Source organism: Azospirillum sp. UENF 312511 (genome assembly GCF_058780635.1).
On record NZ_JBSNCG010000001.1, the window covers coordinates 845,522 to 1,069,106 of the forward strand.

207 protein-coding genes and 5 pseudogenes (2 of these 212 cut by a window edge) are annotated in these 223,585 nt (G+C 67.9%); 143 read left to right on the forward strand and 69 right to left on the reverse strand.

Annotated elements, in window-relative coordinates; translation table 11 throughout:
- The 3 genes in view from ACWPN7_RS03840 to ACWPN7_RS03850 are tightly spaced (at most 44 nt apart) and all read right to left on the reverse strand, a layout consistent with a single transcriptional unit that may run on beyond the window.
- Positions 1–690, reverse strand: partial view of a glycosyltransferase family 4 protein gene (locus ACWPN7_RS03840; RefSeq protein ID WP_247881751.1) — the 5' portion only. It extends 405 nt beyond the left edge of the window; 690 of the gene's 1,095 nt are visible here — the first part of the coding sequence; it begins with the start codon at positions 688–690; its stop codon lies off the left edge, out of view.
- Between the two features lie 44 nt (positions 691–734).
- Positions 735–2,042, reverse strand: coding sequence for a TIGR04295 family B12-binding domain-containing radical SAM protein (locus ACWPN7_RS03845; RefSeq protein WP_149650749.1), 1,308 nt, complete (start codon positions 2,040–2,042; stop codon positions 735–737).
- Positions 2,043–2,079: 37 nt separating this feature from the next.
- Complete coding sequence (locus tag ACWPN7_RS03850) at positions 2,080–3,192, reverse strand: NAD-dependent epimerase/dehydratase family protein (protein ID WP_459196706.1); 1,113 nt, start codon at positions 3,190–3,192, stop codon at positions 2,080–2,082.
- A gap of 472 nt (positions 3,193–3,664) precedes the next feature.
- On the opposite strand from ACWPN7_RS03850, the gene ACWPN7_RS03855 reads away from it, so the two are divergent.
- Genes ACWPN7_RS03855 through ACWPN7_RS03875 form a run of 5 tightly spaced genes read left to right on the forward strand, consistent with a single transcriptional unit; the run spans position 3,665 to position 8,748 of the window.
- The gene (locus tag ACWPN7_RS03855) at positions 3,665–4,609 is read left to right on the forward strand and encodes an inositol-3-phosphate synthase (protein ID WP_492273118.1); all 945 of its coding nucleotides are present in this window, start codon (positions 3,665–3,667) and stop codon (positions 4,607–4,609) included.
- Between the two features lie 8 nt (positions 4,610–4,617).
- Positions 4,618–5,214, forward strand: a complete 597-nt coding sequence (locus ACWPN7_RS03860; RefSeq protein ID WP_307832570.1) for a histidine phosphatase family protein — start codon at positions 4,618–4,620, stop codon at positions 5,212–5,214.
- Entirely contained in the window at positions 5,211–6,026 is an 816-nt protein-coding gene (locus ACWPN7_RS03865; RefSeq protein ID WP_103041746.1) for a TIGR04290 family methyltransferase, read from the forward strand. The genes ACWPN7_RS03860 and ACWPN7_RS03865 overlap by 4 nt, the downstream gene beginning before the upstream one ends.
- Positions 6,023–6,949: a glycoside hydrolase 5 family protein gene (locus ACWPN7_RS03870; protein WP_103041745.1), complete on the forward strand. Its 927-nt coding sequence runs from the start codon at positions 6,023–6,025 to the stop codon at positions 6,947–6,949. Before ACWPN7_RS03865 ends, ACWPN7_RS03870 begins: the two co-directional genes overlap by 4 nt.
- A gap of 44 nt (positions 6,950–6,993) precedes the next feature.
- Positions 6,994–8,748, forward strand: coding sequence for a hypothetical protein (locus tag ACWPN7_RS03875; protein ID WP_349621815.1), 1,755 nt, complete (start codon positions 6,994–6,996; stop codon positions 8,746–8,748).
- 99 nt (positions 8,749–8,847) lie between these two features.
- Here ACWPN7_RS03875 and ACWPN7_RS03880 read toward each other — a convergent pair whose 3' ends face one another.
- A complete protein-coding gene (locus tag ACWPN7_RS03880; RefSeq protein ID WP_459196708.1) occupies positions 8,848–9,117 on the reverse strand; it encodes a hypothetical protein in 270 nt (89 codons plus the stop codon).
- A gap of 326 nt (positions 9,118–9,443) precedes the next feature.
- Between ACWPN7_RS03880 and ACWPN7_RS03885 the strand changes: the two are divergent.
- Positions 9,444–10,433 (forward strand): annotated as a pseudogene (locus tag ACWPN7_RS03885) (IS481 family transposase); the annotation flags it as partial.
- Between the two features lie 58 nt (positions 10,434–10,491).
- On the opposite strand, the gene ACWPN7_RS03890 reads toward ACWPN7_RS03885, so the two are convergent.
- Both ACWPN7_RS03890 and ACWPN7_RS03895 read right to left on the reverse strand, forming a co-directional pair.
- The gene (locus ACWPN7_RS03890; protein ID WP_459196709.1) at positions 10,492–11,403 is read right to left on the reverse strand and encodes a hypothetical protein; all 912 of its coding nucleotides are present in this window, start codon (positions 11,401–11,403) and stop codon (positions 10,492–10,494) included.
- Positions 11,404–11,563: 160 nt separating this feature from the next.
- Positions 11,564–11,986: a hypothetical protein gene (locus ACWPN7_RS03895; protein ID WP_137105327.1), complete on the reverse strand. Its 423-nt coding sequence runs from the start codon at positions 11,984–11,986 to the stop codon at positions 11,564–11,566.
- Positions 11,987–12,400: 414 nt separating this feature from the next.
- Here ACWPN7_RS03895 and ACWPN7_RS03900 point away from each other — a divergent pair, with 414 nt between their 5' ends.
- A complete protein-coding gene (locus tag ACWPN7_RS03900) occupies positions 12,401–13,093 on the forward strand; it encodes an ABC transporter ATP-binding protein (protein WP_200476210.1) in 693 nt (230 codons plus the stop codon).
- Complete coding sequence (locus ACWPN7_RS03905) at positions 13,087–14,316, forward strand: ABC transporter permease (RefSeq protein WP_175428723.1); 1,230 nt, start codon at positions 13,087–13,089, stop codon at positions 14,314–14,316. The genes ACWPN7_RS03900 and ACWPN7_RS03905 overlap by 7 nt, the downstream gene beginning before the upstream one ends.
- On the opposite strand, the gene ACWPN7_RS03910 is transcribed toward ACWPN7_RS03905, so the two are convergent.
- The gene (locus ACWPN7_RS03910) at positions 14,317–14,724 is read right to left on the reverse strand and encodes a hypothetical protein (protein ID WP_492273119.1); all 408 of its coding nucleotides are present in this window, start codon (positions 14,722–14,724) and stop codon (positions 14,317–14,319) included. It lies immediately after the preceding gene.
- 216 nt (positions 14,725–14,940) lie between these two features.
- Here ACWPN7_RS03910 and ACWPN7_RS03915 point away from each other — a divergent pair, with 216 nt between their 5' ends.
- From ACWPN7_RS03915 to ACWPN7_RS03960, 10 genes are all read left to right on the forward strand, one after another.
- Positions 14,941–16,446, forward strand: a complete 1,506-nt coding sequence (locus ACWPN7_RS03915) for a TolC family protein (protein ID WP_247881715.1) — start codon at positions 14,941–14,943, stop codon at positions 16,444–16,446.
- A 28-nt stretch (positions 16,447–16,474) separates the two neighbouring features.
- Entirely contained in the window at positions 16,475–17,731 is a 1,257-nt protein-coding gene (locus ACWPN7_RS03920; protein WP_492273120.1) for an efflux RND transporter periplasmic adaptor subunit, read from the forward strand.
- Between the two features lie 320 nt (positions 17,732–18,051).
- Entirely contained in the window at positions 18,052–19,035 is a 984-nt protein-coding gene (locus tag ACWPN7_RS03925) for an ABC transporter substrate-binding protein (protein WP_456526660.1), read from the forward strand.
- Between the two features lie 3 nt (positions 19,036–19,038).
- A complete protein-coding gene (locus ACWPN7_RS03930) occupies positions 19,039–19,236 on the forward strand; it encodes a hypothetical protein (protein ID WP_451994009.1) in 198 nt (65 codons plus the stop codon).
- Positions 19,237–19,300: 64 nt separating this feature from the next.
- Positions 19,301–20,203: a TauD/TfdA dioxygenase family protein gene (locus ACWPN7_RS03935; protein WP_451994007.1), complete on the forward strand. Its 903-nt coding sequence runs from the start codon at positions 19,301–19,303 to the stop codon at positions 20,201–20,203.
- Between the two features lie 211 nt (positions 20,204–20,414).
- Positions 20,415–21,437, forward strand: a complete 1,023-nt coding sequence (locus tag ACWPN7_RS03940) for an ABC transporter substrate-binding protein (protein ID WP_040134249.1) — start codon at positions 20,415–20,417, stop codon at positions 21,435–21,437.
- Positions 21,438–21,441: 4 nt separating this feature from the next.
- Entirely contained in the window at positions 21,442–22,290 is an 849-nt protein-coding gene (locus ACWPN7_RS03945) for an ABC transporter ATP-binding protein (protein WP_051658229.1), read from the forward strand.
- Entirely contained in the window at positions 22,287–23,183 is an 897-nt protein-coding gene (locus ACWPN7_RS03950; protein WP_459196711.1) for an ABC transporter permease, read from the forward strand. The genes ACWPN7_RS03945 and ACWPN7_RS03950 overlap by 4 nt, the downstream gene beginning before the upstream one ends.
- A gap of 153 nt (positions 23,184–23,336) precedes the next feature.
- Complete coding sequence (locus ACWPN7_RS03955; RefSeq protein WP_459196712.1) at positions 23,337–24,578, forward strand: threonine synthase; 1,242 nt, start codon at positions 23,337–23,339, stop codon at positions 24,576–24,578.
- A 2-nt stretch (positions 24,579–24,580) separates the two neighbouring features.
- A complete protein-coding gene (locus tag ACWPN7_RS03960; RefSeq protein WP_459196713.1) occupies positions 24,581–25,651 on the forward strand; it encodes a malate/lactate/ureidoglycolate dehydrogenase in 1,071 nt (356 codons plus the stop codon).
- Positions 25,652–25,661: 10 nt separating this feature from the next.
- Here the strand turns inward: ACWPN7_RS03960 and ACWPN7_RS03965 are convergent, their stop codons facing one another.
- Positions 25,662–26,672, reverse strand: coding sequence for a C-terminal binding protein (locus ACWPN7_RS03965; protein WP_459196714.1), 1,011 nt, complete (start codon positions 26,670–26,672; stop codon positions 25,662–25,664).
- A gap of 188 nt (positions 26,673–26,860) precedes the next feature.
- Here ACWPN7_RS03965 and ACWPN7_RS03970 point away from each other — a divergent pair, with 188 nt between their 5' ends.
- From ACWPN7_RS03970 to pyk, 3 genes are all read left to right on the forward strand, one after another.
- A complete protein-coding gene (locus ACWPN7_RS03970) occupies positions 26,861–28,285 on the forward strand; it encodes an FAD/NAD(P)-binding protein (RefSeq protein ID WP_459196715.1) in 1,425 nt (474 codons plus the stop codon).
- 646 nt (positions 28,286–28,931) lie between these two features.
- Positions 28,932–31,886: an FG-GAP-like repeat-containing protein gene (locus ACWPN7_RS03975; protein WP_459196716.1), complete on the forward strand. Its 2,955-nt coding sequence runs from the start codon at positions 28,932–28,934 to the stop codon at positions 31,884–31,886.
- 299 nt (positions 31,887–32,185) lie between these two features.
- A complete protein-coding gene (pyk, locus tag ACWPN7_RS03980; protein ID WP_456529050.1) occupies positions 32,186–33,604 on the forward strand; it encodes a pyruvate kinase in 1,419 nt (472 codons plus the stop codon).
- Positions 33,605–33,711: 107 nt separating this feature from the next.
- Here pyk and ACWPN7_RS03985 read toward each other — a convergent pair whose 3' ends face one another.
- Entirely contained in the window at positions 33,712–34,713 is a 1,002-nt protein-coding gene (locus tag ACWPN7_RS03985; RefSeq protein ID WP_459196717.1) for an aldo/keto reductase, read from the reverse strand.
- A gap of 150 nt (positions 34,714–34,863) precedes the next feature.
- Between ACWPN7_RS03985 and ACWPN7_RS03990 the strand changes: the two genes are divergently transcribed.
- Positions 34,864–35,769 carry a LysR family transcriptional regulator gene (locus tag ACWPN7_RS03990; protein WP_103041812.1) on the forward strand — a complete coding sequence of 302 codons (906 nt, stop codon included), beginning with the start codon at positions 34,864–34,866 and terminating at the stop codon, positions 35,767–35,769.
- 4 nt (positions 35,770–35,773) lie between these two features.
- Here the strand turns inward: ACWPN7_RS03990 and ACWPN7_RS03995 are convergent, their stop codons facing one another.
- Positions 35,774–36,538 (reverse strand): metallophosphoesterase family protein, encoded by a 765-nt coding sequence (locus ACWPN7_RS03995; RefSeq protein ID WP_103041810.1) that lies wholly within the window; start codon positions 36,536–36,538, stop codon positions 35,774–35,776.
- Positions 36,539–36,737: 199 nt separating this feature from the next.
- The gene (locus tag ACWPN7_RS04000; RefSeq protein WP_459196718.1) at positions 36,738–37,427 is read right to left on the reverse strand and encodes a hypothetical protein; all 690 of its coding nucleotides are present in this window, start codon (positions 37,425–37,427) and stop codon (positions 36,738–36,740) included.
- 189 nt (positions 37,428–37,616) lie between these two features.
- On the opposite strand from ACWPN7_RS04000, the gene ACWPN7_RS04005 reads away from it, so the two are divergent.
- The gene (locus ACWPN7_RS04005; RefSeq protein WP_456529049.1) at positions 37,617–39,278 is read left to right on the forward strand and encodes a CorA family divalent cation transporter; all 1,662 of its coding nucleotides are present in this window, start codon (positions 37,617–37,619) and stop codon (positions 39,276–39,278) included.
- A gap of 164 nt (positions 39,279–39,442) precedes the next feature.
- Positions 39,443–39,601, forward strand: a complete 159-nt coding sequence (locus tag ACWPN7_RS04010) for a DUF3309 family protein (protein ID WP_014198602.1) — start codon at positions 39,443–39,445, stop codon at positions 39,599–39,601.
- A 66-nt stretch (positions 39,602–39,667) separates the two neighbouring features.
- Here the strand turns inward: ACWPN7_RS04010 and ACWPN7_RS04015 are convergent, their stop codons facing one another.
- Positions 39,668–39,904, reverse strand: coding sequence for a hypothetical protein (locus ACWPN7_RS04015; protein WP_014198603.1), 237 nt, complete (start codon positions 39,902–39,904; stop codon positions 39,668–39,670).
- 199 nt (positions 39,905–40,103) lie between these two features.
- Between ACWPN7_RS04015 and ACWPN7_RS04020 the strand changes: the two genes are divergently transcribed.
- Positions 40,104–40,580 carry a CYTH domain-containing protein gene (locus ACWPN7_RS04020; RefSeq protein ID WP_040134242.1) on the forward strand — a complete coding sequence of 159 codons (477 nt, stop codon included), beginning with the start codon at positions 40,104–40,106 and terminating at the stop codon, positions 40,578–40,580.
- A gap of 209 nt (positions 40,581–40,789) precedes the next feature.
- On the forward strand, positions 40,790–41,449 hold the full coding sequence (locus tag ACWPN7_RS04025; RefSeq protein WP_459196719.1) for a BON domain-containing protein: 660 nt from the start codon (positions 40,790–40,792) through the stop codon (positions 41,447–41,449).
- Between the two features lie 100 nt (positions 41,450–41,549).
- Here the strand turns inward: ACWPN7_RS04025 and ACWPN7_RS04030 are convergent, their stop codons facing one another.
- Positions 41,550–41,984 (reverse strand): bacteriohemerythrin, encoded by a 435-nt coding sequence (locus ACWPN7_RS04030; protein ID WP_040134241.1) that lies wholly within the window; start codon positions 41,982–41,984, stop codon positions 41,550–41,552.
- 221 nt (positions 41,985–42,205) lie between these two features.
- Between ACWPN7_RS04030 and ACWPN7_RS04035 the strand changes: the two genes are divergently transcribed.
- Entirely contained in the window at positions 42,206–43,012 is an 807-nt protein-coding gene (locus ACWPN7_RS04035; RefSeq protein ID WP_014198607.1) for a Fic family protein, read from the forward strand.
- Positions 43,013–43,025: 13 nt separating this feature from the next.
- Here ACWPN7_RS04035 and ACWPN7_RS04040 read toward each other — a convergent pair whose 3' ends face one another.
- Both ACWPN7_RS04040 and ACWPN7_RS04045 read right to left on the reverse strand, forming a co-directional pair.
- On the reverse strand, positions 43,026–44,627 hold the full coding sequence (locus ACWPN7_RS04040; protein WP_459196720.1) for a CocE/NonD family hydrolase: 1,602 nt from the start codon (positions 44,625–44,627) through the stop codon (positions 43,026–43,028).
- Between the two features lie 329 nt (positions 44,628–44,956).
- Complete coding sequence (locus ACWPN7_RS04045; RefSeq protein ID WP_035678983.1) at positions 44,957–45,472, reverse strand: adenine phosphoribosyltransferase; 516 nt, start codon at positions 45,470–45,472, stop codon at positions 44,957–44,959.
- Between the two features lie 199 nt (positions 45,473–45,671).
- On the opposite strand from ACWPN7_RS04045, the gene ACWPN7_RS04050 reads away from it, so the two are divergent.
- The 5 genes from ACWPN7_RS04050 (at position 45,672) to ACWPN7_RS04070 (ending at position 50,101) form a co-directional block, all read left to right on the forward strand.
- The gene (locus tag ACWPN7_RS04050; RefSeq protein WP_040134239.1) at positions 45,672–46,808 is read left to right on the forward strand and encodes an ABC transporter permease; all 1,137 of its coding nucleotides are present in this window, start codon (positions 45,672–45,674) and stop codon (positions 46,806–46,808) included.
- Positions 46,809–46,814: 6 nt separating this feature from the next.
- On the forward strand, positions 46,815–47,612 hold the full coding sequence (locus ACWPN7_RS04055) for an ABC transporter ATP-binding protein (RefSeq protein WP_451993982.1): 798 nt from the start codon (positions 46,815–46,817) through the stop codon (positions 47,610–47,612).
- 9 nt (positions 47,613–47,621) lie between these two features.
- The gene (locus ACWPN7_RS04060; RefSeq protein ID WP_014198614.1) at positions 47,622–48,581 is read left to right on the forward strand and encodes an MlaD family protein; all 960 of its coding nucleotides are present in this window, start codon (positions 47,622–47,624) and stop codon (positions 48,579–48,581) included.
- Entirely contained in the window at positions 48,578–49,258 is a 681-nt protein-coding gene (locus tag ACWPN7_RS04065) for an ABC-type transport auxiliary lipoprotein family protein (RefSeq protein ID WP_247887773.1), read from the forward strand. The genes ACWPN7_RS04060 and ACWPN7_RS04065 overlap by 4 nt, the downstream gene beginning before the upstream one ends.
- Positions 49,259–49,339: 81 nt before the next feature.
- Positions 49,340–50,101 carry a DUF6969 family protein gene (locus ACWPN7_RS04070; protein ID WP_040134237.1) on the forward strand — a complete coding sequence of 254 codons (762 nt, stop codon included), beginning with the start codon at positions 49,340–49,342 and terminating at the stop codon, positions 50,099–50,101.
- A gap of 25 nt (positions 50,102–50,126) precedes the next feature.
- On the opposite strand, the gene rpoH (ACWPN7_RS04075) is transcribed toward ACWPN7_RS04070, so the two are convergent.
- Positions 50,127–51,026, reverse strand: a complete 900-nt coding sequence (rpoH, locus tag ACWPN7_RS04075) for an RNA polymerase sigma factor RpoH (RefSeq protein WP_040134236.1) — start codon at positions 51,024–51,026, stop codon at positions 50,127–50,129.
- A gap of 300 nt (positions 51,027–51,326) precedes the next feature.
- Between rpoH (ACWPN7_RS04075) and ACWPN7_RS04080 the strand changes: the two genes are divergently transcribed.
- The 4 genes from ACWPN7_RS04080 to pseG all read left to right on the forward strand — a co-directional run bounded on the left by ACWPN7_RS04080 (position 51,327) and on the right by pseG (position 55,573).
- Positions 51,327–52,736 (forward strand): cytochrome ubiquinol oxidase subunit I, encoded by a 1,410-nt coding sequence (locus ACWPN7_RS04080; RefSeq protein WP_149650404.1) that lies wholly within the window; start codon positions 51,327–51,329, stop codon positions 52,734–52,736.
- 5 nt (positions 52,737–52,741) lie between these two features.
- Positions 52,742–53,749 (forward strand): cytochrome d ubiquinol oxidase subunit II, encoded by a 1,008-nt coding sequence (cydB, locus tag ACWPN7_RS04085; RefSeq protein WP_040134234.1) that lies wholly within the window; start codon positions 52,742–52,744, stop codon positions 53,747–53,749.
- Between the two features lie 88 nt (positions 53,750–53,837).
- Positions 53,838–54,512 (forward strand): hypothetical protein, encoded by a 675-nt coding sequence (locus ACWPN7_RS04090; protein WP_247874700.1) that lies wholly within the window; start codon positions 53,838–53,840, stop codon positions 54,510–54,512.
- A gap of 17 nt (positions 54,513–54,529) precedes the next feature.
- On the forward strand, positions 54,530–55,573 hold the full coding sequence (gene pseG / locus ACWPN7_RS04095) for a UDP-2,4-diacetamido-2,4,6-trideoxy-beta-L-altropyranose hydrolase (RefSeq protein ID WP_459196721.1): 1,044 nt from the start codon (positions 54,530–54,532) through the stop codon (positions 55,571–55,573).
- On the opposite strand, the gene ACWPN7_RS04100 is transcribed toward pseG, so the two are convergent.
- Together ACWPN7_RS04100 and ACWPN7_RS04105 are read right to left on the reverse strand one after the other, a co-directional pair.
- The gene (locus tag ACWPN7_RS04100; protein WP_459196722.1) at positions 55,560–56,330 is read right to left on the reverse strand and encodes an SDR family NAD(P)-dependent oxidoreductase; all 771 of its coding nucleotides are present in this window, start codon (positions 56,328–56,330) and stop codon (positions 55,560–55,562) included. The two genes, pseG and ACWPN7_RS04100, sit on opposite strands and share 14 nt — an antisense overlap.
- A gap of 11 nt (positions 56,331–56,341) precedes the next feature.
- The gene (locus tag ACWPN7_RS04105) at positions 56,342–57,424 is read right to left on the reverse strand and encodes a 3-oxoacyl-ACP synthase III family protein (RefSeq protein ID WP_103041520.1); all 1,083 of its coding nucleotides are present in this window, start codon (positions 57,422–57,424) and stop codon (positions 56,342–56,344) included.
- Positions 57,425–57,542: 118 nt separating this feature from the next.
- Here ACWPN7_RS04105 and ACWPN7_RS04110 point away from each other — a divergent pair, with 118 nt between their 5' ends.
- The 17 genes from ACWPN7_RS04110 to ACWPN7_RS04190 all read left to right on the forward strand — a co-directional run bounded on the left by ACWPN7_RS04110 (position 57,543) and on the right by ACWPN7_RS04190 (position 79,344).
- The gene (locus ACWPN7_RS04110) at positions 57,543–58,670 is read left to right on the forward strand and encodes an aromatic ring-hydroxylating oxygenase subunit alpha (protein WP_459196723.1); all 1,128 of its coding nucleotides are present in this window, start codon (positions 57,543–57,545) and stop codon (positions 58,668–58,670) included.
- A gap of 8 nt (positions 58,671–58,678) precedes the next feature.
- Complete coding sequence (locus ACWPN7_RS04115) at positions 58,679–59,437, forward strand: SDR family NAD(P)-dependent oxidoreductase (protein WP_247887772.1); 759 nt, start codon at positions 58,679–58,681, stop codon at positions 59,435–59,437.
- Between the two features lie 29 nt (positions 59,438–59,466).
- Entirely contained in the window at positions 59,467–60,018 is a 552-nt protein-coding gene (locus ACWPN7_RS04120; protein ID WP_459196724.1) for a GNAT family N-acetyltransferase, read from the forward strand.
- A 164-nt stretch (positions 60,019–60,182) separates the two neighbouring features.
- A complete protein-coding gene (locus ACWPN7_RS04125; RefSeq protein ID WP_247874697.1) occupies positions 60,183–60,890 on the forward strand; it encodes a sugar phosphate nucleotidyltransferase in 708 nt (235 codons plus the stop codon).
- 14 nt (positions 60,891–60,904) lie between these two features.
- The gene (locus ACWPN7_RS04130; RefSeq protein WP_459196725.1) at positions 60,905–62,851 is read left to right on the forward strand and encodes a tetratricopeptide repeat protein; all 1,947 of its coding nucleotides are present in this window, start codon (positions 60,905–60,907) and stop codon (positions 62,849–62,851) included.
- 65 nt (positions 62,852–62,916) lie between these two features.
- Positions 62,917–64,536 carry a glycosyltransferase gene (locus ACWPN7_RS04135; RefSeq protein WP_492273121.1) on the forward strand — a complete coding sequence of 540 codons (1,620 nt, stop codon included), beginning with the start codon at positions 62,917–62,919 and terminating at the stop codon, positions 64,534–64,536.
- A 30-nt stretch (positions 64,537–64,566) separates the two neighbouring features.
- On the forward strand, positions 64,567–65,619 hold the full coding sequence (gene pseI, locus ACWPN7_RS04140) for a pseudaminic acid synthase (protein WP_451993965.1): 1,053 nt from the start codon (positions 64,567–64,569) through the stop codon (positions 65,617–65,619).
- The gene (locus ACWPN7_RS04145) at positions 65,616–66,374 is read left to right on the forward strand and encodes a cytidylyltransferase domain-containing protein (protein WP_459196727.1); all 759 of its coding nucleotides are present in this window, start codon (positions 65,616–65,618) and stop codon (positions 66,372–66,374) included. The genes pseI and ACWPN7_RS04145 overlap by 4 nt, the downstream gene beginning before the upstream one ends.
- A gap of 15 nt (positions 66,375–66,389) precedes the next feature.
- Positions 66,390–66,623 (forward strand): acyl carrier protein, encoded by a 234-nt coding sequence (locus tag ACWPN7_RS04150; RefSeq protein ID WP_349620223.1) that lies wholly within the window; start codon positions 66,390–66,392, stop codon positions 66,621–66,623.
- A 7-nt stretch (positions 66,624–66,630) separates the two neighbouring features.
- A complete protein-coding gene (locus ACWPN7_RS04155) occupies positions 66,631–67,449 on the forward strand; it encodes an alpha/beta fold hydrolase (RefSeq protein WP_459196728.1) in 819 nt (272 codons plus the stop codon).
- Positions 67,450–67,457: 8 nt separating this feature from the next.
- Entirely contained in the window at positions 67,458–67,724 is a 267-nt protein-coding gene (locus tag ACWPN7_RS04160; RefSeq protein WP_459196729.1) for an acyl carrier protein, read from the forward strand.
- 130 nt (positions 67,725–67,854) lie between these two features.
- Positions 67,855–68,916, forward strand: a complete 1,062-nt coding sequence (locus ACWPN7_RS04165) for an ANL family adenylate-forming protein (RefSeq protein ID WP_492273122.1) — start codon at positions 67,855–67,857, stop codon at positions 68,914–68,916.
- On the forward strand, positions 68,913–69,644 hold the full coding sequence (locus ACWPN7_RS04170) for an SDR family NAD(P)-dependent oxidoreductase (protein WP_014198636.1): 732 nt from the start codon (positions 68,913–68,915) through the stop codon (positions 69,642–69,644). Before ACWPN7_RS04165 ends, ACWPN7_RS04170 begins: the two co-directional genes overlap by 4 nt.
- 16 nt (positions 69,645–69,660) lie before the next feature.
- The gene (locus tag ACWPN7_RS04175) at positions 69,661–70,773 is read left to right on the forward strand and encodes a 3-oxoacyl-ACP synthase III family protein (protein ID WP_349620226.1); all 1,113 of its coding nucleotides are present in this window, start codon (positions 69,661–69,663) and stop codon (positions 70,771–70,773) included.
- A 142-nt stretch (positions 70,774–70,915) separates the two neighbouring features.
- Positions 70,916–72,781 (forward strand): flagellin N-terminal helical domain-containing protein, encoded by a 1,866-nt coding sequence (locus ACWPN7_RS04180; RefSeq protein WP_451993957.1) that lies wholly within the window; start codon positions 70,916–70,918, stop codon positions 72,779–72,781.
- A gap of 132 nt (positions 72,782–72,913) precedes the next feature.
- Positions 72,914–73,342, forward strand: a complete 429-nt coding sequence (locus tag ACWPN7_RS04185; RefSeq protein ID WP_200776535.1) for a flagellar biosynthesis repressor FlbT — start codon at positions 72,914–72,916, stop codon at positions 73,340–73,342.
- Positions 73,339–79,344: a tetratricopeptide repeat protein gene (locus ACWPN7_RS04190; protein ID WP_492273123.1), complete on the forward strand. Its 6,006-nt coding sequence runs from the start codon at positions 73,339–73,341 to the stop codon at positions 79,342–79,344. The genes ACWPN7_RS04185 and ACWPN7_RS04190 overlap by 4 nt, the downstream gene beginning before the upstream one ends.
- A 64-nt stretch (positions 79,345–79,408) precedes the next feature.
- Here ACWPN7_RS04190 and ACWPN7_RS04195 read toward each other — a convergent pair whose 3' ends face one another.
- Entirely contained in the window at positions 79,409–79,591 is a 183-nt protein-coding gene (locus tag ACWPN7_RS04195) for a YdcH family protein (RefSeq protein ID WP_040134215.1), read from the reverse strand.
- Positions 79,592–79,816: 225 nt separating this feature from the next.
- Complete coding sequence (locus tag ACWPN7_RS04200) at positions 79,817–83,395, reverse strand: tetratricopeptide repeat protein (RefSeq protein ID WP_459196732.1); 3,579 nt, start codon at positions 83,393–83,395, stop codon at positions 79,817–79,819.
- A 166-nt stretch (positions 83,396–83,561) separates the two neighbouring features.
- Between ACWPN7_RS04200 and ACWPN7_RS04205 the strand changes: the two genes are divergently transcribed.
- A complete protein-coding gene (locus ACWPN7_RS04205) occupies positions 83,562–84,851 on the forward strand; it encodes a class I SAM-dependent DNA methyltransferase (RefSeq protein ID WP_459196733.1) in 1,290 nt (429 codons plus the stop codon).
- 18 nt (positions 84,852–84,869) lie between these two features.
- Here ACWPN7_RS04205 and ACWPN7_RS04210 read toward each other — a convergent pair whose 3' ends face one another.
- The 3 genes from ACWPN7_RS04210 to ACWPN7_RS04220 form a co-directional block, all read right to left on the reverse strand.
- Entirely contained in the window at positions 84,870–86,252 is a 1,383-nt protein-coding gene (locus ACWPN7_RS04210; protein ID WP_040134212.1) for a hypothetical protein, read from the reverse strand.
- A gap of 23 nt (positions 86,253–86,275) precedes the next feature.
- Entirely contained in the window at positions 86,276–86,824 is a 549-nt protein-coding gene (locus ACWPN7_RS04215; protein WP_244621374.1) for a BON domain-containing protein, read from the reverse strand.
- Between the two features lie 201 nt (positions 86,825–87,025).
- Positions 87,026–87,823, reverse strand: coding sequence for an N-acetylmuramoyl-L-alanine amidase family protein (locus ACWPN7_RS04220; RefSeq protein WP_040134211.1), 798 nt, complete (start codon positions 87,821–87,823; stop codon positions 87,026–87,028).
- Positions 87,824–88,130: 307 nt separating this feature from the next.
- Here ACWPN7_RS04220 and ACWPN7_RS04225 point away from each other — a divergent pair, with 307 nt between their 5' ends.
- The 4 genes from ACWPN7_RS04225 to ACWPN7_RS04240 all read left to right on the forward strand — a co-directional run bounded on the left by ACWPN7_RS04225 (position 88,131) and on the right by ACWPN7_RS04240 (position 90,573).
- Positions 88,131–88,283, forward strand: a complete 153-nt coding sequence (locus tag ACWPN7_RS04225) for a hypothetical protein (protein ID WP_162473411.1) — start codon at positions 88,131–88,133, stop codon at positions 88,281–88,283.
- A 430-nt stretch (positions 88,284–88,713) separates the two neighbouring features.
- Positions 88,714–89,457: a MotA/TolQ/ExbB proton channel family protein gene (locus ACWPN7_RS04230; protein WP_051658222.1), complete on the forward strand. Its 744-nt coding sequence runs from the start codon at positions 88,714–88,716 to the stop codon at positions 89,455–89,457.
- On the forward strand, positions 89,444–90,055 hold the full coding sequence (locus tag ACWPN7_RS04235) for a DUF2135 domain-containing protein (protein ID WP_040134210.1): 612 nt from the start codon (positions 89,444–89,446) through the stop codon (positions 90,053–90,055). Before ACWPN7_RS04230 ends, ACWPN7_RS04235 begins: the two co-directional genes overlap by 14 nt.
- Positions 90,052–90,573 (forward strand): hypothetical protein, encoded by a 522-nt coding sequence (locus ACWPN7_RS04240; protein ID WP_040134209.1) that lies wholly within the window; start codon positions 90,052–90,054, stop codon positions 90,571–90,573. Before ACWPN7_RS04235 ends, ACWPN7_RS04240 begins: the two co-directional genes overlap by 4 nt.
- Before the next feature lie 43 nt (positions 90,574–90,616).
- Here the strand turns inward: ACWPN7_RS04240 and ACWPN7_RS04245 are convergent, their stop codons facing one another.
- Positions 90,617–91,003: a hypothetical protein gene (locus ACWPN7_RS04245; RefSeq protein WP_051658221.1), complete on the reverse strand. Its 387-nt coding sequence runs from the start codon at positions 91,001–91,003 to the stop codon at positions 90,617–90,619.
- A 183-nt stretch (positions 91,004–91,186) separates the two neighbouring features.
- On the opposite strand from ACWPN7_RS04245, the gene purU reads away from it, so the two are divergent.
- A complete protein-coding gene (gene purU, locus ACWPN7_RS04250; RefSeq protein WP_040134208.1) occupies positions 91,187–92,053 on the forward strand; it encodes a formyltetrahydrofolate deformylase in 867 nt (288 codons plus the stop codon).
- A gap of 50 nt (positions 92,054–92,103) precedes the next feature.
- On the opposite strand, the gene ACWPN7_RS04255 is transcribed toward purU, so the two are convergent.
- The 3 genes from ACWPN7_RS04255 to ACWPN7_RS04265 form a co-directional block, all read right to left on the reverse strand.
- Positions 92,104–92,901, reverse strand: coding sequence for a response regulator (locus ACWPN7_RS04255; RefSeq protein ID WP_040134207.1), 798 nt, complete (start codon positions 92,899–92,901; stop codon positions 92,104–92,106).
- Between the two features lie 865 nt (positions 92,902–93,766).
- Positions 93,767–93,913, reverse strand: a complete 147-nt coding sequence (locus ACWPN7_RS04260; RefSeq protein ID WP_492273124.1) for a hypothetical protein — start codon at positions 93,911–93,913, stop codon at positions 93,767–93,769.
- Positions 93,914–93,942: 29 nt separating this feature from the next.
- Complete coding sequence (locus tag ACWPN7_RS04265; RefSeq protein WP_492273125.1) at positions 93,943–94,146, reverse strand: hypothetical protein; 204 nt, start codon at positions 94,144–94,146, stop codon at positions 93,943–93,945.
- 700 nt (positions 94,147–94,846) lie between these two features.
- Here ACWPN7_RS04265 and ACWPN7_RS04270 point away from each other — a divergent pair.
- Positions 94,847–95,200 carry a hypothetical protein gene (locus tag ACWPN7_RS04270; protein WP_492273126.1) on the forward strand — a complete coding sequence of 118 codons (354 nt, stop codon included), beginning with the start codon at positions 94,847–94,849 and terminating at the stop codon, positions 95,198–95,200.
- A gap of 146 nt (positions 95,201–95,346) precedes the next feature.
- On the opposite strand, the gene ACWPN7_RS04275 is transcribed toward ACWPN7_RS04270, so the two are convergent.
- Entirely contained in the window at positions 95,347–95,511 is a 165-nt protein-coding gene (locus ACWPN7_RS04275; RefSeq protein WP_492273127.1) for a hypothetical protein, read from the reverse strand.
- Between the two features lie 58 nt (positions 95,512–95,569).
- Positions 95,570–95,674, reverse strand: a pseudogene (locus ACWPN7_RS04280) (HNH endonuclease); the annotation flags it as partial.
- 379 nt (positions 95,675–96,053) lie between these two features.
- Here ACWPN7_RS04280 and ACWPN7_RS04285 point away from each other — a divergent pair.
- Positions 96,054–96,587: a hypothetical protein gene (locus tag ACWPN7_RS04285; protein ID WP_492273128.1), complete on the forward strand. Its 534-nt coding sequence runs from the start codon at positions 96,054–96,056 to the stop codon at positions 96,585–96,587.
- A gap of 1,448 nt (positions 96,588–98,035) precedes the next feature.
- A complete protein-coding gene (locus tag ACWPN7_RS04290; RefSeq protein WP_492273129.1) occupies positions 98,036–98,596 on the forward strand; it encodes a recombinase family protein in 561 nt (186 codons plus the stop codon).
- Between the two features lie 176 nt (positions 98,597–98,772).
- Here ACWPN7_RS04290 and ACWPN7_RS04295 read toward each other — a convergent pair whose 3' ends face one another.
- On the reverse strand, positions 98,773–99,297 hold the full coding sequence (locus ACWPN7_RS04295) for a hypothetical protein (protein ID WP_492273130.1): 525 nt from the start codon (positions 99,295–99,297) through the stop codon (positions 98,773–98,775).
- A gap of 211 nt (positions 99,298–99,508) precedes the next feature.
- Here ACWPN7_RS04295 and ACWPN7_RS04300 point away from each other — a divergent pair, with 211 nt between their 5' ends.
- The 11 genes and pseudogenes from ACWPN7_RS04300 to ACWPN7_RS04350 all read left to right on the forward strand — a co-directional run bounded on the left by ACWPN7_RS04300 (position 99,509) and on the right by ACWPN7_RS04350 (position 106,569).
- Positions 99,509–99,898, forward strand: coding sequence for a hypothetical protein (locus ACWPN7_RS04300; RefSeq protein WP_492273131.1), 390 nt, complete (start codon positions 99,509–99,511; stop codon positions 99,896–99,898).
- 99 nt (positions 99,899–99,997) lie between these two features.
- A complete protein-coding gene (locus ACWPN7_RS04305) occupies positions 99,998–100,993 on the forward strand; it encodes a DUF4062 domain-containing protein (protein ID WP_492273132.1) in 996 nt (331 codons plus the stop codon).
- Positions 100,994–101,199: 206 nt separating this feature from the next.
- Positions 101,200–101,391 (forward strand): annotated as a pseudogene (locus ACWPN7_RS04310) (hypothetical protein); the annotation flags it as partial.
- A gap of 263 nt (positions 101,392–101,654) precedes the next feature.
- The gene (locus tag ACWPN7_RS04315) at positions 101,655–101,786 is read left to right on the forward strand and encodes a hypothetical protein (protein WP_492273133.1); all 132 of its coding nucleotides are present in this window, start codon (positions 101,655–101,657) and stop codon (positions 101,784–101,786) included.
- A 270-nt stretch (positions 101,787–102,056) separates the two neighbouring features.
- Positions 102,057–102,605, forward strand: a pseudogene (locus ACWPN7_RS04320) (tape measure protein).
- Between the two features lie 189 nt (positions 102,606–102,794).
- Positions 102,795–103,934, forward strand: coding sequence for a hypothetical protein (locus ACWPN7_RS04325; protein WP_492273134.1), 1,140 nt, complete (start codon positions 102,795–102,797; stop codon positions 103,932–103,934).
- Positions 103,931–104,116, forward strand: a complete 186-nt coding sequence (locus tag ACWPN7_RS04330; protein ID WP_492273135.1) for a hypothetical protein — start codon at positions 103,931–103,933, stop codon at positions 104,114–104,116. The genes ACWPN7_RS04325 and ACWPN7_RS04330 overlap by 4 nt, the downstream gene beginning before the upstream one ends.
- Positions 104,117–104,167: 51 nt before the next feature.
- On the forward strand, positions 104,168–104,605 hold the full coding sequence (locus tag ACWPN7_RS04335; RefSeq protein WP_492273136.1) for a hypothetical protein: 438 nt from the start codon (positions 104,168–104,170) through the stop codon (positions 104,603–104,605).
- 185 nt (positions 104,606–104,790) lie between these two features.
- Positions 104,791–105,144, forward strand: a complete 354-nt coding sequence (locus ACWPN7_RS04340) for a hypothetical protein (RefSeq protein ID WP_492273137.1) — start codon at positions 104,791–104,793, stop codon at positions 105,142–105,144.
- Positions 105,145–105,617: 473 nt separating this feature from the next.
- Positions 105,618–105,788: a hypothetical protein gene (locus ACWPN7_RS04345; protein ID WP_492273138.1), complete on the forward strand. Its 171-nt coding sequence runs from the start codon at positions 105,618–105,620 to the stop codon at positions 105,786–105,788.
- A gap of 97 nt (positions 105,789–105,885) precedes the next feature.
- On the forward strand, positions 105,886–106,569 hold the full coding sequence (locus tag ACWPN7_RS04350) for a hypothetical protein (RefSeq protein WP_492273139.1): 684 nt from the start codon (positions 105,886–105,888) through the stop codon (positions 106,567–106,569).
- Between the two features lie 610 nt (positions 106,570–107,179).
- Here ACWPN7_RS04350 and ACWPN7_RS04355 read toward each other — a convergent pair.
- Entirely contained in the window at positions 107,180–108,682 is a 1,503-nt protein-coding gene (locus ACWPN7_RS04355; protein WP_492273140.1) for a tyrosine-type recombinase/integrase, read from the reverse strand.
- A 410-nt stretch (positions 108,683–109,092) separates the two neighbouring features.
- Between ACWPN7_RS04355 and ACWPN7_RS04360 the strand changes: the two genes are divergently transcribed.
- The 4 genes from ACWPN7_RS04360 to ACWPN7_RS04375 all read left to right on the forward strand — a co-directional run bounded on the left by ACWPN7_RS04360 (position 109,093) and on the right by ACWPN7_RS04375 (position 112,425).
- Entirely contained in the window at positions 109,093–109,656 is a 564-nt protein-coding gene (locus ACWPN7_RS04360; protein WP_456529022.1) for a hypothetical protein, read from the forward strand.
- 176 nt (positions 109,657–109,832) lie between these two features.
- Entirely contained in the window at positions 109,833–110,366 is a 534-nt protein-coding gene (locus tag ACWPN7_RS04365) for a MarR family winged helix-turn-helix transcriptional regulator (RefSeq protein ID WP_103039175.1), read from the forward strand.
- A complete protein-coding gene (locus ACWPN7_RS04370; RefSeq protein WP_459196734.1) occupies positions 110,363–112,000 on the forward strand; it encodes an AMP-binding protein in 1,638 nt (545 codons plus the stop codon). The genes ACWPN7_RS04365 and ACWPN7_RS04370 overlap by 4 nt, the downstream gene beginning before the upstream one ends.
- A complete protein-coding gene (locus tag ACWPN7_RS04375) occupies positions 111,997–112,425 on the forward strand; it encodes a GtrA family protein (protein ID WP_492273141.1) in 429 nt (142 codons plus the stop codon). The genes ACWPN7_RS04370 and ACWPN7_RS04375 overlap by 4 nt, the downstream gene beginning before the upstream one ends.
- Here the strand turns inward: ACWPN7_RS04375 and ACWPN7_RS04380 are convergent.
- Together ACWPN7_RS04380 and ACWPN7_RS04385 are read right to left on the reverse strand one after the other, a co-directional pair.
- Entirely contained in the window at positions 112,389–113,156 is a 768-nt protein-coding gene (locus tag ACWPN7_RS04380; protein WP_149650388.1) for a class I SAM-dependent methyltransferase, read from the reverse strand. The genes ACWPN7_RS04375 and ACWPN7_RS04380 overlap by 37 nt on opposite strands.
- A 181-nt stretch (positions 113,157–113,337) precedes the next feature.
- Complete coding sequence (locus ACWPN7_RS04385; protein WP_149650387.1) at positions 113,338–114,213, reverse strand: ChbG/HpnK family deacetylase; 876 nt, start codon at positions 114,211–114,213, stop codon at positions 113,338–113,340.
- Between the two features lie 48 nt (positions 114,214–114,261).
- Here ACWPN7_RS04385 and hutI point away from each other — a divergent pair, with 48 nt between their 5' ends.
- On the forward strand, positions 114,262–115,476 hold the full coding sequence (gene hutI, locus ACWPN7_RS04390; RefSeq protein ID WP_459196735.1) for an imidazolonepropionase: 1,215 nt from the start codon (positions 114,262–114,264) through the stop codon (positions 115,474–115,476).
- A 236-nt stretch (positions 115,477–115,712) separates the two neighbouring features.
- Positions 115,713–117,401, forward strand: a complete 1,689-nt coding sequence (gene hutU / locus ACWPN7_RS04395) for a urocanate hydratase (protein WP_040134201.1) — start codon at positions 115,713–115,715, stop codon at positions 117,399–117,401.
- On the opposite strand, the gene ACWPN7_RS04400 is transcribed toward hutU, so the two are convergent.
- Both ACWPN7_RS04400 and ACWPN7_RS04405 read right to left on the reverse strand, forming a co-directional pair.
- Complete coding sequence (locus ACWPN7_RS04400) at positions 117,379–118,335, reverse strand: DMT family transporter (protein WP_349620239.1); 957 nt, start codon at positions 118,333–118,335, stop codon at positions 117,379–117,381. The genes hutU and ACWPN7_RS04400 overlap by 23 nt on opposite strands.
- Before the next feature lie 29 nt (positions 118,336–118,364).
- On the reverse strand, positions 118,365–119,162 hold the full coding sequence (locus ACWPN7_RS04405; RefSeq protein ID WP_459196736.1) for a helix-turn-helix transcriptional regulator: 798 nt from the start codon (positions 119,160–119,162) through the stop codon (positions 118,365–118,367).
- 112 nt (positions 119,163–119,274) lie between these two features.
- On the opposite strand from ACWPN7_RS04405, the gene ACWPN7_RS04410 reads away from it, so the two are divergent.
- The 7 genes from ACWPN7_RS04410 (at position 119,275) to ACWPN7_RS04440 (ending at position 126,386) form a co-directional block, all read left to right on the forward strand.
- A complete protein-coding gene (locus tag ACWPN7_RS04410; RefSeq protein ID WP_459196737.1) occupies positions 119,275–120,039 on the forward strand; it encodes a class I SAM-dependent methyltransferase in 765 nt (254 codons plus the stop codon).
- Between the two features lie 29 nt (positions 120,040–120,068).
- Positions 120,069–120,539: a GNAT family N-acetyltransferase gene (locus tag ACWPN7_RS04415; protein ID WP_149650380.1), complete on the forward strand. Its 471-nt coding sequence runs from the start codon at positions 120,069–120,071 to the stop codon at positions 120,537–120,539.
- A gap of 136 nt (positions 120,540–120,675) precedes the next feature.
- Positions 120,676–122,277 (forward strand): ABC transporter substrate-binding protein, encoded by a 1,602-nt coding sequence (locus tag ACWPN7_RS04420; protein WP_040134197.1) that lies wholly within the window; start codon positions 120,676–120,678, stop codon positions 122,275–122,277.
- 132 nt (positions 122,278–122,409) lie between these two features.
- Entirely contained in the window at positions 122,410–123,420 is a 1,011-nt protein-coding gene (locus ACWPN7_RS04425) for an ABC transporter permease subunit (RefSeq protein WP_035679052.1), read from the forward strand.
- An 8-nt stretch (positions 123,421–123,428) separates the two neighbouring features.
- A complete protein-coding gene (locus ACWPN7_RS04430) occupies positions 123,429–124,355 on the forward strand; it encodes an ABC transporter permease subunit (RefSeq protein ID WP_137116251.1) in 927 nt (308 codons plus the stop codon).
- Between the two features lie 22 nt (positions 124,356–124,377).
- A complete protein-coding gene (locus tag ACWPN7_RS04435; protein WP_451993924.1) occupies positions 124,378–125,382 on the forward strand; it encodes an ABC transporter ATP-binding protein in 1,005 nt (334 codons plus the stop codon).
- Positions 125,382–126,386: a peptide ABC transporter ATP-binding protein gene (locus ACWPN7_RS04440; RefSeq protein WP_051658215.1), complete on the forward strand. Its 1,005-nt coding sequence runs from the start codon at positions 125,382–125,384 to the stop codon at positions 126,384–126,386. Before ACWPN7_RS04435 ends, ACWPN7_RS04440 begins: the two co-directional genes overlap by 1 nt.
- A gap of 61 nt (positions 126,387–126,447) precedes the next feature.
- Here ACWPN7_RS04440 and ACWPN7_RS04445 read toward each other — a convergent pair whose 3' ends face one another.
- Together ACWPN7_RS04445 and ACWPN7_RS04450 are read right to left on the reverse strand one after the other, a co-directional pair.
- Positions 126,448–126,999, reverse strand: a complete 552-nt coding sequence (locus ACWPN7_RS04445; protein WP_451993922.1) for a hypothetical protein — start codon at positions 126,997–126,999, stop codon at positions 126,448–126,450.
- 44 nt (positions 127,000–127,043) lie between these two features.
- Entirely contained in the window at positions 127,044–128,177 is a 1,134-nt protein-coding gene (locus ACWPN7_RS04450) for a hypothetical protein (protein WP_459196738.1), read from the reverse strand.
- A gap of 114 nt (positions 128,178–128,291) precedes the next feature.
- Here ACWPN7_RS04450 and ACWPN7_RS04455 point away from each other — a divergent pair, with 114 nt between their 5' ends.
- The 6 genes from ACWPN7_RS04455 to ACWPN7_RS04480 all read left to right on the forward strand — a co-directional run bounded on the left by ACWPN7_RS04455 (position 128,292) and on the right by ACWPN7_RS04480 (position 132,309).
- Complete coding sequence (locus ACWPN7_RS04455; RefSeq protein ID WP_103039172.1) at positions 128,292–128,702, forward strand: bacteriohemerythrin; 411 nt, start codon at positions 128,292–128,294, stop codon at positions 128,700–128,702.
- 502 nt (positions 128,703–129,204) lie between these two features.
- Positions 129,205–129,858, forward strand: a complete 654-nt coding sequence (locus ACWPN7_RS04460; RefSeq protein ID WP_040134191.1) for a MotA/TolQ/ExbB proton channel family protein — start codon at positions 129,205–129,207, stop codon at positions 129,856–129,858.
- Complete coding sequence (locus tag ACWPN7_RS04465; RefSeq protein WP_040134190.1) at positions 129,855–130,490, forward strand: DUF2135 domain-containing protein; 636 nt, start codon at positions 129,855–129,857, stop codon at positions 130,488–130,490. The genes ACWPN7_RS04460 and ACWPN7_RS04465 overlap by 4 nt, the downstream gene beginning before the upstream one ends.
- Positions 130,491–130,512: 22 nt before the next feature.
- Positions 130,513–131,049, forward strand: a complete 537-nt coding sequence (locus ACWPN7_RS04470; RefSeq protein ID WP_149650378.1) for a hypothetical protein — start codon at positions 130,513–130,515, stop codon at positions 131,047–131,049.
- Positions 131,050–131,173: 124 nt separating this feature from the next.
- Positions 131,174–131,662 (forward strand): YajQ family cyclic di-GMP-binding protein, encoded by a 489-nt coding sequence (locus ACWPN7_RS04475; protein ID WP_035679074.1) that lies wholly within the window; start codon positions 131,174–131,176, stop codon positions 131,660–131,662.
- Between the two features lie 191 nt (positions 131,663–131,853).
- The gene (locus tag ACWPN7_RS04480; protein WP_051658214.1) at positions 131,854–132,309 is read left to right on the forward strand and encodes a hypothetical protein; all 456 of its coding nucleotides are present in this window, start codon (positions 131,854–131,856) and stop codon (positions 132,307–132,309) included.
- A gap of 47 nt (positions 132,310–132,356) precedes the next feature.
- On the opposite strand, the gene ACWPN7_RS04485 is transcribed toward ACWPN7_RS04480, so the two are convergent.
- Both ACWPN7_RS04485 and ACWPN7_RS04490 read right to left on the reverse strand, forming a co-directional pair.
- Positions 132,357–133,367: a M23 family metallopeptidase gene (locus tag ACWPN7_RS04485; RefSeq protein ID WP_103039170.1), complete on the reverse strand. Its 1,011-nt coding sequence runs from the start codon at positions 133,365–133,367 to the stop codon at positions 132,357–132,359.
- A gap of 103 nt (positions 133,368–133,470) precedes the next feature.
- Positions 133,471–133,845 (reverse strand): response regulator, encoded by a 375-nt coding sequence (locus ACWPN7_RS04490; protein ID WP_040134186.1) that lies wholly within the window; start codon positions 133,843–133,845, stop codon positions 133,471–133,473.
- A 250-nt stretch (positions 133,846–134,095) separates the two neighbouring features.
- Between ACWPN7_RS04490 and rpoH (ACWPN7_RS04495) the strand changes: the two genes are divergently transcribed.
- Positions 134,096–134,971 carry an RNA polymerase sigma factor RpoH gene (gene rpoH, locus ACWPN7_RS04495; protein ID WP_103039169.1) on the forward strand — a complete coding sequence of 292 codons (876 nt, stop codon included), beginning with the start codon at positions 134,096–134,098 and terminating at the stop codon, positions 134,969–134,971.
- Positions 134,972–135,372: 401 nt separating this feature from the next.
- On the forward strand, positions 135,373–137,406 hold the full coding sequence (locus tag ACWPN7_RS04500; RefSeq protein WP_459196739.1) for a putative bifunctional diguanylate cyclase/phosphodiesterase: 2,034 nt from the start codon (positions 135,373–135,375) through the stop codon (positions 137,404–137,406).
- A gap of 28 nt (positions 137,407–137,434) precedes the next feature.
- Here the strand turns inward: ACWPN7_RS04500 and ACWPN7_RS04505 are convergent, their stop codons facing one another.
- Complete coding sequence (locus ACWPN7_RS04505) at positions 137,435–139,324, reverse strand: potassium/proton antiporter (protein WP_149650373.1); 1,890 nt, start codon at positions 139,322–139,324, stop codon at positions 137,435–137,437.
- Positions 139,325–139,514: 190 nt separating this feature from the next.
- Here ACWPN7_RS04505 and ACWPN7_RS04510 point away from each other — a divergent pair, with 190 nt between their 5' ends.
- Both ACWPN7_RS04510 and ACWPN7_RS04515 read left to right on the forward strand, forming a co-directional pair.
- The gene (locus tag ACWPN7_RS04510; protein WP_137105258.1) at positions 139,515–140,351 is read left to right on the forward strand and encodes a porin; all 837 of its coding nucleotides are present in this window, start codon (positions 139,515–139,517) and stop codon (positions 140,349–140,351) included.
- Between the two features lie 139 nt (positions 140,352–140,490).
- Positions 140,491–140,670 (forward strand): hypothetical protein, encoded by a 180-nt coding sequence (locus ACWPN7_RS04515; RefSeq protein ID WP_014198692.1) that lies wholly within the window; start codon positions 140,491–140,493, stop codon positions 140,668–140,670.
- A 77-nt stretch (positions 140,671–140,747) separates the two neighbouring features.
- Here the strand turns inward: ACWPN7_RS04515 and ACWPN7_RS04520 are convergent, their stop codons facing one another.
- Positions 140,748–141,278 carry a GNAT family N-acetyltransferase gene (locus ACWPN7_RS04520; protein ID WP_040134181.1) on the reverse strand — a complete coding sequence of 177 codons (531 nt, stop codon included), beginning with the start codon at positions 141,276–141,278 and terminating at the stop codon, positions 140,748–140,750.
- Positions 141,279–141,457: 179 nt separating this feature from the next.
- On the opposite strand from ACWPN7_RS04520, the gene ACWPN7_RS04525 reads away from it, so the two are divergent.
- Positions 141,458–141,772: a hypothetical protein gene (locus tag ACWPN7_RS04525; protein WP_051658213.1), complete on the forward strand. Its 315-nt coding sequence runs from the start codon at positions 141,458–141,460 to the stop codon at positions 141,770–141,772.
- A gap of 6 nt (positions 141,773–141,778) precedes the next feature.
- Here ACWPN7_RS04525 and ACWPN7_RS04530 read toward each other — a convergent pair whose 3' ends face one another.
- Positions 141,779–142,795, reverse strand: a complete 1,017-nt coding sequence (locus ACWPN7_RS04530; protein ID WP_200474544.1) for a patatin-like phospholipase family protein — start codon at positions 142,793–142,795, stop codon at positions 141,779–141,781.
- A gap of 265 nt (positions 142,796–143,060) precedes the next feature.
- Here ACWPN7_RS04530 and ACWPN7_RS04535 point away from each other — a divergent pair, with 265 nt between their 5' ends.
- Positions 143,061–144,854, forward strand: coding sequence for an ABC transporter ATP-binding protein (locus tag ACWPN7_RS04535; protein WP_040134179.1), 1,794 nt, complete (start codon positions 143,061–143,063; stop codon positions 144,852–144,854).
- Positions 144,855–144,875: 21 nt separating this feature from the next.
- Here ACWPN7_RS04535 and ACWPN7_RS04540 read toward each other — a convergent pair whose 3' ends face one another.
- Complete coding sequence (locus ACWPN7_RS04540) at positions 144,876–147,488, reverse strand: hybrid sensor histidine kinase/response regulator (RefSeq protein WP_456525682.1); 2,613 nt, start codon at positions 147,486–147,488, stop codon at positions 144,876–144,878.
- A 304-nt stretch (positions 147,489–147,792) separates the two neighbouring features.
- Here ACWPN7_RS04540 and ACWPN7_RS04545 point away from each other — a divergent pair, with 304 nt between their 5' ends.
- Positions 147,793–149,580: a tetratricopeptide repeat protein gene (locus ACWPN7_RS04545; RefSeq protein ID WP_459196740.1), complete on the forward strand. Its 1,788-nt coding sequence runs from the start codon at positions 147,793–147,795 to the stop codon at positions 149,578–149,580.
- A 13-nt stretch (positions 149,581–149,593) separates the two neighbouring features.
- Here the strand turns inward: ACWPN7_RS04545 and ACWPN7_RS04550 are convergent, their stop codons facing one another.
- The 5 genes from ACWPN7_RS04550 to ACWPN7_RS04570 all read right to left on the reverse strand — a co-directional run bounded on the left by ACWPN7_RS04550 (position 149,594) and on the right by ACWPN7_RS04570 (position 154,123).
- Entirely contained in the window at positions 149,594–150,319 is a 726-nt protein-coding gene (locus tag ACWPN7_RS04550; RefSeq protein ID WP_247894625.1) for a protein tyrosine phosphatase family protein, read from the reverse strand.
- Positions 150,320–150,411: 92 nt separating this feature from the next.
- Positions 150,412–151,413 carry a hypothetical protein gene (locus tag ACWPN7_RS04555; protein ID WP_459196741.1) on the reverse strand — a complete coding sequence of 334 codons (1,002 nt, stop codon included), beginning with the start codon at positions 151,411–151,413 and terminating at the stop codon, positions 150,412–150,414.
- Between the two features lie 31 nt (positions 151,414–151,444).
- Positions 151,445–152,440, reverse strand: a complete 996-nt coding sequence (locus ACWPN7_RS04560) for a hypothetical protein (RefSeq protein ID WP_137105252.1) — start codon at positions 152,438–152,440, stop codon at positions 151,445–151,447.
- 110 nt (positions 152,441–152,550) lie between these two features.
- Positions 152,551–153,390, reverse strand: coding sequence for a 23S rRNA (adenine(2030)-N(6))-methyltransferase RlmJ (locus tag ACWPN7_RS04565; protein WP_200474539.1), 840 nt, complete (start codon positions 153,388–153,390; stop codon positions 152,551–152,553).
- Positions 153,391–153,478: 88 nt separating this feature from the next.
- A complete protein-coding gene (locus tag ACWPN7_RS04570) occupies positions 153,479–154,123 on the reverse strand; it encodes a transglycosylase SLT domain-containing protein (RefSeq protein ID WP_247881711.1) in 645 nt (214 codons plus the stop codon).
- A gap of 522 nt (positions 154,124–154,645) precedes the next feature.
- Here ACWPN7_RS04570 and ACWPN7_RS04575 point away from each other — a divergent pair.
- On the forward strand, positions 154,646–156,025 hold the full coding sequence (locus tag ACWPN7_RS04575) for a tetratricopeptide repeat protein (RefSeq protein ID WP_459196742.1): 1,380 nt from the start codon (positions 154,646–154,648) through the stop codon (positions 156,023–156,025).
- A 31-nt stretch (positions 156,026–156,056) separates the two neighbouring features.
- Here ACWPN7_RS04575 and ACWPN7_RS04580 read toward each other — a convergent pair whose 3' ends face one another.
- Complete coding sequence (locus ACWPN7_RS04580; protein WP_014198706.1) at positions 156,057–156,995, reverse strand: LysR family transcriptional regulator; 939 nt, start codon at positions 156,993–156,995, stop codon at positions 156,057–156,059.
- 127 nt (positions 156,996–157,122) lie between these two features.
- On the opposite strand from ACWPN7_RS04580, the gene wrbA reads away from it, so the two are divergent.
- Both wrbA and ACWPN7_RS04590 read left to right on the forward strand, forming a co-directional pair.
- Positions 157,123–157,725 carry an NAD(P)H:quinone oxidoreductase gene (wrbA, locus tag ACWPN7_RS04585; RefSeq protein WP_040134172.1) on the forward strand — a complete coding sequence of 201 codons (603 nt, stop codon included), beginning with the start codon at positions 157,123–157,125 and terminating at the stop codon, positions 157,723–157,725.
- A 67-nt stretch (positions 157,726–157,792) separates the two neighbouring features.
- The gene (locus ACWPN7_RS04590; RefSeq protein ID WP_459196743.1) at positions 157,793–158,740 is read left to right on the forward strand and encodes a glutathione S-transferase family protein; all 948 of its coding nucleotides are present in this window, start codon (positions 157,793–157,795) and stop codon (positions 158,738–158,740) included.
- 20 nt (positions 158,741–158,760) lie between these two features.
- On the opposite strand, the gene ACWPN7_RS04595 is transcribed toward ACWPN7_RS04590, so the two are convergent.
- The 3 genes from ACWPN7_RS04595 to ACWPN7_RS04605 all read right to left on the reverse strand — a co-directional run bounded on the left by ACWPN7_RS04595 (position 158,761) and on the right by ACWPN7_RS04605 (position 160,074).
- Entirely contained in the window at positions 158,761–159,141 is a 381-nt protein-coding gene (locus ACWPN7_RS04595; RefSeq protein ID WP_456522430.1) for a hypothetical protein, read from the reverse strand.
- Positions 159,142–159,239: 98 nt separating this feature from the next.
- Positions 159,240–159,611, reverse strand: coding sequence for a response regulator (locus ACWPN7_RS04600; RefSeq protein ID WP_459196744.1), 372 nt, complete (start codon positions 159,609–159,611; stop codon positions 159,240–159,242).
- Between the two features lie 73 nt (positions 159,612–159,684).
- Positions 159,685–160,074 carry an Hpt domain-containing protein gene (locus ACWPN7_RS04605; RefSeq protein WP_349620251.1) on the reverse strand — a complete coding sequence of 130 codons (390 nt, stop codon included), beginning with the start codon at positions 160,072–160,074 and terminating at the stop codon, positions 159,685–159,687.
- 177 nt (positions 160,075–160,251) lie between these two features.
- Between ACWPN7_RS04605 and ACWPN7_RS04610 the strand changes: the two genes are divergently transcribed.
- Entirely contained in the window at positions 160,252–161,181 is a 930-nt protein-coding gene (locus tag ACWPN7_RS04610) for an NAD(P)/FAD-dependent oxidoreductase (RefSeq protein ID WP_200474534.1), read from the forward strand.
- Between the two features lie 336 nt (positions 161,182–161,517).
- Positions 161,518–161,709, forward strand: a complete 192-nt coding sequence (locus ACWPN7_RS04615; protein ID WP_014198714.1) for a hypothetical protein — start codon at positions 161,518–161,520, stop codon at positions 161,707–161,709.
- Position 161,710: 1 nt separating this feature from the next.
- Here ACWPN7_RS04615 and ACWPN7_RS04620 read toward each other — a convergent pair whose 3' ends face one another.
- Both ACWPN7_RS04620 and ACWPN7_RS04625 read right to left on the reverse strand, forming a co-directional pair.
- Positions 161,711–162,079, reverse strand: a complete 369-nt coding sequence (locus ACWPN7_RS04620; RefSeq protein WP_014198715.1) for a chaperone modulator CbpM — start codon at positions 162,077–162,079, stop codon at positions 161,711–161,713.
- Position 162,080: 1 nt separating this feature from the next.
- On the reverse strand, positions 162,081–162,989 hold the full coding sequence (locus ACWPN7_RS04625; RefSeq protein WP_040134167.1) for a DnaJ C-terminal domain-containing protein: 909 nt from the start codon (positions 162,987–162,989) through the stop codon (positions 162,081–162,083).
- A 263-nt stretch (positions 162,990–163,252) separates the two neighbouring features.
- On the opposite strand from ACWPN7_RS04625, the gene ACWPN7_RS04630 reads away from it, so the two are divergent.
- The 12 genes from ACWPN7_RS04630 (at position 163,253) to ACWPN7_RS04685 (ending at position 175,949) form a co-directional block, all read left to right on the forward strand.
- Positions 163,253–164,257 (forward strand): zinc metalloprotease HtpX, encoded by a 1,005-nt coding sequence (locus tag ACWPN7_RS04630; RefSeq protein WP_459196746.1) that lies wholly within the window; start codon positions 163,253–163,255, stop codon positions 164,255–164,257.
- Between the two features lie 159 nt (positions 164,258–164,416).
- Complete coding sequence (locus ACWPN7_RS04635) at positions 164,417–166,405, forward strand: PP2C family protein-serine/threonine phosphatase (protein WP_103039160.1); 1,989 nt, start codon at positions 164,417–164,419, stop codon at positions 166,403–166,405.
- Between the two features lie 203 nt (positions 166,406–166,608).
- Positions 166,609–167,244: a cytochrome b gene (locus tag ACWPN7_RS04640; RefSeq protein WP_492273142.1), complete on the forward strand. Its 636-nt coding sequence runs from the start codon at positions 166,609–166,611 to the stop codon at positions 167,242–167,244.
- 258 nt (positions 167,245–167,502) lie between these two features.
- Positions 167,503–169,293 carry an autotransporter domain-containing protein gene (locus ACWPN7_RS04645; RefSeq protein ID WP_459196748.1) on the forward strand — a complete coding sequence of 597 codons (1,791 nt, stop codon included), beginning with the start codon at positions 167,503–167,505 and terminating at the stop codon, positions 169,291–169,293.
- Between the two features lie 147 nt (positions 169,294–169,440).
- A complete protein-coding gene (locus ACWPN7_RS04650) occupies positions 169,441–170,268 on the forward strand; it encodes a universal stress protein (protein ID WP_459196749.1) in 828 nt (275 codons plus the stop codon).
- Between the two features lie 92 nt (positions 170,269–170,360).
- Positions 170,361–170,612 (forward strand): hypothetical protein, encoded by a 252-nt coding sequence (locus ACWPN7_RS04655; RefSeq protein WP_014198724.1) that lies wholly within the window; start codon positions 170,361–170,363, stop codon positions 170,610–170,612.
- A gap of 167 nt (positions 170,613–170,779) precedes the next feature.
- Positions 170,780–170,971 (forward strand): DUF2934 domain-containing protein, encoded by a 192-nt coding sequence (locus ACWPN7_RS04660; protein WP_040134163.1) that lies wholly within the window; start codon positions 170,780–170,782, stop codon positions 170,969–170,971.
- Positions 170,972–171,004: 33 nt separating this feature from the next.
- The gene (locus ACWPN7_RS04665; RefSeq protein ID WP_014198726.1) at positions 171,005–171,412 is read left to right on the forward strand and encodes an Hsp20/alpha crystallin family protein; all 408 of its coding nucleotides are present in this window, start codon (positions 171,005–171,007) and stop codon (positions 171,410–171,412) included.
- A gap of 11 nt (positions 171,413–171,423) precedes the next feature.
- On the forward strand, positions 171,424–173,841 hold the full coding sequence (gene lon, locus ACWPN7_RS04670) for an endopeptidase La (RefSeq protein WP_247874636.1): 2,418 nt from the start codon (positions 171,424–171,426) through the stop codon (positions 173,839–173,841).
- 92 nt (positions 173,842–173,933) lie between these two features.
- A complete protein-coding gene (locus ACWPN7_RS04675) occupies positions 173,934–174,773 on the forward strand; it encodes a DUF2076 domain-containing protein (protein ID WP_459196750.1) in 840 nt (279 codons plus the stop codon).
- 159 nt (positions 174,774–174,932) lie between these two features.
- Positions 174,933–175,466 carry a MarR family transcriptional regulator gene (locus tag ACWPN7_RS04680; RefSeq protein WP_040134160.1) on the forward strand — a complete coding sequence of 178 codons (534 nt, stop codon included), beginning with the start codon at positions 174,933–174,935 and terminating at the stop codon, positions 175,464–175,466.
- A gap of 78 nt (positions 175,467–175,544) precedes the next feature.
- Positions 175,545–175,949 (forward strand): NifB/NifX family molybdenum-iron cluster-binding protein, encoded by a 405-nt coding sequence (locus ACWPN7_RS04685; RefSeq protein WP_149650351.1) that lies wholly within the window; start codon positions 175,545–175,547, stop codon positions 175,947–175,949.
- A gap of 4 nt (positions 175,950–175,953) precedes the next feature.
- On the opposite strand, the gene ACWPN7_RS04690 is transcribed toward ACWPN7_RS04685, so the two are convergent.
- Positions 175,954–176,646: a sensor histidine kinase gene (locus ACWPN7_RS04690; RefSeq protein WP_103039154.1), complete on the reverse strand. Its 693-nt coding sequence runs from the start codon at positions 176,644–176,646 to the stop codon at positions 175,954–175,956.
- A 244-nt stretch (positions 176,647–176,890) separates the two neighbouring features.
- On the opposite strand from ACWPN7_RS04690, the gene ACWPN7_RS04695 reads away from it, so the two are divergent.
- Positions 176,891–177,913 carry an esterase-like activity of phytase family protein gene (locus ACWPN7_RS04695; RefSeq protein WP_040135438.1) on the forward strand — a complete coding sequence of 341 codons (1,023 nt, stop codon included), beginning with the start codon at positions 176,891–176,893 and terminating at the stop codon, positions 177,911–177,913.
- Positions 177,914–177,946: 33 nt separating this feature from the next.
- On the opposite strand, the gene ACWPN7_RS04700 is transcribed toward ACWPN7_RS04695, so the two are convergent.
- The gene (locus ACWPN7_RS04700) at positions 177,947–178,528 is read right to left on the reverse strand and encodes a LabA-like NYN domain-containing protein (protein ID WP_040134157.1); all 582 of its coding nucleotides are present in this window, start codon (positions 178,526–178,528) and stop codon (positions 177,947–177,949) included.
- A 297-nt stretch (positions 178,529–178,825) separates the two neighbouring features.
- On the opposite strand from ACWPN7_RS04700, the gene rpoZ reads away from it, so the two are divergent.
- The 10 genes from rpoZ (at position 178,826) to ACWPN7_RS04750 (ending at position 188,464) form a co-directional block, all read left to right on the forward strand.
- Positions 178,826–179,272 (forward strand): DNA-directed RNA polymerase subunit omega, encoded by a 447-nt coding sequence (gene rpoZ, locus ACWPN7_RS04705; RefSeq protein ID WP_035679203.1) that lies wholly within the window; start codon positions 178,826–178,828, stop codon positions 179,270–179,272.
- 106 nt (positions 179,273–179,378) lie between these two features.
- Positions 179,379–181,550 (forward strand): RelA/SpoT family protein, encoded by a 2,172-nt coding sequence (locus ACWPN7_RS04710; RefSeq protein WP_492273143.1) that lies wholly within the window; start codon positions 179,379–179,381, stop codon positions 181,548–181,550.
- Positions 181,551–181,590: 40 nt separating this feature from the next.
- Positions 181,591–182,013 carry an HIT family protein gene (locus tag ACWPN7_RS04715; protein ID WP_459196751.1) on the forward strand — a complete coding sequence of 141 codons (423 nt, stop codon included), beginning with the start codon at positions 181,591–181,593 and terminating at the stop codon, positions 182,011–182,013.
- Between the two features lie 99 nt (positions 182,014–182,112).
- A complete protein-coding gene (locus ACWPN7_RS04720; protein WP_459196752.1) occupies positions 182,113–182,865 on the forward strand; it encodes a pyridoxine 5'-phosphate synthase in 753 nt (250 codons plus the stop codon).
- On the forward strand, positions 182,862–183,329 hold the full coding sequence (gene acpS / locus ACWPN7_RS04725; RefSeq protein WP_014198739.1) for a holo-ACP synthase: 468 nt from the start codon (positions 182,862–182,864) through the stop codon (positions 183,327–183,329). The genes ACWPN7_RS04720 and acpS overlap by 4 nt, the downstream gene beginning before the upstream one ends.
- Positions 183,326–184,096 (forward strand): signal peptidase I, encoded by a 771-nt coding sequence (gene lepB / locus ACWPN7_RS04730; protein WP_014198741.1) that lies wholly within the window; start codon positions 183,326–183,328, stop codon positions 184,094–184,096. Before acpS ends, lepB begins: the two co-directional genes overlap by 4 nt.
- Positions 184,097–184,159: 63 nt before the next feature.
- Entirely contained in the window at positions 184,160–184,909 is a 750-nt protein-coding gene (gene rnc, locus ACWPN7_RS04735) for a ribonuclease III (RefSeq protein WP_014198742.1), read from the forward strand.
- Positions 184,902–185,930, forward strand: coding sequence for a GTPase Era (gene era / locus ACWPN7_RS04740; RefSeq protein ID WP_459196753.1), 1,029 nt, complete (start codon positions 184,902–184,904; stop codon positions 185,928–185,930). Before rnc ends, era begins: the two co-directional genes overlap by 8 nt.
- A gap of 81 nt (positions 185,931–186,011) precedes the next feature.
- Positions 186,012–187,427: a YcjX family GTP-binding protein gene (locus ACWPN7_RS04745; protein WP_103039151.1), complete on the forward strand. Its 1,416-nt coding sequence runs from the start codon at positions 186,012–186,014 to the stop codon at positions 187,425–187,427.
- Positions 187,424–188,464, forward strand: coding sequence for a YcjF family protein (locus tag ACWPN7_RS04750; RefSeq protein ID WP_040134151.1), 1,041 nt, complete (start codon positions 187,424–187,426; stop codon positions 188,462–188,464). The genes ACWPN7_RS04745 and ACWPN7_RS04750 overlap by 4 nt, the downstream gene beginning before the upstream one ends.
- A gap of 4 nt (positions 188,465–188,468) precedes the next feature.
- On the opposite strand, the gene ACWPN7_RS04755 is transcribed toward ACWPN7_RS04750, so the two are convergent.
- Positions 188,469–189,953 carry a tetratricopeptide repeat protein gene (locus ACWPN7_RS04755; protein ID WP_459196754.1) on the reverse strand — a complete coding sequence of 495 codons (1,485 nt, stop codon included), beginning with the start codon at positions 189,951–189,953 and terminating at the stop codon, positions 188,469–188,471.
- A 271-nt stretch (positions 189,954–190,224) separates the two neighbouring features.
- On the opposite strand from ACWPN7_RS04755, the gene ACWPN7_RS04760 reads away from it, so the two are divergent.
- Both ACWPN7_RS04760 and ACWPN7_RS04765 read left to right on the forward strand, forming a co-directional pair.
- Positions 190,225–190,734: a hypothetical protein gene (locus ACWPN7_RS04760; RefSeq protein ID WP_459196755.1), complete on the forward strand. Its 510-nt coding sequence runs from the start codon at positions 190,225–190,227 to the stop codon at positions 190,732–190,734.
- A 58-nt stretch (positions 190,735–190,792) separates the two neighbouring features.
- Entirely contained in the window at positions 190,793–191,005 is a 213-nt protein-coding gene (locus tag ACWPN7_RS04765) for a hypothetical protein (protein WP_040134149.1), read from the forward strand.
- Between the two features lie 97 nt (positions 191,006–191,102).
- On the opposite strand, the gene ACWPN7_RS04770 is transcribed toward ACWPN7_RS04765, so the two are convergent.
- Positions 191,103–191,729, reverse strand: coding sequence for an ATP-dependent Clp protease proteolytic subunit (locus ACWPN7_RS04770; RefSeq protein ID WP_014198751.1), 627 nt, complete (start codon positions 191,727–191,729; stop codon positions 191,103–191,105).
- A gap of 261 nt (positions 191,730–191,990) precedes the next feature.
- Here ACWPN7_RS04770 and ACWPN7_RS04775 point away from each other — a divergent pair, with 261 nt between their 5' ends.
- Positions 191,991–192,851, forward strand: coding sequence for a glycosyltransferase family 2 protein (locus ACWPN7_RS04775; protein WP_040134148.1), 861 nt, complete (start codon positions 191,991–191,993; stop codon positions 192,849–192,851).
- Here ACWPN7_RS04775 and ACWPN7_RS04780 read toward each other — a convergent pair.
- A complete protein-coding gene (locus ACWPN7_RS04780) occupies positions 192,809–193,624 on the reverse strand; it encodes a phosphodiesterase (protein WP_456510951.1) in 816 nt (271 codons plus the stop codon). The two genes, ACWPN7_RS04775 and ACWPN7_RS04780, sit on opposite strands and share 43 nt — an antisense overlap.
- A gap of 166 nt (positions 193,625–193,790) precedes the next feature.
- On the opposite strand from ACWPN7_RS04780, the gene ACWPN7_RS04785 reads away from it, so the two are divergent.
- From ACWPN7_RS04785 to ACWPN7_RS04795, 3 genes are all read left to right on the forward strand, one after another.
- Complete coding sequence (locus ACWPN7_RS04785) at positions 193,791–194,159, forward strand: hypothetical protein (protein WP_459196756.1); 369 nt, start codon at positions 193,791–193,793, stop codon at positions 194,157–194,159.
- A 142-nt stretch (positions 194,160–194,301) separates the two neighbouring features.
- Positions 194,302–195,435 carry an efflux RND transporter periplasmic adaptor subunit gene (locus ACWPN7_RS04790; protein ID WP_459196757.1) on the forward strand — a complete coding sequence of 378 codons (1,134 nt, stop codon included), beginning with the start codon at positions 194,302–194,304 and terminating at the stop codon, positions 195,433–195,435.
- A gap of 4 nt (positions 195,436–195,439) precedes the next feature.
- Positions 195,440–198,562 carry an efflux RND transporter permease subunit gene (locus ACWPN7_RS04795; protein WP_459196758.1) on the forward strand — a complete coding sequence of 1,041 codons (3,123 nt, stop codon included), beginning with the start codon at positions 195,440–195,442 and terminating at the stop codon, positions 198,560–198,562.
- 156 nt (positions 198,563–198,718) lie between these two features.
- Here ACWPN7_RS04795 and ACWPN7_RS04800 read toward each other — a convergent pair whose 3' ends face one another.
- The 3 genes from ACWPN7_RS04800 to ACWPN7_RS04810 all read right to left on the reverse strand — a co-directional run bounded on the left by ACWPN7_RS04800 (position 198,719) and on the right by ACWPN7_RS04810 (position 205,744).
- Positions 198,719–199,699 carry a transglutaminase family protein gene (locus ACWPN7_RS04800; RefSeq protein ID WP_459196759.1) on the reverse strand — a complete coding sequence of 327 codons (981 nt, stop codon included), beginning with the start codon at positions 199,697–199,699 and terminating at the stop codon, positions 198,719–198,721.
- Positions 199,677–202,271 (reverse strand): circularly permuted type 2 ATP-grasp protein, encoded by a 2,595-nt coding sequence (locus ACWPN7_RS04805; RefSeq protein ID WP_459196760.1) that lies wholly within the window; start codon positions 202,269–202,271, stop codon positions 199,677–199,679. The genes ACWPN7_RS04800 and ACWPN7_RS04805 overlap by 23 nt, the downstream gene beginning before the upstream one ends.
- A gap of 128 nt (positions 202,272–202,399) precedes the next feature.
- Positions 202,400–205,744 carry a transglutaminase family protein gene (locus ACWPN7_RS04810; protein ID WP_349620271.1) on the reverse strand — a complete coding sequence of 1,115 codons (3,345 nt, stop codon included), beginning with the start codon at positions 205,742–205,744 and terminating at the stop codon, positions 202,400–202,402.
- Between the two features lie 260 nt (positions 205,745–206,004).
- On the opposite strand from ACWPN7_RS04810, the gene ACWPN7_RS04815 reads away from it, so the two are divergent.
- The gene (locus tag ACWPN7_RS04815; RefSeq protein WP_451993857.1) at positions 206,005–206,931 is read left to right on the forward strand and encodes a hypothetical protein; all 927 of its coding nucleotides are present in this window, start codon (positions 206,005–206,007) and stop codon (positions 206,929–206,931) included.
- A gap of 12 nt (positions 206,932–206,943) precedes the next feature.
- The gene (locus ACWPN7_RS04820; protein ID WP_149650341.1) at positions 206,944–207,753 is read left to right on the forward strand and encodes a lysozyme inhibitor LprI family protein; all 810 of its coding nucleotides are present in this window, start codon (positions 206,944–206,946) and stop codon (positions 207,751–207,753) included.
- 16 nt (positions 207,754–207,769) lie between these two features.
- Here ACWPN7_RS04820 and ACWPN7_RS04825 read toward each other — a convergent pair whose 3' ends face one another.
- On the reverse strand, positions 207,770–208,660 hold the full coding sequence (locus tag ACWPN7_RS04825) for an aldose 1-epimerase (RefSeq protein ID WP_459196761.1): 891 nt from the start codon (positions 208,658–208,660) through the stop codon (positions 207,770–207,772).
- 341 nt (positions 208,661–209,001) lie between these two features.
- On the opposite strand from ACWPN7_RS04825, the gene ACWPN7_RS04830 reads away from it, so the two are divergent.
- On the forward strand, positions 209,002–211,650 hold the full coding sequence (locus ACWPN7_RS04830; protein WP_459196762.1) for a serine/threonine-protein kinase: 2,649 nt from the start codon (positions 209,002–209,004) through the stop codon (positions 211,648–211,650).
- A 130-nt stretch (positions 211,651–211,780) separates the two neighbouring features.
- On the opposite strand, the gene ACWPN7_RS04835 is transcribed toward ACWPN7_RS04830, so the two are convergent.
- Positions 211,781–212,332 (reverse strand): peptidylprolyl isomerase, encoded by a 552-nt coding sequence (locus ACWPN7_RS04835; RefSeq protein ID WP_103039137.1) that lies wholly within the window; start codon positions 212,330–212,332, stop codon positions 211,781–211,783.
- Positions 212,333–212,568: 236 nt separating this feature from the next.
- Here ACWPN7_RS04835 and ACWPN7_RS04840 point away from each other — a divergent pair, with 236 nt between their 5' ends.
- Genes ACWPN7_RS04840 through ACWPN7_RS04855 form a run of 4 tightly spaced genes read left to right on the forward strand, consistent with a single transcriptional unit; the run spans position 212,569 to position 216,632 of the window.
- Positions 212,569–214,011, forward strand: a complete 1,443-nt coding sequence (locus ACWPN7_RS04840) for an intermembrane phospholipid transport YdbH family protein (protein ID WP_459196763.1) — start codon at positions 212,569–212,571, stop codon at positions 214,009–214,011.
- The gene (locus tag ACWPN7_RS04845) at positions 214,008–214,274 is read left to right on the forward strand and encodes a YnbE family lipoprotein (RefSeq protein ID WP_149650338.1); all 267 of its coding nucleotides are present in this window, start codon (positions 214,008–214,010) and stop codon (positions 214,272–214,274) included. Before ACWPN7_RS04840 ends, ACWPN7_RS04845 begins: the two co-directional genes overlap by 4 nt.
- Positions 214,271–214,606, forward strand: coding sequence for a YdbL family probable chaperone protein (locus ACWPN7_RS04850; RefSeq protein ID WP_040134137.1), 336 nt, complete (start codon positions 214,271–214,273; stop codon positions 214,604–214,606). Before ACWPN7_RS04845 ends, ACWPN7_RS04850 begins: the two co-directional genes overlap by 4 nt.
- A 13-nt stretch (positions 214,607–214,619) precedes the next feature.
- Positions 214,620–216,632: an O-linked N-acetylglucosamine transferase, SPINDLY family protein gene (locus ACWPN7_RS04855; RefSeq protein WP_459196764.1), complete on the forward strand. Its 2,013-nt coding sequence runs from the start codon at positions 214,620–214,622 to the stop codon at positions 216,630–216,632.
- Here ACWPN7_RS04855 and ACWPN7_RS04860 read toward each other — a convergent pair.
- The 4 genes from ACWPN7_RS04860 to ACWPN7_RS04875 all read right to left on the reverse strand — a co-directional run bounded on the left by ACWPN7_RS04860 (position 216,629) and on the right by ACWPN7_RS04875 (position 221,890).
- The gene (locus ACWPN7_RS04860; RefSeq protein ID WP_040134135.1) at positions 216,629–217,354 is read right to left on the reverse strand and encodes a hypothetical protein; all 726 of its coding nucleotides are present in this window, start codon (positions 217,352–217,354) and stop codon (positions 216,629–216,631) included. The genes ACWPN7_RS04855 and ACWPN7_RS04860 overlap by 4 nt on opposite strands.
- 96 nt (positions 217,355–217,450) lie before the next feature.
- The gene (locus ACWPN7_RS04865; protein WP_492273144.1) at positions 217,451–219,877 is read right to left on the reverse strand and encodes an LPS-assembly protein LptD; all 2,427 of its coding nucleotides are present in this window, start codon (positions 219,875–219,877) and stop codon (positions 217,451–217,453) included.
- A 184-nt stretch (positions 219,878–220,061) separates the two neighbouring features.
- On the reverse strand, positions 220,062–220,304 hold the full coding sequence (locus ACWPN7_RS04870; RefSeq protein ID WP_014198771.1) for an Lrp/AsnC ligand binding domain-containing protein: 243 nt from the start codon (positions 220,302–220,304) through the stop codon (positions 220,062–220,064).
- A 5-nt stretch (positions 220,305–220,309) separates the two neighbouring features.
- Positions 220,310–221,890, reverse strand: coding sequence for a DEAD/DEAH box helicase (locus ACWPN7_RS04875; protein WP_492273145.1), 1,581 nt, complete (start codon positions 221,888–221,890; stop codon positions 220,310–220,312).
- Between the two features lie 277 nt (positions 221,891–222,167).
- On the opposite strand from ACWPN7_RS04875, the gene ACWPN7_RS04880 reads away from it, so the two are divergent.
- From ACWPN7_RS04880 to ACWPN7_RS04890, 3 genes and pseudogenes are all read left to right on the forward strand, one after another.
- Positions 222,168–222,710 carry a hydrolase gene (locus ACWPN7_RS04880; RefSeq protein WP_040134132.1) on the forward strand — a complete coding sequence of 181 codons (543 nt, stop codon included), beginning with the start codon at positions 222,168–222,170 and terminating at the stop codon, positions 222,708–222,710.
- Positions 222,711–222,875: 165 nt separating this feature from the next.
- A pseudogene (locus ACWPN7_RS04885) lies at positions 222,876–223,004 on the forward strand (alpha/beta fold hydrolase); the annotation flags it as partial.
- A gap of 163 nt (positions 223,005–223,167) precedes the next feature.
- Positions 223,168–223,452 (forward strand): alpha/beta fold hydrolase, encoded by a 285-nt coding sequence (locus ACWPN7_RS04890; RefSeq protein ID WP_492273146.1) that lies wholly within the window; start codon positions 223,168–223,170, stop codon positions 223,450–223,452.
- 18 nt (positions 223,453–223,470) lie between these two features.
- Here the strand turns inward: ACWPN7_RS04890 and ACWPN7_RS04895 are convergent, their stop codons facing one another.
- Positions 223,471–223,585, reverse strand: partial view of a hypothetical protein gene (locus ACWPN7_RS04895; RefSeq protein WP_040134130.1) — the final stretch only. It continues 443 nt past the right edge of the window; 115 of the gene's 558 nt are visible here — the last part of the coding sequence; its start codon lies off the right edge, out of view; it ends in the stop codon at positions 223,471–223,473.

Genomic DNA, 223,585 nt, shown 5'->3' on the forward strand with positions numbered 1-223,585 from the left:
GGTCCGGCGATTCCCGCCCGGACCTTCCAGAGAGCCGGCGGCGACCACCGGCACTTTCAGCAGCGCTGCTGCCGCGTCCAGCGTTGCGATGTTCTTTCCATCGTCCCACAAGCGTCCGGCGGTGAAGACGAAACGCTCCCGTCCGCCCGGCCCACCGCCTGGAGGAGGACGGCGTCCGTTGCGCACCACGACCGGTGGCGGCAAACCGTAGGCGGCGGCAGTGGCTTGTGCGAAGGCGGCGCTCGGCGCCGCCAGCGCATCGCAGGCCCGGTAGCCCCGCGCCAGAACCTCGATCCGCCAGAGAAAGTCGCTCGGCAGGGCGCCGCCGCGCAGGGTGGCCCACCACGTCGCCAGACAAGAATGGCAGACCCCCACGACCGGAACCGTGAATCCGGCGTCCGCCGCCAGGGCCGGACTGTTGAGGTGGACGAGATCCACCTCCAACCGCCGAGCGAGCGTTCCCAGCGCTTCGGCGCCGTGCCGGATCGCGGCCGGGTCCTCCGCCATCCAGTCCAGCGGGAGGCCGGTGTCGATCAGTTCCAGGCCGGGGATGGCGCGCGCCGCCGCGGTCTGGTCATCCTGCGGTGACGGCCCAAGCACCGCCAGCGTAACGCGCAGGCCGTCTGCCGCCAGTTCCTGCGCGAGGTCGAGCGCATAGGTCCACACGCCACCCACGCTGTCCGCCGTCATCAACAGATGCGCGGGGACTGGATGCGCGGGGGCTGCCGGGGGCATCACCGGCAACCGCATGCGGCCTCCAACTCATGCAAGGGCAGGGGCTCATCCTCCTGAATGTCGCTCAGTCGCGCGAACTGGCGCAGATAGTGCTCGTGCGCCCTTTCCCATGCCCGGTCGTCCGGTTCGCCCCACAGGCGGCGGTAATCGGGCGAGGCGGGGTAGGGGTAGAGCGGCACCGGATCGTTGGCCCAGACGCCGGCACCCTGCAGCCTCTCCCGCCATCGCGCGACGAGCCCGGCGTCGTCGCCGGCCATGGCGATCAGGTTGGCCTGGACGAAGGGCACGCTGCGCCGGGCGTGGATCAGGCGGTCGGCCAATGCGTCGGTGCTCATGCGGCAGTTCTTGTCGAGCGCCGCGCGGCCCTCCTCGGTCAGGCTTTCCACCCCGGCCTCGATCGACACGCAGCCGGCGGCCCCCAGGAGATCCAGCAGATCGGGCTTCCACAAGTCGATGCGGGTCTGGATGCCGAACTCGACCGGACGCTCCACCAGCGCTTCCAACAGATCACGGCGGGGCAGGAAGATCTCGTCGATGAAATAGACGTAACGCACGCCGGCGGCGGTCAGCCGGTCGATCTCCTCCAGCACGACGGCGGTGTCGCGGCGGCGGTACTGGTCGCGGAAGTCGATCTTGGCGCAGAAGGAACAGGTGTAGGGGCAACCGCGCGACGCCTCGACCTCGGCCCCCGCACCGAGCGGTTCGGTGCCGTAGCGGTGGTGATGGTGGGGGTGGCGGTTCAGCCATTCGGCGGGCCAGGACAGCGCCGGCAGATCGACGAAGCGGCCGGTGTGCGGGCCGCCGGTGAGGACGGTTCCGCCGCCGCTGCGGAAGGCCAGCGCCGGAACGCCGTCCAACCCCGGCAGACCGGAGTCCAGCCGGTCGGCAAGCCGTTTCACGATCTCCTCGCATTCGCCCCGCACGACGACGTCCACGCCCAGCTTCTCCAGGGCTGCACCGGGGGTGGTCGATCCATGCGGACCCACCGCGACGGTCCGGCCGCCGCGTCCGTCCAGCGCCAGCAGGAAATCACGCGGGATTCGCAGCTCCGGCGGGGCGCAACGCCAGAACAGGTAGGTCGGCGCGGTCGTCACCACGGTCATGCCGGGCGCGAAGCCGGCCACCCGATCCGCCAGTTCGCTGTTCGACAATCCCGTCAACAGCCCATCGAGCAGCAGGACCTCATGTCCGGCCTGCTCCAGCAGCGCCTTGCCGTAGCCCAGTTCGAGGGGAAGATGCGGCTCGCGGCAGCCGAAATAGATGCTGTGCGCGAAGCTCCAGGCCGGATTGACCAACGCCACACGCATCACGTCGCCTCCACCGAGGCCGGTCCGGGCCGGCGGTTCATACCACCAGCCCCCGCGCTTCGAGTTCGCCCCGGGCCTCGGCGACGCGGTCCTGCGCCTCCTGCCGGGCAACCCATTCGGCGAGTTCGGCCAGCCCTCCAGTGAAATCCTGCCGCGGTTCGTAGTTCAGGACCGTCCGAGCCTTGCTCAGGTCAGGGATATTGTGGCGGATGTCGCCGGCGCGCGCTTGGCCGGTGATTTCCGGCGTCAGGTCGGGCCGGCCCATCGAGGCGGCCTGGAGGCGCGCCACCTCCTCCACGGTGTGGTCCTCGCCGGACCCGATGTTGAAGACCTCGCCGTTGGCGGCCGGTTGGTCGAGCGCCAGCAGGAACGCGCGTGCCACGTCGCCGACATGCACGAAGTCGCGCCGCTGACGGCCATCCTCGAAAATCATCGGCCGCTGACCGTTGGCGATGCGCGAGGCGAAGATCGCCAGCACCCCGGTGTAGGGATTCGACAGCGCCTGCCCAGGGCCGTAGACGTTCCAAAGCCGCAACGCCGCCCCTTCCATCCCGTACTGGGCGGTGAGCGTCAGGGTCAGCCGCTCCTGCACGTATTTGCCGATGGCGTAGACGGACCTCAGGGCCGGGCGCTTGCTCTCCGGCGTGGGGACGGGGATCAGCGGCCGTCCGTCGGAATCCAGCGGGTCCCAGGAACCGTCCGGGTTGCGCGCGCCGCGCACCACGTCCTCCATCGGCGTGCCATCGGCGGTCCGGTACAGCCCCTCACCGTAGATGCTCATCGAGGAGGCGACCACCGCCCGGCGGACCGGTCGGTCGATCAGCCGCTGGAAGAGCACGGCTGTCCCATGGTCGTTCACCGAGGTGTAGCGGTCCACCGCGTACATGCTCTGGCCGACACCGACCTCGGCGGCGAGGTGGATCACCGAATCCACTCCCTCCAGCGCCCGGCCGACCATGGCCTCGTCGCGTATGTCCCCAATCAGCAATTCGACGTCCGGGTCCAATTCGTCGGGCCGCGTCCGAGTGGGATGGACTTGCGCGATCAGATTGTCGAGAACCCGAACCCGGTCGCCGCGGGCGAGGAGTGCCCCGGCGACGTGGCGGCCGATGAAACCGGCGCCACCAGTGACAAGAACGGATTCTCCCACGAGCCCCTCCACGGATGGACGGTGATGTTTGCGACTGCTATTTCTGATTGCGTCGTTTGTGTATAAAATTGATAGGAATACCCATGATTCTTATTTTTAAAGGAACGCAAATTTTCACTTACATACGTGGGAAATCGTCATGTTCGCTTCGTGAAAAGAAGCGTGGTTGCGTCAATGTTAACACCGCCGTTTGATTTTCGACACCTTACCCAAAAGGCGTGGTCAGATTGGACGATCTTCCAGCAATTATTTTTCCAAGATACAAATATCATTCTGGCCCATTAAGGAAATTTTCAGGATGAGGAGAATCCCGTGACTGGGAAAAAGCTGCGGGTGGCGATTGCCGGTGTCGGAAATTGCGCTTCATCCTTCGTGCAAGGTGTAAGCTATTATGCCGATGCTCAAGTTAATGAGCCGCCGCCCGGGCTGATGACTTCTCGATCTCGGTGGCTATCGGGTCGGCGACATCGAAATGTCCGCCGCCTTCGACGTAAGCGCCGCCAAGGTCGGGCGGGATTTGTCCGATGCCATCTTTGCCCCCCCCAACAACACCTGCCGCTTCGCAACCCCGCGTGCTTCGGGGGTACGGGTGGAGCGCGGTCCGACACTGGACGGCATCGGTCGCTATCTGGCCGGTGACATCGAGGAGTCGGGGGAGGCGCCGATTGCCATCGCCGGGGCGCTGCGCCGGTCAGGCACCGATATTCTAGTGTCTTATCTGCCGGTCGGTTCGCAGAGGGCCACGGAGTTCTATGCCGAGCAGGCGCTGGAGGCCGGCTGCGCCTTCGTCAACTGCATCCCGGTTTTCATAGCTTCCGACCCAGGGTGGGCGAAGCGGTTCGAGCAGCACGGCCTGCCGGTCATCGGCGACGACATCAAGAGCCAGATGGGCGCCACGATCATCCACCGCACGCTGGCGAACCTGTTCCGCGAGCGCGGCGTCCGGCTCGACCACACCTATCAGCTGAACTTCGGCGGCAACACCGACTTCAAGAACATGCTGGAACGCGAACGCCTGGAATCGAAGAAGATCTCGAAGACCCGCGCCGTCACCAGCCAGTTGGACGTGCCGCTCGACGCGGACGACGTCCATATCGGTCCCAGCGATCATGTGCCCTGGCTGGCCGACCGGAAATGGGCGCACATCCGGCTGGAGGGCACCGCCTTCGGGGGGGTGCCCCTCAGCGTGGAACTGAAGCTGGAGGTCTGGGACAGCCCGAACTCCGCCGGTATCGTGATCGATGCGGTGCGCTGCGCCAAGCTGGCGCTCGACCGGAAGATGGCCGGGCCGCTGGTCGGACCGTCGAGCTACTTCATGAAATCGCCCCCCGAGCAGTTCACCGACCATGAAGCGCGCGAGCGCACGCTGCGCTTCATCGCCGGCGAGGTGGCAGACGGACGGCGCTTCCGGGCGTGAGCGGCGGCGTGGAAACAGTCCTGGTCCTGCTGCGTCACGCGTCGCACGACCGGCTGGGCTCCGTGTTGTGCGGACGCATGCCCGGCGTGACGCTCAGCGAGGCCGGCCGGCGCGAGGCCGACGCGCTGGCCGTCACATTGGCGCGTCATCGGTTCGCCGCCGTGCTGTCCAGCCCGTTGGAGCGCGCCGTGGAAACGGCGGCCGCCATCGCCGCGTCACAGGCCTTGGCCGTGGAGGTGGAGGAGGATCTCAACGAACTCGATCTTGGCGCCTGGGCCGGCATGCGCTTCGAGGACCTGCGCGGCGACCCGGCTTGGAATGTGTGGAACAGCGCGCGGTCGCACGCCCGCCCGCCCGGGGGCGAAACGATGACGGAGGTTCAGGCCCGGACGGTGCGCTGCATCGAGCGGCTGCGCCGCCGGTACGCCGGCCGGACCGTCGCGCTGATCAGCCACGCCGACGTCATCAAGGCGGCGCTGTGCCACGCCTTGGGGCTTTCCGTGGACTTCCACGCCCGGTTCGAAATCGCTCCGGCGTCCCGCAGCGTGCTGATCGCCGGGGAATGGGGCCTGAAGGTCCACAGCATCAACGAGGCGGCGGAATGACGAATCTGACGACCGACCAGATCCGCGCCCGGGTCGCCGCGCTGGGGGACTGGTTCCACAACATCGATCTCAACGGCGTCAGCACCGCCCCCGACCATTTCCTGCACGACTACCCGAACGTGAAGTGGCGGCGGTTCGCCCATGCGGTCCCGCAGGATCTGAGCGGCCTGACGGTGCTCGACATCGGCTGCAACGGCGGCTTCTACTCCATCGAGATGAAGCGGCGCGGCGCCGAGCGGGTGGTGGGAATCGACTTCGACGACCGTTATCTCGCACAGGCGCGCTTCGCCGCCGAAGTGACCCGCCAGGACATCGAGTTCCGCAAGCTGTCGGTTTACGACCTGGCGTTGCTGGGGGAGCGGTTCGACGTCGTCTTGTTCATGGGGGTGCTTTACCATCTGCGCCACCCGTTGCTGGCTCTCGACCTGATCCACGAGCATGCCGCCCGTGACCTGATGATCTTCCAATCCATGCAGCGCGGCTCCGAGACGGTCGAACCGGTGGGCATCGATTACGACTTCCGCCAGCAGGACCATTTCAACGCGCCGGGCTATCCGAAGCTGCATTTCATCGAACACCAGTATTCCGGCGATTGGACGAACTGGTGGGTCCCGAACGCGGCCTGCGCCGAGGCCATGCTGCGCAGCGCCGGCTTTCGGATCGTCGAGCATCCGGAGCAGGAGGTCTATGTCTGCCGCCGCGCTGCACGGCCGACGGAGGCGGGTGCCGTCTATCCCGCCCGGCCATCCACCGCCGCACCATCCACCGGACAGGCACTGGAAAACCACGTCAGGACGGGAAGCCAGGGATGATCGAAGCCGCCAAGATCTGGAACGAGCCCAACAACAAGTCCCACTGGAATCCCAATCTCGATCCGGAATGGGATCTGTTCGCTCGCATGACGATCCTGGCCGGACAGGCGATTCGGGCGGAGAACAGTGCGCTCACGCGCGTGTTGGGCGGCATCTCGCCCATCGATCCCTCCTTCATCTGCCGCCTGGACGAGCGCGGCGCGCTGGACCATGTGGACGTGGTTGCGGTGCATGGCTTTCCGCTCGACTGGAATCTCTGGCAGATCCGGGAATGGCCGGAGAAGATCGAGGAAATCCGCGCCGTCACCGGCAAGCCCATCTGGGTGACGGAGGTCGGCGTCTCGTCCTTCGGCGCGGAGGAAGTGCAGGCCTGGGGCGTCACCCGCACCGCGGAACTGCTGATCGGCCGGGTTCCGCGCATCCACTGGTACAGCCTCTACGACCTGCCCAGCGCCTGGGAGGCGACGACGCGTCACAAGGAGGCGGAAGGTTCCTCCTATTACCGTCATTTCCATATGGGGCTGCTGCGGGCGGACGGCACGCCCAAGCCGGCGCTCGACGCCTATGCGCCCTATGCGGCTGAGATGGGGATTTGCCAATGGTTTCACTTCGAGGATCACCGGCTGGACGATGCGGTGTCCTGGATGAAGCGGTTGGGCGTCCGGCACCTGCGCACCGGCCTGTCCTGGGCCGACAGCTTCCGGCCGAACGCGCTCGCTTGGTTCGACCGTCAGATGGAAGCGTTGGACGATTTCGATGTCACCATAACTTTCTGCTTCACGCCCGAGCATCGTGGAATCGAACCACACCACACCAGCCCGCCCCAGGTGGCCGAGGAGTTCGCGGAGTTCTGCGCTGCCATGGTCCGTCGCTACGCCAGCACCGCTCCGGCAGCGCCGTCCCCCCTGCTGGCGATGGAATAGGAGACGGTAGACCAAGACATCTCGCCACGCGGAGCGGCTGAACCATGCTGGTTTACGGCAATCGCGACCGTCTCGAAAACCCACGCGTCGTCGTGGCGCGGATCGCCGCCGCCCATCGTGCGGCCGCCGCCAAGCCTGACGGGCTTATCCGTCATGGCCTGCTGGTGTCCCTGTTCATCGAGGCGGCGGAGCTTGCGCAGGGCCTCGCAGACGCGGAATTCGCCGCGCTGGAGGAGGACGATTGCACCCCATGCCGCGACGCGGCGATGGCGGTCGTGATGGAGTTGGCCCGCGCCGTCGCCCGGTCCTGGCGCGGCGAGCCGCAGCCGAACGCTTGCACGCTGACGGCTGGGCTGGAGACATTGTCGGTGCAACCCCTGCCCGAAACCGTGCGGATACGCCGGTCCGAGGGCTATGCCTTCTATGGCCTCTATCCGGAAGCCCATCTGGAGGCTGCGGCCCGGCTTCCGCCGGATCTGCCCGCTCCGGTCGTCGTGATTGGCCTGCGCAGCATCGGAACCGGGCTGGCGGCGATGGCGGCGGTCGCGCTGGACGCGGCGCCTCCGGTCACTCTGCGTCCGATCGGTCATCCGTTCCATCGCGCCGTCCGCGTGTCGGCTCGCCTGCGGACCGCCCTGCTGGCCGATGCGGGCGCGTCCTATGTGATCGTCGATGAAGGGCCGGGTCTGTCCGGCAGTTCGTTCGGCGCCGTCGCCGATTGGCTGGAGGAGGCGGGCGTGCCGCCCCGGCGGATTGTGTTCCTTCCAAGCCATGGCGGCGCTCCGGGTCCGCACTCATCCGACCGGCATCGCCGCCGTTGGGCCGAGGCGGTGCGTCCGGTGATCGGCTTCGATGAACTGGCGCACGCTGCGCATGGCCCGGTGCCGCCCTTGGAGCGCTGGTTCGAGGACACGCTCGGCCCTGCGGTCGCACCGTTGCGCGATCTGTCGGGCGGTGCATGGCGGACGGTATCGGCGGATTTGGCGGCGGATGTTGCGGCAGACTGGCCGCCGGTCCATGCGCAGCAGGAACGCCGCAAGTTCCTGTTGCGCACCGCCTCCGGCCCCTGGCTTTTGAAGTTCGCCGGCCTCGGACGCCTGAGCGATGCCAAGCTGGACCGGGCCCGCGTGTTGCATCAGGCGGGTTTCACGACGGAACCCATCGCACTCCGTCATGGCTTCCTGGCGGAGCGTTGGTTGGACGGCGCTCAACCGCCCTCCACCATGCCTTTAAAGCGCTTGGCCGATTATCTCCTGTTCCGCGCCCAACGCTTTCCGGCGGAGCGTGACACGGGCGCCAGCCTTCCGGACCTGCTGGCGATGGCGCGTGTGAACATCGGCGAGGCGCTTGGCGCCGCCGCGACCGTCTCCTTGGATCGCTGGACACCGGACATCCTGAGGGAGCTGAGCGCCGGGGGCCGGCGCGTCATCACCGACAACCGCCTTCACATCTGGGAGTGGCTGCGCACCACCGACGGCCGGTTGCTGAAGACCGACTCGCTCGATCATGCCGACGCGCATGACCTGATCGGTTGTCAGGACATCGCCTGGGACGTTGCGGGGGCCATCGTCGAATTCAGCCTTGCGACGGCGGAAGCCGACCGGCTGTGCGACGCAGTGGGCGCTTCAAAGCGGCTGGTGGCCTTCCATCTTCCCTGCTATCTCGCCTTCCAGATCGGCTACTGGTCATTTGCCTCCTCCGATGCGGGAGCGGGGTCGATGCGCCGCCTCTACGAGAAGGCTTGGAAACGGCAAGCGGGCCGTGGGGCGCGTTCCTCACTTCCCGTCGGCACATCATAACCGCCGCTTTGAGCAATGCTTTCGTGCTTGGCGCGTTCCTGGCAACCGCGGCGTCCGTGCGCAGCCGATCTGGGCAGCGTCATCGAAAACGAAGTGCGGTCATTGGCCTTCTGCCTTCTCGTCACCGTGCGCCGAACTGATGACAAGCAGCAGGTCTCCGTGCTGGATGATGTGGCGGTGACGCTCCGTGAAGGGAATGGCGCGGCCATTGCTGTGGATCTGCACAACCACGCCGGCGGTCGCCATTGCCATGGTCTTGCCGATTTCGTCCTGGGCCGCCGGGCGCTCCGTCAGCACCATTTGGCCACCCACCGACATGAGGTCGCACAGGAATGGCGTGGCATGGCTGGTTTCCACAGCATCGGCCATGAGATAGCCACCGATCCTGGGCGGTGACACCACCAAGTTGTGTGATGGCGGAACGTTGTTGGGATCCGGTATGTTGGGGCATTCAAGAATATGGCTGGATGTTCGCGGGGCTTGCCCAGGCGCGCCATGTCAAACGGAGCAAGGGCGTACAGCGGTCCGTCGCCGCCATGACGAGCCCCAAACCCCCGGCCCCGCTGATCCCGGTCAACCCCACCGCCGCCCTTTGGGCGGTGGCCCGCCAGGGCCAGGGTTGACGGGGAGCACTGGCCGGGGGTCATGACCAAGGCGGCGATCGCAGGCTCCGTGGCTTCCATGGAGGGGCCGCCATGTACCAGATCCATCCCAACGCCCGAACCACGCCGGCCGTGCGTGCCGCCATCGCGGCGTCCACCGAGTCCTCCGGCGTGCTGGCCAAGCGCTATGGGGTCAGCACCGAGACCATTCGCAAATGGCGCACGCGCGGTGCTGCCGACGTTCAGGACCATTCCTCGCGGCCGCAGCGCCTGCGCTGGCGGGCGACCGAGGAAGAGCGTGCCATCGTCTGCGAGCTGCGCCGGAGCACCGGCTTCCCGCTCGACGACCTCACCTTCACGGTGCGCCACTTCCTGCCCCACCTGAACCGGGATTCGATCTACCGCATCCTCAAGGCGGAAGGGCTGAACCGTTTGCCACCGCGGCCGTCCACCATGCCGGCCAAGCCGACCAAAAAGTTCAAGACCTACGACCTTGGCTTCCTCCACGTCGACATCAAGCACCTGCCCAAGCTGCAAACCGCCGATGGCGAGCGGCGCAAACGTTACCTCTACGTCGCCATCGATCGCGCCTCCCGCATGGTCCACCTGGCCGTCAAAGACGAAGAGAACGAAGCCTGCGCGAGCGCGTTTCTGAAGGAGGCCGTAGCCGCTTTTCCCTTCACGATCACTCACGTGCTCACTGATAACGGCAGCTGCTTCACCGCCGACGCCTTCGAGAAGACCTGTCGCGACCTCGGCATCGCACACCGCCGCACCAAGCCCTACACGCCCAAGACGAATGGCATGGTGGAGCGCTTCAACGGCCGCATCGGCCGCGATGTGCTCGTCATCACCGTCGGCACCCACCGCTCGCTGGAGCGCCTGCTGCAGGGCTACAACGTCGCTTACAACGCCCGCCGGCAGCGCGTGCTCGAGGGCAAAGCGCCCAACGACATCGTCAAGGCGCGCCTGCGCCGCAAGCCCGAACTGGCCAATCCTCATTACCGACCGCCTGACGATCCCTGTCGCCTCCCCAAAGCGATGGTAGTGGTCGAACGCGCCAAGGAGGTGTCGCATCCGGACACCGCTTTCTTCTCTACAGGTTCTTGCTCACCAATGCCCATCCGATCGGCCCGCGAGTTTACCAGGTAATCACGTAGTCGCCGGTGTAGGGGCTGGACCCGACCTGCATGTTTTTGGTGCCGAAGGCTTCCTGCAAGGCGGAGGCGTTGCCGTTGACCGTCATACCACGGGCGCTCCAACCATTGGCGTCGTGGGCAACCGTGAATTCGCCTTTCGACTGAATGAGGTTCGAGTCATTCACCGCGTGGATCTTCATCGTTCCCTGCCGTGCGGCGGTAAGTTCAGCTTCGCGGCTGGCGATGATGTCTTCCCACCCGTCCTCCTTTTTCAAAGTGCCGGAGGCAAGGCCGCTTCTCATGCGGTTGATTTCGTCTGGATACGCTTCGAGAACCACTTGCTTCCGGTCAGCCAAGGCCTGATCCATCGTCTTCGGCATGCTGCCATAGAGTCCTTGGAGAGACTTTACCGTGCCATAAATGTTCCTCTCCGCTTCGCTCAACTGGCTCAGCTGATCGTCATCGAGCGCAGGCAACTCGGAAAGCTTGCCGTCGCGAACCAGAGCCCGGACCTGATCGTCGGCAACGGCGTTGGCGGCATTCCGGAAAACATCCGACTTGGCCCATTCCTTGACGGCGGCGATGCCGTCCGAGGCCTTTCCATACGCGGACGGCTTCATCGGCACGCCGCCGTTTTCAGCCGCTTGCGTCATGGGCAGAGGGTTCACGATCGCGGAATTGCGACCTCTTCCCGCCAGATGCGCCGCAAGTTGGCTCGCAACGGCATGCTCCTGCTCTGCCTTCGCCATCAGCGCCTTGGCGCGATCCGACAATTCGACCTTGGAAGACGGGCTGAAACCGCTCGCGGTGGTGGTGTCGGCCTTTTTCACAAAGACATCCGTCGCCGTGCTCGGGGTCGAACGAGCAGGCAAGAGGTTGCTCATTTGCGAACCTGCAGCGCTGATGGCACTCATGATTCCTAACCCCTTCCGTTGGGTCACAGATTACTTAACAGAATTGAGAGGTAAAATCAAATAACAATCCTTTGGCGCATTATTTTATAAATAATCATTCGCAATCGAATGGTCTTGATTAAAACGATGGGGCTCGTGAGCCCCATCGCTGCGGTTGCTTTTACTGCATGCGGAACTGGCCCGCATAGGAGCCGGTACCCAGGCTTCCTTCCGCCAGCTTGACGCAAGACGGCTTCCCACCCGATCCCTTGTAGGCATTGGTCGAGGCGAAGCCGCCAACGCTGCTCACCTGGACTTGGAACTGGCAGCCATAGATCCCCTGCTGGTAGCGAACGGTGCACAGCGTGCTCGCACCGGACGTCGATCCGGTGAAGGTGGCGGTCGCTCCATTGGAAATCGAGAATGGCGCCGAGATGCTGCCGCTGGTGCAGCTCGCCGAATCGAGGGTGATGCTGGAGCCGAAGCTGTTGACGATCTGGAACTGCACGCTCGCCGCCTGAGCGGCACCCGCGGTCCCAACGATCAGGGCGCCGGCAAGAAAAACGCCGTTACGGATTCGAGAAAGAGAGTCAAAGGCACGCATTCCGGGCACTCCATATTTTTTATTGTAAGAGTACGTTTAGTGATCGCCTCGGCCTGTCTGGTCATTCGATGCCGCCATGCACCTTGGTGAGTGTGCATTCAAGGGTGCACAAAATGATCATGATGCAGCTGAAGGATGCTGAATTTATGCCTCATGATTGAGGAGAGTCAACAACAAAGCGCTCATAGGTAGATAGATGTCTTTTAATTACCCCTGTATGTCTGCCCAACGGCAAGGGAGTTGTGGATGGAGCGGAGAAAGGACAGGCTTCGCCTTGTCTGTCCAAAAAATACTTAGATACCGATGCATTGGGCTTTTCATTGAGTTTTCTCTTGCTGGATGGCTCCTTGTGCGACAGGGTTGCCTTCGGCTGAAGGGCGTCGGGACCTGGACTAAGGAGCCACGGAGACGGGCATGGACCAGCTGATCGCGCTCGAAGGCGTTTCAAAGACATTCCTGAGCGGCAAGAGGCCGGTGCCCGTCCTGCAATCCGTCAGCCTTTCGGTCAGTGCCGGAGAGCTTTGCGCCATCATGGGGGTCTCAGGTTCAGGAAAAAGCACGCTGATGACCCTCATGGGGCTTCTGGACCGGCCAAGCGCCGGGCGGCTGCTGTTCCGTGGGCGCGACCTTGGACCGGCTTCCGGCGATGACCTCGCCGACATCCGCAACCGGGAAATCGGCTTCATCTTCCAAGCGTTTCACCTGCTTCCCCGCCTGTCTGCGCTCGACAACGTCGCCATGCCGCTGCTGTATCGGGGAACTCCCCGGCGGGAGGCGTTGGCGCGTGCCGAGGCCCGATTGGAACAGGTCGGTCTGGCCCACCGCCTTCACCATCTTCCGGACGAGATGTCCGGCGGCCAGCGCCAGCGTGTGGCGGTCGCCCGGGCGCTGATCGGTCAACCCTCCATTCTGCTGGCGGATGAGCCGACCGGCAATCTCGACAGCCAATCGGCCCAGGACATCATGGCCACGCTGGTCGCCCTCAATCGGGACATCGGCGCCACGGTCATCATCGTCACCCATGACCCATCGATCGCCGCCCGATGCCATCGCCGCATCCTCATCCGCGACGGGCGGCTGGCGGAGGATGTGAGTGGCCCGTGCTGAGTCGCCCACGCGTGCATTCCAGCCGGAACGCGGCGGTTCTGCGGCTGATCGCCCGCGAGGCGTTCGGGAATCTTCGGGCCACGCGCACGCGGTCGATGCTGGCCTTGCTGGGAATCGTGATCGGCACGGCGTCGGTGGTCGCCCTGATCAACGTCGGGGGCAACGCCGGCAAGGAAGCCGTCAACCAGTTCAAGGCCATGGGCGTCGATCTGGTGATGGCGCAACAGCCGGTGGGCAGCGGGGCAGGGGGGCGCACCCCCGCCTATTACGACGCGGCGGACATCGAGCGCCTGCCCGACGCACTGCCGGATGTCCGTGCCGCCGCACCGCTCATCCTGTCCAGCGCCCAGTTGTCGGCCAACGGGCGCTCCGCCCTCGGCAACGTCATCGGGTCCACCGCTTCGCTGAACCAGGTGATGCCTCTGCCAATGCGGGCTGGCCGCTTCCTCTCCAGCTATGATGGCGCCGAGCCCTTCGCCGTGGTCGGTTCGAGGCTGTCCCGCGCTCTCGGGGCGCCGGGAGTTCCGCTGATGCCCGGCGACCGACTGCGCGTCGAGGGCGCGATCCTCACTGTGATCGGCGTGTTGTCCGATGTGACCCTGAACCCTCTGTTTCCCGTCGATGTCGACGACACCATCCTCGTTCCGCAGGGCGCCGCCCGACGGGTCATGCCGTCGCCCGCCATAACCTCCGTGGCGATCCGCGTGGCTCCGGACGCCGATCCGGGCACGGCCGCCGACGCCATAGCGCGTTATTTCGGGGACAGGATGCGGAGCGTGACCATCGACGTGCGCAGCGCGCGCCAGTTGATCGAGGGAATGGAGCGGCAGGCCGATCTGTTCACCTGGCTGTTCGCGGCGATTGGCGGCATCTCGCTGCTGGTCGGCGGGATCGGTGTCATGAACGTCATGCTGATGGGGGTCATGGAACGCCGGCGGGAGATCGGCCTGCGCATGGCGGTGGGCGCGCGGGCCGGAGACGTCCGCGTCATGTTCCTGGTCGAGGCCGCTGCCCTGTCGGTGACCGGTGGACTGGCCGGCGCCGCGCTGGGCATGGCATTGGCGTGGGGATTCGCCATTCTGTCCGGCTGGGCCTTCGTGTTCTCGCCGCTGGCGATCCCCCTGGGAACGGGCGTCGCCACCGTGGTCGGCGTGCTGTCCGGTTATCATCCGGCTGCGATGGCCGCCCGGCTCGACCCCATAGACGCCCTGCGCGCCGAATGATCATGGACACAGCATCATCGCTGTCCGGATGGTGCAGACGCGCCCGTCGGAGGTCGTGACGGTGTCGCCGACGCGGCGGCTCCACCGCCCGTCCGAATGGACATAGGTATCGCCGCGCCGGATGGTCGTGCCGCCGTCGGAATGCTCGAAGCGGTCTCCGCTCCGACGTGTCCACCCGCCATTGGAGCGGACATACAGATCGCCGCGTCGGACCGACGTACCCCCGGCGAAGACGGTCGTGTCCACCTCCCGGCGCGCCCAGGCGGGAAGGGCGGCGGGGGAGGCGAGCAGGTCGTCCCACTCGGCGGCTTCGGGTGGGCCGGAGGGAGCGTCCTGGGCCGGCGCAAGGCCGGGGCCTGGCACGGTTTCCAGATACACGGCGACGGGCGGCCGGGCGTGGAATGGCATCGACGGCGCAGACGGGGGAGACGCAGCGCGTCCGGTTCCGCGCACGCGGACGCCAGCAGGCCCGCCAAGGCCGGGATCAGGCGATGGGCGCGTCGAAGCATCGTCATGGTTTCCCTTTTCCACGCCTTTGGGTCACGGTTATAGACTGGAGAATCCACCGGAGGATCGTATAATTGGGATGTTTATCTCTCCTGGGTTGAAGGTCGGCTTCCTTTCATGATGCAGAGCGCCTGCCGCCGGCTTGCCCGGAAGATCGCCGTCATGCTCATGGCGAGCGGCGTCTGGCTTCTCTCCGGTCCGTCGGCCGAGGCTCAGTCTCCGGTTCGGACTCGAGCCCAGGAGCCGCATGGCGGAGTGACCCTGGCGCCGCCGGCAACTCCCGACGGTCCCACCATCGCGCTGACGCTTCCCGACGCGGTGGCTCTTGCCCTGCGGGACAACCGGACGATCAAGAGCGCCTATTTGCAGCGGATATCACAGAAGTTCGATCTGAGGGTGGCGGAGGACAAGTTCTCGCCGCGTTTAACGGTGTCGGGCACGGCCATCGCCCGCCGGGCGAACGGCCTCGGTTCCCGCAGCGCCGACATCACCCCCATCATCGACATGACGACGCCGTTGGGGACGCAGATCGTTCTTGCCGCCCCCACCAGCCATGTCCGGGACGGCGGGGCGTCCACCTTTTCATCGGCCCTCAACCTGGCGGTGATCCAGCCGCTCCTGCGGGATGGCGGCATCGAGGTGAACACCGCGTCGGTGCGCATCGCCCGCATCGACGAGCAGATCAACCGCCTTCAGCTCAAACTCACCGTGTCGCGCACCGTGAGCGAGGTCATCCTCACCTACCGGGAGTTTCTGAGGGCGCGGGAACAGCTGCGGATCGCGCGGGAGTCATTCAAACGCTCGCGCGACCTGCTGGATGTCAGCCGCTCCCTGATCCGGGCCGGGCGCATGGCCGAGGTCGAGCTGGTGCAGAACGAGGCGGACGTGGCGGCCCAGGAATACGCGGTCGAGGAAGCCGCCAACCAGCTGGACGGCGCCCGGCTGGCGCTTCTGGGCGTATTGGCGGTCAGCGCCAGCACGGACATCAGCGCAATGGACACGCTGGAGTCCCGCGCGATGCGGATCGACGTGGAAAAGGCCCTGGTCATCGCCTTCGACAACCAGCCGGAGCATCTGGCCCAACTTCTCGCCATCGAACGGAGCAAAATCACCCTGGCGGTTGCGCGCAACCAGCGCCAATGGGATCTCGCGGCCATCGGGGGGGCCAATCTGGGACGGACGCGCGCTCCGCTGGGCCGGGCGCGGGACAGCGGTGTCTATGGCGGGCTGCAACTCGTCGTGCCGCTGGGCGACCTGTCGCTGGAGCAGGCGGAGGTGGGGGCCAACGTGGCATGGCGCGAGGCCGAACTGCGGTTGGAGGCGCTTCGCCAGCGGATCGAGAAGGAGGTCCGGGACGCCGTCCGCAACGCGCAGACCCGCTGGCGGCAGCTCGAACTGGCGCGCCGGTCCCGTGATCTGGCGCGCCGGAAGATCGACGTGGAGAATCAGAAGCTGAAGGTGGGCCGATCCTCGAACTTTCAGGTGCTGAGCTTCGAAGCGGACCTCAGAAATGCCGAGAACGCCCTGCTGTCCGCGGTGATCGCCTACCTGAACGCGCTGACCATTCTGGACCAGCAATTGGGGACGACGCTTGATACCTGGCAAATCTCCATCAATGACTAGCGGCCCGAGTGATGTCCCGGACCGCCGGATGCGTCTTTCCTGGCGCCGCGCCGCCTTTTTGGCCGCATCGGCTGGCGTTGCCGCGGTGGCTGTGGTCGGTTCGGGCGTCTGGTCAACGGTGGCCGGTCCCGCCGACTCCGGCCAACCCCGCATCGTCGTGGTGACCGCCAAGCCCTTGGTCTCGCGAATCAGCGTGGTCGGCGTCGTGGAGCCGGGGACGACCGTCAACGTCGTGGTGCCCTTCGATGGTTCGATCAAGGAAAAGCGCTTTGAATACGGTGGCCATGTCGGTCATGGGGCGGTGCTGCTGGTCATGGACACGGCGGAACTGGATGTGAGGCTGCGAGAGGCTCAGGTTGGGCTCCTGCGGGCCAGCCGGGCGGTGGACGAGTTGAAGGGTTGGGCCGCCGGTGCAGAGGTCTCCCGCGCGCGGCGCGGCGTGGCCGCGGCGAAGCTGGCGCTCGACGACAGCCGCCGCAAAGCGGCCGAAACGCGGCTTCTGCTCGATCAGGGGATCGTGCCGCGGATGGAATGGGAAACCCAGGTGCAACAGACGGCAACCCTGAAGATCCAGCTTGAGGCGGCGGAACAGGAGCTGAAGACCGTTCTGGACAGGGGTGGCCAGTCCCATCGGGAGATCGCCGAACTGGAGCTGAAGAACGCGCAGGCCCGGGTGGCGGAGTATCAGGAGCAGCGTGACCGCACGGCGATCGAAGCCCCTGTGTCCGGCATCATCCTGCGCCCGATCCAGACTCCATCCAGTCAAGCCCTCCAGCCGCCCCTGGACATTGGCGCGCGGCTGTCCCGGGGCCAGTCGCTGTTCACCGTTGCCGATGTGGAGCGGCTGGTGGTGACGGCCAAAGTGGACGAGGCGGACATCAACCGTCTGCGTGTCGGTCAGGCGGTGGAGGTCACCGGCGAGAGTTTCGGCAACGCCGCCATCAACGGCCGGATCGCCCATGTCTCGGCCCAGGCGTTGCCGCCCACGTCGGGGCAGGGGGCGCTCTTCGAGATCAAAGTCGACATCACCCCGACCGACGAGCAGGCGCAGCGCATGCGCGTCGGCATGTCGTCCGTCGTCACGATCATGGTGTACGAGAAGCCGAACGCGCTCGTGGTTTCCCCGGAGGCTCTGTCGAAGGATGGCCAGGGACCGTTCGTGATGGTTCTCGATCCACGGACGGAGCAGCCGCGCAAGACGCGGGTCATACTGGGACGGCCCACGGAGGATGGTGTCGAGGTGCTGGATGGACTGCAGGAAAAGGACAGGCTGCTCGTGCGCTGACCGATGGCCGATTGGGCAAATCGCCAAGGCTGCGTCAGGTCTCACGGCGCGGCGTGCATGAGGACATGACGCCACGCTGAGGCGGCTCGAGCGCCCTCATAAGAGCGATGCCGTTCCAAACCCCCATGGCATTATTAACATAAAAATTCAGTATTTTTAGATTTTCAAAATCTACTAGTTAAGTAGATTTTGTTTGACAGGCTGCTCTCGGATTGGTGTGATCGAGGTGAAAATCAACCTTGGCGATGCTATTTCGGGAGGCTTCGATGGCAGCGGGTGTGAAACGGGTTGGGTCCACCGCAAGACGGGCTTTCCTCGGCATGACCCTGGCGGCGGGTGTGGCCCTCCTCTCGTCCGGTGGCGCGCGGGCCGAGGCGACGGACCTGACCATCGCCATCCAGTACGGGCTGAGCTACCTGCCGCTGATGGTCGCCAAGAACCACGGGCTGATCGAAAAATACGCTGCGGCGGAGGGAATCGGGCCGGTCAAGATCAACTGGCTCGTTCTGAACGGCGGCGTGGCCGCCAACGACGCTCTGCTGAGCGGCAACGCCCAGATCGTCTCGGCCGGCATCTCGCCGCTTCTGGCGGCCTGGGACCGGACGCGGGGCGGCATCGGCGTGAAGGCCATTTCGGGCCTGGACTCCTCCGCCTTCTGGATCAACAGCAACAACCCCAACGTCCGCAGCATCCGCGACCTGACCGACAAGGACCGCATCGCCGTGCCGGCGGTGAAGGTCTCGATCAACTCGGTCGTTCTTCAGATCGCCGCGGAGAAGGAGTTCGGGCCGGGGCACCATTACGATTTCGAAGCGCTGACCACGCCGCTCAGCCCGCCGGACGCCACCGCGGCCCTGGTGTCCGGCAAGACGGAAATCACCGGCCACGTCACCACGCCGACCTACGGCACCCTCCAACTCGCCCACCCGAACGTCCACCGCATCTTCAATTCGCGCGACGTCATCGGCGAGGCGACGCTGGTGCTGAGCTACACCACGCAGAGATTCTACGACGAGAACCCGAAGCTCACCGCCGCCGTGGTGAAGGCGATGGGTGACGGCTTCGCGCTCATCAAGCGCGACAAGACCGAGGCCGCCCGCATCTATCTGGCGGAAGAGCGCAGCAAACTGACCCAGGACGAAGTCGTGGCGCTGCTCAACAACCCGGACATCAGCTACTCCCAGATCCCCCACAACACCGGTGTGATCGCCGACTACATGCACCGCATCGGCTCGATCAAGACCAAGCCGGCCTCATGGAAGGACTACACCCTTCCGATCCTGCACAGCGAAACGGGGAGCTGATCCATGAGCAGCGACCGTGAACCGCCGGAGGAGTTGGTCTGCCTGCCGTTTCCCGAGGCCATGGCGCTGTGGCTGCTGATGTCCGATCCCGGCGAGACCGATCCGTCGCTCGACCTCCGGCTTTTGCACACCCTTTCGGTGGCCTTCGTGCTGCTGGCCTTCGGCGCCGTCGCGCTGCTCGCCTGGTTCCACGCCGCATGACGCCGGCCGCTCTCCGCCCTCCTGCCCGCCTCTCCATCCCTTCCTTCCCACAGGAGTCTGTCCGATGAGCCTTCCCAGCGGTTTCGACATCAAGCCCATCAACGGCAACATCGGCGCCGAACTGCGCGGCGTCACCCTGTCCGGCGATCTGCACCCGGCGGTGCTGAAGGCGATCCAGGACGCCGTCTATGAGTACAAGGTGATCTTCGTCCGCGATCAGCACCACATCGACGACGTCCGGCAGGAAGCCTTCGGACGGCTGTGGGGCAAGCTGGTCGGCCATCCGACCGTGCCGTCGCTCGGCGGGACCGAAGGCATCCTGGATGTGGACGGCTCCCGCGGGGAACGCGCCAGTTCCTGGCACGCCGACATCACCTTCCTCGGCGATTACCCCAGCATCACCATCCTGCGCCCGCATGAACTGCCGGACCGCGGCGGCGACACGCTGTGGGGCAACACGGCGGCGGCCTACGCCGAACTGCCGGAGCCGTTGCGCGAGTTGGCCGACAAGCTGCGGGCGATCCACACCAACCAGTACGATTACGTGGGCGACCGCGGGAACGTCCGTGAGGACGGGCTGAAGCGCTTCAACGAGGTCTTCACCTCCACCGTTTACGAGACGGAGCATCCGCTGGTCTCCGTGCACTCGGTCACCGGCGAGCGCACCCTGCTGGTCGGGCATTTCCTGCAACGGCTGGTCGGCTTTGGCACCTCCGATTCCAACCGGCTGATCGGCATCTTCACCGACCACGCCACCCGTCCGGAAAACACGGTGCGCTGGCACTGGTCGCCGGGCGACGTGGCGATCTGGGACAACCGCGCCACCATCCACCGCGCCGTCGACGACTACGGCGACCGTCCCCGCGTCGTCCGCCGCACGACGGTGGCCGGCGATGTGGTGGTCGGCGTCGATGGCCGTCCCAGCGTGACCCGCGTGCTTGGCCGCAAGCCGAGCCTCGCCGCCTGACATCCTGCCGGGTCCGGCATGGGGGTTCACGCCCTCCGTGCCGGACCGGAGGATCGCGGAACCGGCGGGCTGGCGCGGGTTTCGCGATTCTCTTTCGTGCATAAATAACATGATATATATGTATATATTGTCTATTTTCGCTGTTGAATCATTCGTGGAATCATGATGTCATTTTCCTACTAGAGATTAGGTAAAATTTTCGGAGGTTCGTATGTTCCACCCTGGACGTGTCATCCGTCACGCGCTCTGCGCCTTGGCCGGGCTGGGGCTTGCCGCCGCAGCGCTGGCCGGTCCGGCGGCGGCGGAAGGCCGGATACGGATCGCCGAACAATACGGGCTGGGCTATCTGCCGCTGCATGTGCTGCGCCACCAGAAGCTGATCGAGAAGCACGGCAAAGAGCTGGGTCTCGACGTCACCGTGGAGTGGGTGCAGCTCTCCGGCGGCGCCGCGATGAACGACGCGCTGCTGTCGGACAGCATCGATCTGGGGTCGGCGGGCGTCGGTCCGCTGCTGACCATCTGGGACCGCACCAAGGGCAACGCCAACGTCAAGGCCATCGCCGCCCTGAACAGCATGCCGCTGTTCCTGACCACCACCAACCCGACCGTCAAGACGCTCAAGGACTTCACCGACAAGGACAAGATTGCCCTGCCGGCGGTGAAGGTCGGCGTCCAGGCCCGCGTCCTCCAGATGGCCGTGGAGAAGGAGTTCGGGGAGGGCAAGTTCGACGCGCTCGACAAGCTGACCGTCTCGCTGCCGCATCCCGACGCCACCGCCGCCCTGCTGTCCGGCTCGTCGGAGATCACCGGCCACATCTCCGGTCCGCCGTTCCAGTACCAGCAGCTGCGCGATCCGAAGATCCACAAGGTCTTCAGCTCCTACGACGTGCTGGGCGGGCCGCACACCTTCAACCTAATCTGGGCAAAGGAAGCCTTCCGGACCAAGAATCCCAAGACCTATCAGGCCTTCCTCGGCGCGCTGAAGGAGGCGATGGACGTCATCAACGCCGACCATTCCGCGGCGGCGGACATCTATCTGGCGCAGAACCGGGGCGACCTCGACAAGGCCTTCGTCGTCAGCATCCTCGACGACCCGGACAACCAGTTCACCGTCGCCCCCGCCCGCGTCGGGGCTTTCGCCGACTTCATGCACAAGGTCGGCGCCATGAAGAACAAGCCTGCCTCCTGGAAGGACCTGTTCTTCGAAGACCTGCACGGCGAAACCGGGAGCTGATCCGATGAACGCCTTCACCTATCCCGCCAGCGTGGACACCGAGAGCGTGGGCACCGCCAGCGTGTCCGAACGCCCGCTGCTGGACGTGTCCGGCGTGACGCTCCAGTACAAGACGCGCCGCCATCTGGTGACTGCGACCTACCGGGTCGATTTCCAGGTGTTCCAGGCGGAACGCTACGTCCTGCTGGGGCCGTCCGGCTGCGGCAAGTCTTCGCTGCTGAAGGCGGTGGGCGGCTTCCTCCAGCCGGTGGAGGGCGCCATCCGCCTGAACGGCCGCACAGTGACCGGGCCGGGGCCGGACCGCATGATGGTGTTCCAGGAGTTCGACCAGCTGCCCCCCTGGAAGACGGTGAAGCAGAACGTCATGTTTCCGCTGCTCGCCAGCGGCAAGGCGTCGCGCCGGGAGGCCGAGGAGAAGGCGCTGGACTGCATCGCGCGGGTGAACCTGTCCAAGTTTGCCGACGTGCACCCGCACATGCTGTCGGGCGGGATGAAGCAGCGCGTCGCCATCGCCCGCGCCATGGCGATGGAGCCGGACATCCTGCTGATGGACGAACCCTTCGCGGCGCTGGACGCGCTGACCCGCCGCAAGATGCAGGAGGAGCTGCTCCAGCTCTGGGACGATCTGCGCTTCACCGTCCTGTTCGTCACCCACTCCATCGAGGAGGCGCTGGTCGTCGGTTCGCGCATCCTGGTGCTGTCGCCGCATCCCGGTCAGGTGAAGGCGGAGCTGAACTGCGACGGCTACGACCATTTCGCGGTGGGCAGCCCGGCGTTCCAGGACACCGCCCAGCGCATCCACACCATGCTGTTCGCCGACGAGGTGGAAACGGTGAAGGGGCTGCCGTCATGACCGGCCTGTCCCTGGCCCCACAGGGCCGCCGCGTGCCGCCCGTCCGCCCGGAGTATGAACGGACGGTCGCCACCACCGGGCCGATCGGCGACGTGGCCCGCCCGCTGTCCCTGTGGGAGCGGATCGGCAACATCACCGCGCTCCGCCGCTTCGCCGTTCTGGCCACGGTGGCGCTGCTCTGGCAGGTCGCCGCGACGTGGCAGAACAACCCGCTGATGTTCCCCACCTTCACCGCCACCGTCGCGGCCCTGTGGGAGGCGATCTGGCGGGAGAACCTGCTGTCGATGGCCTGGGTGTCGCTCTCGGTTCTGCTGAAGGGCTACGTCATCGCCGTGGTGCTGGCCGTGCTGCTGACCAGCTTCGCGGTGTCCACGCGCATCGGCAATGACGTGCTGTCCACCCTGACCTCGATGTTCAACCCGCTGCCGGCCATCGCACTGCTGCCCATCGCCATGCTGTGGTTCGGGCTGGGCGCGGTCAGCCTGACCTTCGTTCTGGTCCACGCCGTGCTGTGGCCGCTGGCGCTGAACACCCACGCCGGCTTCACCTCGGTGTCGGAAACGCTGCGCATGGCCGGGCGTAATTACGGGCTGAGCGGCATCCGCTACGTCGTCACCATGCTGATCCCGGCGGCCTTTCCGGCCATCCTGACCGGGCTGAAGGTCGGCTGGGCCTTCGCTTGGCGCACGCTGATCGCGGCGGAACTGGTGTTCGGCGTCTCGTCGGGCAAGGGCGGGCTGGGCTGGTTCATCTTCCAGAACCGCAACGAGCTGTACATCGACAAGGTGTTCGCCGGCCTCGTCACCGTCATCCTGATCGGCCTCGTCGTCGAGAACGTCGTCTTCCGCTGGATCGAGACCCACACCGTCCGCAAGTGGGGCATGGTCCGATAAGCCCTCTCCCCTCTGGGGAGAGGGTGGCCCGAAGGGCCGGGTGAGGGGGTTGCGCTTTTGCCGAACGCACCAAACCGCGCATCCCCCTCACCCTAACCCTCTCCCCGGAGGGGAGAGGGAATTGACGTGAGCCTTCAGCAAGGAAATCCATCCGTGCCTTTCGACAGCAACCTGACCACCGAGCGCCCGACCTTCGTCACGCATCTGGAATGCGCCTACACCGGCGAGCGGTACGAGGCCGACACCGTCCACAACCTGTCCAAGGCCGGCAAGCCGCTGCTGGTCCGCTACGACCTTGAGGGGGTGCGCGGCGCGCTGACCAAGGACGCACTGGCCGAACGCCCGCAGGATTTGTGGCGCTACCGCGAGCTGCTGCCGGTGCGCCGGGTGCAGGACATCGTCAGCCTGGGCGAGGCGGTGACCCCGCTGGTCGCGCTGCCCAAGCTCGCCGCCAAGCTGGGGGCGGCGGAACTGCTGTTGAAGGACGAGGGGCGTCTGCCCACCGGCTCCTTCAAGGCGCGCGGGTTGGTCATGGCGGTGTCCATGGCGAAGGCCTTCGGAATCAAGCACATGGCCATGCCGACCAACGGCAACGCCGGCGCAGCGCTGGCCGCCTACGCGACGCGGGCCGGCATCAAGACGACGATCTTCTGTCCGGAGGACACGCCGGAGGTCAACGTCTCCGAGATCGAACTCCAGGGCGCCACGGTCTACCGCGTCAACGGGCTGATCGACGACTGCGGCAAAATCGTGGGGGAGGGCAAGGCCAAGGCCGGCTGGTTCGATGTCTCCACCCTGAAGGAGCCCTACCGCATCGAGGGCAAGAAGACCATGGGTCTGGAACTGGCCGAGCAGCTCGGCTGGGAGGTGCCGGACGTCATCTTCTACCCGACCGGTGGCGGCACCGGCCTGATCGGCATGTGGAAGGCCTTCGCCGAACTGGAGGCCATCGGCTTCATCGGCTCCAAGCGCCCGCGCATGGTTGCCGTGCAGGCCGCCGGCTGCGCCCCGATGGTCCGCGCCTACGAGGCCGGGGAAGAGCACGCGCCGCGCTGGCAGGACGCCCACACCATCGCGTCCGGCATCCGGGTGCCGCAAGCGGTCGGCGACTTCCTGATCCTGCGCGCCGTGCGGGAGAGCGGCGGCTTCGCCGTCGCCGTGCCCGACGAGGCCATCCAGGCGGCCCTGGACGAGGCGGCGCGGGCGGAGGGCTTCCTGCTCTGCCCGGAGGGCGCCGCCACCTATGCCGCCTACAAGCAGGCGCTGGCCGACGGGCGGGTGGGCCGCGACGAGCGCGCCGTGCTGTTCAACTGCGCGACCGGGCTGAAGTACCCGCTGCCGCCCGTCCACCGGACGCTCGACCGTCACCAGCCCATCGACTATTCGGTGTTCTGAGGATGAATGGTCCTTACGCGGCGGACCGTCTGGTGGCCCTTGTGGACGCCATTCTGCAACGGTCCGGCAGCAGCCCGGAGGAGGCGGCCAACGTCGCCGCCAACCTCGTGGACTCCGACGCGACCGGCCACGCCAGCCACGGCGTGTGCCAGATCGCCGTCTACGCGAAGAGCCTGGAACTGGGCCACCTGCAACCCAACCGGCACGCCCGCGTCGTCCGCGACGAGGCGCCGTTCCTGGTGGTGGAGGGGGATGTCGGCTATGGGCAGGTGATCGCGCGGGAGGCGACGGACCTCGCCATCGCGCGGGCCAAGGCCGGCGGGGCCTGTGTGCTCGCCCTGCGCAACGCCCACCACATCGGGCGGGTCGGCTCCTACGGCGAGCAGTGCATCGCGGCCGGCTTGATCGGGGTCTTCTTCGTCAACGTGGTCAGCCGTCCGCTGGCCGCACCCCATGGTGGCGGGCGGCCGCGGCTGGGCACCAACCCCATCTGCATCGCCGTTCCCGCCACGCCGGGCCATCCGCCCTTCCTGCTGGATTTCGCGACCAGCGCGGTGGCGGCCAACAAGTGCCGTGTCGCCGCGGCTTCCGGGAAGGAGGTCGCCGACGGCCTGCTGATCGATGAGCGGGGCGCGCCGACGCGCGACCCCGGCGTGATGTTCCGCGACCCGACCGGCGCCATCCTGCCCTTTGGCGGGCATAAGGGCTACGGGCTGGCGCTCGCCTGCGAGATTCTCGCCGGGGCCTTGGCCGGCGGGCTGCCGGCCCTGCCGGAGAACCTGCGTCCGGGGCGGGTGGTGAACAACGCGCTGGCGTTCCTGATCGACCCGGCGCGGGTGTCCGGAGCGGAGAACAGCGGCTGGCAGGCGTTGACCGATGCGGTGCTGGACCACATCCAGGACACCCCGCCGGTGCCGGGCGGTGACGGCGTGCTGGTGCCCGGCGGGCCGGAGCGGCGGAGCCGGGTGTTGGCCGCTGAGCACGGCATCACGCTCGACCCCGACACCGTGCGCGCCCTGCACGGGATCGGGGGCGCGCTCGGTCTCGACGTTCCGGCCTTCCTGGGGGCCTGACCGGGTGGGGTCAGGGCAGGATGCGGTTGCGCAGAACCCCGTCCTCCAGGAACAGGCGGGCGGTCTCGGCGGCGTTGCGGCGCATCTCGACCGCGGCCTCTTCGGAATGGAAGGCGTTGTGCGGCGTGACCACGAGACGGCCTTCCAGCCAGGGTTCCCGCCGGCGCCAAGCGTCCAGCAGCGGGTGAGGGGCGGGCGGTTCGGTCGGCAGCACGTCCGTCCCCACCGCGGCGATTTGGCCGCTGCGCAGCGCCGCCTCCAGCGGGTCCAGCCCGGCGAACATCTCGCCGCGCGCCGTGTTGACCAGCAGGGCGCCGGGCTTCAGCTTCGCCAGGAAGTCCGCGTCGATCAGGCCGCGGGTCTCCGGCGTCAGCGGGCAATGGAAGGTCACGATGTCGGATTCGGCCAGCAACTCGTCCAGCCGGCGGACGCGGCGATAGCCGACCGCCTTCTCGTGCCCGGCGGGCTGCTGCGGATCGTAGCCGAGGATGCGGTGGCCGAAGGGCTTCAGCCGGTTCACCACCGCCGTGCCGATCCGCCCCACGCCGACGACGCCGACCGTCGCCGCACTCGACCGCCGCAGCGGGGTCAGTGTGTTGGCCTGCCACGTCGTGCTGTAGCCGCGGGCGCGGGCGTCATGCTCCCACAGGCGGCGCTGCAGGGAGAGCAGCAGGGAGACGGCGTGGTCGGCCACCTCCTCCGTCCCGTAGTCCGGGTTGTTGCAGAAGGGAATGCCCGCGGCCTCCAGCGCCGCCACGTCGACCTTGTCGTAGCCGACCCCGAACCGCACGACGATGCGGCAGCGCGGCAGCTTGGCCACCGTCGCCGGGCCGATGCGGGTGCTCCACACCAGCAGCGCGTCCAGCCGGGCCAGACGCTCCGGGTCCAGATCCTCCTCGCGGCGGGTGTCGAGGAAATCCACCTCGGCACAGCCGTCCAGAACCGCCGCCTCCAGGTCCGGCGGAGGGATCATGTGGTCGGTGATTCCGACGACGAAGGGTGCACGCTTGCCCATGGTCATTCTGCGGTCCGGGTCCTGATGGTCGAGGGGAATCAACAAATTTTACAAGTTGTTTCCGATGCGCAGCATATGAAAGCACATGCGATACGGCAAAAGCCAACTTGTTAAATAGGGATTCATGGTGCTCTAATGATGTCAATTCGGGGGCGCCCCGCGGGGTGCTGGACACAGGGAGAGGAACGACGAGCATGCCGTCCCACGACACCGCGCACAGCATCGCCATCGTCGGCGCCGGCTTCACCGGCAGTATCCTGGCGGCCCACCTTCTGCGCAAGGCGGAGGAGCCGACGCGCATCCATCTGATCGAGCGCGCCGGGACCCTGGGCACCGGGCTGGCCTATTCCACCGACAGCGCGGCGCATCTGCTGAACGTGCGCGCCTACAACATGAGCGCCCATCCCGACGACCCGCGCCACTTCCTGCGCTGGCTGTGGGCGAAGGATCTCGGCGGCGACGTGCCGCCCAGCGGCCACGCCTTCGTGTCGCGCCGGCTCTACGGCGCGTACATCCAGGACGTGCTGCGCGAGGCGCAGGCGGAGGCTCCCGCCCATGTGACGCTCGACACGGTGCGGGCGGAGGTGGTCGATGCGGCGGTGGACGGCTCGGCCGACGGCGGCGTTCGTCTTCGGCTCACCAGCGGGGAAAGCCTCGCGGTGGACCGGGCGGTGCTCTGCGTCGGGCATTTTCCGCCGTCGCCGCCGCGCATCGCGGCGCCGGAGGTCTTTGCGTCGGAGCGCTTCATCGGCGATCCCTGGAACCGCGAGGCCGTCGCCGCCATCGATCCGGACGCGCCGGTGCTGATCCTAGGCACCGGGCTGACGATGGTCGACGTGGTGCTGTCCCTGGAGAACCAGGGCCACCGCGGCCCGATTCTGGCGCTGTCGCGCCGCGGGCTGCTGCCCACCACCCATCTGGAGACGCGGCCCTTCAAGAGCTTCGTCCATCCCCAGACGATGCCCGGCACGGTGCTGGACGTGCTGATCGCCCTGAAGGCCGACGTCCGCCGCGCGCGGGAGGAGGGGTTGGACTGGCGGGCCGCCTTCGATTCCCTGCGGCCCTTCCACCCGCTGATCTGGAAGCATCTGCCGTTGGAGGAGCGGCAGCGCTTCCTGCGCCACGCCCGGCCCTATTGGGAGGTGCACCGCCACCGCATGGCGCCGGAGGTGGCCGCGCGCATCGAGGCCCTGCGCGAGAGCGGACAGCTGACCGTCCGTGCCGGCCGCCTCCAGTCGCTGGCCCCGACCCCCGAGGGGGTGGAAGCGACGGTCCGCGCGCGGGGCGCCGAGGACGCGTTCTGGACGCGGACGGTTGGCGCCATCGTCAACGCGACGGGCACCGAATGCGACTTCGGGCGCATCCGCCATCCGCTGATGCGCGCCTTGCTCCAGCAGGGTCTGGCCCGTCCCGATCCCTTGCGCCTCGGCCTCGACGTGACGGAGGAGGGGGCGTTGATCGGGGAGGACGGGGCGGTGTCCGACCGCCTCTTCGCGCTCGGCCCGGTCAGCCGCGCGCCGTTCTGGGAAATGACCGCGGTTCCCGAATTGCGCAGCCAGTGCGCGGACGCCGCGCTCACGCTCGCCCGCCGAGGCGTCAGGAGAAGTCTCCCCGCATAAGCGCACTGGTGACGTGCTTGTTTCGAACCATGAAGCCGGCTTCGTGGATGAAATTCCTGCGCCTGTTGTGATCCGGGCGTTGAGGAACGTTTTTGGTTTGCCGCAGCGGGCGTAATCCCCGGAAACCGCCTCGTCGGCGCGGCCATCGTGGGGCGCGCTTGAACGCCGCGGTGGCGATTCCGGAAGGGCCTGACGCCCCCCGGTCGGATTAGACAAAGCCCGAACGAGGCCTGTGGCGCCGCGGACTCCTGGGGAAAACCCCCCAATTGTTTGAGCGCTGCACGTTTGCCAACATGGCCGCCAGGCGATCAAGCGCCCGTTGCTCCACATGGGAGATTTCTATGCACGGCTGGTGATCGACATGGCACCCGGCGAAACCATCCGCGCCGGTTTGGCAATGCTCCACTCGCTGCACCTCGAAGACGGATCGCCGTGGCCGCTGACCGCCGAAACCGGTGGTCCGGCCACGGTCGACCCTGCCGTGATCGGCTCGGGCCGGCCCGTTCCGCCCCTGGCCAAGGCTTCGCCGCGGTGGACATCGTCACAGGGCCACCGGCCCACCCCCTCACATCCTCCATGATTTGAAGAACCACCGCGGGGTCGGGGGGCGTCGCCCTGCCGTCCGGTCGCGAAGGAGAGTAAGGACATGAGCGACCCGACCTTCGCCCTGGAGGCGATCAATCCTTTCGGGATCAGCGGCTTCGGCATCCGTGTCTCTCCAGACTTCGCGGATCTCGACGGCGACGGCGACCTCGACGTTCTGATCGGCAACGACCGAGGCGACACGGTGGTCTACCGGAACGTCGGGACGGCGACGGCTCCGAGCTTCACCCTGGTCGGCACCAACCCCTTTGGTCTCGGCAATGTTGGCAGCCTTGATGTGCAGGGCTTCGCCAATTTTGCTGCGCCGGACCTCGCCGACATCGATGGTGACGGCGACCTCGACGTTCTGATCGGCAACCACCGAGGCGACACCGTAGTCTATCGGAACGTCGGGACGACAACGGCGCCGAGCTTTACCCTGATCGGCACCAATCCTTTCGGTCTTGGCGACGTCGGCAGCTGCGCCGCACCGGACCTCGCCGACCTCGACGGTGATGGCGACCTCGACGTTCTGATCGGCAACAGCAGCGGCAACACGGTCGTCTTCCGCAACGTCGGGACGGTGGAGGCGCCAAGCTTCACCCTGGTCGGCGTCAACTCCTTCGGTCTCGGCAATGTCGGCACCTACGCCTCGCCGGACCTCGTGGACCTCGACGGCGATGGGGACCTTGACGTTCTGATCGGCAACGACAATGGCGACATGGTCCTTTACCGGAACGTCGGAACGGCAGCGGCGCCAAGCTTCACTCTGGTCGGCACAAACCCCTTTGGCCTCGGCCATGTTCGCGATTGGCCCACTCAGTATTCCGTGAGCCTCGTCGCTGTTTTGTCGGCCACGCCGGACCTCGTCGACATCGACGGCGATGGCGACCTCGACGTCCTGCTCGGCGTCAACTACGGAACCATCGTGCTGCTCCGCAACGGGCCGCCGCCCCCCGCCGCCCCAACGGGCCTCGCGCTGACGGTGGGCTCCAACAGCGGCTCGACCGCCGACACGCTGACCAACGTCGCCACGCCAGCGATCGCCGGCACGGCGGCAGCGGGTGCGACGGTGGTGCTGTACCAGGGCGCGACGGCGCTGGGCACGGCGATGGCCGACGGTGCAGGCCAGTGGACGGTGACGTCGGCCTCGCTGAGCGACGGCGCCCATTCCCTGAGCGCCAAGGCCAGCAATGCCGACGGCACCTCGACCGCCTCGACGGCGCTGACGGTGACCATCGACACCACGCCACCCACGGCGACGGTGCAGTTCGAGGACGACCGCATCGATGCGGTGGAGCAGACCAGCACCGCCTTCACCATCACCGACGGCGAGCCCGGGGCGGCCTACAGCTGGACGATCACCTCCTCGGGTGGCGGCCAAGCGACCGGCAGCGGCCTGCTGAACGCGGGTACGAACCGAATCGACGGACTGAACCTGTCGGGCCTGGGCGACGGCACCCTCACCCTGGCGCTCAGCCTGACCGATGCCGCCGGCAACAGATCCCCGCTGCTCGGCGCGACGACGCAGAAGCTGACGGCGGCCGTGGACGGGCCGACGGAACAGATTGTCGATGGCACCATCGTCCACCGTTCGATCACCACCGGCGCCGGGGGCAATCGCATCGCCACGGTGCGCATCGAAGCGCCGGCCGCCGACCGTCAGGAGGACGGCAGCACGCCCAACCCCGATCTGGCCGACGTGCCGGTCGTTCAGGAGGAGGTGGCCGACGCCCAGACCGCGCAGACATCCACGGTCACCACCCTGATGCTCAGCGTCCAGACCGGCGTTGCGGTCACCGCCTCGGGCCGCGCCGAGCGGGCCGGCGCCGCCGACACGGGGGACGGCCTGATCACCGCCATCGAGGATTGGACGGAGGAAGGCTCTCCCTCGCGCATCGGCCTGACCGACGGCGGAACCAGGTTCCTGGCGACACTGCCGGCGCAGGCCCAGCTTCTGGTCCGCGCCATCGACTTCACCGCGCCCGGCGTGGCCGCCGGCCAGGCGGTGCAGACCAAGGTGACCGGCACCACGCTGGGCGGCACCGGCCCGACCAGCACGGCGCCGACCGCGGTGGTGCTCAACACCACGGGCCTGGCCGGGCCGGTGACCATCCAGCTCGACAACGTCGAGTTCGCGGCGGTGGTCGGCAACGCCACGCTGGTCGGCGGCGACGGCGAGCAGATCGTCTACGGCGACGACCACGAGCAGTACATGCATCTGGGCGAAGGCGACGACCTCCTGCACGGCGGCGGCGGCAACGACACGATCACCAGCGGCGGCGGCAACGACACGCTGTACGGCGACGACGGCGACGACGTGGTGCACGGCGGCGAGGGCGACGACTGGCTGTTCGGCGGGTCGGGTCACGACCTGATCGGCGGCGGCACGGGCAACGACCGGCTGTTCGGCGGGACGGGCGACGACCTGCTGTTCGGCGAGGAGGGCGACGACACGCTGACCGGCAACGAGGGCAACGACACGCTGAGCGGCGGGGCGGGCAACGACCTGCTGTTCGGCGAGGACGGCGACGACCTGCTGGCCGGGGACGAGGGCGACGACACGCTCAGCGGCGGGGCGGGCAAGGACACGGCGCTGGGCGGGGCGGGCCGCGACCTGATCGGGCTCGGCGCCGGCAACGACCTCGGGGTTGGCGGGGACGGCAACGACACGCTGTTCGGCGAGGAGGGCGACGACACGCTGTTCGGCGGGGCGGGTGACGACGTGCTGCACGGCGGGGCCGGCAACGACGTGCTGTTCGCCGACGGCGGAGCGGACACGCTGTGGGGCGGCGAGGGCGCGGACGTCTTCGCCTTCGGGCGCAGCTCCGGCGGGTCGGTGGTGATGGACTTCGAGGTGGGGGTGGACCGGCTGGCCTTCTACGAGGCCGGCATCGAGCTTGGCGCGGTGATCCGCTCGGCGCGGGTGGAGGGCGGCAACACCACGCTCGACGTCGGCGGGGGCAACCGCATCACCATCCTCGGCCAGACCGGCAACGTCGCCGCCTGGTTCGGCTGAGCGGCGGCGCCGCCGTCGGAGTTGGCGAAGCGGCCCAGCGCCCGAGCCCACAGTGGCGGCCTTGCGTGACCGTTCGTTGACGGTTCGATGATGATTGGGGTGCGAACGGACGCGGGAACCGGCCCGGCGACGGCGGCTCTGCCACAGCCGGGCATTATTGCGGGCTCGGTGGTTGTCAGCGGGCCGTTACCCACCAATGTGAACGGCAGCCGGGCGGTTCCATGACCGCCCGCTTCCCACCCGGCATGCCCGCCGTTCGACACTCCATCAAGGAGGCGGCCCCAAGAGGCCGAAATTATATGCGTCGTCACCGCCGCGCGAAGATCGTTGCCACGGTCGGTCCCGCCAGCAACACGCCCGAGATGCTGAAGCGGCTGTTCCTGGCCGGCGTCGATACCTTCCGCCTGAATTTCAGCCATGGGACGCACGAGGATCACGCCAAGGTCCACGCCGCCATCCGCGCCCTGGAGGCCGAGATGGGCCGCCCCATCGGCATTCTTCAGGATCTGCAGGGACCGAAGATCCGCGTCGGCACCATCCGTGACGGCAAGATCACCGTCGCCGCCGGCGAATCGATCCGCTTCGTCCTGTCCGGCGCCGACGGCGACAGGACCGCGATCCCGCTGCCCCATCCGGAAATCTTCGCGGCGGTGATGCCGGGCCACAATCTGCTGATCGACGACGGGCGCGTGCGCGTCGCCGTGACCGGGCTGGGCGACGACTACATCGACGCCAAGGTGGTGATCGGCGGGACCATCTCCAACCGCAAGGGCGTCAATCTGCCCGACACGGTGCTGGAGCTGTCGCCCCTGACCGCCAAGGACCGCGTCGACCTCGCCTTCGGGCTGGAGCTGGGCGTCGACTGGGTGGCGATGTCCTTCGTGCAGAAGCCCGCCGACCTGCTGGAGGCCCGCGGGCTGATCGGCGACCGCGCCGGGCTGATGTCGAAGATCGAGAAGCCGGCGGCGCTTGACCGCATCGACGACATCATCCGCCTGTCGGACTCGGTCATGGTCGCCCGCGGCGACCTGGGCGTCGAGATCCCGCACGAGGAGGTGCCGGGCCGCCAGAAGGAGCTGGTGCGCGCCTGCCGCCTCGCCGTGAAGCCGGTGATCGTGGCGACGCAGATGCTCGATTCCATGGTCAACGCGCCGACCCCGACGCGGGCCGAGGCGTCCGACGTGGCGACCGCCATCTATGACGGTGCCGACGCGGTGATGCTGTCGGCGGAATCGGCCAGCGGCGCCTTCCCGGTGGAGGCCGTGGAGATGATGGACCGCATCATCCGCAGCACCGAGCAGCACAAGCTCTACCGCTCGATCATCGACGCCTCGGACCCCGGCGAGGAGCAGACCGCGCCCCACGCGGTGGCCGCCGCCGCCGCCGATCTGGCCGAGGTGATCCACGCATCGACCATCGTCGCCTACACCTCCAGCGGCACCACGGCCGCGCGCATCGCCCGCCGGCGTCCGGCGGTGCCGATCCTGGCGATCACGCCGCACGCCGCGGTGTCGCGCCGCCTGTCCCTGCTCTGGGGCGCGCACAGCGTCCTGTCCGCCGACATCCACACCTACGAGGAAATGGTCGAGCGGGCGCTGGGCTTCGCCAAGGAGGAGGGCTTCGCCAAGCCCAACGACCAGATGGTCGTGGTGGCCGGCATTCCCTTCGCGAAGGCGGGGACCACCAACAACCTGCGCGTGGTGCAGGTCGAGGGGTAAGGGTCCGGCAACGGTGCCCCCTCCCTAAACCCTCCCTCGCTTCGCAGGGGAGGAGATAAATCTCCCTCTCCCGCGAAAGCGGGGGAGGGCTGGGGTGGGGGCAAACCTTACGGCTTCTTGTACGTCTCGCTGTCCATATGGGCGAGCTGCGCCGCCGGGTAGCGCTCGCCCGCCGCGGCGCCGGGAGGCAGGGCTTCGGCCAGCTGCGCCAGATCCTTCGCCGACAGGGTGAGGTCCAGGGCCCCCAACGCCTCGGCCAGACGGTCGCGGCGGCGGGCGCCGACCAGCGGGACGATGTCGCGGCCCTGAGCCGCCACCCAGGCGATGGCGACCTGGGCGACCGAACCGCCGATGCGCTGGGCGATCTCCCGCAGACGCTCGACCAGCGCCAGATTCCGGTCCAGATTCTCGCCCTGGAAGCGCGGGCTGCGGCTGCGGAAGTCCTGGCCCGTGCGGTCCTTGCTCCAGTGACCGCTGATCAGGCCGCGCGACAGCACGCCGTAGGCGGTGACGCCGATGCCAAGCTCCCGGCAGGTGGGCAGGATGGCCTCCTCGATGCCGCGGGAGATCAGGGAATATTCGATCTGCAGGTCGCTGATCGGGTGCACCGCGGCGGCGCGGCGGATGGTGTCCGGGCCGACCTCCGACAGGCCGATGTGGCGGATGTAACCGGCCTTCACCATGTCGGCCATGGCGCCCACCGTGTCCTCGATGGGGACGCTCGGGTCGAGCCGCGCCGGGCGGTAGATGTCGATGTGGTCCACCCCCAGCCGGCGCAGCGAGTAGGTCAGGAAGTTCTTCACCGCCGCCGGGCGGGAATCGTAGCCGTTCCAGCCCATCTGTGGATCGCGCAGGGCACCGAACTTCACGCTGATGAGCAGCCCGTCGCGGTCGCGCCCGCGCAGGGCGTCGCGGATGAGCAGTTCGTTGTGCCCCATGCCGTAGAAATCGCCGGTGTCGAGCAGCGTGATCCCGGCGTCGAGCGCCGCGTGGATCGTGGCGATGCTCTCCTCCTGGTCGGCGGGGCCGTAGAAGTCCGACATGCCCATGCAGCCGAGACCGATGACCGAGCTGACAGGGCAGGCGGCCCCGAGCGTGCGCTGTTCCATGTTCCTGATCCTCTCCGTCCGTCGCGGCGCCGTTCCAGCGCCGCCTTGCCCTGAATGATGACCCGGGGATGATGACCCGGCGCCATTGATCCGATAAGCTGGACAATGCCGAACGGGCTGTTCACGGCATCGAACAATCGGAACCCGGGAATGGACGACACCGACCTGCGCGACCTGCAAGCCTTCGCCGCCGTCGCCCGCCATCGCAGCTTCCGCCGCGCGGCGCTGGAGCAGCGCGTGTCCGTCTCCAGCCTCAGCCAGCGGATGCGGGAGCTGGAAGAGCATCTCGGCGTCCGCCTGCTGAACCGCACCACCCGCAGTGTCGCCCCGACCGAGGCCGGGGAGCAGCTTCTGCGCCGGCTGGAACCGGCGCTGGGCGAGGTGGCCGGTGCCCTGTCCGACTTGCGGGAGCGCCAGGGGCGGCCGGCGGGGCGGCTGCGCATCAACGCGCCGGCCCCGGCGGTCGATCTCGTGCTGGCCCCGATGGTCACGCCCTTCCTGACCCGCTTTCCGGATGTGGAACTGGAAATCACCGTGGACATCGCCCTGATCGACATCGTGGCGCAGGGCTACGACGCGGGCGTGCGCTACGAGGAACATCTGGCGCAGGACATGATCGCGGTGCCGCTCGGCCCGCCGCAGCGCTTCGTGCTGTGCGCCGCGCCGTCCGTGCTCGACCGTTTTGGGGTGCCGGAACGGCCCGAGGACCTGCTGGGCAAGCCGAGCGTCTCGACCGTCTACGCCAGCGGCGCCCACCCGCCCTGGGAGTTCGAGAAGGACGGCCGCATCGTGCGCATCCAGCCCGGAGGACCCTTCCACGCCGGGCACACCGGCATCCAGCTGCGGGCGGCGCTGGACGGGTTGGGGTTCCTGATGACCTTCGATGAGTATGTGCGCGAGCACATCGCCGCCGGCCGTCTCGTCGCCGTGCTGGAGGACTGGAGCCAGAGCTTTCCCGGCCCCTTCCTCTATTACCCCTCGCGCCGCCAGCCTCCGGCGTCGCTGCGCGCCTTCCTCGACTTCCTCAAGGACTGGCGCCGTCAGGCCGCTCCGTAGGGAGTCAGATTGTGCAGAGGAATCGGCGCTCTCCGCCCTCCAGGACCAGCGCGGTCAGCCGGTTGGAGGCGTAGGCGCCGGTGTCGATGCCGATGCGATTGGATCGGATGTCCGGCTGCTCGACGATGGTGTGGCCGTGCACGACGAGCTTGCCATGGTCGAGGTGGGAGGTCAGGAACTCCCGCCGGATCCACAGCAGATCCTCATCCCGCTGGCGGTGCAGCGGCAGGCCGGGGCGGATGCCGGCGTGGACGAACAGATAGTCGCCGATGGCGACGCTGGAGCGCAGCCCGGCCAGGAAGGCCCGGTGATGGGGCGGCAGGGCGGCGGCGAAGCGCTGGCGGGCTTCGTCCACATGCTCCGGCGGGGCGCCCTCGACGGGGGCCGGAACGCCGTAGCTGGCCAACGTCGCCCGCCCGCCATAGTCCAGCCAGTCCGGCCCGGCCTCCGGCTTCTCGATGAAGTCCATCATCGCGGCCTCGTGGTTGCCGCGCAGGTGGATGGCGCCGAAGCCGGGCAGGGGCTCCCGGCACAGCCGTTCGATGACCATCGCGGAGTCCGGACCGCGGTCCACATAGTCGCCGAGGAAGACCAGATACTTGACGAGGTCGGCGCCGCTCGCGGCGTCGCGGTCGATCTGCGCCAGCAACTGGTCCAGCAGATCCAGGCGTCCGTGGATGTCGCCCACCGCGTAGACGCGCACGCCCCGCGGCACATGGCTCGCGACGGGCTCCGGGTCCGACCACAGTTTGCGCGCAAAGCCGAACACGCTCCGCTCTCCTCCGTCTTCGATGGGTGGGTCCTGCCTTGACAGGATGGGGATGACGGCGCGCGCTCTCAAGTCGGACAGCCGCTTGCCCGGACCGCCTTCACCGAATTCATCCTCATGGGGCGAGTCGGACGGCAAAGAGTGGGTGCGGTCAAGCGGCTGGAATGGGTACCCCGGACGGCGTTCCTTGGCGGCGCCGTCAGGAACCGGGCATGGCCCGGTCCAGCGCTTCCAGCAGGCCGCCCAGCCGGAACTCCACGGTCCGCCGGTCGAGCCGCGGCCAGTGATAGACCTGCGTCGCGCCGCCGGCCTGCTTTTGGAACTCCAGCCGCAGCGGGCAGTCCGAGCGGATCAGCGGCATCAGGCGCTCCATCGGGCCGCAGGTCAGGCCGATGCGTTGTGGTTCCTTGATGGCGGCGAAGCGCCTCAGCATTTCCGTACCGGCGTCCTCGTCGGCGACGGCGCCCTCGGCCACCTGGCTTAGGAAGCGGGTGAATTCGGGTGCCACCCCCTCCGGCGTCGCGTCGGGCTGGCCTGCTCCATCGAGCGCATCGGCGAGGTCGGAAAGCTGGCGCGGCGTGTAGAAACGCTGCGGTGGGGCGCCGTCCACCGCCAGGGTGACCGGGCGGGCGAGCGCTATGGGCTCGTCGAACACGATGTAGAGGGAGGTGCAGGCCGCGTCGCGCACCGCGCTGATGCTCAGCTCGCCGAGGCCGCCGCGGTTGTCGGGGAAGGGCTGGACGGCGGACACGGTGCAGCGCCGCCCGGCGCCCTCGCCGGCGCAGACGGTGTCGGAGACAGCCTTGGAGACAGAGGCCTCCACGGCCAGGGCGGACGTGGCCGTTCCCAGCCCGGCCACCAACAGGAACAGCCCGATCCGGCGCGTCATCGGCAAATGAATCCTCCTCCGGCGCATGATCTGAACGAGGGACGCTACCAGGGCCGGGCTTTCGTCCTGGTTAATGGTCCGGTTCGATTGGGTGGTGCGAACGCCCGGCAATCCCATCTTGGTGCGGCGTTTTCGCCGGTCCGGACTCTGCTAGGATGTGGGAAAAGAAGGACAAGGGGGAGGGGCGCCATGGACGAGAGCCCGATCCGCGTGCGCCGGTTTCGCGAAATCCTGCTGTGGCCGGTGCAGTTGATGCCGCTGAAGGCGGGCGCGCAGATCCAGAACCATTGGGAATGGCTGGGCGGGCCGGGCTGCCCCTGGCAGGAGGTGGCGGACGAGTTCACCCAGGACCCCGGCGAATTCAGCGAGCGCCATTACAGCGAGTTCGTGTCCTTCCTGCCCTATGTGCAGCGCTTCCTCTATGGCGAGGGGGAATCGCGCGACCACCGGCCCGGCTATGGCGGTTCTCCGATCCGCGTCTTCCGGCGGCGCGACGTGGCGGCGCTGACGGTCACCCTGAGGCGGGGGCAGGCGCCGTTGCGCTTCGCCATCGCCCATGTCGATCTGCATTTCTTCCACGATGTCGACGTGGCGATCCTCGTCGTCGAGCTGTTCGGCGAGGACCTGCCGCTGGACCGCGTGCAGGACACGCTGTTCCGGCTGGGCCGCACCTATCCCCCCGCCTGGGAACCGGACGGCAGCGCCGCGCAATGCCCGCACCGCGTCGAATGGATCGGCACCGACGGAGCCGTGCTCGCCGTTTCCGACTATGAGCGGAAGGCCGATTACCTGTCCTTCGTGTGCCGCCACCGGGCGCCGCGCATCGCCGCCCACTGGTCGTTCCTTCTGCGCCCTCTGGTCCACCACCATTCGGAGGAGACCGGGCTGCTCCGCTACCGCCAGCTCGAATATCAGCGGATGCCGGCCATGGCCTATCTGTCGCTGGACGAGCCGGAACGCCTGGAACGGGCGGATTGGGTACGGCTGGGTTTCGCAACGTCCCCTGGCTTAGGACCCAGCGAGGTGATGCCCTTCGCCCCCGCCTTCCTGGAGGGGTTCGAGCAGCGCTACTGCTACGACCGCTACTGGGACCCGCGGGCGCCCGGCGCCTGGACGCGCAGCCGCATCCTGTGCTGCGGCCATTCGCTGGTGATGGTGGGGCCGGAGGGCGACGCCTTCTTCACCGACGCGGAAACCGGGCTGCTCGGCCAGTTCCGGCACCAGTATTTCCTGTTGGGGCTGGTCGTGCATTTCCATCGGGCGGCGCTGGTGATGCTGTCCGACCGGCTGGTGCTGGCGGTCAGCCAGCTCGACATCGGCACCGTGGAGTCGGTGAAGCGGTTCAAGCGCGACATCCGGCAGGTGTTCGAGATCTTCCTGCGCTTCACCCACCGTTACTGGTTCCATGAGCTGTCGATCCAGGGGCCGCTGCGCGACCTGTTCCGCCTGTGGGCCGGGCATCTCGGCACCGACCGCCTCTACGCCGAGGTGCGGGACGAGGTTCAGGACATGTCTGATTACCTCGACAGCGACGGGCTGCGGCGGCAGGCCAACACGGTGCTGCGCCTGACCGTGGTCACGGTGGTCAGCACCATTGGCACGCTGGTCACAGGCTTCCTCGGCATGAACCTGCTCGCCATGGCCGACGACCCGCTGCCGGCGCGCGTTCTGTTCTTCCTATTCATCCTGCTGGCGACGGTCGGCCTGATCGCCTTCAGCGTGATGCGCTCCAAGCGTCTGGCCGACTTCCTGGAGGCGCTGTCGGACGAGCGGCTGCCGGGCCGGAGCAAGCTGGCGCTGCTGGCGAAGGTGTGGGAACGCCCGAGTCGCCGCGCCGGACCGCCCTTCTGAGCGGGTGGAGGGCCGGTGGAAACGTGATTTGAGGAAAGACCGGAAGGGTAGGGCGTCGCTTCCCCGAATGGAGATGACGGGCGCCAAAGAACAGGAGGAGGTCAGGAACCAGCCGGCCAAGCTCGCGTTCTTCTCAGCGAAAGCTCCACATTTGGGAGGACATCATGAGCATCGGCACCATTCTGCTCATCATTTTGATTCTCGTTCTAATCGGCGCGGTTCCGGCCTGGCCGCACAGCCGCGGTTGGGGCTATGGCCCGAGCGGCATCCTCGGCGTGCTGCTGCTGGTCCTGATCGTGCTGCTGCTGATGGGCCGCATCTGACGGGCAACCCGTCCGGGCAATCCAACGCGCGGGCGCCGTTCCCGTTCCGCCACCGGCCCCTGGGCGTCACGCTCCGGGGCTGCGGCCGGGACGGGAACGGCGCCCGTTGCGCATGACGAACATCAGCCAGCCGATCGGCCCCAGAATCAACACCATCACCACCCAGCCGGCCCGCGGGCCGAAGGGGCAGCGCGTGCCGGGCGGGGGACGCCACGGGCCGCCGCGCCGTGACAGCATCACATGAAGGAGGGGCGCGCCGTAAAGGGCGAACAGGATCAGCCAGGGTGCGAAGTCTTGTGCCATGGCGGCATGCTACCCCAGAACGGGTGGCCGCTCCCACCACGGAGCGTCGGGAACCGCGTCGTGGGCGCTTGTTCGATGATGTGTCCAAATGGTAATACCGCAACGCAGGAATGGACTTCATGCGTATGAGGCATGGTTGCGCCGCGGCGTTGCGGGCGATTATCCTCAGCGGCGTCCGATATGCCGAAAGGCGGATATCATGGCGGTTGAGATCGAACGGCGCTTTCTGGTCCGGAGGGACATCCGTCCCCTGTGCCGAAACGGCCTGTCCATCGTCCAGGGCTATCTGCCCTCCGACGATGGCCGCACGGTGCGGGTCCGGGTGGCCGGTCCGGACGCCACGCTGACCGTCAAAGGCCCCCGCCGCGGCCTGTGCCGCGAGGAGGTCGAACACCAGATACCCCTCGACCTCGCCCTGGGCCTGCTGCGCCACAGTTGCCGGCGCGGGCTGATCGAGAAGACCCGCTACCTTGCCCACCATCATGGCCTCTGTTGGGAAATCGATGTCTTCGGTGGCGAGAACGCCGGTCTGGTGATCGCCGAGGTCGAACTGTCCCATCCCGATCAGGTCGTTCCGCTTCCCGATTGGGTGGGGGCGGAGATCACGCATCGGGCTGCCTACAGCAACTCCGCCCTGTCGCGCAGCCCGATCCGCCACTGGGTCAACGCGGCTTAACTCCCCTCCCGGAAAAAAGAAGCCCCGGTCCGAAGGGAGGACCGGGGCCAAGGCTGCGTGGATGACTGTGTGCAATGCAGCAATCCGCGTGCCAGATTGTGCGGGCACTCCGGCGATGCGCCGAAAGGGGAACGCAGCCCAGCGCCGTCCTGTTGAGAAAAGGGCCGTCCGGAGGGGCGGCGGGCAACGGCGAACGGGAGTCTGGCACGATGTCTCAATACGAGAACCGATGGAAGGACGAGGCCCGCAACGTGGACGAGGACGACCGCCGCGACGTCCAAGACCGCAACGAATTTGGGCGTGGCGCCTACGGCGCAGGCGGTTATCCCCGGAGTGACTATGAAAGCGGCGGTTCCGGTGGACGCGATCCCAGCCGCCGCTGGGGCAGCGACTGGGGCCATGCCGAGCGCGGATGGCATCGCGACGACCGCGGGTGGGATGACCGGATGCGGGGTGAGCGGATGCGGGATGAGCGCTATCGCGATGAGCCCGTCGGCATGGCGCGGGAACGCAATTTCTGGGAGCAGGCGGGTGACGAGGTCGCCTCCTGGTTCGGCAACGACGATGCCGAATGCCGCCGTCAGGAGGACGAGCGGCGCGCCCAGTTCCGCGGCCGCGGCCCACGGGGCTACACCCGGTCGGACGAGCGTATCCGCGACGATCTGAACGACCGGCTGACCGAGGACCCCTATCTCGACGCCTCGGACATCACGGTGTCCGTGTCGGGCAGCGAGGTCACGTTGGACGGCACGGTGGACGACCGCATGGCGAAGCGGCGGGCCGAGGACTTGGCCGACGCCATCTCCGGGGTCCGTCACGTTCAGAACAACCTGCGCCTTCGCGAGCCGGGCGGCACCATGGCCTTCTGATACGGCGGCCTTCTGATACGGCCTTCTGATCGGGTGCGGCCTCCGAGGCACTGACGAGACGCCCCCGCTCCACCCGGTGCGGGGGCTTTCGCGCGTGCGCTCAATGGGCGGTGGTGCTGCGGGCGGTGGTGCCGGCGTCTTCGGCCATGAAGGGGCTGTACTGCTTGTCCACCGACTGGATGTGCTCGATGAACCATTCCTTCAGGAGCAGGATCAGGTCGATGCGCAGCATCATCTCGTTGCTGTCGTCATCGTCCAGGGTCAGCTTGTGCACCTCGTCGATGAAATAGCGGTGCGCGGCCCGGTGGGCGTCGAGGCCGGGATAGCCCTGCTGCTCCATCAGCGCCTCCTCCCGCTTGAAATGCACCGTCGTGTATTCCTGCAAGCCCCTCAGCAGCCCGGACAGGCTGGCACGGTCCTTTTCCGCGATGCCGGCCTTCAGCAGCCGGTTGAACATGTCGAGCAATTTTCGGTGGTCGTCGTCGAGAATTTCGACGCCGACGCTCATCGATTTATCCCAGGCAACATGTTGCATCGGATCAATCCTTTCAGAGGGCCGGGTCAGGCGAGTATAGGGGGCGCGGAAATCTTGTATTGCGATGTTAAAACCGGCAACCGCGGCGGCACAAGCGGCAAAAAACCGCAGGCCGGAGGTTGCGCCGCAGCCTGTTGACCTTGTGGGCCGGCAAAGGATGTGCTTCCCCGCGCGCCGTCCAGGCATTATGAAAATGCACGGGATCTGCGGAGTTCGGGACGATGGCGCTGCTGGACGATATTCTGGAAAAGAAGCGGGTTCTGGACGACGCCCGGCCGATGCCGTTGACGGTGGTCCGCGATCTGGCCGACCGCTTCGAGCGCGGCCTGACCACCGCCTGCCTCCTCGTCGAGGGGGTGGAGCTGTCCCCCGACGACATCCGCATGGTGCTGGACCGCGGCGCGGTGCTGCGCAGCCGTCCGGCCGAGCCGCAGCGCCTCGCGCTCAACCACCGCGCCGCGCTGGAGCTGATGGCCCGCCTGTCGTTCCAGGGCGGCGGGGTGGTGACGGAGCGCACGATCGCGGCCTTCCATGGCGTGCTCTACCAGGGGATCGACACGAACGCCGGGCGCTACCGGGACGGCGCGCTCAAGGACGACGCCGGGGCCTCTCCCGATCCGGCGAAGGTGCGGGTGTCGATGTCGGCGCTGTCGGGCTGGCTGCGCCGGACGGAAGCGGGGCCGGAGGCCGCCTTCGAGGCGCATCACCGGCTGATGAGCGTCCGCCCCTTCTTCCAGGGCAACGCCGCGACCGCGCTTTTGCTGTGCAACCTGATCCTGAACCGCGCCGGCTTCCCGCCGGTGGTGATCACGGACGAGGATCGCGAGATGTACGCCGCGATGGTCGAGCGCGCCTGGTCGCTCGGCGACAAGACGCCGTTCCGCGACCTGATGATGCGCTTGCTCGACCGCAGCCTGAACCTGTGCCTGCGCAGCGCCGCCCGCGCCCTCCGTGACTTCGAGCCGGCCGACGAGGATGAGCACGGCTTCGGCGGTGACCATGACGAGGGCTACGGCCGGCGCCCCTGACGGGGTCTGACGGTCAGCCTCGGGCTGGCAGCAGCAGGCGCGACGGCCGGGCGCCACCGCCGTGGATGAGCAGGGTGATGGGCTGCGCGTCGACCAGCCGGGTTTCGCCCGGCTCCGCCCCCGTCCCCGGATTGATGGGATAGGCCGGGAAGCAGGACCCGGCGAGGCTGAGGCGCAGCGCGCTTCCGGTGGGCAGAGTCGCGCAGAGCGCGCGCAGGGCCACCGGCATGGGACGCTGCTCGCCGCCCGGTTCGACCCGCGCGTGGCCCTGGCTGAGCGGCAGGACGCGCCCGTCGGGCAGCACGGCGGAGAGGACGGCGCTGACGTCGAAGGACGGGGCGTCCGCCTCCACCCAGATTTCCAGGGCGGCCAATCCCGACAAAGTCAGCGGCGCCGAGAGTGGAGCGGTGTCGTAGACCGCCACGTCGGGGCGGGCGTCGGCGGCGGCGCGGTCGCGCGGGCCGGCGTCGGGCACGGCATGACCGCCCACGGTGGGCACCGGATCGCGCGGGTCGTGGACCAGCACGTCGAGGAACGCTTCGTCCGGGGCGTCGTCGCGCAGGGCGCCGCCGCGCCGCGCCGCGAGTCCGTCGCTCGACAGATGCAGGGGCCATGCGGCGGGCGGCAAGGCCGGCAGGTCGCGCCAGCGGCGTTCCAGAACGTCGAACAGGCGGATTGGGCCGCCGCGCTCCGCGCCGTTCATCTCCCCTTTCAGGAAGCGCTCGAACCAGCCGAGTTGCAGGGCGTCGAAGGACGGCACGTCGGACGGCTTCGGGCTGTCGAGCCCGGCATGGACCGCCACCCCATGGCGATCCCAGGGACCGACCAGCAGGCGGACGGTGCCATCGCAGCCGGCGGACAAGGCGTCGTGCGCCTCCAGCGTGCCGGTCAGGCGCGGGTCGTACCAGCCGCCGATCTGAAGGACGGAGACCTCACCGATACCGCCGGAGAGAGCGTGGCGGGGGGACAGCTCGTCCCAGCTTCCGCCTGGGCCGGGCGTGGTCAGCCAGTCGTCGTAATGGCAATGGCGCGCGTAGTCCCGCAGCACCCGCGGGCGGGACGGAATCTCGTCGTCCAGCGGCAGGCTGCGGATCGCCTCCAGAAGCGCGCGGTAGGCCGCGCCATCCTCCAGCCGGCGGGCGGACTCCGCCGCGCAGTGCAGCGCCCAGCCCATCGCGTCGGCCAGACGGAAGGCGCCACCCTCCGTCGCCCAGTCGGTGAAGACATCCCAGCCGGCCAGAGCCGGAACCACCGCGCGCAGCGCGGCGGGCCGCTCGGTCAGGGCCAGAAGCTGCGCCATCCCGGCGTAGCCGCTGCCGTACATGCCGACGGTGCCGTTGGAACCGGGCAAGGAAGCCGCCCAGGCCACCGCGTCGGCGCCGTCCTCGCGCTCCGCTTCGAAGGGACGGAATCGGCCCTCCGACGTGCCGCGTCCGCGCACGTCCTGCACCACGACGACATAGCCCCGCGCGGCGTACCAGCGCGGGTGCGCGTAATGGCTGGTCATCGCCGTGCGCCGCCCGCAGGCCAGACGCAGCAGCAGGACCGGCCAGGGGCCGACCCCGTCGGGACGGTAGAGGTCGGCGTCCAGCCGCACACCGTCGCGCGTCCGCATGGAAACGGTTTCAGGAGGCCGGACGGCCAGGAGGGGCGGCTGTTCGAGAATCACCGGGGCCATATGGGTCATGGGGCGCCCTGCCGAGCAACTGTGACCGGCAACTCTCGCAAGCGCTGTGCCATGACCGATGGATGGCCGTCGCGATGTTCCCTCTCCCGTCCCGGAAGAGGGAAGGGGCCCGCGCAACGCGCGGGAAGGGTGAGGGTACCGGCAACAGGTTGGTGTCTGATCCTCGGGCGACCCTCACCCGGCGCCTTCGGCGCTACCCTCTCCGGGGCGGGAGAGGGTGCCCAAACGATGGGCAGACGCCTTTCCGGAAGGCGCTTTTACGAATCGTAGCTCATCAGCGAGACGCTGGGCACGTCCAGCTTGTCGCGGCCGTTGAGGAAGGTCAGCTCGACCAGGAAGGCGGCGGCGCGGACGTCGGCGCCGACGCGGCGCAGCAGGCTGATCGCCGCGGCCATGGTGCCGCCGGTCGCCAGCAGATCGTCGAGGACGACCACGCGCTGGCCGGGTTTCACGGCGTCGGCCTGAACCTCGATGGTGTCGGTGCCGTATTCCAGGTCGTAGGAATGGGCGACCTTGTCGCCGGGCAGCTTGCCGTGCTTGCGCACCATGATGAAGCCGGTGCCGAGCGCCAGGGCCAGCGGGGCGGCGATCAGGAAGCCGCGCGACTCGATGCCCACCAGCAGCTCCGGCTTGTGCGGGCGCAGCGCCTCGGCGAGCTGGTCCACCGCCTCCTTCCACGCCTCGGCGTGAGCCAGCAGCGGGGAGATGTCGTAGAAGAGGATGCCGGGCTTGGGGAAGTCGGCGATGCCGCGGATGTGGTTCTTCAGGTCGATGGGGTTCGGCATGGTGAAAAGGTTCCTGTGCAACGGCGGCGCCATACTATCGGGGCGGACCTCCGCGTGCAAACCACCGCTGTGCGGCTGTTTTTCCCCGGCTTGAGGTTGACCATCGGGGGGGCTTGCGGCCAAGTTCCTCTCCATAAGCATGAGCATCGCCGCATGGCGGCACCGGAAGGGAAGGGCAGGACGGGGCATGGCGCGCGAAAGGGCGTGGTTGGAATCGTCGCGCGCCGGCGACGGTGAATGGCGGCTGGCGGCTCTCGGCCATTGGGATTTGAAGGCCGCGGGTGGGCTTTCGGGCACGCTCGACGGCTTCGCGCTGGACGGCGGCGGGGCGGTCAGTCTCGACCTGTCGCGGCTGGACGCCATGGACACGGTCGGCGCCTATCTGCTGTCCGCCCTGTCCGACCGGCTGAAGGCGGCGGGCCACGGCGTCGATCTGGCCGCCATCCGCCCGGAGCACGCCGCCCTGTTCGACGCCGTGCGCGAGGTCGGCCCCCCGCCGGTCGAGCGGGCGCAGACGCACCGCCCCATCCTCGACATGCTGGAGCGCACCGGGCGCACCGCCGTCGATGGGCTGCGCGAGGGGCGGGACCTGCTGTCCTTCCTCGGCCTCATCGCCATCACCTTCGGGCGACTCATCGTCAACCCGCGGCGGCTGCGCTTCCGCTCGGTGATGTTCCACATCGAGCAGACCGGGCTGAACGCCCTGCCGATCCTCGGGCTGCTGTCCTTCCTGATCGGCGTGGTGCTGGCCTTCCAGGGGGCGGACCAGCTCCGCCGCTTTGGGGCGGAGCTGTTCGTGGTCAACCTGCTGGGCGTGTCGATCCTGCGCGAGATCGGCATCCTGATGACCGCCATCATCGTGGCGGGGCGCTCCGGCTCCGCCTTCACCGCGCAGATCGGCACCATGAAGGTGAACCAGGAGGTGGACGCCATCAGCACGCTGGGCCTGGACGTGGTGGAGCTTCTGGTGGTGCCGCGCGCGCTGGCCCTGATGATCACCCTGCCGCTGCTGGCCTTCTACGCCGACATCATGGGGCTGTTCGGCGGTGCGGTGATGAGCTACGCGACGCTGGACATCACCTTCGGGCAGTTCATCCGCCAGCTTCATGGCGCCGTCACCCTGCCGCATTTCCTGGTTGGACTGGTGAAGGCGCCGGTCTTCGCGCTGGTGATCGCCATGGTTGGCTGCTACGAGGGGCTGAAGGTCTCGGGCAGCGCCGAGAGCGTGGGCACGCTGACCACCAAGTCGGTGGTGGAGTCCATCTTCCTGGTGATCGTCCTGGACGCGGTCTTCTCCGTCCTGTTCTCCTTCCTCAGGCTGTGAGGGACCGTGGCGCCTTTCGACGATGACCAACGGACCGGTGCGCAGGACGCGGTGATCCGCGTGCGCGGGCTGGTCACGCGCTTCGGCCCGCAGGTGGTCCATGACGGGCTCGACCTCGACGTGCGGCGGGGCGAGGTGCTGGGCGTGGTCGGCGGCTCCGGCACCGGCAAGTCGGTCTTGCTCAAGGAGATCCTCGGCCTGATCCGCCCGGCGGACGGCCGGATCGAGCTGCTGGGCCGCGACACCGCCGGCCTGCCGGAATCGGAGCGGGTGGCGCTCCAGGCGCGCACCGGCGTGCTGTTCCAGAACGGCGCGCTGTTCAGCTCGATGACCGTGGCGCAGAACGTCATGGTCCCGCTGCGCGAGCACACCGACCTGTCGGCGGCGCTGTCGGCGGAGATCGCACGGGTCAAGATCGCCATGTCCGGCCTGCCGGCCAACGCCGGGGCGAAGTTCCCGTCGGAGCTGTCGGGCGGCATGATCAAGCGCGCCGGTCTGGCCCGCGCGCTGGCGCTCGACCCCGACATCCTGTTCCTCGACGAGCCGACCGCCGGGCTGGACCCCATCGGCGCCGCCGCCTTCGACCAGCTGATCCGCAACCTCCAGCGCAGCCTGGGGCTGACCGTCTTCATGGTCACCCACGACCTGGACAGCCTGACCTCCATCTGCGACCGCATCGCCGTGCTGGTGGACAAGAGGATTCGCGTGGGCACGCTGGAGGAGCATCTCCGCGACCCGCACCCCTGGATTCACGACTATTTCCACGGACCGCGCGGCCGCGCCGCGCGCCATGCAGAAAGCTGACCGGACGCCATGGAAACCCGCACCAGCTACATCCTTGTGGGCAGCTTCGTGTTGGCCTTGCTCGCCGGCCTCTTCGTCTTCACGGTCTGGGTCGCCAAGATCCAGCTGGAGGAGACGCGCCAGCCCTATTACATCTACTTCACCGGTTCGGTGACCGGCCTTCAGGAGGGCAGCCCGGTGCGCTACCGCGGCATCCCCGTGGGCACGGCGACCGACATCCGCCTGGACCCCAACGACGTCAGCCGCGTGCGCGTGCGGATCGAGGTGCAGGAAGGCACGCCGATCAAGACCGACTCCATCGCCTCGCTGGAGGTCCAGGGCATCACCGGCGGCGCCTACGTCCAGATTTCCGGCGGCACGGAGATGAGCGAGCTTCTGCGCACCGCGCATGACGGCGGCATCCCGGTGATCCCGTCGCGCCCGTCGTCGCTGACGGTCTTCGTCGACGCCGCGCCGCAGCTTCTGAACCGCGCGCTCGACCTGACCAACCGGGTGGCGGACCTGCTGACCCCGCAGAATCAAGCGGCCATCGCCGAGATCCTGGCGAACACCCGCGACCTGACCGGTGAGCTGGCCCGCGCCAGCCAGGGGCTGGACACGACGCTCGCCCAGGCCAACCGGACGCTCCAGGGCTTCGAGACGGTCGGGCCGCAGATCGGCGAGACCATGGACCAGGCGCAGCGCACGCTGGCCGCGGTGGAAGGCGGCATGAAGACGGTGAGCGGCGATCTGCACACGCTGGCCGGATCGCTCAACAAGACCGCCAACCAGCTCAACGCCATGATCGGGGAGAACCGCGGGGCGATCCGCGACTTCACCGGCGGCGGGCTGTATGAGCTGACTTTGTTGATCTCGCAGTTGCGCGACCTGTCGGGGCAATTGTCCCGCGTCGTGACGCGGATCGAAAACGACCCGTCGAACTTCCTGTTCGGCGGAACCCGCCAGGGCGTGGAGGTGCGTGGACGATGACGAACCGCTTGGTGACGAGCCGTTTGATGAAGGGGGCGGCGACGGCGCTGCTGGCGGTCGGCCTGATGACCGGCTGCGCGGCGCTGAACCCCACCGCGCCCAGCCTCTACACGCTGACGCCGGGGGCCGTGGCGGAGTCCGGGCTGCCGCCGGTGAGCTGGCAATTGCTGGTGGAGCCTCCGGCGGCCAGCGCCGGCATCGACACGCCGCGCATCGCGGTCACCCGCTCGGCCACCGCGCTCGACTACTTTGCCGGGGTGTCCTGGGCCGACCGGGCGCCGAACATGGTGCAGGGGCTGATCGTCCAGTCCTTCGAGGACAGCCGGCGGATCGTCTCGGTCGGGCGGGATTCCGCGGGCTTGCGCTCCGACTTCCTGCTGAAGACCGAACTGCGCGACTTCCAGGCGGAATTCAGCGACGCCAGCGCCGCGGCGCCGGACCGGGTGCGGGTGCGGCTGTCGGCCAAGCTGGTCGCCATGCCCAACCGGACCATCGAGGCGGGCGAGACCTTCGACGCCGTGGTCCCGGTGCGCGGGTCGGATTTCACCGACGTGATCGCCGCCTTCAACACGGCGCTGGGTCAGGTGGAAGGCGCGCTGGTGGATTGGACCCTGCGGCGGGGCGAGGCGGTGTTCCGTGCGGATGCCGGCCGTGGCCGTTCGGCGGGCGTCCGTTAAGGAAAGCGCTTGCTATGCGTACAAAGCCTCATACGTAATAGGGATCCAGGAAGGGCAGGGGCTGACGGGGCAGAGCATCCGATGATGGAGCTTTCGGAGCTTTCGCGCGACGAGTTGCAGGCGATGTCGGAGGCCGCGCGGGAGGTCCGGCAGTGCCAGCGCGTGCTCGCCAAGACCGGCGACACGGTGGTGGGGGAGCTTCTGCGCGGGCACGGCACGCTCTACGAATGGCGCCACTACCCGCCGGGCGACGTCTACGACGCCGAGTATCACGCCCAGTACTATTACCATTGCCATCCCGAGGACGAGCGGCCCGACGGTGAGCACGGGCACTTCCACACCTTCCTGCGCCCGCTCGGGATGCCGCCGGGCATGGAGCCGGTGCCCTTGCGGGATTACGAGGAGCCGGACAACCCCAACGACGCGCTGTCCCATCTGGTGGGGATCGCCATGGACGTGGCGGGGCAGCCGGTGCGCCTGTTCACGACGAACCGCTGGGTGACGGGGGAGACGTGGTACGGGGCCGAGGACGTGATCCGCATGCTCGACAGCTTCACCGTCGATCACGCCCGCCCGTCCTGGCCGGCGAACCGCTGGATCACTGCGATGCTTCGGCTGTTCCGGCCGCAGATCATCAGCCTGCTGCACGAGCGCGACCGGACGGTCGCCGCCTGGAGCGACCGCCATCCGGACGGCTGGGTCTACGAGGATCGGACGCTGGAGGTCACGTCGCAGATTCTGATCTCGGTGGAGGAGCAGATCGCGACGGTGGATCACGCGTTGCGCGGCGTGCGGCGGCGGTCCTCCGTGTTGCCGGAACCGCCGCGCTTCGTCACGCCGTAACGCACCGTGGGGAGGCTGCCGCCGGTCACACCGGCAGCAGCGCCTTGCCCGTGGTGCCCGGAACCTGCCGGGCCTGGGCCATCACCGCCTTCTGGACCTTCTCGAAGGCGCGCACCTCGAGCTGGCGCACGCGCTCGCGCGAGACGTGGAAGTGCTGGCTCAGCTCCTCCAGGGTCAGCGGCTCGTCGCGCAGGCGGCGGGCCACCAGGATCTGCCGCTCGCGGTCGTCGAGAACGCCCAGCCCCAGCTTGAGGAACTGCTGCCGGCGCTTGCGCTCCTGCGCACCGGCCAGGATCGCCTCTTGGTCGGGGCCCTCGTCGGCCAGAAGGTCCAGCCATTCGCTGTCGCCATCCTCGGCCAGGGTGGCGTTGAGCGAGCGGTCGGTGCCCAACCGGCGGTTCATCTCGATCACGTCGGCCTGGGAGACGTCCAGCGTCGTCGCGATGCTCTCCACCGCTTCCGGAGACAGATCGCCGCCGAAGGTGCCGTTCTCGGCGTCCTGCAACTGCGCCTTCAGCCGGCGCAGGCTGAAGAACAGCTTCTTCTGGGCCGCCGTGGTGCCGATCTTCACCAGCGACCAGTTGTGCAGCACATATTCCTGGATCGCCGCGCGGATCCACCAGGACGCGTAGGTGGCGAAGCGGAATCCCTTGTCGGGGTCGAACTTCTGCGCCGCCTGCATGACGCCGACGTTGCCCTCGGCGATCAGGTCGGACAGCGGTAGCCCGTAGCCCTGGTAGCCGCGGGCCATTTTGAAAACGAGCCGGAGGTGGCTGCCGATCAGCTTGTCGAGGGCGCGGCGGTCCTGCCGCTCCCGCCAGCGGATGGCGAGGTCGCGTTCCTGCTCGGGGGTGAGGTAGTCGTACTTGCGGGTTTCTTTTAGAAAGAGGGTGAGGGGTTCGCCAGAAACTGCCAGTTCCGTCAAAGAGCTTCTCCTGATTCCGGCATCCTCGGGAAACACCCTGCAATGGACCGATGGACCCCGGCCCGGCTGGCCGGCGGGGCCATCGGAGCGGGGTTGAGATCGGCTGTGGCCCAGGGCCGGCCGTAAATGTGTGGATGTCGGCAAGAGCTTAGAAATAAGAGGTCGCGGCGGCGGTTCAAGGGGTGGGGGGAAAGAAAGTATCCGCAGCCGGAAAATGGGAACTCCCCGGGACAGGCCGCGTTGGGGGTCGGTTGGGCCGCCTGGAATCGGCCCTGTGAGCGTCAATGGAGGGCCGCGGCCATGGACCTCGATCCGCTGCTTCTGTCACGAATCCAGTTCGCTTTCGTGATTTCTTTTCACATTCTTTTCCCATCTTTTACGGTGGGGCTGGCCTGCTGGATCGCCGTTCTGGAGGCGCGTTGGCTGATCACCGGCAAGGCGCTGTACCGCAGCCTGTCGGAATTCTGGACGCGGATCTTCGCCATTTCCTTCGGCATGGGCGTGGTGTCGGGAATCGTGATGACCTACCAGTTCGGCACGAACTGGAGCCGCTGGTCCGACATCGTCGGCAACGTTCTGGGGCCGCTGATCCAGTACGAGGTGGTGACCGCCTTCTTCCTGGAGGCCGCCTTCCTCGGCATCCTCCTGTTCGGGCGGGACCGCGTGCCGCGGGGCATCCATTTCCTGGCGGCGGTTCTGGTGGCCACCGGGACGGTGCTGTCCTCCTTCTGGATTCTCTCGGCGAACAGTTGGATGCACACCCCGGCGGGGGCGGAACTGCGCGACGGGCGGTTCTTCGTCACCGACTGGTGGGCGGTGGTGTTCAACCCCTCCTTCCCCTACCGGCTGGCCCACATGCTGACCGCGATGTTCCTGACCACCGGATTCGTGGTGGCGGGCATCAGCGCCTTCTATCTGCTGCGCAACCGCTTCCTGGAACACGCGCGGGTTGGGCTCAGCATGTCGTTGGCGCTCATCACCATCCTGGCGCCTTTGCAGATCTTCCTCGGCGACCTGCACGGGCTGAACACGCTGGAGCACCAGCCGGCCAAGATCGCCGCGATGGAGGGCCATTGGGAGGGCGGGGCGCGGGCACCGCTGATCCTGTTCGCCATCCCCGACAACGAGGCGGAGACCAACCACGCGGAAATCGCCATTCCCGCCCTGTCGAGCCTGATCCTGACCCACGAGTGGGACGGGGTGGTTCCCGGCCTGAAGAACTTCCCGGTGGCGGACCGGCCGAACCCGGAAATCCTGTTCTGGACCTTCCGCATCATGGTGGCGATCGGCATGGTCATGCTGACGGTGGCGCTGATCCATCTGGTGCAGCGGGTGCGCGGGAAACTCTACAGCCCGCACTGGTTCCATAAGGTTCTGGTCGGCTGCATGCCGCTGGGCTTCATCGCCATACTCGCCGGCTGGTTCACCACCGAGATCGGGCGCCAGCCCTGGGTCGTCTACGGGATGATCCGCACGGCGGACGCGGTCACCCCGGCGCTGACCGGTGGCGCGGTGCTGACCTCGCTGATCGTGTTCATGGTGGTCTACGCGATCATCTACGGGGCCGGGACCTATTATCTGTTCCGCTTGCTGACCATCGGCCCGGCGCGGCTGAACGACGAGGATCTGGAGGTCCCGGCGGTGGCGCAGGGCCACCAGCCGAAGCGGCCGCTGTCGGTGCCCGGCGAATCCATCGAACCCGCGGAGTGACGCCCATGGAAGGCAGCCTGCTGACCCTCGCCTGGGTCGCCATCGTTGGTTTCGCCGTCTTCATGTATGTGCTGATGGACGGCTTCGACCTCGGTATCGGCATCCTCTACCCCTTCGCCCCCAGCGAGGAGGCGCGGGACGTCATGATGAACTCGGTGGCGCCGGTCTGGGACTTCAACGAGACGTGGCTGATCCTCGGCGGGGCGGGGCTGTTCGCGGCCTTTCCCATCGCCTACGCCATCGTCCTGCCGGCGATGTATCTGCCGCTGCTGCTGATGCTGATCGCCCTGATCTTCCGCGGCGTCGCCTTCGAGTTCCGCTTCAAGGCGCGGAGCAGCCGCCATTTGTGGAACAAGGCCTTCTTCCTCGGCTCGCTGCTCGCCACCTTCGCGCAGGGGGTGGTCCTCGGCTCCTTCATCCAGGGGATCGAGGTGGAGGGGCGCAACTTCGCCGGGACCATGCTGGACTGGCTGACCCCCTTCAGCCTGTTCTGCGGCGTGGCGCTGATCGCCGGCTACGCGCTGCTGGGGAGCACGTGGCTGATCTGGCGGACCATCGGGATTTTGCAGGACTGGTGCTTCCGCGTGGCGCGGCGACTCCTCATCGTGGTGCTGGTTCTGGTCGCGGCGGTCAGCCTGTGGACGCCCTTCCTGGACGCTTCCATTGCCGCGCGCTGGTTCTCGGTTCCCAACATCCTGTTGCTGTCGCCGGTGCCGCTGATGGTCGGCTTCCTCGCCTTCGGCCTGTGGCGGGCGCTGGACGAGGGGCGGGAGGTGCTGCCCTTCGCCTTCGCCATGGGGCTGTTCGCCCTGTCCTACCTGGGGCTGGCGATCAGCCTGTGGCCGGTGCTGATCCCGCCGGGAATCACCGTGTGGCAGGCGGCCGCCCCTCCGGAAACCCAGGTCTTCCTGCTGATCGGCATGGCCTTCCTGATTCCGACGATCCTGATCTACACCGCGTACAGCTATTGGGTTTTCCGCGGCAAGGTGACGGGCGCCATTGGTTATCATTGATGGCGGTTATCATTGAAGGCGGCGATTATTGAGAACCTGCCCGACGCTGGCGTACAACAGTCGACCCCTTTTCGACGGAGACCGCGCCATGACCCCAGACACCGCCCCGGACATCAGCTTCGCCGAGGTGATGCTGCGCAAGGGCGCGGAGCTTCTGCAGGACACGCTTCCAGAAGACGCGGCCGAGGAGGCGGTGAACATCATGGCGCGCCGTCTCGCCATCGCCGCGACGATGGACGCTCCGCTGGTCGTCCACGCCGAGGGCGGCGGGCGTCCGGAGATGTTCGAGGAGGCGATGCGGCTGGCCGGAGTCTCCGCCGGGGAGCGCGCCGCCGCCCTGGCCGAGGCCCGGCAGGCCGAGCGCGCCGTGGTGTTCGAGTTCGACGGCACCGGCCCGCTGACCGGCAACCGCGTGGTCGCCGCGGTGATTCGTCCGGAGGACCGGCCGGACCTTCTGGAGGCCTACATCGCCATCGGGCGCCTGCGCGACGGGACCGCCCAAGTGACCGTCGCCCCGGCGACCCTGCGCCTCGACGCCCGCGCGCTGGCGGAGACGCTGGCGCTGATCGGTCCGGCGGCGCAGCACAGCCTCAACGCCGCCAACGCCGCCATGGCCCACGCGGCGAACATCACCGCTTTGCCGGGGCATGAGCTGGACAGCATGCCGGGCGCCCTCGTCGCGCTCTACTGGCACGCCTTCTGCCTGTCCTCGGCCCGCACGCGGCTGCGCCCCACCGGGCCAAACGCGCCGACCCTGCATTGAAGGCCGGGAGACGGCCCGTGAGGGTGCTGTTCCGCGCCGACGCCGGAGCCTCCATCGGGGCCGGGCACGTCATGCGCTGCCTCGCCGTGGCGGAGGCCGTGCAGGAACTGGGCGGCGATGCGCTGTTCGCCGCGGCGAGCCTGCCATCGGCCTTGGAAGAGCGTCTGCGCGCCGCCGGCATCGCCGTTCACCGGATCGACGCGGCCCCCGGCAGTGCCGCCGATCTCGCCGCGACGCGCGCCATTGCGGTGGAAGCCGACGCCGCGGCCATCGTGCTGGACGGTTATGGATTCTCCGAAGACTGGCGGGCCGGGCTGGCCGAGACGGGGCTGCCCATCCTGGCCTTCGACGACGCCGGGACGGGGGAGCCGATCCACGCCGGGCTGATCGTCAACGCCGCGCCGGACGCCGCGTCGCTGCCCTACCGCAAGGGCAACCCGGACGCCCGGCTGTTGCTCGGCCCGGCCTATGCGCCGCTGCGGCGGGAGGTGCGGGAGGCCGCGGCGGCGGCCAAGCCGCCGTTGGAGGAACGCCGCGGCCTGCTGGTGACCTTCGGCGGCTCCGACCCGCTGGGGCTGACGGCTCCGGTGATCGAACGCCTTGCTCCCCGCCTGCCGACCGGCGTCTGGCTGGATGTTGCGGTCGGCGGTGCGGTGCGCGACGTGGCCGCGGTGGAGGCCGCGGCAGGGCGTCTCAAAGACAGCGTGCGGCTGCACCGCGACACGCCGCGCATGGGTCACCTGATGGCCCAGGCCGGGCTGGCCGTCTCGGCGGCGGGCACCACGACGGGGGAACTGGCGGCCATCGGCACGCCCACCGTCCTCGTCACCATCGCCGACAACCAGTTGGAGGCCGCCCGCCAGTCGGAGGCTCTGGGCTGGTGCGCCCTGGTGGCCGGACAGACCGAAGGTGCTCCGGAGCGGATCGTGGACGTGGCGCTGGAGCTGTGGGCCGATCCGGCGCGGCGGCGGACCATGGCGGGAAAGCTGGCGGGGATTGTCGATGGCCAGGGTGCCTTGCGCATCGCGCGTGCGCTGGCGGAGGCGATCACCCCGCGGTGAAGCCGCCGTCCACGGGCAGCACCGTCCCCGTCACCCAGCGTCCGCTGTCGGCCAGCAGATAGGCCACGGCGTCGGCCACATCCTGCGGTGCGCCGTAGCCCAGCGGGTGGGCAGCGGCGAGCGCGGCGTTCTGCTCCGCCGGCAGCATGGCGAACTGCTTCTCCGCCTTGGCGCCCAGCACCACCGCTGGGGCCACCACATTGACGCGGATGCGCTTGTCGGCCAGTTCCAGCGCCAGCGACTGCGCCACCGAGACCAGCGCCGCCTTGCTCGCGGCGTAGAGCGAGCGGCCCTTCTGGCCCTTCAGCCCGGCGACCGACCCGACATAGACGATCGACCCGCCGCCCGGCGAGACGACGCCCTTCTGGTGGAAGCCGCGCGCCAGCATCAGCGACGCCCCGACGTTCAGCGTGAAATAGCTGTCGAACTGCGCCCGGTTGATCTGCCGCAGCACGGAGTAACCTTGCTTCGACGCGGAATGAACCAGACCGACGAAGGGACCGCCCGCCTCCGCCAGCCCCTTCATCCAGCCGGGAATGGCGTCGAGGTCGGTCAGGTCGAAGGGGGCGACGCTGTGCCGCTCCGGCCCGTCCAGCAGGACGCGGGTGGCCTCCAGCGCGTCGGCGCGTCGGCCGACCAGCGTCAGCGCGGCGCCCAGCCCGGCCAGCGTCCGGCAAATCTCCCGCCCGATGTCGCTGTCCGCGGAGGCTCCGGTCACCAGCAGGCGCCGTCCCGTGAGGTCGAGCGGGTTGCGCATGGTCCGGCGGCTCAGGGGGTCAGCAGGGGGAAGTCGTCGGGGATTTCCTGCACCGCCGGGGCGGGGATCGGCCCGACGTCGGCCACTATGGCGCCCCAGGACCAGCCGACGCCGAAGCCGGCCAGCAGCATCTTGCGCGTGCCGGTGGACAGCGCCTCGCCCAGCCGGTGGCTGACCGCCAGCGGGATGGAGGCGGAGCTGGTGTTGCCGAAGTCGTGCATGTCCACGAGGAATTTTTCCGGCGGGAACTTGGTCTTCTTGCGCAGATGCTCCAGCATGAAGGCGTTGGCCTGATGCATCACGCAGAGGTCGATGTCCTCCACCCCCACGCCGGCGAACTCCAGCGTCTCGCGGATCAGCGGCGGCACGGCGCGCAGCGTGAAGGCGAAGACCTCCGCTCCGTTCAGCGACAGGCGCGAGTCGGTGAACATCCGCTCCTGCTTTTCCACCGGCCAGGGCTCGCGTCCGGGCACCAGCGAGTTGCGGCGCCCGCCGGCCTTGACCCAAATGTTCTTGGCCCCGCCGCCGTCGGTGCCGACGACGACATGGATCGGCGCGGCCCCCTGGCTGACCTCCAGCGCCACGGCGCCGCCCGCGTCGCCGAACAGCGGCAGGGTGGAGCGGTCGCCCGGCACGAGGTGGCGCGAGCTGGTGTCGCCGCACAGCACGATGGCCCGCCGGCCCGTCGATCCGCCGAGCAGCCGCCCGGCCATCCACAGCCCGTAGACGAAGCCGGAGCAGCCCAGGTTGACGTCGAAGCAGGCCGCCCCCGTCGCCAGCCCCAGCCGCTTCTGCATGACGCAGGAGGTCGCGGGCACGTTGTAGTCGGGGTCCTGCGACACGAAGACCAGCACGTCGACGCTGGCCGGGTCCCAGCCGAGCTGGGCGAGCAGCCCTTCCGCCGCCGCGACGCACATGTCCGACGCGCAGATGTGCGGCGGGGCGATGCGCCGCTCGTAGACACCGGTGGTGGCGAACAGCTTCTCCGCCTCCTCCGCCGTGAAGAGGGAGTGGTCCTCCAGAAAGGAATGGCGGTGCGGCGGCACGGCGGCCCGGAATCCCGCGATGCGCACGCCCTCGATGATGGCCTTCACCGGATGCTCCCTCCCTCCGCCGCCCTTCCGTCCGTCCTGGACTTGGGCGAATTCGGAGACTATTAACCGAAAGAACGCTAGGGTCGAATGATTAACGAACCGATAAATGGAATCAGCCATGGATGACCGGGTTCAGCAAAGCCAGCTTTCGTTCCCGCCCGACATGGTGATTCCGCCCCAGCGTTACTCCGGCGAGGCCAATCACGCCGAAGAGGCGGCGCGAGTCTTCCGCCGTTGCTGGATGTTCGTTGGATTTACGGACGACCTGCGCAACGACAACGACTTCATCACCGCGGACATTGCCGGCATCTCGGTTCTGGTCCAGAATTTCGACGGTGACTTGCGGGCCTATCACAATGTCTGCACGCACCGCTATTCGCTGATCCACCTGCGGCCCTGCGGCAACGGCAAACCGGTCTGCCCCTATCACGGCTGGGTCTTCAACCGCGACGGCGTTCCGGTCGGCATTCCCGGCAACCGCGAGCATTTCGGGCTGGACGACGCCGCGAAGAAACGCCTCGCCCTGCGGCGCTTCGAGGTGGCGGTGCGGGGCCGCTTCGTCTTCGTCCGGCTGGAGCCGGCCGGGCCCGGATTGGACGAGCAATTGGGCGCCTATGGCGCCGTCCTCGACCATCTGTCGGACCTGTTCACCGACCGCATCGACGAAGGCGTGCTGCCCTGGAACGCCAACTGGAAGGCGGCGCTGGAAAGCGCCCTGGAGGTCTACCACGTCGACGCCACCCACCCGGAGACCTTCAAGGGCTACGTGAAGAAGGTGTGGATCTGCTCCTACGAGGGCGAGCATTCGCGGGGCGTCAGCCAGCTGTCCGACGGCTCGGCGCGCTGGTGGGACGGGGTGAGCCAGAAGATGGGGCTGCCGCGCAGCGACCGGCTGGAAAGCTACGACCACTATCTGATCTTCCCCAACCTCGCCATCGGCGTTTCCCACGGAGCGCTGATGAGCGTCCAGACCTACGACCCGGTCGGACCGGACCGCTGCGAGCTGCATTACCGCCTTTTCCTGGGTGAGACCTCCAAGCCGCAGACCAAGGGCGGGGCCGCGCGCAAGGCGGTGGAGACCAACGTCGCCGGCTTCAACCGCACCATCCTGGGTGAGGACCAGCGCGTGGCCGAAGCCACCCACAAGGGGCTGAAGCAGGTCCAGGCCCCGGCCGTCCTCGGCTCCTGCGAGGAGCGCATCGCCGCCTTCCACCGGGCGTGGCTCGCCCGCATGGCCGCCGAATGAGCCGGGACATGAGCCCGCTCGTCGATCTCACCGGACGGCATGTCCTGGTCACCGGCGCGTCGGCCGGCATCGGGCGGGCGACCGCTCTGCTGGCCGCGAGGCTCGGCGCACGGGTCACGCTCAACGGGCGCGACGCCGGGCGGTTGGCCGAGACGCTGGCGCTTCTGCCGGGGGAGGGGCACCGGACGGCGGCCTTCGATCTGTCGGACAGCGACGCCGTTCCCGGCTGGGTCAAGGCGCAGGCGGACGCCGGCGGTCCCATCGCCGGTCTGGCCCATTGCGCTGGCGTGCAGGTCGGCAAGCCGGTGCGCGGCGTCGACCGCGCCTTCTTCGACGGCATCCTGCACGCCAACCTGTTGAGCGCTCTGGCGCTGGCCCGCGGCCTGCGGCAGAAGGGCTGCCACGCCGAAACGGCGGCGCTGGTGCTGGTGTCGTCCGTCGCCGCGGAGATCGGGCAGCCGGGCAACGTGGTCTATTCGGCGGCCAAGGGCGGGCTGGTCTCGGCCACCCGTGGGCTTGCCATGGAGTTCCTGCGCGACGGCATCCGCGTCAACTGCGTCGCCCCGGCGATGGTCGAGACGGAGATGATGGAGCGCTTCCGCCGCACCACCACGGCTGAGCAGTTCGAGGCGATCCGCGCCGCCCATCCCATGGGCTTCGGCAAGCCGGAGGACGTGGCCTCGGCCATCGCCTTCCTGCTGTCGCCGGCCAGCGGCTGGATCAACGGGGTGATGCTGCCGGTGGATGGCGGCTATCTGGCGACCTGACGCCGCACGTGTTCGAAGGGTAAGGGTCCATGTTCCGCTTCCGCCGACCGACGACCGACGATGCCGCGATGCTGCTGCGCTGGCGAACCGAGCCGTCGATCACCCGCTTCATGTTCACCGATCTGGAGGACCCGGACGTCGAGCGGCAGCGCGCGTGGCTGGCCGCGATGGACGCCCGCGCGGACTTCCGCCATTTCATCATCGAGCATGAGGGCCGCCCGGTCGGCTATCTTTCCTACTATGACATCGACCGGGTGCATCTGCGCTGCTCCTCCGGCTCGTATATCGTGGATGAGAGGGACCGGCGGAAGCTCGCCGGCTTCCTGCACTGCTTCATCATGGATTATTGCTTCTACGGTTTGGGGATGAACAAGCTCTTCAATTATTTCATGGAGGGCAACGACACGGTCATCCGCATCCAGAGGGTTGTGAAAGCGCGCGAGGTCGGAGTGCTGCGTCAACATGTTCAGAAATACGGCCGTTTCCACGACGTCCATGTGTTCGAGACGCTGCGCAGCGATTGGGAGGGGCACCCCCATATCTTCGCGCGCGAAACCACGCTGGCCACCTTCGCGGAATAGGCCAAGCGGCTGGGGGCTTACGTTGGGCGGTCGGCCGGGAAAGTTCGCCGTCACCCCCACCGAATGTTTGACCAATCCACCGCCGACGCGGTATGCGGCGGGGGTGGGGGCGGCGCCGCGGCGCCGGGAGCATGAGGGGAAGCACGGTGCGGCCTGAGGAAGCCTTGACGGACATCGACGTCACGCTGCTTGCCGGTGGTCTCGGCTCGCGCATGCGGGGCGTCTCGGGCGACACGCCCAAGGTGCTGGCTCCCATCGCGGGCCGCGCCTTTCTCGGACATCTGCTGGACCATCTGGCCGCCTACGGCGCGCGCCGGGTGGTGCTGTGCCTGGGCCATCTGGCCGACCGGGTGACGGCGTGGCTGGCCCAGGGCGACACCAACCGGTCGTTGGACGTCGTCTGCCAGATCGAGCCGAGCCAGATGGGCTCCGCCGCGGCGCTCGCCTACATCCGCAAGGACCTCAAGGCCGGCACCGTCCTGGTGATGAGCGGCGATACCTTTCTGGACGCCGACCTGCGCGCCTTCGTCGCCTCGCACCGCCTGTCGGGGGCCGAGGCGTCGGTTCTGTGCGTGGAGGTCGAGGACGCCGCCCGCTTCGGCCGGGTGGAGGTCGGGCCAGACAGCCGGGTCCGCCAATTCCTCGACAAGGCGCCGGGGCGCGGCGTCATCAACGCCGGGGTCTACCTCTTCTCCGCGGCCTTCCTCGACCGCCTCGCCGCCTCCGGGGCCAGCTCGCTGACGCGCGACGTGCTGCACAAGATGCCGCCGGGCACGCTGCACGGCCACATCGCCAAGGCCCGCTTCATCGATATGGGCACGCCGGAGAGTCTGGCGGTCGCCGCCAGCGTGATCGGCGGCCGCGAGACCTGAGCGGAGCGGGCGCCGTGGCGACGCTGGACGAGGCGCTGGCCATCGCGCTCGACCTCCACACCGCCGGGCGGACGGAGGAGGCGGAAACCCTCTACGGGCGAATCCTCGACGCCGTTCCGGACGAGCCGAACGCTCTTCACCTCTACGGTCTCCTCTGCGCCCAGAGTGGGCGGCTGGAGCAGGCGGCCGACCTGCTGGGCCAAGCGGTGGTGCTGCGCCCCGGCCAGCCCGAATACCGCGCCAACCTCGCGACCCTGCATCAAGCCCGCGGCAACCTCGCCGCGGCGGCCGCGGAATACCGGGCCGCCCTGCGGCTTTGCCCCGATTCGGCGGCGCTCGCCTTCCCGCTGGCGGGGGCGGCGCGGCAGGCGGGGGACAGCGGGCTCGCCCTGGCGGCCTATCGCCGCACCACCCTCATCCAGCCCGACCTTGCCGAGCCGATGGCCCAGGCCGGCATCCTGCTGCGCTACGCGGGGCGGACCGGTGAGGCGGTGTCGACCCTGCGCCGTGCCGTCCGGCTGCGTCCCGGCCATGGCGAGGCGTGGCACCATCTTGGCGTGGCGCTCCAGCGGACCAGGGAGCCGGACGCGGTGACGGCGCTGGCGCAGGCCGTGGCTCTGCTGCCGGAGGACGCGACGCCCCGGCTCAATCTTGGCCGCGCCCATTACGACGCGGGGCGGTGGGGCGCCGCCGTTGCGGCCCTGCGCGGCGCGTTGGCGCTCGACCCGGCGAACGACGGCGCGCTGGAGCTTCTCGCCGCCGCCCGGCACAAGGCGGGCTGGGAGCGGGAGGCCGCGAGGGCTTTGCGCCGTCTGCTGCGGCTGCGTCCGGACGCGGCGAACGGCTGGTACGCGCTGTCGCTTGCCGAACCCGGCGCCCTGGGGTCGCTCCGCCGCGCGCTTGCCCTTCAACCGGATCACCGCAACGCTTTGAGCGGTCTGGCGAACCGGTTGCGCGACCAGAGGGAGATCGCCGCCTCGCTGCGCCTGCACGATCGCGCCATCCGCCTTGAGCCGGCCAGCGCCGAGGCGCGCTGGAACCGCTCCCTGGCCCGGCTGCTCGCCGGCGACCTGACCGGCGGTTGGGAGGACTACGAGGCGCGCTGGGGCGTCGCCGATTTCCCGACCCGGCCGCGCGGCCTGCCGCAGCCGCTGTGGAGCGGCGAGGGCATCGCCGGGCAAACCATCCTGCTGCACGAGGAGCAGGGCCGCGGCGACGCCATCCAGTTCGTCCGTTACGCCCCCCTGGTGGCCGCCCGCGGCGCCCGCGTGCTGCTGGAGGTCGGGGCCGATCTGGTTCCCCTGTTCCACGGCCTGCCGGGGGTGGAGCGGGTCTTCGCGCGCGGCGAGGCTTTACCCGCCTTCGACTGGCAGTGCCCGCTGCTCAGCCTGCCGCGGGCCTTCGCCACCCGGCTGGAGACCATTCCCGCCGCCGTCCCCTACCTGAGCGCCGATCCGGCGCGCATTGGGGCGTGGCGGGGACGGCTGGCCGGCGACAGTCTCACGGTCGGGCTGGTCTGGGCCGGCAACCCGCAGTTCGCCGGGGACCGCGAGCGGTCGCCGGGCTTGGCGGCGCTGGCCCCGCTGCTGGCGGTGCCGGGCTGCCGCTTCTTCGGCCTGCAACTCGGCCCCGGACACGACGAGCTGGCGCGGCGGGCGATGCCGCCCTCCTTTACCGATCTGGCGCCGCAGATCCGCGACTTCGCCGACACCGCGGCGATCATGGCGTCGCTGGATCTGGTGGTGTCCTCCTGCACCGCGCCCGCCCATCTGGCCGGAGCGCTGGGCGTTCCGCTGTGGGTGCTGCTGTCCCACGCGCCGGACTGGCGCTGGCTGCTCGACCGCGCCGACAGCCCCTGGTACCCGACCGCCCGCCTGTTCCGCCAGCCCTGCCCCGGCGATTGGGCCACGGCGGTGGGCGAGGTCGCGGCGGCTCTGGCCGAGCGCGCGGCGCATTCTTGAAACCTTAACCACGCCGGGGCTATCAGGAGGCGGGGCGCACCACAGGCGCCGGTTGGGGGATCCGCATGTCCGACATCGCCGGGGAACAGGCCGCCACGTTGAAGGCGCTGCTGGCCGAGCGCCAGTTCAACGCCGACCGCCTCAACGCCCTGACGGCCCATTGCGAGCGCATGCGCCGCGAACTGGATTTGGACGCCCGCCTGTCCATCGCCGAGGACTTGCGCCGCGACCCGCCGACCACGGAGACGGTGCTGCTCCACTCCGTGCTGTTCCAGCTGTCCGGCGACCTCTACCACTACGAGCGGATTCTCCATTACCTGCTGCTGGGCGGGGAGCGGGTCGGGCCGCAATTGATGCACTACACCTACTGGTGCATGGCGCGGCAGCTGTTCCTGGCGGCCTCGGCGCCGGAGAAGCTGGCCGCCTTCGGACCCTGCGACCTGTTCCGCTTCTATGAGGAGCTGGTGCTGGCGGTGGCGCGGCGCTGGGGCATCGTTCCGCCGCGCCATACGCCGCGCGACGGGCCGATCCGCCGGGTGGCCGTGCTGACCAACCAGTTCACCAACGACCAGCACCAGCCCTCGCGCGACTGCTTCGACTACGCCAGCCGGCTCCAGGACGACTTCGGGCTCGATGTCGCCATCATCAACTGCAACACCATGCCGTTGCGGGCCGAGAGCCTGTTCGTGCCGCCGATGGTCGCGGAACTGGTCGCCGATTACGAGGGCGTCTTCGCCCTGACGATGTTCGGGCGGCAGGTGAAGACGGCCTCCTTCACCGACCGCGCCTTCTCCAAGGACAAGCTGTCCACCATCGTCGGGGCCATCGACGGCTACGACCCCGATCTGCTGGTGACCTTCGGCGGGGCCAACGTGGTGGGTGACCTGTTCGCGGCGACCGGCGCGCGGCCGGTGGTCTGCCTGCCCACCACCTCGGGCATGACCATCTCGCTGGCCCATCTGGTGCTGGGGTATGAGGAGGGGAATCACACGGCCGCCATGCCGGCGCTCTACCGTGGTCCCTTCGCGCGGCGCTTCCGGCCCTTCACGCTGGGCTTCTCCCCGCCCCCCACGACGGGGGCCGGAGGCACTCTCGATCTCGGCGATGCGGCCTTCGTCTTCGCGGTGGTCGGCACCCGTCTGGACCTCGAGGTATCCGCGGAGTTCCTTGCGCTCGCCAACTCGATCCTCGACCGCTGCCCCGGCGCGGTGGTCGTCTTCGCAGGGGAGGTTGAGCAACTGCCGGCCCGGCTGAAGGCGGCGCGCAACGGCGCGCGGATGCGCAGCCTGGGCCATCTCAAGGACATCCGCGCCTTCTACCGGCGCTGCCACGCCTACCTCAACCCGTCGCGCCAGGGCGGCGGCGGCAGCGCCGCCTACGCCATTGCGGAAGGGCTTCCGGTGGTCACGCTGGCCTGGGGCGACGTGGCGAGCGTGGCCGGAGCGGGCATCCCCGTGCCGGACGCCGCCGCCTATGTGGAGCGTGCCGCCGCCCTGTTCGCCGACCCCGTGCTGCGGGAACGGCAGGCGGAGCTGTCGCGCGTCCGCTTCCGGACCGTCGGCGACCGCCACCGCTGCACAGAACGGCTGCTCGCCTACGGCGAGGAGGCGCGGGACCTTCTGCGGGCTGCGGCCAAGGCGGGCGCACAAAGGGAAGACCCGCCGTCCGCTTCCGTGGCAGAGTGACACCCGACCATCACAGCGAGACCGCCCTCCGTGCCGCGCGACGTCATCATCAACGGCCGTCCCATCGGCCCCGGCCACCCGCCGTATCTGATCGCCGAGATGTCGGGCAACCACCAGGGCGACCTGAACCGGGCGCTCGCCCTGGTCGATGCCGCCAAGGAGGCCGGCGCCGACGCGGTGAAGCTGCAGACCTACACCGCCGACACCTTGACCATCGACCATGACGGGCCGGGCTTCCTGCTGGAGGGCGGGTTGTGGAAGGGCCGCACCCTGCACGACCTCTACCGCGAGGCCCACACCCCCTGGGAGTGGCACGGCCCGCTGTTCGAGCGCGCGCGCGCCATCGGCCTGACCATCTTCAGTTCCCCCTTCGACGACACGGCGGTGGATCTGCTGGAGCGGCTGGACGCCCCGGCCTTCAAGATCGCCTCCTTCGAGGTGAACGACCTGCCGCTGATCCGCCGGGCCGCCCGCTCGGGCAAGCCGCTGATCCTGTCCACCGGCCTCGCCACGCTGGGCGAGATCGGCGAGGCGGTGGAGGCCGTGGGCGACGCGCCGCTCGTCCTGCTCCATTGCGTCAGCGGCTACCCGACGCCGCCGGAGGACTGCAACCTGCGCACCATCCCGCATCTGGCGCAGGCCTTCGGCGTCGCTGTCGGCCTGTCCGACCACACCCACGGTGTGGCGGTGCCGGTCGCCGCGTCGGCGCTGGGGGCGGTGGTGATCGAGAAGCACTTCACCCTGTCCCGCGCCGACGGCGGGGTGGACAGCGCCTTTTCCCTGGAGCCGGCGGAGTTCAAGGCGATGGCCAATTCCGTGCGCACCGCCTGGGCGGCTCTGGGCCGCGTCCATTACGGTGTGAAGCCGAGCGAGGCGGGCGGGCGCGACTATCGTCGCTCCCTCTACGTCACCGCCGACGTGGCGGCGGGCGAGGCGCTGAGCGCCGCCAGTCTCCGCTCCATCCGCCCCGGCTTCGGAATGGAGCCGAAACATCTTCCCGCCGTGCTCGGCCGCCGCGCCGCCCGCGCGCTGAAGCGCGGCGAGCCGCTGCGCTGGGACATGCTGGCCCCGGAGGACGAATGAGCGCCGCCACGGCCAAGCCGCGCGTGGTCTGCATCTCGCAGGCCCGCATGACCTCGACCCGATTGCCCGGCAAGGTGCTGATGGAAGCGGCGGGGCGGCCGCTGCTGGCGCATCATCTGGAGCGTTTGGCGCGTTGCCGGACGCTCGACGCGCTGGTGCTGGCGACCACGGTGAACGGCACCGACGACCCTGTGGCGGAGCTGGCGGGATCGCTCGGTGTGCCGGTGTTCCGCGGTGACGAGCAGGACGTGCTCGGGCGCTTCGCCGGGGCCGCCGCCATGGCCGGGGCGGACGTGGTGGTGCGGGTCACCGCCGACTGTCCGCTGATCGACCCGGCGCTGGTGAACCGCTTGGTGACTGCCTTTCTGGAGACGGTGCCGCCGCTCGACTATCTCAGCCTGGACGTCACCCGTTTCCCGCGCGGGCTGGATGCGGAGGTCTTCCCCCGCGCCGCTCTGGTGGAGGCCGCCGCCACCGCCGCCGATCCGGCGGAGCGCGAACACGTCACCGCCTATATCTACCGCCGTCCGGAGCGTTTCCGCATCGGCATCCCCCTGGCGCCGGAGGATGGCTCTGTCCTCGACCAGCGCTGGTGTGTGGACGAGCCGGCCGACCTGGAACTGGTGCGCAGCCTGCTGGGCGCCTTGCTCCCCGAAAATCCCGGCTTCGGCTGGCAGGATTGTTGCAATCTGCTGCGCCAGAACCCTGAATGGGCCGACCTGAACGGCAGCGTGCGTCAGAACACGCTCCACTGAAACGGAGACACCACCATGGACCGCAAGGAATTCCTGCTCGCGCTCGACGAAATGCTGGAGCTGGAGGACGGCACCCTGACGGGCGCGGAAGACCTCGAATCGATCGACAGCTGGGACTCGCTGGCCGTCATCAGCTTCATCGCCCTGGTCGACGAGAAGCTCGGCCATGTCGTGGAGGGCGAGAAGCTCGTCAAGGCGAAGACGGTGGACGACCTGCTCGGTCTGGCCGGCATCGCCGTGGCCGCCTGACTCTCAGGTGTCCGAACGGATTGAGCGCACTCCGCGGCGCGGGCGGGCCGACATCGACGGTGATCCCGCCGCCTATCTGTCGATGGGGCGGGGTGGCGTTCCGGCGCTGCTCCTGCACGGCTTCGCTGGGGATTCGCTGACTTGGCAGTTCAACGCCGCGGCGCTGGCCGCCGACCGCCGGGTTCTGGCGGTCGATCTGCCGGGGCACGGCGCCTCGACCCTGGAGGTCGGTGACGGGCGGGTCGGCGCCTTCGCGCCGTGGCTGCTGCGCCTGCTGGACGCGCTGGAGATTCCGCGGGTCCACGCGGTCGGCCATTCGATGGGCGGTTGCGTCGCGCTGGAGCTGGCGCGGCTGGCCCCGGATCGGGTGGCGAGCCTGTCGCTGGTCGCCAGCGCCGGCCTCGGCCCCGATTTCGATCTGGAGTTCCTGCGGCGGGTCGCCGCGCTGGAGACGGTGGAGGAGGGGCGGGACTGCGCCGCGCGCCTGTTCGCCCGGCCCTGGCTGCTGGCCGGGCGCGTCGGCGAGGTGATGCACGCCCAAGCCGCCGACCCCCGGCGCCGCGCCGCCCTGGAGCGGATCATCGCCGGCTCCTTCGCGGAGGCGCACCGCTCGACCGGCCCGGTGGATTGGACGGCCTTCCCGATGCCGATCCAGTTGCTGTGGGGACGGGAGGACCGCATCATCCCGGTGCCGGGCGCCGACCGACTGCCCCCCGGCGCGCCGCTTCATCTCTTCGACAAGGCCGGGCACTTGCCGCATAGTGAGGCGGCGACCCCTGTCACGGCCATCCTCCGCGACTTCCTTTCCTCATGCGACCCCCAATGACCGACTCCATGTTCGCGCTGATCGCCGAAGAGCTTGCCCGCATCGCCGCCGACAAGGGGGAAACCCTGCCGGCCCTCGGCCCGGACACGCGTTTCCTCGGCGGGGAATTGCCGATCGACTCCCTCGACCTTGCCACGCTGCTGGTGGTTCTGGAGCAGCGCACCGGCCAGGACCCGTTCCGCGCCGGCTTCGTCCAGTTCAACACGGTCGGGGAGCTTGCGGCCCTTTACCGTCCTGCCCTCTGCCAACCAGGCCTGCCCGCCGGGTTCGCATGAGCCCGCCATCCCCGCCGCCCTGGGTTCATCCCGGCGTTCGCCTGATCGAGGCGGAGCGCAGCGTCGGCTGGGCGGAGATCGCCGTGCAGGCCGACGCCTTCGAAGCGGCGTTCCGGGCCGCGGGGGGAGGGTGGTTCTGCCGCCCGACGGTGTTCCGGCCCTGGTCGCCGCCCTGGTCGCCGCCGAGCGGTCCGGGATGGAACTGCATCTGTCGCGCCGCGCCTCCGCCGAGGCGGCGGCCAAGCCCCACGAGCCGGGCTTCGCGGTGCTGTTGGAGACCTCCGGCACCACCGGCATGCCGAAACTGATCCGGCACGATTTCCGGCGCCTGCGCGGGCGGCTGCGCGGCGCGGCCGATCCGGACGCGCGCTGGCTGTTGGCCTATGAGCCGGCGGCCTTCGCCGGGCTTCAGGTGATCCTGACGGCGCTCGCTGCGGGGGCGACCCTGGTGTCGGCGCCCGGCGTCGGGGCGGTGGACCTGGCGCGCCTCGCCGTGCGGCACGCGGTCACCCACATCAGCGCGACCCCCAGCTTCTGGCGCGCCTTCCTGCTGGCGCTCGACGGCGAGGCGCCGCCGCTGGTCGCCGTCACGCTGGGTGGCGAGGTGGCCGACCAGCCGCTGCTCGACCGGCTGGCCGAGCGGTTCCCGACCGCGAAGCTCCGGCACATCTACGCCTCGACGGAGGCCGGCGCCCTCTTCGCGGTGGGCGACGGCAAGGCCGGCTTCCCCGCCGCTTGGCTGGATGACGGCATCGACGGGGTGGGCCTGCGCCTGAGCGACGGTGTGCTGGAGGTGAACAGCCCCCGCGCGATGCTCGGCCATGACGGTGGCTGGCTGTCCACCGGCGACGTCGTGGATGTGCGCGGCGACCGCGCGCTGTTCGCCGGGCGGCTTGACGGGCGGGTCAATGTCGGCGGGGTGAAGGTCTCCCCGGAGGTGGTGGAGCAGCTGTTGCTGGACGTGCCTGGGGTGCGGGACGCCCTGGTCCAGGCCGCGGCCAACCCGGTGACCGGCCACATCCTGACCGCTCTGGTGGTTCCGGCGCCTGGAACGGAGGAAACCGCGTTGCGCGCCGCGATCCGCACCGCCGTGGCCGATCTGCCGCCGGCCGCGCGCCCCCGTCTGGTGACCATGACCGGGAGCATCGCCCTGGGCGCGGCGGGCAAGAAGACGCGGAAGGGAATGGCATGAGCGGCAAGCGGCACGTCATCGTCACCGGCGGCAGCCGCGGGCTGGGGCTGGGCATCGTCGAGGCGCTGCTGGCCGAGGGCTATCGCGTTTCCACCTGCAGCCGCGCGCCGGGCGAGGCGCTGGAACGGCTGGCCGGTCCCGACCTGTTCTGGCAACCCTGCCGCATCGGCGACGGGGAGGCGGTGCGGGCCTTCATGGACGCCGCCCTCGACTGGGGCGGCGGGTCGCCGCTGTGGGGGCTGGTCAACAACGCCGGCATCGCGCGCGAGGGCGTGCTGGCGACCTTCCCCGAGATCGACGTGGAGGAGGTCATCCAGGTCAACCTGACCGGCGCCATCCAGGTCGCCCGCGCCTTCCTGCGCGCCAAGCTGGTGAAGCGGGGGCCGGGGCGGATCGTCAACATCTCCTCGATCATCGGGCAGCGCGGCTACAATGGGCTGTCCGCCTATTCGGCGTCGAAGGCGGGGCTGGACGGGCTGACCCGCGCCCTGGCGCGCGAGGTCGGCCGGCTCCAGGTCACCGTCAATTCGGTTGCGCCCGGCTATCTCGCCACCGAGATGTCCGGCACGCTGGCCGACGGGCAGCGCGACCAGATCGTGCGGCGCACCCCGCTGGGCCGGCTGGGCGATGTGGCCGACGTGGTTCCGGTGGTGCGTTTCCTGCTGGGCGACGGGGCGGGTTTCGTGACCGGGCAGACCATCGTCGTCGATGGCGGCATCACCGGCTGACGGAAGGAGACGCCCCATGGTGGCCAGTGTGATCGAAGGCGTCGCCCTGAGGGGAATCGTCGCCTGCGTTCCGGAACGGCGCGAAACGGTGGAGGATCTGGCCGCCCGCTTCGGCGAGGACGCCGCCCGCCGGATCGCCAAGGCGACGGGCATCGAAGCCCGCCATCTCGTGCCCCCTCATCAATGCACGTCCGACTTGGGTGAGGCCGCGGCGCGGCGCCTGCTGGACCGGCTGGGCTGGGCGGCGGACAGCATCGACCTGCTGGTCATGGTCACCCAGACCCACGACCACATCCTGCCGGCCTCGGGCTATCGGCTCCACCATCGGCTGGGGCTGGGCAAGGGCGCGGCCGTGCTCGACCTGACGCTCGGCTGCTCGGGCTACGTCCACGGCCTGTGGACCGCGTCGGCGATGCTGAAGGCGGCGGGCGGGCGGCGCGCGCTTCTGATCGCGGGCGACACGACGTCGCGCGTGATCGATCCCGACGACCGGGCCGTGGCGCCTCTGTTCGGCGACGCCGCGACGGCGACGGCGCTGGTGGCGGAGGACGGTGCGGCGCCCATGGTCTTCGCGCTGGGCAGCGACGGCGCCGGCGCCCCCTACCTCGCCGTTCCCGGCGGCGGTCTGCGGCGGCCCGGCGAGCCCGCGCACCTGTTCATGGACGGCACCCAGGTCTTCGCCTTCACCCTGCGCGAGGTGCCGGGCAACATCCGCGCCGTGCTGGAACGCGCCGGCTGGACGATGGGGACGGTGGACCGGCTGGTCCTGCATCAGGCCAACGCCCAGATGATCCGCCATCTCGCGCAGAAGCTTGGGGCCACGCCCGGCCAGACGGTGGTCGGGCTCGCCGGGTTCGGCAACACCAGTTCCGCCTCCATTCCCCTGGCGCTCGCCTCCGAACTGGAGGGGGCGTTGCGCGGCGGGCCGTTGCGTCTCCTTCTCTCGGGCTTCGGTGTCGGCTGGTCGTGGGGGAGTGTTGCGCTGACCGCCGGCCCGCTCGCCGTCTGCGAGGTGATGGTGCTTCCTGCAAACCCGGCAGAATCTGCCGAGCCGGGCGGACAACCGGCAAAGGGTGCCGGGCGGAAGGCAATTTTTGCCGAGTGCCCGGTAAAAATTGCCGATCCCTGATTTGCCCGGAGGCAGGATTTTCCCCGGCCGACCGGCAAATTCGATCTGGCCCATTTATTGCCTAGCGGTAGCCCGAGGGAATTAGTCCCTCTCCGTGCGCGCAACGTCGTGCGGATCGACATCCTCCAAAAGGAGTGACTCCATGGCTACCAGCGACATCTCCCTCTCGTCGTCGATGCGCACGAACCTGCTGCAGCTGCAGGGCGTTCAGGACTCGATCGCGAAGAAGCAGAACATTCTCGCCACCGGCAATAAGATCAACTCGGCGCTCGACGGCCCGACGTCGTTCTTCGCCGCGAAGAACCTGAGCCAGCGCGCCGGCGACCTGACCGCGCTGAAGGACACGATGGGTCAGGCCATCAGCACCATCAAGGCCGCCGACAAGGGCTTGACCTCGATCGACGATATGATCGAGCAGGCGCGCGGCCTGACCACCGCCGCCTATTCCGCGCTCGGCACCGACGCCGGCTCTGTCGCCACCCGCAAGTCGCTGGCCAAGCAGTTCAACGGGCTGAAGGACCAGATCGACAAGCTGGCCGGTGATTCGGCCTACGGTGGCAAGAACCTGCTGGCGGGCAACGGCCTGCGCCTGGACTCCACCAGCGACTCGCGTCGCGCCGTCAACACCATCCAGGGCATCGAGAACGCCAGCGTCACCAACGTGGTGTCGACCGACACCTACACGGTGCGCGTCAAGGGCGACGGCTCCATCGAGGGCGCGGCCGGCGAGATCAACAGCGCCGAAATGGCCCACGGCCTGGTCGGCCTGAAGCTGTCCGGCACGATGACGACGACGGCGGGCAGCTTCTCCGACGTGCAGATCGAGGTCCGCGGCGCGAAGGGCCGCGAGCGGTCCTTCATCGTCACGGACGGCAACGAGTCGCGCACGATCTCCTACTTCGACAACAGCCAGACCATCGCCGCCAACACGACGACGCCGGCCAAGTCGGGCACCGCGCAGCTCACCCAGGTGACGCTGGGCGGCACGATCGAGGCGGGCGACAGCTTCACCATCACCGTCGAAGACCAGACCTTCACCTATACCGCCACCGCCGGTGACGTGGCGACGGGCCAGACCGCCCGCGTCAACATCGCCAAGCAGCTTACGGCGTCGATCAACAACGCGCTGGGCGCCAACGGCCGCCTCAGCGGCAAGGACGTCCAGACCGTCACGGTCAACGGCACAGGCACGATCACCCTGTCGGGCGCGACGACGACCAACGCCGCCCGCGAGATGACCGTCAAGGCCTCCGCCGAGAACGCCCTGACCAAGCGCATCTCCGAGAGCTTCGCGTCGGGCACCGTGGTGTCCTTCACGGTGGACCGCAAGCTGCTGGAACAGGCCGCCAACAACGGCAACGGCATCTCGACCATCGAGAAGAAGGTCGACATCCAGATCCAGGTCAGCAACCTGAGCGGCGCGACGGTGACCCGCGACGGCATGTCCAAGCGCGGCGAGGGCAAGCTGTCGGAAGGCGAGAACGCCTTCGCATTCGACACCGGCACGGTGCGCTTCAACGTCGACCAGAAGAGCATCAAGCAGGCGGCGGCGGCCAACTCAGCGGCCAACCTGGTCTCGGTGCAGGTGACCGACGCCAACACCGCGAACGATCTGACGGTGCAGCTCAACGAGCGCAACACCAACGCGATCACGGTGCAGGCCCAGAACCTGACCACCAGCGGCCAGGGCCTGCGTCTGGACTACGCGCAGAACGACTGGACCGACCGCGCCGACATCGACAAGGCGGTCGCCAGCATCGACTACGCGAAGCAGACCCTGCGGTCGTCTTCGCAGACGCTGTCGACCAACCTGAACGTCATCACGACCCGTGAGAACTTCACCAAGGAGTTCAGCGACGTGCTGACGGAAGGCGCGAGCAAGCTGACGCTGGCCGACCAGAACGAGGAAGGCGCCAACCTGCTGATGCTGCAGACCCGTCAGCAGCTCGGCACCATCGCCCTCTCGCTGGCCAACCAGTCGCAGCAGTCGATCCTGCGTCTGTTCTAAGCCTGAGACTTCGGGTAGGATCACGCCCGGCGGGCGGCGGCGCAAGCCGCCGCCCGTTCCATTTGGTGCGGCGCCATCCGGATGGGGACTTCCGCTTCCGCGCGCTGCCGATACAAGGACCGGGTCCGTTTCATGCCTCTGAAGTTCGTTCTCCGCCCCAATGAAAAGGTCATCATCAACGGCGCGGTCATCGGGGCTGGTGACCGTCCCGGCTCGTTCTTTCTTTACAACACCGCCAACTTCCTTCGCGGGCGTGAGGTGTTGAAGGAAGAGCAGATCGACTGCATCGAGAAGAAGCTCTATTTCGTCATCCAGCTCATCTACATTTTTCCGGAAGACACGGTCCTCAACCTGCAACGCTTCGCCTCGATCCTGGCCGAGACGCGCGATGCCCGTCCGGATTGCAGCGACGACCTCGACGAGATCGAGCGGCTGGTCGAAGCCCGCAATTATTACCGTGCGCTGAAAATCTGCCGGAAGATGTTCAAGGGCGGTTCCGAGGGTCCGTCCGGCACCTCCGATGGGGCGGCGGAAAGCCCGGCGACCGATCCGGCGCCGTGATCGACAGGGTCGTTGAGGGGTGGGACGACCAAGTGGCGGCCGCGCTTTTGAGCGACGCCATCGCCCGGCACCGGGCGGGTGATCTGGATGAGGCGCGGCAACTTTACCGCCGCATCCTCTCCGCCGATCCGGCCCACACCGATGCCCGGCACCTCTTTGGCATCGCGGCCTATCAGGCCGGTCAAGGCGAGCAGGCGGCGGCGTGCTTCCGGATGGTCCTCGCGGCCGACCCTGCCTTCGCCCCTGCCTACAACAGTCTGGGCAATGTTCTCGCCGACCGGAGCGATCCGGAGGGCGCGGCACGCGCCTACCGCCGCGCCATCGCGCTTCAGGACGGCTATGCCGAGGCGCTCGGCAATCTCGGTCTGCTTCTGCAGACGCAAGAGCGGATCGGCGACGCCATCGCGGTTTATGAGGAGGCGCTGCGCGCCGATCCCGGACGCACGGCGACCCGCTTCGATCTGGCGGTTCTGTATCGACGCCATGGCCGTCTCGACGAGGCGGCGATGGCCTTCTACCGGGTCGTCCAGACGCAGCCGGACCATGCGCAGGCGTGGCGCAGCCTGGCGCTCGTGCTGCGCGCCCTGGGCCATGCCGACGCGGAGTTGTGCCTGCGCCGCGCCTTGTCCGATGACCCGACCGACCGCGAGGTGGCGCGCGACCTGGGGGCGCTCCTGAACGAGCGTGGCGCCTTTGCCGAGGCGGCGGCGGTTCTGGCTCCGGCGGTGGATGCCGACACCGAGCGGGACGCGCGGCTGCTCTTTCATTTGGGCAGCGCGCTTCAGGGGGACGGGCGGCTGGCGGAGGCGGTTGCCCGCTATCGCGACGCGCTTCTTCGGGACCCGCTGGTGGCGGGGGCGTGGAACAATCTGGGCGTGGCGTTGCTCGACCTGGGCGACCATGCCGCCGCGGTGAGGGCGCTGCGGCGGTGCATCACGCTACGTCCCGCCGATGCGGTGGCCTTCAACAACCTGGGCACCGGCCTTGACGGCGTGGACCGGCCGGGGGAGGCCGCGCGCGTCTTCCAGCGTGCCCTGACGATCCAGCCGGACTACGGCAAGGCGTTGAACAATCTCGGCAACTCCCATCGGGTCGCCCGCCGGGCCGTGACCGCCGCGGCGCTGTACCGGCGGGCGCTGATCGTCCAGCCGGACTATCCCGACAGCTACACCAACCTCGGCAACGTCCTAAAGGACTGGGACGACTGGCAGGGTGCGCTGCGCCTGCACCGGCACGCGGTGCGTCTGGCGCCGCAGAGCGCCATCGCGCTGACCACCCTCGGCCTTGCCTTGAATGTGCTGGGGCAGAACGCGCAAGCGGAGGCCGCGCACCGGCGCGCCCTGTCCATCGATGCTGGGCATGCGGAGGCCTACGCCAACCTCGGTCTGCTGCAATGGCAATCGGCGGGCGTGGTGGAGGCGGAGCGAACCCTGCGTCGCGCCCTGCGCATCGACCCGGTCCTGGCTGCGGCCCGGCTGAACTTCGCCCTGGTCAGCCTCGCCACAGGCAACCTGCGGGAAGGCTGGGACGCCTATCAAGACCGTTTCAAGGCCAAGGAGTATCGGGAGCGATCCATTGCGGCACCGATCTGGCACGATGACGGAGCGGCCGTTTCACGCCTTCTGGTGTGGCGCGAGCAGGGGGTGGGGGACGAGCTGATGTTCGCATCCTGCTATCCCACTCTGGAGGATCGCGTGACGGCGGGCCGGATCGGTCAGGTCATCCTGGAATGCGACCGTCGGCTGGTCAGCCTGTTCAGCCGCTCCTTTCCCTGGGCGACGGTGCGGGCGGAAACCACCGCCGCCGACGGGACGGAAACGCTGGTCCCGGCGGATTGCGACGCCCAGATCGCCGCGGGCGCCCTCCCGCGCCTTCTGCGTCCGGATTTGGAGAGCTTTCCAGCCCGTCCCTGGCTGGTGCCCGACCCGGCACGCCTCGCGACCTGGCGGGAGCGGCTGGCCGCCCTCGGGCCGGGCCTGAAGATCGGCATCGCCTGGCGCAGCCAGTTGATGACGACCGAACGACGGGCCGCCTACATCACTCTGGACGCCTTCGCGCCGCTGTTCGCCGTCCCCGGGGTGGTTCTCATCAATCTTCAGTATGGCGACTGCGCGGCGGAGATCGACGCGGCGGAAGCGCGGTTCGGCGTGCCCATCCACCGCTGGGCCGACCTGAACCTCAAGGACGATTTCGAAGGCGCGGCCGCCTTGACCGCCTCGCTCGATCTGGTCATCGCACCCGCCGTCTCCACCGGCGAATTGGCCGGGGCCCTGGGCGTGCCGGCTTGGCGCATCGGCGCCCGCGACTGGACCCAACTCGGCACCGAGGTCCGCCCCTGGTATCCGACGATGCGCCTGTTGCAGCCCCGCCCCGGCGAGACGCTGGACGACGTCATGGCGCGCATCGCCCGAACCCTGTGCGATCTGGCGCGGCCGGTCGAGGCCGGGCCGAGCTGTCCACCCGTGGCGCCCGTGGCCTCCGTGGATGTCGCGCCGCAGATCGCCGAGGCCGTCGCGCGCTACCGCGCCGGGGCGCTGAGGGAGGCGGAAGACCTCTGCCGGTCGGCCCTGGACTCCGCGCCGGACCATCCGGTGGCCCTCCACCTGCTGGGAATCCTGCGGCTTCGCCAAGGCGACGCCGGGGAGGCGGCAACGGTTCTGTCCCTCGCCGTGAGGGCCGCCCCCGGCAACGACGCCGTGCACGCCGCCCTTGCCGACGCCTGCCAGGCGATGGGCCGGCGTGATGCGGCTCTGGAGGCGCAACGCAACGCTGTCCTGCTCCGTCCGGACGGGGCGGAGCATTGGCTCAACCGCACCGTTCTCCTGCGGGGACGGGGCGAGGGGGAAGAGGCGGAGGCCTGCGCGCGGCGCGCCCTGCGGGTCCGCTCCTCGCTCGCCCTGGCGCACAGCCATCTGGGCCACCTGCTCGCCGAGCGCGGGGACCGTACGGGGGCGGAACGGAGCCACCGGCGGACGCTTGCCCTGACGCCGTCGGAGGTGGACGCGCTGATCAATCTCGGTGCTTTCCGCCTGAAGGCCGATCAGCCCGGGGAGGCGGAGCGGCTGCTGCGCCGTGCCACCGTGATCGCACCGGCCGCCGCGACCGCCTGGAGCCATCGGGGCAGCGCGCTCGACCGGCTCGGGCGCGTCGAAGAGGCGTTCTCCTGCCACAGCCGGGCCGTCGACCGCGCGCCGGAAATGGCGGAGGTTCAGGCGAATGTCGCCATGCACTGGGCGCGGCGACAGCGCCCGGCCGAAGCCATCGCCGCCTATCGCCAAGCCGTCCGAATCAATCCGGCGCTGGCGACCGCCCACTACAACCTGTCGCTCCTTCTCCTGGAACAGGGCGAGCTTCGCTCCGGGTGGGCGGAGCATGAATGGCGATTCGACACCTCTCAGTTCCGCGACCAGAAGCGGCGCTTCGCCGCGAGACCCTGGCGGGGTGAGCACATCGCCTCCGCCCGCCTGCTGGTCTGGCGGGAGCAGGGTGTGGGCGACGAAATTCTCTTCGCGTCCTGCTATCCCGATCTGCTGCGCCGCGCCGGTCATGTGGTGATCGAGTGCGACCGTCGTCTGGTGTCGCTCTTCGCGCGCTCCCTCCCCGGCGCGACGGTCCGCCCGCCGACCGTGGAGCCGCGCGACGTGGACGTGCAGGTCGCCGCCGCATCCTTGCCGCGGCTGCTGCGGTCCGACTGGAAGCGGTTCCCGGCCCAGCCATGGCTGGTGCCCGAACCCGGACGGCTGGAGCGCTGGCGGGGGCGGCTGGCCGCTCTGGGGCCGGGGCTGCGGGTCGGCATCGCGTGGCGCAGCCAGATCATGGATGGGGAGCGCCGGGCCGCCTACGTCACTCTGGACGCCTTCGCGCCGCTGTTCGCGCTGCCGGGGGTGGTGTTCGTCAATTTGCAATATGGCGACTGCGCGGCGGAGATCGCGGCGGCGGAGGCGCGGTTCGGCGTGACCATCCACCGCTGGAACGACCTGAACCTGAAGGACGATTTCGACGGGGCGGCGGCGCTGACCGCCAATCTGGATCTCGTCGTCACGCCCGCCGTCTCCACCGGGGAACTGGCCGGCGCCCTGGGCGTGCCGGTCTGGCGGCTCGGGCACCGCGACTGGACGCAGCTCGGCACCGATGTCCGCCCCTGGTTCCCGTCGATGCGGCTCTTCCAGCCGCGCTCCGGCGAAGGGCTTTCCGCCGTCGTGGAGCGGATGGCGTCCGCGCTGCGCCAGCTCATGCCCGCCGACGAGGAACCACCGTCCGGCGGACGCCCGCAGGGTGGGGCGGAAGACCCTGACACGCTGCTGGAGACCGCCGCCGCCCATCACCGGGATGGCCGGCTGGCCGAAGCGGCTCCTCTGTACGAGCGCGTGCTCAAGGCGCGGGCGGACCATCCGGTCGCTCTCCACCTGTCGGGATTGCTGGCGCACCAGTCGGGCGACTCCGTCGCGGGGGCGGCGCGCATTCGCCGCGCCCTGGACGTGCTGCCCGCGTACGGTGCCGCCCAATCGAGCCTGGGAAGCGTGCTGCTGGCGCTTGGGAAGGCGCCTGAAGCGGTGCGCCGGTTCCGGCTGGCGCTCGCCCTGCAACCCGCCGCCGCGGCGGCTCTGACCAACCTCGGCAACGCGTTGGAGGCGGCGCACGATCTGCCCGCCGCCGCGCAGGCCCACCGCCGGGCGACCTTGGCCGATCCGGCGCTGGCGGAGGCGCACGACAATTGGGGCGCCGTGCTGACCCGCCTCGGCGCGTTGGAGGCGGCCGAGGGATGCCATCGCCGCGCCCTGCGTCTGGCTCCGGACCGCGAGGGTGGCTGGCTGAATCTGGGGGTGGCGCTGCGCCGGGCGGGACGGCTGGACGAGGCGCGGCGCGCGCTGGTCCGCGCGCTGGCCCTGGCGCCGGCGCAAGGGGATGGGCTGGCCAATCTGGGGCGCCTGCTGCGCGACCGCAGCGAATCCGCGGCGGCGGAGCGCTGGTGCCGCCGGGCCCTGTCGGTGGAACCGGGGCATCCCGCGGCGGCGTTCAATCTCGGTCTTCTGGATTTGGCCCGTGGCCGTTTGGAAGCGGGTTGGCTCGGCTATGACGCCCGCTTCCGCAGCCGTGAGCTGTCCGGTGCCGCCCGTACCGTCCCTGTCCCCGCCTGGGAGGGGGAGGACCCTTCCGGCCTGCGCCTGCTGGTCTGGGCCGAGCAGGGGCTGGGTGACGAGATCCTGTTCGCCGGCTGCCTGGACGAATTGATCGCGCGGGCCGCCGCCGTGGTGGTGGAGTGTGACCGGCGGCTGGTGTCGCTGTTCGCGCGGTCCTTTCCCCGCGCGCAGTGGCGCCCGGCCCCGGCGGACCCGGACGCGCCCTGCGCCGGAATCGACCGCCACGTCGCCATGGGATCGTTGCCGCGCTGGCTGCGGTCCCGCTTCGACCGTTTTCCATCGCGTCCGTCCTTCCTGACCGCCGACCCCGAGCGCGCCGTCCAATGGCGGAAAAGGGTGGACGCGCTCGGTCCCGGCCTGAGGGTGGGAATCGCGTGGCGCAGCGGGCTGATGACGGCGGAGCGTCGCGGGGCCTACGCACCGCTCGACGCGTGGGGGCCGGTCTTCGCGTTGCCGGGGGTCGTCTTCGTCACCCTCCAATATGGGGACTGCATCGCCGAGATCGCCGCGGCGGAGCACCGGTTCGGCGTGACCATCCACCGCTGGGACGATCTGGACCTGAAGAACGATCTGGACGGCGTGGCGGCCCTGATGACGGCGCTCGACGTCGTCATCACCCCGGCGAGTTCGGTGGGGGAGTTGGCGGGGGCGCTGGGCGTGCCGGTGTGGCGGTTCGGGCCGCGGGGGGACTGGACGGCGCTCGGCACCGGGGTGCGGCCCTGGTTTCCGACCATGGCGCTGATTTCCGCGCCACCGGGAGAGCCGGCCTCCGGCGCCTTGCCGGCGATCGCGCGCCGATTGGCTGCGCTTCGCCCCACATCCGGACCGGCGCCTGCACCGTCCACCAAGCCAAGCGGATAAAGAAAGCCGGGAGCGAGCCGTCTGTCGCCCCCGACTTTACGAATCGGATCGATCCGGAAGGGTGTTAATTCACCCTGTGACTGGTTCTTGCCAAACGATCAATTTCCTCCTTGAGGTGCAACTTCTCAAGCTTCATCCGCTTGATGGCACTATCGTCAGGCCACGAACGCTTCTCCTCGTCGAGGATGGCGCGGTCGAGACGCAGGTGCTTTTCCTGCAAGGAAGATAGGCGAGCATCAGTGTGCATGGGCTGCTCTCCGTCAGATCGAACCGGCTCCTGCCAAGTCCGGCAGGCCGGAAACCATAGTGTTCACTCATCCGTGCCGCCAAACAACCCCAAACTTTTGTCCTAGTACTCCAAAGACGGGGAGTGACCGCCCCTTACGATGGAGGGTAGGACAATTCGCCGCATATGCCTGCCTTTTTCCGTTCGTTGCGGGATTATATCGAACGGTTGGACGTCCTCGCGTCGTCATACCTCGTTGGGGAGGGTGTTCCCAGCCATCCGGGTCAACATCCGGGCGATCCGATGGACCACGTCGGCGGAGGTCTCGCCGGGGTATGGGGCGATCAGCCTTTGGGTGGGGAACCAGGGCCGCGCGCCGCTGCCCAACCATGTCCAGTCCCGGCCGCCCAGGCGCCAGACCGGCACCCCCAGGGCACCCGCCAGTTCCCCCGCGGCGGTGGCCGGCAGAATGACGAGGTCGAGCGCCGCCATCAGGGCGGCCACCCCCTCCAGGTCGTTCTTCAGGTCCAGATCGTCCCAGCGATGGACCCGCCGCACGCCGTTGGGCTCGATGGACGCCAATTCGGCGGTGCAGTCGCCATATTGCAGGTTGACGACGCGGACGCCCGGTACCTCCAGCAACGGCAGCCAGTCGGCGATGCGGGTGTAGGCGCCTTCGCGATGGGCCGTGACGATCTGGCTGCGCCAGCTGATGCCCACCTTCAGGCCGGGGCCGAGCGCGTCCACCCGTCTCCGCCAGAAGGCGGCCCGCTCGGGGTCGGGCGTCAGGAAGGATGGGCGAACCGGGAAGCGCTCCAGCCGGTCGCGCCACAGGGTGGGCAGGGAGCCGGCGGCGATCTGCAGGTCGCAGTCCGGCGGGGCGAGGCGTTCGCTTCCGTCGGCGGTGACGGACTCCGCCCGCACCGTCGCCCAGGGGAAGGCGCGGGCGTACAGGGACACCAGACGCGCGTCGCATTCGAGAACCACGGGCCCGCCGCTGTCCTTCAGGTCTTCGAAGACGGAGGCGAACAGGATCTCGTCGCCCAAGCCCTGTTCCGGCCAGACGAGCAGGCGGCGCCCCCGCAGTGCGTCGCCGGCCCAGACCGGCAGCGCGATGCGGCGCGCCCGCTGAAGCTGGCGGGCGGAGAAGCGGCGGCCGTAACCGGCCCAGCCGGTGGCGAGGTCGCCGTCGGCCAAGGCCAGCAGCCCGACGTTCCAGGCGGCGAGCGCCAAGCCTGGGGCCACCCGCAGGGCACGGTCAAGGAAGCGTCGGCAGAGGGCCGGCCGATCCGCCAACTTGGCGAGAGTGCCCAGGTTGTTCAGGGTGTCGGCGGAGTCCGGCCGCAGGGTCAGCGCGCGCCGGTAATGCCGCGCGGCGGCGTCGAACTGTCCTTCGACCTCGCAGGCGTAGCCCAGGTTGGTGTGGGCGGCCGGGTTGGCCGGTGCGAGATGGATGGACCGGCGGTGCCAGCGCTTGGCCTCGGCCCGCTGGTCCGGCCGGTTCATGCTCAGCCCCATATGGGTCATCGCCTCGGGGAAGTCCGGGCGCAGGGCGATGGCGCGGCGGAAGCAGGCGAGGGCTTGATCCGGACGGTCCAGGGCCTGCCGGACGAGGCCGAGATGGTTCCAGGCCGTGGGGAAGTCCGGATCGGTCCGCAGCGCCGCCGCGATGTGGTGCTCCGCCTCCGCGTGGTGGCCCGCCTGATGCTGGGTCAGGCCGAGAAGATGAAGGGCGTCGCCGTGCGTCGGCGCCAGATCGAGGACCGCGCGGTAGGCCGCCATGGCGTCGCCCAGCCGCCCGGACCGGTGCAGGAGGATGGCGTGATTCAGCAAGGCTTCCGGATCGGCGGGGGGCGCCGATGGTGGAGGCGGAGCGGCCACGCGCTCGGGGGCGGGAGCGGGCCGCATCGCGGCGAGGCGGCGCGCCATGCCCGCCAACACGTCGTCGAAGGTTTCGCCGGGGCGCGGCTGGAACAGGCGCATCGACGGGAACCAGGGACGGACCCCGGTGCCGAGCTGCGTCCAGTCGCGGTGTCCGAAGCGCCAGACCGGCACGCCGAGGGCGCCGGCCAGTTCGCCCGCCGCCGTCGCCGGTGTGATGACGAGATCCAGGTTGCCGGTCAGCGCCGCCGCCCCCTCGACATCATCCTTCAGGTCGAGATCGTCCCAGCGGCGAATGGTTACGCCGAACCGTGCCTCCGCCGCGGCGATCTCCGCCGCGCAGTCGCCATATTGCAGATTGACGAAAACCACCCCCGGCAACGCGAGCAACGGCCCCCACTGGTCGAGTGTGGTGTAGGCGCCCTTGTGCTCGGGCGTTGCCAGATGGCTGCGCCAGGCAACACCGATCTTCAGGCCCGGCCCCAGCGCGTCCAGCCGCTCCCGCCACAGGGCGGTGCGGGCTGGATCGGGCTTCAGCCAGGGGGTGAACTGGTCGAAGGCGTCCAGGGTCCCTCGCAACAGGCTGGGCAGGCTGCCCGCCGGCACTTGGAGGTCGACATCCGGAGGAGCGACCGTCTCCCGCCCTTCGGCGTCCAGCGTCTCCGCCCGCACCGTCGCGCGCGGGAAGGAGCGGGCGAACAGGCTGACCATCCGCGGGTCGGTCTCGATGGTCACCGGTCCGCCGCCCCAGGCGATCGCATCGCCATAGCAGGAGGCGAACAGGATCTCGTCGCCCATCCCCTGTTCCCGCCAGATCAGCAGACGGCGCCGGCGCAGCCCTTCGCCGCGCCAGCGCGGCGCGTCGATGCGCCGGTCGGGCCGGACCCGGCCGGCGGCGAAACGCCGTTCGTAGCCCTCCCAGCCGCGCTCCAGCCGTCCGTGCAGAAGGGCGATGACGGCGAGGTTGTCGCTGGCACTGGCGAGGTCCGGGTCGTGGGCCAGCGCCTCCTCGTAGCAGGCTTCCGCTTTGGTGAACTGCCCCTGCGCCCGAAGCGCGTTGCCGAGGTTGTGGATGGCTTCGACGGCGTGCGGGTTCCGGCTCAGCACCTCGCGGAAGCACTGTTCGGCCTGGGCGGGGCGTCCCAGCTTCAGGAGGACGCTGCCCAGATTGTTCAGCGTCATCGGGTGGTTGGGCGCACGCTTCAGCGCTTCACGGTAGGCGATCTCCGCGCTCTCGAAGGCGCCCTTGCGCTGCAGGATGGCGCCGAGCGTGTGATGGGCCTTGGGATCGTCGGGCCGCAGATGCAACGCGGCGCGGGCCTGGGCCAGCGCCTCGTCCAGCCGTCCGGCGGTGGACAGCGCGTCGCTGAGGTTGATGTGGGCCTCGACCATCGCGGGCGTGAGCACCGTGGCGCGGGCAAAGGCGCGCAGGGCGTCGGCGAGGCGGTTCTGGGCGCGGAGCGCGTTGCCGAGATTGTACCAGGCCTTGGCGTAGCCGGGCTCAAGCTCCACCGCCGCGGTGAAGGCCAGCGCCGCCAACCCCGGAAGCGCCTGCGCCTGGAAGGCGTTGCCCAGATTGTGGCGCGGCTGGGCGGACAGGGGATTCAGGGCGGCGGCCATGCGGTGCGCGTCCACCGCCTCGGCGTGACGGTTCAGCGCGGCGAGCGCGCTTCCCAGATTGTCGTGGTAATCGGCGACGCCGCCGGCCTGCCGGATGGCCTCTTCGATCAGCTCGACGGCGGGGCCGGGATGCCCGGCCTGGAGCGCCAGCACGCCCAGCAGGTGCAGCGCGTCGGGGTGGCGCGGGGCGGCGGCCAGGACAGCGCGGTAGTCGCGCTCCGCATCGGCCAGCCGCCCCGCCCGATGGTGGGCGACGGCGCGGCCGAGCCGGGCGGCGACGTCGTCGGGTGTCGCCGGCGAAGCCTGGTCGGGGGGCTGGTTCATGAGGTTCGCCTTTTCCGTCTGCCCGATCCGGCCCCGGGTTGCGGGGCCTCCCGCCGGTCTGTTGCCGCCGGCCCTTTGCTGGAAGGGAGTGCCATGTTCACCGGTTCCCGGTAAAGATGCTGTTAGAAAGATGCTGTCAGCCCACGCCCCATTCAGGAGCCGATCCGTGTCCGAGCCGAGCGACCCGCCCCGCCCCCCGTCGCCGCGTCCGGGCTTGCTCGCCCGTGGCGCGGGGAGGCTCGGCGGTCTGGCCGCTCAGGCCATGCGCCTCTATGCGGAGGCCAACGCCCTGGCCTCGGACGGGCTGGCCGCGGAGGCGGAGGCCGCCTATCGCCGCACGCTGGCGCTGAACCCGCGTTTCGCGGAGGCGCACAACAACCTGGGCAACGTCCTGCGCGCCCTGGACCGCGCGGAGGAGGCGGTTGCCGCTTACCGCGAGGCCTTGGCCTGCGGCCTCGACCATCCGCTGGTCCATTACAATCTGGCCTCGGCCCTGAAGGCGGCGGGCGACGCGGCGCCGGCGGAACGGCATTTCCGCCGGGCGCTGGTCGAGGAACCGGCCTACGCCGAGGCGTTCAACAACCTCGCCAACTTGCTGCGCGACGGCGACCGGCTGACCGAATCCGCCATGGCCTACCGCCGGGCGCTGGCCTTGCGGCCCGGCTGGGACGAGGCGCACGACAACCTGTCCGGCGCCCTCTACCTGCTTCACGAGGAGGGACGGCACGAGGAGGCGGCGTGCTTCGCACGGCTGTGGCTGCGCGACCATCCCGACCATCCGGTGGCCCGCCACATCGGCGCCGCCGTTGCCGGGCTGGATGCCGAAGAACGGGCGTCCGACGCCTATGTCCGGCAGGTGTTCGACCTGTTCGCCGGAGAATTCGACGACAAGCTGCTCGGCGAGCTGGGCTACCGCGCCCCGGCCCTGCTCGCCGAGGCGGTGACCGACGCCGGGATCGTGGCAGACGGGGCTCTGGACGTGCTGGACGCCGGCTGCGGCACCGGCCTGTGCGGTCCCTTCCTGCGCGACCCGGCCCGGCGGCTGGTCGGGGTGGATCTCTCCCCCGGCATGCTGGAGCGGGCCGCCGCCCGCGGCCTGTACGACGCGCTGGAGGAGGCGGAACTCGGCGCCTTCCTGTCGGAACGCCCAGCGGCCTTCGACCTGATCGTGGCCGCCGACGTGCTGTGCTACTTCGGCGCGCTGGACGGAGTGCTGGCACAGGCCGCCACGGCGCTGCGTCCCGGTGGGCGTCTGGCCTTCACCGTGGAGCGGCTGGAGGAGGGTGGGGCGCCCTGGCGGGTCAGCCCGCACGGCCGCTACGCCCATACGGAAGACCATGTGCGGGACGGGCTGAGCACCGCGGGGCTGACCATCCTGCGCCTCGCCCCGGACACCCTGCGCCACGAGAGCGGTGCGCCAGTGGCCGGGCTGGTGGTGCTGGCTACGCGGCCCTGACGGGGCCGTTAGCCTGCCTCAATCGAGCATCGGCAGGCCGGTCTCGATCCGCACCAGGGCGGCGAGCAGCGGCGCGCCGATGTCGCGGCGGACGAAGTTGCTCGCCCGGTCCGCGGCGTTGAGCGAGCCCTGGAAGCTCTTGCGCCAGCGGTCGTCGCCGTACATCACCTTTTCCGCCTTGGCCTTCTGGGCGAGCAGGCCGGGCCGGCGGCCGGCGGATTCGTCCACCAGACGGGTCAGCCGCTTCATCAGCTCGTTGGCGCTGGTCGGATCGCCGCGCTTCAGCGCCGCCTCGATCAGTTCGGCCAGGGCCTCGCCGCGGATGTCGAGGTCCTGCACCTGCTCGGCGTAGGACAGCGCCACCGACGCGTCGGAGCGGCGGGCGATGCGGCCCAGCACCGCCGGGATCGTCCAGGGGTTCTCGTCCTGCACGGTGCGCAGAAGGCCCAGCGCCAGATTGGTGTCGCCCAGCTCCGACGCGGCGACGGCCAGCTCCGGCGGGCAGCAGTCGGTCTTGGTCTCGCGGAACTTGGAGAACTGCGTCTCCACCGTGTTCAGGAACAGGGTGCGGGCCGCGCCTTCCTTGCCGGCGCGCAGCAGAGTCTGGGCGACCAGACCCAGCTCCCAGCTGCAGTTGCGGGCGGTGGCGTAGGCCTTGGCCTCCTCGGCGAGCTGCCCGGCCAGCGCCATGTCGCCGCGCCACGCCGCCGCCTTGGCGATGTCGGCGAGGTTGTAGATGCGGGTCGAGCATTCCGGGATCTGCCGGGTGATGTCGAGCGCGAGCTGGTTCTGTCCCATCAGGGCGAGCGCGCGGGCGACGAACAGATCCTGACCGGCCCCGTCGGACGCGGCACCACGGCGCACCGCGCTGACGAAGGGGGCGATGATCTCCTTGGCCCGCGCGGTGTCGCCGATGGTGTTGTAGGCGACGGCCAGCGACAGCCAGTCCCAGCGGGCGGCGGTGATCGGCGTCTCCACCGGGGGCAGCATCTCCGCCACCCGGTGCAGGAAGCACAGCGAGGTCATCGGCTCGTTGCAGACCAGCGAGCGGATGCGCGAGCGGAACTCGAAGAAGTCGAAATCGCCGACGAACTGGTTGGTGACGAGCTGGACGGCCAGCGCGCTGTCCGGATACTTGACGACGATTTCGTTCAGCAGCCGGTCTGCCTCCTTCAGGAAACGGCTTTCCTCGGCGATGTCATAGGTGTTGTCCGCCTGCCGGATCATCTGCATCGCCTGGACGAACAGGCGGTTGGCCGGACCCTGGTCGGGCAGCGGCTGCTGCGCCGCCGCCGGGGTGCCGGTTCCCCCCACCGCCACGGTGAACGCCGCCAGCGCCATGAACAGGCTCATGGCGGCGGAGGCGGCAAGACGGCGGGCGGGGGCGGGCAGGATGGCCATGGCGGTGCGGAGACCCTGGTGCGCTAGAGGACGCGGGCGTAGTTGACGACACGCTGGACGTTCGGCAGCGTGCGGGCGTGCTCGATCACGCGGTCGAGCTCGCCCTGGTGGGTGGCCAGACCCATGAGATAGACGACGCCGTTGACGGTATCGATGCTGAAATTCTGGCTATGAATTTGTGAATCGAAGGTCAGCTTGGTGCGCAGCTGCGTGGTGATCCAGGTGTCGCGGGCGCTGTCCATGATGCCCGAGTCGGTGTCCACCTGGATCTCGTTGATGACTTCCTTGACGCCCTCCACCTGCCAGCACAGGCGCACGGCGTCGAGGCGCATCTGGGCGTCGGTGGCGCGGCCGGTCAGCAGCACGCGGCCCTGGTCGACCGTCAGGCCGATGCGGCTGTGCATCTCCAGCGAATGCTGGAACCACAGATGGTTGATGCGGGCCTTGATTTCGGTGTCAGAGGCGAAGCCGGATAGGCCACGGTGCTCGCTGGCCGCGACGACGGCGGTGCCCCCGGCGGCGCCCAGCACGACGGGCGCGCAGCCAGACGCAAGACCCGCGACAGCGGCCATCCCGACCAGCGCCCAAAGGCGGCCAAACCCCGACACGCTCTGCCTCCGATCCCCGGCCCGCCGAAAGAACGGGCGGGCGGAAAAAGTCATGCCGCAGGTGCGTTGGCAATGGGGAATCTTGGGGGTGTCAGGCTTCATCGTGGTTTTGTCCCGGGGTGATGCACGAATGTTTCACTCGCTGCGAGCGCGAAGGAATCCGGGCTAGGCAAAGGGCGCGCGCGTCACCAGCCCGGCGATTTCGCGCGCGAGAACGCGGGCGATCTTCTGCCGCGCCTTGGGGTCGCGCAGGATCGCCTCGTCCTTTGGATTCGACAGGAAGCCGGTCTCCAGCAGAACGGACGGGATGTCCGGCGCCTTGAGCACCGCGAAGTTGGCCGAGCGCATCGGGTTGTCGAGCAGCAGCATGTCCTTCCCCGCCCCCTTCACGATCGCGTGGCGGGCCACCAGCGCCGCGTGCTTGGTGTGGCGCGCCGTCAGGTCGAGCAGGATCTCCTTCACGGCCTTCTTGGCGTCTTTCACGTCGACGCCGCCCAGCCGGTCCACCGCGTTCTCCTTGCGGGCCAGCGCCGCGGCGAAGGAGTCGGAGCTTTTCTCGGACAGGGTGTAGGCGGACAGGCCGCGGGCCTCGCGGTTGGGCGCGCTGTCGGCGTGGATGGACACGAACAGGTCGGCCCGCGCCGCGCGCGCGGCGTCCACCCGCTCGCCCAGGGCCAGGAAGCGGTCGCCATCGCGGGTCAGCGTCACCCCCAGCTTGTGCTGCCGCGACAGCAGGCGTCCCACCTCCTGCGCGATGTGCAGGGTGATCTCTTTTTCCTGGGTGCCGCGGGCGCCGATGGCTCCAGGGTCGATACCGCCATGGCCGGGGTCGAGCACCACCATGCGTTGCCGCGCCGCTGGGCGGGGCTTGGTCTGGGCGCCCGCGGCGTGCGGGAACAGCAAGGCGCCGGCCCCGGCGAGGGGGACGGTCAGCGCCAGCTGGAGAAGACGTCTGCGTTCCATTCGCCCCTGATTCCGCAAGGAGTTGGGGCCGCCGAAACCAAAAGTCCTGAGCGCGATCGGAAAGGCGGCGTCCGGCCCGAACAGGCCTGAGGTTGAGCCCAAGGTGTGAGCGTTAACCAATGGGGACGCGCAAAAGGGTTGTCAAGGCCGGCCGGGTTAGCTCCGCCAATTGTCGCGGCCAAGCCGTCATGGAGGGCGTCGCCACCCTATGAAGATTCGACTCTTTCCAAGAATTCCTTGATGATGATGGTCGAAAGCGCTAAAATTTTAGAAATAAGCTCGGGAGGTGGCGATGTTGAGGAAAGCCTTGTTCAACATCATCCGGCAGGAGCAGCGCGAGGTCGAAGACGAACTCGAAAAGGAAGAGCGCCGCACGGCTCCCGACGTCGGCCGGGTGGTTGCGTTGCAGCGCGAAGTTACCGACCTGCGGCGCGAACTGGAACATTACCGCGACGCCTGATCGCACGAATACGAACGAATCCATCCGCAAGCCCCTTTTCCGCAATGGCGGGAAAGGGGTTTTCTGTATTCGCGCGCGTGTTCTCGACGCCTATGGCGATGCAACATTCCAATGCTGCGATGCAGCATAATTTTGCTTATTTCGTAAGCAGCAAATGGATCGGGTCCTGAGCTTTGACCAGAATTTAATCACGGGGCCGACCGAAATCGTGGAACCGGTTGATCCAAAGCAATGGAGGCTGCGGCGATGCCGTTCAGACTTCCGGGGTAGCCTGTTTGTCACAGGGGCGATTTATCCTATCCGGCCAAGCACATGAACGGACTGGAGCGGCGGGCTGCGGGATTGGGCGAGACCGACGACGAACCGCTGGCACGCCGGTTGCGGAGTGCCATTCCGAACGCTCCCTGCTCCCTGTATGGAGGGCTGCCCGATGTCGGACGCTGTTTCGGACGCCATGGCCGAAGACGCCCAGAACGTCCCCGTTCATTCCCTCGTGCCCACCGTGCGCCGCCGCCGTGGCGGCCAACTGACCGCCGGCCTGTCGCTGGTGTCGCAACGCTACCTGCTGCTTCTGCGCTTCGCGGTCGTCAACGCCGCGGGCTTCACCCTTCTCGCCGCCGCCTGGGCGGAGGGGCTGATCGACCCCATCATCGCCACCGACAGCACGCATCTCTGCCTGCTGATCTTCCTGGTCTTCCTGGCCGGGCTGGGGCTGTCGGCGCAGCGCATCCTGCGCACCAGCCGCGAACTGAACCGCGCCAAGGAATTCGACCCCTCCGTCCCGTCGCGCGCCGCGCGCTATCTGGCGGAGGTCCGCGGACGTGATTCCGGGGCGCGGTCGATCGCCGCGTCGTCCCTGAAGTTCAAGCTGTCGGCGCGCATCGGTACGGTGCGTCAGATTTCCTCGACCCTGGTAATCCTCGGCCTGATTGGCACGGTCATCGGCTTCATCATGGCCCTGTCGGGCGTCGACCCGGAGAAGGCCGGCGATGTCGCCGCCATCGGCCCGATGGTGTCGAAGCTGATCGAGGGCATGGCCGTCGCGCTCTACACCACGCTGGTCGGCGGCGTCCTGAACATCTGGCTGAACATCAACATCGGCCTGCTGTCCGGCGCCACGGTGAACCTGATCACCGAGATCGTCGCCGTGGGGGAACGCCATGCAGGCCCTTGACCAGTTCGAGGAGGACGACGCCGGCACCGTCTTCCGCGACGTCATCACGCTGGCGCTCTGCGGCTTCGTGGCGGTGGTCATCCTGCTGCTTCCCCACATCCGGCCGGAGGCCAAGCAGGCCGACACGGCGGGCGTCGCAGCGCCCGGCAACGTGATGGTCGAGGCCCGCTGGCCCGACGAGCTGGATGCCGACGTCGATCTTTGGGTGGAGGCCCCGGGCGACGTGCCGGTCGGCTATTCCAACAAGTCCGGCGTGATCTTTAACCTGCTGCGCGACGACCTCGGCCGCAACGCCGACCCGACGAAGCTGAACTACGAGGCCAGCTACAGCCGCGGCATCCCGCCCGGCGAATACGCGGTGAACCTGCATCTCTACCGGAACAAGGCGATGGTCTTCCCGGTACCGGTCACCGTGGTGGTCAGCGCCAAGCGGCCGGACGGCGACAACGCGCGCCAGCTCCTCGCCACCACCGTCCAGCTGGACCGGGAGGGGCAGGAACTGACCGTCTTCCGCTTCAAGCTGACGGAGTCCGGCGAACTGGTCGGCGACAGCGTGCACAGCCTCTACAAGCCCCTGCGCAGCGGGAGGAAATCATGACCCAACTGCTCGACTTCCAGGTCGCCGCGGTCGCGCTGGCCGCCACGCTCGCCACCATCGCCATCTGGGCGCCGCGACGGTTGTGGGTGAAGGTGTCGGCGGTCGCCGTCTCCATCGGCTTCATGCCCGTCGCCTACGCCGGCATGGCCGACCTGCTGAGCAAGCCGAAGCCGGTCCGCATGGAGTGGGCGCAAAGCGCCACCGCCCAGGCCACCATTCTGGGCGCCCAGATCAAGGAGGGGCAGGGGATCTACCTGTGGCTCCAGCTGGAGGGCGGGGCCGAGCCGCGCTACTACAAGCTGGCCTGGGACCAGAAGCTGGCCGAGCAGCTTCAGCAGGCGATGCGCGAGGCGGAGAGGAACCGGTCCGGCATGGCCATGACCTTGCCCTTCGAGAAGACGCTGGACCCCGACAAGCCCAAATTCTACGCCCTGCCGCAGCCCCAGCTTCCGGAGAAGAATGGCGAGGAGGGCGGGCCGGGGCCGATGGTCTACCGCCACCCCGGCATGGATGCCTGATGCTTTGGAATCGACCGGGCCGTGACGCTGGGGAGGCGACCCCTCAGCCCAGCTTCACGTACCCCCGCTCGATTACTCGTTCCGCCGCTTCGAAGACCGCCTGCATCTCCTCGTAGGCGCGGCGGACGCGGGCCAGCTCCTCGATGGCGGCGGCGTTGGGGTGCCGGTGATCCGCCACCTTCAGCCCGGCGCGCAGATAGTCGGCCCGCAGCTCCGCCACCCGCACGGCCATGCGCAGGAAGGAGGTCTGGTCGAGGTTGGGCAGCTCGCGCCCCATCACCTCGCAGTTCGCCTCCAGAACCGCCGCTTCCATGTTCTCCAGGAAGTGCATAATCCGGTGCCGTGACGTGCTCTCCGCCGCTTCCGGCGTCAGCAGCTTGTCAACCTTGCCCTTGGCGTATTCGCCGATGATCTTGCCGCCCATGCCCATGGTTCGCCTCCGCTAGCTCGCCCCTGCGGTCGGCCCAATGCCGAAACGGCTCATCATCGCATGGGAATCCTTACCAAATGCTGCCGGAAGGGCGTTCCGGTATTCCCACATTGCACGATGCATCCCGCGGACGATCGTGCTAGGGAATCCGCCCTCGATTCCAGGTCGCAACGGTAGGCGCGCATGTCCGGCACCGCTTCTGAATACATCCTCACCGTCTCGTGCCCCGATGCCGTGGGCATCGTCTACGCCGTGTCGGGCTTCCTGGCCGAGCGGTCGTGCAACATCATCGACAGCGCGCAGTTCGGCGACCGCGGGACCAATCTGTTCTTCCTGCGCATCCATTTCTCCGCCGAGGCGTCGGGGCCGTCGCAGGCGGAGCTTCAGGCGGCCTTCGCCGAGCAGGTGGCCGAGCGCTTCGGCATGACCTGGAAGCTGCACGACGCCGGGCGGCGCCAGCGCGTGCTGATCATGGTGTCGAAGTTCGGGCACTGCCTGAACGACCTGCTGTACCGCTACCGCACCGGCTATCTGCCGATCGAAATCCCGGCCATCGTGTCCAACCACCGTGACTTCTACCAGCTCGCGGCGTGGCACAACATTCCCTTCCATTACCTGCCGGTGAACAACGACAGCAAGGCCCAGCAGGAGGCCCGGCTGCTGGAGATCGCGGAGCAGGAGAAGATCGATCTGGTCGTGCTCGCCCGCTACATGCAGGTGCTGTCCCCGGCCCTGTGCGAGCGGATGGCCGGGCGGGTCATCAACATCCACCATTCCTTCCTGCCCAGCTTCAAGGGCGCCAAGCCGTACCATCAGGCGCACGCTCGCGGCGTGAAGCTGATCGGCGCCACCGCCCACTACGTCACCTCGAACCTCGACGAGGGGCCGATCATCGAGCAGGAGGCGGAGCGCGTCGACCACACGATGACGCCCGACGACCTGGTAGCCATCGGGCGCGACATCGAGAACATCGTGCTGGCTCGGGCGGTCCGCTACCACGTCGAGCACCGTGTCCTGCTGAACGGCGGCCGCACCGTCGTGTTCAAGTAAGGCAGTCTTCAAGTAGGGCCGGCTGGCCTGCTCCACCCCTCCGCGGAACCTCAGTGCTTCATGGCGAGCGAGGCTTCCTCGGGGTGGGGGGTGAAAACGGCGCGGGTGATCGCCTGTTCGATCTGCTCGCGGGTGAAGGGCTTGGGGATCACCGGGCCCAGATGCTCCAGCCCCTGCTTGGCCAGCTCGTTGGGGAAGGCGGTGACGAAGATCACCGGCAGGAAGCGCTGACGGCGCAGTTCCCGCGCCACCTCGATCCCGTTGTCACCCTCGGCCAGACGGATGTCCATCAGCGCCAGCGTCGGCGCATGGCGGCCAGCCAGCGACAGCGCCTCGTCCATGGTGGCGGCGTTGCCGCAGACGGTGTGGCCCATACCGCGCACCGTCTCCGCCAGATCGAAGGCGATGATGGCGTCGTCCTCGACGATCAGGATCGTCGCGGTCAGCTTCGAGCGCACCCGCTCGCGCGCGAAATTCAAACGCTCCACCGCGTCTTCCGGGGCAATGCCCAGCACGGTGGCGGCGTCGGCGACCGGCAGATCCTCCAGGTTGACCAGCAGGTAGAGCCGACGATCCATCTCGTCCAGGCTGTGCAGCGCCGCCTCGACCGGATGGGCGCCGGGCGCACCGGCCCGGGCGCCGGAGCTGTCCTGCAACTGGTTCAGGTAGCGGTAGAGCGAACCGCGCGACGGGTCCACCGCCGGCGCCGACCCGCCCGGCCCGTCCAGATACCATTCCAACGTGCGCGTCACCAGGGCATCCCCCTGCGTCGACGTACCGGTCAAGGCCCGCGCATAGCGTCGCAGATAAGGCAGATGTTCCATCAGGTGGCGGGTGTTCTGATCCATGACTTTTTCCCCGTACCTCCAGCCAGTGCGGACCGCCGAGGGGCGCTGGCTTGCCTGCCGCGTTTTCCGGACTGTGCCGAATGTTCCCGTCCGATCCCTTACAAAGTTAATTTCATATGGCGCAGTTCGCGCCGTATCGGGAGTGACGACGAAAGGGTTATTCGGGATAGCTTGATCGGATTAAATCCGGTAACCGGTCGGGCGACGTCATACTTCGTCCGCTTGGGCTCCGGGTCCATCCGGGCGCTCACCGCCGTTCAGTCCGCTGCACATGCGAGGGTGACGGAACAATCGGCAAGCGACGGTTGTTGGGATTGCCAATGGTGTGATTCCTCCCTGAACCGCCAGTCACTGCGTGGGTAGAGACAAAATTGGCTAAAATCAACGGCTTAGCCGTTGTGTCGGTTCTTGTCTCTACCCACTCCTTTACCCAACTGATTACCCAATTTTTACCCAACGGTCGGCCAAATGCAAACGCCCATCGCTTCGGGGCGATGGGCGTTGTCGGTTGGGGTAGGGTCGTTACCAGACAGATACCGGGCTTCAAACACCCTCAGCGCGCCGCCTCACGGTCCGCTGGATTCGGTCTGCGCCGTTGCCGCTACAACGCTAGCTCAGCACACCCGGAGCGCTCTTGAAGCGTCTGAGCGGCGGCGAACAGCCACGCCACAACGGCGCCGCGCATCAGAAGTGACCCTTGAACGTCCACTGACGGACGCCGGGGGTCCAGACAAGCACCGCACCGCGCGTCGTGGGGCACTTGAGCCAATCATAGCCGGGATTGTCCTCGATAATCAGCGTGACCACGGCAGATGCGCCGGGGGCACCAACAACAGCGTACTTGCCGCCATCATAGTCCTAAAACTCAACCATTGCGTTTTTCTTTCTTGCTGGTCTTTTTACGTCGCCTCCGTACAGAGGCTAGCTTCTTCTGGAGGTCGGCAGGAACTTCGTCGCGAAGCTGATAGAGCGCGTCAAGCGCGATGACGATTAGGGCTTCCTTGCGCGTCATTGCCGCGCCTCCCAATTCCTTGGCGGACCCTACCGGGTAGATCGCCGCTTCAGCGCGTTCAGCGCCGCGAAGGGTTCGACCTTGCGCGTCGGAGCTGCTACCGGTTCTGGCGTGGTTGGCGCCGCAACGGGTTCGTCGGGCGCCGCTTCGGGGAGGACCGGGGCGCGCGTCGGGTTGCGTGCCCCTTCCATGTCGGGAATGTCGCTGTTGAAGCCATACGGCAAGGTCAGCATTCCGGCACCTCGCCGCGGGCGCGGTACTCACTCCATGCGTCGAGATCAACGGAGCGACTGGGGGAGTAGTGCTCCGCGCCCTTCACGCGAACATCAGGAGTCAGACCCTACCGGCGAAGCTCCATGTACGTGTTCATATCGACCGTGAACGGATTGAACGTGCGCGGTGCGGCCTGGACGGGCGGCGTCTCGATTCGTCCGCGCCTGCCTACGGAGGATGTACAGGTCGATCCGTCCTCGAAGGTCTCGGTGACGGTGCCCGGCGCAACCCCGCGGACAAATCGGACTTCGGCGTATTCCCCGTTGACGGGCGTGGGGGCGGACCCCTTCGCATCGGTCGGCGGAGTGGGATGGAACTCGCTCCGAATCTTCTCCGCCAGAGGCTTCCACTTCGGCGAAAAGGCGTCGGGTTCGTCCTTCAGGTAGTCGGCCAGCGGTTCAACGACGCGGCCTTCGGCGTTCAGCTCGACAACACGGAAGCCAGCGGCCTATGCAACGCCGCGTTCGATATCGCCGCTCTTTGAAGTAATAATGTACTCACAGGGAAACGGATCACGCGCCACAAGGGAATTGCCGTTCTCGTCACGGTAAATGTTGAAATCGTGGGTCATTATCGAGCCGCCTTCACCTTGTTTCGGAAGTTCTCCGAGTATCCCTCGGCGCATCTGAACTCACAAACAACACCGCCGCTTCGGTATACATGAAGGCGATTCTCAAGGTCCCACGCGAGAGGTTGTCCCAGCATCCACATTTCTCGGAAAAGCGGCTTCTCCCGGTCCTTGTCGCGTTCACGCATGAGCTTGAATACATCACCGACGCGGGTGTTCAGTTCGGCCAACTTGGCGTTGAACTCCAGAAACGCGGCGTCCACTTCCCCGGCAAGTCCGCAGACATCGTCACAGACGGCCAAGGCGTCGTGGTAAAGCTCTTCCTGGCGCTCCCGGTACTCCCGCGCCACGGTCTCTTCGTGCTGGCGCTGCGCGTGGTCGGCTACGATGCGGAAGGCCGCGATATCGTCTTCGCAAGCGCGAACGATCTATTGGACGGCGGTTAGCCGGGACACGGCGTCAACGCTACCGGACGCCACTTCAGCGGCCACGGAGTCACGGGCCTTGTGCGCGTCTTCAAGCGCCAACTGAGCGTTGGAGAGGTTACTATTCGCCTGATCAAGCAGGCTCTAGGTTTGAAAGGAGTTCATTTTCAGTCCTCTGTTGATTCAAGATTGTCTTGTGTACCGAAATCGGCGTTGTCGAATACGCCAGTCCTGTGCCGGTATTCCTTCGGCTCGACCTTCTTCGGCTTGACGAAAAACCTGCTTAGCGCCTGTTTGGCCGCAGTGGACGGCTTACGTTTCTTGCTGAGCATTCTTGCGTGCCTTCCTGCGCATGTTGGCTTGTCGGGTGTTCTCACTTCGCGTGAGCCACTAAAGATTTCGTAGCCGGTTGTCATTCCGGACGCCGTTGCGATGATCAACCGTCCAGTCGCCCGGTTCGGTCGGGCGCCCGACAAAAGTGTCCATGAGAAGTCGGTGGACGTAGTGGTTCCGTCCCTAGCCGTTACGGCTCAGTCTTACGGTGGGATACCCGTAGGTCGAAGGGAACGAACGCAACATGCGCCGTGTTCTGAGGTTGAATACAACACCATTCAGGGTGATTATGTAATCGGGGTATCCAGGGATGGTTGCCATCCCGTCAAGTTCGTTGTGTTTCATTTGCCTATTTTCTTCACGAGTGGTATAATAGGCGCCGAGTTGATCAAGAGAATATTTCAGGGGGCGTATCGCTGGGGCGCGGTACGCCCCTTTTCTTTTGCCTCACAGCGCGCATGCGCACGGTGAGCGCAAGAACTCGGCGCGGTTCAGGTAAATGCGTCGCCCGATGCGGACGTACGCTTGGAAGCCGAAGCGCTTGAGACGATCACGGACGGTCTATTCCTTCACGCCCGTGATCCTCGCTGCTTCGGCAATCGAAATGTACTCACTGATATCGACCATGGGAGGTTTCCTTGCTGCTAATGCTCGTTTCATTATTTGCGTATTGTACACCATCGGCGATGTAAAGGCAATAGCGGGGCGATGTATTTGTGAAGTATTCTTGATGTCTCTGCGAAGTATCTGCCTGTTCGACCATCTTGAGGATGTCGGGCACCTCCTGGGCGACTGCCGGATGGACGTACGCGCCGTCCTTCTCGATGGAACCCGCGACCGTCTTGTTCAGGAAGGTCTGGAATTCGCGAGCTGCGGGGGTGTTGGAACGCTGCGCGATGCGGCGGACAGCGGTCGCGTTGACGAAGGTCAGGCCGCGGTTCGGGAAAGTTTCGCTAATCGCCCCGGCGGAGCGATTAAGCAGCTTTTTGGTCAGGAGCCGGGTTTCGGTTGCCGGACGGTGGTCGCGTTGATGAACAGCGGCGGAGCAGAGTATCAGCTAGGGCGTAGCTTTTAATCGTCCCATCGGGAAGATTAAGTGGCGTTCTGGTAAGAACGCAGGTTTCTGCCCGCAGCGAATGCGCTGATGCAGAGCAGCGGGTATCGTAACGCTTTTCCGCGACGCGGTTGCGGAAATCCTGACGAAGGTGGGTGTTGTGATGTCGTAGAGGCTTTCTGTCAGTGCCGAGTAAAGTACTTTAGTCGGTCATGGGCGGTTGCTGGACGGTCAAGGGGCGCTGAAGCGGCTGTACGGGTGGTGATTTCGCCTCGACTTGGCGTGCGGAGCGGTGCAAACGCCCTTCTTCTGAGCGATGAGAGTGAAGTTCGGTTGAGTAGAGTTGCCATGAAATGCAACCCAAGATAGGCGAAAACGGCAGTTTTCGGCCCTGAGCGAGGGAGCCTTTCCGCCGAAACGGGCGAAAAACGACCCTTCTCCAGACGGCTTCACCGGGCGGAAGTCGTTGATTTTATTGAAGAAAGAGAGTTTTTAGTTAAGCAGTTAGGCATTGATCCTTCCTATTTACTTTTCCAATTCTTGTTGTTTTAGGGGGAGTACACATACCGTATGGTACTATACCCCCCACAACATGTGTATTTTACTATATGCAACGGTACGCACAGAAGGTCCCTCGGCTAGTTTCGTCAATGATTTCAATAGCTTACGCGATTTTCGGGTTCAAAAAGGACAGTCCAAGGTCCTCGATTTTCCACTAAAAGGAGAATATCTTGCTCGCGCAGCATGCCAAAGGTAGTGTTTTCTGCCACCAAAAGGAGAAAAACATCGCAGTCAAGACAACCGAAAAAGCGGTCCAAGGCGGATAGACCGCTCTTCAGCGCCTCGAAAGGGTCGAAAACCCCGCTCCGGAGACACGATAGCAGCGCCAGCGCAGCGAAACCACCCAGGAATGCGAAAGCCCGCTCAGTTGAGCGGGCTCTCTTTCTCGTTCGCGCAAGAAAACGTCGGCGGTTGGGTGGCGCCGACAAGAATTATTGTACCACAGTCCAACGCTCTTGTCTTGTGTGCGCAAGCGTTTCTTCACTCCCATCCCGCCACCTGTACGGCTCAGCGGCGAAGGGGGATACTACCCCCCTTGGGTCCCATCCACCGGCATTGCGCGGGCGTTGCTGCCGCACAGCCCGCGCCAGAGCATTTGCTTTGAAAGCATTGCGGAAAACCCCTCGAAACGCAGGGAAAGCGTTACTGCTATTTGGGAGCATTGCGCCCCTGCGTCGCATGCCGCCGTGTGTTTCCGCGGGTTTTCCACGGTTTCGAGGCGCGGCGCAAAGCCCACGACGACACTGAAAAACGTTCCAAAATCTCTCAATAGACCTTGCCCGTGTGAGATGTCTCACCGCTTCGCCGAAGCGCGGGCTTGGCAGTCTCACACGAATGGTATTGACGTTTTGAGACGGTCATGAGACAACGTCTTTGACCCTAGTGAGACTCTGAGACGGAGAGACGCCATGTTGCTCGGTTACGCGCGTACCAGCACAGCCGAACAGGAAGCCGGGTTGGACGCGCAGCACCGCGACCTTACCGCCGCTGGCGTGGGGAAGCTGTTCAGCGAGCAAGTCTCGTCCGTGGACGTGGCGAAGCGCACCCAGCTTGAAGCCGCTCTGGACTACCTCCGCGACGGGGACACGCTCGTTGTGACGCGCCTGGACAGGCTTGCACGGTCGGTCGCCCACCTGTTGCAGATTGTCGAGCGTATCGAGGCGAAGGGCGCGGCACTGCGCATCCTGAATCTGAACCTCGACACTGCCACGCCCACCGGCAAGCTCATGATGACGGTCATGGGAGGGGTGGCCGAGTTCGAACGCGCGATCATGCTGGAACGCCAGCGCGAGGGCATCGCCAAGGCCAAGAGCGAGGGGAAGTACAAAGGGCGGGCGCCTACCGCCCGCGCTAAGGGCGACGAAATCCGCGCGATGCGCGCCAGCGGCAAGACGGTTCCGCAGATCGTGGAGGCGCTAGGCGTGAGCCGCGCCAGCGTCTACCGGGCCTTGGACGGCGGGGAAGCGTAACGCTCCCCGCCCGGCGCAGCGTTGCGGTGTTCGCGAGGCAACGCCCACGGCCCTATTCAGCGCAGCTTCAACTCACAAATCCCTAAAGTACTTTATTCCAAGCTCGTCTTTCTGCGGAGAAACTACGGTATGAATTCGAGCTGTGTGCTTGGATTTTGCATCATAGAGAACCTTCACTATTCTTCTTCATTTCCAGGCATATCCATTATCTCTCGCATGTATCGTTGAGCTGGGGAAAGTCCACCCGGAAACTGATTATGGCCATAATTATCTCCATCCTGATATCCTTCCGTCCTCTTTACGTATTCATTGAAACCAGGGGTGGTCATTGTATGTTTAACCATTGCATAAAACGGCTCTTCTCCATAATCGCTCAATGAAACATTGCAAATAATTGTTACGAGCCTCACATTCCCAGCATTGTATCCGTACGAAGAATTTATTCTGTCGAGAGATGGCTTGAATGGCTTTCTATTTGTTGTTGGCGGTTTGTAGTAGAAATCAAATGGCTGCCCAGATAGCTCGCACCGTCCTCCGGCCCTAAAAACGATATTCCAGAATTCAATTAGGCTTAAACTCCATGGAATTCTCCTCCTGTCACAGCCTTTCTCAACTCTACGATAAGCTTTTTCATACTCATCAAGCCATACCTCCGGCTTCATCGGGTGAAAGTATCGTAAACGTTCCAAAATGCTCTGCATGGAATGCCCCCTCTGGTACATGGATAGCCGCTATTGAGCCGTTGGCGCCATGGTAACAAGTCAGACGACCTACTCAAAGATCCCCCAACACCCCCTTACTCGCAATTTCTGCCGACCCTGGCATCAGTAGGCTAGACCAGACAGAATCGCCCATCCTGCCCCCGTCGCCAAAGGCCGCGCCGCCTGGACCCGCATCAAGACCGCATCCAAGATGATGCGCGAAGACTGGCGCGCGGTAGGCGAAGCCCTGCTGGTCGGTCGGAGAGCCAACCCGAGCAACAATGCCTTCGGTGCTTGGTGTGGCGCCAATTTCCCCGACCTAAAGCGTCAATACCGCACCGACGCCATGTGGCTCGCGGAGAACTGGGAGGCTGTTGACAGATCATCTGTCAACGATGGTCTGTGCCATCCGCAGACGATCCGCGCCGCCTACAACGAGGCGCTGAACAGCGCGCAGGACGCCGACGAGCAGGACCCGGCACCCGCCGCCCTGCCGACTCCACCGACGCGCGCGCTGCCCGAACCAGCAGCACCGACACCGTCGATCCGGGACACCCGTAATCAGATGGAGATGCTATGCACGCCCTCGCGGTTGTGCTAGCGCACGATCACATATCGAGTACAATGCAGCACAGCGCCCTTGGTTAGGATTTGAAGAAGCACCCTCTTTTGCAAAACTGCCGGATGTAGGTCATTCAAAATGGATAAGCGTTATCAAGTATTTGTTAGTTCAACATACAGTGACCTAAAAGATGAGCGACAGGCAGTTATGCAGGCGCTAATGGAAATGGATTGCATCCCAGCGGGGATGGAGCTTTTCCCTGCCGCTGATGAAGAGCAATTGGTTTTCATACAGAAAGTCATAGATGATTGTGACTACTATGTACTTATCCTTGGAGGGCGTTACGGAAGCGTAACTGAGGATGGCATTAGTTACACTGAAAAAGAGTTTGAGTACGCAATTGAGAAGGGAACGAAGGTAATTGCTCTGGTGCACGGCGCGCCGGATCAGTTGCCCTTCTCCAAGGTAGAGGCTTCCGAAGCGGCCCAAAAGAAGTTACTAACCTTCCGAGAGAAAGTTTGCTCTGGTAGAATTGTAAAATTTTGGAAGGACGCGGCTGAGCTTCCTGGATTAGTTGCCTTGAGTTTGCAGAAGACAATCAAAATGTTTCCCGCTTCTGGGTGGGTTCGGGGAAGTCAAGCGGCCAACGCCGATATTCTTGCGCAAATCAATGCGTTGCGGATTGAGAACGAAAACTTAAAGAAGAAACTCGCTGAAGCATTAGCGGATAAACTTGAGATGCCTTCAGATATTGCGAGTGGAAAGGACATTTTTGAGATCAAATGTAAAACCTCTTACAGGAGTAGGGGGGAGCGAATGACAAGTGTGCAGTCTTTCCAAGAAACATGGGACAGCATATTTTCAAAGATAGGCCCTTTAATAATTAGTCCTGTGCACGAGTTAACCGTAAGAAACGAATTCGAATCAGCGCTTGAAGAGGCTTACGGATTGTCTAGTTCTTTGGATATTCCTAAGCAGGTTATGGATACTATTGCGGTGCAGCTTTCGGTTCTCGGGTTGGCGAGAGTATTTTCGTCTCAAATAGTTCAAGGTGGCTATGGGGTGTTCTGGCAAATAACGGATTCAGGGAGCGCGTATCTGTCAAATATCAGGGTCGTTAGGAAGGTTTCCTAGAGAGTTCTTCAACGTGGCATGCCTTGAAGTTTCATTTTGCAGAGAGATTCATACGCGAATGTAAACTCTTTTTTTAACGAGGTGATTGAGCGTCTTTCATTTTACAGTAATTCATGGTAAAATAATGCTCATGAACACCTCAGAGGAGCACCGTAATGAAAATCCTGGCACTTGAGGCCGCCCCCGAGTAGTTCGTCACCGTCGAAGAACTCGCCCGCCTACTTGGCATTCACCCTGAAACAGTCCGCGAGGCGTACCGCGAAGGTCTTTTTGACGGCCATGCCATCCGACAGGGGCGCGGGCGTGGCGGACGCATCTATATTTCGACCGCGTTCCTTCGTGAGAACGTCGTCATTCTCCCGACCGCATCCCAGACCGAAAGTACTTTCGCCCCATGACCGACTTTGTCCTTACAGCCGGAATCGACTTCACCGGCGCGAAGTAGCAGGTAGACCGCTTCGTCGCGGAGACGGAACGTAAACTTGAACGCCCCGCAAAGCGCCTGTCTGACATCCAAGCCCAGGCCAACAGGCCGGGCGGTTCCAATTCCCGCCCTGGTGGCTCGGGCGGGTCGAACGCCGGGCGCAACGCCGTCGATATCGCGCGGCAGGCCCTTGCCAATGAACGGGCCTACCAAGCCGCTCTGACCCGTACCGAATCGATGGTTCAGCGCATCGGGCGGCAGATGGACGGCAACGCGGGCATGACCAACCGCGCCCGCGCGGCCCTGTCCACCTACAACAGCACCCTTCAAACGTTCGGCGCCCGTTCTATGGAAGGTGCGAAGGCGTAGGGCGAGTTCGCCCGAAGCATGAACACCCTCAACCATGAGATCGCGCGCACCAACGGCCTTCTTCCGACCCTGAACCGGGGCTTCGGCGGCGTCATCTCAGCGCTTGGCACCCTCTCCCCCGCAGCAGGTAGCGCGGCCCACAGCGTGAGCACGGTGGCAACGGGTCTGCGCGCTGCTGGCGTGGCCGCTGGTGCGGCTGTGGGAATCGTCGGCGGGGTTGCCTTGGGCTTCACGGCGCTGAGCGTAGCGGCCCTTGCAGCGGGCGCGGCCATGGCAAGGCCGGTTGACGCCATGAACCTCTTGATTGGGAAGCTGAACGCTTCGAGCGGCAGCATGGAATTGGCCAAGGTTCTGTACGCCGATACAGTCGCCATCGCGAACCGCCTTGGCGTTGCCGTGGGTGACGTGGGTTCGGCCATGGCCCGGTTCGCGGGTGTCGGTAAGGATATTGGCTTGGCGAACAGCGACGTTTCCGGTCTCACCGAAACCTTCCTCAAGCTGGGCAAGGTGTCCGGTCAGACGGCGCAGGAAGCGGCTTCCTCCCTGACGTAGCTGTCACAGGCTCTTGCCAGCGGGCGCCTTCAGGGGGACGAGTACCGGAGTCTTGCCGAGAACATGCCTCCTCTTACCCGCGAAATCGCCCGTATCATGGGCGTGACGACGGGAGAGCTGAAAGAGCTTGCCAGTCAGGGCCTAATCACCACCGACATTGTGTTGAAAGCGATGCGCAATATGACGGACCAAGTGAACAAGGACTTCGCCGTCATCCCTCGCACCGTGGAACAGATCAACACCGCCATCAGCAATCAGTGGGATTAGCTTCTCATTAACTTGGATAGCAAGTTGCATCTGTCTGACCTGTACAAGTTCTTTTTGTAGCTCCCGGAGAAAGCGCTTCAGGCCGCGAACAACATGCTTGCCGGTCCCAAGCCAGCCGAGCGGGTTACCGACCTTCAGGGGCAGATTGCCTCACTGGATTCGTAGATCGCCCGGAACCCCATCGGGTGGATGCGCAAGGGACTCCAGAACCAACGCGCCGAACTTGTGAAGGAACTGGACGGCGTTCAGACGGACATGGTCCGCGCCGCTGTAGACGCCGGGCAAGCCACCATCGACGCGGACAACCGGGCTTGGGAACAGCGTGTCAGCGTAGCCAAGCGCGGCGCAAAAGACATCATCGAAGCGAACGACCCGATTGCGAAGGCGAACGCCGAGTACACCAAGAGCCTCGAACAGCTAAACAAGTTCAAGCCCGACATCAGCGTTGAGGAATACGACACAGCTTTCAAGGCAATTACCAAGAGCCGCGACGATGCCATTGCGCGCGCCGAGAAGTCAGCAAACACGATGACCATCGAAGGGAAGGCGGTTTGGAGCGTCGCGGAGAGTTACAACGCTCTCGTTTTGGAACTGAACAGCGCGAAGCTGGCAACCGAAGCTCTGAGGCTTGGTGAAGGCACGATCATCGACGTGAAGGCGAACGAGCGTGTTACCGACTTCCTGACCGATTTTGGCAAGAAGGCGAACATTTTTGGCAAGTCGCTTGCCGAACTTGCTCAGGCCGCTGGCGTTTCTTTGGAAGACCTTCGCGAAGGCTTCCGCGCTATCGAAGTCGAACGCGCCAAGGTCAACGCGCTGAAGCGCGCCAAGGACTTGGCGACGGAGACGGAGGAAACCAAGCGCCTCGCGGACGCCACCCTTGTGGGGGCCAGCGCAGCGGCGGAAATGGCGAAGGCGATTGAGGTTGAACGCCAACTCCGCGCCATGGGACTGGACGCCAAGGACAAAGACCTTCAGGCCCTCCGTTCCGAAATCGCGGCGAAGCTGGAAGCGGCGGAAGCCTCTCGGGAATATCTCAAGGCTGCTGATTTCGCCCGCAACCTCGTGGACGAGACGGCCACCCCGGCGGAGAAGGCCAACCAGCGCCTTGCTGAACTCAAGCGGAATTACGACGAACTCTTGAAGTCGGGCAAGCCGATTTCCCAAGAAATCACAACGGCGTTTGAGCGCGCCAAAGCCGATGCGGTGTCGTCCACCGATGTGATGATGAAGGCGTTCAAGGGCTTTGCGGGCAAGGCGGAGCACTTCCCCGACGATGCGGAAGCCAACGCCTTTTTTGAATTCTTAATCATGGAGGCTCTGCAATGAGCGTAGCAAACATCTTCTTCATGCCGGATCGCATTCTCTGCTTGTCCGACACGTTGGTTTACGAAAACTACACAGGAAGGCCCGCCTACCTGTGCGACGGGAAAACCCAAATCTTCGGGCGAATGGCGGTTATCACGCGCGGACTTGTTCGCGCTGGCAACGCCGTGGACGTCATCGCGTAGGGCTACACCGACGTCGATAGCGCCAAGTCGGCGCTGGACAACGTCCATGCCATGATCCTGGCGCACAAGCTGGACGATGATCCGGCCCTGACCGTCGAAACCACGGTGATGGGGTGGTCGGACGAAGCGGGCGACTTGGTGGCCTACCGCTGGGAAGTTCTGGACGGGGCGAAAGCCGTCACCTTCCGCACGCTCCCGCGTGGGATGCACTTCGCGCCGGGCTTCAACACGGCGTCGTCGTCCATGCCGCCGGTCATGGGCGACGCCCGGCTTGTTCGGGTCGCCCTGGCCCAGCACGCCACGGCCCAGCAGATGCAGTACAATATGTGTATCGGTGGCGTGATGCACGTCACCGAGATCACCGCCGACAGCGTGTCTCAACGGATTGTCGGCACCTACCCTGACTATGATCAACATGCGGAAGAGTTCGGTTGCCCCAATGAAGAGGCAGTCGCGGCCTTTCGCGCACAACAGGAAATAAACTCATGAAAAAGAGAAACTAGAAGCCCCAACCGCGCAGAAAGCCGCTGCGCCCCTCCAACTCCAATCCGAAGAGCATGAGACATCTTGAGCCGCCGCACATGCGGTATAGGGCTGTCCATGGTCAGAATCCGAAGGGATACCTTCCTGATAACGTAAACGCATATCTCGATGCGTGCGAAGACCTATTCAGAGTGCTGAACATCGACTATGAGCGCGTCTATGAAGACGCCTACGACATCTTCAAGGACAATCCGACGAGGGAAGGAGCCGAAGAAGCCGCCGAGCTTTTCGTATCGGTGCTCTCCGAAGTGTGTACGGAAGTGAGTTCCGGTCTTAGAGAGGAATCGGATCGCTTTCTGACGGATAAGCAGAAAAGGGCGATGAAGATCAACAAGAAAATTGCTGACTTTGATCGACACATGGCCTTGGCGATTGTCGATTACCGGAAGATGTTTGTGGAAGGCGCTGTGAACGGCACCATGGACCAAGTTGCCGCTGCAACAAGCACCTTCTCCAAAATGGTCAGTGCTGCGCTGTTTGATTGATCATGCGGCGCGCTGCGCCAGAAACACAAAGCCCCGGAGTGATCCGGGGCTTTCTTGTCTGTGAGGAGGGGGCGACCCGCCGTCTATGACCGGCATCCCCGATCCCTGCGTCTGGACAGCACAGCTACCCGCACAGCCATGCGCAGGAACACGGCCAGCGATTCGGATATGCCGCGTGTGCCGTTGATCTGTGTGTTGATGTTCTGCCGACCAAGTCGCGTCCCCGCGACCCGGTTGAACTGCCGCGCCGTTTCTGACTGACCCCAGCCCAGAAGGCGCATGATCCGCTTGGCTCGATCTTGCTTCATGGGCTGAGGCTAGACCATGCAATTCGCGTAGGTCAACAGAGCTACAAAAATCGGTTGACGGCGTAGATCGCATGACCTACGTTTCAGATCAGGCATCCGACGCGATGCCACCCACTGAATTCACCGAAAGTACTTCACTCCCATTCCATAGGAGAATGCACAGTCATGTCCGTCGCCGAAATGAACCGTCATGTTGACACGTTGCTCCGTGAGGCACAGAGCAACAAGACGAACCTCCGCGACTTGCTAGTCGGCACGCTTTCTTTGCTCAGCGATGTCATTGATACGTTAAATAGCGAGGAGAAACATGAGGATGATGGTGAAGCGCAAAGCTGAACTGGACGCAATGCCTTCCGATTCGCTCATTTGAATGCTCTCCACCCATCGCTGATAAGGCATGGCGGTTGAAGGGAGCGGGAGGGCAAAGAGGGCAATGACTTATCCCAAGCTCAAGTTTCCAAACTTTAACATGACGCGGCGACCTGACGGGTACTATCAAATCCGTTATCGGCATGATGGCCGCACGAAGACGGTATCAACCGGCACCAGGGATGCGGAGAAGGCCGAACTATTCCGTGCGCAATACGTTGCCGATTATCTGAAGCCAAAGCTACCTGAAGGGCCTATTCTGAAGGATGTTTTTGACACCTATGTTGAGTACCGAAAGCCCATAGTCGCAGTACCCGTAACATTCGACTATGTTTTTGCAGCTCCGAGACGCCTCCTCGGCGCGCTCAAAGCTGAGACGTTCACACAGTCAAATGTAACCGAGTATATCAGAAGGCGCAGCCAGGAGAAGTTACAGGGGCGCTTCAAAGGGCGCGCAGACGCTCCGTTGGTAAGTGAGGGTACGATTAACAAAGAACTTCGAATGGTCCGGGCCGCGCTCAATTGGGCCTATGCTGAAGGTCTATTGAGCCGTAAACCGGGCTTTCGCATTGAGCTGTCAACGGGAAAAGTTCGCGATGAGTGGATCACCAAGGACGAGGCGAATCGGCTGATAGCTGCATCGCCGCCTTATCTGGCCCTTTTCATCTTGATCGCGCTCAGTACGGCCAAAAGGCGTTCTGCCATCCTGCAACTCACTTGGGACAGGGTGCACTTAGAGCCTGTTTGAAAATGCGGAAAATCCGCAGCATATAGGGAAATAGCCTCAGATCAACTACTGTATGTTGTGTTCTGCGCTAGTTCTCAAACGGGCTCTTAGATCGGCAGGGGTACGAATACATAGATTTCGGAGATGACGTAGGGAACAAGCGTCGGGGCACGTCACCCATCTCAGGAAATACCCGCCTTATCGAAGCGCTTAAAGAAGCCAAGAGGCAGTCAACTTCAGAGCTTGTCATTACGTGGTATGGCAGCTCACTACGAGATGTGAAAAGCGGACTTACACGAGCTTCCAAGAAAGCCGGAATTCCTCACGTCTCATCACATGTTCTGAAGCACAGTGCTGTAACATGGATGGTTCAGGCCGATGTCAGTTTCGAACGCATCGCCAAGTTCACGAACACATCGAAGGAGATCATTCAGCGCGTCTACGGACACCACTCGCCCGAGTTCGTGTCAGAAGCTGTCAAGGCCGTGACCTTCTAACTTCACCGTCTGCCGCGTCCGCGGCTTTTTGGTCCGCGATCCCCGCGACCGTGAAGCCGGTTGACTCGAAGTAGGCTGTCCGTTGACGCAGTAAGAAGGACAGAGAGCCTATTGGCTCCCTGTTCTTCATTTCGTTATTTCAGCTTCGAGAAGTCGAATTCCGATAGGTCGATCTTGTGAAGAGCATCGTTGATGTGCGTAAGGGCGCCATCATTGACGCCATAACCGGCATTCGCTTTGCTGCCGTAGCGATGCCCGACCAAGAGGCAACGCCATTCCTCCTGTACGCCAGCATTTCTCAGCATGGTCGTCAGGTTATGGCGGAGGGAGTGTTGATCTGCCAAGTCAATGTTGCGCTTCTTCTCAATGGCTGAGCGAAGCTCTGTCATCTTCGCACTAAACTTCCCTGAGTAGTATTTTTTCTTCCATTGGCTGAACGCGAATAGCATCGTCTCGTTTGCCTTGCGCCGCGCATCGATAAATTCACCAAAGCCCAAATCGTTCCACAGAAAGCGATGAAGAGGGGTGTATCTTGCCTCTTCAGTTTTTACCGTCCGGTTGTCTTCCGGGCGCGGACGAATGTGGATGCAGTTCACATCCCATCTCACTCCGACCTCATCCAGACGCAAGCCACAGACCTCTTCAATCCTTGCGCCAGTGAAGAATGCGACCAGATAGGGCCAGTGCATCGAGTCATCGCGGCTAAATGTAGGAATGATTTCCGTAAAGTTGATGTTGATCGGCTCGGGTGTGATTGAAGCGCGGTCAAGCTCATTCCCATGCCCGGTCTTCGCCTTCGGGTCGATCTGAATTCCTTCGAAGGGGTTGTAGGTGATCGTCCGCAGTTCCGTCGCAGCGTAATTGAATAGTGCCCTTAACTTCTTTAGCCGTTGATCACAAGTCCCGAAGGTCAAGTCCGCGCGGCTTTGTAGGTAGCTGCGATACGCCAGCGCATCGGCCCGCGTGATCTTCTGAATCGGCTTGTCATCTTGATTTGATAGGTAGATGTCCTTGGCCGTGCGGTACTGGCGTTCTGTGTCTATGGTTTTGGGATGGTCCTTCAGAAACTTTTCCAGAAGCCTGGATACCGTAAGCGTACTGTCAAGCGCTTCCTCAACCTTCGGCGTGGTGGTGACCTTCAAGCTGTCCAACACGTTTCGCGCTGCGTCAAGTTTCGCAGCTTCAGCGCTGATGTACGCCTCGACCTTGGATAGCTGAGCTGTGGAATCGGGCGCCGCTTTGATACGTTCAACGGCATCGTTCAGTATTTCCGCGTTCACCTCTTGGCTCAGCCACCCAGAGGCAACAAAGTCGAATGTGTCACTGAGCGGGGGTGGGGGAGGGTTGGGGAAACCCCAATCTTCCGCACCGATATACCCCTCCGCGCCAAAGAAGCCGAGTTCTTCAAGTTTCCGCCGTGCATCGCGCTTGGCCTCATCGGCGCGATTGCGGGCTTCAAGCGCCTCGTACCGCTTCCGCGCCGCTTCGATCTCGTTCTGGAACTCCGCAATGGCCTGAGTTGCCTTGCGCTTGGCCTCACCGGTCATTGGGGGCGGAACGCCGAGGGATTTGGAGAGCTTGGATTTCGGGCCGCCTGTGACGAATGCGCGCAACTCAGGTGGCACGGTGATTGCCACGAAGAGGTAACCCGTTTCCTTCCGGACGTAGACGTAATCTGCTATCTGAGTTGGCATGCGGAACGCTCCATTTTACCCAAAGTTTTACCCAATCCTCTACCCAAAAGGCAAGGAAACAGAAGGGTTTGAGCGTTTTCAGACGGTTAGGGGAGGGGGCCGGAAGTCCTCCCTGAACCGCCAGTCACTGCCGCCGCAGCGCCTGTCCCTCCGGGACGCGCCGGCGGCGTTTTTTTGCGCAGCACCGAAAAAAAGCACGCCCATGGGCTTGCGCAGGGATGAGTGCGATATTACTGACTGTCCCCGGCGTCGCGCACCGGTGGCGGAACGGCGTCAAAGCCGCCCGGCACCGTCTCGCCAGACCCGTGCCTGTCGAACCGCGTATGCCAGAGCCGCGCATGCCAGAGTCGCGTATGACCGAACCAGACTTCGACCCGTCGGACCCGGATCCGCCAGATTCCGATCCGGTGGTGACCGATGGCGTGCCGCCGGATGAACTTGCGGACTTCCATGCCTGGCGGCAGCGCGTGGTTGGCACCAACATTTCCGACAAGACCCTGCTGGCGACCGATTATCTCAATCACTTCAACGAAATCGTGATGCTGATCGAGATGATTCCGGACATGCCGGACATGCTGGAGGAATGCCTGATCTGGCAGCCCAAAAGCTACCAGGAGCATTTCCGCGACAGCGGCTTCTCGGACAAGGAACTGGCCATCGAGGCGTACGGCCACGTTCCCGCCAAGTTCAAGCGGCCGTTCGAGGACACCATCGCCCAGGCGCATCAGGTGGTCCGCCACACGCTGGAGCGTGTGTCCGTCGACATCCAGGACGGGGCGACCGACAAGCTGCGGCTGGACTGCCAGACCTCCGTCGCGATGATCCACCGAATCATCCAGGTCGCCAACGGCATCATTCACGGCACCGCCCACGTCATGGAGCAGGGCGAAATCGACCTGTATCTGAGCGCCGAATAGCCTGTGCCGCTCTCAAGGGCACAAGCGCCCGATCTCTGCGCAGATGATTATTGCTTGTGCACCAAGCATTCATTCCTTGCATGGCTCAAAGGCCGAACGTCCAACTACAGTAAGCCTTCGAACGAAGAGGAGGCGGCGCTGCGGCGGATGCCTCCCACCGGGAGTGGAGACAGACCGTGAAGGGACCCGCCACCGCAGCGGCCGAGACATCGGCCGAGGCGCAGGGGGACGTGTCGGTCGATGTGGAGGCTGCGGCTGACCTTGCCGCCTCCCCGGAGATGCGCCTCTGGTTGCGTCTTTCGGCGTGCGCCGTTCTGATCGGCGCCCGGTTGCGCAGCCGTTTGCGCGACGAGTTCAGCACCACCCAGCCGCGTTTCGACCTGCTGTGCCTGCTCGACCGCCAGCCGGAAGGGTTGACCATGGGCGAGTTGTCGAAGCGCATGATGGTCACCAACGGCAACGTCACCGGCATTGTAGAACGGCTGTCCGCGGACGGGCTGGTCACGCGCGCCGCGGCGTCGAACGACCGGCGCATGCAGTTCGTCCGGATCACCCCCGAAGGCAGCGCCCTGGCGCAGGCCATCGCGGCGGCGCAACGCCGCTGGCTGGCCGAGCTGATGGAGGGGATGCCCCACGGCGACGTGGTCCAGCTGATGGGGCTGTTGGGAAAGCTCAAGAACACGGTGCGTGGCGGAGGCGTCAGGGGATGATTCGGTCCGGTCATATCGACAGTTTCACGCGCGACCGGCTGCCGCCGCCGGAGCAGATGCCCGACTTTTCCTACGACCGGCCCGAACTCACCTATCCCGAGCGTCTGAACGCCGCCGCGGCCCTGCTGGACGTCTGGCGGGAGCGCGGCTGGGACGAACGTCCCTGTGTCATCGGAAACAGCGACGTGTGGAGCTATGGCCGCTTCCGCGACACGGTGGACCGCATCGCGCGTCTCCTGACCGAGCGGTTCGGCATCGTTCCCGGCAACCGGGTGCTGGTGCGCGGGACCAACACGCCGATGCTCGCCGCCTGCTGGCTGGCGGTGCTGAAGGCCGGCGCGGTGGTGGTGCCGACCATGCCGCTGCTGCGCGCGACGGAACTGGAAAGCATCATCGAGCGCGCCGCCGTCTCGCTGGCGCTGTGCGACGCGCGCTTCGCCAAGGATCTGAACGCAGCGGCGGAATCGATGGGTGGTGGGATGCCCGTCGTGACCTTCAACGGCGGCGACCTGGAAGGGCGGCTGGAGGAGACCGAAACCGGCTTCGCCGCGGTGGACACCGCCGCCGACGACGTGGCGCTGATCGCCTTCACCTCCGGCACCACGGGCAAGCCCAAGGCAACCGCGCATTTCCACCGTGACCTTCTGGCGGTGGCCGACCTGTCGCCGCAATCGCTGCTGAAGACTGGCGGCGACGACGTGTTTTGCGGCACGCCGTCGCTCGCCTTCGCCTACGGGCAGGGGGGAATGCTGCTGTTCCCGCTGCGGGTGGGGGCGTCGGTCGTGCTGCTGGACCGGGCGACGCCGGAACGGCTGTTGGAGGTGACCGCGAAGCACAAGGCAACGGTGATGTTCACCGTGCCGACCGTCTACCGCGCCATGACCGCGCGGATCGAGGAGGACCCGCCCCTGGCCGAGGGGCTGCGCACGCTGCGCGCCTGCGTCTCGGCGGGGGAACCGCTGCCCGCGACCACGCTGGAGGGCTGGCAGGCGGTGACGGGGATGGAGATCCTCGACAGCTTCGGCACCACGGAGATGCTGAACGCGGTCCTCCATTCGCCGCCCGGCGCCGTCCGGCCCGGCGCCACCGGAACGGTGGTTCCGGGATACGAGGCCCGCGTGGTCGACGACAGCCTGACCCCGCTGCCCCCCGGACAGATCGGGCGGCTGGCCGTGCGCGGGCCGACTGGCTGTATCTATCTGGACGACCCGCGCCAGGAGAACTACGTGCAGGGCGGCTGGAACCTGACCGGTGACGCCTTCCGCATGGATGAGGACGGCTATTTCTGGTATCACGCGCGGACCGACGACCTGATCGTCTCCGCCGGCTACAAGATTTCCGGCCTGGAGGTGGAGGACGTCCTGCTCGGCCACGAAGCGGTGGAGGAATGCGCGGTGATCGCGGCGCCCGATCCGCTGCGCGGCTCCATCCCCAAGGCCTTCATCGTCACCCGCGACGGCGTGCGGCCCAGCGACGATCTGGCGGAACGGCTGCAATGCTACGTCAAGGACCGGATCGCCCCCTACAAGTACCCCCGCGCGGTGGAGTTCCTGGAGCAGTTGCCGCGGACGGAAACGGGCAAGATCCAGCGCTACAAACTGCGGCAGAGGGAATGGGTCGAGAACGAGGATTGACCGGGGAAGAACTCGCCAGGGACCGGGCGGCGCACGCGCCGCTGGTGCAGTTCCTGCTCTTCGCGGTGGTCGGCTGCGCCGCGGCGGTCGGCCATTACGGCGTGTTGATCGCCCTGTCGGAGCTGGCGGCGGCCCCGCCGGTCCTGGCCTCGGCGGCGGGATTCCTCGTCGGCGGCGTCATCAGCTATTTGCTGAACTACGGCCATGTTTTCCGCAGCGAGCAGGATCATCTGCCCACCGCCACGAAATTCGTGGCCGTCGCGGCGGTGGGGCTGTGCGTGAACAGCGCCATCATGTGGGCCCTGGCGCAGAAGCTGGGCCTGCATTACCTGCTGGCCCAGCTCACCGCCACGGCGCTGGTGATGCTGTGGAGCTTCGGCGCGAACCGCTACTGGACCTTCAAGGCCGGATCACCGGCCGCCTGAAGGGGCTGGGCGACGAAGGAATGGCGGTGCGGCGTCGGGCCGATGTTCTTCGCCAGACGATCACCCCGCAACCCGGCGGCGGACAGCCGGGCCTGCAACTCCGCCGGCGTGTAGGTGGAAAAGCCGGCCTCGCGCCGGATGCGGCGGTAGTCGGACAGGGCCATGCGCCCCAGCCCCATCAGCGCCGCCATCAGGAAGCCGTGCCGGCGCGCCATGCTGAGCTGGCTGGCGATGTCGCGCAGCATCGGCGTGTCGGGCTCCACCACGTCGGCGATCAGGATGCGCCCCCGCGTTCCGATCAGATGGCGCCAGCGGTGAAGGACGCCTTCCAGCTCCTGGCGCGGGATGTATTGCAGCACGGAGACGGCCAGCACCAGATCGACGCTGCCCGTCGGCAGGGTGGCGAGATCGTCATCATCGAGAATCCGGATACCCGGATGGCCGGACAGCCGGTCGCGCAGGCGTTGCCGCACCGCAGGGGCGGCGTCGTAGAGCCAGACGTTCCGGCAGCGCTTGGCCATGGCCTCCGCCGCCAGTGCGTCGCCGCAGCCGAAATCCAGGACGGTCCCCCCTTCCGGAAGATGGGCGTCGAGATCGTTCTGCAGGCAGGCGAAATGCGCCTCCAGATTGCGCTGGTTCGCGTAGATGGCGTTGGGCCGGTTCCAGAAGTCGACCCAGCCGCTGGAACCCTGGCCGCCCGGTGAACCGGACGACACCCTGTTGTTCTGCATGTCCCGCATCCCTTTTTGTGGGCCGCTTCTTGCCGAGGGGATTTTGTTGTTCGTCTCTTCGCCAGGAAGAGCCCCCCCGATCCGACCGTGTCGTAATGATGGTAGGAGCGAACAATCGCAGCGGTCAAGAATGACCGGCGGGACTATGCCGCCGGAGGGGGCGGAGAAGCGGGAGGTTGTGTCAGGGCGCCGGGAACCCGGCGAAGCGGGCGAGCCGGATGGTCCGCTCGGCGAGCAGGGCGGCGAAGGCCGGGCTCCTCAGATAGTCGTGCTCCACCCGGCGTTGCTCCACCAGCGGGTCGGCGCGGCGCAGGGCTTCGTCGGGGATGCCGGGATGGACCATCACCAGCAGCCGCCCGGCGGGACGGTCGAGGAAGCGCGCCATCAGATCGGGGAAAGGCTGGCGTCCGGAGAAGTCGTAGACCCCGGCGAAGCGGTCGTTGGCGGGAATGCCGCGCGCCCGTGCCAGCCGCGCCAGCCCGCCGCCGAGCCCGCCGATCAGCAGCGTCTTCGGAACCGCCACGCCGCGGCGCAGGACGGCCCCCACCGGCTCCCCGCACAGGCGGACATAGGCGCCCGGCAGGGCGGCCAGAGCGTCGGCGACCGCATCGCGAACGGTGGGAAGCTGGTGGACGTGCTGGTGGCCGTCGATGTAGGCGGGCGGGCCGCCCCAGGCCGCGGCGAAGGCGTCGAGCTGGCGGGCCAACTCCTCCCGGATCTCCTTGGGATCGAGGCCGCTGGTGTAGGCCAGTTTCATCAATCGCCCCAGCGGCGGCAGCTTCCCGTCCGGCGCCAGCTTGGGCAGGGAACCCAGCGGCGGCTGGTCGGTCAGGGTGAAATGCAGCCCGACGTCCGCCTTGTCGGCCAGTTCCTTCAACGGCGCCGCTCCCTCCGCCCAATAGGGGCACAGCGTCATGGCCGAGGTCGCCGTCAGGCGTCCGGCGGCGATGAGGTCGCGGATGGCCTCGTTGACGCCGGGTGCAAGGCCGTAGTCATCGGCGCAGAGCAGGACCGGATGCATGGAACGCGGGGCTGGGGTGGTGTCGGTGTCGGGCATGGCGATGTAAGGTGGGACGGAAAGCGGCGGGAAGCCGGGGAGGGGATGATGGAGTGGGACAGCCTGTGGTTCAACGGTCATGCGGCCACCATGGCTCCGGGAGGCGTCCTGCGGGACGCGTTGATCGCCGTGAAGGACGGGCGGATCGCCTGGATCGGCGCCGCCAAGGACCGCCCCGCCGGTCGCGCCGCCGAGGAGCATGACCTAGGAGGGCGCTGGGTCACGCCGGGGCTGATCGACTGTCACACCCATCTGGTCTTCGGCGGCAACCGCGCCCGCGAGTTCGAGATGCGGCTGGAGGGCGCGACCTACGAAGAGATCGCGCGCGCCGGGGGCGGCATCGCCTCGACCGTCGCCGCGACCCGCGCTGCCGACGAGGAGAGCCTGATCGCCAGCGCCGCCGTGCGCCTGCAACGGCTGCTGACCGAGGGCGTGACGGTGGTGGAGGTGAAGTCCGGCTACGGTCTCGACCTCGCCACGGAGCGGCGGATGCTGCGGGCGGCGCGGGCGTTGGGCGAACGCTTTCCCGTCACGGTGCGGACGACCGGGCTGGCTGCCCACGCGCTGCCTCCGGAGTTCGCCGGGCGGGCGGACGACTACATCGCGCTGGTCTGCAACGAGATTCTGCCCACCCTGGCCGCGGAGGGGCTGCTGGATGCGGTCGATGCCTTCTGCGAGCGGATCGCCTTCTCGCCGGAGCAGACAGCCCGCGTGTTCGACACCGCGCGGCGGCTCGGCCTGCCGGTGAAGCTGCACGCCGATCAGCTCTCGGACGGCGGCGGGGCCGCGCTGGCCGCGCGCTACGACGCGCTGTCCGCCGACCATGTGGAGCACACAAACGAGGAGGGCGCGCGGGCGATGGCCGCGGCGGGGACGGTGGCGGTGCTGCTGCCCGGTGCCTTCTATATGCTGCGCGAGACCAAGCTGCCGCCCATCGCGCTGTTCCGGCGCCACGGCGTGCCGATGGCGGTGTCCACCGACTGCAACCCCGGGACCTCGCCTGCCGTGTCGCTCCTGCTGATGCTGAACATGGCCTGCACTTTGTTCCGCCTGACCCCGCAGGAGGCGCTGGCCGGAGTCACCCGCAACGCCGCCCAGGCGCTGGGCATGGCCACCACCCACGGCACGCTTGAGACCGGCAAGGTCGCCGATCTGGCGGTGTGGGACGTCGGCGACCCAGCGGAGCTGTGCTACTGGCTGGGCGCCAACCCCTGCACCGCGGTGGTGCGGAGCGGGCGGCTGGTGAAATCGCTCCAAGCGTAAGATATCATCGGGGCAACACGGACGGAACTGAGCCGGCCTATAACCCTCTCCCCTCTGGGGAGAGGGTGGTCCGGAGGGCCGGTGAGGAGGATGTGCATGGCGGTACGTCCGGCACAAGCGCACCCCCCTCACCCTAACCCTCTCCCCAGAGGGGAGAGGGGAAATCAGATGTGGCGGCACTGTTGCCGTCTGAAAACAACAAGCGCATCAAGCAAAATCCGAGAGGGACGAGTCACATGTCCGACACCAAGCCGCCGGTCAACCGCCGCGTCATCCGGGCGCCGCACGGCACCGACCTGTCCGCCAAGTCCTGGCTGACCGAGGCGCCGCTGCGCATGCTGATGAACAACCTCGACCCCGACGTCGCGGAGAACCCGGACGAGCTGGTGGTCTATGGCGGCATCGGTCGGGCGGCGCGGAACTGGGACTGCTTCGACGCCATCGTCGCGTCGCTGAAGACCCTGAACGAGGACGAGACGCTGCTGGTCCAGTCGGGCAAGCCGGTCGGCGTCTTCCGCACCCACGCCGACGCGCCGCGCGTGCTGATCGCCAACTCCAACCTCGTGCCGCACTGGGCGACCTGGGACCATTTCCGGGAGCTGGATGCCAAGGGCCTGATGATGTACGGCCAGATGACCGCCGGGTCCTGGATCTACATCGGTAGCCAGGGCATCGTGCAGGGCACCTACGAGACCTTCGTGGAGGTCGGGCGGCGGCATTACGGCGGTGACTTGAAAGGCCGCTGGATCCTGACCGGCGGGCTGGGCGGCATGGGCGGCGCGCAGCCGCTGGCCGCGACCATGGCCGGGGCGTCGATGCTGGCGGTGGAATGCTCCGCCCGCAGCATCGAGCGGCGGCTGGAGACCAAGTATCTCGACCGCTCGGCGACCAGCCTCGACGAGGCGATGGCGATCCTGTGGGAGGCCCAGGCCGCCGGCACGGCGGTGTCGGTCGGTCTGCTCGGCAACGCAGCGGAGGTGTTCCCGGAACTGGTGCGCCGTGCCAAGACCGATCCGCGCTTCCGCCCCGACGCGGTGACCGACCAGACCAGCGCCCACGACCCGCTGAACGGCTACCTGCCCGCCGGCTGGACAATGGAGGAGGCCGAGACAAAGCGCCGCAGCGACCCGGCGGCGGTGGTCGCCGCGGCCAAGGCGTCGATGGCGGTCCATGTCCGCGCCATGCTGGACTTCCACGCCATGGGCGTGCCGACGCTGGATTACGGCAACAACATCCGGCAGGTCGCCAAGGACGAGGGGGTGGCCGACGCCTTCGCCTTCCCCGGCTTCGTCCCGGCCTACATCCGGCCGCTGTTCTGCCGCGGCATCGGCCCCTTCCGCTGGGCCGCCCTGTCCGGCGACCCCGAGGACATCTACCGCACCGACGCCAAGGTGAAGGAGCTGATTCCCGACAACCCGCACCTGCACAACTGGCTGGACATGGCGCGCGAGCGCATCCGCTTCCAGGGCCTGCCGGCGCGCATCTGCTGGGTGGGTCTGGGCGACCGGGCGCGGCTCGGCCTCGCCTTCAACGAGATGGTGGCGAAGGGCGAGCTGCAGGCCCCCATCGTCATCGGCCGCGACCATCTGGACAGCGGCTCCGTCGCCAGCCCGAACCGCGAGACGGAGGGGATGATCGACGGCTCCGACGCGGTGTCCGACTGGCCGTTGCTGAACGCGCTGCTGAACTGCGCCTCGGGGGCGACCTGGGTGTCGCTGCACCATGGCGGCGGCGTCGGCATGGGCTTCAGCCAGCATTCCGGCATGGTCATCGTCGCCGACGGGACGGACGCCGCGGCCAGGCGGCTGGGGCGGGTGCTGACCAACGATCCGGGCACCGGCGTGATGCGCCACGCCGACGCCGGCTATGACATCGCCAAGGACTGCGCCAAGGAGCAGGGGCTCACGCTTCCGATGATCCGCTGACCGGCTTGGCGGGGGCAGGCTTGGCGGGGGCGGCGCGCGGCGGCAGGGTCGCCAGCGCCACCCCCGGCAGGACCAGCAGGACGCCCAGCAGGTGGAACATCTGGAGCTGTTCGCCCAGCAGCGCCCAGGCGGCCACCGCCGCCCACAGAGGCATGACGTAGAGCGAGGTGCCGGCCCGCGCCGGCCCCATCAGGTTGATCGTCTTCTGGTAGGTCAGAAAGGCCAGGACGGAGGCGAACAACGCCACCCCGGCGATGCGGACGGCGGCATCCAGGCTCAGCGGGACGGGGCGCAGGGCCAGCGTCTCCCACGCGTAGAAGGGGGCGAGCACGACGACTCCGGCCAGCGCGTTCGCTGCGAACACCGTCACCACCGGCAGCGAACTGCGGGTCTGGCGCAGCAGCACCGTGTAGACCGCCCAGGTCGCCGACCCCACCAGGATCAGCAGGTCGCCGGCGTTGAAGGACAGATGCAGCAGCGCCTGCGCGTCGCCGCGGGTCAGGATCACCAGCACGCCGGCCATGGCGACGGCGATTCCCGCGGCCTGCCGCGGCGTCACTTTCTCGCGCAGCCACAGGGCGGCGATCATCAGGATGATGACCGGGCTGGTGGCGTAGATCAGCGCGGCGTTGGTGGCGCTGGTGCGCTCCAGCCCCATGTAGACGACGGCGCCGCACACGCCCTGGGCCAGCGCGCCCAGCAGAAGGAACCGCTTCCACGAGGCGCGCAGGGCGTGGCGGTGCTGGATCAGGCCGGGCAGGGCCAGCGGCAGGATCATCAGGAAGGCCAGCACCCAGCGCCAGAAGGCCAGCCCAACCGGCGGCACGATGGCCGCTGCGGCCCGCCCGATCACCACGTTGGAGGCGAAGAAGGCCGAGGAGAGCAGATAAAGGCTGTAGGCTATGAAGACGGCGTTGCGCGGCTGGCGGTCCATGGGGCGTCCGGGGAAGGTCGGTGGGCGTCTTACGGAGCCTGCGGCCCCAGCAGCATCACCAGCTTGTAGTCGGATCGTCCGGCGGGGCACAACGTCACTTGTTCGTAGACCAGCGTCCCGTCCTGGGGATGGGTGAAGCCGCGGGTGCCGCCCTCCCGCTCCAGAACGCCCTGGTCCTCCCACAGCCGGGCGAAGCGGGGGGAGGCGGCGCGCAGGCCGTCGACCAAGGCGGTCACCTCCGCATCCCCGGCGCGGCGGGCGGTGTCGGCGCGGAACTCGGCGAGCAGCCGGCGGGCGCGGTCCTCCCAGTCGGCGATGAAGCCCCGCGCGGTGGGATCGAGGAAGACGTAGCGCAGCAGGTTCCGCTCCGCCCCGCCCAGCCAGCCGGAGAAGAGATGCGCCGCCGCGGCGTTCCAGCCGACCGCCGTCCAGACGCGGTCGAGCAGGTAGGCCGGCGCCGCCACAACCTCCAGCGCGGCCAGCAGCGTGGCAGGGCGAGGGTCCGGTCCGTCTTTCGCGTCGGCGTCGGGATCGCGCTTGCGCGACAGCTCGAACAGATAGGCGCGCTCCGCCGCGGTCAGCCGCAGCGCCCCGGCGATGCGCGCCAGCGCCTGCGGCGAGACGGAGACCTCACGCCCCTGTTCCAGCCAGGTGTACCAGGTCGGGCTGAGGCCGCAGAGCTGGGCGGCCTCCTCCCGCCGCAGGCCGGGCGTGCGGCGGCGGGCAGAGCCGGCCTGCGGGATGCCGGCCTCCACCGGGGTCAGCCGCTCCCGGTGGGCGCGCAGGAAGGCGCCCAGCCGGTGCCGGGCATCGTCGTCGGAACTCATGGTGGCAGCGCTTATACCAGGATAAGCGCTTGCCTTGTACCAGTTTGCCGGAAGCCCGATGCTGGGTCCTCACGACGAACACGCCCCAACAAACACGAACGGAATCGCTGCCATGACCAACAGCCACCACGGCGTCGTCGCCGCACAGTACGGCCAGCGCGCCGACGCCTATGTGACCAGCGCCGTCCACGCCTCAGGCGCCGACCTGGACCAGATCGAGGACGCGTTGCGCGGGAAGAACGCCGGCCGCGTGCTGGATCTCGGCTGCGGCGGCGGCCATGTCGCCTACCGCGCCGCCCCCCACGCCGCCGCGGTGGTGGCGGTGGACGTCACCGCCCCGATGCTGGAGGCGGTGGCCCGCAACGCGGCGGAGCGCGGCCTGACCAACATCACCACCACCCAGGCCCCCGCCGAGCGTCTGCCCTTCGCGGACGGCCATTTCGACGTGGTGCTGAGCCGCTTCAGCGCCCATCACTGGCTGAACGCCGAGGCCGGCCTGCGCGAGGCGCGGCGGGTGCTCGCCCCCGGCGGGCGGGCGGTCTTCGTGGACATCGTATCGCCGGGGCACCCGCTGCTGGACACCCATCTCCAGGCGGTGGAACTGCTGCGCGACACCTCGCACGTCCGCAACTACAGCGCCGCGGAATGGATGGCCGCGCTGTCGCGCGCCGGCTTCGCGGTGACCGGCCTGACGCCGCGCCGCCTGCGCATGGAGTTCGCCGTCTGGACCGCCCGCACCTCCACCCCGGAGCTGCGCGCCCAGGCCATCCGGGCCCTCCAGGACCTCGCCTCCGACGAGGTGCGCCGCCACTTCGACATCCTGGAGGACGGCAGCTTTCTCCTGGACAGCCTGACCATCGAAGCGGAGGCTTGCTGACCACAAGAAAAGATCGGGGAGGGGCGGCGATGGGGGACGTTCATGTGCGAAAGGCCGGGCTTGCCGACGCGGGCACGGTCACCGGCCTCGTGGCGGCGCTGCTCTCCGAACTCTCCGCCGGGCAGAACGACACGCCGCGGGCCGTCATGCTGGCCGTCGCCGAATCCCTGCTGAGCGGCGACGGCCCGTCCTGCACGGTCTTCCTGGCCGAGGACGGGGCGGGGCGTCCGCTCGGCGTCGCGACCCTGTCGGAGGGGGCCTGCATCTCCACGTTGGGTCGGTTCGGGACGATCCGGGAATTGTACGTGACGCCGGAGTCGCGCTCCGCCGGGGTGGGGCGGCGGCTGATCCGGGCCGTTCTCGACCATGGCCGCGCCCATCGCTGGACGCGGGTCGAGGTGGGCGCTCCGTCTGCCGCGGAATGGCCGGATTCCCTGCGATTCTACCAGCGCGAGGGCTTCACGGAGATCGGGCCGCGATTGAAATTCCGCTTGGCCTGACACCGGCCGTGGAGCTTGCGTGATGCCGCTTGGTTGCGTGTTGACAGACGATTCGGCCACGCGCCAAATGAACCCGCATCACCGGCCGCCGAAAAGAACGGGCGGCCAATCGACCGAACACGGGAGGTTGTTAGGAATGAAGCGCATCCTGCTGGGTGCCGGGCTCGGCGTTGCCGCCACCTTGGCGCTTGCTGCGCCGGCCCAGGCCGCCAAGACCCTCGTCTATTGCTCCGAGGGCAGCCCTGAAAACTTCAACCCGATGGTCAACACGACCGGAACGAGCTTCGACGTCTCGCTGCCCGTGTACAACAACCTCGTGCAGTTCGAGTACGGCGGCACCAAGGTGATCCCCGGCCTCGCCGAGAAGTGGGAGGTGTCGGAGGACGGGCTGACCTACACGTTCCACCTGCGCAAGGGCGTGAAGTGGCACAGCAACAACGACTTCAAGCCGACCCGCGACGCCAACGCGGACGACGTTCTGTGGTCGTTCAACCGTCAGTGGAAGAAGGATCACCCCTTCCACAAGGTGTCCGGCGGCGCCTATGACTACTTCAACGACATGGCGATGCCGGACCTGCTGAAGTCGATCGAGAAGGTCGACGACTACACGGTCAAGTTCACGCTGAACAAGGTCGAGGCGCCCTTCATCGCCAATCTGGCGATGCCCTTCGCGCCCATCCAGTCCGCCGAATACGCCGAGACCCTGCAGAAGAAGAACCAGATCGACAAGATCGATCAGGCGCCGATCGGCACCGGCCCGTTCCAGTTCGTCGCCTACCAGAAGGACGCGGTCATCCGCTACAAGGCGTTCGAGCCGTATTGGGGCGGCAAGGCGCAGCTCGACAACCTCGTCTTCGCCATCACGCCCGACGCCGCCGTCCGCTACGCCAAGCTGAAGGCCGGCGAATGCCACATCGTGCCGTACCCGAACCCGGCCGATCTGGAGGCGATGAAGAAGGACAGCGCCATCACCCTGATGGAGCAGGAAGGCCTGAACGTCGGCTATCTCGCCTTCAACGTCACCAAGAAGCCCTTCGACGACGTGCGTGTCCGCCGCGCGCTGAACATGGCCATCGACAAGAAGGCCGTGGTCGATGCGGTGTACCAGGGCGCCGGCGTCCCGGCGAAGAACCCGATCCCGCCGACCATGTGGTCGTACAACAAGGAGATCGAGGACTACCCCTACGATCCGGAGCGCGCGAAGAAGCTGCTGGCCGAGGCCGGCTTCCCGGACGGCTTCGAGACCGACCTGTGGGCCATGCCGGTGCAGCGCCCGTACAATCCCAACGCCAAGCGCATGGCCGAGATGATGCAGGCGGACCTCGCCAAGGTCGGCATCAAGGCCAAGGTCGTGCAGTACGAGTGGGGCGAGTACCGCAAGCGCCTCCAGGCCGGCGAGCACCAGATGGGCATGCTGGGCTGGACCGGCGACAACGGCGACCCCGACAACTTCCTGCACGTCCTGCTCGGCTGCGAGGCCGCGCGTCCGGGCGGGTCGAACATCGCCAAGTGGTGCTACAAGGAGTTCGACGACCTCGTCGTCCAGGCCAAGCGCACCACCGATATCGCCGCCCGCACCAAGCTGTACGAGCAGGCGCAGGTCATCTTCAAGGAAGAGGCCCCGTGGCTGACCGTCGCGCACTCGGTCGTGCACATGGCGCTGAGCAAGAATGTGGTCGATTACAAGATGGACCCGTTCGGCATCCATCGCTTCTACGGCGTCGATTTGAAACAATAAACTCAGCGTAGCAAGCGGCTTTACAAAGCGGTGGCCGGGGCATTAAACCCCCGGCTTCCCTTTGCGGATGCAGAGGTAAAAAAGGGGGCCGCGGCCCCCTTGCTTTCGTTTCGAGCCCCCGGTGACGATCCGATGCTACGCTTCATCCTGACGCGGGTGAGCCTGGTGATTCCGACCTTTCTCGGCGTCACCTTCCTGACCTTCCTTCTGATCCGCCTTGTGCCCGGCGACCCCATCGAGGTGCGCGTCGGTGAGCGCGGGATCCCGCCCGAACGGCTTCTCGAACTGCGGCACGAGCTGGGGCTGGACCGCCCGCTGTGGCATCAGTTCCTCGACTACATCGGCGGGGTGCTTCAGGGCGATCTCGGCGTGTCGCTGGTGACGCGCAATTCGGTGTTCAGTGAATTCGTGACGCTGTTCCCGGCGACACTGGAACTGGCGGCGCTGGCCATGCTGTTCGCCACGGTGGTCGGCCTGCCCGCGGGGATCATCGCGGCGGTCCGGCGCGGCTCGATCTTCGACCACGGCGTGATGGGCATCAGCCTGACCGGCTATTCCATGCCGATTTTCTGGTGGGGCCTGCTGCTGATCCTGTTCTTCTCGGTGGGGCTGGGCTGGACCCCGGTATCCGGGCGGCTCGACCTGCTCTATTACGTGGAGCCGGTGACCGGCTTCATGCTGATCGACACGCTGATGGCCGGCGAATACGGCGCCTTCTGGTCGGCGCTGCACCACCTCATCCTGCCGATGATCGTTCTCGGCACCGTTCCGCTGGCCGTCGTGGCGCGCATGACGCGCTCCGCCATGCTGGAGGTGCTGGGCGAGGATTACATCCGCACCGCGAAGGCCAAGGGGCTGGCGGGCAAGCGGGTGATCGGCATGCACGCCCTGCGCAATGCGCTGATCCCCGTGGTCACCGTGATCGGTCTTCAGGTGGGCACGCTGCTGGGCGGCGCGATCCTGACCGAAACCATCTTCTCCTGGCCCGGCGTGGGCAAGTGGCTGATCGAGAGCATCAACCGCCGCGACTATCCGGCGCTCCAGGGCGGGGTGCTGCTGATCGCAACGACGGTGATGACCGTGAACCTGCTGGTGGACGTTCTCTACGGCGTCCTGAACCCCCGCATTCGCCATTCGCGGTGAGGTGAGCCATGACGACTCCTACGACGACGGGCGTTCCGGAGACTCTTCCGGCCGCTTCTCCGCCGGTTTCCCAGCCGCCGCACCCGCTGGTCGAGTTCTGGTACCATTTCCGGCAGAACAAGGGGGCCATGGCCGGCCTCGCCGTGATCCTGCTGATCGCCGTGGTGGCGCTGTTCGCCGAGCTGGTGGCGCCGCACGATCCCAACATCCAGTACCGCGACGCCATCCTGGTGCCGCCGGTCTGGCAGGAGGGCGGGCGCTGGGCCTTCCTCCTCGGCACCGACGACATCGGGCGCGACATGCTGTCGCGGCTGATCTTCGGGGCGCGGTTGTCGATGATGATCGGCCTGATCGTCGTCACGCTGTCGCTGGCGGTCGGGCTGGCGCTGGGCATGGTCGCCGGCTTCTTCGGCGGCGTCACCGACGCGCTGGTCATGCGCTTCATGGACATCTTGCTGTCGCTGCCCAGCCTGCTGCTGGCCGTGGTGGTGGCGGCGATCCTCGGGCCGGGGCTGGTCAATGCCATGCTGGCTGTGTCCATCGTGGTCATCCCGCACTACGCCCGCCTGACCCGCGCCGCGGTGATGGCGGAGACCAACAAGGACTACGTCGTCGCCTCCCGCGTGGCGGGGGCCGGGCCGCTGCGGCTGATGCTGGTGGTGATCCTGCCGAACTGCGTGGCGCCGCTGATCGTCCAGGCGACGCTGGGCTTCTCCACGGCGATCCTCGACGCTGCGGCGCTGGGCTTCCTCGGCCTCGGCGCGCAGCCGCCGACGCCGGAGTGGGGCACCATGCTGGCCTCGTCCCTCCAGTTCCTCCAGCGCGCCCCTTGGGTCGTCACCTGGCCCGGCGTGGCCATCCTGGTGACGGTGCTGGCCTTCAACCTGCTGGGCGACGGGCTGCGCGACGCGCTCGATCCCAAGCTGAAACGCTGAACCCTTCTATTCCTGGGCTGCCATGCCTCTTCTCGATATCAAGAACCTGTCCGTCGAGTTCACCACGCGCGCCGGCACCTTCCGCGCCGTGGACGGGATCGACCTCACCGTGGACGAGGGCGAGGTGGTGGGCATCGTCGGCGAGTCCGGGTCCGGCAAGTCCGTGACCTCGCTCGCCGTGATGGGCCTGCTCGGCTCCAACGGCACGGTGGTCGCCGACCGCATGCACTTCAGCGGCAAGGACCTGCTGGCTATGAGCCCGTCGCAGCGCCGGAAGATCACCGGCAAGGACGTGGCCATGGTCTTCCAGGAGCCGATGACCAGCCTGAACCCCTGCTTCACCGTCGGTTTCCAGATCATGGAGACGCTGAAGGTGCATGAGGGGCTGTCCGGCAAGGCGCTGCGCAACCGCGCCATCGAACTGCTGGAGCAGGTTGGCATCCCGGCTCCGGAAAGCCGCCTGTCGGCCTTCCCGCACCAGCTCTCCGGCGGCATGAACCAGCGCGTGATGATCGCCATCGCCATCGCCTGCAACCCGCGCCTGCTGGTCGCGGACGAGCCGACGACGGCGCTCGACGTGACCATCCAGAAGCAGATCCTCGACCTGCTGGTCCGCCTCCAGAAGGAGCGGGGCATGGCGCTGATCCTGATCACCCACGACATGGGCGTGGTGGCGGAGACGGCGCAGCGGGTGGTCGTCATGTACGCCGGGCAGGTCGCCGAGACGCGCCCGGTGGACGCCCTGTTCAAGGCGCCGCGCCACCCCTACACCGGCGCGCTGCTCGACGCGCTGCCGGAGCGGGCGCTGGGCAAGCGCCGGCTGCCGACGATCCCCGGCGTGGTGCCGGGCATCGGCGACCGGCCGCAGGGCTGCCTGTTCAACCCGCGCTGCCGCTTCGCCACCGACCGCTGCCGCATCGAGCGGCCGGCCCTGTTCGACGTGGACGCCGGCAAGGCGCGCTGCTTCTATCCGCTATCCGACAATTTGAGTCCCGACGCTCCGGTCGGCGCCGGGGAGGTTCTGTGATGACCGACATCCTCACCGACGTCATGCCGGCCACCGGCCCGGTGGTTTTGGAAGCCATCCACCTGCGCAAGCACTACGCGGTGAAGCGCGGCGCCTTCAAGCCGGCGGCCACCGTGAAGGCGCTGGACGGCGTGTCCTTCCAGCTCGAAGCCGGAAAGACGCTGGCGGTGGTCGGCGAGTCCGGCTGCGGCAAGTCGACGCTGGCGCGCTCCGTCACCATGATCGAGCCGCCGTCCTCGGGCCAGCTTCTCTACGACGGTCGCGACGTGGTTGGGCGCACCGCCGCGGAGATGAAGGAGCTGCGGCGCACCGTCCAGATGGTGTTCCAGAATCCCTATGGATCGCTGAATCCCCGCAAGACCGTGGGCTCGATCCTGTCGGAGCCGCTGGTCATCAACACCCCGATGGGCAAGCAGGAGCGCCGGGAGCGGGCCGTCGCCATGATGGCGAAGGTCGGTCTGCGCCCTGATCAGGTGGACCGCTACCCGCACATGTTCTCCGGCGGCCAGCGCCAGCGCATCGCCATCGCCCGTGCGCTGATGCTGAACCCGCGGGTGGTCGTGGCGGACGAGCCGGTGTCGGCGCTCGACGTGTCGATCCAGGCGCAGGTGCTGAACCTGATGATGGATCTTCAGGAGGAGCTGAACCTCGCCTACCTGTTCATCTCCCACGACCTCAGCGTGGTCCGGCACATCGCCGACGCGGTGATGGTGATGTATCTCGGCCGACCGGTGGAGCATGGGCCGAAGGACGTGGTCTACAGCCGGCCGCGCCACCCCTACACCCGCATCCTGATGGCCGCCACGCCGCGGGTGAACCCGGCGCTGCGGGCGGAGCGGGTGATCCCGAAGGGCGAGCTGCCCTCGCCGCTGAACCCGCCGCCGGGCTGCCCGTTCCACAAGCGCTGTCCCCACGCCACGGAACGCTGCGCGGCGGAGGTGCCCGCCCTGCGTCCGGTGGACGAGCGGCTGGTCGCCTGCCACTTTGCCGAGGAGATGGCATAGGGCAGGGCGTCGGCGATCGGGTGAATCCAGTCCGGTGCCGGGCGTGAAGCCCGGCATCGGCCTATTGGATCTTTTTGAAGATCCTGCAGATTTGGAGTGTCGTGTTGCCGTTCAGGGCCGTCAGGTAGGACGAGTATCCCCAGAGAACATGCGACGCGATTTCCCCGAGCCAATCCTCCAAGCCATCCACCAACCCCTCGGTAAGCTCCTGATACTTGTTGCAGATGGCGTTGGTGAAGGCGCGGTTTTTCTTGATGTAAGGATTGGCCGGGTTGCCAAAGAGCATCACGTAACTTCCTACATTCATGAGGGCGTCGTTCCACTCGTCCACCACCGCAAATCCGTAAGGCGACACGGACATCGTGAGATCGATCCGATCGTCTCCAATCGCTTGAATGGTGTCTTGTCGGGCAGTGAAGTACTCGACCTCCGGCGGACCTTGGACGTTCTGAACATCGCCGACAAGGCAGTTGAGAGCTGCCTGGAGCGCGAGGGTGGCTTCGGATTGGTCGAGTGGATCGAAATTGATCAGGCGGGTGACGCCGCACCGATCGAAATCGCTCGCGAAGAGTGGAATGTAGCCCGCGGCGATGTTCAGAACTGTTCTCGGCATGATATGGCCTTTCGTAAGGACGGGCTGACGACGGCGCGGATGGATCAGGGCAGCGCAAGCGCCGGAAAGACGTGGAGGTCCCCGGCGTCCCGCGCGAAGATGTCGGCTACGCGGACGCCGACGGCGTTCACGGGCAGGATTTCAGCAGGGGCGGCCACGACCGGAGGCAGCGTCACCGCCTGCGCGTCGCATCCCCAGCCCAGCCCGTCGCAGTGCAGGACGAGGCCGTCGGGTTTCACAGCAATGTTCAGCGGGTCGACTTCCGCACCGCAAGAGGGGATGAGCTGGACATCGATGGGCGCGAGGTTTCGGGACTTGCGCAGCCTGCCGACCAGATGATCCAGGCAAATTTCAAATCCGAAGATCAGCCCGTCCAGGGTGAAGACCGACGAGCCGTCGTAATTGCGGTGCTGGCTTTCGCTTCGGGTCGTGTTGGACGGAGCCAAATGCTTGACTCGCTCAAGGGCGATGCCGCCGTCCTTCATGGTTCCGGCCCGGATGAAGTCGATTCCGGACTTTTTTTCCTTGAGCACGGCGAAGGCGGTCCGCTGCCCCAGTTCCTTGTCGTTGCCGAAGCCGCCCTTTTGGATCAGGCTGTAATTGTAAGCCTCCGTGTCCGGTGGGAAAAGCTTGGCGATCAATTGCGCTAGCAAGCTCGTCCCGATGACCTGCTCCGACTTGCCGACGATGGTGCCGAAGACGAACAGCCAGTTCTTCCATTTGGCGTCGGCGACCAGAGCGTGCAGCTTGTCGACGAGGGTCTGCACATCGTCCATCTCGTAGGCGCCGGTTTTTCCCCGAAAGAAGAACTCCGGCATCATGAATATCTTCAGGGTCTCGTCGGACGTGTCGATCTGCGTCGAGGCGCGGGCGGCGTCGATCGCACAGCCGACCAGCTTCACGCGCTCCGCGATGTCGTCCTCCGGCTTGTCCAGGCCGAGGTAGCGCTGCTTCGCCGTCGTCCTGACGCTTTTGCCGAACAACGACGTCACGAACTCGCGCTCGATGACGACGTCGGGGCCGGTGAAGATGAGGTGGGCGACGAACTGAACCTTTTTGTAGGGCATTCTTCCGTGTCCTGTGCTCCGGGTGGACAGGCGAGGCGGCGCGCCTCTTGACATGCAGGACGCACGGAACGCGAGGTTGTGAGGGCAAATCGGAGCGTCGCGGCTCGTCACGGGGCTCACTGGGCGTTGAACCGCCGTGCGGAAAGGGATACCCTCGCGCCGGCCGTGGTCATTGCCCGCGCCGTTGGGGGGAAACGAGGTCCGTTTGGGAAGGAAATTGGCGCAATGCCGCTGATGGTGTGGAACGACAAGCTGAGCGTCGGGATCGCGCAGTTCGACGAGGAGCACAAGCAACTGGTCGCCCTGGTCAACGAGCTGTTCGACGCCGTCCAGGCAGGGCGCAGCAAGGAGGCGCTGGGCGGCATCCTCGACAGCCTCGTCGCCTACACCAAGTCGCACTTCACCCATGAGGAGGAGCATTTCGCCCGCCTCGGCTACCCGGACCGCGACGCCCACAAGGCGGAACACGACGCGCTGGCCAATCAGGTGCTGGAGGTGCAGCGCAAATACCACGCCGGTGCCACAGCCACGCTGAGCATGGAGGTGATGAACTTCCTGAAGAACTGGCTGATCAAGCACATCCAGGGTACCGACAAGAAGTACGGGCCCTTCCTGAAGGAAAAGGGCGTGGCGTAAAGGGCCATTTCCCGAAGGACGGCCGTGGCCGCGCCCGTCTTCCGGTGAGCGGGCAGGGCGGGCCGCAAAACACCTGAAGACCGGCCCGATCGCCGGCACCGGTCGACGGGACGGAACGTTCCTGACCGTTCGCTTTTTCTCTCCGATGGTGGGGGTTTCCCCCAAGGGAGTCGCGCGTCGACCCGGCACAGCCATCGCCGGGTGTCGGGAACTCTTGGCCGGGGCCGGGGTTCATGACGTGACGGATGACTCCTGAATGGCTCCGTCATCGCGCAATTCCGGCGAAGGTGCGCCGATGAACCGATGGCCGAAACGGAGCCGTCCCGCCACCAGCGCCCAGGACAACCGCGCTGGCGCTGCCGGCGCGTGCCGCCGCCAATCCGTCCCCCGCTCTCCTGATCCCGCCACCGCCGCCCGGCTGCCCGAGGCGCCGCCGTTACGCGCCATCGCCGCCTGAACATGACGATCCGGAGACACACGCAACCGTCACAGGGTCAAAACCATGGAAGAACAGTGGCTCCTCAAGGCGAAATTCGTTGCCTTCAACCTGACCATTTCGGCGTTCGTTTTCGTCCTCTATGTGCAGGGGTGGCTGGACCGGGTCTTGACCGGGCACATCGCCGTGGCGACCGCGATCATCGGGATCGTGTTCGTGGTCGGCTTGGTGATGTCGGCCTACCGGGTGTGGAAGATCGGGGGTGAGCTGGACCGGGCCAAGCTCGGCGGCGGGCGGCTGATGAAGGTCGAAAGCGAGCGCGCCCTGGAAATCCGCCTGTTCTCGCGGATCTCCCATCTTCAGCACATCGCCAACGCGCTGGGCATGCTCGGCCTGATCGGCACCGCCTGGGGCTTCAGCCTGTTCGCCGCGAACATCACGCCGGACATGGTGGGCAACGCCGCCTCGGCCGGCGCCATGGTGACCACGCTGGCGAGCGGTCTGGGCGTGGCGATCTACGCCACGATGCTCGGCGGCGCTCTGTGCCTGTGGACCACCTGCAACCTGCAGCTTCTGCGCGGGGCCACGGCGTCGCTGTGCGCCCTGATCATGGACGAGGCCCACGCCCGCTCGCGGCTGGCTCCGCGGACGGGGACGCCGGACTTCACCACGCCGCAAACGGCCCCCTACGGCGCCCTGGGCGGTGAGGCCACACCATGAACGACTTCCTGGGCGAGGACCAAACCGGTGTGCTCGTCGCGCGTGACCTGCTGACGCTGCTGCTGTGCGGCTTCGTGGCCTGCGCGGTGCTGGCGGTCCCCTTCATCAACGAGGCCAAGAAGACCGAAGCCAACCAGCAGAACGAGTCCTCCTCGTCCGCGGCGGCGGGGATGGAGCCGCCGGGAAACGTCATCATCGAGGCGCGCTGGGACGACAAGCTGCGCAGCGACGTCGATCTTTGGGTGCAGGCGCCGGGCGATGTGCCGGTCGGCTATTCGAACAAGTCGGGACTGATCTTCAACCTGCTGCGCGACGATCTGGGCGCCTACGCCGATCCCACGGAAATCAATTTCGAAACCTCCTACTCCCGTGGCATTCCTCCAGGCGAGTACACCGTCAACGTGCATATGTTCCGCAATCTGGAGAATGTGTTTCCCATCTGGGTCCGGGTGGTCGCGCGCGTCAAGGCGGAGCATGAATCGGGGGCCGCCACCATCGCCGCCACACGCGTCCGGCTGGACCACGAGGGGCAGGAGATCACAGCCTTCCGCTTCAACCTGAACGAACGAGGTGAGCTTGTGCCGGGGTCCCTGAACGCCGTGTTCAAGCCGCTGCGCTCGGCGAAGAATTGACCCGTCGGATCGAGAGTGCGCCATGGAAAGCCTGACCGTCATCTTCGGCTTCGTCGCCGTCGTCACCCTGCTGCTCGTCCTGTCGGCCCTGCGCTGGACGCGCAGCCGGATGGCGCGCGTGGTGATCCTGCTGCTGTTCGCCCTGCTGCTGCCGGCGGCCTACGCGGCACCGGCGGCGCTGCTGGGCCGCCCGAAGCCGGTCACGCTGGAATGGATGGGGGCCAACGTGCGAGAGGCGAAGGTGCTGAGCGCCACGCTGGTGGAGAACGAAGCGATCTACCTCACCCTTCTCTGGGAGCAGGCGCCCAACCTCTACCGCCTGCCTTGGGACCGCCGCATGGCGGAGCAGTTGCAGGAGGCCCAGCGCGAGGCCCAGCGCAACGGCACGAACCCGATGATGCGGCTGCCCTTCGAGCGATCCTGGGATGACCGGGAGCCGCGATTCTACGCGCAGCCGCAGCCGAAGATGCCGGACAAGCCCTATGAGAACGCGCCCGGCAACGGCGGGCCGGGCGGCAATCCGGGGATCGAGTTCCAGCACCCGGGCCAGCCGACCTGAGACCCGACGGGCTGAGGGCGCTTGCCGGCCGCTTTCGTCATGGCTTCCGTGCAGGCCCCTTGAAGGCGGGGTGCGGCCTCGTCTACGGTTCCGCGATTCCGTCCGCCTGAGCAAAGAGAGTCCCATGCCGTCCTTCGACATCGTGTCCAAGACCGACATCCACGAAATCGACAACGCGCTGAACGGCATGCGCCGCGAGATCGAGACCCGCTTCGACTTCAAGGGCTCGCGCTGCACCGTGGAGCGCACCGAGAACGACATCACCCTTCTGGCCGACGACGCCCCCAAACTGGAACAGATGCAGGAACTGCTGCGGGTCTACGTCACCCGCCGGAAGCTGGACGCCGGCGCCCTGGACTATTCCAAGCCGCCGGAGCGGGCGGCGGGCGATGCGCTGCGTCAGGTCGTCACCGTCAAGCAGGGGATTGCCCAGGACCTCGGCAAGACCATCGTCAAGGCGATCAAGGACGCCAAGATGAAGGTCCAGGTCTCCATCCAGGGCGACGAGCTGCGCGTCACCGGCAAGAAGCGCGACGACCTCCAGGACGCCATCGCCCTGGTGCGCGGGCTGAAGATCGAGCAGCCCCTGCAGTATCTGAACTTCCGGGACTGAGGGCGGACAAGGGCACGCCGCAGGGCCGTTCTTGCCGGGCGAGCGGTCATTCTTGCCGGGTGGGGCGGAAATTTTTGCCGGGCGCGCGGGCGGCGGGGAGGCCGCACCGCCCGCTTCTCCGCCCCTCTCGACGATGGCCCATCCCTTGCTTGCCCTGATCCGGTAGCCGAACGCCGCAGGGTCCACGCGCCATGTCGATACCGGCCAACGCCGACGCTTCCCAGTTGATGCGCATCCGGGCTGAAGAGCTGCTGGAGCGCAAAGGCACGGGTGCGCCCCGGCAGGCGGGGGAACTCGCCGGTCAGTTCGCCGCGATGCTGGAGCAGCTGAACGGCGTCGGCGGCGAGGATGGTGCGTCGGGCCTGATGGCGTCTTCCGCGGCGGGCCCGGTCACCGGAGGCTCGGCGATCGCCCACCGGCTGGGTGTCGGCGCCGTCAGCGTCTTCGCGCAGAGCGGAGGGGATGCGGCGTCCAACGGCCAAAGCGCCGAAGGCCACACCCCCGACATGCCGGCGCCCAACGCCGAGGAGGCCATGCAGGTGGTGCAGAGCGCGCTCCAGGCCGAAAGCGCGCCGAACTTCCGCTGGCTGACCACGCTGCTGACCCAGGGCGTTCCCGACCGCATGAAGACGGGATCGGCCCAGTAACGGCTCAGCCCAGTAACGGCTCAACCCAATAACGGCCGGCTGCCGGCTCAGCGAACCTCCAGCCGGCGTTCCAGCGTGACCACCGTCTTGCCGTCGCGGGTCAGCGTCACGATGCCCTGGTACGGGCCCTTGGGCCATCCCGACGCCGGGCGCTTCAGCCCCTGATAGGCGAACCACGCCGCCTTGTCCCCGGTGATGGCCTTGCTGTTGTCGAACAGGGCCCGGCCGTCGCCGTCGAGGATGCGGATTCGCTGGGTGTCGCCGTCGCGGACGCCCATGATGTCGGACCACAGAACCAGCAGGGGCGAGTCCGGTTTCAGCGTCTCCCCGGCGAACTCGCCGTGGCGGGCCGGTTCGGCTTCCGGAACGCGGCTGGTGGCGAAGCCGGCGCTGAGGCCGGCGGTCGGGCGGTAGGCCAGCGCCTTGGCCGTGGCGGCGTCCCACAGCGGCTTCATGGCCTGGCCGCAGGCGGTGAAGGGTTGCTGGCCGACGAAGGGGTCGACGACCGCGCCGTTGTGGCGCACGCCGAAATGCAGATGGGGGAACTCGGTCAGGCCCGACAGCCCGACGTCTCCCAGCCGTTGCCCGGCCTCTACACGCTGGCCTGGGGTGACCGCGACGCTGCCGCGCTTCATGTGCAGGTAGGCGGTCTGCCAGCCGTCGCCATGCTCGATGATGACGGCGTTGCCGCCCCCGACCTTCATCACCGTGTCGCGACCGATGACGTTGACGTTCACGTCCTCCATGCCGTCGCGCACCCGCAGGACGGTTCCTGCGGCCGCGGCCAGCACGGCGACGCCCTTGTCCATGGCCGTGTAGTCGGGCAGGCGGAAATCCGTGCCGTCATGGCCGTCGTAGCTCAGCCGTCCGCAGGCATGGTCGCGCCAGCCGGGGCCGGGGTCCTCATCGACGTAATTCTGGACGAAGCAGGTCTCTCCGATCCGGCAGTCGATCGGCGCCCCGAAGGCCGGCGGTGCCGCGGCGGCGGGGCCGGCGAAGGCCAGCGCGCCCATAAGGAGGCTTGCGGAGAAGGCGGTGGCGAGCGCGGCGCGGATCATGCGGGCTTCCCTGGGACGAGGGGCGGGTCGGCCAGGGCAGGGTGAGGGAAGCCCGGCTCCGACGCAATCGTGAGGAAGCCATACGCCGGCCGGCCAGAGCCCATCAGCCGGCGATCAGCACCGCGAGCACTTCGGAGGCGAGGATCGTTGGCTTGATCGGTTTGCGGACCATTCGGGCGACGCCCAGCTTGGTCAGCGCCTGCATGGTCAGTTCCGGCGGCACCCGCTCGTCGATTCCGGACAGGACGATGATCCGCAGGTCCGGGCGCAGGTTCTTGGCCACTTGGATGACCTCGAAGCCGTCATGCTCCGGCATGATGAGGTCGGTGACCAGAAGGTCGAACTCATGGAAGGTCAATGACTCGATGGCCGCCCGCGCGTCGGTGCAGCCGGTCACGGTGTTGCCTTCCTTCTCCAGAATCTTGGTGACGATGCTGAGGGATACCGGGTCGTCATCGACGACAAGGATGTCGGCCATCGGAGTTTGCCCTCACGTGAATTGGTGATTGGGTTCGGGATTGGCCGATCTGAATAAGGCCGGGGTGGTTTATGCCCCGTTTATGCAGGGGCGGCCATGCGTCCCGGGCACGGCACCCTACACTCGCGCCCGCACGGCGTTGACTTGGCGTTCCGTGCGCGTAAACTGGGGGCGCCTTCACGGAGAAGGCGCCGGTTGCCCAGCACGGGGGCCGGCGGATTGGGTCATATCGCTTTCAAGAGGATGTGACATGAGCACCGCATTGGCACTGACCACGCCCTTTCCCGGCGAGTCGCTGTCCCGCTACATCGAGCAGGTCCACCGCTTCCCCGTTCTGGGCGCGGAGGAGGAGTATGTGTTGGCCACCGCATGGCGCCAGCATGGCGACATGGAGGCGGCCCGCAAGCTGGTGACCAGTCATCTGCGTCTGGTCGTCAAGATCGCCACCGGCTTCCGCGGCTACGGCCTGCCGATGACCGATCTGGTCGGCGAGGGCAACATCGGCCTGATGACCGCCGTCCGCAAATTCGAACCGGACCGCGGCTTCCGCCTGTCCACCTACGCGATGTGGTGGATCAAGGCGTCCATCCAGGAATACATCCTGCGCTCCTGGAGCCTTGTGAAGCTGGGCACCACCGGCGCCCAGAAGAAGCTCTTCTTCGGCCTGTCCCGCCTGAAGCGCAAGCTGGGCGAGTTCGGCAACGGCGACCTGAAGCCGGAAAGCGTGTCCCGGATCGCCCAGGAACTCGACGTGCCGGAAAGCGACGTGGTGGCGGTGAACCGCCGCTTCGTTCAGCCGGTTGCCTCGCTGAACGCGCCGCTCTCCGCCGGGGAGGGGACCGCGGAGATGCAGGACTTCCTGCCCGACGAGCGCCCGAACGCCGAGGACAGCCTGCTGGAGCGTGACGAGGCGATGCACCGCAGCGCCATGCTGCGCGACGCGATGGCGGTGTTGAAGGACCGCGAGCGCGACATCCTGACCGCCCGCCGCCTCAGCCCCTCGCCGAAGACGCTGGAGGATCTGGCCGCCATCTACGGCGTCAGCCGCGAACGCATCCGCCAGATCGAGGAGCGTGCCTTCCAGAAGCTGTCCCAGCGGGTGCGGGAACTCGCCGCAGCGGCTTGAGGGGGCGGCGCGAAGGGAGGCGCATTGCCTCCCAATCCTCCCTGGTGTATATCGAAGGGCGTATATCCTGGAGGGTTGGTTTCCGTCCTCGGGGCCGTTCCGCCGGGTGAGACGGGGCGGCGTTCTCCTGCCTGGGGTTGTGGTACGGGGAGTGGTGGATGCAACAGATGTTGTGATTTCGCCGCAATTTGTTGGAAAACGCTCCGCAAGCCGTCATAATGACAACTCGGTTTCTATGCACCCCTGGGTATCGGGCCTCGTCTCGATCATCCGGGGCGCCTTGGTGAGCGGGTACGGTTTTGTCCAACGTGTCTCCGGCAGAGCATCAGGGGCCTGACAGCCCGCCCACCCCGGCAATGCCGACCACATCGGCGTTTCTGGCGTCGCTGGCTGACAGCCTCATGCATCAGGCCTCCTTCGCGTTGGTCTACGCCGACGCCGGGCGGTGCTGCCTGTTCGCCAATTCCGCCTTCGCCACCGCCTTGCGGACGTCGCCCGAAGCTTTGGCAGGGCGGTCCCTGGCCGAGTTCGACCATCCGCTGGCGCGCGCGGTCGTGCAGGCGCTGGACCGCGCCGGCCAGACCGGAGAGGCCGCCCCGGTGGATTGCGAGGTCGAACGGGCGGACGGCGGGCGCGGCGTGCTGACCGGCTGCGTCCTTCCCCACCGCACCGGGGACGGGGGCCAAGGCTTCCTGGGGCTGTTTCAGGACGTGACCGATCCGGCCCGCATCGCCGATTTCGTCCTGCGCCGCGATCCCTTCGTGACCACGCTGCTCGACGCGGCGGTGGACGGGGTGGTCGTGGCGGACCGCCATGGCATCATCCGCACGGTCAACCGGTCCTGCCGCGACCTGTTCGGCTATGACGAGGAGGAGTTGATCGGGCGGAACGTCTCCGTCCTGATGCCGTCGCCTTTTTCCCGTGATCACGACAAGTACATCGGCAGCTATCTGGAAACGGAACGCGCCAAGATCATCGGCATCGGGCGCGACGCGCTCGGGCGCCGCAAGGACGGCGCGGTGTTCCCGATCCATCTCAGCGTCGGGCAGGCCCAGTTGGCGCGCGAGGTCGTGTTCGTCGGCATCATCCGCGACATCTCCGAACGGCTGGCGGCGGAGCAGCGGGCGACCTATCTCGCCCGGCACGACCCGCTGACCGGCGTTCTGACCCGCACCGCCTTCCTGGAGGAGTGCGAGGCCGTGCTCGCCGCGCCCTTTCCCGGTCAGGAAGGGGGTCTGTTTGCGCTCTACGCGCTCGACGTCGATCAGTTCAGCGACATCAACGAGGCGTTCGGCTTCCATGTCGGCGACGCCGCTCTGAAGGCGATGGTCAGCCGCGTGACCGAGGTGCTGCCGCAGCAGACCTACGTCTGCCGCATCGCCGCCGACGAATTCGCCGCCCTGTCCCGCGTGGAGAGCGCGGAGCAGGCGGAGACGATGGCCGATCTGCTGCATGACCGGCTGACCGCCTCCATCTACGCCGACCGCCATTGGGTGCGGCTGCGCCTGTCCATCGGCGCCGCGGTGCAGGACGCCGATATCCGCACGCTGGAGGAGCTGAACGCCAAGGCCAAGCTGGCGCTTCAGGCGGCCCAGCACAACGGCGGCAACACCGTCTGCTTCTACACGCCGGAGATGGCCGCGGCGGCGACCCGGCGCATGTTCCTGACCATGCATCTCGCCCATGCCATCGAGCGGAACGAGCTGCACATGGCCTACCAACCCATCGTGGAGGCCCGCTCCGGCCGGATCGTGGGGGCGGAGGCGCTGCTGCGCTGGAACCAGCACACGCTGGGTCCGGTCTCCCCCGGGGAATTCATTCCGGTCGCCGAGGAAAGCGGCCTGATCGTCCCCATCACCGACTGGGTGCTGACCGCGGTCGTCGAGCAGATGGCCGTGTGGGAGAAGGCGGGCACCCTGCCCAACCAGATCTTCATCAACATCTCCGGTCCGCAGTTCCTGCGCGGCAACCTCAGCTCCCGTCTTGAGGATCTGCTGGGCTGCCATCCGGAGTTGCGCGGACGGCTGGGGCTGGAGATCACCGAGCAGGCGGCGGTGCGCGATCTGAAGGCCGCCGTGCAGACCCTGACGGAGTTGGAGGCCATCGACGTCCAGGTGGCCATCGACGATTTCGGGTCGGGCTATTCGTCGCTCAGTTATGTGCAGCAGCTTCCGGTGTCGAAGCTGAAGATCGACCGCGCCTTCATGGAAGACATCCCGGACAACTTGAAGAACGGGGCGCTGGTCCGCGCCGCGGTCGGCATGGCGCACGGCCTCGGCCTCGTCACGGTGGCCGAAGGGGTCGAGACGGAGGAGCAGCGGGACTTCCTGGTCTCCGTCGGCTGCGATCTCCTGCAAGGCTACTTGTTCGGCCGCCCGGCCGCCCCGGATGCCTTCGCGGCGATGGTCCGCGCCCAGCAGCCCGCGATGGCCTGAGCGTCCGGCGGAAGAGGCCGGACGGGTTTCACCCTTCCAGCCGTTCCGGCTCCTTTCCGGCCAAGGCGGGCGCCTCGATGGCGCGGGCGGGCAGGCGCTCGCGGCGGGTTTCCCGACGCTGCCAACGGCGGAAGGAGCGTTTCGACCACCAGGACAGGATCGTCTGCCAAAGCCGTTCCGGCCCCTGGAACAGCGGCACGCGGGGCTTGTCCAACGCCGACGGCTCCAGCGCGAGGCCGACCGAGGTGATCTGCCCGTCCTGCATGTCGCGGACGATCAACTCCACCCCGCCCATCCGCATCCGATCGCCCAGTTCGCAGGCGCCGCCGAACTCGTTGCGCAGCAGGTCGCGCAGCGACCGCTGGGCGTTGGCCAGCGACAGGGGCAGGCCGTACATCTCGGCGATCTGCTCCACGGTTGCGTCTGGGTTCAGCGCCAGATCGCCGTAGAAGGCACGGTCGTCCTGATCCAGCGGCCGGCTCTCGGCGAACAGCTTGTCGATCAGCGGCAGTTGGCTGGGCGGGGTGAACAGGTAGACCATGTCCCCGGCCTGGAGCGTCCGCGCCTTGTGCAGCGGCACCACGCGCCCGTCGCGGATGACCAGGGAGGGGCGGGCGAAGCGCGGCGTGCGCTGGCCGCGGGCGGCGGGGCTCTTGGGGTGGACGGTGTAGGCGACCATCTCCTGGTCGGCCCCGCCGGGCAGTTCCAACTCGAACCGTTCGACCGGGCCGCGCCGCGGCGGGACGATCAGCTTCAGCCAGCGCGCCATCGGGCCGATCGTCCAGCCCTGCACCGCCAGCGACACGATCACCACCAGGAAGGCCGTGTTGAAGATCACCTGACCGCCCGGCAATCCGCCCAGGATCGGCACCAGCGCCAGCAGCATCGACACCGCGCCGCGCAGCCCGACCCAGGCCATGAAGGTCTTCTCGTTGGCCGAGAAGCGGAAGGGCAGCAGGCACAACCACACCGCCAGTGGCCGCGCCAGCAGGATCAGCAGGACGGCCAGGGCCAGGGCGGGCAGGGCGATCGCCCCGAAGTCGTGCGGCGTGGCGAACAGGCCCAGCATGACGAACATGACGATCTGGCTGAGCCAGGTCAGGCCCGAATGGAATTGGCGCAGGCCCAGCGCCCCGCGCAGCTTCACGTTGCCGGCGACCAGACCCGCGGCATAGACGGCGAGGAAGCCGCTGCCGCCCAGCTCGTTCGTGCCGGCGAACAGGAACAGGGCGAAAGCCAGGGTGACCACCGGGTTGAGGCCGGGGTCGAGACGGGCCTTGTTGATGAAGGCGGCCAGCCCGGCCCCGCCCAGCACGCCGAGGACCGCCCCGCCGGCGATCTGCTTGACCAGGAAGCCAGCCAGCTCCAGCGGCGTTCCCCAGCCGTGCAGCGCCGCCTCCACCAGCATCGCGGTCAGCAGGATGGCCGTCGGGTCGTTGCTGCCGGACTCGATCTCCAGCGTCGAGCGCACGCGGTCGCGGATGGTGATGCCGCCGACCCGCAGCAGGAAGAACACCGCCGCCGCGTCGGTGGAACTGACCGCCGCGCCGACCAGGAAGGATTCAATCCAGGGCAGGCCCAGCAGAAAATGCGCGGCGACGCCGATGACCGCGGAGGTGATGGCGACCCCGAAGGTGGCGAGGCTGAGCGCCGGCCAGGCGGCGGCGCGGTAGCTCGACAGCTTGGTGTCGAGGCCGCTTTCGAAGAGGATCACGGCGAGCGCGATGGAGCCGATCAAAAAGGCGCTGTCCGCGTCGTTGAAGCTGATGCCTCCGATGCCGTCGATCCCGGCGAACAGCCCGACGCCCAGGAAGATCAGCAGCAGCGGTGTGCCGATCCGCAGCGCCAGATAGCTGGTCAGGATGCTGACGATCAGCAGCGACGACCCGATCAGGATGATGGTGCTCGCTGTCTCCATAGTCCTCGCGCCGGGAAGGGAGTGATGCCGCCTTTGCGGTCATCCGATTTTGGCAATTCTTGGGCGCGAGTGCAACGCAGCGGCCAAAATTTCCCAATGTTCCTAAAATAATACAGAAATGTCTCCCGCAATGCAGCATTGCGGCGGGCTACAATCCTTCCGGGTTAATGCAACGGGCGAGGGGCATTTCATGTTTCGTACACGGCGTATTCCGACACCACCCCTCGCAGCCCTGATCCTTGTCCTGTCCTCCGCCGCGGCGACGGCGGGAGCCTTGCCGGACCTGGACCGCACGGCGGCGGGCGGCGGTGCCACGCCGATCCGGTTCGACAAGAAGGCGATCGATCTCGGCGGTTGGGGCGCCCTGGAGGTCGGCCAGACGGAAAGCGCGTCGCGCCGGATGGTGGTGACCACGCCGGTGCGCGACCAATGGTTCTCCGACCCGGTTTTCATGAACGACGGCGCCTTCGGCGGGCCGGACGCGCGGGCGACTTATTATTCGCCGCGCCTGCACGGCTTCAACATCGGCCTCGGCTACACCCCTGTCCGCACGGAACTGGGCGCGGCCGATCCGCTCGCCCGCCATGTGGTGGAAGGCGTGGTGCGGCACGACGGCCGGCTGGGCAAGGCCCGGCTGCGCATCACCGCGGGGGCGGGCAAGGCCGCTGTCGCCAAGGACCGCGGCACGCCCCGCCGGTCCTGGGTAGTCGGCGGGCAGGTCACGCTGCCCGGCGTCACGGTCGGTGCCGGCTATCGCGAGCAGTCACCCGACGACGGCGCAGCGCGGCGGACGCTCAACGCCGGCCTTTATCTGGAGCAGGGCACGCCGGTTCGGGGCTGGACGGTGATGGGGCGGCTGGCCCACAGCCAGGTCGGCGCCGAGGCGCCGCAGGAGGCTTGGTCCACGGGCCTGCGGTTCCGCATGTCGCCGAAGGTCAGCGTCACCGCCGATCTGGGCACCATGACCTACAGCGGAGACCCGTCCGACAGCACGATGCTGCGCGTCGGAACCCGCGTTCTGTTCTGAAACGGTGCCCGAACGGGCCTGGTATCCCTCTTTCGTCCTTATCCAAGGGTGGATTCCCGACGGAATCGCGATGTCGTGGAAGCAAATCGCCCTCTCGCCTGTTTATAGGGGCGAGAAGCACCACAAGGAGGGTTTGGACATGTCTCGTTTGCGCCTGATCGGGACCGCCATTGCGCTGTTGACGCTCGCGGCCTGTTCGACCGGCGGGGTGGTTGGCGGCACGGCTGGCGCCGCGGGCGGCTACGCGGTGGACGGCAAGCGTGGCGCCATCATCGGTGGCCTGGGCGGCGCCGCGCTGGGCACGGCTCTGGATCGCTGACCGGACGCAACGGGTACATCCGTTGCCGATTGCGACAAGCGCGTCGCGCCGACCGGGCGCGGCGCGCTTTCGTTTTTTCAGGCGCGCCATTCCTTGCGCAGGATGGCGTACTGCATCGTGTTCTCGAAGACGGGATGTCCGTCGCCATCCGTCTTGAAGGATATGAATTCCACGAACAGCCCTTCCTTCCTCATGCCAAGCCGTTCGCACAGGCGCTGCGACGCGACGTTGGTCTCCTCGACATAGGCGTAGAGGCGGCGGGCCTGCTTCACCGTGAACAGATGGTCGAAGAGGGCGCGCGCGGCCTCCGCGGCGTATCCGGCCCCGGCAAAATCCGCGTTGAAGTTCCAGCCGACGGTGTGGGTGTCCGGCGGTTCGGGCACCTGGAACACGTCGCCGATCACCCGGCCGGTGCTGCGCAGGCACACGGCGATGTGCTCGTCGCTTCGGCTGCGCGTTTCAACCTCCGCGGCGGCCGCGTCGAGGTCGTCCAGCTTGAGCGAGAGGAAGCAGCTTGCCCGGGGGTGACGCAGATAGGCGAACAGGTCGGGCGCATCCCCCTCCCGGAAGGGCCTCAGGATCAGGCGGTCCGTGGTGATGGGGTCCATGCGTCGTCTCAGCGGAAGGGGCCGGAACCGGAAGCCGGCAGATCATGAGCCGGTCAATTTTGCCGCCCGGCACATCGGAGCCCCAGGCATCCCACTTATGCGGTTGATTGCCAAGCATATTTAAAGTTGCACAAAACTTGCTTGCGGGATCTCCAACCCATCGGTCACGAGAAACCGTCATGCAAATCGGCAGCTATTTAACCGAGGTCTCCCGCGTCGTCGCCAAGTTCACGGCGCAGAACGAGAAGACCGAACCGGAGAAGGAGGCGAGCGGCGTCAGCGCCGCCGACGCCTTCCTCAAGGAGGCGCGTAAATCACCGGCCCAACGCATCCGGGACCAGATTCTCGCCCGCATGAAGCTGGACGAGGAGTCCCTCGCCTCCATGCCGGCGGAGAAGCGCGCCGCGGTCGAGAAGCAGATCGCCGAGGAGCTGAAGCGCCAGTTGTCCGGCGAGAAGGACCGGCGCGGCGCGGCGGTCGACTTGACCGCCTGACACCGCTCATACAGGGGGCGCGTAACCGAACACCCTCAACGCGTCCTGAAGGTCGGGGAGGACGCGCTCGACCGCCGCCTCCCCCTCGCGGATGCAGTCCTCCGCCCGGTCGAACTCCGACAGGCCGATGTGCCCCAGCCGCGGCGTGATGTGCACGTCCGGCGGCTCGCCGGCCAGACGGGACCGCGCGATGCGGTCGGTGACGATGCCCAGCGAGGAGACCATGACGCCGAACAGGCTCGGCCCCTCGTAATCGCGTCGGAAGATGCGGCGGCTCAGCGCGCCGATGGGCACGCGGAAACCGGCGCGGGATTTGGACTCGCCATCCGGCTCCTGCTCCTCGTCGATCAGCTTGAGGAGGTCGAACCCCGCCGCGGTCGGCACGGCGGCGCCGGGACGCCGCGATTTGCCGATGATGTCGGCGGCCAGATTGACGGCGATCACCATCTGGGCGCCCAAGGCCCGGCAGGCCGACACCGGCACCGGGTTGACCAGGGCGCCGTCGACCATCCAGCGCCCTTCGAAGCGCACCGGCGGGAAGACGCCGGGCAGAGAGAAGGAGGCGCGCAGCGCGTCCACCAGCGGGCCGTTGCGCATCCACACCTCGTGCCCGGTGACCAGATCGGTGGCGATGGCGGCGAAGGGGCTGGGCAGTTCCTCAATCAGAACGTCGCCCAGATGATGGCGCATCTCGGCGACCAGCCGGTCCCCGCCGATCAGCCCGCCGCCCTGGCGCAGCCGCAGGTCCAGATAGCCGACGATCTTCATCCGGGTCAGGCTGCGCGTCCACTCCTCCAGTGCGTCGAGCTTGCCGGCGAGGTGGAGGCCGCCGACCAGCGCGCCCACCGAGCTGCCGCAGACGATGTCCGCTTCGATCCCGTAGCGTTCCAGCGCCCGCAGGACGCCGATGTGCGCCCAGCCGCGGGCCACCCCGGCGCCCAGCGCCAGACCGATGCGCGGCCGGTGATGGTGTTGGCCGTAGCGATTGCCGGGACTCTGTCCGTTTTCGCCGTCCGCCGCCATGGCGCCTCCTTTGCACGGGGTGGAGCGCGTTCCGGTCGGTATCGTGCCATCCGTCCGGTTAAGGAAGCTTGATCGGTTCCGCCCCGCCGGACAAGGCCCGCCGGACGGGCCCCGGTGAAGTAAGGCCCGGTGAAGTAAGGCCCGGTGAAGTAAGGCCCGGTGAAGTAAGGCCCGGTGAAGTAAGCCCCGGTGAAGTAAGGCCCGGTGGACAAGCACCGGCGCCATCGGCTAAGCCATCGCGATTGCGCTACAGGAAGACGTGCACGTGAGCAAGAAGAGCGGAGAACGGCTGCGCCTCGACGCGGCGACGGAACGGCTGGTCGGCCGCATGCTGCGGGAATGGGTGCGCCCCTACACCGGCAAGCTGATGGTGTCCTTCCTGCTGATGGCCGTGGTGGCGGCGGCGACCGGCGCCTATCCGCTGCTGATCGACCAGGCCTACTCGATGTTCTCCGAGCAGGACCGCGGCATGCTGCTGGTCATCCCGCTCCTGATCATCGTGGTCACGGCGGTCAAGGCGCTGTCCATGTATTCCCAGACGGTGGTGACCACCGACATCGTGCAGCGGATCATCACCGACGTGCGCCTGTCGATGTTCGACCATCTGCTGCGGTCCGACACCGCGCAGCTTCACGCGGCCCCCACCGGCACGCTGACCTCCCGCTTCATCAGCGACGTCGACCTGATCCGCAACGCCCTGTCGCGGACGCTGACCGGGCTGGTGCGCGATATCCTGACGGTGATCGCGCTGGTCGGGTCGATGTTCTATCTCGACTGGGTGCTGTCGCTGATCGTCTTCCTGATCTACCCGATCGCCGCCATTCCCATCGTGAACATCGGCAAGCGGCTGCGCCGCGTGTCGCGCGACACCCAGGCGCAGATGGGCGACATGACCGCCCTGCTGACGGAAAGCCTGGCCGGCGCCCGCATGGTCAAGACCTACTCGCTGGAGGAATACGAGCGCGCCCGCGCCGCCCGCGCCTTCGAGGACAACTTCGCCCTGACCATGAAGGCGACCCGCGCCCGCTCGCGCATCGATCCGATGATGGAGGTTCTGGGCGGCGCCGCGGTGGCCGGGGTAATCGCCTTCGCCGGCTACCGCATGGCGATGGGCGAGGGCTCGGTCGGCGCCTTCTCCGGCTTCGTCGGCGCGCTCCTGATGGCGGCGCAGCCGGTGCGCGCCATCGGCACGCTGAATGCCGTGCTCCAGGAAGGTCTGGCCGCCGCCCAGCGCATCTTCGAGCTGGTGGACGAGAAGCCGACCATCACCGAGCAGCCCGGCGCGAAGCCCCTGGCGGTGGAGCGCGCCGCCGTGTCCTTGCGCGACGTCCGCTTCGCCTACGAGGAGGGGACGGAGACGCTGAAGGGCATCGACCTGGACGTTCCGGCGGGGGCCACGGTGGCGCTCGTCGGGCGCAGCGGTGCCGGCAAGTCCACCGTCTTCAACCTCATCCCGCGCCTCTACGACGCGACCGGCGGGCAGGTGCTGATCGACGGGCAGGACGTGCGGGCGGTGACGTTGAAGAGCCTGCGCGGCGTCATCTCGCTGGTCAGCCAGGACACGGTGCTGTTCAACGACACGGTGCGCGCCAACATCGCCTTCGGGCGGCTGGACGCCCCCTTCGACGACATCGTGGCCGCCGCGAAGGCCGCCGCCGCGCACGACTTCGTCGCCCGGCTGCCGGAGGGCTACGACACGGTGATCGGCGACCGCGGCGTGAAGCTGTCGGGCGGCGAGCGGCAGCGCCTTGCGCTCGCCCGCGCCTTTCTGAAGGACGCGCCGATCCTGCTGCTCGACGAGGCGACGAGCGCGCTGGACAGCGAGTCCGAGCGGCTGGTGCAGGGGGCGCTGGAACGGCTGACCCAGGGGCGCACGACGCTGGTCATCGCCCACCGCTTGGCCACCGTGCGCAACGCCGACCGGATCGTCGTGATGGAGGGCGGGCGCATCCTGGAGCAGGGCACCCACGACGCCCTGATCGCGCAGAACGGCACCTACGCCCGCCTGTGCAAGCTCCAGTTCGGCGAGGACGGCGAGGCCGCCCTGCTGGCGCCCTGATCTGGCAAAGCGGAACCGGGCTTAGTCCGCCGCGGGCACCATCTCCACCACGGCGTTGCGCAGCTCGTGGGCAGCGATGGGTTTGTGCAGCAGGGTGTGGCCGCCCGCGCGGGCTTCCGCCAGACGCTCCGGGGCGGTGTCGCCGGTGATGATCGTCGCCGGAACCGGCGTCCTCAAGCGGTCGCACACCGCCCGGATGGCGTCCAGCCCGGTCTTCCCATCGCGCAGGCGGTAATCGGCCAGGATCGCGCTCGGCCATTCCCCGCTCTCGACGTGCTGAACCGCGTCCTCGATGGAGCCCGCCGTCAGCACCCGATAGCCCCAGCCCTCCAGCATCGCCTGCAGGCCGAGGCGGATCAGCGGTTCGTCGTCGATCACCAGGATCAGGCCGCGCCCGTCGCTGGTCACCGGCCGGGCTGCCACCGGTTCGGAGCGGGCGGCGTGGCGGGCGATCAGCGGCACGTCGACGCAGAAGGCGGAGCCGGCTCCCGGCCTGGAGCGCAGGTGAACCTTGTGACCGAGCAGGCGGGCGAGACGGCGCACCACCGCCAGCCCCAGCCCCAGCCCCTTGCTGCGGTCCCGCTCCTGGTTGCCGACCTGGAAGAACTCCTCGAAGATGTCCTCGTGCTTGTCGGGCGGGATGCCGATGCCGGAATCCATCACCTCGATGCGCAGGCGGTCTCCTTGGCGCCGGCAGCCGATCAGCAGACCGCCCCGTTCGGTGTAGCGCAGCGCGTTTTCCACCAGATTGCGCAGGATGCGCATCAGCAGCGCCGGGTCGCTGCGGGTCGTCAGGGCACAGGGAACCACGCGCATCCGCAGCCCCTTCGCCTCCGCCTGGGGAAGGTATTCGGCGCCAAGCTGTTCGATGATCGGGCCGATCGCCAGATCCTGCAATTGCGGAACGATCAGCCCGGCATCCAGCTTGGACACGTCGAGCAGGCTGTCGAGCAGCATGCGCAGCCCGTCCATCGCCTGCCCCATGGAGTCGAGAAGCGGGGTGGCGGGGTGCCCGTCCAGCCGTTCCTCCAGCGCCGACTGGAACAGCATCATCGCCTGCACCGGCTGCCGCAGGTCGTGGCTCGCGGCGGCAAGGAACTTGGACTTCGCGACGTTGGCGCGATCGGCCTCGGCCTTCGAGGCGCGCAGGGCGTCCTCGGTGCGGCGGCGTTCGGTGATGTTGCGGACGATCCCGGTGAAATAGCGGCGCTTCCCGGCGGTCCATTCGGTGACCGCCAGCTCGATCGGGAAGATCGAACCGTCCTTGTGCCGTCCTTCGACCTCGCGCCCGATGCCGATGATCTTCCGCTCACCCGTGCGCTGGTAGGCCTGCAGATAGCCGTCATGGGCGGAGTGGTAGGGCTCCGGCATCAGGATGCGGATGTTCCGGCCGACCGCTTCGCCGGCCTCGTAGCCGAAGATGCGCTCCGCCGCCGGGTTGAAGCTCTGGATCGTGCCGGTCTCGTCGATGACCAGCATGGCGTCCACCGCGGTCTGCACGATGGCGCGGTGGCGGGCCTCGCTTTCCGCCAGCGCCGCCTCGCGCCGCCGGATGAGGTCCGCGGCGTTGCGGATGGCGCGGCCGACCGCCTCGATCTCGGCCACCCCGCCGTCGGGCGGTGAAACCGGGTGTCCGGCGCCCAACGCCTCGGCCGCTCCGGCCAGTTGGGAGACGGAGCGCGTAAGGCGCCGTCCGAGCAGAATTGCCGCCCCGATGCCGATCAGCAGAAGAACGATGCCGCCACCAGTGAAGAGCAGGAGGGCGTGGCGCGCCGGGGAGGCCACCAGGGTCGTGGGGACGCTGGTCGCGACCACCCAGCCGAAGGTCCGCGACCGGCTGTAGGCCTGGATCGCCTCCACATTCTCCAGATTGACGGCGCGGTGGATTCCGTCCGGCACCTGCCTCATTCGTGTCCACAGCGAGGCGGGAAGCCGTTTGCCGACGAGTTGTTCGGTCAGATGCGACCGGGCGATGACGACGCCCTGCTGATCGATCACCTCGGCCTGCCAACCCGCCGGGATGCGCTCCGGCGACACGATGGCCTGAAGCCGTTCCTGGGGAATGTTCAAGCTCAGCAGGTAGCGGATCTGGCCGTCGCGGATCACCGGGGCGACCACCGCAAGAATTGGTGCCTGGCTCACGTCGCCGGTGAAGAGGCCGGTGACCTGTGGCCGCCCCGTGTCAATCACCCGCTGGTCGGCTTCGAGCACCGTGCTGTCCGGCAGGTCCGCCCCCCAGGGCGCGCGGCTGTTGACCCGTTGCCGGCCTTGCGGGTCGCGGAGGACCACGTTGGTGCCCAGCCGATCCCGCACGCCGATGGCTTGCCGGTAGAAGGCGGCCAGATCATCCGTCGTCAGGCTTTCCGACGTGGACAGCACCTCGGCGGCGGCGATCTGGCGGTTCACCTCGCGTTCCACATCCTCGGCCAGCAGGCGCGTCCGGTCGAGCACGAGCTGCTCCGTCTGCTGGGCCTGCGCATCGACGTTGCGGATGAGGAGGGACACCGAGAAAAGGACCAGCGGGACCGCAACCGCCATGACCAGAAGGATGAGCCAGCCCCGCACCCGTTGCGGCCGCATCCGCAAAGCCGGCCGCCGAATCGGCTGCCGCAGGGTCTCGGTGGTGGGAATCATCGAATCGACCGGCGTTCAAACACAACCTTGCGCCGCATCGCCTGGGGAAATCGGCTGATCGAGGCGTTTCCGGTCCGAACGTACCGAGGCATTTCGCAGACCATTCCAGAGGCAACCGGTTGTGGGCATCTCTGAACCAGACTGTATCATATCGCGCAATAATTGGTTGATAATCCATCCATCGGTTCATGGGAGAGCATCTGGAGAGCGCCTCAACACACGACGCGTTTTCCCCGGATCGTGCCGGTGCGCGTCCAGCGGACCCGGTTGGCGCTGAGGCCGATCCGGTCTATGGTCCGGTCTCATGGAACCAGCCCTCGACGACGCGATCCGCCTGCACAAATCCGGCAATCATGCGGGGGCGGAGCCGCTCTATCGCGCTGTTCTGGACCGCGATCCGGCGAATCGCGGTGCGCTGCAGATGCTGGCGATGCTTCTGGTGCAAACGGGGCGTCCGGCCGAGGCCGTCGGCCATTTCCAGACCATCCTGCGGCTGGAGCCCGGCGGCGTCGCCGGCTACAGCAATCTTGCCGCCGCCCTGCGCCTGGCCGGGCAGGGCGCGGAGGCCATCGCCTGTCTGCATCGGGCGCTGGCCCTCGACCCGGCCCACGCCGCCTCCTGGTTCAATCTCGGCAATGGATTGAAGCAGCTGGAGAAGGCGGCGGGCGCGGCGCGGAGCTACCAGCGGACCCTGGCGGTCGAGCCTGGCCACGCCGGGGCGGCGGGCAACCGGAAGACGCTGCGCGACCAATGGGGGCCACGCCTGGACGAGGCCGAGCGGCAGGCTACGGCGGCGCGCCACCCCTCGGCGGACGCCGATGCCAGCGCGGCGGCGGCGGAGGCCCTGCAGGCGGTCGGCGACGCGGCGGCGGCGGAAACGATGGCGCGCGCGGCCCTGGATCGCGATGACCGGAATCATCGGGCCAACCGGCTGCTGGGGCGCCTGCTGCTGGAGCGCAGCGGGGCGATGGATGTGCGGAGCGGAAAGCCCTTCGCGGTCGACCGGTCGCTGGTGGAGGAGGCCATCGGCGCCCTGCGCCGGGCCGTCGCCGTCCGTCCCGACGACGAGGCCGACTGGCTGCACGTCGCCGCCGTGGCGACGCTGGTGCAGGTGGGCATGGCGTCCGAGGCGGTGCTGCGCGACGGGGCGCGGGCCGCCTGGGCCCGCTTGCGGCGCCATCCCAAGGACACGGTCGCGGCGTCGGTCATCGGCTTCCACGTCTACCGCCGGGACCGGCTCGTCCTCGCCTCCTGGCTGAACCGGCGCTTCCGCCGGCGCTTCACCGCGGCGGAGGTCGCGCGGGAGCATGAGCTGGGCCTGTGGACCATGCTGCGCGCCGACGATGCCTTCTTCCGCGCCCTGCCGCCGGTCGACGCGGTGCTGGAGAGCATGGCGCCCCTGGAGTGGCGCATCGAGCCGGCGCCGGGACCGGCCGGGGAACCGGCCACGGAACCAGCGGTCTTCTTCTGCTGCGACGACGTCTATTTTCGCCGGTTCGCCCCGGCGCTGCTGGAGTCCTTGGCAGAGCGGATGCCGGGCGCCACGGTCGCTGTCCATGTGGTGGCCCCGTCGCCGGAGACGGAGCAGGCCATGGCGCACTGGCGGACGGACGGACGGCTGAGGGTCGGCTTCTCGCTGGACCGGCCGGAGATGTCGGGATGGGCCGACGTCAAGCGCGTCACCTATTACGCCTCCGCCCGCTTCATCCGCGCCTTGCAGTGGCTGCGCCGGCTGGACCGCCCGCTGATGGTGATCGACACCGACGCGCGCGTCGCCCAGGACCTGCGGGCCTTGAGCGTGGAGATGGCGGGCCACGACGTCGGGTTCCTCGTCGACGGGCGCCGCCGCGGACCGTCGCGGGAAATCACCGTCTGCTTCAACGTCTACAACAACACGCCGGGCGGCGACCGTTTCCTGTCGCTGCTCGGCGCCTACATCGGGCATTTCCTGGCGGGGGCGGAGGTCTATTGGATGCTGGACCAGATGGCCCATTACGCGGTGCTCGACTGGCTGAACCGGCATGAGCCGATCCGCGTGCGCCGCTTCGACTTCCTGAACTTCCCCTACTGCCACTTCGTCGGGGCGAAGTGACGCGCCGTCCGCGTCACTCCCGCCCGAGAACCCGGTCGACCACCGTGTCGGCCCATTCGCGGGAGCGGAAGCTGGCCTTGGCCTCCACCGGGTCGTAGACGCGCTCCACCCAGTCCCAGAAGGCGGTTGGGCGCTTCTCGTTGTAGGCGGCGTACAGCTCGAAGAAGTAGTCGAGGATGCCGGTCTTCGCCTGCTTGAAGTGGCCGTACTTCCAGTGAAGCTGCTTGGTCGCCCGCTCCAGCGGCACACCCTCGTGAATGAAGAGGTAGAGCGCCGACATGAAACCGGCGCGGTCCGCCCCCGACTTGCAATGGAGAAGCGCCGGGTACTGCATGGTCGCGAACAGGTCGCGGGCTTTCAGCAGCGTCTCCTTCTTCGGCATGTCGCGGGAGTTGACCGGAAAGTCCACCAGCGTCAGCCCGGCCGTCCGACAGGCTTCGGCCTCCAGGATGTAGGAGGCGCAGTCGCGGCTGCCGCGCAGGTTCAGGATGGTCTTGATGCCGCGCCGCGCCGCTTCCCGGATGTGGGAGGGGGAGGGCTGGCTCGCCCGGTACATGTTGGGGGAGATGCGGTAGGTGTTCGAATAGACCAGCCGGAAGCAGGCATGGTCGATGAACACGCTTTCGAAATGTCCGAGCGCCCGTTGCAACGGGGAGATCATGCGCCCGCGCGCCCGCTTGATCCCGTCGGCCAGAGCGGTGGTCGTGTAACGGCGCAACATCTTCCGGGTGGTGGCCACGCAAGCAGTCTCCAAATCGACAAGGCCGCCAAGATAGGCACACTTTGCGTGGCGTCAAGGCCGCCGCGCCGCTGGGCAGTGCGGCGCTTTGGTCATCCGGCCCGCAGGACGCGCCCGTAGATGTCGTACCGCGCGGCGAGCGACAGCACGATCTCCATGTAGAGATTGATCAGGCCGTTGGCGTAGAAGGCCGGGCAGCCGGTGTAATGGCGCTCGCCCGCCTGGGCGGTCGGCTCGATCAGGTCGGCGTTCAGGACGATCATGCCGCCCGGCGCCTCCGCGTCATAGACGAAGGCGGTCTGGTGGCGGGGCAGGGGGTGGATGGCCTGATGGTCGTCGGCCTCGATGTGGCCGGCCCCCATGAACTGGCACAGCATGCCCAGGCTGCCCATGGCGAGCGGCAGCACCTGCTTCAGGCTGCGGCGCGACAGGTCGTCGTATTCGGCCGGGGTCAGGCCGGGCTTCAGCATCGGCGCCGACTCGCACAGGTTCCAGCAGACGTGGAGCGCCGTGTGGCTGCCGGTCTTGGTGATCGACAGCATGTCGTAGCCGGACGGCGCGTGCAGCACCGACGCCTCCAGCGTGTTGGCGAGGACGAAGCCGGCCGCGGCGAGCGGGGTGATGGCGCCCTCCGCCCGGCAGCGCTCCTCCTCCAGCGTCACCTTGATCGCCCAGTCCTTGATGATGGCGTCCAGCAAGTGGCACACGCTGTCGCGCAGGAAGCCGATCAGCGTCTCCGCCGGGGCGGCCTCCAGCCCGGCGGCGTTGGCGATGTCCAGCCCGTGCGGCGAGTCCGGCGGGTTGCACAGCAGCAGATGGCCGTCGGCGTCCAGCGGCATCCGGTTGGTGATGTGGTCGCGCAGGTCGTTGTAGAGGAAGGCCAGCAGCGTGTTGATCGCGACCTTCTCGTAATCCTCCTTGCGGGTGTCCGCATGGGCCGGGCAGTGGCCGGCGAGGCGCTGAAGCTCCTCGGCGAAGAGGTAGTTCGGGTCCTCGGTGATGCGGTGCAGGATCGGCGCGAGGTTGATCCGGGTCATCCCGGCCTCCTCATGCGCGGCGAGATAGGTCAGGGCGAAGTCGTTGGAGCGGGCCATGATGGGGCGTCAATCTCGTGAATGAGGACGGTCAGCGGTCGCGAAGCCGGTCGTAGACGCCGTAGTCCATGGCGATGCTGGCCACGATGTCGAGATACAGTTTGATGAAGCCAGGCGTGTAGAAGGCCGGGCAGCCGGTGTAGTGCCGCTCCTCGGGCTTGGCGAAGCGCGTGATCGGCTCCGGGTTCAGGCAGATCAGCCCGGCCTCGTCGAGGACGAAGGCGGTCTGGTCCTTGGGCAGCAGATGGATGGCGAGGCCGTCGTGGGGTTCAATCCCCGACGCCTCCATGTAATGGACCAGCATGCCCAGGCTGGCCATCGACAGCGGCACCACCTGCTTCAGGCTGCGCCGGACGAGGTCGTCGTAAGCCGTCGCGTCCTTGTCCGGAAGCAGCAGGGGGGCGGCCTCCACCATGGCCCAGCAAATGTGGATGGCGGTGTGGCTGCCGGTCTTGGTGATCGACAGCATGTCGTAGCCGGCGCGCTGGTAGAGCGGCGAGTCCTCCAGCGTCGTGCGCAGGATGAAGGTCGCGGCGGCGGCGGCGGAGATCTCGCCCGTTCCCTGCGCCCGGTAGTGCTCCTCCTCCGACAGCAGGTCGGCCGCCCAGCCGGTGATGAGGCCATCGAGCAGATGGCAGGTGGCATCGCGCAGGACCGAGGCCATCACATCGAGCGGGGCCGCCGCCATCGCCGCGCGGTCGGCCGGGTTGATGCCGTGGGGGGAGCGCGGCGGGATCGGCAGCATCACCTGTCCGCGCTCGTCCAGCGGCAGCTTGGACGCAACATGGTCGCGCAACCGTTCGAACAGATAGGCCAGCAGCGTGTTGACCGTCACCTTGTCCGCGTCGTCGGCGTTGGGGGCGGCGTGCATGGGGCACTGGCCACCGCCGCGGCGCAACTCCTCGCTGAACAGAAAGGCCGGGTCCTTCTGGATGGTCTGAAGGATGTGGGCGATCGAGACGCGCTCCAGCCCGGCATCGGCGTGAGCCTTGATGAAGCTGCTGGCGAAATCGTTGGAACGGGACATCGTGGCCTTGCCGGAACGGAGTAATCCCGTTCAGCCTAGGGCGAGTGGCGGGGCCGTTGCAACGGCAACCTCTGTGACCGGTTGCCGCTTCTCCGTTGAAATGTGCGGTTTTACCCCTCGGGAACCAGCCAGTCGACGGTGCAGCCGCCACCGGTGGCGGGCAGGGCGGCGTGCAGCGCCGGCAGCATGGCGCGCAGCGTGTCGTCCAGCGTCCAGGGCGGGTTGACGATCAGCAGCCCGGACCCGTTCAGCCGGAGGTGGGTGTCCTCCGGATGCCAAGTCAGCTCGACGGTCAGGATCTTGCGGATGCCGGTGTTCTCCACCGCCTCCTGGAAGCGCCAGACGGCCGGGCGTTCCTTGATCGGGTACCACAGGGCGTAGATGCCGGTGGACCAGCGCTTGTGCGCCGCCTTCAGCCCCTCGGCCATGCGGGCGAACTCGTCCGGCTGCTCGAAGGGCGGGTCGATCAGGACAAGGCCCCGCTTCTCCCGCGGCGGCAGATGGGCCTTCAGCGCCTGATAGGCGTCGGTCTTGAAGGTCGAGACCTGACGGTCCCCGGCGAACTCCGCCTTCACCGTCTGCCAGTCGTCGGGGTGAAGCTCGTTGAGGAGGAGCCGGTCGTGCTCGCGCAGCAGCGCCCGGGCCAGCCGCGGCGATCCGGGGTACCAGCGCAGCCGCCCGTCCAGGTTCAGCGCGTTCACCGCGTCCAGATAGGGCCGCAGCGCCGGGTGCGGCGCCGGCTGGCCGAACAGCCGTCCGATTCCGTCCTGGAACTCCAGCGTCTTGCGCGCCGGTTCGGAGTCCAGGTCGTAGCGCCCGATGCCGGCGTGGGCGTCGAGCACGCAGAAGGGCGCCGGCTTGGCGCGCAAATGATCGATGATCAGCGCCAGAACGGCGTGCTTCATCACATCGGCGGGGTTGCCGGCGTGGAAAATGTGACGGTAGTTCATGGGGCAGGGATTTAGCCCATCGGGGCGTTCCGCGCCATCCCCTCCAAACGCTCTCCGCGAGCGGCGGCCAATTCAGTTGGCTGCCAAATCAGTCGAGGGAGGCGACCTGCTGGGCGTTGCGGAAGGTGCGACGGGTGCTCGGCGCGATGCTGGCGGGCTCGGAGTCGCCGCAGCGGGCGGATTCCAGCAGCTTGGCGCTCTTCGGGTCCAGTTCGTTCAGGTGCTGCCAGATCTTGCAGATGTAGTTCTGGGCCTGACGGGTGGAACCGCCGTTGTAGCGGGCGACGGCGGTCTTCCAACTTCCCTGCTCGCCATGGAGGCGAAGGAGGAGACGACCGGCGTAATAGACGTTCTCGCGGGGGTCGACGATCCGCTCCACCGGCTGGAATTCGCCGCGGTGAGTGCCCAGCGAAATCTGCATGCAGCCGACATAGACGTTCTGGCGGATCTGGCCGCGCTTGTCGCGGAGATGCCGGGCGGCGTCGTTGGCGTTGCGGGCGTAGACGGGACGGCCTTCCACGCTCATCGCGAAGGGGGTCGGGGCGCCATCCTGACCGCTTTCCACCAGGGCGATGGCGACGAGAAGGCCGGAGGGGATGTTGAACTTGCGCTCGGCCTCGACGGCGTGGGAGACGCAGCTGCTGTCCTGGGCGGCGGCGGGCTTGGCGAGGAGGACCGGAGCAGCGGCTAAGCCCAGTGCAAGAGCGATCCAGCCGCCATACGTGCGTCGCACGCGCTGAGTTCGATCCTGCATATCCTCGGTCCCCTCTTCGTTGCCGGGTTCATCCGGCTTCGTTTTGGCCCCCCGCGCGGGGCCGCCATTACCGGTCACCGAGTCGCTTACGGTGACCGCCTCCTACCCGAAAGTTCAGCGCCCACCATCGGGCGCCGAAGCCACACTTCCAAAAATTTTATACAGCGTCAATCTATTTGCTGCCCGGTAATACCACGCCTTTCAATCGAACGATGTCACAAGGCGGCGGGAAAAACCCACTCAGGCCCTCGGTCTTATCCATCAAGGCACTGATTCCGAAGCGCTTTGAAAAACCGAAAGGGGTGGATTGTGCGAAAGGCGTACAAATTCATCCAATCGGCCTAATGCGACGGTTTGAAGCTCGATTCGCCACCGAACGACCTCCTTCGGATGCCTCTTGCGCGCGCGCGAAAGGTGGTGCAGGAGTTCGTGTCTTCTTTCGCATTCCGGAGTCTCCCGGAGCGGGGACGGCGACAGCGCATCTCCCATAGCGAAGTGATCGTGGATCGCGATTCGACGGCTCAAGCCGACCGGGAGGGGGCAGGCCCCCTCGTCCAGCCCGGAGACGTTCCGGGCATTTTGTTCCAGACCGGCTATGACCGACTCTACGCCGCCGATGCGGCGGGGGCGGCGCGTGCCTTCCGGCTCGCCTGTGCCGCCGATCCGGGGTCGGGCGAGGCCTGGGGCGCCCTGGCCGACAGCACGCGGGACGCGGGCGAGGCCGCCGGGGCGCTGGCCGCCTGCGGGCGGGCGGTGGCGCTCGACCCCGGCGTGTGGCCCTGGCGCATCGCCCTGGCCGAGGCGCTGCGGACCGCGGGCCGGTTCGAGGAGGCCGTGACCACCGGACAGGTGTTGACGACGGAACGGCCGGATTCCGCCACAGCCCGGCTCGGCCTCGCCCGCGCCCTGGCGGCGGCGGGCCGGCGGGACGCCGCGCTGGAGGAGTACCGCGAGGCCGTGGCCCTGCGCCCCGGCGACCGTGAGGCGGCGCTGGAACTGGCGGCCCTGCTGGTCGAGGCTGGCGACGCGCTGGGCGCGGTGGAGCTGCTCCAGCCACTGTCCCGCCGGGACCCGGAGGACGCCGACCTGCACGCCGCCATCGGGCGGGCCTGGATCGCGTTGCAGGAACCGGTGAAGGCGTTGACCGCTCTGCGCCGTGCCGAAGGACTCGACTCGGATGGCCGACTCGGCTGCGCAGCGCTGATCGCCGCGCTGGAAGGCGGTGCGGGGGAGGACCTGTCGGCCGCCTATGTGCGCGCCCTGTTCGATCGCTACGCCGACCGCTTCGACCAGGATCTGGTGGGCAAGCTCGGCTACTCCGCGCCGGCCCTGCTGCGCGAGGCGGTGGAGCGGCTGGGGCCGGTGTCCGAACGTGGGGCGCCTGGGTTGCGGGTGTTGGACCTCGGTTGCGGCACCGGGCTGGCGGGCGTGGCGTTCCGTCCGCTGGCCAGGCATCTCGCCGGGGTCGATCTGGCCCCGCGCATGGTCGAGAAGGCCCGCGCCCGCGCTCTCTATGATGAGTTGTCGGTCGGCGACGTGGTCGCGGCGGTGGAGGCGGTGCCCGGCGCCTGGGACCTGCTGGTCGCCGCCGACGTGCTGGTCTATCTCGGCGACCTGACCGCGCTGTTTGCGGGAGCCGCCAAGGCCCTGCGCCCAGCAGGCCGCTTCGCCGCGACGGTGGAGCGTCTGGACGGCGAGGCGGCGACCTCCGGCTACACGCTCGGCCCGTCGCGGCGCTACGCCCACAGCGAAGCCTATCTGCGGGAAATGGCGGCGGCGGCGGGCCTGACGGTGCTTCTGATGGAGCCCAGCTCCCCCCGCCGGGAGAAGGGCGTCGGCGTGCCGGGTCTTCTCTTTATAGTGGAGAAGCCGGCGGCCTGACGAAAACGGCTTTTCGGGACGGGGGTGTGCGTCACGCCTCCGCCCGGAAGGGCTGCAGGCTGAGCAGGGCGCAGTCCCAATAGGGGCGCGGGCCGAAACGCTCGGCCAGGAAATCGACGAAGACGCGGACCTTCGGCGACAGGTGCCGGTTCTGCGGGTAGACCGCGAAGACGTTCGATTCCGCCATGTAATAGTCCAGCAGCAGGCACTGGAGCTGCCCCTTGGACAGCGCCTCGCCGCACAGGAAGGTGGGCAGAACGATGATGCCGACGCCGGCGATGGCGGACTCGCGCAGCAGGTCGCCGTTGTTGGTGCGCAGCGACCCCGACACGCGGACCGACCGCATGGCGTCGCCGACACGGAACTGCCACTGCTCGGCGGTCGGGATGTTGGTGTAGATCAGGCAGTTGTGGTTGGACAGCTCATCCGGTGTCTGAGGTATCCCGTGCTTCTCCAGATAGGCCGGGCTGGCGCAGACCACTTGGCGGTTGGGGGCCAGGCGCTTGGCGATCAGCGAGCTGTCGCGCAGCCGCCCGATGCGCACCGCCAGATCGTAACCCTCGTCGATCAGGTCCACGTAGCGGTCGTTCAGGTCCATCTCGATCTCGATGGACGGGTAGCGCTCCAGGAACTCGGCGACCGCCTTGGCCAGATGCAGCAGCCCGAAGGACACCGGCGCGTTGACCTTCAACCGCCCGCGCGGGGCGGCGTGCAGGTCGGCGACCGCCTGCTCCGCCTCCTCCAGATCGGCGATGATGCGGGTGCAGCGCTCGTAATAGGCCTGCCCGACCTCGGTCAGGCTGAGCTTTCGCGTGGTGCGGTTCAGCAGCCGCGCCCCCAGCCGGTTCTCCAGCTCCGCGATGCGACGGGAAACCACGGACTTGGACAGGTTCAGCCGCTCCGCCGCGGTGGTGAAGCTCTTGGTGTCCACGACCTTGATAAAGGCCGTCATGTCGTCGAGGCGATCCATCCCATTGTTCTACACCCGGGAACAATGAAGTTCCAGCACCCTGGATTTGCTGGAGAGCGGCAACGCGCTATCTCTTTGGAACGCCGCAGCCTCCAGCGCGGCCGCAACGACAGAGGGGAGACGAGACATGGCGAAGGTTCTGGTGCTCTACTACAGCAGCTACGGCCACATCTCCACCATGGCGCAGGCGATGGCCGAAGGCGCCCGCTCGGTTCCGGGAACCGAGGTGGCGGTGAAGCGCGTGCCGGAGCTGGTCCCCGAGGAGGTGCGGCAGAAGGCGCACTTCAAGGAAGAGCCGAACATTCCCATCGCCGACCCGAACGAGCTGGCCAACTACGACGCCATCATCCTGGGCGTGCCGACGCGCTACGGCAACATGCCGGGCCAGATGAAGAATTTCCTCGACCAGACGGGCGGCCTGTGGGCGAAGGGCGCGCTGGTCGGCAAGGTGGGCGCCGCCTTCTCCTCCTCCGCCACCCAGCACGGCGGGCAGGAGAGCACGATCCTCACCACCCACACCGTGCTTCTGCACCTCGGCATGGTGATCGTCGGTCTGCCCTACAGCTTCCAGGGCCAGATGGGCGTGGACGAGGTGATGGGCAACAGCCCCTACGGCGCCAGCACCATCGCCGGCGGCGACGGCTCCCGCCAGCCGAGCGCGGTCGAACTGGACGGTGCCCGTTACCAGGGCCGGCATGTCGCGGAGATCACCAAGAAGCTGCACGGTTAAAGGCGGGGCGTCCCTCTCCCGCCGTCCGGGCGGGAGAGGTGGCACCGGATAAAGGGGAGTTCAGGGCATGGGCCTGTTGATCGACGGCCGCTGGCATGACCAGTGGTACGACACCAAGAACAGCGGCGGCGCCTTCGTCCGTCCGGAAACCCAGTTCCGCAACTGGGTGCGGGCGGACGGCTCGACCCCGTTCCAGCCGGAGGCCGGGCGCTATCATCTGTTCGTGTCGCTGGCCTGCCCCTGGGCGCACCGCACGCTGATCCTGCGCAAGCTGAAGGGGCTGGAGGACGCCATCGGCGTCACCGTGGTCGATCCCCTGATGCGCGAGGAGGGCTGGACCTTCCCCGAACCCGATCCGATCACCGGCTCCACCCGTTTGCACGAGGTCTACACCAAGGCCGATCCCACCTATTCGGGGCGCGTCACCGTCCCGGTGCTGTGGGACAGGAAGACGGGGACCATCGTCAGCAACGAGTCCGCGGAGATCGTCCGCATGCTGAACCGGGAATTCGACGCCTTCGGCGACGCCTCGCTGGACTTCTACCCGGCGGAACTGGCGGAGGAGATCGACCGGCTCAACGCCTTCGTTTACGACCGCGTCAACAACGGCGTCTACAAGGCCGGCTTCGCGACCAACCAGGAGAAGTACGAGCAGGCGTTCGACGCCCTCTTCGCGGCGCTCGACGAGCTGGACGAGCGGCTGGGCGGACAGCGCTACCTGCTGGGGAACCGGCAGACCGAGGCCGATTGGCGCCTGTTCACCACGCTGGTGCGCTTCGACGCCGTCTATGTCGGCCACTTCAAGTGCAACCTGCGCCGCATCGCCGACTATCCGAACCTGTCCGGCTATCTGCGCGACCTCTATCAGGTTCCCGGCGTGGCGGAGACCGTCGACTTCCACCACATCAAGCGGCACTACTACGCCAGCCACACCATGATCAACCCGACCGGCGTCGTGCCGAAGGGGCCGGCGCTGGATCTCGACGCGCCGCACGGGCGGGACTCGGTTGGCTAACTCGGTGGGGTAATCGGGCCTCAGGGCTTGTAACAGCGGGCCATGTCCTGGTTCGGCCCGATCATCTCGCACTGGAAGCTGTTGGAGAACTTGAAGCGGAACGGCCCGGTCTTGCGCACGCTGACCAGGGTCTGTCCGCCGGGGTTCTTGAAGGCCACCCAGGCCGAGGAATCGAAATGGGTGGTGATCCCGTTGCTCAGCCGCACGCGGCCCTGTTTGTCCTTGATGACCTGCACGCCGGTGTTGAAGGCCATGACCCCGTTTGGCGTCTCGGACGCCACGGCGAGGCCGTTCGTGCAGTTGACCCCCTCCGGCTGAACCGCGACGCATTCATAGGGGCGCGGCTGCGACGCGGTGAGCACCATGGCGTAGATCGCCACTTCCAGAACGTTCATGGGCATGCGGAATCTCCCGGCAATCCGCACAAGGGTGCAGCAATGCACCGTGTACAGAATAATTCCGCCGTGGTTACGAAAAGTATAATGTCGCGGTCAAGGTTCTACCCTTTCGCGGACAGCGCTTTTTCCAGCTTCTCGCGCAGGCCGAACATGGTCAGCGGCTTCACCAGATAGCCGGTGGCGCCGGAGCGCAGGGCCGACAGGACGACGTCGGACCGGTCGTGCTTGGTCAGCATGATGACCGGCGCCCGCCCGTCCAAGGCCTCCAGAAAGGCCAGACCGCCCATCGGCGCCATGTCCACGTCGCAGAAGATCGCGTCGAAATCGACCCGGTTGCAGCGGGCCAGCGCCTCCGCCCCGTCGGCGGCCTCGATCACCGTGCCGACGCCCAACTGCTTCAGCAGCCGCACCGAGACGCTGCGGGTCACCACCTCGTCCTCGACGACCAGCACCGCGCACGAATTGAACGACACGGCCACCCTCGCGCTTCGTCCTATGGGTACCCCAAAGGGTTACACCCGCATGATATATCAGCGCGAAAGAAACTCAAATGCGTGCGATCAAAATTTTCACGTCGGCCAGGGCGCGGTCGAGGGCCGCCGCGTCCCGCCGCACCACCGCCGCGTCGCCGCGCAGGGCCGCCTCCTCCACCGAGCCGAAGAGGTCGGCGACCCGCCCGGCCCCGGCGGTGCGGGCGGCGCCGGCCGCCGAATGGGCGGCCAGCCGGACACCATCCAGGTCGCCGAGCGCCAATCGCTCGTTCAGAACGCGCGACAACTCGTCGGCGTTTTCCAGGAACAGGGCGTAGAGCATCGTGACGGTGGGGCCAGGACCGCCGAAGTTGCGCAGCATCGGCTCCACGTCAAGGATCTCACGGTCACACGGCGTCGCGTTGGGCGGTGGCGGTTCGGATGGGCTGGGCGGCGGCTGGGGCACGATGGCGGCTCCCGGCAGGACACGGTATGGCCGTACAGTGCGTATGGCAATTCAACCCGGTCAAGCCGAGGCCGGCGCGGCGAATGGACGCTTCGGCGCCGCAGCATCCGGTCGCGGAACCGGGGGACGCGCCGCCTGTTCCCCAACGTCGTCAACGTCCGCTGGAACGCCCGAGCGATGACCGCCGCATCCGAAGAACAGCGTCTGGACACCCTGATCGTCGGCGGCGGACCCGCCGGGCTGACCGCGGCGATCTATCTGGCGCGCTACCGCCGCCGCTTCCTGGTGGTGGACTCCGGGGCCAGCCGGGCCTCCTGGATTCCGCTGTCCCACAACCATGCGGGCTTTCCGGACGGGGTGACCGGCGACGAGCTGCTGGCCCGCATGCGCGCCCAGGCGGAGCGCTACGGGGCTCGGATCGTGCCGGGAACGGTGACCACGGTGGAGCGGGGCGACGATGGCTACCGCGTGCGGACGGAGGACGGGCGGCTGTTCCGAGCCCGCACCGTGCTGGCCGCAACCGGCGTGATCGACCGCGAACCGGAGCTGCCCAACCTGTATCAGGCGGTCCAGCGGGGGCTGGTCCGCCATTGCCCGATCTGCGACGGGTTCGAGGTGACCGGTCACCGCATTGGCGTCATCGGCCACGGCACCGGGGCTTTGGGGGAGGCGCTGTTTCTGCGCACCTATTCCCGCGACATCACCGTCCTGACGCTGGGCGAGCCGATGAACCTGGAGGAGGCGGAGGAGCGCCGCATGGCCGAGGCCGGGCTGCGCGCCGTCGAGGAGCCGGTGGTGGAGATCCACACCGAAGGCGGGCGGATCGCCGCCCTGACCACGGCGTCCGGCGAGCGGCTGACCTTCGACACGCTGTATTCCGCCCTGGGCTGCCACCCGCGCATCGAGCCGGTGAAGGGGTTGGGCGTGCGCATCGGCCCGGACGGGCGGCTGGTCACCGACGGGCACCAGCAGACGGGGATCGAAGGGCTCTACGCCGCGGGCGACATCGTGGAGGGCCTGAACCAGATTTCGGTCGCCATGGGACAGGCCGCGATCGCCGCCACCGCCATCCATCGCCGACTCCTGGCGGAGGACGGGGACCTTTGAGGGGCGGTGCCTCCCCGGCGGGTGGCCAGCGGCGCCGGGCAAAATGTCGCATTTGACATTAATGAGTGGTAATACCAAACCGATGGCTTGAGCTATGCTCTTGGTTTGATGGAGCTTCCAGGAAAGGCATAAAGGGTTATGCCTTTTGGGCTCGGCCGGACGTTTACACCTGATTAAGAATTTGGGCTTTAGGACTTTCGCCATTGCGAAAGGCAGTCCGTGCGGCTGGGTGTGGCCCGGCGCACAGCGGGACGAGCGAAGGGGCGGCATGATGACGCCATCAGCCAACCCGCCGATCAACCCGGGCAGCCTGCCAGAACGAACGGAACCTGCTCCATGGCCCAATCCGTGACCCGCGCGCTTCAAGCCATCAAACGCCACAACGCCAAGCCAGAGCAGATCGACCACGCCATCCTCAGCGCCATCAACGTGACGCTGTGCATGCAGTCCGGCGGCAACGACCGGGTCGCGGAAGGCTTCAACCAGGACATCGCGCTGAGCGGACGGGCCTTCGGCGTCCGGAGCTGACCTACCCCTCCTTTTCCTCCCGCTTCCGCAGCTCGTCCTGCAGGAGATAGCGGGCCTCCGGCGGCAGATCGCCGATGGCTTCGGCCAACACGCGCAGGCGGCGCCGCAGCCCATAGACGGTGTCCAACAGCGACAGCACGACCGGCATTGCCTCGTCGTCGAGCGCCAGATCCTCCCGCAGATCGCAGATCATCTCCAGCCGGGCCACGTCGGCCGCGCTGAAGACGAAACCGGTCCCCTCGTGCCGCGGCCGCAGCCAATGCCGCTCCACCCACACCGTCAGCTGGGCGGAGGAGACGCGCCGGCAGGTGGCCAGCACCTCCTCGGTCCGCCATGCCCCGCCGCCCTGGTCCATGCCGTTCCGGTCCATCTCACGCGGCCTCCATGTCCCGTCTCGGGTTGTGGTCGGTCTTCCAATCCCGGACGAACGCCTCCAGCGCCGGGTCGGGCGCGTCGGGCAGGGCGATGCGCAGGGTCACATACTGGTCGCCGCGCGCGCCGTTGGCTCCGGGTAGTCCCTTGCCCTTCAACCGCAGGCGCGTGCCGTTGTTCGCCCCCTTCGGAACGGTCAGCATCACCGGCCCGTCGATGGTCGGGACGCGGACCTTGCCGCCCAGCACCGCCTCGGCCAGCGTCACCGGCAGGTCGAGTTGGATGTCGTCGCCGTCGCGCCGGAACCACGGGTGGGGCGTGACCTTGACGGTCACCAGCGCGTCGCCGGGCGGACCGCCGTTGCTGCCGGGCAGGCCCTGGCCCTTCAAGCGGATGGTGCCGCCGTCCTCCAGCCCGGCGGGCAGGTCGATGTCCAGCGTCTTTCCGTCCGGCATGGTGACGCGGCGCTTGCCGCCCTTGGCCGCCGCCAGGAAATCGACCGTCAGCGCCATGCTGAGGTTGCCGCCCTTCATCGGCATGGCGCCGCCGCGGGCGAAGCCGCGCCCGCCGAACAGGTCGGAGAAGATGTGTTCCAGATCGTCCGACGCGAATCCTTCGGCGTGGGCGTAGCGGGCGCCCGCCGGGCCTTCGGCGAAGTCGCGGTAATATTGGCGCTGCGGCCGTTCCTGACCGGAGTCGTCGATCTCCCCGCGGTCGAAGCGGGCACGCTTGTCGGCATCCGACAGCAGGCTGTAGGCGGCGCTGATGTCTTTGAAGCGCTGCTCGGCCTCCGCCTTGCCGGGGTTGAGGTCGGGGTGATGCTTCTTGGCCAGCTTGCGGTAGGCCTTGCGGATTTCGTCGTCCGAAGCGGTAGGGGATACGCCCAGAATCTCGTAAGGATTGCTCATGGCGATGACCGTGATTGGAAAGCGGGGGTCAGCGGCTGACGGGTGAGCACGTTCGACGTGTATGTGTTCGACGCACCCCCGCAAATCAAGAGGGTTGGCCTTTCGTTCGGCGCACGGCGCCTGTGCTTGCGGCCGGGATGACGACGGGGCGGCGCGCGCCAATATGAGGCGGGCCGGACTTGGGTTCGCCGGACTTGGGTTCGCCGGACTTGGGTCCGGTTGAACGGTTCCAAAGGGAGATGGTCAGGGAGGAAGTCCCCGTCATGCCGCACACGCACCGGTCCTTCATGTCCACGGATCAGGTGGCCGCCGACCTGCGGCGGCGCCACAAGATCGCGAACGTGTTGCAGTCCCTCCTCCTGCTCGGCGGCATGGTGCTGCTGCTGGCGCTGTGCGGGATGATCCTGGCGGGGGTGGAGGGGGTGCTGTGGGCGCTGCTCGGCGGCGCCGTCAGCCTGCTGTTCAGCCCGCGCCTGTCGCCGCGCATGGTTCTCGGCATGTTCGGCGCCCGCCGCCTGACCCATGCGGAGGCCCCGGTCCTGTTCGACGCGCTGGCCGCCATCGCCCGCCGCGCGGAGCTGCCTGCGGTGCCGGAGCTGTGGTACGTCGCCAGCCCGGCGCTGAACGCCTTCGCCGTGGGCAGCCGCCGCCGGTCGGCCATCGCGGTCACCGACGGGCTGCTGCGCGCCCTCAGCCTGCGCGAACTGGCCGGCGTGCTGGCCCACGAGGTCAGCCACGTGCGCAACAACGACCTGACCGTGATGGGGCTGGCCGACACGGTGACCAGCCTGACCCGGCTGATGTCGGTCTTCGGCATGGCCCTGCTGATTCTCAACCTGCCCCTGCTGATGATGCGGCAGGAGGCGGTTCCCTGGCTGCTGGTGCTGCTGCTTATCGCCGCACCCTGGATCGGCGTCCTTCTGCAACTCGCCCTGTCGCGCACCCGGGAATTCGACGCCGACCTCGATGCCGCTCACCTGACCGGCGACCCGGAGGGCGTGGCCTCGGCGCTCGCCCGGATCGAGCGGCTTCAGCACAGCCCGTGGGAGGGGCTGCGCTTTCCTGGCCGCCGCCGGGCGCAGAACATCCCGTCCCTGCTGCGCACCCACCCGGACACCGAGGAGCGGGTGCGCCGCCTGATGGCGCTGCGCACCCCGCCGCCGGTCCTGCCGGGGCTCGACGCCCATCCCCTTCATGCCCCGCCGCCGCTCGCCATGCCGGCGGCGCTGCGGCGCCCGCGCTACCGGATCGGCGGCTACTGGTACTGAAGGTTACAAGGCCGGCGTCCGCCTCTCCTGGACTCACGCTGCCCGGCTGGGTAGAACCGACGGGCGCGGTCGGGCAATTTTCCCAAATCCCAGGCTTGTCCGGGAAACAAAGGGGAAAGCCCGCGGCGGTCGGTTGGCTACAGAAGGCGGGTCCCCTCCATGACCTTTCAAGGGCGTTTGGTCCTCCTGATCTCCGGGCTGGTGACGCTGGCGGTGGCGCTGGTTACGATCCTGCTGGCCTGGACGACCCATTCGGCGATCCAGTCGCGGGTGGAAGCGGACGGCCGCGGTGCGGCGACCCTGCTGGCCCGCAGCGCCACCCTGGCGCGCGAGGTTCCGCGCGACGTGGAGGCGCTGCTGGGCGACCGGCTGCTGTCGGAGGCCACGCTCGCCGCCCATCTCGTGGCGGTGATGGAGGCGGGCAAGGCGCCGGTCAAGGCGGTGACCGACCGGCTGAAGGCCGTCGCGGACGGCGGCGGGCCGGATGAGATCTGGGTCACCGACAACCGGGGCCGCGCCTATCTGCACAACATTCCCGGCCCCGACATCACCTTCGGCCCCGACGCCCGGGCGCAGCCGCGCCAGGCGCCCTATTACGGCCTGTTGAACCGCGCGCCGGAGAAGGTGGTGACCGACGCCGCCACCGAAGGCGGCAAGCTGATGAAGTTCGCCGGCGTGGCCGGCGTCGACAAGCCGCGCATCGTCCAGGTCGGCGCCGACGTGCGCCGGCTGGGCGACATCGCCCGCAAGGCCGGGGTGGACGGCGTGATGGCCTCCCTGCTGGCCGGCGGCACGGTGGAGGGTGCGTGGCTGCTGGAGCGCGATGGCCGTCTCGCCGTGCACGCCACCGGCCCCAGCGCCGGGCCGCTGTCGGAACGGGCGGTGGAGGCGGCGAAGGCCGCCGCGGCGGCCGGCGAGACCGGCCTGCTGCGCGAGGGCGACCGCCTGACCGCCTTCGCCCCGGTGCCGGCGATGGCGGGGCAGGGGGCGGCCGGGCAGGGGGCGGGGATCGCGGTGGTCCGCCTGTCGGCGGAGGACCTGTCCTCGGTGGTCGGCCGCCATGTGAAGATCGGCGTGCTGGTCGGTCTGCTCGTCCTGGCGGCGGGCGTCTACGGCGCCGTCCGCTTCGCGCGCAGCCAGATGGCCCCGATCGAGCGGCTGGGCGAGGCCGTCGCCGCCGTGGAGGCCGGGCGCTTCAACCCCTTCACCCTGAACGAGGCGATGGAGCGCAACGACGAGATGGGCCGCCTCGCCCGCGTCTTCCGCAGCATGGCGCTGGAGGCGTCCTACCGCGAGGAGACGCTGGACGCCCAGCTTCTGATGCGCACGGCCGAGCTGGAGACCCGCACCGAGAAGCTGGCCGCCGCCGAACACCTGATCGAGGAGGAGCAGCGCGCCGCCCGCGACGTGCAGGCGAACCTGCTGCCGCAGCAGCTTCCCGCCGGGCGCGACAGCCAGTTCTTCGGCCTTCTGGTTCCAGGCCCGGCGGTCAGCGGCGACTTCTACGACGTGATCGAACTGGACGAGCGCCATTGCCTGCTGGTGGTGGCTGGGGTGTCCGGCTGGGGCGTGCCGGCGGCCTTCCTGATGCTGCTGGTGCGTGGCGCGATCCGCGAGGCGGCGGCCCGGCCCGGCATGACCCCCGCGGCCATCCTTGCGGCGGCCAACGACCGGCTGTGCGGGCAGAGCCCCTTCGACGGCTTCGCCACCGCCTTCGTCGCCCTCTACGACCGCGAGACCGGGATGCTCAGCCATTCCAGCGCCGGCAACCGCGCGCCCTGCCGCATCCGGGCGGACGGCAGCGTCCTGACCCTGGCCGACGCCGGTGGCCCGGCGCTGGGCGTGCGCAAGGGCATTCCCTACGGCGAGGCAGTGACCCGGCTGGAGCAGGAGGACACGCTGTTCCTGTGCACCGAGGGCGTGCTGCGGGCGGTGAACGCCCAGCGCGAGCCGTTCGGCGAGGAGCGTCTGGCCGCCGTCCTGCACCAGGGGCGCGGCCTGTCGGCGCGCGACCGCTCCGAACTGCTGCTGCGCGCGGTGGAGGCCCATGTCGGTCCGGGCGGGCAGACCGGCGACATCGTGTGCCTGACCGTCCGCCGCCTGCTGCCCGCGTCCGAACTGGCGCCGGAGTCCGAAGCGGCGGTGTGACGCCCTTCAGCGACGTCCAGCAGCAAAAACGTTCCTTCTGATCGGGGTGATCCGGCTGGCCCGCCGGATCATCCGTGCGACCAGGGCGCGGAGCCGCTCGGCACCCCCATCTCAGTCCCGGGTTCCGCCGTTCAGCTTCGGTTCAGTCGCCCCCGGACAGGATCGGCAGGACTTGCCTGTTTCTGCCGATGAGGGGACTACCGATGTCCAACGCTTACTCCGAGGCCGCCGCCCGGCCGCCCGTCAAGACCCGCCCCGTCAAGACCCGCCCCGTCAAGACCCGCCCCGTCAAGACCCGCCCCGTCAAGACCCGCTACGACGGGGTGATGCTGTTCCTGCACTGGAGCGTCGCCCTGCTGATCCTGGTGGCCTTCGCCATCGCGCAGGGGCGCGGGCTGGTGCCCCGCGGGCCGGAGCGGACCACCCTGATGGACCTCCATCGCTCGCTCGGCGTCCTCGTGCTGGCGCTGGTGGCGCTGCGCATGGTCTGGCGCGCCGTCAGCCCGCCGCCGCCGATGCCCGCCGACACCGCGCCGCTGCTTCTGCTGGCGGCCAAGGCCGGGCATCTGGCGCTCTATGCCCTGATGATTGCCGTGCCGCTGGCCGGCGTGACGATGACCCAGGCCCATGGCCATCCCGTTACCTTTTTCGGCCTGTTCACCCTGCCGACGCTGGTTGGGGAAAACCATGCCTTTGGCGACATCCTGGAGAAGCTGCATGAGCTTCTCGGCACCGCCATCATCGTACTGGCCGGCCTGCACGCGGTGGCGGCCCTGGTCCACCAGTATGTGCTGAAGGACGGGACGCTGAGCCGCATGCTTCCCTGGGGAAACCGCTGAGCTGAGAAAAGGGCGGGCGGCGCCGGCACCGGAGTGTCGGTGGGCGCCGCCCGCCGAGTGGTGAGGTCCTGCCTCCTCCATGGATGGACCCATGCTCGGGTCCCCCATGGTCTGATGAACCCGCCCAAGCGGCTTCTCTTCCCGACGCAATGGCGGTACCGCCCCCCGCTTTGACGCACCACCCCTGTTTTCCGGCTGTCCAGCGGGGGAGGTGAGGCGGTGACGGGTAAGGCAATTCGTATGGCGGCGGGAGCTGCGTTGCTGGCATCGGCGCCCGCCGGTGCGGTGCCGTTCGATCGGGTGTTCGTCTTCGGCGACAGTCTGTCCGACACCGGCCGGGTCTATGAGCTGACGCGCGGCGGCATTCCGCAGAGCCCGCCCTATTATGACGGGCGCTTTTCCAACGGCCCTGTCTGGGTCGAGCGGCTGGCCCCGCTGATCGGCAGCCAGCCCGACCAGAAGACCAACTTCGCCTATGGCGGTGCCGAGACTGGGACCCTGTCGCAGACAGGCGTTCCCGGCATCCAGGGGCAGGTTGGACAATTCCTGCTCAGCCGACCGAGCGGCACCGGCGGCGGGCTGTTCGCGGTGTGGGCGGGCGGCAACGACTATTTCAACCGCGTGACTGCCGGGTCGGACCCGTCGGGCCTCGTCACCCAGACGGTCGGCAACATCGTCACCACGGTGGAGCGTCTGGCGGCGGTTGGCGGGAAGACCTTCCTGGTGCCGAACCTGCCGGACCTCGGCACGATCCCGGACACCCGCAATTCCGACCGCGCCGCCCTGCTGAACGCCGTCACCGCCTCCCACAACACGCTGCTGTCGCAGGCGATGGCCGACGTGGAGAAGCGGCTGGGAGTCACCGTCGTGGTGGCCGACGTCAACGCGCTGTACCGCGCGGTGGCGGCCAACCCGACCGCCTACGGCTTCACCAACACCGTGACGCCCTGCCTGTCGAACAACGCGCCGACCGGCGCCTGCGGGACCGAGGCGCAGGCCGACCAGACCGTCTATTGGGACGAGATCCACCCGACCCGCGCCGCCCATCTGCTGATCGCGCAGTACATGCAGGGCGCCCTGCTCGCGCTGAACGACGCGGCGGAGACGGTGGCGATGCAGCCGGAGCTGGCCTTCGAAGCGACGCGGAGCTGGCACCGCGCGCTGCTCGGCTCCATCGCCGGCCCCGCCGCGACGCGGGTGGAGGCGCCGCTCGGCAATGGCGAGCTGAGGGCCTTCCTGATCGGCGACGCCGCCTGGGGCCGTCTCGCCGGCACACCGGAGCGCCAGGGCTTCCGCTTCAACACCCAGTCGGGCGGCGTCGGCGCCGAATTGCCGGTCGGGCCGGCCTCGCGCGTCGGGCTGTCGGTCGGCGGGTCGCGCGGGCGCGCCAAGCTGGACGAGGGGGCGGGCACGCTGGACATGACCAGCACCATCATCGGCCTGCACGCGGTGACCGAGGCGCGGGGCTTCCTGCTGGCCGTGGCGGGCAGCGTTTCCTTCGACCGCTACGGCGACATCGACCGGACCACCGGCTTCGCGCCGTTCCCCAACGCCTCGGCGGACACGGACGGGCGGACCTACGCCCTGTCGGTCGCCGGGGGCTACACGGCGCAGCTCGGGCCGGTGGCGCTGGGGCCGCGGCTGGGCCTGCGCTACATCCACACGCGCATCGACGGCTATCAGGAGAGCGGCGCCGGGCTGCTGTCGCTCGGCGTCGAGCGGCAGAGCGCCGAATCGCTGGAGAGCAGCGTCGGGGCCGAAGCCTCCACCATCGTGGAGATCGGGCGGACGGTGCTTCAGCCCAGCCTGGGCATCGCCTGGGAGCACCAGTTCGCCGAGGACGCGCGCACTGTCACCGTCCGCCTGCCCGGCGGGGCCGCCAACAGCGTGAGCCCGAGCGGCGACGGCCGCGACTCCCTGGTGATCGGCGCCGGCCTGTCGGCCCAGCTCTGGCAGGCGGTCAGCGCCACGGTGGGTTACCGCGGCGAACTGTCGGGGGCGGACGGGCACAACCACGCCTTCACCGCCCGCTTGCGGATGAGCTTCTGAGGAAACGCCTATTCCATCCTTCCGGAAGGCTTTTTCCTGCTGGCGTTGCGGCGCCGCAAGAGGAACAATCGGTGCCGGTGCGTCGCCCCCGGGCACGCCCGCCCGAACAAGAACAACGGCCCGGACAAAAGCAAAGGGAGGAGTTTCATGGCCTACAAGCACATCCTCGTGCATCTCGATTCCGGCCCGCAGGTGGAAACCCGCCTCGACGCGGCCATCGCGCTGGCGAAGACCAGCGGCGCCTTCCTGCGCGGCCTGTTCGCCCAGCCGGACCGCAGCGCCACCAGCGTCATCGCCCGCCGCTCCAGCGACCATCTGGAACAGGCCGCCGCCCGCAGCGAGGCGATGTTCCGCGACAAGCTCCAGGCGTCGGGCCTGCAGGGCCAGTGGCACGGCCTGACCCACGGCGAGCACAACCACGTCATCCGCGAGGTCATCATCTGGTCGCGCTTCGCCGACCTGACGGTGCTCGGCCAGTTCGACCGCAGCGCCCCCGCCGACGGCGTGGCGCCGGAGGAGCTGAACGAGCAAGTGGTGCTGAATTCGGGCCGCCCGGTGCTGGTGCTGCCCTTCGCGGGGACCTTCCCGGTGATCGGCAAGCGCGTCGCCGTCGCCTGGAACGCCGAGCGCGAGGCCGCCCGTGCCCTGTCCGACGCCATGCCTTTCCTCCAGGCCGCCGACGAGGTCACCGTCATCACCGTTCTGACACAGGCCGCCCCGCCGGCCGGGACGGAGCCGCAGCGCATCGGCCTGCTCGACCATCTGGCGCTGCACGGCGTGACGGCCGACCAGACGCATTTCACGGTGACCGACATCGGCGCCATGGACGCGCTTCTCGCCCGCAGCATCGATTCCGGGGCCGATCTGCTGGTGATGGGCGCGCACGGCCATTACGGCTTCCCCTTCCTGCACCGCGGCGGCGGGACGCGCCATGTCCTGCGCACCTGCCCGATGCCGCTGCTGCTGTCCCACTGACGCCGTCCGGTTGACGGAAAGGAGCGGCGGGCTTTCCTCCGCCGTGCCGGGCGGCCATGTAGAGGCTTCCCGGCACCGGCTGGAGAGCGTGCATGTCCTGGCTCCGCGTCTTCCTGATCGCCTGTCCCGTCATCGTTCTGGCGGCGCTGTTTGCCGCCTGGGCGGCGACGGGCTTCGACCTGTTCGGCCTCAGCCTGCCGGGCCTGCTCGCCCTGGTCGGCGGCGCCGTGCTGACCAGCGCCGTCGCCATTGGGCTGATGGCCCTGGTTTTCCTTAGTAACCGCAGCGGCCACGACGAGGCGGCGGGCCGCCCCGATCCCACGGACGGGCCGGACCGGCTCTAAAGCCCCGATCCCGAAAGGGGCCATTCGACCTTTCTTCCGTCTGATGTCCGCATGGTCGGCGGAACGCCTGCGACTCCCTGCCGTTGCTGAAGGGACGAAGGAGCCCCGGTTCTTGCGGCCGGACAGGCCATGCCTGCGGCCGGGGCGGGAAGGAGGGGAACGCCGCGATGGACGAACACCGCATCCGCCACCGTGCCTACGAGATCTGGGAGCAGGAGGGGCGCCCCGAAGGCCGCCGCGCCGAGCATTGGGAGCGCGCCCGCCGTGAACTCCAGAAGGAGGACGAGCGGGCGAAGGAGCAGGGTCCCGAACCGCGCGACCTCGCCCGAGCCTCCGCGGATTCGGGCGCCGGCATCTGACGTCCATCACACCTGCCATCCCAAGGAGACGCCATGCCGCCCCGCCGTGATCCCGCTTCCTTCATGTGGTCGGAGGCCGTCGAGCTGCTGGACCGTGCCGAGCGGCTGCACCGCCAGTTCTTCCGCCCGGCCCCGCCCGGCCCGCGCCGCGCCTGCTGGACCCCGCCCATTGACGTCTACGAGACGGAGGACGCGGTGACCATCGTCGTCGCCCTTCCCGGCGTCGGCGCGGAGCAGCTTCACGTCGCCGTCGAGGACGGCGTTCTGGTGGTTGCCGGGGAGCGGACCCTGCCGCTGGGCTGCGACGGGATCATCCACCGCCTCGAGATTCCCCACGGCCGCTTCGAGCGGCGGATCGAGCTGCCCGCCGGGGCCTTCCGCATGGGACGGCGCGAGCTGTCGGCGGGCTGCCTCGTGCTGACGCTCGACAAGATGGGATGAAGGACGTTCGAATGACTGATGAGCACGCTGCCGAAGCGACGCCGACTCCCCAGACGCCGCCCGTCTCGCCGTCCGCCTCCGGGCTGCCGGAGGATGTGATCCCGGTCATCCCGGTCCGGAACCTTGTGCAGTTTCCGGGGGTGGTGCTGCCGGTGACGGTGGGGCGGGCGCGCTCGGTCGCCGCGGCGCAGGAGGCGGCCCGCACCGAGCGGCCGGTCGGCATCCTGCTCCAGCGCGACGAGGCGGTGGAGGACCCGACCGGAGCCGACATGCATCGCGTCGGCACGACCGCCAGCATTCTGCGCTACGTCACCACGCCCGACGGCTCGCACCATCTGGTGTGCCAGGGGCAGCAGCGCTTCCGCATCGTCGAATGGGTGCCGGGCCATCCTTTCATGGCCGCCCGCGTGGAAATGATCGAGGAGAGCGACACCGCCACGCCGGAGGTCATGGCCCGCTTCCTGAACCTGCGCAACGAGGCGGTGGAGGCGCTGCAACTGCTGCCCCAGGCCCCGCAGGAGCTTCTGGCCGCCGTCCAGGCGCTCGAAAGTCCCGGTGAGCTGGCCGACATGACCGCCAGCTACATGGACCTGAAGCCCGCCGAGAAGCAGGAGGTGCTGGAGACCATCGACCTGCCGGAGCGGCTCGACAAGGTCGGCGGCCTGCTCGCCCGGCGGATCGAGGTACTGCGGCTGTCGCGCGACCTCCGCGAGCGCACCCGCGAGGCGATGGACGAGCGGCAGCGTGAATACCTGCTGCGCGAGCAGCTCCGCGCCATCCAGAAGGAGCTGGGCGAGGCCGACGAGGGGCGTCAGGCCGAGATCGGCGAGCTTCAGGACGCCATCGCCAAGGCCGGCATGCCGCCGGACGTCCGCGAGCACGCCGAGAAGGAACTGCGCCGCCTGGAGCGCATGCCGGAGGCGGCGGCGGAATATTCGATGGTGCGCAGCTACCTGGACTGGCTGATCGAGATGCCGTGGGACCGCCGGTCGGAATCCCGCATCGACATCGCCGAGGCGCGCCGCATCCTCGACGAGGACCATTACGGGCTGGAGAAGGTCAAGCGCCGCATTCTGGAATTCCTGGCGGTGCGCAAGCTGAACCCGGAGGGGCGCAGCCCGATCCTGTGCTTCGTCGGCCCGCCGGGGGTGGGCAAGACCTCGCTCGGCCAGAGCATCGCGCGGGCGACCGGGCGGGCCTTCGCCCGCGTCTCGCTGGGCGGCGTCCATGACGAGAGCGAGATCCGCGGCCATCGCCGCACCTATGTCGGCGCGCTTCCCGGCAACATCGTCCAGGCCATCCGCAAGGCTGGTACGCGCGACTGCGTGCTGATGCTGGACGAGATGGACAAGCTGGGGCAGGGGTTCCACGGCGACCCCTCGGCCGCCCTGCTGGAGGTGCTGGACCCGGAGCAGAACGCCACCTTCCGCGACCATTACCTGGGCGTGCCTTTCGACCTGTCGAAGGTGATGTTCATCGCCACCGCCAACATGCTGGACACCATCCCCGGCCCGCTGCGCGACCGCATGGAGGTGATCGAGCTGTCCGGCTACACCGAGGACGAGAAGCTGGAGATCGCCAAGCGCTACCTGCTGGCCCGCCAGCTCACCGCCAACGGGTTGACGGCGGAGCAGCTGGAGATCCCCGACGACACGCTGCGGGCGATCATCCGGGACCACACGCGGGAGGCCGGGAACCGCCAACTGGAGCGGCTGATCGGCGCGGTCGGGCGCTTTGCCGCCGTCCGCATCGCCGAGGGCGAGGTCGAGCGGATGCGGGTCGAGCCGGCGGACCTGACGGCGATCCTCGGGCCGCCGCGCTTCGAGAACGACGTGGCGATGCGCACCAGCGTGCCCGGCGTGGCGACCGGCCTCGCCTGGACGCCGGTCGGCGGCGACATCCTGTTCATCGAGGCCAGCCGCTTTTCCGGCTCGGGCCGGCTGATCCTGACCGGCCAGCTGGGCGAGGTGATGAAGGAGAGCGCCCAGGCCGCCCTCAGCCTCGTCAAGTCGCGGGTGAAGGACCTCGGCCTCGACCCGGAGGGGCTGGACCGTTTCGACATCCACATCCACGTCCCGGCGGGAGCCATCCCGAAGGACGGGCCGTCCGCCGGCGTGGCGATCTTCACGGCCCTGGTGTCGCTGCTGTCCGGGCGCTGCATCCGCTCCGACACGGCGATGACCGGGGAGATCAGCCTGCGCGGTTTGGTGCTGCCGGTCGGCGGCATCCGCGAGAAGGTGGTGGCCGCCCAGCGCGCCGGGCTGAAGACGGTCATGCTGCCCGCGCGCAACCGCAAGGACTTCGACGACATTCCGGCGGCGGTGCGCGAGCGGCTGAGCTTCGTCTGGCTGGAGCGGGTGGACGACGCCGTCCGCGCCGCCCTGGTGTCGGAGCCCTCCGTGGAGGCGGCGGAGCGCAAGGCCGGGTAGCGTTCTCCGCAGGGGCCGGAACCCTTGCGCACCGGGGGTGCGGTGCGCCACATCAATGGCGCGCCCGCACGGAGCGCGCACAGGAGACGATCATGACGCCCGAGGAACGCACCCTCCTTTCCGATCTGTTCACGCACCTGCGCGAGGTGGAGAACCAGCCCCGCGATCCGGAGGCGGAACGCTTCATCCAGCAGATGATCCAGGGCCAGCCCGCCGCCGCCTACTACATGGCGCAGTCGGTCCTGGTCCAGCAGCAGGCGCTGACCGCCGCCCAGCAGCGCATCGAGGATCTGGAGCGGCAGGTGAAGGAGGCGCAGTCCCGCGCCCAGCAGACCCAGGCCCAGCCGTCCGGCGGCAGCTTCCTGTCCAACGCGCTCGGGCTGGGGCGCAGCCCGTGGGCCGGCGGCGGCAACCGTTCGGCGGAGCCGCCCGCTCCGTCGCCCCAGTCTCCCCAGGGGCCGGCCTACAACCCGATGCAGCCACCCGGGGCGCCGTCGCGCAGCCCGTGGGGGGCCGCTCCGCAAGCCGGCGGGCAACCCGGTTATGGCCAGCCCGCCTATCCGCCCCAGCCCGGTTACGCGCCGCAGCCCGGATTCGGCCCGCAGGGCTACGCGCCGCGCGGCGGCGGGTTCCTGAGCGGTGCCGCCCAGACGGCGGCGGGCGTGGCCGGCGGCATGCTGGCCGCCAGCGCCATCTCCTCGATGCTCAGCCATTCTCCGGGTCCGTTTGGCGAGGCCGCAGCGGCGGCGGGCCAGACGGCCAGCCATGGCGAGACGATCATCAACAATTACTACGGCGACTCCGCGGACCAGGGCACGAACCAGGGGGGTGCGGACCAGGGCTTCCCGCCGGAGGACAACAACCTCCAGAATGTCGACTATCAGACCGACGATTCCTCGTTCGATGACGGCGGAGACGACAGCTGGATCTGACCTTATCCAGTCCTTGGCGGAAGGTGTGCCAACCTTTGGGAAAGGTCCGGTGCGCCTTCATGCCGCCATCACAGTTAATATAAATTAAACAGTTAGGTCCCTACGGTGCGTTGGGCAAGGCAGGCCATATTCCCCGATCCCCACGCAGAACCGAGGCCCATGACGACGCTCGTTCAGCCCCAGCCGACCGAAGACGCCGAGCGCAACGACGCTGAGCGCAAGGCGTCCGCCACCCAGATGTACCATGAGGTGGCGCGGATCATCGAACGGATGCACCGCCGGTTCCTCGACGTTCTGCGAATCGAGCTGTCGCGCATCGGCATCGACGACATCAGCCCGGTGCAAGTGATGATGCTGCTGAACATCTCCAACGGAGAGATCAGCGTGCGCGATCTGATCGAGCGCGGCTATTACCTCGGCTCCAACGCCTCCTACAACCTGAAGCAGCTGGTGGACAGCGGCTATGTCGACCGCTCCGCCTCGCCGCGCGACAAGCGCGCCGCCCGGCTGAAGCTGTCGGCCAGGGGGCTGGAGCTGTGCGAGCGGCTGCGGCACATGGCCTCGGTCCACTCCGATGGTCTGATCCGCACCGACGGCGACAGCCAGGACTTCGAGGTCACCTACCGCACGCTGCGCCGTCTGGAGCGCAAATGGACGGATGTCATCCGCTCCGACGAAACGGAAATCCTCTGACGCGCATTGACCTCCCTCAGTGTGCGTGGCGCTGCGCCGTGCCACGGTAAGGCCGCTGGGCTTTATGGGGGAAGTGGGATGAAGTTCGCCGTCGGCACGCAGGATTACCGCAGCATCGCCACCCATGGCGGCCGCACCCGCCGCTTTCTGGTCTTCGAGGCCGAGGCGGGCGGCGAGCCCGTCGAGATCAATCGGATCGAGCTGGCCGAGGACGAGGTCCTTCACCTTGCCGGGGATGGGCGCCCGCACCCCATCGACGCGGTACGGGTGGTCATCACCGGCTCGTCCGGCGAGGGCTTCATCAACCATATGAAGCGCCGCGGCATCGAGCCGGTGACCACGCTGGAGACCGATCCGGTGCAGGCGATTCGGGATTGGTTCGCAGGGACCGTCAGGACGGCCCCGCCGCCCGAGCATCCTCACGAGCATCACGACCACGGCCCCGAGAACGCCCCGCACGAGTGCCACGGGGCGCCGGCCTGAGTCGTCACACAGGGAAGGACACGCTGGCGGTGGTGCCGGCGGCGTCGCTTTCCGTGTTCAGCGTGTCGCCGAGCTGGGCGGCCAGCGCTTCAGCCAGCATCAGCCCATCTTCGGCCGTCGTGTCGAAGCCGGCGGGCAGGGCGCGCCCGTTGTCCTCAACGATCAGGCGGGCCCGCCCGTTGTTCTCCTGCGTCACCGACACGCGGATCCAGCCTTGCTCCGGAAAGGCGTGATGCAGGCTGTTGGTGATCAGCTCCGCGGTGATCAGGCCCAGCGGCATGGCTTCGTACAGGCCGATCTGGATAGGATCGCTCTTGACCTCGATGGGCACGTTGGCAAGGCCGCCGGGCGTTCCGTGCTTCACCGCGTCGGCAAGCGATTCGATGTAGCGGCCCAGATTCACATGGGTGCCGGTGCCCGACTCGTGAAGCTGGCGATAGAGGATGGCCAGCGCTTCGATGCGCACCAGCGTCTGCTCGTAGGCGGCTCGGGCGTCCGGGTCGCGGATGCGGCCCGTCTGAAGCTTCAGCAGGCTGATGACCAGCTGAAGGCTGTTCTTGGCTCGGTGCTGAAGCTCGCGCAGTTCGGCCTCCAACTCGCGGATGCGTTCCGCGATTGGGTCCTCCGGCGCTCCCGAACCGGTGGCGGGGCGATCAGCAGGCAGGGCGACCGGCTGGGACCGGAGGGGATTGGACATCACGCAATTCTCGGCTGAGGCTGGGCAGTGTTTTACTTAGGTACAGAACAATTTATGCGCTTGAACCCACTCCCGAATTGGTTCTGAGGAAGTAACCCTCTGAGCATATCCAATTCGTTCGCCCACGTTCGGACGGAGAGGCAGGGCTTATGAGCCCGGCGGACGAACGGTCGGAATCGCGGGCAGGCGGGGCAAGCCGGAAAATGCGTTTCCCCGGCCGGCCCATCGTGGCATGAGTGCCGCCATGCGTTTGAGAACCCTTGCGATTCCCTTTTGCGCCCTGCTGGCCGTGGCCGGCGGCTGCGCCGCGGTGGCCGGAAACGGGCGATCGGCCGAGTCCTCCGTTCCGATTGCGCTCGACCCGGACCGTCCGGATCTTGCGGAAGTCGGCGCCCTTCGATTTCGTGGCGCCCTCCGTCTGCCCGATGGGGCGGGCGTGGGCGGCTTGTCCGGCCTGTGGGTCAGCGACTCGGGCGACCGTTTCGTTGCCGTTTCCGACAACGGCAAGAGCGTCACGGGGCGGCTGTCCTACGACGCCCAGGGGCGTCTGGCGGGCGCCGGACACTACGATGTCCGTCCCCTGATCCTCGATAAGAGCCCGGACTACCGCAGCCGGCTCAACGACTCGGAAGACCTCATCCGCCTGCCAGACGGCGGCTGGCTGGTGCCGTTCGAGCGCAATCACCGCATCCTCCGTTACGATGGCGCCGACCGGCCCGAGGGAACCCCGCGGAAGCTTCCGGTGCCGCCCGGTCTGGAGAACGCCCCCACGAACGGCGGAGTCGAAGCGTTGGCCGCGCTGTCGGACGGCCGCATCCTGGCCATCGAGGAGGGCGACGATGATGGTGTCCGTGAACGCCACGCCTGGATCGCTCCCGCCGATCCGAAGGCGCGCGGCGACTGGCAGCCGCTGACCTACCGCGCGGCGCCGCGCTTCCGTCCCACGTCTGCGGCGCCACTGCCGGACGGCGGGGTGCTGGTGCTGGAGCGGCGGGTGTCGCTGCTGGGCGGTTGGGCGGCGCGCCTCGTCCATGTGCCGGCGGACTCGCTGCGCGGCGGCGCGACGATGGACGGGGTGGAACTGGCGCGCCTGGAGCCGCCGCTGCCGACCGACAATTTCGAAGGGCTGGCGGTGCGGCCCGGTGCGGACGGCGACCTGCTCGTCTACATCGTTTCCGACGACAACCGCAGCCCGCTCCAGCGGACCTATCTGATGATGTTCCAACTTCCGGCCGGCGCCCTGAAAGCCACCGTCGCGGGGCGCTGATCGGACAGCGCCCCCCGCGGTGAGCGGCACCGCTCAGAAGTTGGCGTAGGGGCCGCCCTGGCTGGGCATGTCCGGCACGCCCGGAGCGCCCGGATTGCCCATCGGCTCGCGGTGATGGTGGACGCGGGCGATGCTCGGGGCGAGATCCTGAAGCTCGATGAAGTTGTCGGCCTGACGGCGCAGTTCGTCGGCGACCATCGGCGGCTGGGAGCGCACGGTGCTGATGACGCTGACCCGCACGCCCTTGCGCTGCACCGCCTCGACGAGCCGGCGGAAATCGCCGTCGCCGGAGAACAGCAGGATGTGGTCCACCCGCTCGGCCATCTCCATGACGTCGATGGCCAGCTCGATGTCCATGTTGCCCTTGATCTTGCGCCGTCCCGAGGCGTCGGTGAATTCCTTGGTCGGCTTGGTCACCATGGTGTAGCCGTTGTAGTCCAGCCAATCCACCAGCGGACGGATCGGCGAGTATTCCTGATCCTCCACCAGCGCGGTGTAATAGAAGGCGCGGACCAGCCGTCCCTCAGATGCGAAGCCGTCGCGCAGGCGCTTGTAGTCGATATCGAAGCCCAGGGACCGGGCAGCCGCGTACAAATTGGCGCCGTCGATGAACATCGCCAGACGCTCTTCTTTGTAAAAGAGCTTCGTAACATCCTTCGGCAAAGTCGTATTGCGATCCAATTCCGTAATCCTTCTACGATGGATTGAATTATATGTCAGGCATACGCGAAATTGCGAACCACCAGATAAGTAACGTAGGGGTTCGTCTACGTGCGAGCAAGGGGGCGCGCGGGCGCGCGGGTGCCGCGGGCGAGGTACGGCGGGCGGACCCGACAAGGCTCGAAGCGCTTGCGCAGGCGCGAACGCATCAATATATTCGGTTGCCTTCGCAGATCCCGGAGTTGGTTTGGTATGGCCCGCGTTACCGTCGAAGATTGCGTCCTCAAGGTTCCGAACCGGTTTGAGCTGGTCATGATGGCGGCCCAGCGTGCGCGTGAGATCGCGTCCGGCGCCCCGCTGTCGATCGACCGCGACAACGACAAGAACCCCGTCGTTGCCCTGCGTGAGATCGCCGATGAGACGGTGATGCTGGAGCATCTGAAGAACGCCCTGATCAAGGGCCACCAGAAGCATGTCGAGCCGGACGAGCCCGAAGAGGAAATCGTCGAGCTGATGGCCGGCGAGCACGACTGGGCCGCCCGCGGCGACACGTCGCTGGAGGACGAGGACGGGATGAGCGAGGCTGAGGAGGTCGGCGAAGGCGACGACCTGCTGTCCGACATGGAGAGCGACCCGGCGGCGGCCTTCGGCGAGACCGAGGACGATGTCGTCGGTCGTGATGCGGACGGGGATCTCTGACGCTGACCGATAGCGACCGGCCTTGGGGGGCGGTGGCCCCCCTTTCCGTCCAAGAACCAAGACATTTGCGAAACTTCATGGCGCACGCTGCGCCGGGTCGGGTGGCATGATCCGGCAATATGAGCTTGTCGAACGCGTCAAGGCGTACGACCCCTCGGCGGACGAGGAGTTGCTCAACCGCGCCTACGTCTTCTCCATGAAGGCGCACGGCTCCCAGACCCGCGCCTCGGGCGATCCCTATTTCCTCCACCCGCTGGAGGTCGCCGGCATCCTCACCCAGCTCAAGCTGGACGCCGGGACCATCGCGACGGCGCTGCTGCACGACACGGTCGAAGACACGGTCGCCACGCTGGAGGACATCGAAAAGCACTTCGGCAAGGAGATCGCCCGTCTGGTCGACGGCGTGACCAAGCTGTCGCGCCTGGAGCTGCACAGCGAGCAGGCCAAGCAGGCCGAGAATTTCCGCAAGCTGGTGCTGGCCATGTCGGAGGACATCCGCGTCCTCCTGGTCAAGCTGGCCGACCGCCTGCACAACATGCGCACGCTGTTCCATCTGAAGAACCCGGACAAGCGCAAGCGCATCGCCCGCGAAACGATCGAGATCTACGCGCCGCTTGCCGAGCGCATCGGCATGCATCAGGTCAAGGACGAGCTGGAGGATCTCTCCTTCGCGGAGCTGAATCCGGACGCCCGCGACAGCATCCTCGCCCAGCTCTCCCGCCTGCGCACCGAGGGCGAGAACCGCGTCCAGCGGATCATCCAGGAACTCCGCGGCACGCTGGCGGAGGAGGGGCTGCCCAACGCCGGGGTCACCGGGCGCGAGAAGACCGCCTATTCGATCTGGCGCAAGCTGCAGCGCAAGAACGTCAGCTTCGAGCAGCTGTCGGACATCATGGCCTTCCGGATCATGGTGGACACGGTGCCGGAATGCTATCAGGCGCTGGGCGTCATCCACGCCCACTACCCGGTCGTTCCGGGGCGCTTCAAGGACTACATCTCGACGCCCAAGCCCAACGGCTACCGCTCGCTCCACACCGGGGTGATCGGTCCGGAGCGCAACCGCATCGAGGTGCAGATCCGCACCAGCGACATGCACGAGATCTGCGAACTCGGCGTCGCCGCCCACTGGGCCTACAAGCAGGGCGAGCCGCGCACCCAGCAGGGGCGCGAGTACCGCTGGCTGCGCGAGCTTCTGGATATCCTGGAGCACGCCCAGAAGCCCGAGGAGTTCCTGGAGCACACCAAACTGGAGCTGTTCCAGGACCAGGTTTTCTGCTTCACGCCGAAGGGCGACCTGATCGCGCTGCCGCGCGGGGCGACCCCGGTGGACTTCGCCTACGCGGTCCACTCGGAGGTCGGCGACCACTGCGTCGGCGCCAAGATCAACGGTCGGATGCTGCCGCTGCGCACACAGCTGCAGAACGGCGATCAGGTCGACATCATCACGTCCAAGGCCCAGACCCCGGTTCCGGGCTGGGAGCGCTTCGTCGTCACCGGCAAGGCGCGGGCGCGCATCCGCAAGTTCCTGCGCACCCAGCAGCGCACCCAGTACATCGAGCTGGGCCGCGCCATCCTGCAGCGCCAGTTCAAGTCGGAAGGCTACGAGTTCTCGGAAAAGGCGCTGGAAGGCGTCATCAAGATCTTCCAGCAGCCGAGCGCCGACGATCTGCTGGCCAGCGTCGGGTCGGGCCTGCATTCGGGCCGCGAGGTCTTCCACGCCGTCTTCCCCGGCCACAAGCCGCATGTGGCGACGCCGAAGGAAGGCGACGACAAGAACGCCATCACGGTGCCGAAGCCCAAGCCGAAGGTGAAGGGCCACAACGCGCCGCTGCCGATCCGCGGCCTGATCCCCGGCATGGCGGTCCATTACGCCCGCTGCTGCCACCCGCTGCCGGGCGACCGCATCGTCGGCATCGTGACCACCGGCAAGGGCGTGACCATCCACACCATCGACTGCGAGACGCTGGAGAGCTTCCACGAGTTGCCGGAACGCTGGATCGACGTCGCCTGGGACATCGGGCCGGACAGCCCCGAGGAGCATGTCGGGCGCATCTCGCTGGTCGTCAATAACGAGCCGGGCTCGCTCGGCACGCTGTCCACGGTCATCGGCAAGAACGGCGGCAACATCACGAACCTGAAGATCACCAGCCGCAACACCGATTTCTTCGAGCTGCTGATCGACATCGACGTGAAGGATGCCAAGCATCTGACCAACATCATGGCGGCCCTGCGCGCCACCCCCGCCATCAACGCGGTGGAGCGGGCGCGGGGGCGGTGAAGGCACCCACCCGGTCGCGTCTATCGGAGGCAAGGGAAGCATGTCCAGCCCCACCATCTTCAGCCGCCTGATCGCCGGGGAGCTGCCCTGCGCCGTGGTGTACGAGGATGCGGAAACCTTCGCCTTCATGGACGCCGGGCAGGTCAACCCCGGCCATGTGCTGGTGGCGCTGAAGCGCCCGGCCCCGACCATCCTGGACGTGACGGAGGACGAGGCGGCCGCCCTGTTCCGCACCGTCCACAAGGTCGCCCGCGCCGTCCAGTCGGCCTTTTCGCCGGAGGGGATCACGCTTCTCCAGACGAACAAGCCGGCGGGTTGGCAGACCGTGCCGCACATCCACGTGCATGTGGTGCCGCGCTATGAGAACGATGGCGCCGATCTGGTCTGGCCGCGCCACGACCCGCCCATCGAGGAGCTGAAGGCGCTCGCCGCGCGGATCGCCGCGCATCACGTCGTCGAATGACGGCGTGACGCGACGCCACGCCACCGCTATATAGCAGGGAGAACCGGTGCCCGCCGGATGCAGGATGCGGGACCGGCGCGACACCGGAGTTTCGAGCCTATGCCCCGCCCTCTGCGCCTCGGCGTGAACATCGACCATGTGGCGACCGTCCGCAACGCGCGGGGCGGGCGTCATCCCGATCCCGTGCGCGCCGCGAAGCTCGCTGCCGAGGCTGGGGCCGACGGCATCACCGCCCATCTGCGCGAAGACCGCCGCCACATCATCGATTCCGACATCGAGCGGCTGATGGCGGAGATCCGGTTGCCGCTGAATCTGGAGATGGCGGCGACCGACGAGATGTTGGCCATCGCGCTGCGCCACAAACCGCACGCCTGCTGCCTCGTCCCGGAGAAGCGCACCGAGGTCACCACCGAAGGCGGGCTGGACGTCGCCGGGCAGATGGACAACCTCAAGCGCACCGTCGGTGACCTCGGCGCCGCGGGCATCCGCGTCTCGCTGTTCATCGACCCGGAGCAGGCGCAGCTCGATGCGGCGAAGGCGTTGGGCGCGCCCGTGGTGGAACTGCACACCGGCGCCTATTGCGACGCGCCCGCCGGGGCGGAACGCGCGGCGGAGCTTGAGCGCATCGTCCGGGCGGCCGCCCACGCCGAGGCCATCGGGCTGGAGTGCCACGCCGGCCATGGGCTGAGCTACGAGACGGTGGGGGCGGTCGCCGCCATCCCGACCATCGTGGAGCTGAACATCGGCCATTTCCTGATCGGCGAGGCGATCTTCGTCGGGCTGGGCAACACGCTCCAGCGCATGCGCGCCGTCATGAAGGACGCCCGAGCGGCGGCAGGAGGCGTCTCATGATCCTCGGCATCGGGAACGACCTGATCGACATCCGCCGGATCGAGCAGTCGCTGGACCGTTTCGGGGACCGCTTCATCGCCCGCATCTTCACCGACGTGGAGCGCGCCAAGTCGGAGCGCCGCGCCGGGGCCGCCGGCAAACACAGCGCGCGGGCCGCGACCTACGCCAAGCGCTTCGCCGCCAAGGAGGCCTGTTCCAAGGCGCTGGGCACCGGTTTCCGCGACGGCGTGTTCTGGCGCGACATGGGGGTGGTGAATCTGCCCTCCGGCCAGCCGACCATGCGCCTGACCGGCGGAGCGCTGGAGCGGCTGCAGGCGATCACCCCGCCGGGCATGCAAGCGCGCATCCACGTGACGCTGACCGACGAGTACCCGATGGCCGAGGCCTTCGTCATCATCAGCGCCGAACCGGCCGACGCTTCCGCCGACACCTCCATCACCACCTCCACGGCACCCTCCGCATGACCATGAACAGAGAGACCGCCTTGACCGGCAAATCCAAAGAGACAGGCGGCTTTGCCGAGACGGTGAAGACGGTCTTCTATGCGGTCATCATCGCCTTCGGCGTGCGGACCTTCGCCTTCGAGCCCTTCAACATCCCGTCCGGGTCGATGATCCCGACGCTGCTGATCGGCGACTACCTGTTCGTGTCCAAGTTCTCCTACGGATACAGCAAGTACACGGTCGGCTTCGGTCTGCCGCTGTTCGAGGGCCGCATCCTGGGCCACGCGCCGGAGCGCGGCGACGTCGCCGTGTTCAAGCTGCCGCGCGACAACAAGACCGACTACATCAAGCGCGTCATCGGCCTGCCGGGCGACACCGTCCAGGTGACCGGCGGCGTGCTGCACATCAACGGCCAGCCGGTGAAGCGCGAGCGGATCGAGGACTATGTGTCGCGCGACGCGCTGGGCCGCGAGGTCCGCATCGCCCAGTATGTGGAGACCCTGCCGGGCGGGCGCAGCCACCGCATCATCGAAGAGTCGGACAACGGTCCGCTCGACAACACCCCGGCCTTCAAGGTGCCGGCGAACCATCTGTTCATGATGGGCGACAACCGCGACAACTCGCTGGACAGCCGCGTTCCGTCGCAGGTGGGGTATGTCCCGATGGAGAATCTGGTCGGGCGCGCCGAATTTCTGTTCTTCTCTCTGGAGGACGGGACGCGCTTCTTCGAGGTGTGGCGCTGGCCGGCGGACCTGCGGTTCAGCCGCCTGTTCAACGCCGTGAAGTGAGCCCCGCACAGCACCGGGGCGCGGAGACCGATTATTGTGAGCCCTGAAGAACGGGGGACCCCCATGGCGTCCGACGCGGACGTGAGCGCCGATTCCGCCGACCTTGCGGAACTGGCCGCGGCCATCGGCCATCGCTTTGCCGACCCGCAACGGCTGGCCGACGCGGTCACCCATCCCAGCCTGATGGGGCTGGAGCGCAACGACCGCGGCGGGCGGCCCGAGCAGGGGCCCGGCCTCGCCTACGAGCGGCTGGAGTTCCTGGGCGACCGGGTGCTCGGCCTCGTCATCGCGGAATGGCTGCTGGAGCGCTTCCCCAACGAACGCGAGGGCGCGCTCGCCAAGCGGCACGTCTCGCTGGTCCGGCGGGAGGCGCTGAGCCGTGTCGCCGGCGCGCTGCAGCTGGGGCGTTACCTGCGCCTGTCCCCGTCGGAGGCGCAGGGCGGTGGGCGCAGCAACAACACCATCCTGGCCGACGCCTGCGAGGCGGTGATCGGGGCGCTCTATCTGGACGGCGGCATGGACAAGGCGCGGGACTTCATCCGCGGGGCCTGGGCCGGGCAGATCGACCGCGCGGAGCCGCCGCCGCTGGATTCCAAGACGGCGTTGCAGGAATGGGCGCAGGGCAACAAGCGGCCCCTTCCCACCTATGAACTGATCGAGCAGAGCGGCCCGGCGCACGAGCCGGTGTTCCGCATCGCAGTCCGGTTGAAGGGCATGGAGCCGGTGACGGCCACCGGCCCGTCCAAGCGGGTCGCCGAACGGAAAGCGGCCAGCGCCTTGCTGCGCCAATTGGGAGTGCAGGTCGATGACTGACGGCCGCGACAAGTTTGAAGACGACGATTTCGACGATAAGGACGAGGGCGTGAGCGAGAGCGTGGACGAGGGTGCCGACACTGGTGCCGAAGAAGGCGCCGAAGAGGCTGCCTATGTGCCCGAAAACCCGCGCTGCGGATTCGTCGCCCTGGTCGGCGCGCCGAACGCCGGCAAGTCGACCCTGCTGAACGCGATGGTCGGCTCCAAGGTGTCGATCGTCAGTTCCAAGGTGCAGACGACCCGCACGCGCGTGCTCGGCATCACCATCGCCGGCGACAGCCAGATCATCTTCGTGGACACGCCCGGCATCTTCAAGCCGAAGCGCCGGCTGGACCGCGCCATGGTGGCCGCGGCGTGGCAGGGGGCGGAGGACGCCGATCTGATCGGCCTGCTGTTCGACGTGTCGCGCCGCAGCATCGACCAGGACACGCAGGGCATCATCGCCCGGCTGAAGGAGCAGGGGCGCAAGGCCATCCTGATCCTGAACAAGATCGACTTGGTACCGCGCGAGAAGCTGCTCGGCCTCGCCGACAGCTTCAACCAGGAAGGCATCTTCACCGACATCTTCATGCTGTCCGCCTCGACCGGCGACGGGGTGGAGCATCTGCGCGGCTTCCTGGCCGCCCGCATGCCGGAAGGCCCCTGGCATTACCCGGAGGACCAGATCTCCGACATGCCGATGCGCCTCCTGGCGGCGGAGATCACCCGCGAGAAGCTGTTCCAGCAGCTTCACCAGGAACTCCCCTACGCGGCGACGGTCGAGACCGAGCAGTGGGAGGAGTTCGAGAACGGGTCGGTCAAGATCTCCCAGGTCGTGTATGTCCAGCGCGACAGCCAGAAGGCCATCGTGCTCGGCAAGCAGGGCTCCCGCATCAAGGCGTTGGGGCAGGCCGCCCGCACCGAACTGGAAGAGATGCTGGAGCAGCGCGTCCACCTGATGCTGTTCGTCAAGGTGCGCGAGGATTGGGAGAACGATCCGGAGCGCTACGAGGCCTGGAACCTCGACTTCGGGGCGTCCTAAAGCACCGGTCAGGGTATAGGCGTGGGCGGACGGTCCCCCATATAGAGGGGCGATCCTTTCCCCCACACGGACCGTCTGACCGTGCGCGTGCCCATTTTCAACGACCTGTACGACGCCGGCTCGCGCCTGTTGGGGCGGGCCGGCGATCTCGTTTCCGGCGGCATCCTGGAGCAGGACGTCCGTCTCGGCGTCACCGGGCTGCGGCGGGCCGGCAAGACCGTGTTCGTCACCTCGCTGGTCGACAATCTGCTGAAGGCCGGACGGCTTCCCTTCCTCGACGTGGTGTCCTCCGGCCGCTTCCAGGCGTCGCGCCTGCGCCCGCAGCCCGACGCCCAGGTCCCCCGTTTCGAGGTCGAGCAGCGGCTGGCCGAGCTGACCGGCCCGGCGCCCCACTGGCCGACCGAAACGCGCGGCATCAGCCAGCTCCGCCTGTCCATGCGCTACCGCCCCAACGCGATGCTGAAGCGCACGGTGCAGCCGGTCGCCACGCTGAATCTGGACATCGTCGACTATCCAGGCGAATGGCTGCTCGACCTGCCGCTGCTCCACCAATCCTTCGCGGAATGGAGCGCGCTGACCCTGGAACTGGCCGGGCGGGCGCCGCGCGACGAGCTGTCGGTTTCCTGGCGCGGCTGGCTCGCCACCATCGACACGGCGGCCCCGGCGGAGGAGGAGCAGGCGCGGCGTGGTGCGGCGCTGTTCACCGACTACCTGCACGCCTGCCGCCGCTCCGACAATCTGCTGAGCCTGATCCAGCCGGGACGCTTCGTCGAGCCGGGTGACATGGCGAACGCGCCGCTGCTGACCTTCTGCCCGCTGCCGGGCGAAAGGCCGCGCGTGCGTGGCAGCCTGTGGGCGCTGATGGAGGATCGGTACGAGGCGTACAAGACCAACGTCGTCCGGCGCTTTTTCGCCGATCATTTCGCCCGGCTCGACCGCCAGATCGTCCTGATCGACGTGCTGGGCGCGCTGAACTCCGGCCCGGCGGGCATGGCGGACATGAAGCGTGCCCTGGAGCTGAGCCTGGAGCCTTTCCGCCATGGGTCCAGCAGTTGGCTGGACTGGCTGCTGGGCCGGAAGATCGACCGCGTGCTGTTCGCCGCCACCAAGGCCGACCATGTCGCTTCGCACCAGCACAACAGCCTGCGCCACCTGCTGGACCGGCTGGTATCCGACGCGCGGGCCGGCATCCGCTTCGAAGGGGCGCAGGTGGAAACGATGGCCATCGCCGCCCTGAAATCCACCGAGACGGTGGTGACCGAGCATGAGGGGCGGCAGCTGCGCTGCGTTCGCGGCGTGCCGCTCGGCCGCGACCGCCCGACCGTGCTGTTCCCCGGCGAGATCCCCGAGGACGCCGACTTTCCGCCGGGGCAGGAGCGGCCCTACAACTTCATGGCCTTCCAGCCGCCCGCCGACCTCGCCCGCGAGGCGCGCGGCCTGCCGCACATCCGGCTGGATCAGGCCATGCAGTTCCTGCTGGGGGATTATCTGGAATGAGCGAGGACACGCGCGACCGCCGCTGGGTCCCGCCGATGGAGCTGGACCCCACCCGCGCCGCCGCCGTCCCCGCGGCGGAGGAGGAGGCGATCATCGCCGGCCCCCTGGCCGGCCCCCTGTCCGGTTCAGCGGCGGAGCGCCTTCCCGCGCTGCTGGCGGACGACCGGCCGCGCAGCCGGCTCGGCCGCTGGCTGGCCGGCTCGGTCGCCGCGCTGGTGCTGATCGCGCTGGGCTTCGACACCTGGGACCTGTTCAACCGCGCCTTCGCCACCAGCGCCGCGCTGGGCGTGCTGGTGGCTGCCGCCGTGACGGTGGCCGGTGGGGCGGCGCTGGCGATGCTGCTGCGCGAACTGCGCGCGCTGCGCCGCCTGCGCAAAATCGAGGAGTTGCGCGGCGAGGCCGGACGCCTGTCCACGGAGATCGTGACCAACGCCGGGGAGCCGGGCCACGCCGAGCGCTTCGCCGGGTCGCTGACCCGCCTCTATGACGGTCGGGCCGATCTGGCGCCCTCGCTGGAGCGGGTGCGCGACCATGTGACGGACGCCCACGATGACGCGGAGATCCTGCGCCTGCTCGACCGCGAGGTGATGGGGCCGCTGGACCGCCGCGCCTACCAGACCGTCCTGCGGGCGTCCCGCGACACGGCGGTGGCGACGGCGCTCAGCCCGGCGGCGGTCGTCGACCTCGCGGTGGTGCTGTGGCGGAACCTGAAGCTGGTGCGGGAGATCGCGGCGCTCTACGGCGCGCGGCCCGGCTATGTCGGGTCGATGCGGCTGCTGCGGCGGATGCTTGCCAACCTCGCTGTCGCCGGGGTGGCGGAAAGCGCCCACCACGTCGCCGTCGAGGCGCTGGGCGGCTCGATCGCCGCGGCCATCTCCACCCGCATGGGGCAGGGGGTGATCAACGGGCTGCTGACCGCGCGGGTCGGGTTGACCGCGATGCATCTGTGCCGTCCCATCGCCTTCGGGCCGGACAACCGCCCCAGCATGGGCCAGATCCGCAAGGAGCTGCTGTCCCTGCCGAAGCAGGTTCTGTAGCCGCTTACGGCGTGGGGAAGGGCAGGCCGTGCCGGGGGTGGGCCCGGTCGTGGATCAGGGCGCGGTCGCGGATCATCGGCCAGACGATGCGGCGCAGGAAGCGATGGTCCTGCGCCCGGTCCGCCTCGGCGGCGCCGTGGCGCTCGGCCAGCGGCAGCAGGTCGGGCAGAAGCCCCGCGATCCCGCCCCAATGGCCGCCCGACATCACCTCCGTGTGCAGCACCCCGTCGCGCAGGACATGGAAGGGCAGGCCGGAGGCGACCCAGTCATCCACGGCGGCCTTCCCATCGGCGGACGGCAGCGCGTCCCAGTCTCGGCAGAGGAAGCGCGCCACCGTGGGGTCGTCGGCGGCGGTCAGGCGCCAATAGGGTCCGCCGGTCGGCGCGTCGACGGCCACCGCCACGAGGTCCGCCCCGGCCGCGGCTAGTTCGCTTAACCGGTCGGCGGCAAGAGTGCCGTCGTGATAAACCCGGCAGGTCCACCCCGCATACAGCGCCACGGTCTGCCTCACAAGCTCCGCTGGGTCGTGAGCACCGGCGGGCTGGCCGCCCCACAGGCTGAAGGCGATGACGTTGCGCCGCCGCTCCTCGGCCCCGCGTGGCCGGACGGGCAGCGGGGGCAGGGCGGGGGCCGTGTCCATGGCCGTGCGGTCCTTGAGGTCCAGCGCACGCTCGCCCCAGACCGCCGCCTCGTCTTCCCGGCCGAGCAGGGCGAGGGCGATGACGAGCCGGTCGATGGCGTCGAGATGGCGGGGGTCCAGCCGGGCGGCCCACTCCAGCGCGCGGGCGGAGTCCTCAAGCCGGTCCACGCCCCCCAGCGCGACCCCGAGATTGAAGGCGGCGGACGGAAAATCCGGCGTGATGGCCAGGGCGTTGCGGTAGGCGAGGGTGGAGTCCTCCCGCAACCCCATCGCGAACAGGGCGTTGCCGTAGAGAAAGGCCACGTCGGCGTCCAGCGGCAGCAGTTCCGCGGCGCGGGCCAGCGGCGGCAGGGATTCGGTGCCCCGCCCCTGCTCCACCAGCAGGCGGCCTTCCTCGTGCCGGAGCGCTCCAAGGCGTTCCACCGCGATGGCGAGGGTGGGGGCGGAGGCGACGGCGCGCTCCAGGGCGGCGATGGCGCCAGGGGAGTGGCCCAGGATGCGCAGGGCGTTCGCCATGTCGGTCCAGGCTTCCGCGAAATCGGGCTGGAGAGCGACGGCCCGCCGGTAGTCCTGCACCGCCGCCTCTGGTCGTCCCGAGGAGCGTCGGATGTTGCCGCTGTTGGCGTGCATGTCCGCCGCCTCGGGCCGCTGGGCGATGGCGCGGGCGATGAGTTGCAGTCCGAGCGCCTGTTCCCCCACCTGCCCGGCCAGGACCCCCAGAAAATGCAGCGCGTCCGGCTGCTCCGGGTCCGCATCCAGGATGCGGTGGTAGAGCTGCTGGGCCTCGGCCAGCCGGCCGGCCAGATGGTGTTCCAGGGCGAGCGCCAGCGCTTCCGCGATCGTAGCCATACATACAGGCTTAAGCACCCTGCCGCCCCTCCGCAAGTGTCACGGCTGTGAGAAAGGGTGGGAGGCGGTCTTGATGGTCCTGGAATGCGAAACCTTGGTGCCACAAACAGCCTGTGGGAATTCGTCCTTTGGACTAGCCGGAAAAAAGGTGAACGAACCCTTTACAATGCACGAGTGCGGCTGCAATATATCATCTGGATTGTCCACACATCGGTGTAATGTCATGAACGTGGCCATCGCCACCGCAACGGCTGCAAGGCCGTTGGCCTTCATGACGGCCCGCAACAGCGAGGCTGTTGAAACCGGGGCCGACACCGGGACTCCGTCCGCAAAGGACCCCGTGACCGGGCAGTCCGAACCCCTCTCCGGACGCTACACGAAGACCGCATACCGCTACGATGCCGACGCGTCGCGGCTGGTGCTGCTGTTCCGCAGCCCGGAAGACGGGGTGACCCTCGACCAGATACCGACCGAGGCGGCTCTGCGGCAGTACCGTGAGGCGCAGAAGGACAGGAAGAGCGGCAAGGCGTCGCTTGAGCTTCTGGTTGGCGGCTCGGACGGGCAGGACCAGCCGAACGGCGCCGGCCAGAGCGGGACCTCCGCCAACGGTTCCCCCGTGCACCGCTGGGCCTCGGGCCAGTCCGGGGCCGGCGGGGGCCGCTCCACCCCGTCACAGGGGACTTCCGCGCACACGTCGCCGGTGGTAGCCTCGACACCGATGACGACCCATGCGGTGGCCGCCCCCTCGGCGGGGGCCGGTTCCGTCAACGTGGTCATCTGACCGACGCGGCGCGGACCGTACGGCGTCGGCCGTCTGTTTCCTTTGAAGGCATCCTCCGATGGCTCTCGACATTTCCTCCTCCACCCTGGGTGCCGCGGTCGGCTTGCGGCAGGCGCAGGGACAGATGGACTTCGGCGTGAAGACGCTGAACCAGACCGCGCAACAGCAGGATCAGGCGATCGCCACATTGCTTCAGGGCGGTTCGGATGGGTCGTCATCCGGCGGCAACGTGACGGCCACGCGCGGACAGAATCTGAACATCGTCGTGTAAACGGCTGATTCGGCGGGCTTGATCGCTCAAACCAGGCCGCGGCCATAAAAAAAGCCCCTCTCGCTGGAGAGGGGCTTTGTGCGTTCCGGAGGACCGCTTACTTCAGCTCGTCGAAGGTGTCGATGACGTGGCTGACGATGCCGTACTCGCGGGCTTCGTCCGCCATCATCCAGTAGTTCCGGTCGGTGTCCTTGGACACCTTCTCCACCGGCTGGCCGGTCTCGCGCGCGATGATGCGGTTCAGCCGCTCACGCATGCGGATGATTTCCTTCGCCTCGATGGCGATGTCCGTCGCCCGGCCACCGGTGCCGCCCAGCGGCTGGTGGATCAGGAAGCGGGTGTTCGGCAGGCAGAAGCGGTCTTCCTTCTTCGCGGCCAGGAAGATGTGGCAGCCGGCGCTGGCGACCCAGCCGGTGCCCAGCATCTTCACGCGCGGCTTCACGAAGCGGATCATGTCGTGAATGGTGTCGCCCGCCTCGACGTGGCCGCCGGGGGAGTTCACCACGACCGTGATGTCGTCGTTGCTCTCGTGGGCCAGAGCCAGCAGCTGGGCCGAGACGGCCTGCGCCAGCTTCATGTCGATCTGCCCGAAGATCAGCACCGTGCGCGCCTTGAAGAGGTTCGACTGCACGGCAGCGAACGGCGGCGGGGCGCTTTCCTTCGACTTCTCGTCCGGCTCCTGCTCGGGTTCGTCGTCGAAGCGGGTGTATCCGTCTTGCGCCATCGTTTTTGAACTCCCTGAGGTCGGCGTGTCTACCGGGGGGCTTTGGCTTGCGGGGGCCTGGGATGTCGGATGGGGACCGAACCACGCCACTCGTTTCTCCACATAGCCCGTATCGGTTCCTTGTTCAACGGGCCGCGACGCCAAATCCCACCCCCGCACCGTCATAGTCGCGCTCAGGCTGGCCGCATCGGTGCGGATCGCCGCTTGCCGACCATCGGGAAGGAGAGGCACACTGACCTTTGCACAATCGGAGGGCGGTGCATGGACGAGGGCAGCGGCGGGGGCGTCTCGGTCATCATTCCGGCCTACCGGGCGCAGGGCACCATCGCCCGCGCCGTGTCCAGCCTGCTGGCGCAGAGCTTTCCCCACTGGGAAGCGGTGGTGGTCAGCGACGACGGCGCCGACTACCGCGCCCTTCTGGCGGCCGCCGGCATCGCCGACTCGCGCCTGACCTTCACCGGAACCGGCCGCGTCGGGTCCGGCGCCCCAGCGGCGCGCAACGCCGGGCTGCGCTGCGCGCGCCTGCCTCTGATCGCCCCGCTGGACGCCGACGACCGGTTCGAGCCGGACCGCTTGGCGCGGCTCGCCCCTCTGGCGGCGGCGCAGGGGGCGGCGGCGGACAACGTGGCGGTGGTGCGCGACAGCGACGGCGCGCCGCTCTCCACCCTGTTCCCGCCCGGTGCCGGGACCGCCACGCTGGACGCGGCGGCCTTTCTGGGAACCTCCGTCCCGATGTTCTTCGTGGTCCGCCGCGACCTCGTTCCCGGCTGGGAGGAGGGGGTCGATTTCTGCGACGACGTGGTCTTCAACGTCCAGGTCCTCGACCGGCTGGGCCGCCTGCCGCTCGTGCTGGAGCCGCTGTACGAATACCGGCAGCGGGAGGGGTCGATCACCTGCTCCGCCGACAGCGGCACGCGGGCGGACCTCTGCTACCGCCATGTGCTCGACCGGCTGGACGGCGACGGGCTGCGGATCGCCGACGCCGCGCTGCGCCACCGCTTCGCCGCCGCCCTGGACGCCAAGCGTGCCCTGAACGCCGCCTACATGGCCGCGCAGGCCGCCGGACGCTGCGCCAACTTTCAGGAGTTCCTGGCCTTGCGGGAAAACTCCCTGCCGGGATAATCGCCGATCACGCTCAGATGCGTCACCACCGTACCATCCGGTCGGAATTGATGAAGAGCGAGCGCGGACGGCTCCTCCGTCCAGCGGTAGGGCGGCTCCGGCGCCAGATCCAGCGCGATCTGGTAGGCCACGGACGGGGCGACGTAGCCGTGCGCCCCGTTCCAGGCGACCGCGGTCTGGCGGTGGGTGTGGCCGCACAGAACGGCCCGGACGTTGGGACGGCTCCGCACCAGCCGTCCCAACTCCTCCGCACCCTCCAGACAGCGCAACGTGTCCAGGAAGGCCAACCCGGTGTCGAAAGGCGGATGGTGGAGCGCCAGCACGGTCGGCCGCTCCGGCTGCTCGGCCAGACGCTCCTCCAGCCAGGACAGCCGGTCGGTGCACAGGCCGCCCACCGCCGAACCGGGGATGACCGAATCGAGCATCAGGATGCGGACCGGAAACCCCTCCACCGCGTGGTGAAGGAAGGGACCATTCATGGGCATCCAGCCGGTGCCGGCGAAAGTCCGGCGCAGTTCCGCGCGGTCGTCATGATTGCCCGGCAGCACGCGGAATGGGATGGCGAGCGATTCCAGCAGGGCGGACAGCGCCGCGTACTCGCCGGGTTTCGGCCCGTTGACGAGGTCGCCGGTGATGAGGACGAGGTCCGGGCGCGGCACCAGCGCGTTCAAATGGGCCACCGCGGCGGCGAGGCGAGCGTTCGTGTCGTAGGCGGTGGTCGGGGCGGTGCCGGGGGCCGTTACATGCAGGTCGGACATCTGGGCGATCAGCATCGGGCACCCCTTGGGACGCGAGGGTCGGAGGACCAAGGATTGTCACATCGCCGATTTCCCGGATGTCTTCAAGAGTCCAACCGGAGCAAAACTTCCTTTACGCTTCCGTGACAGGCTGAGTCATCGGCCGAACGACCGTCTTGCCGCCACTGCATCGGATCGGGGAATGAGCGCGTCCACCTCCGCCTGCCTGCTTGCGCGACTGCTGGCGTCCGGGAAGTTCTGGCTGAAGCGCGCCCGCATCGACTCCCCGGACCTCGGCGAGGGCACCCCGCCACCCGGCGCGGATGGCGTCTTGGTTGCCGATGTTCGCATCGAAGGCGATCGGATTCGTGCGGTTCTACCGGCGGGCGAAGCGCCCTGTTGCGCGCCCGGACTTTGCCTCGATGGCGCGCCGGTTCGTCCACGCGGTGGCTGCACCGCGGTTGCCCCCGGTCAACCCGCTGATTTAGCGGTGATTTTTCCCGATGGGGAGCGGTTGGAGATGGAGAAGGGCCGGGTTGTGCAGCCCGATCTGCCAGGGTCGCGCGCCTGAACCCTTGCAACCGTCTCAACTCCGGAACTGAACTGAACGATATAGTTCAGTTTACCGTCCGCCCCTCACAGCGGCCCGGTTGACACGAAACGCTCCGCGCGCCCGCCCGGCGGGCCGGCGGGCCTGTGCGGGTTCCGTATTCATGCGCCACACGCTTCGCATCGTCGCCCTTCTGGTTCTGGTCGCTCTCGGCGGCGGCGCCTACTGGTACTTCGTCAAGCAGGGCGGAACCATCAACACGCTCCTCGCCGGCAAGGTTCCGTCCCCTGGCGGCGCCTCCGCCGGCGGCTCGACGGCTGGCGGCCCGCCGGGCGGGGCGCCGCCGATGCCGGTGGAGGCTTCGCCGGTCAAGACCGGCACCGTGTCGCGTCAGGTCACCGCGGTCGGCTCGCTGCTGTCCAGCGAATCGGTGGTCATCCGGCCCGAGGTGGCGGGCAAGGTCTCCGAGATCGCCTTCCTGGAAGGGCAGGCGGTGAAAAAGGGGGCGGTGCTGATCCGGCTCGACGACTCCATCGCCCGCGCCACCCTGGCCCAGGCGCAGGCGAGCATCGCCTTCTCCCGCGCCGAGCTGGCCCGCGCCGACGAGCTGTACCGCCAGCGCACCGGCCCCGCCCGCAACCGCGAGCAGGCGCTCGCCAAGCTCCAGTCCGACGAGGCGGCGGTGCAGCTCGCCAAGGCGCAATTGGAGAAGCTGACCCTGACCGCGCCCTTCGACGGCGTGCTGGGCCTGCGCAAGGTCTCGGTGGGCGACGTCGTGGCGGCGGGCAAGGACATCGTGAACCTGGAGGCCATCGAGATCCTGAAGCTCGATTTCCGGGTGCCGGAGCTGTATCTGCCGACCGTCCGCACCGGCCAGACCCTGAAGGTCGCCGTGGACTCTTTCGGCGGGCGGACCTTCGACGGCACGGTCTACGCCATCGACCCGCTGGTCGACGTGAACGGCCGCGCGGTGGTGATCCGCGCCCGCGTCCCCAACAGCGACGGCGCCCTGCGCCCCGGCCTGTTCGCCCGGGTGGCCCTGACGCTGGACCAGACCCCGAACGCCGTGCTGGTGCCCGAGCAGGCGGTCAGCGCCTTCGGCAACAAGCAGTTCGTCTTCAAGGTGGTGGAGGGCAAGGCGGTGCAGACCACCGTCACGCTGGGCGAGCGCCGCAACGCCGAGGTGGAGATCACCGCGGGCCTGCAGCCCGGCGACGTGGTGGTGACCGCCGGCCAGTTGAAGATCCGCGACGGCGCCCCGGTGGTGGTCATCAACAACAAGCCGGCGGGGAGCTGAGCCGATGGTCCTCTCCGACATCTCCATCCGCCGGCCCGTCCTGGCGACGGTCATGAGCCTCGCGCTCATGCTGATCGGCATCGTGTCCTACCAGCGCCTGTCGGTGCGCGAGTATCCGAAGATCGACGAGCCCGTCGTCACGGTGGAAACCACCTACAAGGGCGCGTCGGCCGAGATCATCGAAAGCCAGGTCACCCAGATCCTGGAGGACTCGCTGTCGGGCATCGAGGGCATCGACGTGATGTCTTCGATCAGCCGCGCGGAAAAGAGCCAGATCACCCTGCGCTTCCGGCTGGACCGCAACGTCGACACGGCGGCCAGCGACGTGCGCGACCGCGTCGGCCGCGTGCGCGCCCAGCTTCCCAACGAGATCGACGAGCCGGTCATCGCGAAGGTGGAGGCCGACGCCCAGCCGATCATCTATCTGGCCTTCTCGTCCGACCGCCATTCGCCGTTGGACGTGACGGACTTCGCCGACCGCTACGTCAAGGACCGCCTGCAGAACCTTCCCGGCGTCGCCCAGGTGCGGATCTTCGGCGAGCGGCGCTTCGCCATGCGCCTTTGGCTCGACCCGCAGCGCATGGCCGCCTACCGCGTCACCCCGCAGGACGTCGAGAACGCGCTGCGCAAGCAGAACGTCGAGATCCCGGCGGGCCGCGTGGAGAGCAAGGCGCGGGAGTTCACCGTCGTCTCCGAGACCGACCTGCGCACGCCGGAGGAGTTCGACCGCATCATCCTGCGCGACGACGGCGGCTATCTGGTCCGGCTGAAGGACGTCGGCCGGGCCGAGCTGGGGGCGCGGGACGAGCGGGTCAGCGCCCGCTTCAACGGGCGCGGCGCCGTCGCCATCGGCGTGGTGAAGCAGTCCACCGCCAACCCGCTGGACGTGTCCAAGGCGGTGAACGAGGCGCTGCCGAAGATCCGCGCCGCCCTGCCCGACGGCATGGGGGTGGATGTCGGCTACGACAGTTCCGTCTTCATCGCCAAGTCGATCGACGCGGTGTTCAGCACGATCTTCGAGGCCATCGTCCTCGTCGTGCTGGTCATCTTCGTGTTCCTGCGCAGCTTCCGCGCCACGCTGGTCCCGCTGGTGACCATCCCGGTGTCGCTGATCGGCGGCTTCGCGCTGATGTACGCCTTCGGCTTCTCGGTCAACACGCTGACCCTGCTGTCCATGGTGCTGGCCATCGGCCTCGTCGTCGACGACGCCATCGTGATGCTGGAGAACATCTACCGCCACATCGAGGAGGGCGTGCCGCCCTTCCAGGCGGCCTTGCAGGGGTCGAGGGAGATCGGCTTCGCGGTCATCGCGATGACGATCACGCTGGCCGCGGTCTACGCGCCCATCGGCTTCATGACCGGCCGCACCGGCCGTCTTTTCTCCGAGTTCGCGCTGACGCTCGCGGGAGCGGTGATCGTGTCGGGCTTCGTCGCCCTGACGCTGTCGCCGATGATGTGCTCCAAGCTCTTGAAGCACCAGACCAAGCACAACGCGCTCTACAACGCCATCGAACGGTTGCTGAACGGCCTGACCAACGGCTACCGGTCCATCCTCCGTGTGTCGCTGAAGACGCGCCCGCTGGTGCTGCTGGTCGGCGCGGTGGTGGCGGGGCTCAGCTACACGCTGTTCACCGGGCTGAAGTCGGAGCTGGCGCCGGTCGAGGACCGCGGCACCATCGTCGGCATCGCCATCGCGCCGGAGGGCTCGACGCTCGACTACACGGAAAGCTACGCCAAGCGGATGGAGGACCTGTTCCGCCAGATCCCCATCGTCGAGAAGTTCTTCGTGGTGGTCGGCTTCCCGGTGGTCAACCAGGGCATCTCCTTCGTCCGTCTGATCGACTGGGACGAGCGCGACGTGAAGCAGCAGGCGATCACCGCCCAGCTCTTCCCCAAGATGTTCGGCATTCCCGGCATCCTGGCCTTCGTCACCAATCCGCCGTCGCTGGGCCAGAGCCCGGTGGACAAGCCGGTCAACTTCGTCATCCAAAGCTCGCTGCCCTACGACGAGCTTCAGAAGATGGTCGACGGGCTGATGGCGGAGGCGCGGAAGTTCCCCGGCCTGACCAACCTCGACACCGACCTGAAGCTGAACAAGCCGGAACTGCGCATCACCATCGACCGTGACAAGGCCGCCGACCTCGGGGTGGATGTGGAGACGGTGGGCCGCACGCTGGAAACCCTTCTGGGCGGGCGGCAGGTCACGCGCTTCAAGAAGGAGGGCAAGCAGTACGACGTGGTGGTCCAGGTCGGCGACGTCGACCGCCGCAACCCGGACGACATCGCCTCCATCTACGTCCGCGGCACGCCGACCATGGCGGCGGAGGCGGGTGTGGCCACCAGCACCGGGGCGATGATCTCGCTCGCCAACCTCGTCCACATCGAGGAGCGGGTGGCGCCCAAGGAGTTGAACCACTTCAACAAGCTTCGCTCCGTCACCATCACCGCGACTCTGGCGCCGGGCACCTCGCTGGGCGAGGCGCTGGGCTATCTCCAAGCGGCGGCGAACCGGGTGCTGCCGGCCACCGCCCAGACCGACTATGCGGGTCAGAGCCGCGAATTCCGGGAGTCGGCGACGGGCCTGTACTTCGTCTTCATCCTGGCGCTGGCCTTCATCTATCTCGTGCTGGCGGCGCAGTTCGAGAGCTTCATCGATCCCTTCGTGATCATGCTGACGGTGCCGCTGTCGATGACCGGCGCGCTGGCCGCCCTGCATTTCACGGGCGGGACGATGAACGTCTACAGCCAGATCGGCTTGGTGACGCTCGTCGGCCTCATCACCAAGCACGGCATCCTGATCGTGGAGTTCGCCAACCAGCTCCAGCGCGAGGGGGTGGACATCCGCAAGGCGGTGGAGGAAGCCGCCGTGCTGCGCCTGCGCCCGATCCTGATGACCACGGGCGCCATGGTGCTGGGCGCCGTGCCGCTCGCCAACGCCCATGGGGCCGGCGCAGAGAGCCGGCAGGCCATCGGCGCGGTGATCGTCGGCGGCATGCTGCTGGGCACCTTCCTGACGCTGTTCGTGGTGCCGACGGTCTACAGCTACATCGCCAAGAAGAAGCCCCTCCCGGCGGTGGACGGCTCCGCCAGCCACCCCACGGGTGCGCATCCTCAGCCGGCGGAGTGATCATCGGTCGAAGGGTGCATTCCGAATCCCCTCTCCCCTCCGGGGAGAGGGTTAGGGTGAGGGGGATGTGCGTGGCGGTGCGTCCGGCAAAAGCGCATCCCCCTCACCGGCCCTCCGGGCCACCCTCTCCCCGGAGGGGAGAGGGTTGAAAGGACATCAGGATGCCCCGTTTTCCTCCAGCGGTTCCACATCGACGCTGACGGACAAAGTGTGGCCGGCGGCCCCCATCAGGACGCCGCGGGCGGGGCTGACGTCGTCGTAGTCGCGGCCCCAGGCGATGGTGATGAAGTCCTGGTCGGCGCGGCGCGCGTTGGTCGGGCAGACGTCGATCCAGCCGGCCTCGGCGCCGCACCAGACGGACGCCCAGGCGTGGCTGACGTCGGCGCCGACCAGACGCGGCCGGCCCGGCGGGGGCATGGTGCGCAGATAGCCGGAGACGTAGCGGGCCGGCAGCCCCATGGCGCGCACGCAGCCGACCACGATGTGGGCGAAGTCCTGGCAGACGCCGCGGCGGTGCCGCATCACCTCGGCCATCGGGGTGGCGATCGTCGTCGCGGCGGGATCGAAGGTGAAATCGTCGTGGATGCGCCGCATCAGGTCCAGCGCGGCCTCCGCCGCCGGACGGCCGGGCGTGAAGGACTGCGCGGCGTAATCCTGCAGCGTCGGGCTGGCCGCCACCAGCGTGCTGTCGAAGCGGTATTGGACCACCTCTGCCCCGTCCTCCGGCCCGCTCAGGCCGCCCAGCGAATCCCGCACACTTTCCCAGGACGGAGTCGAGGCGGCGTCCAGCGGCGGTGGCGGCCCGACCTCGACCTCGCTCTCCGCCGTGAGGACCAGTTGCCGGTGCGGCTCCTGCATCGCGACGTAGGTGACGGTGTTGCCGAAATAGTCGGTGTGGGACGACTGCACCGCCGGCGCCGGCAGGATGGTTAGCGCGCTCTGGTGAACGCGCTGGCGCGGGTGCGGCCGGGCCGTCAGGTGGAGCAGATGGTGCGACACCGACACGTCCTCGCCATAGTCGTAGCGGGTCGTGTGGCGCACGCGGAAGCGCACGCCGAAACCGTCGCCGGAGTGCTCAGCAGCGTGGGCCGCGCCGGCCATGGTCGGGGAGTGGTCAGGCCGGTCGGGCAAAGGCATGGCTGAAATAGGCGTGGGTCAGGAGGTTGGAAATCTCGGGCAGCGACAGGGCGAGCGAGTCCAGCAGCGTGTGCAGGGCGGCGCCCGAGCCCAGCGCGTCCGGTGCGCGCAATGAGGCGCGGGCGGCGCCGAGGATCGAACGGGCCGAAGCCGCCGTGTCGCCGGGGATCGCCTGCGACCCGCTGGGCAGGGCCGCCACGTGCCGCTCCAGCGCCGCCAGCTGGAAATCCAGGGCGCGCGGGTTGGAGTCGTCGGCCAGAAGCAGTTCCAGCACCGGGCGGCGGCGCACGCTGGTCAGGTAGCGGGACCGATAGGTCATCACGCTCTCCCCCAACTCCAGCAGCACGCTCAGCGTCGCCACCTGGACCGGCTCGTCCTGGCGGTCGAGCGTGTGGACCGGGATGCCGCGCATCACCGAGATGATGTGGAGCGCCCGCTCCATGCGGCGCCCGATGTCGAGGAAGCGCCAGCCCTGGCCGCGCGTCATGCTCTCCTGCTCCAGCCCGGCGATGGCGGCGAGGCTGGTCATCAGGTCGTCCAGCCGCAGCAGCATGGCGGCGGCGTCGAGCTTGTGCGCCGGCGGCTGGCTCTGCCGCTCCAGCATCGTCACCACCCGCCACATGTCGAGCGACAGGCGGTCGCGCACCGAATAGGCGGTGCGGTGCACCCGCTGCACCTGGGCGCGCAGGCTGTTGGGATGGTCCGGATCGACGACCGAGCTGTAGAGCGCTGCCCGCAAGGCGCGTCCGCCGCCGAGCGCCGTGACGCGCGTCAGGTCCCAGGGGATCATGCCCTCCCAGGCCATCAGATGGAGCAGCGGGCGGAGCTGGAGCGACGCGCCCGGCACGTTGCCGTCGGTCAGGCGGGAGTGGGTGGAACGGAGCAGGCGCACCGTGCCCTCCGACCGCTCCGCATAGCGGCCCAGCCAGTAGAGGCTGTCGGCCACCCGGCTGGGCAGGTCGGCGGAGGCCGCCTTGGGCACAGGCTGCGGTTCCTGGGCCGGCTGCGGGCGCGGCGTCGCCGGTGTGGCCTCGGCCCGGCGCCCGGACAGGATCCAGGTGTCCTTGCTGCCGCCGCCCCGCTGCATGGAGACGACCAGCTTCCCGGATTCGGTAGACACGCGGGTCAGGCCACCGGGCATGACGGTGTAGCTGCCGTCCGGGCGGGCGCAGAGGAAGACGCGCAGCACCAGCGGGCGCGGCTGCAGCCGCCCGCCCTGCCAGACCGGCGCGGTGGACAGGGCGAGCCGCTCCTGCGCGACGTAGCACCAGGGGCGGGCCTTGATGCGCTCGACCAGCGCGGCGCGTTCCGCCGCCGACAGGTCGGCGCCGAAGATCGGCTCGAAGGACAGGGACGGGAAGGCCGGCTTCACCACCAGCCCGTCCAGATGCTCGATGACGTAGGCGCGCTCGTCGTCGTTGCCGCACCACCAGACGGCGACGCCCGGCATCTTCAGCTCCTCGCCGAGCAGATGGCGACAGAGCATGGGCAGCGACGGCTTGACCGCCATGGATTCCAGGAAGCCGGAGCCGAGGGAGTTCGCCACCACCACGTTGCCGGCGCGCACCGCCTCGATCAGCCCCGCCACGCCCAGCGAACTGTCGGCGCGCAGCTCCAGCGGGTCGGCGAAGTCGGCGTCCAGGCGGCGCAGGATGACGTCCACCGGCTCCAGCCCCGACAGGGTCTTCAGATAGACCTGACGGTCGCGCACGGTCAGGTCGGCCCCCTCCACCAGCGTGATGCCGAGGTAGCGGGCCAGATAGACGTGCTCGAAGTAGGTTTCGTTGTAGGGGCCGGGCGTCAGCAGGACGATCCGCGGCTGGTCGCGGCGCGGGCTCAGCGACAGCAGCGTTTCCTTGTACGCCTCGAAGAAGGGCGACAGATGCTCCACCTGACAGTGGCGGAAGCTGTCCGGCAGGACCTTGGCCAGCACCGCCCGGTTCTCCAGCGCGTAGCCGCTGCCGCTCGGCGCCTGGGTGCGATCGGACAGCACCCACCAGCGCCCGTCCGGCGCGCGGGCGAGGTCCGCCGCGTAGAAATGCAGGTGGATGTCGTTGGGCACCGGAATGCCGTGCACGGCGCGGCGGAATCCGGGATCGGCGTGGATCACCGCCGGGGACAGCCGCCCGCTGCGCGTCAGGGTCTGCGGCCCGTAGATGTCGGCCAGCACCGCGTTCAACAGCGTGGCGCGCTGGATCAGGCCCGATTCGACGGCCTTCCACTCGTGCGAGGGGATCAGCAGCGGCACCATGTCGAGCGGCCAGGGCCGCTCCATCCCCTTGGGATCGCCGTAGATGTTGTAGGTGACGCCGTTCTGGTGCAGCAGGCGCCGCGCCTCCTCCCACCGCTCGGCCATCAGCTCCGGGTCGAGGGGGCCCAGCGTTCCCATGAAGGTCTGCCAGTGCGGGCGCAGGCGGCCCTGCCCGGTGACCATCTCGTCATAGACCTCACCGCGGCCATAGCCCATGGCGTCGGCCTCGCCGAACAGCGATCCCTGGAGGAACGGCACCGGACGCAGCCCCGGTGGAGGGGGCGCGCTGGGGTCAAGAAAGGGCGAATCGCGGTCGGCCAAGGTTCGGATCGTACGTTCACGGCGGTGCAATGCGCAGCAAGTGTGAACGCCCGGTCCCGCCGATGCAAGCGGCGCATCGGCGCCCCCCGGCCGAAAGGCGTATTCCGGCCGGGGAAAGGGAGAGCCGATCAGCCCCGCCGCAGGTCCAGCGTCATCGGGAACTGCGGGTTGCGCTCCTCCGCCGGAGCGTCCATCGGGCCGGGGGTGTGGCCGAAGGGGAAGAAGCGGGCGAGGCGCCGCCCCTCCGCCTCGTTGGCGTTGACCGGGAAGGTGTCGTAGTTGCGCCCGCCCGGATGCATGACGTGGTAGGTACAGCCGCCGATGGAGCGGCCCGCCCACAGGTCCAGGATGTCGAAGACCAGCGGCGTGTGCACCGGGATCGTCGGGTGCAGGCAGGAGGGCGGCTGCCACGCCCGGTACCGCACGCCGGCGACGAACTCGCCCTCCGTCCCGGTGGGGATCAGCGGCACGCGGCGGCCGTTGCAGGTGATGGCGTAGCGCGCGTCGGTCAGGCCGGTGACCCGCACCTGCACCCGTTCGACCGAGCTGTCGACATAGCGCACGGTGCCGCCGCCGCCCGGCTCTTCGCCCAGGACGTTCCACGGCTCCAGCGCCATGCGCAGTTCCAGCGAGATGCCGCGCTGGTTGACGTGGCCGTAGACCGGGAAGCGGAAGTTCATGTGCGGGTCGAACCAGCGCTCCTCGATGGGATAGCCGTGATCGCGCAGGTCGGCGACGACGTCCGCCAGATCCTGCTGCACGAAGTAGGGCAGCATGAAGCGGTCGTGCAGTTCCGTCCCCCAGCGCACCAGCTTGCCCTTGTAGGGCGCCTTCCAGAAGCGCGCGACCAGGGCGCGCAGCAGAAGCTGCTGGGTCAGGCTCATCTCCGCGTGGGGCGGCATCTCGAAGGCACGGAACTCGACCAGCCCGAGGCGCCCGGTGGAGCTGTCCGGGGAGTAGAGCTTGTCGATGCAGAACTCGGCCCGGTGGGTGTTGCCCTGCACGTCGGTCAGCAGGTTGCGCAGCACGCGGTCGACCATCCAGGGCGGGCAATCGCCGGTCGCGGCGGCCTTGTCGATCTGGTTGAAGGCGATTTCCAGCTCGTAGAGCGCGTCGTCGCGGGCCTCGTCCACGCGCGGCGCCTGGCTGGTCGGGCCGATGAACAGGCCGGAAAAGGCGTAGGACAGCGACGGGTGGTTCTGCCAGAAGGTGATCAGGCTGCGCAGCATGTCGGGCCGTCGCAGGAAGGGGCTGTCCGCCGCGGTGGCGCCGCCCATCACCACGTGGTTGCCGCCGCCGGTGCCGCAGTGGCGCCCGTCGATCATGAACTTCTCGGCGCCCAGCCGCGACTGGCGGGCGTCCTCGTAAAGCTCCAGCGTGTTGCGGACCAGCTCGTCCCAGTTGTGCGAGGGGTGGATGTTCACCTCGATCACGCCGGGGTCGGGGGTGACGGCCAGCGAGTTCAGGCGGGGGTCCTTCGGCGGCTGGTAGCCCTCGATCACCACCGGCATGTCCAGTTCAAGCGCCGTCGCCTCGATCTCCGCCAGCATCGCCAGATAGTCCTCCAGCGTGTTCATCGGCGGCAGGAACAGGTGGATGCGCCCGTTGCGCGCCTCGCAGGTCAGGGCGGTGCGGACCACCCACCACGCGGACTTGCCGTGGTCCGGCATCTCGCTGCGCACCTCGGCCATGGCGCGCTGGACGCGCTCGGTCCGCCGGGAGGCGTCCTGCCGTTCGGCCTGCTCGCGCAGCGCGTGCTGACGCAGCGGCACCCGGTTGGGCGGCAACGGCGCCCGCTCCTCGAACGGGTCGGTCTCCCAGGAATAGGGATAGTCCTGCGGCGCCACCCAGGGCAGCGAGCCGAGCGGCAGGCGGTAGCCGACCGGGCTGTCGCCCGGCATCAGCAGCAGCCGTTCCTGGCGCAGCGGCCACGCGCTGGACAGCCACACCGGCCCCTGCTGGGTCATCTTGCGGTTGATCGGCAGGGCGAAGCCCACCGGCTCGTTCAGGCCGCGGGTGAAGACGTGGGCGAGGCGCGCCCGCTCCTCCTTGTCCTCCAGCTTGCTGTCCAGCGGATCGACGTTGACCGGCAGCAGCGATTCGCGGCGCAGGTAGTGCCAGGGGTCCTCGTAGGCGGCGAGCACCAGCGCCGGGTCGAGCCCCAGCTTCTTGGCCAGCGTGACCAGGAAGGCGCCGGCGTCCTCCGCCGTGTGGCCGTAGTCGGTGTCCTCGCGGGCCAGCAGGTCGCTGTTCGCCCACAGCGCTTCGCCGTCGCGGCGCCAGTAGACGGTCATCGCCCAGCGCGGCAGCGATTCGCCGGGATACCATTTGCCCTGGCCGAAATGCAGCAGCCCGCCCGGCGCGAAGCGGTTGGCCAGCCGGTGCACGAGGTCGGCGGCCATCTTGCGCTTGTTGGGGCCGAGCGCCGTGGTGTTCCACTCGGCCCCGTCCATGTCGTCGATGGACACGAAGGTCGGCTCGCCGCCCATGGTCAGGCGCACGTCGCCGGCGGTCAGCTCCTCGTCGATGCGGTGGCCCAGCGCCTCGATCCCCGCCCATTGCCGGGGCGTGTAGGGCTTGGTGACGCGCGGCGCCTCGTAGATGCGGGTGACCGACATCTCGTGCCCGAACTCCACCTCGCACTCGTCGATGAGGCCGGAGATGGGGGCGGCGGAGGAGGCGTCGGGCGTGCAGGCCAGCGGGATGTGCCCCTCGCCGGCCAGCAGGCCCGAGGTGGGGTCGAGGCCGACCCAGCCGGCACCGGGCAGGAACACCTCGGTCCAGGCGTGCAGGTCGGTGAAGTCCTCTTCCGGACCGGACGGGCCGTCGAGCGCCTTTTGGTCGGCGGTGAGCTGGATCAGGTAGCCGGAGACGAAGCGCGCCGCCAGACCGAGGTTGCGCAGGATCTGCACCAGCAGCCACGCCGAATCGCGGCAGGACCCGGTGCGCTTGCCCAGCGTCTCCTCGCAGGTCTGGATGCCGGGCTCCAGGCGGATGACGTAGCCGATGTCCTTCTGGAGCCGCTGGTTGACGTCCACCAGGAAGTTGATGGACGCCGCCGGCTCCCGCGAAATGCCGGTCATGTAGTCGGCCAGCAGCGGCCCCGGCTCCTCGACCTCCAGATAAGGGCGCAGCTCACGCTCCAGCCAGGGCTCGTAGGCGAAGGGGATGGTCTGGGCCTTCTCCTCAAGGAAGAAATCGAACGGGTTGATCGCCGCGATCTCCGCGACGAGATCGACCTCGATCACGAATTCGCGGGTCTTCTCCGGGAAGACGAAACGGGCCTGATAGTTGGACTGGGGGTCCTGCTGCCAGTTCAGGAAATGATGCTTCGGGGTGACGCGCAGCGAATAGCTGAGGATCGGGGTGCGGCAGTGGGGAGCCGGGCGGAGCCGGATGATCTGTGGCCCCAGATTGACCAAACGGTCGTAACGGTAAACGGTCTTGTGGTTGAGAGCGACGTGGATCGCCATGAAGTTCCACCCGTTGTCTGCGCTGGCCGGTCCCCTGCGGCCCACCGCCGCACGGTCAGGGCATAGTACCATCGAAGAGTTCGCGCAGACCAGAGCGCCTTCGCAAACGCGGCACGAACTGGTTGCACAAAAAACATGCAGTATCATAATGGACCGGTTGCGTCTTTCCTCGCTGCCCGGCCGGCCTTATAAAGACCCGAGCCCTGTCCGACGGCACCGTCCGCCGGCAGGGGGCGACGCAGGCAGGGTGTGCATCGGAAATGGCGACGCTGGCGGGCCTGTCCATGGGTGGCGGTGCTCCGGCGGGCGACGGAGCGCCCGGCGGTGCCACGCGCGGCGTCGTCACCGGCAAGTACTTCAACTTCAACCCGCTGCCGCCGCCGCCGGACGTGCTCGGCAACCCGTTGGTCGTTGGCAACCTGCCGACGCACAAGGCGCCGAAGGAGACATGGCGCAGCCGGTGGCAGCGCCGCTTGGCGCGTTTCCACATCGGCAGGCAATCGGCGCAGGTGAAGCGGCGCTGGAAGATCCAGGACACCATCTCCTCGGTGATCGCCTCGGTCTCGCCGGCGGCGACCATGCTGGGCGAGCGGGGGGGACGGGAGAAGCGTCCGGCGTCGAGCGTTCCGGTCATCGTGGTCCGACACCCCTATCATCTGCGCCACGTCTTCGAATTGATTCAGCAGAGCCGCGACGATTTCGCGGCGGAACGCCGGTTCCTCGAACTGCTGATGGGGCGTGTTCTGCGCAGGTATGGGGAACAGCTCACCCAGATCCGTGGCTCCGCATTCTCCTTCGAGAACGAGGCCAGGGAATATTTCTTTGCCGGGTTCAAGCTGGAACGGCAGATCAAAAAATACACCAGTCCCGATGAGCGCTTTGCCGCGCTGCAGTCGATCTACGTCAACTATTTCCATGGGCGAAATTATTATCTTTACGCTCTGCTGCGCCGGGAAAAACTGGCACCGGACAACAAGCTGTTCATGCTGAATTCCCGCGCCGTCTATTTCATGGCGCGCATCGGCTGGAACGGGGAACTGCTGGACAAGCCCAACCCGCGTTCGCTGCCCAGCCGGGAGGACATCTTTTTCCTCGTTCAGCGTGACAAGACGGTCCTGACGCGCTATCGCAGCGACCAGGATTTCCAGCGGCAGGTGAAGGCCGTCCTGGAAGCGTTTCCGGCGTAAGGGATGAGTGCGATGCGGGCAGCGATTCTTCTGGCGGGCATGCTGATGGCCGGAACGGCCATGGCGGCGGACACCAGCGGGGAGGCCGCCAAGCCCGCGGACTGCGCCGGAGAGGCGCCCGTGGCGCTGCTGCTTTGTCGGGACACGTCTCTGGCCGCCACCGCCGAGAAGCTCGATGCGGCGTTGCGGGGTCTGACCGACGAGGCGGGAAAGGCGGGGGAGGAGGCGGTTGCCGCCGGCCAGCGCGCCTGGGTCCAGCGGCGGGACGCTGCCTGTCCGGTGGCGGAGGCCGATCTGGCCGACCCGAAGAAGGGCAAGGACCGGGCGGCCTGTCTGGCGCGCCAGATGACCGAGCGCACCAAGGCGCTGGAAACGGAACTCGCCGCCCGCCGGGCCCCGGTGGCGGACGAGCCTCTGACCGTCACCACGTCCGCCCCGCAACGCCCGGTTCAGCCCATCGGCCAAGGCCAGGCCAAGTCGGCCCCGGCGAAGCGCACGGTGGACCTGCCGGCCCTGACCGGCCGCTGGGCCAAGGCCGATCCGGCCACCCGGACGCCCATCGACGATTGCCGGACCTCCTACCTGGAGATCACCAACGACGGGGGCTTCAGCCTGCACGACCCGCGCATTGCCGCCTTTCCGCTGGAAGGCCCGCTGGCGCCCGGCGAGGGCGATCTGGCGGAGGGTTTGGCCTTCGGCGGGGAAGAGGGGCTGCCGGAAGGCGTGCTGCGCCTGGATGCCGCCGAGGCGCCGCGGCTGGACCGCCTGTTCCTGACGCTGGACCCGCCGGCCTTCGGCGCCACCTTCGTGCGGTGCCGCTGACGCTGCGGACCGGCTCTCAACGGGCGAGCGTTTCCAGGCGCAGGCGCATGGTGCCGATCAGTTCCTCGCCCGGTTCGAGACGGCGCAGGCCGGTGTCCGGCTCTTCCGGGCGGTTGACCGCGTCGGTCATGTGGGACACCGGCTCGACGCAGAGATAGTCTGCGTCCGGCGGCGCGTAGACGATGAGATGGCCGAACGGCCCGTCCGTTTCGATCGACAGCCGCCGATCGAGGGTCGGCCAGTCCAGCGCCGCCACGCCATCCCAGCCGGTGAAGCCGTTGTCCAGGACGGTCCGGTCCATGACGATCCCCGTCGTGAAGTCCCAGCGGGGCGGCACCGCGACGCGCTCCACCGGAAGGATCGTCGAGCCGTTCAGCCAGACGCCGCCGACGCGGGCGGTCAGCCGCGTGCCCGGCGGTTTCGGGAAATAGGGGTGCAGCCCGATCCCGGCGGGCATCGGCGTGTCGTCCTCGTTGACGAGGGAAAGGGTCAGGCTGGCCCCGTCCTCCTCCAGCACCACAGTCTGCGTCGCGCGGTAGCGCCAGGGCCAAGCGTCGGCGCGGTGCCGGAAGACCATGCGCGCCGATGAGGCGGTGGCGTCCTCCACCGTCCAGGCGGCGCGCCAGCCATGACCATGGATGACGTGCGGGTTGCCATCCCCGTCGAGCGGAAGCCGCACCGGCCGTCCATTGAAGGTGAACTGCCCCCCGGCGATGCGGTTGGAGAAGGGCACCAGCGGAAAGCAGCCCATGTCGGTGGCCGAGCCGTGGCGCAGCGCCCAGTCGGAGGCCGGGCGAAGCAGGTCGATGGTGCCGTTCGCGCCGCGCCAGGCGAGGCTGGTCACGACACCGCCACGCCCCGGGCACAGTGTGCACTCCAGAGAGCCGTTCGCAGCGCTGCGATTCAATGTAAGAGTGTAGGTAAGGGTGTGGGCGCCGATTCCCTGGTCCAACTCGACCTGCTGCATCCGGACCTCCTGCCGGCGGTGGTTGGGCGCCGGTATCGTCCGGGTATCGCACAGCCCGCAGGGGAAGGGAAGGGCGGGGCTGCGCGCAAAAGTGTGCCGTCGGCCGTCCCCGATGCCCTCTTGCAACACCTTTGCGCAAACAGCCCGGCGTGCAGAGCAACCGGACCGATCAGCCATTTTGGCCCTCGTATACCGGCTGTTTACCGGATCGCCCGGACTATGATGGACCGTTCACGCCATCCGCGCGCCGCGCCGATCCCGCCCAAAGGCCGCCTGTGTCAATGCCCGCCTCCAGGACACCCGCCTCCGCAGGAGCGATCGGCCCCGCCGGCGCGCTCGACGAGGCGGTGCTGTGCCACACGCTTGCCGACTATCATGGGGGACCGGCGCGGATGGTCATCGGCATCGTCCTGCGTCAGCATCTCGACGGCCTCGTGCTGACCCCGACGGAGCTGATCCACAACAGCCGGCATTTGAAGGCCCTCCAGGCCAAGGCCACACAGATGGAGTCCGCCCTGGGCCGGATCGCGACGGTGCAGGCCCGCCTTCCCGGCCAGGAGGCGAAGGCCCGCCGCCGCGCGCTGGACAACGCGGTTTCCGAAACCGTGGCAAAGGCGCGGGCCGCCCAGACCGCCTTTTCGGGGTTGGCGCGAGGACGCACCCTCATCGAGTCCATTCTGCGCAGCGCACCGGCGAAGTCACCGACCGGCGACGCCGTGTTCGACCTGCGCGTGGCGCTCTCCATGGAACTGGAGGAATGCCGCACCTGGACGTCGAAGCTCGATGCGCTAATGCAGCTTTTCCCGGCGGAACGGCAGGACGCCCTGTCCGTGGCGCTGGACGAGGTGGTCGGCGATTTGCTGGCCTCGCCCGGTGCCACCCAGGAGCTGTTCGGCGGCACACCGGCCGGCGGGTCGCCATTGGTCACGCTGTGCAACCTTCTGTTCGGCCGCGTGCCGATGGAGGCATTCGGGCCGAACCGGCTGGGTGTTCTCAACGGCCTGTTCCGCCAGGGCCGCCTGCCCGCCGCCCGCGCCATGGTGCTGGAGCGCATCCGGCGCCAGCTCCGCGCGCCGCAGCCGCTCGGGCGCGGGAACGCGGAACAGGAAGCGGAGCTGTTGCGGACGTTGATGGGTCATCTGCTGTCGCCGGCAGGGCTGACCGGCGGAGCCGCCATGGCCGACGCCCTGACCGTCCGCTATTCCCGCCGGTTGGAACAGGGCGGGGCGAGCGCCTACCGGCGGTCCATCGTCGGGCTCAGCGAAACGCAGCCGGACCTGATCTGCCGAATCCATTATCTGACCGGCGTCTCCGCGGTGCCCGCCGCGGAACGACACCTGGGCGAGGTCGTGGACGCGCTGGACGCCGCGTTGAAGAACGAGCTGCTGGTGGAGAACATGGTGCTCCAGACGCCCGATACGGCGCTGGTGCGGCAGGCCCTGACCGGCGCGGTGGAGGCCATTCGCGGGTCGGCCCTGCCGGACCACGACCGCGAGCGGATCGCCGCCCGTGCGGCCTCGGTGGTCGACGAGTTCGTTCGGCGGGGCCGGCTCGTCCAGCGCCTGCGCCAGATCGAACCGCTGCCGCGCCGCCGGATCATTCGGCTGGCGGAACTGGCCTGTTCCGGTCTGGTCGGCGATGACGCGGCGCTTTCGGTCCTGCGCCAGCACATCCTGGAAACCGTCCGCCAGCCGCCGTTCCAAGCCGAACTGGCCGGCGCCCAGGGCGACGACATCGCCCAGGCGGAGGTGCGTCGCCTCTACGAGTTGCTGGACCGGCTGAGCCAGATGCCGCTGCCCTCGGCCAAGCCGTCGCCGCCGGCCACGCAGGGGGGAACGGGAGCCGCCTTCGAACCTTGCGGCGCGACGGCTCTGCCGACCGTGGTGGCGCCCCCAGTCCGCGGCATCGCCCCGCCGGTCAGCCTCGCCGCCGTGACGGTGGAGGCTCCGGCCGCCGGTGCCGCGCCGGGCCTGTGCCCGGCCTGCTTCGTTCCGAAGGCTCCGCGCGAGGCGTGCCGGGATTGCGGCTACCCGGTCCGCGTCCAGAACCGCGCCGGCGTCCATCTGCTTCCGGGAACGCGGCTGTTGAGCCGCTATCTCGTGGGCCGCGTCCTGGGGCAGGGGGGATTCGGCGCCACCTATCTTGGCTGGGACGAACGGCTTCAGATCAAGGTCGCGGTGAAGGAGTTCTATCCGGCCAATCTGGTGTCCCGCGCCGCCGGATCGTCGGGAGTCGTTCCCTTTTCCGACGAACACGGACGGAGCTTCTCGGCCGGCCTGGCGAAATTCCTGGAGGAGGCGCGAATGCTCGCCCGCCTGCGGGAGGTGAAGGAGATCGTCAGCGTCCAGGACTTCTTCGAGGAGAACGAGACCGCCTACCTCGTGATGGAGCTTCTCGACGGCCGGACCCTGAAGCGGCACGTCGCCGAAAGCGGCGGGCGGATCGCGGCGCGCCAGACGCTGATCCTGCTGTCGCCGATCATCAAGGCGCTGCACGCCGTGCACGAGCAAGGGCTGATCCACCGCGACATCAGCCCCGACAACATTTTCCTGACGAGCGGTGGTGAGCGCAAGCTGCTGGATTTCGGTGCGGCGCGCCACGCCGCTGGAAAGAGCGCCGATCTGACGGTGATCCTGAAGCCGGGCTACGCCCCGCCCGAACAATACGCACCGGACGGCAAGCAAGGGCCTTGGACGGACGTCTACGCGCTGTGCGCCACCGCCTACTACGCGCTGACCGGCAAGACGCCGCCCGACGCCACCAGCCGCTTCATGAGCGACCGGGTGCCCCGTCTGGCCGAAGGCGGCGCCACGGTGCCGACGGGATTCGAGAAGGTTCTGCTGAGCGGCCTGTCGATGCGCTGGCAGGACCGCCCCCGCAGCATGCGGGATCTCCTGGTGGCGCTGACCGCGGCGATGAACGGGCCGTGAGTGTCTGAAGCCGTGAGCGGCTGAGAAGGCAGGGCACGGGGGGCGGTGCGCGGTTTCACCGCCCCGGTCGCCTGAATCGGACCGCCGCGGTCGGCGGTCCGATTCCGAAGCCGTTGCGCGTCCGAAGCCGTTACTTGGCGTCGGCGGCAACCTGCATCTTGACGATCTTGTCCGGGTCGCTGACCTGACCGTTGCGGGACTGGCTGCCCTTCTTGATCTTGTCGACGAATTCCATGCCTTCGACGACCTTGCCCCAGACGGTGTACTGCTTGTCCAGGAACGCGGCCGGGGCGAAGCAGATGAAGAACTGGCTGTCGGCGCTGTCCGGGTCCGGCGTGCGGGCCATCGACAGCGTGCCGCGGACGTGCGGCTCGCTGCTGAACTCGGCCTTCAGCTTCTTGCCGGAGCCACCGGTGCCGGTGCCGGTCGGGTCGCCGGTCTGGGCCATGAAGCCGTCGATCACGCGGTGGAAGACGACGCCGTTGTAGAAGCCCTGACGGGTCAGCTCCTTGATGCGGGCGACGTGGTTCGGTGCCAGGTCGGGGCGCAGTTCGATGACCACGCGGCCGTCCTTGAGGTCGAGGTAGAGGGTGTTTTCCGGATCCAAGGCCTTGGCCTCCCCCTGAGCGAAGATGAATGTGGCGAACAGTGCCGCCATGAGAATGCGCGTCCACCGCAACATGCGAAACACTCCGATGTGCCGATTCCGCGGACGCGACCATAGGGGAAACCGGCGCCGATGCAAAGACGCCCTGCGGGGCTGCCTTCATCGGCGCCCATCCGATCCCCGTCCGCCGCCGCCTCATCATTGTCCCAACGCTGCACGGTCGCGTCCCGGCCGCGATGGACGATAGACTGCCTTTCGGGTGTTCATACCCGAAAGAGACCGATGGCACTTTGGACGGCGAGGGGTGGGGCGTGCGGCAGCAAAGCGTGCGGCGGTTGAGACGATGGCTGGTGCTGGTGAAGCTGGCGCTGATCGGTGGCGCGGTCGCCCTCGCCGTCCAGCACCGGACCGATCTGGCCGGCACCGCCGCCACGCAGGCGCTGCGCCGCGCCGGCTTCCCGGACGCTGCCGTGACGGTGACCGACCTGTCGGTGGAGCAGACCAATGCCGTGGTCCGCCTGGATCGGCAGGGCACGGTCGGCGGAACGCTCATCATCCGTCATCCGATGGACGCCCTTCTGGAGGGGCGAATCGAACGCGTGGATCTTGCAGGCGTCCGCTTGAGGCTGGACGTGGCCAAGGACGGAGTCCTGCGCGTCGCCGGCTATCCATTGACCGGCTCCGCCGGGGCGGGCGGCAACGGCGGCCCGGCCGGCGGCGGAAACCTCGTGATTCCCATCGACACCATCCAGCTCGGCGACGCGGCGGTGACGCTGGCGACGCCGCGGGGCACGGCCGGCGGGACGCTGCGCCTCACCATGACCCGCGACGGCGCGACCCACCGCGGGCAGGCGACGTTGACCGCCCCGGCCAAGGGCTTGCCGGTCCTGACCCACTGGACGGGCGCCGACACGATTGCCGAGACGGTGGGCACCCTGACCGCCAAGGCCCGCCTCACCTGGGACGGCACCGCGCTGAAGGCCCAGGGCGACCTGCTGCTCGCCGACCTCGCCGGACGGTTCGGCCCGGTGTCGGCCAGCGGGATCAACGGGGTGCTGTCGCTTCCCAGCCTGTTCCCGCCGGTGGTCGCGCCCGGCCAGACTCTGGCGGTGAAGCTGCTCGACGTCGGGTTGCCGCTGACCGACGGGACGCTCCGCTTCGGCTACGGGACGAAGGGGCGGCTGAGCGTGGAGCGCGCCGAATGGCATTGGGCGGGTGGGGTGCTGCGGGCGGAGCCTTTCGCCATCGACCCGGTGGCGCCGCGGGGGACGGTCACGCTGCGGGCGGAGCGCGTGCATCTCGGCCCGATGCTGGCGATGGTCGCGGTGGACGGGCTGGATGCCAGCGGAACGGTCAGCGGGCGCTTGCCGGTGCGCATCGCGGCCGACACCGTTCATCTCGACGGCGGGCTTCTGGAGGCCGACGCCCCCGGCACGCTGCGCTACGACCCCGAGAATCCGCCCGGCTTTCTGAAGGGGGAGGAGGGCAGCCCGACGGCTCTGCTGACGGGCGCGCTGACCGACTTCCGCTACGACACGCTGACCGCCACCGTCGATGGACAGGCCGGTGGCGAGCTGGCGGTCGGCATCGCCATCCGTGGGTCCAACCCGGCATTCTACGATGGCTATCCGGTCGCGCTTAACCTTAAGGTGAGCGGCGCGCTCGACCGGATCCTGCGGCAGAGCCTGGACACCTACCGCATACCCGAGACGGTGCGCGACCGCATGACGGAGTTCCAACGAAGGAATCCATGAGACACACGGTTCGAAGCCGGCGCGTCCTGACCGCCGCACTGATCGCAGGGTTGGGGGCCGGAATGGGCGCCTGCACCCCGACCGTCAAGGTCGAGGCGCCCGACAAGCCCATCGAGATCAACCTGAACATCCGGATCGAACAGGAAGTCCGGGTGAAGGTCGAACGCGACCTGGAAAAGGCCATCGCCGACGATCCGGCCCTGTTCGGCCTGCCGCCGTCCCAGGACAGCTTGGGCGGTGCGAAGGGAGGGAGGAAGCCATGAAGCGCATGTTTGCCGCCGCCGGGCTGGTCCTGGCGCTCGCCCTGTCGGGTCCCGCCTTGGCCCCGGCCCAGGACGCCCTGGGTGCCGCCAAGGCCGCCGGGCAGATCGGTGAACGGCCGGATGGGCTGGTCGGGGCGGTCCCCGGCGCGCCGGCCGCCGCGGCCCAGCTCGCCGAGCAGGTCAACGCCCAGCGCATCGCCCGCTACCGCGAGATCGCGGGAAGCAACGGCACCTCGGTGGATCAGGTCCAGGCTCTGGCCGGAAAGCAGCTGATCGAGCGCACTCCTGCCGGCCAGTATGTGCTGTCGGGCGGGCGCTGGGTCCGCAAGTAAGCCACCGCCAGCCATGACCGCCGACCTCCGCGCCCGGATCGGGGAGTGCCGTTCAGCGCTGGCCGCCAAGCCCGGCGATTCCGCGGCTTTGGCCGGGCTGTTCGGCGCGCTCGACGCGCTGGGCGAGCCCGGGACTCCGGAGGAGGCGGTGGCCCGTTCCGCCTTCGGCGAGGCGTTGCGGCGGCAGGGACGGGCGGCCGAGGCCGAGGCGCACCATCGCGCCGCCCTGTCCTGGCTGCCCGATTTCGGCGGCAACCATTTCAATCTGGGCCTGACCCTCCAGGCGCTGGGCCGCACCGCGGAGGCGGTGGGGTCCTACGGCGAGGCCGCGCGGCTGATGCCGCGCTTCGCCCCCGCCCCCTGCAATCAGGGCGTCCTGCTGCGCGCGCTGGGGCGCTGGGAGGCGGCGGAAACGGCGTTGCGCCGTGCCGTGTCGCTCGACCCCACGTTGGTGCCCGGCTGGCTCAACCTCGGCGCGGTGCTCCAGGGGTACGGCCGGGCGGCGGCCGCCGCCGGCTGTTACCGCAACGCCCTGGCCCTGCGCCCCGAACTGGCCGAGGCCCACGCCAATCTCGGGCTGATGGTGAAGGAGGACGGACGGCTCGCCGACAGCCTGCCGGCCTTCGAACGCGCCCTGGCGCTCGGCCTGCCGGACGCGGGCGGCGTGCTCGCGCAGCTCGTCCAGCAGATGCGGCATCTCTGCCGTTGGGACGGGCTGGCGGAGCGCTCCGCGCAACTGGCCGCCCTGGTGCGCGGCGACGCGACGCGGCAGGTCCATCCCTGGATCTTCCTTGGCGAAGGCGCCGGCCCGGCGGCGGAGTTGGCCTGCGCCCGCCGCTACGTGGATTGGAGGACGCAGGGCGTCGCCGCCATGCCGGCCGGCCGCGACGCCGGACCGCGCGGCCGGCTGCGCATCGGCTATCTCTCCGCCGACTATTACGAGCACGCCACCGCCGCCCTCATCGCCGAACTGATCGAGCGCCACGACCGGAATCGGGTCGAGGTCGTCGGCTGCAGCTATGGGTCCGACGATGGCGGCCCGATGCGGCGCCGGCTGACCGCCGCCTTCGACCGTTTCGTGGACCTCTCCGCCTGTTCCCATGCCGACGCCGCGGCGCGCATCCGGGCGGATGGGGTGGACATCCTGGTGGACCTCAAGGGCCACACCCAGCTCGCCCGGCCCGAGATCGCCGCCCACCGGCCCGCCCCCGTGCAGGCGCAGTGGCTGGGCTATCCGGGAACGATGGGCGCCGGCTTCATCGATTACGTGATTGGCGACCCGCTGGTCACGCCGTTCGATCACCAGCCCTTCTACGCGGAGCGGATCGTTCAGCTTCCGGTCTGCTACCAGCCCAACGACCGAAGCCGGCCGATCGGTCCGACTCCATCCCGTGCGGCCTGTGGCCTGCCGGAGCGGGGCATGGTCTTCTGCTGCTTCAACGCCGCCTACAAGATCACGCCGGCCCTGTTCGACCTGTGGTGCCGCCTGCTGCGCGTGGCGCCGGACAGCGTGCTGTGGCTGCTCGACAGCCATCCGGAGGCGAGCGCGAACCTGCGGCGGGAGGCGATGCGTCGCGGCGTGGTGGCCGACCGGCTGGTCTTCGCCCCTCGGCGCCCCCCGGCGGAGCATCTGGCGCGCTACCGTCTGGCCGACCTGTTCCTCGACACCACACCGGTTGGCGCCCACACCACGGCCAGCGACGCGCTGTGGGCGGGCGTGCCGGTGCTGACGGTGACGGGGGAAGGCTTTGCGTCCCGCGTCGGGACGAGCCTGCTGCGGGCCGCCGGCCTGCCCGAACTGGCGGTGCGGTCGCTTGCCGATTACGAGAAGACGGCCTTGCGGTTGGCCGGCGATCCGGACAGCATCGCCCGGCTGAAAGCACGCCTCATGGCAGAGAGGGAGCGTGCGCCGCTGTTCGATGCCGACCGCTTGGTCCGCGCCCTGGAGCGCGCCTACGCGACGATGTGGGACATCCACATGGCCGGCAAGCCGCCGCGACCGTTTGCCGTCCGCGACGAGGATTAAGGGAAGGGGCAGCGGTCGGCGGTCACATCCACGAAGGAGCGGGCGCCGGGCGCGAAGGTGAACCGGTACTCGTTGTTGTCGATCACCACCGTCTGGTGCAGGGGCAGAACGCCCTTGGCGACCGTCTCCTTGCCGCCCATGCCGGCGATCTTGATGGTCACCGGCTGGGCCGGATCGAACCAGCTCTCGGCGTTGCCCTGAGCGTTGCGCGACGACTGGCCCTCGCCGCTGACGGTCACCGCGCCGTTGTTGAAGCTGGTGCTGCGGTTGCCGGACTTAAGGAGCGGGGTGGCCAGGGCGAAGCGCTTGGTTTCCGCCGGCTGGCAATTGCGCACCGCCTGGACCTGGGCGATCACGAAGGCAAGGCGGTTGGGGTCCATGCCGCCCTTCAGACGCTCCGACACCAGCCCGGTCAGCCGCGCGAGATCGCCCGAGGGCACTTCGCGCTGAAGACGCGCCTCCAGATCCGCGGCGCGGGCCTCCGCCGTGCGGGCGGCGTGCTGCATCTGGCTGGCCAGCAGTTCGAGTTCCGCCTTCTGGCGCGACAGGGTGGAGATTTCTTCCCGCAACGTGACGTCACGGCCCTTCAACTGCTCGATGCCCATTTGGTAGGCGAACAGACCGACACCGAGGAGAACGGCGGCGAACAGACCGAACTTCGCGAACCCCGCCCAGAAGCGGCGGCGATAACGGCGTTCGTAGTCGTAGCGTCCCAAGGCCATGTGCAGCAAATCCGAGCGGAAGGAGAGGGTGCTATGGCTACCCAGATCGGCCGCCCGATGCAACCCCTTGACCTTGGCGGGAGACGCTGCTCCCGATCAGTTGCTGGCTCCCGACGGACCGAGGAATCCGGCGCTGATGCCCGGCGTGCGGAACTCGCCCACATTCTTGAACACGAAGCGGAAGAAGATGGTGTTCCCCTCCTGCTCGCCGTTCTGAATGACGGTGTAGTCGCGTTGGGCGATGGTTTCGAAGATCAGGCATTCGTCCTGATAGCGGAGCACGCCCGCACTGGCGCGCGGTCCCGCATCGGGACGGAATGCCTGGGAATGGGACACGCCGATCGACCAGTGTTCCGAGAACTGCGACGACACCGAAATGCCCGCCTGCTCCACCTCGTTCCGCTCGACGACGTAAGGATTCTCGGTCTGGTCGACATAGGTGTAGGTGCCGGCGACGCGCAGCAGCGGCACCCCGGCCGATGCGGTGACCGAATGGCGGCGCGGCTTCAGCGTGTCGTGGTCGATGCGGAAGCCGTAATTCACGTCCAGCCAGTCCGCCGGGCGCAGGTCGAGGCGACCGACGTAATCCGACGACTTCTTGTCGAGACCCGACCCGCCGCGGAAGTTCTCCGTATCGTCGGCGCGGAAGCTCTGACCGACGAACAGGCTCGCCGAGCCCGTCTTGTAGCCCTGGAACGTCGTGCGCAGGCCGTAGGTGGCGCGAAGGCCGCCGTCCAGGCGATCGATGCCGGTGAAGCGGTTGGGCATCAGCAGGTTGACCTCGTCGAACTCGACGTCGAGGCTGTCCTCGTTCGGGAAGGCCGGATCGTTGTCCACCTTCGGCGACACGCTGATCTGACCGATCGGCTCGATGGTCTGGAAGCTGCTCTCGCCGTAGCGGACGAAGGGGTAGCGGACTGTGGTCATGGCCTGCGGGAAGAAGCGCAGGCGCTGAACGCTGTCGTTGCCCGTGCTGGCTGGGTCGTTCGGATCGAACCGCTGGGCGGTGTAGCCGGCCAGCAGGACGCTGCCCTCGATCGTGGTGACGAAACCGAGGTTGGAGTAGATGTCCCGCTGCCAGCCGGGCTGCATGGCCACACGCTGGGTGTCCGGACCGCCGCTGCCTGGACGGGCGATGGCCAGCAGGCTGCTGTCCAGGGACCAGCGCCCGCCCAGCAGGCTGCCGGGTTCGCCCAGGGCGTTGTAGCGCACCTCGGGCAGCACGTAGGGCTCCTGCACCGTGTTGCCCCAGCGCAGGTCCTGGAAGCTGTAGGCGTTGACCGCCGCGTAGTTGCGTCCGTTGAAGCCCTCGACGAAGGCGCGGCTGGTCAGCACCTCGTCGCGGATGTTGAAGTAGCGGCGCAAATACAGCTCGTCGCTCGCGCGCTTCAGATTGAAGCCCCAGCGCCAGGTCTCGTCGATGTCGAAAAGGCCGCTGGCGAAGGCGTGCCCGCGCCAGCGCCGGTCGTCGGCGCCCTTCAGCGTGCCGTTGGGGATTTCGCCTTGCGTGCCCGACGCGTCGAGCTGCAGTCGCCCGTTCTCGAAGCGCTTGCGGTACTGACCGCCCAGGAACACCCCCTGGTTCGAATAGCCGCCGAGGTCGAAGGTGGCGTCCTGGTCCGGTGCGATGTCCCAATAATAGTGGGTGATGGCGCCGAAACCGAGTTCGGAGCTGTTCCGGAAGCTCGGCGTCAGGAAGCCCGAGCGCCGGTCCACCGTGGGATCGGGGTGGGACAGATAGGGGGTGTAGAAGAACGGGACGCCGAACATCTCCATGAAGGCATCGCGGTAACGGACCTCATGGTCCTCGTTGTCCTGGACCACGCGGGCCGCGCGGATCTGCCAGACGGGTGCACGGGTCGGATCGGACTTGCACAGTTCGCAGGGGCTGTAGACGGCCCGGTTCAGGCGGATCAGCCGCCCGCCGCGCCGCTCGCCTTCGGCGCCGGCCATGCGACTGTTGTCGGTCATCAGCACGCGGACGTTCTCGACGAACGCGTCGCGCATGTCGTCGGTCAGTTCCGCGTAGTTGGAGAACAGGATGTCGCCCGACGGCTCGACCAGACGAACGTTGCCCGACGCAATCACCACCTTGGTCTTCTGGTTGTAGGTGATCGTGTCGGCGTGGACCGTCCGCGCGCCCTGCGACAGCTCCACGTTGCCCGACGCGGTCACGAGGCTATTTGCCTCATCGAAGGTGACGGTGTCCGCTCCCAGAAGGACCGGGGGGTCCTGCGGCTTTCCTGCGGCCGCTCCGGATGCCGGTCCCGAAGATGGAACGACAACTTCGAGCCGCCCCTCCTGCTCCGGCCCGGTCGCCCCAAAAGGCGGCGCGGCGTTCGCCTGCGGCGTCGGAGGGGGAGGCTGCTGCGCGTCGGCCAGATCGGCCATGACGACGCCGCAGGCGGCCATCAGGGCGACGATGCCGGACCGCAGGACCAGCGACCGGCGGTCCAACGGGCGATGCATCTTCGGGCTGGTGGCGCGGGCGCGCCGGGCATGTCGGGACGGGAGCTGGGACATGCCGAACGTTTGAGGTAACCAACCCGCCAAGTCAACGGTTTCGCGGCATGTTTCGCGAATTGTCCGATGCCTGTTGCCGACCGGGCAGAACATGAAAAAGGGGACCGGCCGCAAGCAGCGGACGTCCCCTTTTTTCGCAGCCGGTCAGCGCCTCTTTACGACACCTTCCGTACCCGTCGCACCTTCAGGCGAAGGCCTTGTAGGCGATCAGAGTGAAGGTGTCGCGCACCCCGGTCAGGGTCTGGATGTTTTCGGTGACGAATCGGCCGATGTCCAGATCCTGGGGGAGATAGCACTTCATCAGCAGGTCGTACTGGCCGGAGATGGAATGCACCTCCGACACCTGCTCGATGTCCTGAACGGCCTGATCGGCCACCTGATAGGCTTTGCCCAGCTCGCACTTGACCATGACGAAGATGGTCTGCATGGCGGTCAGCCCTCCTGCGAGGATTGCTCGGCGGGTTCGGCCGGGGCGGGGCGCCGCGCCGAGCGGAGCATGAAGGCCGGCATATGGTCGCCGAAGCCGATCACGGGTGTGTCGTCCTCGTCCTCGTCGCGGCGACGACGGCGATCGCGGTCCCGATCCCGGCGCGGTTCCTGGCGGCGGCTTTCCGCAGCGGCCAGCGATTCGCGCGGCTGGCGCTCCTCACGGGGCTGCCGCTCCTCACGGGGCTGCCGCTCCTCGCGCACCGGACGGTCCTCCCGGCTCGGGCGGTCCTCACGCGGTTGACGCTCCTCACGGGCCTGACGCTCCTCGCGGGGTGCGCGCTCTTCGCGCTCGGGACGTTCGGCGCGCTGCTCGCGCGGCGCGCGGTCGCCGCGCTCCTTGTCCTTGCCACGGCCCCGGCTGCGGCCGCGGCGCGCCTCGTCCTCGCTGAGGAACTCGGCCAACTCGAGGCCGTCAATGGCGATCAACGGAATCTCCCGCTTGATGAGACGGCTGATGGCCGACACCTGCTTGCCGTCCAGCGGACTGGCCAGGGTGAAGGCGCGGCCCGTGCGACCGGCCCGGCCGGTGCGTCCGATGCGGTGGACATAATCTTCGGCGCTGATCGGCACGTCGAAGTTGAAGACGTGGCTGAGGCCCTGCACGTCCAGGCCGCGCGCCGCCACGTCGGAGCAGACGAGCAGCGTGATCTCGCCCTTCTTGAAGGCTTCCAGCGTCTCCGTCCGCTTCGACTGCACCATGTCGCCGTGCAGCGCGCCGGCGTTGAAGCCGTGGCTCTCCAGCGACTTCTGCAGGATGGCGACGTCCCGCTTGCGGTTGCAGAAGATGAAGGCGTTCTTGACGTCCTCGGTGCGCAGCAGGTGGCGCAGCGCCTTGCGCTTGTCCTCTTCGTGCACCAGGACCATGGCCTGGGTCACCGTCTCCGACGGGGAGGCCGGCGGGGCGACGGTCACTTCCTTCGGATTCGACAGGAAGGCGTCGGCCAGACGGCGGATTTCCGGCGGCATGGTGGCGGAGAAGAACAGCGTCTGGCGCAGCTTCGGCAGCTTGCTGACGATCCGCTCGATGTCCGGGATGAAGCCCATGTCGAGCATCCGGTCCGCCTCGTCGATGACGAAGACCTTGATGTCGTTGAGCATGATGTTGCCGCGCTCGAACAGGTCGATGAGACGGCCCGGCGTCGCGATCAGCACGTCCACCCCGCGGTCCAGCCGCTTCACCTGCTCGGTGAAGGTTTCGCCGCCGATCAGAAGCGCCATGCTGAGCTTGTGGTGCTTGCCGTAGGTCTCGAAGCTTTCGGCGACCTGCGCCGCCAGCTCCCGAGTCGGCTCCAGGATGAGCGACCGGGGCATGCGCGCCCGTGCCCGGCCCGAGGCCAGGATGTCGATCATCGGCAAGGTGAAGCTGGCCGTCTTCCCGGTGCCGGTTTGCGCGCAGCCGAGCACGTCGCGGCCTTGCAGGACCCAGGGAATGGCCTGTTCCTGAATTGGCGTCGGCTGGGTGTAACCTTTATCCTCGATTGCCCGCAGGACGTCAGGTCCAAGCCCAAGTTCCGAAAAGAGCATCCAACCTGTTTCTGTCTGGAGTGCGAAAATCGTGCCGGTACGGCCCGACGAGTAGATGGTGCGGCAGAATATGAAGTCAAAGGGCGCTGTCAATAGACCTTGTGATGGAATCGTGCATCGCGTGGGTCCGGAAGGGCCGCTTGGCGCCCCGCGCCCGCTCGGCTAGGCTGTGAAAAGACCGTACAAACCGCGGAAATCCGGCCTGCGCGGGGGTTGTGGGCCTTCTTCCGGCTCTTTCCCCCACCTGGACCGGATAATGAAAAAAGGCAGCCCTCCGATGCTTCTTTCCTCCGAACGCTCCGTCCTGGTGGTGGTCGATATCCAGGAAAAACTGATGCCGTCGATCGCCGAGTCCGCGCGGGTCGAGCGCAACGCCGCCACCTTGCTGAGGGGCGCGGCCCTGCTCGGCGTGCCCGCCTTCGCCACCGAGCAGTACCCCAAGGGCCTCGGCCCGACCGCCGCCTCCCTGCGCGCCCTGCTGCCGCCGGACGGGGTGGTGGAGAAGATCAGCTTTTCCGCCGCGCGGGAGCCGGCCTTTCTGGAACGGCTGGAGCGGATTGGTCGGCAACAGATCGTGCTGGCCGGGTCGGAGGCCCATGTCTGCGTGATGCAGACGGCGCTGTCGCTGATCGGGCTGGGGTTCGAGGTGGTGCTGGTGGCCGACGCCGTGTCGTCGCGCACGCCCGCCAACGCGGAGCTTGGCATCGCCCGCATGCGCGCCGCCGGGGCGACCGTCGTCAGCACGGAGATGGTCCTGTTTGAGTGGATGGAGCGGTCGGACATCCCCGCCTTCAAGGCGGTGCTGGATCTGATTCGCTGATCGGATGAAAACAGTCAGAGCGAGAAAGGAAGAGGGATGAGCGACCGGATTCCCCTGATCCTGCTGCCCGGCATGCCGCTGGACGCCGCGTTGTGGGAGCACCAGACCGGCCATCTCGCCGATGTGGCGGAGCCGGCCGTTGGCGACCTGACCGGCCAGGACTCCATGGCCGCCCTCGCCGCCGCGGTGCTGGCGCGCTCGCCGGCGCGATTCGCGCTCGCCGGCCTGTCGATGGGTGGCTATGTGGCCTTCGAAATTCTGCGGCAAGCGCCGGAGCGGGTGGCGAAGCTCGCCCTGCTCGACACCAGCGCCCGCCCGGACACGCCGGAGCAGACGGCCACGCGCCAGGACGCCGTTCGTCTGGTGGGGCAGGGGCGGTTGCGGCAGGTGGTGGCCGCCGGCATGCCGCGCCTCGTCCATCCCGACCGGACGGGCGAAACGGCCCTGGTCGAACTCGGTGCAGGCCCAGGCCCAGCGGGTCGGGGCGGACGGCTACACGCGCCAGCAGACGGCGATCATGAACCGCCCGGACAGCCGTCCCGGCCTGGGAGCCATCGCCTGCCCGACGCTGGTGCTGTGCGGGCGGCAGGACGCCATCACGCCCCCGGCTCTCCACGAGGAGATCACCGAGGGGATTCCCGGCGCCCGCCTCGCCCTGATCGAGGATTGTGGCCATCTGTCGGCCATGGAACAGCCGCAGGCGGTCACCGCTCTGTTGCGGCAGTGGCTGCTCTACGCCTGAACGCCGTACTTCCCCGCCTCAGCAGTCAGGACCCCCGCCGCAGCCGTCCAGGTCGGCGCGGCGGGCCGGAAAAAGGGCGAAGGTCATGTCGCTGATGAGCGACCGGAAATCCGGGTCGTTCGGTCCCTGCGGA

What these genes read in the sequence shown, in the direction of transcription:
- ACWPN7_RS03985 (WP_459196717.1), bottom strand. Translation starts at nt 34,713, where the DNA reads ATGGAACAGCGCACGCTCGGGGCCGCCTGCCCTGTCAGCTCGGTCATC.
- ACWPN7_RS03890 (WP_459196709.1), bottom strand. Translation starts at nt 11,403, where the DNA reads ATGAGTGCCATCAGCGCTGCAGGTTCGCAAATGAGCAACCTCTTGCCT.
- ACWPN7_RS04775 (WP_040134148.1), top strand. Translation starts at nt 191,991, where the DNA reads ATGGACGAGGGCAGCGGCGGGGGCGTCTCGGTCATCATTCCGGCCTAC.
- ACWPN7_RS04300 (WP_492273131.1), top strand. Translation starts at nt 99,509, where the DNA reads ATGATGCGCGAAGACTGGCGCGCGGTAGGCGAAGCCCTGCTGGTCGGT.
- ACWPN7_RS04090 (WP_247874700.1), top strand. Translation starts at nt 53,838, where the DNA reads ATGACCCCAGACACCGCCCCGGACATCAGCTTCGCCGAGGTGATGCTG.
- ACWPN7_RS04785 (WP_459196756.1), top strand. Translation starts at nt 193,791, where the DNA reads ATGAGCGCGTCCACCTCCGCCTGCCTGCTTGCGCGACTGCTGGCGTCC.
- ACWPN7_RS04760 (WP_459196755.1), top strand. Translation starts at nt 190,225, where the DNA reads ATGACGGCCCGCAACAGCGAGGCTGTTGAAACCGGGGCCGACACCGGG.
- ACWPN7_RS04070 (WP_040134237.1), top strand. Translation starts at nt 49,340, where the DNA reads ATGATGGAGCTTTCGGAGCTTTCGCGCGACGAGTTGCAGGCGATGTCG.
- ACWPN7_RS03900 (WP_200476210.1), top strand. Translation starts at nt 12,401, where the DNA reads ATGGACCAGCTGATCGCGCTCGAAGGCGTTTCAAAGACATTCCTGAGC.
- ACWPN7_RS04195 (WP_040134215.1), bottom strand. Translation starts at nt 79,591, where the DNA reads ATGCACACTGATGCTCGCCTATCTTCCTTGCAGGAAAAGCACCTGCGT.
- ACWPN7_RS04780 (WP_456510951.1), bottom strand. Translation starts at nt 193,624, where the DNA reads ATGCTGATCGCCCAGATGTCCGACCTGCATGTAACGGCCCCCGGCACC.
- ACWPN7_RS04015 (WP_014198603.1), bottom strand. Translation starts at nt 39,904, where the DNA reads ATGGCACAAGACTTCGCACCCTGGCTGATCCTGTTCGCCCTTTACGGC.
- ACWPN7_RS04115 (WP_247887772.1), top strand. Translation starts at nt 58,679, where the DNA reads ATGAGCCCGCTCGTCGATCTCACCGGACGGCATGTCCTGGTCACCGGC.
- lepB (WP_014198741.1), top strand. Translation starts at nt 183,326, where the DNA reads ATGACCATGAACAGAGAGACCGCCTTGACCGGCAAATCCAAAGAGACA.
- ACWPN7_RS04035 (WP_014198607.1), top strand. Translation starts at nt 42,206, where the DNA reads ATGGCGCTGCTGGACGATATTCTGGAAAAGAAGCGGGTTCTGGACGAC.
- ACWPN7_RS04405 (WP_459196736.1), bottom strand. Translation starts at nt 119,162, where the DNA reads ATGAGTTCCGACGACGATGCCCGGCACCGGCTGGGCGCCTTCCTGCGC.
- ACWPN7_RS04635 (WP_103039160.1), top strand. Translation starts at nt 164,417, where the DNA reads ATGACCTTTCAAGGGCGTTTGGTCCTCCTGATCTCCGGGCTGGTGACG.
- ACWPN7_RS04330 (WP_492273135.1), top strand. Translation starts at nt 103,931, where the DNA reads ATGAGCGTAGCAAACATCTTCTTCATGCCGGATCGCATTCTCTGCTTG.
- ACWPN7_RS04480 (WP_051658214.1), top strand. Translation starts at nt 131,854, where the DNA reads ATGTCGATACCGGCCAACGCCGACGCTTCCCAGTTGATGCGCATCCGG.
- ACWPN7_RS04215 (WP_244621374.1), bottom strand. Translation starts at nt 86,824, where the DNA reads ATGGCCGCTGTCGCGGGTCTTGCGTCTGGCTGCGCGCCCGTCGTGCTG.
- ACWPN7_RS03920 (WP_492273120.1), top strand. Translation starts at nt 16,475, where the DNA reads ATGCGTCTTTCCTGGCGCCGCGCCGCCTTTTTGGCCGCATCGGCTGGC.
- ACWPN7_RS03970 (WP_459196715.1), top strand. Translation starts at nt 26,861, where the DNA reads ATGCCGTCCCACGACACCGCGCACAGCATCGCCATCGTCGGCGCCGGC.
- ACWPN7_RS04685 (WP_149650351.1), top strand. Translation starts at nt 175,545, where the DNA reads ATGAAGTTCGCCGTCGGCACGCAGGATTACCGCAGCATCGCCACCCAT.
- acpS (WP_014198739.1), top strand. Translation starts at nt 182,862, where the DNA reads ATGATCCTCGGCATCGGGAACGACCTGATCGACATCCGCCGGATCGAG.
- ACWPN7_RS03940 (WP_040134249.1), top strand. Translation starts at nt 20,415, where the DNA reads ATGTTCCACCCTGGACGTGTCATCCGTCACGCGCTCTGCGCCTTGGCC.
- ACWPN7_RS04640 (WP_492273142.1), top strand. Translation starts at nt 166,609, where the DNA reads ATGTCCAACGCTTACTCCGAGGCCGCCGCCCGGCCGCCCGTCAAGACC.
- ACWPN7_RS04410 (WP_459196737.1), top strand. Translation starts at nt 119,275, where the DNA reads ATGACCAACAGCCACCACGGCGTCGTCGCCGCACAGTACGGCCAGCGC.
- ACWPN7_RS04755 (WP_459196754.1), bottom strand. Translation starts at nt 189,953, where the DNA reads ATGGCTACGATCGCGGAAGCGCTGGCGCTCGCCCTGGAACACCATCTG.
- ACWPN7_RS04490 (WP_040134186.1), bottom strand. Translation starts at nt 133,845, where the DNA reads ATGGCCGACATCCTTGTCGTCGATGACGACCCGGTATCCCTCAGCATC.
- ACWPN7_RS04050 (WP_040134239.1), top strand. Translation starts at nt 45,672, where the DNA reads ATGGCGCGCGAAAGGGCGTGGTTGGAATCGTCGCGCGCCGGCGACGGT.
- rpoZ (WP_035679203.1), top strand. Translation starts at nt 178,826, where the DNA reads ATGGCCCGCGTTACCGTCGAAGATTGCGTCCTCAAGGTTCCGAACCGG.
- ACWPN7_RS04505 (WP_149650373.1), bottom strand. Translation starts at nt 139,324, where the DNA reads ATGGAGACAGCGAGCACCATCATCCTGATCGGGTCGTCGCTGCTGATC.
- ACWPN7_RS04630 (WP_459196746.1), top strand. Translation starts at nt 163,253, where the DNA reads ATGCCGCACACGCACCGGTCCTTCATGTCCACGGATCAGGTGGCCGCC.
- ACWPN7_RS04005 (WP_456529049.1), top strand. Translation starts at nt 37,617, where the DNA reads ATGGACGAGAGCCCGATCCGCGTGCGCCGGTTTCGCGAAATCCTGCTG.
- ACWPN7_RS04620 (WP_014198715.1), bottom strand. Translation starts at nt 162,079, where the DNA reads ATGGACCGGAACGGCATGGACCAGGGCGGCGGGGCATGGCGGACCGAG.
- ACWPN7_RS04385 (WP_149650387.1), bottom strand. Translation starts at nt 114,213, where the DNA reads ATGCCCGACACCGACACCACCCCAGCCCCGCGTTCCATGCATCCGGTC.
- ACWPN7_RS04850 (WP_040134137.1), top strand. Translation starts at nt 214,271, where the DNA reads ATGAAGCGCATGTTTGCCGCCGCCGGGCTGGTCCTGGCGCTCGCCCTG.
- ACWPN7_RS04465 (WP_040134190.1), top strand. Translation starts at nt 129,855, where the DNA reads ATGAACGACTTCCTGGGCGAGGACCAAACCGGTGTGCTCGTCGCGCGT.
- ACWPN7_RS04795 (WP_459196758.1), top strand. Translation starts at nt 195,440, where the DNA reads ATGGTCCTCTCCGACATCTCCATCCGCCGGCCCGTCCTGGCGACGGTC.
- ACWPN7_RS04470 (WP_149650378.1), top strand. Translation starts at nt 130,513, where the DNA reads ATGGAAAGCCTGACCGTCATCTTCGGCTTCGTCGCCGTCGTCACCCTG.
- ACWPN7_RS04080 (WP_149650404.1), top strand. Translation starts at nt 51,327, where the DNA reads ATGGACCTCGATCCGCTGCTTCTGTCACGAATCCAGTTCGCTTTCGTG.
- ACWPN7_RS04500 (WP_459196739.1), top strand. Translation starts at nt 135,373, where the DNA reads ATGCATCAGGCCTCCTTCGCGTTGGTCTACGCCGACGCCGGGCGGTGC.
- ACWPN7_RS04200 (WP_459196732.1), bottom strand. Translation starts at nt 83,395, where the DNA reads ATGAACCAGCCCCCCGACCAGGCTTCGCCGGCGACACCCGACGACGTC.
- ACWPN7_RS04010 (WP_014198602.1), top strand. Translation starts at nt 39,443, where the DNA reads ATGAGCATCGGCACCATTCTGCTCATCATTTTGATTCTCGTTCTAATC.
- ACWPN7_RS04185 (WP_200776535.1), top strand. Translation starts at nt 72,914, where the DNA reads ATGCCTCTGAAGTTCGTTCTCCGCCCCAATGAAAAGGTCATCATCAAC.
- ACWPN7_RS04420 (WP_040134197.1), top strand. Translation starts at nt 120,676, where the DNA reads ATGAAGCGCATCCTGCTGGGTGCCGGGCTCGGCGTTGCCGCCACCTTG.
- ACWPN7_RS04145 (WP_459196727.1), top strand. Translation starts at nt 65,616, where the DNA reads ATGAGCGCCGCCACGGCCAAGCCGCGCGTGGTCTGCATCTCGCAGGCC.
- ACWPN7_RS03855 (WP_492273118.1), top strand. Translation starts at nt 3,665, where the DNA reads ATGTCCGCCGCCTTCGACGTAAGCGCCGCCAAGGTCGGGCGGGATTTG.
- ACWPN7_RS04370 (WP_459196734.1), top strand. Translation starts at nt 110,363, where the DNA reads ATGATTCGGTCCGGTCATATCGACAGTTTCACGCGCGACCGGCTGCCG.
- ACWPN7_RS03845 (WP_149650749.1), bottom strand. Translation starts at nt 2,042, where the DNA reads ATGCGTGTGGCGTTGGTCAATCCGGCCTGGAGCTTCGCGCACAGCATC.
- ACWPN7_RS04400 (WP_349620239.1), bottom strand. Translation starts at nt 118,335, where the DNA reads ATGGACCGCCAGCCGCGCAACGCCGTCTTCATAGCCTACAGCCTTTAT.
- ACWPN7_RS04515 (WP_014198692.1), top strand. Translation starts at nt 140,491, where the DNA reads ATGTCTCGTTTGCGCCTGATCGGGACCGCCATTGCGCTGTTGACGCTC.
- ACWPN7_RS04680 (WP_040134160.1), top strand. Translation starts at nt 174,933, where the DNA reads ATGACGACGCTCGTTCAGCCCCAGCCGACCGAAGACGCCGAGCGCAAC.
- ACWPN7_RS04040 (WP_459196720.1), bottom strand. Translation starts at nt 44,627, where the DNA reads ATGCGGACGCGCGACGGTGTGCGGCTGGACGCCGACCTCTACCGTCCC.
- ACWPN7_RS04765 (WP_040134149.1), top strand. Translation starts at nt 190,793, where the DNA reads ATGGCTCTCGACATTTCCTCCTCCACCCTGGGTGCCGCGGTCGGCTTG.
- ACWPN7_RS04430 (WP_137116251.1), top strand. Translation starts at nt 123,429, where the DNA reads ATGACGACTCCTACGACGACGGGCGTTCCGGAGACTCTTCCGGCCGCT.
- ACWPN7_RS04260 (WP_492273124.1), bottom strand. Translation starts at nt 93,913, where the DNA reads ATGACGCGCAAGGAAGCCCTAATCGTCATCGCGCTTGACGCGCTCTAT.
- ACWPN7_RS04235 (WP_040134210.1), top strand. Translation starts at nt 89,444, where the DNA reads ATGCAGGCCCTTGACCAGTTCGAGGAGGACGACGCCGGCACCGTCTTC.
- ACWPN7_RS04030 (WP_040134241.1), bottom strand. Translation starts at nt 41,984, where the DNA reads ATGCAACATGTTGCCTGGGATAAATCGATGAGCGTCGGCGTCGAAATT.
- ACWPN7_RS04435 (WP_451993924.1), top strand. Translation starts at nt 124,378, where the DNA reads ATGCCTCTTCTCGATATCAAGAACCTGTCCGTCGAGTTCACCACGCGC.
- ACWPN7_RS04810 (WP_349620271.1), bottom strand. Translation starts at nt 205,744, where the DNA reads ATGGCGATCCACGTCGCTCTCAACCACAAGACCGTTTACCGTTACGAC.
- ACWPN7_RS04445 (WP_451993922.1), bottom strand. Translation starts at nt 126,999, where the DNA reads ATGCCGAGAACAGTTCTGAACATCGCCGCGGGCTACATTCCACTCTTC.
- ACWPN7_RS03975 (WP_459196716.1), top strand. Translation starts at nt 28,932, where the DNA reads ATGAGCGACCCGACCTTCGCCCTGGAGGCGATCAATCCTTTCGGGATC.
- ACWPN7_RS03865 (WP_103041746.1), top strand. Translation starts at nt 5,211, where the DNA reads ATGACGAATCTGACGACCGACCAGATCCGCGCCCGGGTCGCCGCGCTG.
- ACWPN7_RS04120 (WP_459196724.1), top strand. Translation starts at nt 59,467, where the DNA reads ATGTTCCGCTTCCGCCGACCGACGACCGACGATGCCGCGATGCTGCTG.
- ACWPN7_RS03880 (WP_459196708.1), bottom strand. Translation starts at nt 9,117, where the DNA reads ATGGCCGATGCTGTGGAAACCAGCCATGCCACGCCATTCCTGTGCGAC.
- ACWPN7_RS04790 (WP_459196757.1), top strand. Translation starts at nt 194,302, where the DNA reads ATGCGCCACACGCTTCGCATCGTCGCCCTTCTGGTTCTGGTCGCTCTC.
- ACWPN7_RS03930 (WP_451994009.1), top strand. Translation starts at nt 19,039, where the DNA reads ATGAGCAGCGACCGTGAACCGCCGGAGGAGTTGGTCTGCCTGCCGTTT.
- ACWPN7_RS04520 (WP_040134181.1), bottom strand. Translation starts at nt 141,278, where the DNA reads ATGGACCCCATCACCACGGACCGCCTGATCCTGAGGCCCTTCCGGGAG.
- ACWPN7_RS04350 (WP_492273139.1), top strand. Translation starts at nt 105,886, where the DNA reads ATGACTTATCCCAAGCTCAAGTTTCCAAACTTTAACATGACGCGGCGA.
- ACWPN7_RS04290 (WP_492273129.1), top strand. Translation starts at nt 98,036, where the DNA reads ATGTTGCTCGGTTACGCGCGTACCAGCACAGCCGAACAGGAAGCCGGG.
- ACWPN7_RS04625 (WP_040134167.1), bottom strand. Translation starts at nt 162,989, where the DNA reads ATGAGCAATCCTTACGAGATTCTGGGCGTATCCCCTACCGCTTCGGAC.
- ACWPN7_RS04475 (WP_035679074.1), top strand. Translation starts at nt 131,174, where the DNA reads ATGCCGTCCTTCGACATCGTGTCCAAGACCGACATCCACGAAATCGAC.
- ACWPN7_RS04000 (WP_459196718.1), bottom strand. Translation starts at nt 37,427, where the DNA reads ATGACGCGCCGGATCGGGCTGTTCCTGTTGGTGGCCGGGCTGGGAACG.
- wrbA (WP_040134172.1), top strand. Translation starts at nt 157,123, where the DNA reads ATGGCGAAGGTTCTGGTGCTCTACTACAGCAGCTACGGCCACATCTCC.
- ACWPN7_RS04230 (WP_051658222.1), top strand. Translation starts at nt 88,714, where the DNA reads ATGTCGGACGCTGTTTCGGACGCCATGGCCGAAGACGCCCAGAACGTC.
- ACWPN7_RS04675 (WP_459196750.1), top strand. Translation starts at nt 173,934, where the DNA reads ATGACGCCCGAGGAACGCACCCTCCTTTCCGATCTGTTCACGCACCTG.
- rnc (WP_014198742.1), top strand. Translation starts at nt 184,160, where the DNA reads ATGGCGTCCGACGCGGACGTGAGCGCCGATTCCGCCGACCTTGCGGAA.
- ACWPN7_RS04590 (WP_459196743.1), top strand. Translation starts at nt 157,793, where the DNA reads ATGGGCCTGTTGATCGACGGCCGCTGGCATGACCAGTGGTACGACACC.
- ACWPN7_RS04650 (WP_459196749.1), top strand. Translation starts at nt 169,441, where the DNA reads ATGGCCTACAAGCACATCCTCGTGCATCTCGATTCCGGCCCGCAGGTG.
- hutU (WP_040134201.1), top strand. Translation starts at nt 115,713, where the DNA reads ATGTCCGACACCAAGCCGCCGGTCAACCGCCGCGTCATCCGGGCGCCG.
- ACWPN7_RS04135 (WP_492273121.1), top strand. Translation starts at nt 62,917, where the DNA reads ATGTCCGACATCGCCGGGGAACAGGCCGCCACGTTGAAGGCGCTGCTG.
- ACWPN7_RS04460 (WP_040134191.1), top strand. Translation starts at nt 129,205, where the DNA reads ATGGAAGAACAGTGGCTCCTCAAGGCGAAATTCGTTGCCTTCAACCTG.
- ACWPN7_RS04150 (WP_349620223.1), top strand. Translation starts at nt 66,390, where the DNA reads ATGGACCGCAAGGAATTCCTGCTCGCGCTCGACGAAATGCTGGAGCTG.
- ACWPN7_RS04415 (WP_149650380.1), top strand. Translation starts at nt 120,069, where the DNA reads ATGGGGGACGTTCATGTGCGAAAGGCCGGGCTTGCCGACGCGGGCACG.
- ACWPN7_RS04240 (WP_040134209.1), top strand. Translation starts at nt 90,052, where the DNA reads ATGACCCAACTGCTCGACTTCCAGGTCGCCGCGGTCGCGCTGGCCGCC.
- ACWPN7_RS04360 (WP_456529022.1), top strand. Translation starts at nt 109,093, where the DNA reads ATGACCGAACCAGACTTCGACCCGTCGGACCCGGATCCGCCAGATTCC.
- ACWPN7_RS04315 (WP_492273133.1), top strand. Translation starts at nt 101,655, where the DNA reads ATGGTTCAGCGCATCGGGCGGCAGATGGACGGCAACGCGGGCATGACC.
- ACWPN7_RS04720 (WP_459196752.1), top strand. Translation starts at nt 182,113, where the DNA reads ATGCCCCGCCCTCTGCGCCTCGGCGTGAACATCGACCATGTGGCGACC.
- ACWPN7_RS04565 (WP_200474539.1), bottom strand. Translation starts at nt 153,390, where the DNA reads ATGAACTACCGTCACATTTTCCACGCCGGCAACCCCGCCGATGTGATG.
- ACWPN7_RS04510 (WP_137105258.1), top strand. Translation starts at nt 139,515, where the DNA reads ATGTTTCGTACACGGCGTATTCCGACACCACCCCTCGCAGCCCTGATC.
- ACWPN7_RS03895 (WP_137105327.1), bottom strand. Translation starts at nt 11,986, where the DNA reads ATGCGTGCCTTTGACTCTCTTTCTCGAATCCGTAACGGCGTTTTTCTT.
- ACWPN7_RS04065 (WP_247887773.1), top strand. Translation starts at nt 48,578, where the DNA reads ATGACGAACCGCTTGGTGACGAGCCGTTTGATGAAGGGGGCGGCGACG.
- ACWPN7_RS04835 (WP_103039137.1), bottom strand. Translation starts at nt 212,332, where the DNA reads ATGTTGCGGTGGACGCGCATTCTCATGGCGGCACTGTTCGCCACATTC.
- ACWPN7_RS03870 (WP_103041745.1), top strand. Translation starts at nt 6,023, where the DNA reads ATGATCGAAGCCGCCAAGATCTGGAACGAGCCCAACAACAAGTCCCAC.
- ACWPN7_RS04815 (WP_451993857.1), top strand. Translation starts at nt 206,005, where the DNA reads ATGGCGACGCTGGCGGGCCTGTCCATGGGTGGCGGTGCTCCGGCGGGC.
- ACWPN7_RS04665 (WP_014198726.1), top strand. Translation starts at nt 171,005, where the DNA reads ATGCCGCCCCGCCGTGATCCCGCTTCCTTCATGTGGTCGGAGGCCGTC.
- ACWPN7_RS04425 (WP_035679052.1), top strand. Translation starts at nt 122,410, where the DNA reads ATGCTACGCTTCATCCTGACGCGGGTGAGCCTGGTGATTCCGACCTTT.
- ACWPN7_RS04830 (WP_459196762.1), top strand. Translation starts at nt 209,002, where the DNA reads ATGCCCGCCTCCAGGACACCCGCCTCCGCAGGAGCGATCGGCCCCGCC.
- ACWPN7_RS04100 (WP_459196722.1), bottom strand. Translation starts at nt 56,330, where the DNA reads ATGCGCAACCCGCTCGACCTCACGGGACGGCGCCTGCTGGTGACCGGA.
- ACWPN7_RS04660 (WP_040134163.1), top strand. Translation starts at nt 170,780, where the DNA reads ATGGACGAACACCGCATCCGCCACCGTGCCTACGAGATCTGGGAGCAG.
- ACWPN7_RS04770 (WP_014198751.1), bottom strand. Translation starts at nt 191,729, where the DNA reads ATGGCGCAAGACGGATACACCCGCTTCGACGACGAACCCGAGCAGGAG.
- ACWPN7_RS04595 (WP_456522430.1), bottom strand. Translation starts at nt 159,141, where the DNA reads ATGCCCATGAACGTTCTGGAAGTGGCGATCTACGCCATGGTGCTCACC.
- ACWPN7_RS04560 (WP_137105252.1), bottom strand. Translation starts at nt 152,440, where the DNA reads ATGTCCCGTTCCAACGATTTCGCCAGCAGCTTCATCAAGGCTCACGCC.
- ACWPN7_RS04525 (WP_051658213.1), top strand. Translation starts at nt 141,458, where the DNA reads ATGCAAATCGGCAGCTATTTAACCGAGGTCTCCCGCGTCGTCGCCAAG.
- ACWPN7_RS03935 (WP_451994007.1), top strand. Translation starts at nt 19,301, where the DNA reads ATGAGCCTTCCCAGCGGTTTCGACATCAAGCCCATCAACGGCAACATC.
- ACWPN7_RS04305 (WP_492273132.1), top strand. Translation starts at nt 99,998, where the DNA reads ATGGATAAGCGTTATCAAGTATTTGTTAGTTCAACATACAGTGACCTA.
- pyk (WP_456529050.1), top strand. Translation starts at nt 32,186, where the DNA reads ATGCGTCGTCACCGCCGCGCGAAGATCGTTGCCACGGTCGGTCCCGCC.
- ACWPN7_RS04060 (WP_014198614.1), top strand. Translation starts at nt 47,622, where the DNA reads ATGGAAACCCGCACCAGCTACATCCTTGTGGGCAGCTTCGTGTTGGCC.
- ACWPN7_RS04715 (WP_459196751.1), top strand. Translation starts at nt 181,591, where the DNA reads ATGTCCAGCCCCACCATCTTCAGCCGCCTGATCGCCGGGGAGCTGCCC.
- ACWPN7_RS04295 (WP_492273130.1), bottom strand. Translation starts at nt 99,297, where the DNA reads ATGCAGAGCATTTTGGAACGTTTACGATACTTTCACCCGATGAAGCCG.
- ACWPN7_RS04220 (WP_040134211.1), bottom strand. Translation starts at nt 87,823, where the DNA reads ATGGAACGCAGACGTCTTCTCCAGCTGGCGCTGACCGTCCCCCTCGCC.
- purU (WP_040134208.1), top strand. Translation starts at nt 91,187, where the DNA reads ATGTCCGGCACCGCTTCTGAATACATCCTCACCGTCTCGTGCCCCGAT.
- ACWPN7_RS04855 (WP_459196764.1), top strand. Translation starts at nt 214,620, where the DNA reads ATGACCGCCGACCTCCGCGCCCGGATCGGGGAGTGCCGTTCAGCGCTG.
- ACWPN7_RS03990 (WP_103041812.1), top strand. Translation starts at nt 34,864, where the DNA reads ATGGACGACACCGACCTGCGCGACCTGCAAGCCTTCGCCGCCGTCGCC.
- ACWPN7_RS03965 (WP_459196714.1), bottom strand. Translation starts at nt 26,672, where the DNA reads ATGACCATGGGCAAGCGTGCACCCTTCGTCGTCGGAATCACCGACCAC.
- ACWPN7_RS04880 (WP_040134132.1), top strand. Translation starts at nt 222,168, where the DNA reads ATGCTTCTTTCCTCCGAACGCTCCGTCCTGGTGGTGGTCGATATCCAG.
- ACWPN7_RS04110 (WP_459196723.1), top strand. Translation starts at nt 57,543, where the DNA reads ATGGATGACCGGGTTCAGCAAAGCCAGCTTTCGTTCCCGCCCGACATG.
- ACWPN7_RS04690 (WP_103039154.1), bottom strand. Translation starts at nt 176,646, where the DNA reads ATGTCCAATCCCCTCCGGTCCCAGCCGGTCGCCCTGCCTGCTGATCGC.
- ACWPN7_RS04865 (WP_492273144.1), bottom strand. Translation starts at nt 219,877, where the DNA reads ATGTCCCAGCTCCCGTCCCGACATGCCCGGCGCGCCCGCGCCACCAGC.
- ACWPN7_RS03910 (WP_492273119.1), bottom strand. Translation starts at nt 14,724, where the DNA reads ATGCCATTCCACGCCCGGCCGCCCGTCGCCGTGTATCTGGAAACCGTG.
- ACWPN7_RS04255 (WP_040134207.1), bottom strand. Translation starts at nt 92,901, where the DNA reads ATGGATCAGAACACCCGCCACCTGATGGAACATCTGCCTTATCTGCGA.
- ACWPN7_RS04695 (WP_040135438.1), top strand. Translation starts at nt 176,891, where the DNA reads ATGCGTTTGAGAACCCTTGCGATTCCCTTTTGCGCCCTGCTGGCCGTG.
- ACWPN7_RS04270 (WP_492273126.1), top strand. Translation starts at nt 94,847, where the DNA reads ATGAAGGCGATTCTCAAGGTCCCACGCGAGAGGTTGTCCCAGCATCCA.
- ACWPN7_RS04545 (WP_459196740.1), top strand. Translation starts at nt 147,793, where the DNA reads ATGGAACCAGCCCTCGACGACGCGATCCGCCTGCACAAATCCGGCAAT.
- ACWPN7_RS04325 (WP_492273134.1), top strand. Translation starts at nt 102,795, where the DNA reads ATGCGCAAGGGACTCCAGAACCAACGCGCCGAACTTGTGAAGGAACTG.
- ACWPN7_RS04555 (WP_459196741.1), bottom strand. Translation starts at nt 151,413, where the DNA reads ATGGCCCGCTCCAACGACTTCGCCCTGACCTATCTCGCCGCGCATGAG.
- ACWPN7_RS04530 (WP_200474544.1), bottom strand. Translation starts at nt 142,795, where the DNA reads ATGGCGGCGGACGGCGAAAACGGACAGAGTCCCGGCAATCGCTACGGC.
- ACWPN7_RS04345 (WP_492273138.1), top strand. Translation starts at nt 105,618, where the DNA reads ATGTCCGTCGCCGAAATGAACCGTCATGTTGACACGTTGCTCCGTGAG.
- ACWPN7_RS03950 (WP_459196711.1), top strand. Translation starts at nt 22,287, where the DNA reads ATGACCGGCCTGTCCCTGGCCCCACAGGGCCGCCGCGTGCCGCCCGTC.
- hutI (WP_459196735.1), top strand. Translation starts at nt 114,262, where the DNA reads ATGGAGTGGGACAGCCTGTGGTTCAACGGTCATGCGGCCACCATGGCT.
- ACWPN7_RS03945 (WP_051658229.1), top strand. Translation starts at nt 21,442, where the DNA reads ATGAACGCCTTCACCTATCCCGCCAGCGTGGACACCGAGAGCGTGGGC.
- ACWPN7_RS04265 (WP_492273125.1), bottom strand. Translation starts at nt 94,146, where the DNA reads ATGCTGACCTTGCCGTATGGCTTCAACAGCGACATTCCCGACATGGAA.
- ACWPN7_RS03875 (WP_349621815.1), top strand. Translation starts at nt 6,994, where the DNA reads ATGCTGGTTTACGGCAATCGCGACCGTCTCGAAAACCCACGCGTCGTC.
- ACWPN7_RS03915 (WP_247881715.1), top strand. Translation starts at nt 14,941, where the DNA reads ATGATGCAGAGCGCCTGCCGCCGGCTTGCCCGGAAGATCGCCGTCATG.
- ACWPN7_RS04655 (WP_014198724.1), top strand. Translation starts at nt 170,361, where the DNA reads ATGTCCTGGCTCCGCGTCTTCCTGATCGCCTGTCCCGTCATCGTTCTG.
- ACWPN7_RS03925 (WP_456526660.1), top strand. Translation starts at nt 18,052, where the DNA reads ATGACCCTGGCGGCGGGTGTGGCCCTCCTCTCGTCCGGTGGCGCGCGG.
- rpoH (WP_103039169.1), top strand. Translation starts at nt 134,096, where the DNA reads ATGAGCACCGCATTGGCACTGACCACGCCCTTTCCCGGCGAGTCGCTG.
- ACWPN7_RS04210 (WP_040134212.1), bottom strand. Translation starts at nt 86,252, where the DNA reads ATGGCCATCCTGCCCGCCCCCGCCCGCCGTCTTGCCGCCTCCGCCGCC.
- ACWPN7_RS04845 (WP_149650338.1), top strand. Translation starts at nt 214,008, where the DNA reads ATGAGACACACGGTTCGAAGCCGGCGCGTCCTGACCGCCGCACTGATC.
- ACWPN7_RS04820 (WP_149650341.1), top strand. Translation starts at nt 206,944, where the DNA reads ATGCGGGCAGCGATTCTTCTGGCGGGCATGCTGATGGCCGGAACGGCC.
- ACWPN7_RS04025 (WP_459196719.1), top strand. Translation starts at nt 40,790, where the DNA reads ATGTCTCAATACGAGAACCGATGGAAGGACGAGGCCCGCAACGTGGAC.
- ACWPN7_RS04580 (WP_014198706.1), bottom strand. Translation starts at nt 156,995, where the DNA reads ATGGATCGCCTCGACGACATGACGGCCTTTATCAAGGTCGTGGACACC.
- ACWPN7_RS04170 (WP_014198636.1), top strand. Translation starts at nt 68,913, where the DNA reads ATGAGCGGCAAGCGGCACGTCATCGTCACCGGCGGCAGCCGCGGGCTG.
- ACWPN7_RS04245 (WP_051658221.1), bottom strand. Translation starts at nt 91,003, where the DNA reads ATGGGCATGGGCGGCAAGATCATCGGCGAATACGCCAAGGGCAAGGTT.
- lon (WP_247874636.1), top strand. Translation starts at nt 171,424, where the DNA reads ATGACTGATGAGCACGCTGCCGAAGCGACGCCGACTCCCCAGACGCCG.
- ACWPN7_RS04870 (WP_014198771.1), bottom strand. Translation starts at nt 220,304, where the DNA reads ATGCAGACCATCTTCGTCATGGTCAAGTGCGAGCTGGGCAAAGCCTAT.
- ACWPN7_RS04540 (WP_456525682.1), bottom strand. Translation starts at nt 147,488, where the DNA reads ATGATTCCCACCACCGAGACCCTGCGGCAGCCGATTCGGCGGCCGGCT.
- ACWPN7_RS04175 (WP_349620226.1), top strand. Translation starts at nt 69,661, where the DNA reads ATGGTGGCCAGTGTGATCGAAGGCGTCGCCCTGAGGGGAATCGTCGCC.
- ACWPN7_RS04160 (WP_459196729.1), top strand. Translation starts at nt 67,458, where the DNA reads ATGTTCGCGCTGATCGCCGAAGAGCTTGCCCGCATCGCCGCCGACAAG.
- ACWPN7_RS04800 (WP_459196759.1), bottom strand. Translation starts at nt 199,699, where the DNA reads ATGCCTTTGCCCGACCGGCCTGACCACTCCCCGACCATGGCCGGCGCG.
- ACWPN7_RS04750 (WP_040134151.1), top strand. Translation starts at nt 187,424, where the DNA reads ATGAGCGAGGACACGCGCGACCGCCGCTGGGTCCCGCCGATGGAGCTG.
- ACWPN7_RS03960 (WP_459196713.1), top strand. Translation starts at nt 24,581, where the DNA reads ATGAATGGTCCTTACGCGGCGGACCGTCTGGTGGCCCTTGTGGACGCC.
- ACWPN7_RS04455 (WP_103039172.1), top strand. Translation starts at nt 128,292, where the DNA reads ATGCCGCTGATGGTGTGGAACGACAAGCTGAGCGTCGGGATCGCGCAG.
- ACWPN7_RS04710 (WP_492273143.1), top strand. Translation starts at nt 179,379, where the DNA reads ATGATCCGGCAATATGAGCTTGTCGAACGCGTCAAGGCGTACGACCCC.
- ACWPN7_RS04485 (WP_103039170.1), bottom strand. Translation starts at nt 133,367, where the DNA reads ATGATCCGCGCCGCGCTCGCCACCGCCTTCTCCGCAAGCCTCCTTATG.
- ACWPN7_RS04875 (WP_492273145.1), bottom strand. Translation starts at nt 221,890, where the DNA reads ATGCTCTTTTCGGAACTTGGGCTTGGACCTGACGTCCTGCGGGCAATC.
- ACWPN7_RS04020 (WP_040134242.1), top strand. Translation starts at nt 40,104, where the DNA reads ATGGCGGTTGAGATCGAACGGCGCTTTCTGGTCCGGAGGGACATCCGT.
- ACWPN7_RS04700 (WP_040134157.1), bottom strand. Translation starts at nt 178,528, where the DNA reads ATGTTCATCGACGGCGCCAATTTGTACGCGGCTGCCCGGTCCCTGGGC.
- era (WP_459196753.1), top strand. Translation starts at nt 184,902, where the DNA reads ATGACTGACGGCCGCGACAAGTTTGAAGACGACGATTTCGACGATAAG.
- ACWPN7_RS04615 (WP_014198714.1), top strand. Translation starts at nt 161,518, where the DNA reads ATGGCCCAATCCGTGACCCGCGCGCTTCAAGCCATCAAACGCCACAAC.
- cydB (WP_040134234.1), top strand. Translation starts at nt 52,742, where the DNA reads ATGGAAGGCAGCCTGCTGACCCTCGCCTGGGTCGCCATCGTTGGTTTC.
- ACWPN7_RS04275 (WP_492273127.1), bottom strand. Translation starts at nt 95,511, where the DNA reads ATGCTCAGCAAGAAACGTAAGCCGTCCACTGCGGCCAAACAGGCGCTA.
- ACWPN7_RS04440 (WP_051658215.1), top strand. Translation starts at nt 125,382, where the DNA reads ATGACCGACATCCTCACCGACGTCATGCCGGCCACCGGCCCGGTGGTT.
- ACWPN7_RS04610 (WP_200474534.1), top strand. Translation starts at nt 160,252, where the DNA reads ATGACCGCCGCATCCGAAGAACAGCGTCTGGACACCCTGATCGTCGGC.
- ACWPN7_RS04380 (WP_149650388.1), bottom strand. Translation starts at nt 113,156, where the DNA reads ATGCAGAACAACAGGGTGTCGTCCGGTTCACCGGGCGGCCAGGGTTCC.
- ACWPN7_RS04860 (WP_040134135.1), bottom strand. Translation starts at nt 217,354, where the DNA reads ATGGCCTTGGGACGCTACGACTACGAACGCCGTTATCGCCGCCGCTTC.
- ACWPN7_RS04335 (WP_492273136.1), top strand. Translation starts at nt 104,168, where the DNA reads ATGATCCTGGCGCACAAGCTGGACGATGATCCGGCCCTGACCGTCGAA.
- ACWPN7_RS04180 (WP_451993957.1), top strand. Translation starts at nt 70,916, where the DNA reads ATGGCTACCAGCGACATCTCCCTCTCGTCGTCGATGCGCACGAACCTG.